Origin of the sequence: Tateyamaria sp. Alg231-49 (assembly GCF_900143535.1) — a bacterium.
Taxonomy (GTDB): domain Bacteria; phylum Pseudomonadota; class Alphaproteobacteria; order Rhodobacterales; family Rhodobacteraceae; genus Tateyamaria.
The window spans coordinates 569907-740553 of record NZ_FRFA01000001.1; the positions used below are offsets into that span (position 1 = coordinate 569907).

Here is a 170647-nt window from a genome sequence, read left to right on the forward strand (position 1 = left end):
CTCAATCGGGGCGTCCACGACGATGGTCGCAGGGGTGTAGCCGCTATCGAGCGCGGCGGCATAGACAAAGGGTTTGAACGACGAACCGGGTTGCCGCTTGGCTTGTGTGGCCCGGTTGAACACCGAGTGCTGGTAGCTAAACCCACCTTGCATCGCGATCACGCGACCCGTGTCCACGTCCATCGCAACAAAGCCGCCTTGTGCCTCAGGCACCTGCCGCAGGGACCAACGGATAAATGCGCCGCCATCATCTTCGGTCATGGCACGCACGTGAACGACGTCACCAACTTCGAAATTGTCGACGAAATTACCCGAGATCCATTTGATGTCCTCGCGCGGGACAACCGGTTCCGGTTGACCTTCACTCCACCCTTCAATGCCAAGGCGTAACTGCTGTTCGCCGACCTCCAGCACAACAGCAGGTCGCCAAACACCATTCAGATCAATGTCGCGAGCGACGCGCAGGTTTGACAAAGCCTCCGCCCAGTTTTCCAACTGGTCGGCTTCGATCTTTTCGCCCGTTCCGCGCCACCTGCCCCGTCCTCGGTCATAGGTTTCAAGCTGTGTGCGCAGGGCCTTCGCGGCGATTGGCTGCATCTCGGCATCAATGGTGGCACGCACTGTGTAACCGCCAGTGAAAAACTCACCTTCGCCGAAATCCTCGCTCAACTGGCGGCGGATTTCGTCGGTAAAGTAATCGCGCGGCGGCAATTCGCCTTTGAAGCTGTCAAAGTCACCATTCTGGACCGAACGCAACGGCTTCGCGCGCTCTTCGTCGTAGGTCGCACCACTGATGAAACCATTTTCCATCATTTCCTTGAGCACAAAATTGCGCCGCGCCAGCAGGCGGTCTTTGCGCCGGACGGGATGATAGTCAGACGGGGCCTTGGGCAGCGAGGCAAGGAACGCCGCCTCGTGCGGCGCGAGCTCATCAAGGTTTTTGTTGAAATAGGTCTGGCTGGCCGCAGCCACACCATAGGAGTTCTGACCAAGGAAAATTTCGTTCAAGTACAGTTCGAGGATCTTTTCCTTGCTCAGCGCGCCCTCAACTCGGGCGGCGAGGATGATTTCCTTGATCTTGCGTTCTGCCTGACGGTCACCGGACAGAAGGAAGTTCTTCATCACCTGTTGCGTGATCGTCGAGGCGCCGCGGACATCCGCCCCCTTGGTGCGCACTGCGTCATAGGCCGCAGCCCCGATGCCGCGCAGGTCATACCCCTCGTGGGTGTAGAAATTCTTGTCTTCGGCGCTGATAAACGCCTGTTTGATCATCGGCGGAATCGCATCGGCGGGTGCAAAAAGACGCCGTTCCTGTGCGAATTCGTCGATGATCCGCCCCTCGCCAGAATAGATGCGCGAGATCGTGGCGGGCTGATACTGCGCCAGACTCTCGTGGCTGGGCAGGTCGCGCCCGTAAATCCACAGCACCGCCCCCACAGACAGCGCAATCATCGCCGCACCCATGGTGATGGTGGTGAAAATCCCACCGAAGAAGGACAAAATGAACCGAAGCATGACCGCTCGCACCTGTTTTAGACAAAGGTTGCTTTACGCCCTTATACGCGAGCCTTCCAGAGGCGTCAAAAGCCGCTTCCGCGACGTCTCGCCGATGTGAACTGACCCTACTGCCGCACCAATGGCTGGCGCGCCAGATCGGCATCGCGCCATGCGAGGATGCCAGTCGCCAACGCCTCAACCATCACTGCCCGCCAGATCGGATCGCGCAGGTTTGCCAGATCGCGCTTGTCCGACAGAAACCCGACCTCGACCAGAACGGATGGGATATCCGCACTCTTCAGCACTGAGAAGGATGCCTCGCGTCGAGGGCGCTTGTTCATTGGCCCGCCGGCCGTGGTCATCGCATCAATCAATGCGCTGGCCAGCGCACCTGTGCGCGGCATGGTTTCGACGCGCGCAAGGTCCATCAAAACCGAGGCCACCTGGTCATCTGTCCCACTCAGATCAACACCCGCGATGATGTCCGAACGATCGTGTTGGGCGGCAAGCTGGGCGGATGCCGCATCAGATGCCTCATCGGACAGGGTATAGACCGTCGCCCCGCGCGCCTGCCCCTCGCTAAGTGAATCCGCGTGCAGCGACACAAATGCATCCGCGCTGACCTGATGGGCCAGTGCTACCCGGCCAGTCAGTGAGACAAACCTGTCCGTGTCCCGCGTCAGCACCACCTCAACCCCACCGGCACGGCGCAAGACATCGCGCAAGGACAGTGCAACGCCAAGCATCAGTTCTTTTTCGGTGGTGCTGTCGCGAACCGCACCCGGATCAACGCCGCCGTGACCCGGATCGATCACGAGGACAAAGCTGTCTTCGGCAATTTCAGGCGGCGGCGCGGCGGCTTGCACACCCCAATCAGGATTGACGGGTGCTCCGGCGCGCGCCGCGAAGGTGCCGGCATCGACGTCTTCAAGCGTGATGCTGAGCACCGCAGCCCCGGTGCTGGTGTCCACGGGCATGCCAATCTCGACAGGCAGCATCGGACCATTCAAATCAGCCACAAGGCGCGACCAGCCCGGTTGGAACGTCCCGAAACGCGCGCTGGAAAAGCTTTCCGTCTCTCCCAGCAAGGCCTCGGCAGTGACACCGGCAAAATCAACCTCTCGGAAGTCGGCAACAAGGCGCGCGGGTTCGTCCAACACAAAAACCCGAAACGGCACCCCCTGACTGAGAGCGAGGGACAATGTGGTGCCCCCCAACCAGCCATCCTCGACCGAGCTTTGCGCCATATCCACGCGGGCCAGTCCCGATAGGTCCTGCGCGCTCGCGCTCAAAGCGCAAACCCAGATCATGAGTGCCGTGAAAAGTGCCCGCATCGCTTTGCCCGCTTTTTTTTGGGCAGCATAGGCCAATCACACCGGCACGGGAATCCCCCTATCTACGTTTGGCCATGAAATCGGACAATCGCCGCAACCCTTCGGATATGTCCTCGGTCTTGCGGGCATAAGAAAAGCGCAGTGTTGTGTGCCCACGCACAGGATCAAAATCCAATCCCGGCGTGATGGCCACATCCGCTTTGTCCAGTATCTCTGCTGCGAGGGCGCGAGAATCGTGCGTGATATCAGAGACATCAGCATAAACGTAAAACGCCCCATCCGGCGGCGCGATGTGCGTGAAGCCTGCCTTTGGCAGCCCTTCAAGCATGAGTGCGCGGTTGGCGCGGTAGACGTCCATATTTCCCTGCAACTCGTCATGCGCATCCATCGCGGCAAGCGCTGCGACCTGAGACGCGTGCGGCGCGCAAATGAACATGTTCTGCGCGATACGTTCCACCACGCGCACATGATCAGGAGGCACCACCATCCATCCAACGCGCCAGCCTGTCATCGAGAAATACTTGGAGAACGAATTGATGACATAGACGTCGTCGCTGACCTCAAGGGCACTGACAGCGCGTCGCTCATATTCGATCCCGTGGTAAATCTCGTCACTGATAAAACTGATGTCGCGGGCGTGGGCTGCGTCAATTAATTCAGACATCGCGCTGCGATCCAGCATCGTGCCCGTTGGATTGCCAGGCGAAGCCACCAAAAGGCCGGCCAGATCGATATCCGCGAAATCGGCTGGCACAGGCTGCAACCGGTTGGCATCTGTCGTTGGCAGGTCAACAGGCTGGAACCCGAGTCCGGCAAGGATCTGGCGATAACTGGGATAGCCCGGCGCGCCGATGCCAACACGGTCGCCGCTGTCAAAAAGGGCATTGAAGGCGAGGATAAAGCCGCCCGACGCGCCCGAGGTTACAATCACCCGGTCCGGGTCCAGATCGACGTTGTACCACGCGCCGTAAAGCTGAGCGATACGGGTACGCAAAGCTGGCAGGCCCAAAGCGACCGTGTATCCCAATGGCCCCTCCTCCATCGCCGCGCTCAGTGCGCGGACGGCCGCTTGTGGCGCGCCTGTGCCCGGCTGACCCACTTCCATATGGATAATGTGACGCCCCGCGCTTTCGGCGGCCCGCGCCGCCTCCATCACGTCCATCACGATAAAAGGGTCGACTTCACTGCGTCTTGAGGTTCGCATGCGCACTCCTATGATGCTGTCCATGACCTTTCATACCTGCGCGCGTCGTGCGTCAATACTGATCCTGACCTTTGCTCTGGCATTGCCTGCGCGGGCGGTGTCGCTGCTTGGGAACGCAGACATCGAATATGCGCTGGCGCAGGTGGCCGTGGCATATGCCAAGGGCACGAACCGTGGTATGGCCTCGCTGGTCGCTGTCGAACGCTTTGCTTTACGCGGCAGTCTGGAAGACGCCGGAATTCACGCAAAAACGGACCACGGGTTTGTTACCTAAAGGCTCTGGACCTTGGCAACGGGCGCATGATGTGTTCCTTGCGTCAGAACGCGCTGCAAAGAGAAAGAGATAAACTATGTTTCGCACCCTCGCCGCTTCCTGCCTATTGGCGCTCAGCCTTTCCCTGCCCGCACAGGCAGTTGATCTCAGTACAATGACCGACGAAGAGCGCGCGATTTTCCGCGAGGAAGTGCGCGCCTACCTGATGGAGAACCCAAAGGTGATCATGGACGCGGTCGCTGTGCTCGAGGAACGCGAGCAAGCCGCACAGGCCCAGGCCGACCTGAGCCTTGTCAGTGACAACGCCGATGAGATTTTCAACGACGGTTACAGCTTTGTCGCGGGCAACCCCGAAGGTGACATCACGCTGGTCGAATTTCTCGATTACCGCTGTGGGTTCTGCAAACGCGCCCATGGAGAAGTCGCCAAGTTGCTGGAAACCGACGGCAATATCCGTCTGGTTGTGAAAGAGTTCCCGATCCTAGGAGAACAATCACTGCTCGCTTCGCGCTTTGCCGTGGCGACCAAACAGATTGCGGGCGACGACGCCTATGCCGGTCTGCATGATGCACTGATGGTGATGAACGGCGATGTTAACATGCGCTCACTCAAGCGTATGGCGAGCACCTTTGGTCTGGATGCTGACGCGATCGAGGCCCACATGAACAGCGACGAAGTCACCGAAGAGATCCGGCGCACCCGCGCGCTTGCGCAGCGGCTTTCGATCACGGGCACGCCAACCTTTGTGCTTGAAGATGAATTGGTGCGCGGGTTCCTGCCCTATGATCAGATGCAGGCGCTGATCGACGAAAAGCGCGGATGAACGACACGCGCGCCCAGTTTCGCGCTCTGCACGTCGCAGGTAACCCGCTTGTGATGCCGAACCCTTGGGATGTGGGCAGTGCGCGGATGTTGGCTGCGTTGGGCGCAAAAGCGTTCGGTTCTACGAGTGCCGGAGCAGCCTTTTTCATGGGTCGGCAAGAGGGCACACTGAGCTTTGACGAAATGCTGGATGCGGCTTGCGCGCTTGGCGACGCCACGGGCCTACCCGTCACTGCTGATCTTGAAAGCTGCGGCGGCGACGGACCGGACGATGTAGCGCGCGCCATCAAGGTCGCAGCCGCACGCCCCATCGCTGGCGCTTCTATTGAAGACATCAGCGCTGATGGCCAACCCTTTGGCTTGACACAAGCCATCGACAGGGTGAGCGCGGCTGTGGATGCAGCAAAAGACACTGGGCTGGTCATCACCGCGCGTGCTGAGGCGATGCAATGGCCGACAGGCGATCTCGACGATGTTTGCAATCGCATCTCGGCTTTTGCCAAGGTGGGCGCAGATGTCGTTTACGCTCCGGGCCTTGGCAATGCCGAAATGGTACGCGCCGTGGTCAAGGCAGCCGGTGATGTGCCGGTGAACATGCTCGTAGGCAGCAATGAGGGCGCGTTTAGCGTCGCATCGTTGGCCAATCTGGGGGTGGCGCGGATCAGCACGGGTGCCGCACTTGCCCGTGCGGCTTATGGTGCCGTGATCGACATGATGCGCGACGTTTTGGAGAGCGGGCGTATTCAATATCCAGCCACAACAGCTAGCTTTGACGAAATTCAGGCCCTGCTACCTAAGTCGTCCCAATAGCGGTTATTCTGCCGCCTGCACGTCTTCGGCGGCGGCAGCGTCCAATTCAGCCGCCTTTTTCTCCACCTGCTCTACGATGTGGTCGACCATGCTGGCGTTGTCCTGTTTGTGGCTTTGCTTGCCCGCCAGATAGACCATGCCATGCCCGGCACCGCCGCCAGTAAAGCCGACATCCGTCATCAGCGCCTCACCCGGACCGTTCACCACGCAACCGATAATGCTGAGGCTCATGGGTGTCTTGATATGGGCCAGCCGATCTTCGAGCGCTTCAACCGTCTTGATCACATCAAACCCTTGGCGCGCGCAAGACGGGCAAGAGATGATGTTCACGCCGCGATGGCGCAGGCCGAGCGATTTGAGAATCTCATAGCCCACTTTGACCTCTTCCACCGGGTCGGCAGACAGGGACACTCGGATCGTGTCGCCAATGCCCATCCACAACAGTTGCCCCAGCCCAATGGCCGATTTGATTGTGCCAGAGGTCAGCCCACCCGCCTCGGTGATCCCTAGGTGAATCGGGGCGTCCGTGGCGTCTGCAAGCTGCTGATAGGCGGCGGCGGCCATGAACACGTCCGACGCCTTGCAGCTGATTTTGAACTCGTGGAAATCGTTGTCTTGCAGGATCTTGATGTGATCAAGACCGCTTTCCACCATCGCATCCGGCGTGGGTTCACCGTATTTGTCGAGCAGGTGTTTTTCCAATGATCCAGCGTTCACCCCAATCCGGATTGAACAGTTGTGATCGCGCGCCGCCTTGATGACTTCCTTGACCCGCTTTTCATCACCGATATTGCCCGGATTGATCCGCAAACAAGCGGCCCCCGCCTCTGCCGCTTCGATCCCACGCTTGTAGTGGAAATGAATGTCGGCGACCAAAGGGACCGGGCTTTCGCGCACGATCTCTTTCATGGCCTTTGCACTGTCCTGATCCGGGACCGAGACGCGCACGATGTCCGCGCCCGCTTCGGCTGCCGCCTGCACCTGTTCAATCGTGGCACGCGCGTCGGTCGTAAGCGTATTGGTCATCGTCTGCACGGTGATAGGGGCATCGCCCCCGACAGGCACATTGCCCACCATGATCTGACGGCTCTTGCGCCGATAGATATTGCGCCATGGACGGATGTGATTGATCGACATGTCAGCAGCCTTGGGACGTGAAACAGTTGTCAGCCTAGATAGGCAGTCTTGCAACGCCCGGCAATGGCCGCAGGGTCGCGGTTCGGCGTTATTCTGAAGGGTCCGTTACAGTCGCGGCCCGCGCCTCTGCGTAGCGAATAAGGCCTTCATCGGTGCTGGCCTCGACGGGAAGATACGTCTCTTGCAGGCCTGCAATTTCCAAAGGCAGATTGGACGTGACAGCGCCTGTTTCACCGACAGGTCCATAGAACTTGTCATTCATGGCAAAATAGATCGCACCGCTCTCGCCGGTGCGAAGAGTCGGTGCTTCTTCGGTCAAGGGCGCTTCCCATGTATCGCCAGCTTGCATCGTCGCTTCGAAAATCACTGTCCCATCAGCGGCACGCACACGCACCCAAGAGGGGCGCACAGCAACCATTGTTAATGCCGCGGCCTGTGCCTCAACAACCTGAGGCACGGAGGGCGGACCAAATGGCGAAATATCCTCGATGCCCGCGACCTGAGATGTATCGGCCTCGGGCTGCGCAAAGGCACCCAGCTCGCGTGGATTGAGTGTCGCGATTGGCGCGTCGCGGGCAACCAACACAGGCACGTCCAGCGCTTGGGGACGGTAAAGTCGACCCAATACGTCAGCGCGCGGCGTTTCGATGTCTGGGCCCAAAACAGTTTCCAGAGGAGCCACGCCAGCCAATGGGTCAAGGTCTGATAGCACGACAGGAGTTTGATCGACCGGAGCGACTTGCACCCGCTGGACTTCTTGCAGGATCGAATATCCGCCAAATCCAAGCCCACCGATCAATGCCAGCAAGACCAATGTCGAACCAATCGCACGGGGTTCGATACCAGACCAAACAGCCTCGCCTGCAGGAACAAAGGGTGTATTGGTCGTGGAAAAGATATCGCCAGCGGGCCGACGGCTCATCCGCTCTTCGCGGCTGGGCTTTTTGACCACCGACGCATCTGCCGACATGCCGTGGGCAACCGAAAATCCACTTTCCTCGCAAAACGCGCCAAAAGCACGATCAGGGTCCATGTTCAGATAACGCGCATAGGAGCGTACGTAACCGGCAATGAAACCGGGAGTGTCAAAAGCGTCGGGGTCACAGGACTCAATGGCTGCGATGTAACTTGCTTTGATCCGCAACTCGCGCTGAACATCCAGGAGGGATTTGCCAAGGGTGGCCCGCTCGCCGCGCATGACGTCGCCGAGTCGCAACTCGAAGTCGTCAAAGCTCTTTGGCTCTGCGTCAGAAGTATTCTCAGATATGACGGATTTCCGCCCGATCATGCCACTGCCCCAATTGTATCCTGTGTTAACGAACCTGTCCCTCACGATTCGCTCCACGCGTGTTGTTAAACACTGCGTAGCACAAGACAACGTGAATTGCGACTAAACTTGAACCTATCCGGCGTTCTCAGCGCGATTAAGCGCACAATGCGACCAAAGTTCATCCATGGCCTGCACCAGAGCGTCCATTTCCTTTGGTCCGTGCACGGGCGACGGCGTAAAGCGCAACCGCTCGGTCCCGCGCGGCACGGTGGGAAAGTTGATCGGCTGCACATAGATGCCATGGTTTTCCAGCAGCATATCGCTCAAAATCTTGGTGTGTACCGGATTGCCGACCATCACCGGCACGATGTGGCTGCCATGATCAATGATCGGCAGTCCCATCCCCTTGAGGCGCAGTTTGAGCACCTTTGCCTGCGCCTGATGATCTGAGCGCAGGTTTTCGGCCGTCTTGAGAAACGCCACCGATGCAGCTGCCCCGGCAGCCACCGCTGGCGGCAATGATGTCGTGAAGATGAACCCCGGCGCATAAGACCTTATGGCGTCACACATTTTCGCAGATGCAGCGATGTACCCGCCCATCACACCGTACGCTTTGGCAAGCGTCCCGTTGATGATGTCGATCCGCCCCATCAGCCCGTCACGTTCAGCCACACCGCCACCGCGCGGACCGTACATGCCGACGGCGTGTACCTCGTCGATATAGGTCAGTGCGCCAAATTCTTCTGCCAGATCGCAAATGGCTTTGATCGGACCAAAATCACCATCCATCGAATAAATCGACTCAAAGGCGATAACCTTGGGGGCGGCGGGATCATCCGCAGCCAGCAACTCACGCAAATGATCCAAGTCATTGTGGCGGAACACTCGCTTGGCCCCGCCATTGCGGCGCACCCCTTCGATCATCGAGGCGTGATTGAGGGCATCGGAGTAAATTATGAGACCAGGAAACAATTTGGGCAATGTGCTTAAAGTTGCGTCATTCGCGATGTAAGCGCTTGTAAACAACAGCGCCGCTTCTTTGCCATGCAGATCGGCAAGTTCCGCCTCAAGCCGCTTGTGATAGACCGTGGTACCCGAAATATTGCGCGTCCCGCCAGAACCAGCGCCCGTTGCATCAATTGCCTCATGCATTGCTTTGAGAACAATAGGGTTTTGCCCCATGCCAAGATAGTCATTGCCGCACCATACAGTGATCGGCGCCTGGGTGCCGTCAGGGCGCGTCCAGAGCGCATGCGGAAACTGACCCTTTTGCCGTTCAATATCGATAAACGTGCGATAGCGACCTTCGTCGTGAAGGCGTTGCAGGGCGTCATCCAATTGGGCTGTATAGTTCACCGAACGGCTCCGTCTTGGTCATTATTTGGCACAACGTGTCCACGCTCCACCCTTTTTAGAACAGATATAGACTGCACGAATGTCCTTCAATGCTAATCAAATGCGCGTCATGTCGCAGGTCTGTTATTCCTGACCTGCATCAAACATGTTCTGAACTCCAGCACTATTGAACCAATTCAAGCAGCACCTCTGGACACTGGGCACGGCAAGGATACTCTTGCCCCATCATCCAACAGGAGTCTCCATGACCCTCGACGCAGTCCTCGCCCGCATCGACGCAGACCTGCCACAAGCCACTGACCGCTTGCTTGACCTGCTGCGCATCCCTTCGATTTCGACCGACCCGGCCTTTGAAGGGGATTGCGACACCGCCGCCGACTGGCTGGTGGCTGATCTGCAAAGCCTTGGCGTGAAAGCCGAAAAACGCCCCACACCGGGGCACCCGATGGTCGTGGGCCATGTCGAGGGCGACGGCCCACATCTGCTGTTTTATGGACATTACGACGTACAACCCGTCGATCCACTCGATCTGTGGGACCGCGATCCATTTGATCCGGAAATTCAGGATACCGATGCCGGCAAGGTGATCCGAGGGCGTGGATCATCCGATGACAAGGGACAGTTAATGACCTTTGTCGAGGCGTGTCGCGCATGGAAGGCCGAACATGGCACCCTGCCCTGTCGAATCACGTTTTTCTTTGAGGGAGAAGAAGAAAGCGGCTCGCCCTCTCTTGTCCCATTCATGCAGGAGAACGCAGAAGAGCTGAAATCCGACCTTGCCCTTATCTGCGACACCGGGCTGTTTGAATCGCGCGTGCCCGCGATTGTCACCATGCTGCGTGGGTTGCTCGGAGAAGAGATCACTGTCACCGCCCCTGATAAGGATTTGCATTCGGGCATGTATGGCGGCATCGCGATGAACCCGATCCGGGTGCTGTCGCGAGTTCTCGCCTCACTCCATGACGACACTGGGCGGATTACGGTGCCGGGGTTCTATGATGGTGTTCCAGAATTGCCCGACAACATTCGCCAGCAATGGCAGGGCCTTGCCTTTGATCACGCCAAATTCCTGGGCGATGTGGACCTATCTGTGCCAGCGGGCGAAGTGGACCGCACTCCGATCGAAATGATCTGGTCACGGCCCACCTGTGAAATCAACGGAATATGGGGCGGCTATACTGGTGCGGGGTTCAAGACCGTGCTGCCAAGCAAGGCACAGGCCAAAGTCAGCTTTCGCCTCGTAGGAGATCAGGATCCGCTCGTCATCCGCGAGAGTTTCCGCCAGATGGTCCGCGACGCCATGCCGCCAGATTGCGAAGTCGAATTTCACGGCCATGGCGCAGGATCCGCTTCGATCACCGAAACCACAGACCCGGCGTTTGAACAAGCACGCACAGCACTAAGCGACGAATGGAACATCCCTGCAGCCTACGTGGGCTGTGGCGGATCGATCCCCATTGCGGGCCATTTTCAAGACATTCTTGGCACGACCCCCATGCTGGTCGGCTTTGGCAAGGACGACGACCAGATCCACTCACCAAATGAAAAGTACGATCTGGAAAGCTTTCACAAAGGCATCCGCAGCTGGGCCCGTATACTCGACGCCCTCACTTGAGGTGCCGGATAAAGTCGCGGGGCGCGCACCTGTGCATATCAAAAACGTAGGTCGTCATGCCGTATTTCACCACGCCTGAAGACATCACAATCGCCTATGACGTCATAGGCGATGGCCCGCCTGTCCTGTTGCTGCACGGGTTTCCGCAAACCCGCGCCATGTGGCACGCGATTGCTCCGGCCTTGGCAGAGCGTTTCACAGTCGTCTCGGCCGACTTGCGCGGCTATGGCGACAGCAGCAAACCTGATGCGATGCAGGACATGAGCTTTCGACATATGGCCAACGATCAAGTCGCGTTGATGCAACATTTGGCATTTGAACAGTTCCATCTGGTCGGCCACGACCGAGGTGCCCGGACGGCGCATCGGTTGGCGCTAGATCACTCAGGAATGGTCAAATCCCTGACTCTGATGGATATCGTACCCACTCATCTGTTGCTTGATCAGCTGACCCAAGACGTCGCGCGTGCCTATTACCATTGGTTCTTTCTGGCCCAACCCACTCCCTTTCCCGAAACCCTGATCGGGTATGACCCAGATGCCTATTTCGAATCCTGTCTTGCGGGCTGGGGCGGAGGCATGGAGGGCTTCGACCCGTCAGCGCTAGAGGCCTATCGCAAATCCTGGCGATCGCCAGCTTGCATCAAATCGATGTGTAACGATTACCGCGCCGGGATTGATGTGGATTTTGATCTGGATGCGCGTGACTTGGATCGACAGATCGAGGTGCCGGCACTTGTTCTATACGGTGCGGACGGAGCTATGGGGCAGGCATACGACGTGCCTGCGACATGGCAGAATCGTTTGAGCGATATGCAAAGCGCGGGACTGCCGGGGGGTCACTTTTTTCCCGACACGAATCCCAAAGAGACGGTGTACGCCCTGCTCGAATTCCTGCGCGCCCAGACACTTTGATTTGATGCACCAGTTTCCTAACTCGTAAACTGCATCCCCAAATGAAAAAGCCGCCCCTCGTGAGAGGAGCGGCTTTTCTCGCAGCAGTGGCGCGGTTGACGGGGCTCGAACCCGCGACCCCCGGCGTGACAGGCCGGTACTCTAACCAACTGAGCTACAACCGCCCGCTGCGTTCTGGCGTATTATGGCGCGGGCCCGCCCTCGTCAAGCGGGGTTTTGATGCAAAAGGTGCAATTTTGTTAAGAAGGTTTCCCGGACACTGAAATCAGCCGGTAAACAGACGGCCACGAAACACGAACAGACGTGACCGCGACCCCGGAAATACTGCTTTCGAAGGGGGCTGATTCCATTCCTCCCCAGCTCGCATACAGTGAGCGGGCGGCCTGGTTTCCCGCCAAGACCTCCAACCAAAGCTGATCGCCCCCCTGCTGCACGACATGCCGCACGCAGGCTTCAAACAGCGCGCGCCCATATCCTGCCCCTCGATAGAGGGTGTCTACATGCAGGCTCATCAGCAACGGCCCATCCGGATGATCCAGGCACAGCCGGGCGAACCCCGTCAGAAGATCGTCCTTGATCGCAACAAGAGCGAAATCAGGCACCGATGGCACCTGTGCCCACCGTCGCGCCATGTCCCGGACCACCGGATCCCCCAGAAAAGCAGGATCAACGAGCCCTGCATAACTTTCGCGCCAATTACGCAGATGCAGCGCACTGACGGCCGCCAGATCGCCGGTGTCCATGGCACGGATGTGGATGTCCTTCACCTGTCTGGCAGCGGGATAAATTCATCCTCATCCCCCGGAGGCAGCTTGAACCGTCCATGCGCCCAATCACCGGCGCGCCACGCCTCTTTGGCCGCATCAATGCGTTCCTTTGAAGATGCCACAAAATTCCACCAGATATGGCGTGACCCTTCAAGCGTCGCACCACCAAGCATCATCAGACGCGCACCTGCATCCCCTGCCCTAAGCGACATTGAATCTCCCGGACGAAACACCATCATCTGTCCAGCTGCGTAAGTCTCGCCCGCAACAAAAATCGAACCCTCAACGACGTAGACACCGCGGTCTTCATGGTTGTCGGGCAGTGGGATGGAAGCCCCCGCCTCAAGCACGGCATCGGCATAAAACATTTCAGAAAACGTCTGCACCGGCGCGCGTTCGCCCCACGCATCGCCCAGGATCAGTCGCACTTCCTTGCCCTCACCTTGCAGAAACGGCAGATCGTCCTTCGCCGCATGCTGAAAGTCCGCCGGGTCATCCTCGGCATCCTTTGGCAGGGCCACCCATGTCTGAATGCCAAACAGATCATGCGGGCGTTTCAGCAGGTCGCCATCGGCGCGTTCGGAGTGGGTGATTCCATGACCCGCCACCATCCAGTTCACCGCCCCCGGTTCGATCCAACTGTCAGTGCCCAGACTGTCACGGTGGTGAATTTTGCCCTTGTAGAGATAAGTGACCGTGGCCAGTCCGATATGGGGGTGCGGGCGCACGTCGATGCCTTTGCCAGTGACAAACTCCGCCGGCCCCATCTGATCAAAGAAAATGAACGGACCAACCATCTGCCGCTTTGGTGCTGGCAGCGCGCGGCGCACCTCGAATCCACCCAGATCACGGGCACGCGGAACGATGATTGTTTCAATGGCATCCACCGCATCACCCTTTGGGCAATCGGGATCGAGGACTGGGTTCCAACTCATCTGACGGCTCCTGTGTTGTATGTGACAAAGGTAGCGCAGCTAGCCGCGCACGCAATATGCGCCAAATGGCGGAACCTGTGCGATTATGCACATTGCGTGGCAATACCCCCATGTAACGAGGCGGTGTTCGCTGGACGATGTAAACATGAGGTGCGTGCGTTCTGAGCCTACGACGCGCCGTAGAGAACCATTTTTGTCGCTAAACAAGACAAGAAGGAATGGTGGGTCGTGAGAGGCTCGAACTCCCGACATCTTCGGTGTAAACGAAGCGCTCTACCAACTGAGCTAACGACCCGCCTGACGGTGTTCTATGCGAGGCACGTCCCGGTCTGCAACCCCCTTTTACAAGGTGCGGTGTATCCCGTTTTCAACAACGTGCACCAAGCCTTGCCCACCCGGACGGCTGCCCAAAGTCGCGGAAGGTTGATCCATGGCGACTGTGCGCAACATGCGCGAGGTAATGCCATGGGTCACACAAAGCGTCGGACCCGTCAGATCGCCCAGAAATGCAGTGCAGCGCGCCCGCAAAGCGGCAAAGCCCTCACCACCCGGTGCATGTTCGTAAAGAGCGATGGGGCCGTCTGGTGTGTCTTCCAACACCAGCCCACTCGGGGTGACATCGGCGCGCACCTGCCCTGACCAGTCGCCAACCTCGATCTCGCGCAGGCGATCATCCGTGCGCAAAAAGTTAGCCCGACGGGCCAGCGCGATAGCTGCTGTTTCAAATGCGCGCCCCTGTGGGCTGACCCGGATGTCGAATTGATCGATATCCACCGCCTCCAGCGCTTGCGCCAAACGGCGCGCCTGCTCTTGTCCCAGTTCCGTAAGCGGAGAGTTCAATGCACCCTGAAACCGCCCTTCGGCATTCCATTGGGTTTCCCCATGCCGCATCACATAGATTGGATGGAAGGGCACGAGTTTTCTCCTGTTGTGGGCGTGATATGGATCCCAGGGACCCGAGGGTGTTCAAGGGCGTTGTGGCGACGGATCAGGGCGCGCGCAAGGGCACGCAATGGCAAAAATGTTCGGAGTTAAAGGATCATCCAAAGGAATGGGTAAACGCCGCGTCGGACGGCCAATCAACTCAATGCCAAAACCAAGAAGCATCTAGAGAGAGCTTTGGTGGGTGATAAGAGATTTGAACTCCTGACATCTTCGATGTGAACGAAGCGCTGCACCCAACACACTCATGCATAATCTAGACTTCCGCTTGTCACCGTGAGACACTGAATACCCAATGATGTCAACGCTGTGTAATGTCGCACACATCAGTACGCAGAGCAACAATCCATGCAGTGTCGTCATCTATTCTCTGCGTCCATTTCATTGCAGCTTGCAGCGGAAGTGCAGCCGTGTCGTTTGTAACGACGACAAACACGTTGATAACGCTGACCAAACGAAGTGCGCGGTGCGGACGTTGAGGCATTTGTCACGAGTTGTGCATTGCCCGTGACCGACTGACCCGCCACCCACTTGTCCAGCACTCCCCCGCGTAAAAGCAAAACACGGGTGCTTTAGATGCGCGTCTGGCGGGAGGGATGTCGGACGTGCACCCCTTTGCGGTATGCCATTGCAACAGATGCGATGCAAAACGTGTGTTCATGCGTGTGCAGCAAGACAGGCGACGACGCATTGTCGGCCTTTCCATGCAAGCCCAATGTCCCGCGCAAACCCGCTTTTGGCGTAAATTCAAAAAAGATTGGCCCAAACTCCAATGCAGACCCGAAGCTCATTGCCCATGTCCTGAGTGTAATGCCGAGCAAATGTTATCGGAAGATAGGCTAACATCAATTGGTGTTAGCCGCCCAGCTTTGCTCATCTGCAATTTTGCGCCCAGAGGCTCTGCTACGACGGAGCGCATTCTCAAAGTGGAGTATTTAAAATGACAAGTGCAGTTCTTCCATTTGTGATCATACTTGCGATACCGCTGATGATTGGATTTGTTTTCCGAGACCTTCAGGCGAAGTGGGTAGGATTTGTTTTTGCAGGCCTTGTTGCCGCTTCGAGCACAGGCAATCAATTTGTCCTCAGGTCACTTGATTACACTGGTGCACGCATAAGCGTTCCAACGGATGAATGGTTGATCGGAATGATCTTGGCCGCTGGCTTCTGGGGAGCTGTGGCGTACGGGATCACGAAACTGGGTAGCAAACTACGGTATGCTCAGGACGAACGGCGCGGTTTGATCGCCGAAGATCACAATGGTGCTTCGGTCAAATCCGATTGCGGTCAAGACTACCTCGCCTCGCAAGCGAAAGTGATGAGCGATCCAGCTTACAAATACATCCCGAAGCCGAAGAAACCCAAAGCCCGAGCAGAGCAAGGGAAGGCGCAAAAAATGTCAGATGCAGAAATTGAGCGTCAAAAACGAGACCCTGCATACAAATACATCCCGAAGCCAAGAGGCGCGCAATGAAGACAGAATCCGTTTCGTTGATTGTCAGTGTGGCGATTGCATTTGCAATTACCACTGCGCAGCCCGCATCCGCAAACTGGGTTTCGAAGCTCGCGAACAAGCTTGCAAATGAAGCTGTGGAGAATGCTCCGAATGCAGCTGGTCACGCAGAGCGCGCAGCTGGCAGACGTTCCAGCCAAACTCAAGCTGAGCATGGTGAAACGGATGCTGAAATTCACAACAATGGTGTGGTTTCGCAGTATGTCAGCAAGGAACATGGTTTCCGCTTCAATTTCCCGAGCAACTGGAAAATTGTGAGTGCGGGTGTGCGCGGAACTGAAGTCATGCTGGTTTCTGGCAGTGCATCCGGCATGAGTTGCAACGTTGTATTGCAGTACATTCCCGCTCTGGAAGGCATGCATAGAAAGGAGCTGGATGATTTGATCTCGAAAGAGGCATACAATGCTGAATACTGGTCCGACTTATTCGCAATGTACAACGAGGTTCAAATCCGAAAACATGATCTTGGTATGATGCCGGGTAGCAAGGCTCAGTATGTTCTTGCTGACGTAGTTTACAATTCGTTTGAAAAGCTTGAGCACCTTACGCTCTTGCAGGCCGTTACGTACCAATCAGGCAAGGCTACATGGATTGGTTGCTCGGCCCGCTCAGGTTACTGGGAAGAAGTATCAGACCTTGCGCTGCTCCCACTTCGCACCTTCACTGTCGAGTATTGACAAGATACCGTAGTGGCTCAGACCAAGCGCCAGCAGAACTATTTTTCGGGGGCGCACTCCGACTAAAGATGTTGTGACCCACTCAAGGCAGCGTGATCGTAAGACTGTTGAGATACAATTTGCTGAAAGGATCCACAGATGCCAATTCCGTTGTTTTTTCGCGCAGCTGCATGTTGCCTCACGAGTATCATCTTGTGTAATCACGCGGTTGCCGACGGTTGGGAACTTCTTGAAACGGGCGTAACAGAAGCCCAATCTGGAGCAACCATGAACTTGTTCTTCCAGTTTGACAATGAAGCTGGCCGTTTTTGGGTCAGGACAGAATTTGTTGATGGAAATGATCTCGTAGAAAACGGCGCTGTACTCGTCACGTATTTCGACATCGACTGCGAGAAGCGCATTTTCTTTTGGGAAGATGGAGGCAGGGATGAATTCACCGACTACCCTCCTGGAAACAAAATTCGAACTCGTGTCGAAGAGTTTTGCGACTGATCAAAACGTAAGTTGGACTGCTCGTTTGCAAATGGGTCACCAAGAGCCACTGAGCCTACACTCAAAAAACTGTTTCGTGTACTTTACCTCGGCAATTGAACTGGCTTGAAACCCTCAAGGCCCGAGACCTCGGTCTGACAATATTCCTGCTCAGCTTCTCGCCACCGCTGTTCCAACCACTCGGCCAAACGGATCGCTGCACCATACCGGCTCTCTGTCTGTGGTTAAGTCAAGTGTGTTAGGTTCTGTGTCTTCCGGGTCCGTGGTTCTCTACGAGGTCAGGGATTATCCTGCCTCCTGATGGCGTACGGGACTGATCTGCCAAAATGTCACTCACGAGGTTGGGAGTTGCCCACCTCAGCCGGTTGGCTGGCTCGATCTGCCTCCGTCCCGGAGGACGTCGAACCTACCCCTTGTCTCTCGGGCAGGTATTCAAAATCTCAATCTCTCAGCTGGCACCCTCCATTCTTGGCTCAAACACGGTTTCGTTTCGCCAGATGCTATGCAGGATGACCGCAATTTTTCGAGAGGCGGCTACGGCTGCTTTCTTGTGCCCCTTGCGCTCGGCTAACTTTGCTGCCCATTCTTTCAAACGAGAGGGCTTCCTCGTGCAACTGATCAATGTTGACGCCGCTGAGTATAATAATCGGCGCATATCGCAATCACCGCATTTGGATATTTTACCCGACCAATCCACCTCGCCGGACTGATGGCGTTTTGGCGTGAGACCGAGGAACGCGCCGACATCGACCGATTTCCTGAACCGCTTTTCATCGTCCAGTGTCGCGATGTACGCCAAGGCAACAATGGGCCCAACACCCGGAACGGTCATCAGTCGGCGCGCTAGATTACTTTCGCGCGCTATGGTCCTGACCTCGTCGTCCAGCGCGTCTCGGGCAATGCAAAGCGTCTTATGCAGAGGTATGAACGTTTCTGACATCATCGCAATCGCCGGATCCGCATCCGCCACAGCGGTTAGCTGATCCCGAAAACCTTTTCGCAACTTTCCCGGCGCAACCGACGTCATGCAAATACCAAACACCTTGAGCACACCACGCACATGACCTTCGAGATCCTTGCGCATGCGGATCAACCGCTCGCGGGTTCCGATAAGGACGCGCATGCGCTCTGAAGCTTCGCTGCGGATATGGACCTGAGTGAACCAACCCGTTCGCGCCAACTGGGCTAATCCTTCAGCATCGCCCTGATCGGACTTGTTAATCCGCCCCGACAGCGCTTTGTGCGCCAGGCGCGCATCTATGCAAATGATAGGCATCCCACGTTTCTCCAATTCGCGGGTGAGCCAAATCGCCAGAATGCCGCTCTCATGAACGACCCGCTCTACCTCTGACGCGTGCTTTGAAATAAACTGCGCGATCATATCCGGATCTGTTGAGATATCCGTGCGCGCGGCGACAACACCCTTGTCATCCATGATACAAATCGACGTTTCTTTGACGGACACGTCCAATCCAACGTAATATGCCATTGTCGTTCTCCATTGTGGCTGCTTCATTGAGGCCAGTATACTGTACCTCGTTTGCCCAAGGAGAGCGGCACCCACAGACACACCATGTCAGTCGATTGCAACCATGCCGCCGCATCCCGCAGTGAAATCACGACGCGATTGTTCGATACTCGCTGCGATGAAGGACCTTTCCCGCGCAACCGTGACATGCGTAGGGTGTTCGGCTTGATCCCGCAAACACGACAGAATTCATGGGCGTAAATCGTGCCATCGTACCGGATCATGCGCACCAGATCAGGCGCGGTTGTAGCATCATGCAGCGCCGATTGGGTGATGCCTGGGGACCGTTGTCGCTGCGGCTCCGTCGCGTCAGGTTGTGCCTCAGTTTCCGTCATCCGCATCCCCGTATTCTTCCACTTCAATTCCATGTTTGCGTGCGCTTTCGATCACCATCTGTCGGATCACCTTCTTGCGTCTTATTCTTTCAAGGCCCCGATGCATCTTCTCAGCTGTTGTCATCTTGCGCACCTTGAGCGGACGCTGTCGTAGCAGTCGAGTTCGGCCCATCACGCAAACTCCCGATCAAATGAAACTACGTTGCCGACTGAGCCACCGACGCCAATCTTTCGGCGGGCCAGTTCATGCCCATAGCTGCTGAACAGTCGATGCAAGATCAACACACCGTCCTCGCGTTGTCGCAGCACTCCACACCGACGCAATTCATTAAAGCCTTGCACCGCTTTGTTATGGCCCATCTTCATCGAAGCTGCCGCCTGTACAATCACTGCCTCACCGCCGCCCTTGCGACTGGTCACGCGGATCATGCCCATCAGCAACGTAGCCGCATCGACGCTGAGGCTATCGAACGCACGTACTGCACCCGCGTCACTGAGTGCGATGGGTTCCGTGATGCTTGTAGTCAGCGTTGTTTCTGCCTTGCTTTTCATTTCCCCAACTCCTTTCTCTCATGGCATCTATCCTCCTCGATTTCGTTGTCTTGTTCCGTCGTTACGAGAGCCAGCAAATCTGTTAGTTTCGCGACTTCATCTTCGAGCGCCGCAATGTGCTCATCCCTGTTTTTAAGTTGCTTTCTTAACCTTTGATTGTGTGACAAGCTTTGCGTTTTCTTACGCTTGCTGCCCTGCGTCGTACCGGGTTCTGTCGCGTTGGCGATGCGAGTGCCATCAATGGTCCCATCATCATTTAGCAAGCTGTTACCAGCCCGGTGCGCATCCATAGTCAGCGCAACACTGCTGACCATCCCTGCAGGCATCTGACCAAAGTGCGCGGGGTGCATCACCGACACATCGCTCTCAGCGAACAAGATCAAACCAAGATTTACCGCCTTCTCCAAGCCTTCCTTCGCCTGCACACGCGTCCACTCTGCCCGTTCGAAGACTTGACTGAATATTCGCTGCGCTTCGTCTGACCAGCCGTTCAATGCATCCTGTCGCATTAGCTGTTCCATCGTAGGCATGTCGGGGTTCATCGCGCCCACCAACCTATCAAGCGTGAAGTCCGGTGGCGCGATACAGCGTGTGGGAACCAACGTGACGTGATTGCGTTGATGCTCAAGATCAGCGCGGACGTGCTGCGCATCGAGCACCTTTTGCCCGCTTACAAAACTCACCCCGTGCTTTCGCTCACGTTGTCCTGCGAATGACAATAACTTTGTCATCCCAAGCAATACCGCGCCAACAGCATCAGTGCTGAACAATAACTGTATGTTTATTGCGAATTCAGACACCGTCACTGGGTGATAACGGGGCGAGCCAAATTCTTCGGTTACCTTCGCATTACCCGCACTGTCAAAGCGGACAGAAGGTTCGAAAGTCAGCACCCCGATCCTACTGTTAAGGTGGGCAAGGTATTCGATCCATCCCGGCTCGCCGATCAGCAAATAGGGGTGGCTACTTGACGTAAGTAAGTCTCTTTTACGTGAAGTAGCCACCCCATCGCTTTTCGCTGCTTCGGTCATTCTTCTGCCCACCGGCGTTCACGCCTCTTGATCTGGCCAACGGTTGACTGTGCAATCCCCCACTTGCGCGCGATTTCTCGCTGCGGGCGTTTATCCCTTCGAATTACGGCTGCGTCTTCGCTGCTTAAATCAACGGCCTTCGGATGCCTTGCTCCGCGTTCCAACGCTCCCTGTTCATATGCATCAAATGCGTTTTCGCTCGGTGTTCCGACGATCAGGTGGTTTGGGTTTACACATGCTGCATCACCGCACAGATGCCTTGTGTGTTGCCCTCTTGTGGGCATGGCAATGGCTTGGGCGATTGTCGCTTTGCGGTCACGAAACTTGAATGTTGGACGGCCCCCCGAATGTGACCGGTTTACATAGATGCAGCCAAACTCATTCATGAAAGCTTGCTCGGTTTTCACTGTTTCGAGGGCGTGAACATGAGCCGCCAGGATCCAACACGCCTCAGTCATGGCAGTTCACATGATTTACGGCCACAGGAACCGCCTGACGTTCTAGCCAGGCCTCGACTTCAGCGCGTCTGTACCTAAACGTCCTGCTAGTTACCTGAAGGGCTTGAGGGCCGTCTCCTCGGAGCCTCATCCGTTTAAACGTGCTGACGCTGACCCCAACAAGTGAGGCAGCCGCAGCTGGTGTTAGAAGGTCATCTTCCAAACGAAGAGATTGGTTCTGTGTCATCAGCATCACCTTTTTTTAGGGTAGCTGTGACATCTGCCTTTGCGTGTCATCCTCGCTTCAAATCAAGTCAGATCGTAGCCGATCGGGTCTGCCCAGTCAAATCGCCAAAAGTATTTTCTATATTTCAAACAGCTACTTGTGGGACATTGTGCCTCACTTCTCGACGATCCCAGTTTAAGCATGCAGCTTCGCAACAATGTTGACGGCGTTGAGATGCGTGTATCGCAGCAACATGCGCGTATCCCGGTGACCACTGATCAAAGCTACTTCTGGCAGTGAAAAACCGCGTTCAAACAAGCTGCTTATTGCTTCATGTCTGCAATCGTGAAAACGCAAGTCGCCGATGCCCGCACGATCAACAATCCGACACCAAGCAAGCTGCACAGCATTACCCTTCATCGGAAACACACGATCATTGGCACAACATGCATTTGTGCGTGAACGCAATAACTCCAAAGTGCGTACCGCAAGCGGTGAGAGCGGGATCGTACGTGCGTGACCGTTCTTTGATGTTCGCAGACGTATCACCGACAGTTGCGCGTCGAAGTCGGGCCATCGGATTGCCAGCAACTCGCCGCGTCTCATCGCAGTTTCAAGCGCCAGTACAATAAGCGGTCTGATCATCTGATTTCGATAGCTTGCGGCAGCATCCAGCAGAGCCGTTCGTTCATCTGGTGTGATCCTGCGTTCTCGACGGTTGCGTATCACCGGCCTGCGCACTTTTCGCACGGGATTGGTTGGCAACGGAAACCCCCAATCGCGTTCAGCAATGTCAAGCGCGTGCTGCATTACTCCCAAGTAGCGACAGACACTTGCAGCTTTCATTCGCAATAGTCGACGGTCCCTCCAGTCTGAGAACTGCCTCGTGTTCAATCTATCCAGTCTGGTTCCGCATAGTGATGCGTCGTCGCGCAGAATGCTTTCAATCATGCATTTCTCGTTGCGCCCTGCTTTCTTTTGGGAAACCACCTCATCTCTGTAGCGCAACAAAATGTCTGAAAGCACAGCACCCTTCAGTATGTTCAAATCAATCGGAAGGTGGCTCCGCTCAGCATTTGTTTCTATCTCTCTTGACCAAGACAGTGCATCTTTTCGCGTCCTGAATGTCTTTGAAATGCTTCTTCCGTTAGTCCGAACTTGCGCCTGCCACTTCCCACTCGGGCGTTTTAAGATTGATGCCACTGCTGTTTCTCCCGCGTATGGCGGGCATTCAATGCAGCGGACTTGCAGCGGGCAGAAATTTCTAAGATTTCATGGCTCGACGTCGAACCAATCAAACCATTGATTTAACAAGAGGGTTAGTGGTGGGTGATAAGAGATTTGAACTCCTGACATCTTCGATGTGAACGAAGCGCTCTACCACTGAGCTAATCACCCAAAGCCCGCGCGTCTTAGCCGGAGCATCGCACAGTGGCAAGAGGACGTCCGCACGAAACTATTATTCCGCAGCCGTCGGCGGCGCCACATCTGGGTCGAGGTCCTTTGGATCGGGATCAGCCGTTGCGCTGAATGCGTCTTTAGACTGCCGGATGCGCGCGATCATCACCTTGCCGTTTGGCTTTATCTTTTCGCGGTTTACCTTGATTTTGCCCATGGGTTGCAGATTCAATTCGCGATTGTCCTGCAAGGCGGCCCCAAGAACGGCAAGTGTGGCCTCCACAATGGGTTTCACATCTTTTTTCTTGAGGCCGGATTTTTCGACAACCGCATTGATCAGTTCTGGTTTTCGCATCATCGGGCCCAACACGACGGGCTTGGGCGCATCTACGACTGTCGCCGGTGCAGCTGGCTCTGGTTTTGGCGCGGCTACCGCTTTGGGCGTGGTCTTTTTGCGCGGCGCCTTTGTGGTTTTGGATGCCCGGGTGGTGCTTGTCGATTTCGCCATGACCTGCCTCTTTTTTTTCTGTTGAAGCCTCTTACCCAAATTTTGGTCAAAAATCTATGTATTTAGGCCTGAGTTGGCACAACGAGGCACACGGCACACAACGAAAAACGCCCCGGAAAGGAACCGGGGCGCTTTTTGTGTCCAATTTGGGTCAGATCAGTGGGCCGTGGCCCCTGCTCCGCCGCCAGCCGCTGTGCTGGCAGCCGCGGCCGCTGCGGCCTCTTCGGCGGCTTCATCCCATTCGATCGCGTCAGGCTCGGCAATCAATGCGCGGCTCAGCACGTCACGGACGTGCGTGACCGGAATGATATCGAGCCCTTCTTTGACGTTGTCCGGAATCTCGGCCAGATCCTTTTCGTTTTCTTCGGGGATCAGAACAGTCTTGATGCCGCCACGCAGGGCCGCGAGAAGCTTTTCCTTGAGGCCCCCAATGGGCATCGCGTTGCCGCGCAAACTCACCTCGCCGGTCATGGCGATATCTCTGCGCACCGGAATGCCTGTCAGGACAGAGACAATCGAAGTGACCATCGCAAGCCCGGCACTTGGCCCATCCTTTGGCGTCGCCCCGTCAGGAACGTGTACGTGAATGTCCAGTTTGTCGAATTGCGTGGGCTTCACGCCGATCTCCGGACTGATCGAGCGGACATAACTTGCCGCCGCATCAATCGATTCCTTCATCACATCGCCGAGCTTGCCAGTCGTCTTCATCCGCCCCTTGCCGGGCAGTTTCAACGCCTCGATGTGCAGCAGATCACCTCCGACGGATGTCCATGCCAGACCGGTCACAACACCCACCTGATCCGCCTGTTCGGCCAAACCATAGCGATACTTGCGCACGCCAAGAAAATCGCCAAGATTTTCGGACGTTACAAAGACTTCCTCAACCTCTTTCTTAACAATCTTGGTCAGCGATTTGCGCGCCACCTTGGCAATCTCACGCTCAAGATTCCGCACGCCCGCCTCGCGGGTGTAGTAGCGGATGATGTCGCTCAGGGCCTCATCAGTCAGCTCGAACTCAGACTTCTTCAGCCCGTGGTTCTTGACCTGCTTTTCGATGAGATGCTGCTTGGCGATCTCGCTTTTTTCATCCTCGGTGTAACCCGCCAGCGGAATGATCTCCATCCGGTCGAGCAAAGGACCGGGCATGTTGTAGGAGTTCGACGTGGTCAGGAACATCACGTTTGAAAGGTCATATTCGACCTCCAGATAGTGATCGACAAAGGTGCTGTTCTGCTCAGGGTCCAACACCTCAAGCATCGCAGACGCCGGATCACCCCGAAAATCCTGCCCCATCTTGTCGATTTCATCGAGCAAGATCAGCGGGTTGGTGGTCTTTGCTTTCTTGAGCGCCTGAATGATCTTGCCAGGCATGGAGCCGATATAAGTTCGGCGGTGCCCACGAATTTCGCTCTCATCACGCACACCACCAAGGCTGATGCGAATGAATTCGCGCCCCGTCGCCTTGGCAACAGATTTCCCAAGCGAGGTTTTACCCACGCCAGGAGGGCCGACCAAGCACATGATCGGACCTTTCATCTTTTTGCTGCGTTGTTGCACGGCAAGGTATTCGACAATGCGTTCTTTAACCTTTTCAAGGCCATAGTGGTCGTCGTCGAGAATTTTCTCGGCGCGCCCGAGGTCCTTTTTCACGCGAGACTTCACGCCCCACGGGATGGACAACATCCAGTCGAGATAGTTGCGCACAACAGTCGCCTCAGCACTCATGGGCGACATATTTTTCAGCTTTTTAAGCTCGGCATCGGCCTTTTCACGGGCCTCTTTGCTCAGCTTGGTCTCAGTAACTTTCGCCTCGAGTTCAGCAACTTCGTTTTTGCCGTCCTCGCCATCCCCCAGCTCGTTCTGAATGGCCTTCATCTGCTCATTCAAATAATACTCGCGCTGGGTTTTCTCCATCTGAGATTTCACGCGGGTCTTGATCTTCTTTTCGACTTGCAGAACCGACAGTTCGCCCTGCATCAGGCCATAGACTTTCTCAAGCCGTTCGCTGATCGATAGCGTTTCAAGCAGGTCTTGTTTTTGCTCAACCTCGATGCCCAGATGCCCGGCCACAAGATCGGCCAGTTTGGCAGGCTCGGAGGTTTCTCCGACGGCGGTCAACGCCTCTTCGGGAATGTTCTTTTTAACCTTGGAATAGCGCTCGAACTCTTCAGCGACCGAGCGCAACAGCGCCTCAGTCGTGGCCATGTCACCGGGCATCTCCGACAGATATTCGGCGCGGGCCTCGAAAAAGTTATCGTTTTCCAGGTATTCCGTAATGCGCACACGCGCTTGGCCCTCGACCAGCACTTTTACGGTACCATCGGGCAATTTAAGCAGTTGCAGTACATTCGCCAGCACGCCCGCTTTAAAGATGCCATCCGAGTCAGGATCGTCGATCGAAGGGTCAATCTGGCTCGACAGCAGAATCTGCTTGTCATCGGCCATCACCTCTTCCAAAGCGCGCACTGATTTATCACGTCCCACGAACAGCGGCACAATCATGTGCGGGAAGACGACAATATCGCGCAGCGGCAGCACCGGATAAGAGGCGTTGAGTGGCTCTTGCATGCGTTTTTTCCTTTTGAGTGGCAAGACGGCGTGGCCCCGCTTGGCGGCAACCTGTCCCCGTCTCCTATTTCGTGTTAGGACTGCTTGATCTGTGGCCTTTGCGCCCCGGTTTCAAGGGTTAGTGTGCCGTGACAGCGCGGCAGGTGCAATGGGATCAGCGGGTTTGTCCACATAAAAAGACCACTCTCTGTGGGGGCCGATGCCCATCTCGCCACAAAATGTGGATAACTGCCGTGCCCCATGCGTCAATGCGTCCCTCACGAATACTTGAAACTCCGGCGTGTGCTTTACGTAGGACAGCACAACAAAGGAGAATGCCATGATATCCGTTGCCATGTTGCTGACTGCGCTGCTGTTCGGTGGCATGACCTTGTTTTCATTCGGATTTGCGGCGGTTCTGTTCAATGTTTTTGACGCCCCAGTCGCCCGAAAGGGCATTCGAGGCGCTTTTCCCTTTTATTATCTTTGGGTAATAGTAACCGCCTCACTTGCCGGATTAGCCACCCTGTTTGTGAATGCAGTCGCCGGTTTCCTGTTGATTGCGATTGCACTGAGCACCGCCTATGCCCGTCAGGTTTTAATGGTGCAGATCAACGCGGCGACAGACAGTGGCGACAAAACCTCGTTTAAATGGCTGCACAGCGTGTCTGTCGCAATTCAACTTGTGCAAATCGGTGTGGCAGGTTGGGCAGTTGTGTTGCTGGCCTAACGCAGTTCACACAAGGGTCAGGACCGCCAGTAAAGACGCGGCGAACCATACCGCAGAAAACAGAACAAGTGGCATGACGATCCTTCCCCAAGGTGTGAACATCTTTAGCCTAGGGTGAGTCGAAAAGTGCCGCGATGGGGGTATTCCTTACCTTGGAAGCCACCTTCCTCATCCCCATGGACTGCCGTTCATGCAACCTCAGCGCTTTATTATTCAACTACAAGGTGTTGGACGGCAAAGTGTATTCAATCATAATGAGAGAATAAGGATCGCATTCTGTTCTACCACCCCCGGCACCATCATTAAATCGGCTCAATGTCGCCTATCGCACGGCCGTCATGAAAAGATGTCTGCCACGCCTCGAACGTGCCTGCCGCAATCGCATCCCGCATGCCCTGCATCAGCTCCTGATAGTAATGCAGATTGTGCCATGTCAGCAGCATCGACGAGATGATCTCCTGACTGCGGAACACATGATGCAGGTAGGCCCGCGAATACCCGCGACAGGCCGGACAGGTGCAGTTTTCATCCAAGGGGCGCGGATCGTTCTGGTGCCGCGCGTTTTTTATGTTCAGCACGCCGTGGCGGGTGAACACCTGTCCCGTACGCCCCGACCGCGACGGGAGCACGCAATCCATCATGTCGATGCCGCGCGCCACAGCGCCCACGATATCGTCGGGTTTGCCCACCCCCATCAGGTAGCGCGGCTTGTCTTTGGGCAATTGTTCGGGCGCAAAGTCCAGGCAGCCAAACATCGCCTCCTGCCCCTCTCCAACGGCCAAACCGCCGACAGCATAGCCCTCAAAGCCAATCTCGCGCAGGGCTTCGGCGCTCTGGCCGCGCAGATCCTCTTCCAGCCCGCCTTGCTGGATACCAAAGAGCGCATGGCCGGGCCTGTCCCCAAAGGCTGCGCGCGATCGTTTGGCCCAACGCATCGACAGCTCCATGCTTTCGGCGATCCGGTCCCGGTCTGCCGGCAAGGCTGGGCATTCATCGAAACACATCACAATGTCTGAACCAAGCAGCCGCTGAATCTCCATAGACCGTTCCGGGCTGAGCGTGTGTTTGGACCCATCAATGTGTGATTTGAAGGTGACGCCCTCTTCGGTGAGCTTGCGCAACGAGGCGAGGCTCATCACCTGAAACCCGCCAGAATCGGTGAGGATCGGGCGATCCCAGTTCATGAACTTGTGCAAACCGCCAAGGGCATCGATCCGCTCGGCGGTGGGGCGCAGCATAAGGTGGTAGGTGTTGCCCAGCAGTATGTCAGCCCCGGTGTCACGCACCGATCCGGGCAGCATCGCCTTGACCGTGGCAGCGGTGCCGACGGGCATGAAGGCAGGGGTGCGAATGTCGCCCCGAGGGGTGGAAATCACACCCGTCCGGGCCCGCCCGTCGGTGCCTTTGAGATCAAAGGAAAAGCCTGTCATGTCGCCCTCGCCGCCAGTGAAGCGCCCTGATACCCCTCTGCCCGTCCGGTGCCAAGCCATGACAGGTGTGCGATACGCCGACAACGCAGAGTGCTTTGCGCACGAGAGAGACATTCCTCAAAGGTTCATAGTTCGCCCCCTTTGGCCGGAAATCCAAAAAATGTGGCGCTCAGACGAAAGCGGACATCCCGTCCTGTCTTTAGAAAAATTGAGAGCGCAGCAAAAAAGGGAATGCGAAAATGGAGTTCGTCATTGGCATTGCTATCTTGGTTGCCGTTGTTTGGCTGTTGGTGGTTAACGCGCGGCGTGACGATGTAATTGAGCCGTTCAAGCCTTCGGCGCACAAACCCAAGCAAACACGTGCAACTCGTCCTGAGCCCAGCACTAGGCGCCAAACAAACCGTTTTGACGAACGCGGTGCCAAACACTTGCGCAAACCGCGCATTCTGACAGGCGCAGCTTGGGTCACTGATGGCGACACCATCAAGGTTCAAAAAACACAAATCCGTCTGTTTGGTATTGATGCACCGGAGCTGAACCATCCCTATGGACAAAAGGCCAAATGGGCCCTGCACAGGCTTTGCAAAGGTCACACCATCCGTGTCGAGGTTACAGAAGTCGATCATTACGGCCGGACCGTCGCCAAATGTTATTTGCCCGATGGCCGAGATTTATCCGCTGAAATGGTCAAAATGGGCTTGGCAATTGACTGGCCAAAATTCTCTGGCAAGAAATACAGTCATCTTGAAATGCCCGATGTTCGCCAGAAACTATTCCTCGCCAACGCCCGACAAAAGGGCCGCATGGACATGTGGCATCAGTTTGAGGACCAGCAGCGGAGGGCTTGAGACCGTTTACTAAATGCTCCACCCGTCATGCTTTCGACGACAGCGCGACATTTCACGGTCCAGACAAGTTGCTGCTGTTCGTCCTTCCCTGCAAAATTAGCGGCTTTGTCCGCACGACGGGCATTCAGGCAGAGTGTACTGCATCTGCGTATCACGCCAATTCGCGGCACCTGTAGTAAAGTTGTTTCCGCCAGTCTGATCGCAGCGATCCTCTGTCAGATGTTCCAAAACGATGATCGACATCTTGCGGTAAATCTATTGGATCTCATGTCTTGGCGAAATTGGACTTCTGTTTGCTCTTGTAACCGGCGCGCCGTCGGCGATCGTGCCCCAGCGCGGCCGACACCATGCGCCGCTTCCGACAAAGAACCGTATCGCAGCAGGCATTTCGATCTTTTGATTGCAGCCAAGGCTCTGACCATGGTTCGATCGCGGGCTTTTGGCCGGACCGGGCGGCATGGGCCGCACCCATGTTGCAATCCGCAATGACATTGCTGAATTGGACCACACCGCGCAGCCAGAAGGACACCTTTTGGGGGCCTGTTACGATTTTTTTGCTTGTGGCGGCGACGATTGTGGTTTTTACGGCACAAGGCTGATTTTCGAAACAATGAGGGCTCGCCTTGTCTGTTCATGCAGCGTTTTTGAACGCTGCTGCGAAAGGCGAAGCCAGCCCAGTGCCCAAATATGGCGACATTGGGGCAGACCAAAGTTCAGCGGCAACAATGAACTTTTATCGGCCACTTAGTTTCCCGCAGAGAGGGTAATTTTATCACCCATCGTCGTTTCATTTGTGGTGCTAAAATAAACTAATTTAATCAGTTTCACGCTGTGCGAGCCCCCGATTAATATAAGCTACGAACAATTAACTAAATTGTCTGAGTATGTTGGCCAGACATCATCCCGTTTGGCCAACGTTTGAATGTTAGCGAGTTCGGGTCGTGCGGTTGTTCTCCGCACGGCCCCTTTAATCCGGACACGTCAGTCTGGGTGCAGTAATGGAAGAACCATATGAAAAGCTCTCAAAGTCTAGGCTTTAGCGAAACCAACCATCCGTCAGATACTCACTTCTTTGAACAGTTTTCCGCAAAACTGTTGGAAGAGCGCAGTGAGCGCAGACGCAAAATCGTGTACGGGTGCTTGATCGTAATCTGCGTCTTGTTGATTGCACGACTACTTATTGGTTGATGTATTAGGGCCCTTTCTTCCCGGCGCCGCATAAAAAACGGTTTGGGACACCTCCATCAACCGTCGGATTGATGGAAAGCGCCCCGTTTTCCATCCTTAATCAATCGATTAGAGCATCACCCCGGCTTCCACTTCTTTCGTGGTGAATGGGGAGCGTTTTGCCGTACAGTTGCTGCGTCCGCTCGACACTACCAACCATACCGGGCCTTTCGACATAGGAAAATATGGCAACGTAGCGCGGTGTTTCCCCCTCAAGTGGGGCAACCCGATGCAGCGAATACCGCCCCTTGAACAGTTGTAAATCACCCGGTTCGAGTTGTAGCGAGACGACCTTGTCCGAAGTTCCGTCCAACACCTTTGAAACCTCGTCAAAATTTTCGTTTCGACTGTCACGTATCATCGGGGCATACTCAAACGCGCCTCCACGATCCGCGTTCTGAAGTGCAAGTTTAACTGTGAAATTGTTGGTGTCAAAATGCCAGGGAAAGCCATTTCCTTCGGCTGCTGCGTTTACAATGACATCGGCCAACGGGTCCGCATATCGAAAAAAACGATCCGTTGGCTCGGACAGGCATTCTCGAATGAACTCATCGAACCCATCGCTGTCGAAGACGGTGCGCAACACGCCATCTGATAGGAAATTGTCCGCCGCAACAAAGGCGTTGGATCTGTCGAAAAACCGGCGTCTGGGATCGTCGGGTGAGAGCGTTGGATCATCAGCAGTGAAGTAGGCATTTGTTCTGGAGTAACTTCGGTGCCCTTTGTCAGAAACGGCGTCCGCTTCGGCGACTGCGCACCCAACTCCTGTCGGGGTCAAAAAGCGTTTCAGAACCGCGCAGCCATCCTTTTCAAGAGCGGCACGGACGTCCTCAACGATTTGATTTCTCGCCAGCCCTGGAGTGGCTATTGGGTAGCGAGTGTAGTCAATTAAGTCAGATGCGGGGTGTTGCATGCGCTCATCCGTGCAGTGAAGTGTCCGTTTAAACTACACATCCCCCCCGAAAGGCGCGCAATTGAAATCGCGACACGATCGCGTCGGTTACGAGCGATAAGTCAGGGTGCGGCGCGGGTCAGTCCGGCGCTGTACGCGAGCCGGAAACGCGATCAATCCGATGGCGCGGGCGGTGTCAGTACAAAATTTCCAAAGTGTTTTTTCTTCAGGAATTCTGCCTGCGCCAAAGCAATGTCCCTGAGCGGAAAGGACTTCGCCAGAAGGGGGCGAATTTCACCGCGTTCGATGTAGGAAATCAAATTTGGGAAAACCGGCTCATCCCAGCCAGTGCAGCCAATCAGTGTGATGTCCTTCAAATACATGTCGCGCATGTCCAATTCTACAACGGGGCCAGCGATCGCACCGGACGACACATAACGCCCGCCAGGCTTCATGACCTTCAGCAGCTGGGGAAAGCCCGGGCCAGCCACGTTGTCGACGACGACATCGACACTCTTCTCTCCCAGTTTGGAGACGAAATCACTGCCGCGTTCAACGACGATATCTGCCCCCAAATCGCGAAGTTGGCCGGCTTTGTCGGGGCTTGTGACACCGGCGACCGTCGCGCCTCGTCGCTTGGCGAGCTGAATCGTTGCCGAGCCCACACCACCGGACGCGCCTGTCACCAGAACAAAGTCATTCGGCCCGACATTTGCACGATGCAGCATGTTTTCGGACGTTCCATAGGCACACGGAATCGTTGCCAGTTCTTCATCAGACCAATCGCACTCGATCGGGAAAACTTCTTTCGAGGGCACTTTGACGTATTGCGCGAACGCGCCATCAAAATCGGACGCCATCCAGACGTTGTCTGCAACATCGTAGCCGTTGGGTCGCATACATGCGCGGACCAGCACACGCTTGCCCAACAACGCGTCATCAGCAGGATCCGTTGTTTGCACAACCCGTCCGCAACAATCGGTACCTTGGATCAATGGAAACGGGGTGGCCTCATTCCAGCCCCCATCGGCTTTTTGCTCCGCATGGGCCTCTTGGGTCGTCGCGGTCGAAGCAGTGTCCCCTTTCACGCTGGACGAATACCAACCCAGACGCGTGTTGATCTCTGTATTGTTGATGCCCGCCGCCAGCACGCGCAGCAGAACCTCTCCTGACTTGGGCACGGGTATTGGGACTGATTGATAGACCAACTTTTCGTACCCACCGTTTCCTGTGGTTACGACGGCCATCATTTCTTTTGCACTCATGTCATCTGCCTTGATACGCACCGTTGTGTTCCGAGACCCGGGTCATCTGATCAGACACGAGGGCAACCGCTTTTCCAAGCGGTTTCCAGTCTCAGGCACATCTCTGTTAAGATCCGGGTTTTGAAATCAAACTGTTCGGCGTTCGTCATTTGGCGCGGAGCTGTATTACATCGGCATCCGCCTATCGCAGACCTGACCTGCCAAAAGCAGTGCGCCCATCAAACCGTCTTGCGGTCGCTGCCGCGGTTACAAAAACCGATGGATCACCGCCATCGGCTCGTTTGGGGTTTTGCAATTGTTGGAGCCTGCGCCACGAACTTTTGGGCGCTCGCCCTTGGCCCTACTCTGCGGCGTACATACCGTCATAGATCGGCGATAGCGTGTCAGCCTCAAACAAGGACGAAACTGAGGTGCCGTTCCAGATGTTGAGGATGGCTTGGGCAAAAACCGGTGCTGTGGGTACGATGCGGATATTAGAGGCGGCTTTGATCGGGTCGGTGGGTTGGATGCTGTCAGTGATGACCAGCGACTTCATGACCGAATTTGTCACCCGCTCCACCGCTGGACCTGACATGACACCGTGCGAAATGTAGGAATGCACCTCTTTCGCTCCGTTTTCCATTAGCACCTCGGCCGCTTTGCACAGCGTGCCTGCGGTGTCGACCATGTCGTCCACGATGATGCAGGTTTTGTCCGTTACATCGCCGATGACCGTCATCTCGGCCACTTCGCCCGCCTTTTCGCGCCGTTTGTCTACGATCGACAGCGGTGCCGAAAGCCGTTTGGCAAGGTCGCGCGCCCGCGCCACGCCGCCGACGTCCGGAGACACGATCATAAGATCGTCCAGTTTCCCGGCAAACTGCGTTCGGATGTCGAGGGCAAAAATCGGTGAGGCATAAAGGTTATCCACTGGAATATCGAAGAAGCCCTGAATTTGCGCGGCGTGCAGGTCCATGGTTAGTACCCGCTCGATCCCCGCACCGACCAGCATATTGGCGACCAGCTTGGCCGAGATGGGCGTGCGTGCCTTGCTGCGTCGATCCTGACGCGCATAGCCGAAATAAGGGATGACAGCCGTGATCCGCGCCGCCGACGAGCGCCGTAGCGCGTCGCACATAATCAGCAGTTCCATCAGGTTGTCATTGGCCGGGTTGGAGGTCGGCTGGATAATGAACATATCCTCACCGCGTACATTCTCGAACACCTCAACAAAGATTTCGCCGTCGTTAAATCGTTCGACCCGCGCATCGACCAACCCGGTGTGCACACCCCGGTGCATCGACATACGTCTGGCGATGGCATTGGCCAAAGGCAGATTTGCATTGCCTGAAATCAGTTTCGGTTCCTGGATGTTCGGCATGTGGCCCCCTGCGCAGCACGACAATGTGACAGATTCGTGATGTTGACATCACCTAGCACGCGGTTAGCGTCGCGCGAACCCAACACACCCCCCAGCGGAGAAGAAAATGGCCCATATCGACTATTATTTTGCGACCCTGTCCCCTTACACATATCTGGCAGGCACACGCTTTGAAGACGTGGTGGCCAAGCATGGCGCGACCGTAACCTACAAACCGCTTGACATCATGGGCCTGTTTTCCCGCACAGGTGGCACGCCCCCCAAAGATCGCCACCCCAACCGCGTGGAATACCGCGCGCAGGAACTGCCGCGACAAGCCAAAAAATTGGGCATGCCGTTGAACCTGAAACCTGCGCACTGGCCCACCAATGCCGCACCGTCGTCTTACGCGATTATTGCCGCGCAGGCCGCAGGTGGCGGCGATCTGGGATTGCTGGTTCAAAACGTCCTGCGCGCCGTCTGGGCCGAGGAAAAGGACATTGCCGAGGATAGCGTGATAAAAGCCTGCCTTGAGGCGGCCGGTTTTGACCCTGCACTTTCTGACAGCGGTTTGCTGGCGGGGGCCGAGACCTACGCCCGCAATCTCGAAGAAGCCATCGACAAGGGCGCGTTCGGTGCACCGTTTTATATTGTGGATGATGGGCAGCGCTTCTGGGGACAGGACAAGATCGAAGAACTGGATATGCACCTGTCCGGCAAACTTTGATCCCACACATTCATCGCCGCAGCTTTGGCACCGGGCCGCGCCCGGTGCTGGCCATCCATTGTTCGCTCGCGCATTCCGGCGCGTGGCGGGGCATGGGGGCTGCGCTTGGGGATATGGCCACGCTGCATGCCTTTGATCTGCCGTGTCACGGAAAATCAGGCGATTGGGATGGGCGTGGAGTCATGCATGACACCGCCACGGATATGGCACTGGCGGTGTTGGACGATATTGGGCCAGTCGATGTGATCGGGCATTCTTTTGGTGCCACGGTCGCGTTGCGCATCGCCATTGAACACCCGTCCCTTGTTCGCAAGTTGGTCATGTTTGAACCGGTATATTTTGCACCAGCGATGGCCGATGATCCGGCTTTTGCACAAGTCTACGCCCGTGACACCAAAGTTTTCGATGACGCATTGGATACAGGCGACAGGATGGCAGCGGCACGGGCGTTCAGCGCCACATGGGGGGATGCGGCCAGTTGGGACGACATACCTTTGTCCACGCGGACCTATATGGCCGACCGCATCTTTTTCGTGCGAGACTCCGCCTCTTTCCTCATAAATGACAGTGCCGGGTTGCTGGCACCGGGTCGGTTTGCGGCGGCGGATATGCCTGCTTTGCTTGTGCGTGGTGCCGGATCGCCCTGGGCCCTGCCCGTCAGTGACGCCATCGCAAGGCGGCTGCCGCAGGCACAACAGATCACGCTGGACGGCATTGGCCATATGGGGCCTATCACGCATCCCAAAGAGGTCTCTGACCCGGTGCGCCAATTTCTCAATGCGACCTAGGTCGGCTCTTCTATGATGTGGTCTTCCCAATCTTCATCGGCAACCTCGAATTCGCTGACGGTTCGACTGCGCATAGATACGCCAGCCGCATGAACGGTTTCGGCCGTGCCTGAAATCAGCGGGTGCCAGTCGGCCAACCCCCTGCCCTCGTGCAGCACCCGATAGGCGCAGGTTTGCGGCATCCAATAAAGATGGCTTTCGATGTTTGACGGTTTCAGCACAATGCAATCGGGCACAAATTGGTGCCTGATCTCGTATTGCGCACAGCGACAAGTGGCATCGTCCAAAAGGCGGCAGGCCACGCGGGTCAATGCGACCTCACCACTGTCCTCGTCTTCCAGCTTGTTCAGGCAACATTTGCCGCAGCCATCACACAAGGCCTCCCACTCGGCCTCGCTCATCTGGTCAAGAGATTTGGTTTCCCAGAATTTTGGGGCAAAGCCGGTGCGGTCGATCGGGTCGCTCATAGGGCGGCCAAAATAGCGCGCGATTGGGCACTGTCCGCATCCATCTGCGCGATCAACGCCTCAAGGCTATCAAATTTTTCTTCGCCCCGCAGATGTTCCACCAGCGCCACTGACATAGGCGTGCCATACAGATCGCCCGAAAAATCAAACACAAAGGTTTCAAGGTTTGGGCGGTTTTCACCAAACATCGGGCGCACACCAAGGCTGGCCACTCCATGATAGGTGCCCGCATGTGGCCCCTCCAACACATCAACCAGAACTGCATATACGCCAAAGGCCGGTGGATGCAGATCATCGATGGACATGTTTGCAGTGGGATAGCCCAACTCGCGCCCGCGCTGTTCGCCGCCAATCACAGGTCCCTCGATCCGGTGCCAGTGGCCAAGCATCGCGGCGGCATCCCGCGTGCGTCCCTCGCTCAGTGCGGTGCGGATCGCGGTTGAGGACACGGTGGCAGAACTGCGCTCGATCAAGGGGGCGATGGTGACCCCAAACCCCATCTCTGCCCCAAACCGTACAAGGTCGTCCGCCGTCCCTGCCCGTTTGCGACCAAAACAGAAATCAGCCCCTACCACCACGTGGCGCAGCCCCAAACCCTCGCAGATCACACGCGCCGCAAACTCTTCCGGCGCGAGCGCGGCAAGCCCGGCGTTGAACGGCAATTCATAGAGCCGCTCTACCCCCAGTTTTTGCAACCGGCTGGCGCGCGCGGCCTGGCTCATGAGGCGAAACGGTGGGGCGTCCGGAGCAAAGTAAACACGCGGATGAGGCTCAAATGTCATGACCCCCAAGGGCGCGTCTGGCACCGCAGCCCGCGCCAGATCAATCACCGACTGATGACCCAGATGCACACCATCAAAGTTGCCGATGGCGGCACTTGCACCGCGATCCTCGGGTTCCACAAATTGGTAGTCGCGCACGATCCTCATGAGCCATGCCTAGCTGCGCCACGGAGAGAGGGCAAGGCGCAGGGTATCGCTTCTTTTGCCCAAAAATATCTTGGCAGGACTTCGAAGGACGGGGTGAAACCCGTTAAACAAACACGTCGCTGCAAGGCGTCCGTTGGATCAGTCGAATTTACGCGAGGGGGCCAGCACCATTGCTTCACCCACCAGCACCTTTTTACCATCCACCGCACAGTGGCAGTCCAGCTTTACCCGACGCTTGGCAAAGTCGATATCGACCACCTTCACCTCGGCATAAACCATGTCGCCGGGGCGTACAGGCGCGAGGAATTTGAGGGATTGGCCCATGTAAACTGTCCCGTGACCGGGCAGTTGTTCGCCAATCACAGCCGAAATCAGGCCCGCCGTCAGCATTCCGTGGGCAATCCGCCCCGCAAAGATCGTGTCGCGTGCATAATCGTCGTCCATGTGGACCGGGTTATGATCGGTGGAGACTTCGGCAAACAACTCGATATCGCGGTCGGTGACCTGCTTGCGCAGATGGCGCGACATGCCCATTTCGATGTCTTCAATGCAGATGGTTCCGCGCGGCAGGTTGTCCAACATGAGCTGCTTCCGGTAATTTTCTGACGCCAAAAGGGCGCCTCACGCAATGTAATTACTTTGCACGCGCAGAAAATCAAGCGAAAAGAAGGTCAGCGCAGATGCCCTATTGCGAACGTTGGGGCGCTCATTTCCTTTTCAAGGTAAGCACTTAGCGCGTCAGGTTCAGGTTGCGTGGTGGTTTTTGTCTCGGCCGCTGCAAGCCCGCCAGAGATAAACAGCGAATCGATGTCTTCTCCCATCGCCCCGGCGATGTCGGTCAAAACGCCGTCCCCGATGGCCAGAATGTTCGAATCCGGCACATCCACCCCCAGTTCAAACAGTCGGCGGCGCGCCAGATCGTAGATCGGCGGGTGTGGCTTGCCAAAGTACAGCGACTCGCCGCCCATCTCGGTGTAAAGCTGCGCAAGCGCGCCCGCGCACCATTCCCGCACCTCGCCCCGGTCCACCACGATATCCGGGTTCGCACACAGCAGTTTCAGCCCCAGCTGCTTGGCCATCAGAAATTCGGGGCGCATGGTGGCAGGGTCCGCCATCGGATCGCGCGGCCCCGTACACACGATGCCTTCGGCCTGCTCTAACGGAACGATCTGGACATCGATTGGGTCTTTGACCACCCCAATGGGCTCAAAGAACCTCTCATCGCCCGGATATCCGATCAAATGCACCTTTTGGCCCACCACACCGCGAAACATGGCTGAGCGCGCGCTGTCACCCGAGGTCGCAATCGTATCCCACGCATCATCCGGCACCCCGAATTGCACCAATTGTTTGGTCACTCCGGCGCGCGGACGGGGTGAATTGGTGACCAACACGACCTTGCCGCCGGTCTTGCGGTAGGTTTGCAGGGCGGCCACCGCTTCTGGCAACGCGTGCACCCCGTTGTGCACACAGCCCCACAGATCAACGAACAGGGCGTCATAGCGATCGGAAACTTCGGTGAGAGAAGAAATAATCTGCGACATCGAAACGCTCCGTTTTTGAAACCATAAGGCGGACCGAATGGTCCGCCCTGCCAACGCCCGTTCGCCGCGCGCTGGAGTGTTTATCAGGCGCAGGCTCCCTGCGCTGCGACCTCAGACTTTGAGGTTCGGAATGATCTGCTTTTTGCGGCTCATCACGCCGGGCAATACGACGGTGTCGCCTGTCACTATGGCATCAAAGCTCTTTTCAGCCACGCCCTTTACCCGATCGTTGGGGATCAGCATCGTCGCTTCCTCTTTCAGGATGTCGACAACGAACAACAGCACTTCGTCCGCGCCGTCTTCTTTTGCCACATCCACCATGGACGTCATCAGGCTGTCCTTGCGATCCAGCACGATCTTGGGCGCAGTGGTTTCCAGAACCGAGACACGGAACTGTGTGCCATCCACTGCATATTCCTTGCTGTCCATGCGCAGCAGTTCGGCGTCCGAAAACGCGGAGACGTCAGATTTCGCCTCGAACATCTCTGACGCATAAGCCGTGATATCCACGCCCAGATCTTTTGCCAGATCATGCGCGATGGCCTTGTCTTCTTGCGTTGTGGTGGGCGAACGGAATTCAAGCGTGTCAGACAGGATGCAAGACAGCATCGCGCCTTTTACGCCTGTCGGCATTTGCGCCATGTCTTTGCCGATCATCTTCCACATGATTGTGGCGGTGCAAGCCAGGGGCTCGATCCGGATGTCGATGGGGCCCTTGGTTTCCAGCCCACCAACAAGTTTGTGGTGATCGATGATGGCGGTGATGTCCGCATCGTTGATCGCGTCGGGCAGTTCGGCGGGGTTGTTTGTATCTACGATGACAACCGGCTGGTCTGCCTCAACACCGCTGATGATCCGTGGCTTTGGCAGGTCCCATTTCTTCAACACAAACGCCGCTTCGGTGTTTGGCTCGCCCAGCAGAACCGGCTCGGCGGCGATCCCTTTGATCTCGTTGAGGTACCACGCCCAGATGATGGGCGATCCGGTGGAATCGGTGTCGGGGGATTTGTGACCAAAAACCAGAGTTGTCATATGTTGTGTCCTTGAGGAGGAGGTGTGATTTTCGCGCCCTTATAACAACAATAGTTCGGGTGTCACGGGGGGCCGGGCCGTTGCGTTTTTTGCCTCATCGTTGGATGGTGCTTCGTATGAGTGATGCGCGCGAAACAGATCTTTACGCCCCGGTGAAAACCTTTCTTGAGGGGCAAGGATATGTGGTAAAATCCGAGGTCGGTGCGGCCGATGTTGTCGCCGTGCGTGGGGGCGAGCCGCCAGTGATCGTAGAGTTGAAGCTGGGGTTTTCCCTGACGCTGGTGCATCAATGTGTGGCCCGCTTGTCGGTGACGGACGATGTTTACATGGCCGTGGCGCGGGGCAAGGGAAAGCGGTTTCAAAAGTCGCTCAAGGACATGACGCGCCTGTGTCGGCGCTTAGGTCTCGGGCTCATCACAGTGCGCTTGTCGGATGCGTTGGTGCAGGTCCATTGTGACCCCGGTCCTTACGCACCGCGCAAGAATGCGCGCAGAGAGGCGCAATTGCTCAAGGAGTTTGCGAAGCGCGCAGGCGATCCAAATGACGGCGGCCAGACCCGCGTCGGGCTTATCACAGCCTATCGTCAGGATGCGATCAAGCTGGCGATGTATTTGTTCGAAGTAGGTGCCAGCAAGGGGGCAGATGTGGCGCGCGAAACTGGTGTAAGCCGTGCAACAACGATGATGCGCGATGATCACTATGGCTGGTTCGAAAAGGTCGAAACCGGTGTCTATGGCCTGACGCCCAAAGGGGCCGGAGCCGTGGCATCATCAGGTCAGGTTCTGGGGGGCTAAACCGACCGCAGAACTGCTCAGGCCGGAACCAGCGTATCGGCCATCAGATCATCCAGAAACAAACTGAGCAATTGCAACCGCCCGGACACGTCGGCCTTGCGATAAAGGGCGGCACACTGTGCCTTAATCGTGCCTTGAGCAGTGTCGCGCAGCTTTGCCATCTCGGCTACGGAGTATCCTTTGATCGCCAGCACGGCCACCGCCCGTTCGGCTTCGGTCAGGTTCCATTCGCCGAACCGCACCTCAAGTAAATCTGCAAAAGCGCCGGAGGCCACTTTGAGTTGGTCCGTCATCTGATCCTGACGGCGCAGCACATGCCGCAACTCCGATGCCGTAAAGGCCAACCCAAGAAAGAGAGCCAGAGTTATAATTGCCTCAACCACATCGCTTTCGGCCAGAGTGCTGTTGTGATTGGGAAGGAACAGGTCCAGCGCCACGTCCGTGACGAAATAGGCGCAACAGACGCCTTGGATGGCGAACAGAGTCCAAAGGATAGTGCGGCGTGAGGGCATAAAAGCAGTCCGTGATGGCAAGGGCCGCCCGGATGGTTCCGGGCGGCAAAGGTTTAGGACAGCTTAATCATCGCCGTGGTCGTCGTCATCCTCGGTTTCGATTTCAATGATCAAGCCGGTATCCATAGCCACCTCAATCTCGAGCTCGACGCCGTCCAGCATCACTTCGGCTTCGATCTCGTTGCCTTCGATTTCGATTTCCTGAACCTCATAGCCCATGCCTGTCAGCGCGGCGCGTACATCGGCTTCGGTGCTGCCCAGTTGCTGGCCGACATCCAGCTGGGCCAATGCGGCGGCTGGGATCATCAGAGCGGTCAGCAGGGTGGATTTGGTAAACGTTGTCATCAGGGTGTCTCCACTAAGTTAAATGTATCGCGTTGGTGCGGCTGGGAGTGATATGTGGCCTCTGTCGATTGATCTGAATCTGACTTTTGGCTTATCCGCACAGGCCTAGGCCAAAGGTTTACGCCCCCTGCTGACACTTTTTCTGAAAACCCTTCGAGTTGAGGCGTTGACTTGGGCCAGAATGGTCCCTAACTACCCTTCGTTATCACTCAGCACGGTTGAGTGCTAATCGCCCCTAACCCGGGGTGCAAAGAGGAAACTTTGAGCCTTAAGGAGCTGCAAAGATGGCATTGAAACCGCTTCATGACCGCGTGCTGGTACGCCGCACGGAAAGCGAAGAGAAAACTGCTGGCGGGCTGATCATCCCCGATAGCGCCAAAGAAAAACCAAGCGAAGGCGAAATCGTTGCTGCAGGCCCCGGTGCCCGCAAAGACAGCGGTGAGCTGATCGCGATGGCTGTCTCTGCCGGAGACAAAGTGCTGTTCGGCAAATGGTCTGGCACAGAAGTCACCATCGACGGCGAAGAGCTGCTGATGATGAAAGAATCCGACATCATGGGGATCATCGAGTAAGCGCACGCCGCTTCTCTGATCCTCCAATCCACATTCTCAAAGGAGAAAATACATGGCTAAGGACGTCAAATTCGACACAGATGCCCGCAATCGTATGCTGACGGGCGTCAACACGCTCGCCAACGCAGTCAAAGTCACGCTGGGCCCCAAAGGCCGTAACGTTGTGCTCGACAAATCCTTTGGCGCACCGCGCATCACCAAAGACGGTGTATCTGTTGCCAAGGAAATCGAACTGGAAGACAAGTTCGAGAACATGGGCGCGCAAATGGTCAAAGAAGTGGCCAGCCGCACAAATGACGAAGCAGGCGACGGCACAACAACCGCCACTGTTCTGGCACAAGCCATCGTCAAAGAAGGCATGAAATCGGTTGCCGCTGGCATGAACCCGATGGACCTCAAGCGCGGCATCGATCTGGCGACAACCAAAGTGGTTGAAGCGATCAAAGCTGCGTCGCGCCCCGTATCCGACAGCGACGAAGTTGCTCAAGTTGGTACAATTTCTGCAAACGGCGAAGCCGAAATCGGTCAGCAAATCGCAGACGCGATGCAGAAAGTCGGCAACGAGGGTGTGATCACCGTCGAAGAAAACAAAGGCCTCGAGACAGAGACCGATGTTGTCGAAGGTATGCAATTCGACCGCGGCTACCTGAGCCCCTACTTTGTCACAAACGCTGACAAAATGACGGCTGAGCTGGAAGACTGCATGATCCTGTTGCACGAGAAGAAGCTTTCTTCGCTGCAGCCTATGGTTCCCCTGCTCGAGCAAGTGATCCAGAGCCAAAAACCTCTGATGATCATCGCCGAAGACGTCGAAGGCGAAGCACTGGCCACTCTGGTCGTGAACAAACTGCGTGGCGGTCTGAAAATCGCTGCTGTCAAAGCGCCTGGCTTTGGTGATCGTCGCAAGGCGATGCTTCAGGATATCGCGATCCTCACAGGCGGTCAGGTGATCTCCGAAGACCTCGGCATGAAGCTGGAGTCGGTGACCATGGACATGCTGGGCACAGCCAAGCGCGTTCAGATCACAAAAGACGAGACAACAGTGATCGACGGTGCCGGTGAAAAAGCCGAGATCGAAGCACGTGTCACTCAGATCCGTGGCCAGATCGAAGAAACGACATCCGACTACGACCGTGAAAAACTGCAAGAGCGTGTGGCCAAACTGGCTGGCGGTGTTGCTGTGATCCGCGTTGGTGGTATGTCCGAAGTCGAAGTCAAAGAGCGCAAAGACCGCGTTGACGATGCCCTGAACGCGACCCGTGCGGCCGTGCAAGAAGGCGTTGTTGTTGGTGGCGGTGTTGCCCTGATCCAGGCCGGCAAATCGCTGGACGGTGTCAAAGGTGCGAACTCTGACCAGGACGTCGGCATCACGATCGTACGCAAGGCCATCGAAGCGCCTCTGCGTCAGATCGCTGAGAACTCCGGTGTGGACGGATCCGTTGTTGCGGGCAAAATCCGCGAGAGCGACGATGTCACATTCGGCTTTAACGCACAGACCGAAGAATATGGTGACATGTTCAAGTTCGGCGTTATCGACCCGGCCAAAGTTGTCCGCACAGCGTTGCAAGACGCCGCATCTGTTGCTGGTCTGCTGATCACAACCGAAGCGATGGTTGCCGACAAGCCAGCCAAAGAAGGCGCAGCCCCAGCCGGCGGCATGCCTGACATGGGCGGCATGGGCGGCATGATGTAAGACTGTTTGCCCTCGGCAAACTTACATCACTGAGTAAAGCAAAGGCCCCCGCGTGGGGCCTTTGTCACGAGAGCCAAAGGCACTTTGCTTTAACACTCGGGCTGCAACACAACGGCGCTATACGTTGAACGAGTGTCCGCACTGCAGGACAAAGCCGCCGTTGCCCGATTAAAGATGAATGTTCGCTTTTGGCGGCCATGCCCAATTAAATCCCACCAATAGGACCATTAGCACAGCCAAGGTTGTCGAAACGGATTTAAGAATTGTGGCTGAGCTGGCGGCATATACCAATGGAACAAAAACGTCTGGCCAGCTCCAGATCATGGTCATGATACCAAGGTTCTCGACATAGTCGAACAGGGCGCTACCAACCGAAAGGGCGATGCCAAGGCGGACAAGTCTACTGTTTGGCATGCGCTGCCCAAGCCAGCAGATCGTGGCAAGCATAGTCAACGCAAGCATCGCGGGATAAAGTGTGTCCAAAACGAGCTGGCGACTGAGATAATAGTCGCGCCCGCCCACTCCCAGAGACTCGAGAAGTGCTGCTGCCTGTGTGGGGCCATAGCCTGCCGGGCGCATGTCGAAGGGGACGTGCCCGGAAACCGATTCGATATGGGCGAGCGTGACGCTCATCATCAGCCAATAGATTGAAGCTGCTATCAATCCTGAACCGACTGCAATTCGTCCAATGTGCTTTGGCAGAATTCTATTCGTCATTTGTAAACTCCCTGACCTGTGCCACACATGCCCGCAGACGGTTTGACCCGCATTATCATTTGATAAGGCACGCGAAGATGGATTTACGGACTTTTCTGATGCGGTCACCTGACTTTTCAGACATGGCTTTGGCGGATGATTTCGCATCAGATTGGACACGTCATCGCCTCAAAAAAGGGGCGCACCTAACCCGCCAAGAACAATCCGAAACAGATGAATTCGCGCTTTTGGAAGGGTGCTTGGCGGGCAGCATTTGTGACCAAGACGGCAAAGAAGTTTGCGTCGGGTTTTATGTGGGTCCCTGTGTTGTTACGCCAAATATCGCGCGAACGCGCAACGGTTTGTCGCTTGTGTCCATTGTGGCAACGACCGATTCCGTGCTGGCGCGGATTGACAGCGATGTGCTCTCAAATCGGATGATTTCGTCTGAACCCGTCCGAAATTGGGCCAACGGGGTTCTGCGAGAGGCGTTGAGCATGAAGGCGGATCGAGAGTGGTGCCTCGCCGCACTTGGCGGGGCCGAGCGGCTCACTTGGTTTCGCCAAGCATTTCCGGGCTATGAAGACATCTTTCCTCATACGTTGATTGCATCATTTTTGGGAGTGACACCTGTCACAATGAGCCGCTTACGCGCCAACCATAAAACTAGGTAGTATGCGGCCACTCCTGCTGCGCACGACAACAGTCACATTTGGCTCAAATCCGCCCTTTGTCGAACTCGGGTGCCCCGCTCACCTGTCCAAGACCGCGCAAATAAAACCTCAAAACTCCGGATCTATCTAAAGCTCATACTTCGAGCTCTGCGCATCTGTGACTGGACGACACAAACCAATCCGCGTACGCCGCTGCCATGCGCCTCGCCGTTCTGACCACACTCACCATGATCGCCTTTGCCGCCAATTCGGTGCTGAACCGTTTGGCCGTAGACAGCGGCGCCATTGACCCATCAAGTTTCGCCATGATCCGTGTCACTGCGGGTGCGATTGCGTTGTGCATGATCCTGACCGTTCGGGGCGGCAGCCTGCCTGTCTTTGCCCGTGGTCGCCTTGTCGGTGCGGCAAGCCTTGCCGCCTATATGATCGGGTTTTCATTGGCCTATGTGAGCCTTGATGCAGGTCTTGGGGCGCTCATCCTGTTCGGCACAGTGCAGGTGGTGATGTTTGGCTGGTCAGCCTTTCGCGGAGCGGCCCCGACCCGTAGACAGTTGACTGGTGCGGGCATTGCCTTTGTCGGGCTTGCTTTCGCTCTGTGGCCCACAGATGGCGCGGCTGGTGATGTGATGAGTGCGGCGCTGATGGTTATCGCAGGCATCGGCTGGGCCATTTATACACTTGCTGGCAAGAACAGCACCGACCCGTTGGCCACGACGGCAGCGAATTTCGTGGTCGCCATCCCTTTGTTGTTGGTCCTGCTTGTGGGTGCTGGCCTGCACGCGGCCCCGTCTGGTATCGCGCTGGCGATTGCATCCGGGGCTGTGACGTCGGGCTTGGGCTATGCGCTGTGGTATACGGTGCTGCCGCAATTACGCGGGCAAACCGCGCCTGTCATCCAGTTGAGTGTGCCGATCATTGCCATCGCGTCGGGGGCCCTGCTGTTGGGCGAGTCGGTTACTGTCTCTGTCATTGCGGCTGCCATCCTTGTGTTGGGCGGCATTGCACTGACCGTCACCGCACCAGCGGTTCCAGCGGATCATAAGTGATCCCACCCGCACCAAACGCCACATCTGCGAGGCTGTCGGGTTTGTGCGGCGTTGCGGCCAGTTCCGTCCGTGTCAGCCAGCGCCGTTCAGTCACGATGTCCTCTACGTCACGCCAAGTGTCAGGCAAGGTTGAGCCAAGCGCCAAAGTGCAACGAAAATACACATCCACCTGATGGAACGTGCCTGCAGGGTCATGGAACTCATTCACAAGGCAGGGTGCGCCCACCTCGACTGTCAGCCCGGTTTCCTCAAACACCTCCCGGATAAGGTTGTCGGGCAGGCTGCTGCCCACCTCAACCCCACCACCGGGCGCGCACATCAGTGGGCTTTGCCCATCCGGCCAAGCATTGACCATCAAAAGACGATCGTCTTCGACAATGACGGCCCGTACGGCGAGTCGCGGTGATTTTGGGCGCATGGGAGATAAACTTTCAGAAGCGTCGCAGCGTCCCCATTCCATAGGCGGCAAGATGGGACTATCTCAAGCGTTATGAGACGCGCCCTACCCTTTTTCGCCCTTTTGGTTGTCCTTGCCCTGCCCCGCGTGGCTGTGGCGGACTGTGTTGTTTTGCTGCATGGGCTTGCCCGTTCGGAAACCTCCCTTGTGGTCATGGAGGGGGCGCTCAAGGCCGACGGCTATGACGTTGTGCGCCCTGGCTACCCCTCGACCTCCGAGAGCGTTGAAAGGCTGGCCGGTGCGGTGATCCCCTTTGGGGTAGAGGCATGCGGAGATCAGACCGTGCATTTCGTCACACACTCGATGGGCGGGATTCTTGTGCGCTACTGGTTTGCCAATCACCCTCGCCCAGAGCAGTTGGGCCGCGTCGTGATGCTGGCCCCGCCCAACCAGGGCAGCGAAGTTGTCGACAAACTGGGAGATATCGAAGCGTTTGGTTGGCTCAACGGGCCTGCGGGCGCGCAATTGGGCACGGGACCAGACAGTCTGCCGCGCAGCTTGCCCGCTGTCGATTATCCGGTCGGAGTCGTTGCTGGCGATCAGTCGCTGAACCCCTACTTTTCCTCACTTTTACCAGGTCCGGACGACGGCAAAGTGTCGGTTATGTCAACCTTGGTGGCCGGCATGTCCGATCACATCGTGTTGCCGGTCACGCATACATTTATGATGAACAACCCCAATGTGATCACTCAGGTTCTCACTTTTCTGCGTACAGAAACCTTTGATCGCGATGCGAAATGGGTTGATGAAGTCCTCGATCAGTTGGGATGTCCTGAGGCGTCCTGTCTGGGGGTCTCGACCGATGCTGACGATTGATCTGGTCGGAGCAGAGGTGTTGCGCCCGGACGGGTTGCGCATTGCCCCTTTATCGCTTGCGGACGGAGTGATTGCAGATGCGCCCGTCGGGCGCGCAGTAGATCTTACAGGGTATCGCGTGCTGCCCGGTATCGTCGATGTTCACGGCGACGGGTTTGAACGCCATGTTGCCCCCCGCCGCGGCGCGATGAAGCAGATGGCCGAAGGGTTGACGGCCGTAGAGGCGGAACTGGCCGCCAATGGCATCACCACCGGGGTGCTTGCGCAATTTGTCAGCTGGGAAGGTGGCTTACGTGGACTTGAATTCGCCGATCAGGTGTTTTCGACATTGCGCGACGTGCGCACCCAAGTGGTCACAGACCTTCGCGCACAGTTGCGGTTCGAGATTTCGCTAACAGAACTTTACGCAGACTTGCCCGCCCGTATCGCGGACTGGGGCGTTCAGTATGTCGTGTTCAATGACCACCTGCCCCATGATCGTCTTGCAGAGGGACGCAAACCGCCGCGCCTGACGGGTCAGGCGCTCAAGGCTGGGCGCAATCCGGAGGCTCATTTTCAAATGTTGCTGGACTTGCACGCCAACGTCGCGCAGGCGCAGGCGTTGCTTGGGCCCTTATGCACTGAACTGAGAGACGCCGGTGTCCGTTTGGGCAGTCATGATGATGCGACCGCAGATACGCGCGCCTTATGGGCTGGGCGCGGTGCCGATGTGGCCGAGTTTCCTGAAACCCTTGAGGCGGCAGAGGCGGCCAAAGCGGCCCATGCTCATGTGGTTCTGGGTGCGCCCAACCTCGTGCGCGGAGGGTCGCACAAGGGCAATGTGTCAGCCCTTGATCTGGTGACCATGGGCCTGTGTGATGCACTGGCGTCAGACTATCACTATCCCTCTCCGCGCCGTGCCGCGTTGATGTTGGCACGCTCAGGGTTGATGGATTTGGGTCCGGCATGGGCGCTGGTGTCGTCGGGGCCTGCGGCAGTGCTGGGATTAACCGACCGCGGTGTTCTGGCCCCCGGCAAGCGGGCGGATATTGTTGTGTTGGACGCGACTGACAGAGTTGCTGCAACCATTTCGGGCGGTCGGGTGAGTTTCATGGCCGGCGATATTGCAGAGCGGTTTGTCGCGGCGGCCTGACCCTTTGCCCTAGGACGTTATGCGGTTGATGTGCCCCATCTTGCGGCCCTTGCGGGCTTCGGCCTTGCCATAGAGATGCAGCGCAGTGGCCGGATCGCGGGCGAGGTTTGGCACCCGGGCCATGTCGTCACCAATCAGGTTTTCCATCACCACATCAGCGTGCCGTTTGCCATCGCCCAAGGGCCAGCCAACAATGGCGCGGATGTGTTGTTCGAACTGATCCACGCTACAGCCGTTCTGCGTCCAGTGGCCCGAATTGTGCACGCGCGGCGCGATTTCGTTGACGATCAGCCCCTGCGGCGTCACGAACAGTTCGACCCCTATAACGCCCACGTAATCCAGCGCATTCAATATGTTGGCAGCGATCAGAATCGCATCTGTGCGCTGAGACGCACTGAGACGCGCAGGGACGGTCGTGGTGTGCAGAATGCCATCACGGTGCACGTTTTCACCCGGATCAAAGCAGGCCACCGCCCCATCGATCCCGCGTGCGGCGATCACGGACACCTCATGGCTAAACTCAACAAACCCTTCAAGGATAGCTGGTGCATTGCCCATTTCAGCCAAAGCACTGTCGGCTTGTGTCGGGTCCGTGATGCGCACTTGGCCCTTGCCGTCATAGCCAAAGCGGCGGGTTTTGAGAATGGACGGCGCCCCGATCCAGGCCAATGCAACGGTGAGTGCGCCCGTATCGGGCACGTCCGCATAAGGGGCCGTGCGCAGACCGAGATTGCTGAGATAGTCCTTTTCGATCAGCCGGTCCTGGCTGACCCGCAAGGCTTCGCGCCCCGGACGGATTGGAGCGTGATCTTCGAGAGCATCAAGCGTCAGCGTTGGGATGTTTTCGAACTCGTAGGTGATCACATCCACAGTGCTGGCAAAGGCAATAAGCGCGTCGTTGTCCTCATATGCCGCCGTGGTCACTTGATAAGCGACGTCGCCCGCAGGCGGATTGGCACCGGGATCAAAGATGTGGGTGCGAAATCCGTGTCGAGAGGCCGCCACACTCAGCATACGCCCCAACTGCCCACCGCCAAGGATGCCGATGGTTGATCCGGTTGCCAAAGGCTCAGTCATCTTGGGGGGCCTCTGGGATCGAGGCAGACAAGGCCGCGCGCCATGCATCCAATCGCGCCGCGAGGGACGGGTCGTGCAGTGCGAGAATGCCCGCCGCCATCAGACCGGCATTGGCAGCACCCGCGGCCCCGATGGCCATCGTCGCGACCGGAAAACCGCGCGGCATCTGGAGGATGGAGTAAAGCGAATCCACGCCCGACAGCGCCTTGGTCTGAACCGGCACGCCGATCACCGGCACCCGAGTTTTGGAGGCCATCATACCCGGCAAATGCGCCGCCCCCCCTGCCCCTGCAATAATGACCTTAAGGCCCCGATCAACAGCGCCCTTGCCATAGTCCCACAGCCGGTCCGGCGTGCGGTGCGCGGACACAATCGCGGTGTCATACGGCACCTCTAGCTGGTCCAGAATCTGCGCCGCTTCGCGCATGGTGGGCCAGTCGGATTGGCTGCCCATGATGATGCCGACCTCGGTTGCCATAATAGAGCGTCCTCGCTTGGAAAGCGCGGAATATAGGTGTTTTGCGGACAAGCGCAATCCATTCCTCGGGCCGGTTTTGGCGGGCCGTTCAGGCGATGATGTCTGGGGTTAACCGGTCTTCGATATTTGCGATCCGGTCTTTGAGGGCAAGCTTCTTCTTTTTCAGCCGCTGGATGGTCAACTGATCCGATGTGCCCACCTCTTGCAGGGCGTGGATCGCCGCATCCAGATCGCGGTGTTCTGCGCGAAACACCTCAAGCTCGACCTGCAACACGTCGTCAGATTTCATCGACATATTTGACGGTGCGTTCATGAAGGCGATTCCAAACTATTGCTCAAGCTTCAATATAATCACGACATGGTGCTACGCCTACCCCTTGTTCCCCACGCCCATTCTGCCCATATTCATAACAACCGCTGCCGACTTCGGGGCGGGCCACTGACGGTCGCTTGAACTTAAAAGGACGTGTCGCATGACGAAAATGACTCTTGGCTCATACCCGCACATGCTGGGATTTGAGCAACTGGAACGGCTGCTGGAACGCACCGCCAAAGGCAGCGAAGGCTACCCGCCGTTCAACATCGAACAGACTTCGGATTATTCCTACCGCATCACTTTGGCGGTGGCTGGATTTGGGGAAGACGACCTGTCGATTACCGTTGAGGATCGCCAGTTGGTGATCCGAGGCCGCAATTCCGATGACACCGAGGGTCGCATATTTTTGCATCGTGGCATTGCCGCGCGCCAGTTCCAGCGCAGCTTTGTCTTGGCCGATGGGGTCGATGTGGGTGAAGCTGTGATGGAAAACGGGCTGCTGCACGTAGATCTCACACGGTCCAAGCCAGACATGGTCGTGCAAACGATCAGCATTAAGAAAGGATAAGTCATGAACAAGGCAATCGATCTGAATGCGGATGTAGGCCGGATGGTCTATGTCAAACCAATCTCTGTGACCGACCTGCCGCGTGAAGTGCGCGATCAGGCCAACGGTCTGGACGAACTCTTTGCCGTGCATGACGCCGAGGGCCAGCAACTGGCACTGGTGGCAGACCGCAAGCTGGCTTTCGCGCTGGCGGTCCAGAACGACTATGCGCCGCAACCCTTGCACTAAGCGCAGTTTACGACTTGGGCGCGGTGGTCCTGCGCCCATGATCTGACTAAGGTGCCGCAAAACGCGGCGGCACAAGGGACCCTGTGATGACATTCGATGTGGATTGGGTGGATGCCTTTTCTGACCGCCCCTTTGGGGGGAACGGCTGCGCTGTGGTGCATGGTGGCGCTGTGCTGGATCCCGACACCGCGACGGCGTTTGTCCGTGAAACTTCGCTGGTCGAATGCACGTTCACAGGCCCTTCGGAGATTGCGGACATATGCGTTCGATACTTTCTGGCCAGCCGCGAGATCCCATTTGCAGGTCATCCTACAGTCGCAACCGTGGCCGCGATGCGGCATCGCGGGATGATCAAAGATGGGCCGCTGACCCTTGAGACGGGTGCAGGCATCGTCGCGGTCGAAGTGAATGGCGCGCAGGTGTCCATGACCCAGATCGCGCCAAAGTTTGGCGCCCACGTCCCGGCCGAAATCGTCGCCTCCGTCGGTGGCATTGCGCCGAGCGATATTCTGCACCCGCCCCGCTTTGTCTCTACCGGATTGCCGTTTTGCATCACGGTCGTGAAGGATCGCGCGGTGTTGGAGGCAGCGCGCTTTGATATGGAGGCGTTCCGCGGCTTTCTGAACCATCTAGGCGTGGAAGGCACGGACACAATGGAACCCTTCTGGGTCACCCTGTCTGATGTTCCTGACGCTGGTGATACCTATGCCCGCCTGCTGATGGCACCCCCCAGCCCCGCCGAGGACCCATTTACAGGGTCGGCCACAGGCGCAATGGCGGCCTACCTCTGGGCCGAAGGGTTGATCAAGACGCCAAAGCTTTCTGCGCGCCAGGGCCATGGGCTGGGCCGCCCAGGTCAGGCGCAGGTCGAGGTGCTGGGCGCGCGCGATGCCATCACAGGTGTGGTCGTTGCGGGTGCCGCGCATGTGTTGATGAGTGGAGAGTTGCATCTTTGAGGTATGCGCAGCCTCGCAAATGTAACGAACGCTGATCTGTCAGAAACGGAGATTTTTGAGAGGCAGAAGCCGTGTTTGTAACGCGCAGCACGTCGTTCTGGCCGGTAGCATTTCGTCGCCACGAAGAAATTACGTCTTCATCGAACGATTAACGCAAAGAACAGCCCGCATTGTTTGCAATGTGCCTTTTAGTTAGTCATCTTGCGCACATGGACTTTTTGCCCGTCAACCACAGCGGTTTTTTGATCGCCATGTCTTTTGTCGTCGCGCTTGTGGCAGGCTTTACCGGGCTGTCGTTGACGCGTGACCTGTCGGAAAAGCCGGTGTTTCAGAAAAAAGCGTCCATCGCGCTGGCTGCAATCGCACTGGGTGGTGGGATCTGGGCGATGCATTTTGTCGCCATGCTGGGGCTGAAACTGCCCATCCTTTTCTATTATGACGCGGCGATTACGCTCGTGTCCGCATTGTGCGCCATTTTGCTTGTCGGGGCTGCTTTGATCCTTTTGCATTTTGCAGAGCGGACACCGCAGATCATTGCCGCAGCAGGTGCGATCGTTGGCGTGGGCATTCTGACCATGCACTATATCGGCATGGCGGGGTTGGAGCTGTGTCGCGCTGTGTACACGAATTCGGGCGTCGCCCTGTCATCCATTGTCGCGATTGGGCTGTGCATGCTCGCTTTTTGGATCGCCTATGGGCAACGCACCAATCGCAACATTCTGTTGGGAACGGCCTGTTTTGCGGTCGCCGTATGCTCTGTCCATTTTTTGGCAATGGCGGGCACGAATTTTATCGCAGAGCCGAACACCTCTGACTTTGGCCCGTCCATGAGCAACGAGACACTTGCATTGGGTGTGATCTTTTTCAGCTTCGTGATCTTCGGCGCCTGCCTGTGGGTCAGCGTCACATATCTGATCCCGCCCGAGCCCAGTGAAGATGGCCAGAGCACGCCCGACAGCTCCGAAGTCGTGCAAGTTGCCGGCGGATTACAAATCCCATGTGAACGCGACGGCAGAAAGATCTTCATTCGATCTGAAAATGTATCCTTCGTGCGCGCCGACGGCCACTACACCCAAGTCTATACCGACAACGAGCGGCTGTTTTGCGCATGGCCCGTCACCGAAGCCCTCGACCGTCTGCTGCCCATGGGCTTTTTGCAGACCCATCGCAGCTATCTGGTCAATCCTGCCCGCGTCTCGCGGTTCGAACGGACCAAGGACAAGGGGCGCTGCATCTTTGGCGAGGATGATTTGCCGCCCGTACCGGTGAGCCGTTCGAAACTGAAGGTGATTCAAGACGCACTCGCGTCGCAGGTCGGCGCAGTTCGTGCGTAGCAGCGCGCATTTCGTGCAAAAGACCTGTATTTCATTGATTTTCTGATGCCCTCGCATACAGCCGTATGCAGTCTCCGTCCTTAGCAAGACATTCGCTTTTAGGGAGGAGAAGCCGATGATTCCAGCGGCATTTGAGTACTATCGCCCCAAGGACATTGCCGGTGTCCTTTCCATTCTTGAGGAACACGGAGACGACGCGCGCGTCATGGCAGGCGGTCACAGCCTGATCCCCATGATGAAGTTGCGTATGGCAGACGTTCCCCACCTGATCGATTTGCAAGACGTGGGCGGCATGTCCGACATCACAGTTGGCGGCGACAGCATTCGCATCGGTGCGATGGTGACGCAGGCTGACATCATCGATCACGAAGGTCTCACCACCGCCGCCCCCATCCTACGGGAAGCGGCGTTGCAGATCGCTGATCCGCAGGTCCGCTACATGGGCACAGTCGGCGGCAACGTTGCAAACGGCGATCCGGGCAACGACATGCCAGGCCTGATGCAATGCCTTGATGCCGTGTTCACGGTCATTGGCACAGATGGCGAACGCGATATCCCCGCCAGAGACTTTTACGAGGCGGCCTATATGACCGCCCGTGAGGACGAAGAAGTCCTGACAGCTGTGACCATACCGTTGCCCAAAGGTGGCTGGGCCTACGAAAAGCAAAAGCGCAAGATTGGCGACTACGCAACCGCCGCCGCTGCTGTTCAGATCGTCAAAGATGGCGGCACCTGCGCCGCGGCATCCATTGCGATGACAAACCTCAGCGACACGCCGGTTTATTCCGAAGCTGCCAGCAACGCGCTTGTGGGCACCGCTGTAGATGATGCGGCCCTCGGTGCGGCCGTCGCGGCCATGTTGGGCGACATCGACCCGACAGAGGACAATCGCGGCCCCGTCGCATTCAAGAACCACGTGGCGGGCGTCATCTTGCGTCGTGCCATCGCGCGCGCTTGGTCGCGTGCTTAAGGAGGACACCCATGTCAAAGAAAATGCACATCAAGCTTAACGTGAACGGCAAGGATGAAGAGTTCCTCGCCGAACCGCGTGAACTGCTGATCTACACACTGCGCGAGCGGCTTAACATCACCGGACCGCATATCGGGTGTGAAACCTCTCATTGCGGGGCGTGCACCGTCACCATCGATGGCAAATCGGTCAAATCCTGCACCATGTTTGCGGCTCAGGCTGACGGGGCAGAGATCACCACAATCGAAGGCATCGGCAACCCCGATGATCTGCACCCACTGCAAACAGCGTTCAAGGAACATCACGGACTTCAGTGCGGCTATTGCACCCCCGGTATGATCACCCGCGCGACCAAGTTGCTTGAGGAAAACCCGACCCCAACCGAAGAAGAAATTCGCTTTGGCATGGCTGGCAACATCTGCCGCTGCACGGGGTATCAAAACATCATCAAATCCATTCAGGCCGCAGCGGCTGAGATGAATGCAGCCAAGGAGGCCGCAGAATGAAGGACGAGATCACACGCGAAGAACGCGTCGACAACCTCAAAGGAATGGGGTGCTCGCGCAAGCGGGTCGAGGATGCCCGGTTCACGCAAGGCAAAGGCAACTACGTCGACGACATCAAACTGGACGGTATGCTATTCGGCGATTTTGTCCGCTCTCCCTATGCCCACGCGCGTATCAAAAGTATCGATACCGCTGCTGCGCTGGAAGTCCCTGGTGTATTGGCCGTCTTAACGGCTGCTGATCTGGAACCACTGGGATTGCATTGGATGCCGACCCTTGCGGGCGACAAGCAGATGGTGCTGGCAGATGGCAAAGTTCTGTTTCAGGGTCAGGAAGTGGCCTATGTGGTCGCCGAAGACCGCTATGCCGCGGCTGACGGGATCGAAGCCGTCGAGGTCGAATACGACGAACTACCGGTCATCGTGAACCCGTTTGAATCGCTAAAGTCTGATGTGGTTCTGCGTGAAGATCTGGTTGCCGAGGATGGATCCATCCCTGACGGCGCGCATGGTCCGCGCAAGCACCCAAACCACATTTTCACATGGGAAGCAGGTGACAAGGACCCGACCGAAGAGGTGATCGCAAATGCTGAGGTCGTCGCGACCGAAAGCATGTACTATCACCGGACCCACCCCTGCCCGCTTGAAACTTGTGGCTGTGTGGCCTCGATGGACAAGGTCAACGGCAAGCTGACGTTGTGGGGGACCTTTCAGGCGCCACACGCCATCCGAACAGTGGTTTCATTGATCTCTGGAATCGAAGAACACAACATTCGTGTCATCTCGCCCGACATCGGTGGCGGCTTTGGCAACAAGGTTGGTGCATATCCGGGCTACGTCTGCTCGGTCGTGGCCTCCATTGTCACCGGCAAACCGGTCAAGTGGATCGAAGACCGGATGGACAACCTGATGACCACCGCATTTGCGCGGGATTATCATATGACCGGCAAGATCGCAGCCACGCCAGAAGGCAAGATCACCGGGCTGCAATGCCACGTGACAGCTGACCACGGCGGTTTTGATGCCTGTGCTGACCCGACCAAATTCCCAGCGGGTTTCATGAACATCTGCACCGGGTCCTACGACATCCCGACTGCGCACCTTTCCGTCGATGGCGTCTATACCAACAAGGCCCCGGGCGGTGTCAGCTATCGCTGTTCGTTCCGGGTGACCGAGGCGGTTTATTTCATCGAACGCATGATTGAGGTTCTGGCGATCAAGTTGGACATGGACGCCGCAGAATTGCGACGCATCAACTTCATCAAGAAAGAGCAGTTCCCCTATACGGCCGCACTTGGCTGGGAATATGACAGCGGCGATTACCACACTGCGTGGGATAAGGCCCTCAAAACAGTCGATTATGAGGGGTTGCGCGCAGAACAAGCGCAACGGGTTGAGGACTTCAAAGCTGGCAAGACCCGCAAGCTGATGGGGATTGGTCTGTCGTTCTTTACCGAGATCGTCGGCGCCGGACCCGTCAAGAATTGCGATATCCTCGGCCTCGGCATGTTTGACAGCTGTGAGATCCGCATCCACCCCACTGGGTCCGCGATCGCACGGTTGGGTACGATTTCTCAGGGACAGGGCCATGCCACCACTTTTGCCCAAATTCTCGCCTCTGAGATTGGCTTGCCTGCGGACAGTATCACCATTGAAGAAGGCGATACGGACACCGCACCATACGGGCTTGGAACATATGGTTCGCGCTCGACACCGGTCGCCGGTGCCGCGACCGCGATGGCAGGCCGCAAAATTCGGGCCAAGGCCCAAATGATCGCGGCCTATCTGCTCGAAGTTCACGACAATGACGTAGAATTCGATGTGGATCGGTTTGTGGTCAAAGGCGCGCCTGAAAAGTTCAAGACGATGAAGGAAATCGCCTTTGCCGCCTATAATCAGGCCATTCCGGGGATTGAACCGGGTCTGGAAGCGGTCAGCTACTACGACCCACCCAACATGACCTATCCCTTTGGCGCTTATGTCTGTGTGATGGACATCGACGTGGACACAGGTGTGCCAGAAATCCGCCGCTTCTATGCGCTGGATGATTGCGGCACGCGGATCAACCCGATGATCATCGAAGGCCAAGTGCATGGCGGGCTGACTGAGGCGCTCGCCGTCGCGTTGGGCCAGGAGATTGCCTATGACGACATGGGCAATGTGAAAACGGGTACGTTGATGGACTTCTTCCTGCCAACGGCGTGGGAAGTCCCCAACTACGAAACGGACTTTACCGTCACACCCAGCCCGCATCACCCAATTGGGGCCAAAGGTGTCGGTGAAAGCCCTCACGTCGGCGGCGTGCCGTGTTTCTCGAATGCGGTGCAGGATGCGTTCCGCCCGTTTGGCAACACGCACACCAACATGCCTCACGATCACTGGCGGATCTGGAGAACCGCCAATGAACTCGGCCTGCACGGCTGACGCTAATGTAGGGTGCGCGATTTGCGCACCCTACGGAGATTTGCATGACTTGGACCACTCTCAAATCCGCCCTCGCCGGCGAAGGCTATGTCGCATCAGATGATCTGGCGGTTGCCTTGCAACTGGCGTTGTCACTTGGCCGCCCTCTTTTGCTGGAAGGTGCCGCTGGTGTCGGAAAAACCGAGATCGCCCGCACACTGGCGCAGGTGCAGGACACGCGCCTGATCCGGCTCCAATGCTATGAAGGGTTGGACGCAGCACAGGCCATTTATGAGTGGAACTATCAACGCCAACTGTTGACCATCCGCGCAGCGGCAGAGGGCGGAGAAACGGGGAAAGCCGTTGAGGATCGCATCTTTTCACGCGATTTCCTGCTGGAACGCCCTTTGTTGGCCGCGATCACACAGGAAAAACCTCCCGTTCTCTTGATTGACGAAATCGACCGGGCAGATGAGGAATTCGAAGCCTACCTGCTGGAAATCCTGTCAGACTTTCAGGTCTCGATCCCAGAGCTTGGCACGATCACGGCCGTCACGCGTCCTATCGTGATCCTTACATCCAACGGGACGCGCGACCTTTCAGACGCCTTGCGCCGTCGGTGTCTGTACACTTACGTCGAATACCCCGACCGGGCCACTGAGCTCGCCATTCTCAAGGCGCGCTGCCCCGAAGTTGAGGCGCGGCTTGCCGATCAGATCGTGGGCTTTGTCCAAAAGTTGCGCGAAGAAGAATTGGAAAAGACACCCGGCGTTGCTGAAATGCTGGACTTTGCCGCAGCGCTCATGGGGTTGGGAATTGCAGATCTGACCCAGGATCCTGCGGTTCTTCAGTCAACCCTCACAACGCTTTTGAAGACCCAGAGCGATCAGGCCCAGATTACCGTTGAGGTCGCAAGCCGCATCGCGGGTAAGGCGGCATGAGCCGTATCACGAAATTTGCGGGCCGTGATCCCGGGCCAGCGGCGCGGGTCGTCGGATTCATTTCGCATCTGCGCGAAAACGGGCTGCGGCTTGGGGTGGCCGAAGCAGAGCTTGCAATGGCTGCATTGTCCGAAGTGGATGCGATCCGCCCCGAGGACAGCCGCCGCGCGCTGCGCGCGGTTTGCACCGGCTGCAAAGAAGAATCCGAGCGGTTTGATGATCTGTTTGACGGCTACTGGATGGATATGGGCCGCGTGAAGCAGAAAGTGGTGCCCAGCCAGACCTCAGCCATTAACGACGATGTGCATTCCTCGCGCGATGCCCGCGGCGAAGACGCAGGAGCCTCGGGCAGCGCCACTGCCCCGGATGGCGATGAAGGCGAGGCCGAAAGCGACGGCACTGGCAAGCTGATCGCCACTGAGCAACGCAACCTCGCGCGCAAAGACCTTCGCGATCTGGTGCGCCCCGAAGAAATTGCGCAGGCCGAAGATGTCGCGCGCCGTATCGGCGCTGCCCTGCGCGACAAACGCTCGCGCCGCAGGATTGCTGCGCGCAAAGGCGACAAGCTGCATTTCCGCAAAACCATCCGGCGGAGCCTGTCGAGCGGTGGAGAACCCTTGCGCTTATTGCGCAAGAAGCGCCCTGACCGAACGCGCAAGATCGTCGCGATTTGCGATGTTTCGGGGTCGATGTCTGTCTACAGCCGCGTATTTCTGGCCTTTCTTGCGGGGCTCATGCGGGCCGACACTGCGGCGGATGCTTATCTGTTCCACACACGGCTCTTGCGTATCACCGAAGCCCTGCGGGACAAGGATGCGATGCGGGCGATTGGCCGCATGTCACTGATGGCAGACGGGTTTGGCGGGGGATCCAAAATTGGGCCGTCCCTGATGCGGTTTGCCGATACCTATGCCAAACGGTTTGTCGATGGGCGCAGTGTCGTTCTGATCCTGTCAGATGGCTATGACACCGAACCGCCCGAAGTGATCGCTGAGGCCCTTGAAAAGCTTAAGAAACGGGGCTGCAAGGTCGTCTGGCTTAACCCGCTGAAAGGCTGGACAGATTATGCCCCCGTTGCCGAAGGCATGGCGGCGGCGTTGCCATTTCTGGATGCTTTCAAAGCAGCCAACACTCTTGGTGATCTCGCAGCGCTTGAGCGGGACCTGGCAACGATATGACACCTGCAGAAATCCTATCCACCGATCTGGCTGAAGCCGCGCAGGAACTGCGCGAGATGGATCAACCGTTTGCCTTTGCAACCATTGTGCGCACGGCAGGGTCGACAGCCGCCAAACCGGGGGCCAAGGCGCTTTTGAGTGCTGATGGCACCATCGTGCAGGGTTGGCTGGGTGGTGGGTGCACTCGGGGCGCTGTCAAACGCGCCGCCCTCAAAGCCTTGCAAGACGGCACGCCACAGCTTGTGTCGGTCGCGCCCGAAGACCTACTGGCCGAGAAAGGCGTGAGTGCAGGCGATGAGATCGATGGCACGCGCTTTGCCCGCAACGGCTGCCCCTCTCGCGGGACTGTTGATATCTTCATTGAACCCTGTTTGCCCACGCCACAGCTGGTCGTCATGGGGGCGTCCCCTGTGGCTCAAGCGCTTGGAGTGTTAGCTCCACAGTTTCACTGGTCGGTGGCAACAGGGCTGGACCACATAAAACCGCATCAGCAGCGCTACGTGGTCATTGCCACTCAAGGCCAAGGTGATCTGGAGGCCCTGAAATCTGCCTTTGCGGCAGCGCCGGATTACATCGCTTTTGTGGGGAGCCGCAAAAAGTACACTGCTCTGGCCGAAAAGCTTGTCGCCGCTGGCATTGCGCAATCGGGAATTGATCAGGTTCAGGCACCTGCCGGCCTTGATCTTGGGGCAGTCACGCCAGAAGAAATCGCTCTCTCTATCCTCGCGCAATTGGTGCAAGAACGCCGGTCCGCGCTGAAGCAGAACGATGCATGACGCCACAGCAATCATATTGGCCGCAGGTCTGTCGCGCCGGATGGGAGAGCGCAACAAGCTGCTTTTGCCCATCAATGGTGTGCCGATGATCCGGCATATGGTGGATGTCTACAGCACTGTGACGCAGACACCCATTCTGGTCGTCACCGGGCATCAGGCGGACGTTGTGGAGGCGTGCCTTGAGGGATGCGATGTTCAGACAGTCTACAATCCTGAATATGAGACAGGCCAGCAAACCTCGGTCGTTTGCGGATTGCGGGCCGCCAAGGGCAGCGCGCCGATGCTGATCGGTCTGGGTGATCAACCGTCTTTGACAGCTGATGACCTTGAGGCTTTGCTGGGTGCACATAACGCGGCCGACCCTACACGCATATCAATCCCGATGCGCGAGGGGCGCAGAGGCAATCCGATCGTCGTGCCTGCCGCCCTGCGCAACCGTCTACTGGAAGATCCAAGATCGCCCGGCTGCAAGACCTTCACGCGTACCCATCCCGAGCACGTGCAATTTCACCCGTTACAATCAACGGGCTACTACGCAGATGTCGATACGCCCGAAGCCTACAACGCCCTCGCCGCACATCAGCTGAAGGAGGTGACATGAAAACCCTCAGAAAGATCGCCACCCGTTTACGCCAGAAATTGGCGCTAACCCCGGAACAGGCCGAACATTTGGCCACAGTCAAATTCCCTTGTTGCTAAGAAGGACATAACCATGGAACTCGCAGACGAAATTATCATAAACGCCCCCAAAGAACGGGTTTATCTGGCACTCAACAACCCTGAAATTCTACAACAATGCATTCCGGGGTGCGAAGAGTTGATCAAACACTCTGACAGCGAATTGGAAGCCAAGGTTGTCCTGAAGGTTGGCCCGGTCAAAGCCAAATTCAGCGGTAACGTGCAACTGGACACCTCAGGTGCTCCGGATGGGTTCTCGTTGACTGGGCAAGGCAATGGCGGTGCTGCGGGGCACGCAAAAGGTGGGGCGGATGTGACGCTGACCGCAGATGGCCCTGACACCACGATTTTGCGATACGAAGCCAAGGCTGAAATCGGCGGCAAGCTGGCCCAGTTGGGTAGCCGCCTTATTCAAGGCACTGCAAAAAAGCTGGCGGCAAAATTCTTCAAATCCTTTGCGGAAGTCGTGAATGAAGACGTCGCAGCCTAGCGGCCTCACTTACGTCGAACATGCCTCTGAAATCATTGCGAAGGCCGCAGGGTTTGTCGCCGAAGACCGGCCGTTTGCACTGATCACGTCGCTTGCGATTGAAGGCGGTGCAGCGCGCGAGGTCGGCTCGCTCGCTTTGGTGGATGAAACCGGTGAGATGACCGGTTATTTGTCGAACGGCTGTATCGACCGGGATATCCAGCTTCACGCCCAGGACGCACTGCGATCTGGGGCAAAGAAGTTGATCCGGTACGGTGACGGGTCGCGCTATGTCGATCTGAAACTGCCCTGCGGCGGTGCGTTGACCGTGTTGATCGATCCGGCACCAGACAAGGACGCGCTCGTGCGTGCGGCGGCTGACTTTGCGGCACGTAAGGTGGTCACGTTGACGTTCCACGGGCCCGACGATGAAGAACCAATGTCGCGAGACTTTACCTACTCCCCGCGCCACCGGTTGGTGCTGGCAGGCCGAGGAGCGATCTTTCGATCCATGGCGCAGATCGGCCAAGCGACTGGCTATGAAGTGTATGCCCTCTCGCCCGACGCCGACGATCTTGCGGCGGTGCGCGCCTGCATCGATACAGACCCGCGGCAATTGACGAACCCAAATGCAGAAGAACACCTTGATATGCTGGACGAGCATTCAGCATTTTTGACGCTGTTCCATGATCATGATTGGGAACCCGTGTTGCTCAAGGCCGCATTGGACACGTCGGCCCACTTTATTGGCAGCCTTGGCAGCAGACGCACCCACGAGATGCGCAAGGAGACACTTCGGCAGATGCAGGTTGATGAGACATCACTAAAGCGTCTGCGCGGCCCAATTGGAATGGTGCCGTCGCTCCGCGACGCACCTTCAATTTCCGTGTCAGCACTGGCTGAAATCGTGGCCGCATTCCAAGATTGAGGCAGGTCCTTTTTAAGTCGCAAAGCAGTAGTCAACTACTCACGCCTCTTGCGCAGCTTGAATTCACACAACCATCGCGTTGTGGCCCCCGTGCACGCCCGCTAGAGTGGTGTGCAGTGACGGCCAGCAAGGACAATGCGCATGGACACTCTGAACTTCGGCTGGGAAGAGTGGGTTGCCCTGCCCGACCTTGGCCTGCCAGCTCTCAAAGCCAAGATCGACACAGGTGCGCGCACTTCTGCGCTGCACGCCAACAACATCGAAGTGTTCGGACCAGCCTCCAAACCCAAGGTGCGGTTCAACGTCTTTCCGGTAGCGGGCATGGATACGGTAGACATCACGTGCAGCGCCCCGATCAAGGACCGCCGCGAGGTGACGTCCTCCAACGGTGAGACAGAATTGCGTTACGTCATCGAGACGCCGCTGGCTGTGGGCGGGCAAGTGTGGCCAATCGAAGTGACCCTCACGGATCGCTCGTCGATGAGCGCGCGGATGCTGTTGGGGCGTCAGGCTTTGCAGGATCACATCACAATCACCGCTTCGGAAAAACGGCTACAGACTGAATTGGGCTATGACGTTTATCATTCGCCTGCCATGCGCAAGACAGCCCCCAAGCGGTCGTTGCGCATTGCCGTGCTCAGCCGCGAGGACAATTATTCGACCCGCCGATTGGTCGAGGTCGGTGAAGCACGCGGACATACAGTTGAAGTTATCAACACAACTCGTTGTTATATGGCGATTAATGCGATGGCACCGGAAGTTCATTATGATGGCAAGCGTCTGCCCCGCTATGATGCTGTGATCCCGCGGATCGGGGCGAGCGTCACCGCCTACGGGACCGCCGTGATCCGACAGTTCGAGACGACGGGAACCTATTGTGTGAATGGATCCGCAGGCATCACGGCCAGCCGGGACAAGCTGCACGCCCACCAGATCCTCGCTGGCAAAAAGATCGGGATGCCGACAACGGCCTTTGCCGCCTCGCCCCATGACACCGCGAATATTCTGGGTCTTGTGGGCTCTGCCCCAGTCATCGTGAAACTGCTGGAAAGCACGCAAGGCAAAGGCGTGGTGCTGGCCGAGACGAAGAAGGCGGCCGAGTCTGTGATCGACGCGTTTCGTGGATTGCGCGCCAACTTTCTTGTTCAGGATTTCGTGAAGGAAGCCGCCGGTGAGGACATCCGTTGCCTAGTGGTGGATGGCAAAGTCGTCGCCTCGATGAAGCGAACAGGCGCCGAGGGGGATTTCCGGTCCAACCTGCACCGTGGTGGGTCGGCGAAGTCAGTGCGCATCACCAAAGCCGAGCGCGAAACAGCCGTGCGGGCCGCGCGGGCCTTTGGGTTGGGCACATCCGGCGTGGATTTGCTGCGCTCAGAAGCAGGGCCGAAGGTGCTGGAGGTCAACTCCTCCCCCGGCTTTGAAGGGATCGAGAAGGCGACCGGCAAGGACATCGTCGGGCTTGTCTACGACATGGTCGAGGCGCGCGTGCGTCCGCAAGCAGTGCGCCGCAGAAAGTGATCAGGCCCGCTGACTGCTCGGCCTGTCCTTGCCCTTTTGAATGGCTGCAGCCAATGTGAGGCATGGATCAAACTGACGTCGATTTCGAAGTTTTGTCACTGGGGATTGTGGTGTGCATCATCGCATTTTCTCTGCTGTCGAAAGCCATCTCACGAACCATTCTCACCCTGCCAATCCTGTTTGTTGGTCTTGGGTTATTATGTGCACCTGTAATCCCTGCATTGGGGAGCCAAGAAGACCTGCTTGGCACAGCCCGTCTGGTCGCTGAAATTACACTGGTTCTGGTTCTTTTCACCGATGCGAGCTCTGTTCGGTTCGCGCAATTGCGCTCGACCTTCACCATACCGCTGCGCATGCTGGTTATTGGAATGCCTGCAACCATTGCACTGGGCACGGTCGTCGTAGGGTTTATCAATCCTGAAACCGGTGTGGCCATGGCATTGCTCACAGCAGCCTTGCTGACACCCACCGATGCGGCATTGGGGCAGACGGTCGTGTCAAGCCCCGAGGTACCTCGCCATCTTAGCCAGTCAATCAACGTCGAAAGCGGCTTGAACGATGGCCTCGCCCTGCCCTTTGTGCTGTTCGGTGCCATCCTTGCCTCAGAAAGTGCGGCAGGTACGGATGGATTGATGATGATGGCCATCACCCAAGTTGTTCTTGGGCCGCTCGTTGGCATCGCCGTGGGATGGAGTGCGGCACGCGCGCTTGATTACGTACAACAACGCGACTGGATCGTGGAAAGCGCCCAAGGCGTCGTGTTTCTGGGAACCGCGTTTGTCAGTTACCTGGGGTCTGAACTTGTCGGCGGGAACGGATTTATTGCGGCATTTGTTGCCGGGGCGACCTTTGGCAATTTCTATCGCCACAACATCCACTTTATCACCGAATTCATGGAAGGGGCCGGTCAGCTGTTGACCATGACTGCGTTCCTGATCTTTGGAGCGTTGATGCTGCCGGATGCCTTGGGCCACATGAATTGGCCCACCGTTGCTGTGGCCGTGGCGTTTCTGACTTTGGTGCGGATGTTGCCGATAGTCCTGTCGCTTGCGGGCACCGGCCTCGCGATGCGCGACAAGTTGTTTCTGGGCTGGTTTGGGCCGCGTGGGCTTGCCTCGATCCTTTTCACTTTGATCATGATGGAAGAGTTCGACCTGCCCCATGCAGATGAGCTGCTGGCCTGCGTTTCGCTGACTGTCGGCTTGTCTGTTTTGCTCCATGGGGTCAGCGCCACGCCGCTCGCCAAATACATCGGGTCGTTCAAAGAAACGACGCAATCCGATCACGAGAATGACGCTGTCCCATACTGATGCACGTGAACCCGGCGTGTGGTTCTACGACGCAGAGTGCTGAAAATCGGCTGATCTACGCGCAGTCTTTATTAATAGCACTGCTACCCCTTTAGACGCGGCTTTGCGCCACGTGCGGGTGCGCGGCCCCTTTACCGCCCCTGCCGCAAACCCTATATAAACGGTCAGGAACAGTGCGAGGCCCGTCATGAACCAACCCAACGATCGTCTTGAAGGGACCCCGCTTATTGCGCCGTCTTCCACGGATCACCCGTTGCACGAGGCAATTGTCGAGGCGTGTCGGTCTGTTTATGACCCCGAGATTCCGGTCAATATCTATGAACTGGGTCTGATCTATACCATTGAGATTAATGACCAAAATGAGGTGCACATCGTGATGTCCCTCACGGCCCCCGGCTGCCCTGTGGCGGGTGAGATGCCGGGGTGGGTGGCTGACGCAGTCGAACCATTGCCTGGGGTCAAACAGGTCGACGTTGATCTGACGTGGGAGCCGCCCTGGGGTATGGAAATGATGTCGGACGAAGCGCGTCTTGAGCTTGGCTTTATGTAGCTCTTTGCAAGGGCATTACTGAACCAGCATCAAACTGTCGTTTCGGGAAAAAACCGTCACAGGCGCGAGCCAACGTGGCGGACTTATAATAGTCCCCGAAGGAGCCTTTGATGCACCGCACTGCCGTTTGTCTGTTACTCGCAACCCTTCCAACGACCCTTTTGGCCAATGGTCCTGTAATTGATTATGGCCCCCGCCCTGCCTACCTGATCGACAAACTGCCGGACGGGGCGTTGAAATCCAAACTGCAAAGCTGCGCGGGTCAGACCCCAGCCAAATCTGATTTCTCTATCAGTCACCGCGGCGCGCCCCTGTTGTTTCCCGAACACACCGTCGAATCCAATGTCGCCGCGGCGCGGATGGGTGCAGGCATTCTTGAATGTGATGTCACCTTTACCAAGGATCTGGCACTAGTCTGCCGTCACGCCCAAAACGATCTGCACACCACCACCGACATTCTTGTCAGCGATCTGGCAGGCACCTGTGTGACGCCCTTCACTCCTGCTGATGGCGACACGCCTGCCGCTGCGGAGTGCCGCACATCCGATCTGACGTTGGCCGAGTTTCAAACCCTGACGCCTAAGATGGACAGTGCAGATAAAACGGCCACAACCGCCAAAGCCTATCAGGGCGGTGTCGCGGATTGGCGTAGCACCCTGTACTCAGATGATGCGCATCTGATGACCCATGCAGACTCCATAGCTTTGTTCAAAAGCCTTGGTGCCAAGTTTACACCCGAGTTGAAATCACCCGCCGTGGAAATGCCGTTCAACGGGTTTTCTCAGGAAGATTATGCGCAAAAGTTGATCGACGAATACAAAGCCGCAGGCATCCCCGCTTCGGACGTCTGGGCCCAATCATTTAACCTTGAAGACGTCCTCTACTGGATTGAAAATGAACCAGAGTTTGGCGCGCAAGCTGTCTACCTCGTCGATCATTACCGCATCGGTGGGTTTGACCCGCAAAATCCCGACAGTTGGCCTTTGCCATTGGCCAGCTATGCCCAACAGGGTGTGCAATTCATCGCCCCGCCCCTGTGGATTCTGTTGACCACCGAGAACGGCCAGATGGTGCCGTCTGAGTGGGCCAAGCAAGCCAGCGCGGCAGGTCTGAACATCATCACATGGACACTTGAGCGCTCTGGAGCTTTGGCCTCTGGCGGAGGCTGGTACTTCCAGACCGTTTCGGATGTCATCACCCATGACGGCGCCTATTTCGAAGTGCTGGATGTACTGGCGCAGGACGTCGGAGTGGTTGGAGTCTTTTCCGATTGGCCGGCGACGACCACCTATTACGCCAACTGCATGGGGCTGTAACCCACACCTAGTCGCCCGGGTCACCCACCGCGCCATGTACAGGCCCGCAAAGTGCCGCCGTACCTCCGCGGCCCGTTTTTTCAGTTACAGTCTGCGCAAGATCCACATAACCACGCGTCGCCGACGTTGTTTGCGTTTGCGCAAATGCTCTGCCTCTTTCATTTTTGCAAATGCTGCCTGTTCCTGCTCATAGATACTGTTCATTTCCATAGACTTATATGGGTGCAACATGGGCTTTCCTTTCGAGTTGTCCTTAAGGTGTCACAGCAGAACGCCCATTGTCAGACCCCATATTCGCACTTAGACTTTCAAATATGCAAATCACTGACTGGACAGACTTTGGATTGTTCGCCGCCGTCGCCCGATCCGGGTCACTGGCGGGGGCTGCCCGCGAAACGGGCCTCAGCCAAGCGACCCTGTCGCGCCGTATGACCGCACTTGAACAGCGCACAGGGCGGCGGTTGTTTGCACATGGGTCAGCTGGCTACACACCCACAGCCGAAGGACGCGCGCTGCTTGAGCGGGCCAAGAAAATGGAGGCCGCCGCGCGCGACATCGCCCATTGGTCCGCTGCACAGTCCGGCCCGCCACGTGTGCGCATATCAGCAGGCACCTGGACGTCAGAGCGGTTGGCGCGCACCCTGACCGACTATTGGTCAACAAACGCGGCGTGGACCCCAGAGTTTGTCAGCTGCAACCGCGACATGGATATTGAACGGCGCGAGGTCGACATAGGCGTGCGCAACCGCCGCCCCACCCATCCGTGGCTTGCTGGTCGGCGCACCGGGACCGTGGAACATGCCGCCTTTGCCTTGTCCGATGACATCACCGGCTGGATTGGGCCCAGTGATGACACCTCTACCTTGCCGTCAGAGGCGTGGACCATCACCCACCATGGCCCCGATATCGTCGCCGTTTCGAACGAACCCACAATCCGTCTCGCTTTGGCCCGCAGCGGTATTGGGCGCGTTGTTTTACCCACCTTTGCAGCGGCTTGCGTGCCGGAGTTGACCCAAGTTTCACCGGTCATTGAGGCGTTAACAGCCGAAGAATGGTTGGTATGTCATCAGGACACGCGCCACGACCCGGCGATCCGCGCCGCATTGGATGCGCTGGCCATGGGGCTGCACGCACCCGCATAGGGGCGGACCCATCGCTGGCATCACGCGGCATCAGGGTCGCACCCCTTGCGCGACTTGGGCGAAGACCCTACTTTGAAACCAACTTAGCAACAGGCAGAGCCCATGTTCTCGATCCCCGGCAAACAGGCCGTCAGCATCACCGACCGCGCCGCTGCGCACATCTCCACACTGATGGAGAAAGAGGGCCATTCCGGCCTGCGTATTGGTGTGAAAAAGGGTGGGTGCGCAGGCATGGAATACACCATGGAATACGTGGACACGCCTGATCCCAACGACGAAGTGGTCGAACAGGACGGCGCCAAGGTTTTGATCGCCCCCATGGCGCAGATGTTCCTGTTTGGCACCGAAATCGACTATGAAACTTCCCTGTTGGAATCCGGGTTCAAGTTCAACAATCCCAATGTCTCTGACGCGTGCGGTTGCGGCGAATCCATCAGTTTCAAAGATGTCGAGGAACTGAGCGCCGAGCGCAGCGCCTGACATGGCCGTGTCGGGCGAAGAGATCGCCCACGCGCTTGATCTCTTCACTGATCTTGGCCCCCTGACCACCCGCAAGATGTTTGGCGGACTGTCGATCTATTGTGACGGTGTGATCTTTGCCATCCTGATGTCGGACGGGCGTTTGCTGCTTAAAGGTCAGGGACCGATGCAGGAACGGTTCGACGACATGGGCATGGAACGTTGGGCCTATACCCGCAAGGACGGCAGTGCGACGCACATGCCCTACTGGCACCTGCCCGAAAGCGCGCTGGATGACCCCGGCGAGGCCGTTGATCTGGCACGGGCCGCTTTGCAGCACTTGTAAGGCGGGCGTGTCGCGCGCCTTGCTTCAGGTCTTTTGTTTCAAATGCAGGTAGGTTTCGCGGAACCGCGCGCTTAGGTGATCCCCCGCCAGCATTTTTGGCTGTCCGTCTGGGGCCACATTGGTGTCATAGCTGGGGTTGAAAAACAGCGGCACCGATATCCGTTCGGCCTGTCCGCCCACCACCCGGTGCGGAGTCGCTTTGACCTGCCCGTCTGTCCAAAACTCCAGCATTTCGCCGAAATTGATGATGAACTCGCCCGGTGGCGCTGACAGCGGAATCCAGCCCCCACCCCTCTGGCGCACCTCTAACCCCGGCGAGCCGTCCGTCGCCAACAGCGTAAGGCACCCATAATCCGTGTGCGTCGCGATCCCGAAATCACGCGTCCCCGCCCATGCGGGGCGTTCAGGGTAATAGTTACCCCGCAGCAATGCCATGGGCGTATCAAACGACCGCGAAAAGCGATCCGCATCCGCGCCGAGGCAGAGCGCAATCGCGCCAAGCAGATCCATCGAGACCGCACAGGCATCGACGTAATAGCCGGTGATCACCCCACGAAACGCGTCATTCTCAGGCCATAGATTGGGTGCGTAAAAAGGCTGCGCACTCAGCGGGTGGCTGCGTGGCAGTTCGTACCCCACATCAAAGAACTGTTTGTAATCAGGGTTGGCGTCCGGATCGACCTGTTCGGATCCCGCGGCACCCCACCCCCGGTTCGATCCCGTTCGCGCCATATTCAGCGCTTGTTTGGCGGCCTCCGGCTGTTTGAAAAAGGCGCGGTAGACTTCGATTACCTCAACGACGCGCGCGCGAGACAGGGCCGTGTTAAACACCGTGGCAAAGCCAACGCCCGTAGCCGCCTCGCGCAGCGCCGCGAGGCTTTCTGCGTCATTTGCCGCAAGGGCAGCTGCATCAATCCTTGGGATCCTACTCATATCACCTCTCACACTCTTTCCGGCAGCCCTAGCGCAGGCATCACCGCGATGCTAGGTCCAAGGCGGACAGAGCGAAACAGGAGACACGGCATGCGGCGGACACTGGCAGCGGGCAATTGGAAAATGAACGGCGATGCGGCCATGTTGGAGGCTTTGGGGCACCTGCAGGCCCCCGGTGGAGATAGCGCGCCAGATATCCTGATTTGCCCACCCAGCACGCTTTTGGTGCAGGCCGTGGCTGCAAGCAAAGACAGTCCGGTGTCCATTGGCGGACAAGACTGCCATTCAGCGGAATCTGGCGCACATACAGGCGATGTATCTGCCGCAATGATCAAGGCGACGGGGGCCAGCGCCGTGATTGTTGGCCACTCTGAACGGCGGGGCGACCATGCTGAAACCAACGCAGATGTGCGCGCCAAGGTCGAAGCCGCCTGGGGCGCTGATCTGCTGGCCATTCTGTGCATCGGCGAAAGCGAGGTGGAGCGGATGGGCCCTGACACGCTTGATATCATTGCCGCCCAGCTTGACGCCTCCATGCCTGATGGCGCGACGGGCGAGACACTGGTGATTGCTTACGAACCCATCTGGGCCATTGGTACGGGCCGCGTGCCCACGCTTGAGCAGATAGTTGAGACGCACGACATGATCCGCGCCCGTCTTGTTACGCGGTTCGGGTCCGAAGGTGATTCCATCCGCATCCTCTATGGCGGGTCGGTCAAACCGTCTAATGCAGCCGAGATTTTCACCGCCGAGAACGTGGACGGGGCCCTTGTTGGCGGGGCATCTCTGAAGGTCGCGGATTTCCAACCAATCATCGACGCGCTTGCTGCATCCTGATCCCCTTACACATTTGCAGAACATGCGGCGGGGTAGCGTCCCCGCCCGCTTGCAAAGACCACAGCAGACTGAAAAACCCGTCCCATGCTGATCCAGTCCCCGCACGATCCGTCCTTTATCCAAAACCCATACGATTTCTATGATCATGCCCGCGCGTCGGGCCCCGTGGCGTTTTGGAAGGACTACGGCATGCTTGCCGCCTTTGATCATGCCACGGTGCACGCACTGCTCAGGGACAAACGGTTGGGACGGGCCGTGCCCGAAAGCCGCAAAACACCGATCCCGGATCATTTGAGCGCGTTTTACGCGGTCGAGCAGCATTCGTTGCTGGAACTGGAACCGCATGAGCATACCCGTCTGCGCCGGCTTGTCCTGCATGCATTCACGTCGCGCCGCATTGCCGGTCTTGCCCCTGATATTGAGGCGATTTGCGCCGACCTTCTTTCGAACATGTCGAAGGGCCCGTTCGATCTCATCCCGGCCTATTGCCAGCTGGTTCCAGTGCGCGTGATTGCCCGCCTGCTTGGCGTGCCCGAGTCTCTTGCCCCCGATCTGCTGCGCTGGTCGTCGGCCATGGTGGCGATGTATCAGGCCGGACGCACCCGTGCGATCGAGGATGCGGCAAACACCGCCGCCGTCGAATTCGCGGATTTTCTGCGCGGCTACATCGAAGAACGACGCTCTGACCCGGCGGACGATCTGATCAGTGAACTGATTGCAGCGCAGGACGACGCAGGGCGTCTCAGCCCGGACGAGATGATTGCAACCATCGTGCTGTTGCTCAACGCAGGTCACGAGGCGACGGTTCACAGCCTTGGGAACTCAGTGAAGTGCTTGATTGAAACAGAGACAGTAGGCGCGCTTGGCCCCGATACGCGGGACAACACAGTGGAGGAGTTGCTGCGCTTTACTCCGCCGCTGCACATGTTCACGCGCTATGCCTACGAAACGATGGAGGTCGGGGGACACACCCTGAACCCGGGTGATGAAATCGCATTGATGCTGGGGGCTGCAGGACGGGACCCTGCCGTGTTTGCTGATCCACACCAGTTTGATCCGGCACGAACCAAACCCGCCCACCTCGCCTTTGGCGGCGGGCTGCACTTTTGCGTCGGCGCACCTTTGGCGCGGCTTGAGATGCAGATCGCCCTACCCGCCCTGTTCAACTATGCCCCCAATTTGCAGATCGCCAAGCCACCGCAATTTGCCGACAGCTATCATTTTCACAAACTTGATGAATTGGTCGTGGAGGCAGTGTGAGGCGGCTTGGCCAGTTTTTTGGTTAGGGCAATGACGGCGCCTGCTGATAATATGTCGGAATGGTTCAGGACTTTAGACAAGCAGCGGCATGATCACCGAGATCGTCAAACCCGGTGACCCCATTGGCGACGTCTTGTTCAACTGGCTTCCCTTCCTTGGTGTCGTGGCCGTCGGTGTTGTCGGGGTGTTTATGCTGGTGCTTGGCTTTCGCACTTATGTGAAGGCGGCAATGCTGCGTAAATACGGCGTGAAAGGACGCGCTGTTGTCACTGAAAAGTGGATAAAAAAGGGCCATGTCGACCGCGAGGACCGCCATCGCACGACACCTCCCAAGTATCACTATTTGCGTTTCGAGCGATCCGAAAACGGCCAGACCCATTCAGAGAAAGAAGTTGCCCCCATTGACCTGTGGCGCGCGATCGAACCGGGCGACGAAGTTGATGTGGTTTACCTGCCGAATGGAGCGCTCATGCGTCTGGCGGGTTGGTCGCACACAATCGGGCACGGAGCCGGTGTCGTACAGCTTGGCGCGGGCGCGCTGATGGTGTCGGCTTCGGTTGGTATGATTATTCCGGGCGCCGTTTCTGCAATGATCGGTCCCGACAACAAGACCATCGCGCCTGACTGGAAAAAAGAACAAGCCGAAGTGCTGTTGGTCGGTGACCCTGCGGATCCGTACCTGCGCCTCTTTGCGCCTCACAAGAAATACATCCGTGTCGTGTTCGGCGACACACATGGCGGTGCCTTTATGGCGAACATTCGAATGGTGCTGGTCACGCCTGCGCAGATAGAAGAGTTTCAGATTTCGGAAGGCACGATCCTGGCAGCTTGGATGGATCCGCAAGACGAGTACAACGCCATACTCGACCTTGAACGTGACCCAAGCCTGCGTTGATACCCGCAACAACAGGTTGGAACGCATTGAGCATATAAAGTGACGGATGACTTTGGCCGCCGCGACGAGGGCTGACCCAATTTGCGTTTCAGCCCATGGCGCAAGATGCGACAAGTGATTGCGCTGAGCCTGACATAACCAATTGCTGAGTTGCAGCGCATGTCCCGCCTGGAAAAGTTTTGTAAACACTCTCGACCACCCCATCCGCCACTGGCTGACTGGCCGAAATACAGCCCCTTGAAACAGCCTCTTTGATAGGATGCGGCATCAAGTCGAACTCATGTTTTGATATGGAATTCGCCAATTGAAACGGCTTTCAAAAGCGCAATCTCCGCGGCTTCTATGACTTTGGCCTTGGGCGAGTCGTTGCGACTGACCAGCCCCAACAGGCGGATTGGGACATCGTTGCCCAAAGGAATCCTTGTAAGAGGCAGATGGCTGTTTTCAGCGACGCATGTCTTTGGCACGATGGAAATGCCAAGACCGGCTGCAACCATACTGGAAATAGCTTCAAGCCCCTCCAATTCCATCACGTCATTCACGACGATCCCATTGTTCTGTAACCACGCCTCGATCTTCCGACCAACAACCGCATCCCGATTGAAACGAATGAATGGTTGTGATTGCAACAAGTCCAGTGCGGGCAGGTCTTCCGTGCCTTGAGAGGAAAGCAGGACAAGCTCTTCTGCGGCGATCTCTGAAAAAACCATAGAACTTGGTATGATTTCAGGTTTTGAAACGACTGCGGCGTGGATTTGCCCACGTTCAATCTGCAACAAAAGCTGATGTGACAAGCCGGGCACAACGCGGACCCGAATGCTTGGATTCGACTTTTTGAGCTGTGTCAGAGCAAGGGGTGCCAGCCCGGTAAGCGTGGTGGGGACCGCGCCCAGAATAAGCTCTCCGGACACTTCGTCGTCTGGGCGGACCTTGTCTGCAAGGCCGTCATAAGCCGTGACGATAGATTTGGCCTCATCAACCAAAGCAAGGCCGGTCAAAGTGAGTTTCGGAGATCGAAGTGAGCGCTCAAACAGCTCCAACCTCCATGACGCCTCCAAGTTTCGCATTTGCTGGCTCACGGCTGCTGGTGTCAGGTGTTCAGCCTCTGCAGCGGCACGAAAGCTACCATGCCGATGTATCGAGATGAGGGTGCGAAGCGCGCGAATACTCATGTCACTATTGCTCTCTTTCGACGGCGTCTTGCCCGGATATATATATTTTTTCTTAAGTATAGAGAAAACATTTATCATTATTATTAAATATTACTTACGGTTATGCTTGGCCCAGAACCTAATTTCCTGTCAAAACCGCTGGAGTTCACATGGTCGCCTTGAAGACGAATGATTACCAACTGATCGATGCAAAGCCTTTTGCCCCCAATCTTGGCGCCGAGATCTATGGAGTTGACCTGAGCAGGGATGTTCCAGACGATCAGTTCGCTGAAATCCGTGACGCGTTCCACAAATATCAGGTGCTTTTTTTCAAAGACCAAAAGGAAATCCCGCCAGAGCAACACGTGAAGTTCGGCAAACGGTTTGGCCCACTGCACGTACACCCGGCGGCCCCCACCATGAGCGGCCACCCTGAGATTTTTGAAATCCATGCGACAAAGGACTCCAAAATTGCGAACGGCGAGTTTTGGCATTCCGACGTTTCGTGTGATGAAAAACCGCCGCTCGGAACGATGCTTCAGATCCACATCGCTCCACCGTGCGGTGGCGACACAATGTTCAGCGACATGTATGCCGCCCACGACGGCCTGTCCGATCCCATCAAGACGTTGATCGACGGCCTGTCAGCCCTTCACAGTTCAGAGCACATTTACAAAGGCAGATACAGCGACCGTGGTAAGACTGACGCAGATATCGACTGCCCACAGGCGGTGCATCCGATTGTCCGGACCCATCCTGATACTGGTAGAAAGTCGTTGTTTGTGAACCGCACGTTTACCACAAAGATTCTGGGGCTATCGGATAGTGAAAGTGACGCCGTACTTGCCATGCTGTTCGAGCATGCAGAACACATCAACTATCAAATCCGTTTCCGGTGGACGTTGAACGACATGGCGTTCTGGGACAATCGGTGTTGTATGCACCGCGCGATTTGGGACTATTGGCCCGAGGAACGCAAAGGCAGGCGTGTGACCATTGAGGGTGATCGGCCCAAATAAAGGTTACAAGCCCTGCGGCTGGCAAGGCCACCAATCAACAACAAAGGTTCAAGGATGCGCGCGGCAGTCGTAAGAGAATTTAACGAAGACCTCTCAATCGAAACGGTCGATGACCCGATCTGTCCAGACAACGGTGTCGTGCTGGAAGTCGCCGCTTGCGGTGTGTGCCGTTCGGACTATCACGGATGGACTGGAGGGCACCCCAAGGTACAGAACGGCTCGATCATGGGGCATGAGTATTGCGGGACAGTCGTTGAGGCTGGTTCAAAGGCCAAGCACAAGGTCGGCGACCGTCTTATCGCCCCGTTTATCCTTGGCTGCGGGACCTGTGTGGCTTGTCATACGGGCCTTTCAAATACGTGCGCCCATCAAATCGTTCCTGGCTTTGGCACACCTGGGGCCTATGCCGAATATGTGGCTGTGCCTTACGACCACAACCTTGTTCACCTTCCGGCTTCGATATCTCCGGCACTTGCGGCGGGTCTGGGGTGCCGTGTGACAACAGCGTGGCATGCACTAACCGACCGCGCCAATGTCAAAGCGGGAGAATGGGTTGCCGTGCACGGAACGGGGGGCATCGGGTTGTCTGTTTTGCTACTGGCAAAGATGTTGGGCGCGCGGGTTGTTGTCGTTGATATCGTTGACGAAAAACTGGAACACGCGCGGCTACATGGAGCTGACGCTACTGTAAATGCAGCAAATGAAGACGTGGCGACTGCAATCCATGAAATCACTGGCGGCGGCGCGCAGGTCTCGATCGAGGCGCTTGGGATCGAGGCCACGACAAACGCATCCGTGGAGTGTTTGGCGATACTCGGACGGCACGTTCAGGTCGGTATGCCTGCGGGTAGCGGTCAGATGCGCGTGAACATGCGCGCCATCTACTCCAAGCAACTGGCTTTTTTCGGGACGCGCGGAATGCCATCGTGGAAATACCCGGACCTGTTGGGCATGATCGAACGGGGAGACGTGGATATTCGCCCGATGTTGGCAAGAGAGGTTTCTTTGTCTGCGGCCAGCGGTGAGTTGCGTGCTATGAATGGACCGACACCTCCCGGAACAGCAGTGATCACTGATTTTCAACACTAGGATCCGGCCCCAAAAACTGCTGATTGACGACACTGAAGACGTTGGGTCGCTCGGCATCGAACCGGGGATCTGAGCCCAAAGCAGCACATTTGTTTACACGGTGCCGTCGCACGCAGAAAGGTCTGGATGCGCGCGCCCCTTTCTGCCGAAATCGCCGCTGCCTTGGTTAAGTTTCGCCGTTCTTTCAAATTCGGGGCTTTTGCGTACTATTGATACTGTTCGCTGCTGCAACACTTATGAGTGCAACACCGCTGCCGGTGAACCTTTGCATGGAATGGGCTTATGGCAATGATTTCACGTCGTAGATTTTTTTCAGGACTTGGCGCGATCGGTGCAAGTTCTCTGTTGGCCGCGCATAGTCGCGCCAGCAGCCAACTCCCTGTTTTGCGTGCAACGGCGTCCACCGCACAACTCACACCAAAAGGGTATCCACAGACACCTGTCTGGGCCTTTTCAACAGAGGACGCGGCAACCATTCCCGGGCCTGAAATCCGCGTCAAAGCGGGCGGGCGGGTGACACGAACATTGTTCAATGAACTGCCCGAGCCTACTGCTGTTCACTGGCATGGTATCCGGATCGACAACGCAATGGATGGGGCCGCCCCATTGACACAGGCTGCTGTGCCGACAGGTGCCACGTTTGACTATGATTTTGTCTGCCCGGACCCCGGAACCTATTGGTATCACTCCCACAACCGGAGCAGAGAACAGGTTGCGCGCGGGTTGGCGGGGCCGTTGATTGTCGAAGACGTCGAGCCTTGGCTGGGTCTTCCCGGCGCGGCAAGCCGGGAACTGACACTGGTTCTTGATGACTGGTTGCTCAATGAGGATGGATCAATTGTTGAGGGACGGTGGGACGATCTTCATGCGGCAGCACATGCTGGGCGAATGGGAAACACTGCAACAGTCAACGGGCAGCCCTACCCTGTTTTTGATCTTCGACCGCAAGAGCGTGTTAGGCTTCGCATTATCAACGTCGCCACAGACCGCATCATGCCAATCAACTTGCCGGGATTGTCGCCCAAACTAATTGCGCTGGATGGACATCCAGTCGTGCCACGCGACGTTGAAACTGTGGAATTGGCGCCTGCGCAGCGAGCAGACATCGTTGTCGATGCGCCTGTCAGTGCTTCAACACAGATTGGTCTGATGCTCGATACAGGCAGAGGCAATCAGGTGGAATTGGCATCGTTCAACATTGAAGGCGAGCCAATGGCGGCAGCGCAGGAAACCACGCGCCCACTCCCGTCTTGGACGACGCGGCCCCGCCCCGATCTGTCGTCCGCACAAAAAGAGCCCCTGCTGATAGAAGGTGGCGCAATGCGCGGCATGTCCGAAGCGATGTATCATGGAAAAACAATGGGGTTTCGCGAACTGACGTCTCATGGGATGGCATGGGCGTTTAATGGTGTCGCCCACGGCATGGATGAGCCAATGTTCGAAGCAAACCTTGGTCGCACCATTCTCATGGAACTGTCCAATCGGTCCGCATTCCCTCACGGAATTCACGTTCATGGACATCACTTTACCATTCTGACACGCAATGGCGTGTCCGACCCGCACAAAGATGTCCGCGATACAGTTCTTATTGGTGCGGACGAAGTCGTGGAAATCGCTTTTGTTGCGGACAATCCCGGTAAGTGGATGATCCATTGCCATATGCTGTCCCATCAAGCGAGTGGGATGATGGGTTGGTTCAAGGTGGCGTAGGTGAAGCCGTGAGATGGGACGGTTGTGCGTGTCCTCTGTCCGCGTGTCAGACATTGCGGTGGGCAGGCTGAAATACAGTTCTGGGTTTAAGAACCAAATTTTTGGATCAGAATTGCTTGGCACTGCTCTTTAATCTGGCTCAGAAACACCCACGCACCGCATCAGCAGACCGCAAGCAGCCATAGTGCGACGCTATGCAATCGCACCAATGGTTCACACGCCAAGCGGCAACATGGTGGTGGATTTAATCTCTTCCATCGACAAAAGAGCCGTCACGTTGTGCACCCGCACCTCAGAAATCAGCGCCTGATAGAACGCATCATAGGCACGCGCATTCTTCACGCGCACCTTCAGGATATAATCAATATCGCCTGCAAGGCGGTGGGCTTCCTGGACTTCTGCACGGTCCCGCAGGGCCTTGAGGAAGCGGGCCTGCCAATCGGCTTCGTGTTCAGATGTGCGGATCAAGACAAAAAAACAGGCCTCAAACCCCAACGCTTCGGCGTCCAGAAACACGGTCTGCTGACCGATCACACCCGCCTCTTTCAGCTTGCGAATGCGATTCCAAACAGGGGTCTTGGAAGAGCCAACAGCCTTGGCAATCTCGTCCAAAGACTGGCTGGCATCGCGCTGCATCTCGGCCAGAATTTTGCGATCCACGTCATCTATGCGAACGGCCATTCCATTCCCTCTCCGTTTTTCAGACAGACGTTCCACCTTTCCACAAAGATAGAACAATCATCCTTATCTACTGCGCTCGATGGCAACAAACCAGAACAATGTTCTATATTGAGATCAAGAAACAGCGACCCGAGGGCCACGCGATGAACCACTTTCCGATCTTTCTGAACACCTCAGGGCGGCGCATTGTGCTGTCAGGCGGTGGAGATGCGGCACTGGCTAAACTGCGCCTACTGATGAAGACGACGGCACACATCACTGTCTTTGCGCCCGACGCGGCTCCTGAGATTGAAAGCTGGGCTGAGGCTGGCCAGCTCACCCTGATCCGCCGCGCGATGGACCCCGGTGATGCGATGTGCGCTGCTTTGTTCTATGCCGCCGACGAGGATGCGGTTGAGGACAAGCGTACAGCCGCCATCGCACATGCAGACGGTGCGTTGGTCAATATCGTGGACAATCTGGCCGACAGCCAGTTCATCACCCCTGCTATCGTGGATCGTGATCCCGTGACCGTCGCCATCGGGACCGAAGGGGCTGCCCCCGTTTTGGCCCGCGCGATCAAGGCTGATCTGGAAGAAAAACTGCCCACGTCGCTGGGCACCCTCGCCGCCATTGGCAAGACGTTCCGCAAGGCGGCAGACGCCCTGCCCTTTGGCCGCGCGCGCCGCGATTTCTGGCGCGACTATTATTTCAATGCAGGACCCAAAGCGATCGCGAGCGGCGTTGAGGCGGTACAACCTGCTCTTGATGCTTTGCTGGGCGACCACCTGATGAAAGAGACCCGTCAAGGCCACGTCGCCTTTGTTGGCGCAGGTCCGGGCGATCTTGAACTGCTGACCCTAAAGGCCCGCAAGGCGCTCGATGAGGCTGATGTGGTTATCTATGACCGCCTGATCAGCCCCGAAATCCTCGAACTTGCCCGCCGCGAGGCACAAATGATCGACGTGGGCAAAGAAGCGTTTGGTCCCTCCACACCCCAAGAGGTGATCAACGCGTTGATCGTCGAACATGGGCATAAAGGGGCTCAGGTTGTCCGCCTCAAATCAGGGGATGCCACCGTGTTTGGCCGTCTGGATGAAGAGATCGACGCGGTCACGGATGCAGGCATCGACTGGCATATCGTTCCCGGCATCACGTCCGCTTCGGCGGCCGTCGCCAGCCTTGGCCAGTCGCTGACCAAACGCGGGCGCAATACGTCTGTTCGGTTCCTTACAGGTCACGACATGCAGGGATTTGCCGATCACGACTGGCGCGCCTTGGCCAACCCGGGCGAGGTCGCGGCCATCTACATGGGTAAGAAATCTGCACGCTTCATTCAGGGCCGACTGCTGATGCACGGCATTGATCCGGCCACACCCGTAAGCGTCATTGAAAACGCAAGCCGTGCTGATCAACGCGTTCTGTCCACAACCGTCGCCCAGATGGAGCCGACGATTTCGCAAGCTGGTCTTTCGGGCCCTGCCCTCACCTTCATCGGTCTTGCGCCCCGCAATGCCGTCGCCGCCCTTCCCGACCTTACCATCCCGCAGCCCGCGCAGGAGGCCCGATAAATGTCCAAGCCCTTCACCCCCAAAGTTGTCACCGCGAATCACCTGCTGGCCGGCGACGTGATCTATCAGACCGCTTCTGGCTGGACGCGCGACCTTGCTCAAGCCGAAGTGCTGACTGACGAGGCCGACGCCGACCTGCGTCTGATCGAAGCAAGCCAGCAAGTTGACGTCGTCGTTGGCGCGTACCTTGCCGATGTCGCCTTGGACGAAGGCACCCCGGTCCCCACACATTTTCGCGAAACATTCCGCGCCACAGGGCCCAGCAACTACGCCCATGGCAAGCAAGTGGAGCTCTCCTGATGTACAGCTATTCCGAATTTGACACCGCATTTCTCGCGCAGCGCAACGCCCAGTTCCGCGCCCAAGTCGAACGCCGCATCGCGGGCAACCTGACCGAGGATGAATTCAAGCCCCTGCGCCTGATGAACGGCCTTTATTTGCAGCTGCACGCCTATATGCTGCGGGTCGCCATCCCCTATGGCACGCTGGACAGCGCCAAAATGCGCAAACTGGCCGAATTGGCCGAGCGGTGGGACAAAGGCTATGGCCACTTCACCACGCGCCAGAACATTCAGTACAACTGGCCTGAGCTGAAAGATGTGCCAGACATGCTGGACGCGCTGGCAGAAGTTGGGATGCACGCCATCCAGACCAGCGGCAATACGATCCGCAACGTGACAGCCGACCACTTTGCAGGTGCTGCCGCAGACGAGATTGCCGATCCGCGCCCTGTCGCCGAATTGCTGCGTCAATGGTCCACCGACCACCCAGAATTCCAGTTCATGCCGCGTAAGTTCAAAATCGCTGTAACAGGTTCTCCGAATGATCGCGCGGTGACAAAGGCCCATGATATCGGCCTGCGGATGCTGGAACGCGACGGCGCGCGCGGCTTTGAAGTCATCGTTGGTGGTGGGCTTGGCCGCACCCCGATGATCGGCAAGGTTATCAATGACTTCCTGCCCGAAGCTGATCTATTGCCTTACCTTGAGGCCGTGGTATCCGTCTGGAACCAGATCGGGCGACGCGACAACAAGTACAAGGCGCGCATCAAGATCACGGTGCACGAACACGGCATCGATGAAATCCGTCGTTTGGTCGAAGAACGGTTTGTCGAAACCCGCAAAACCTTCTCGGGCGTGGATCAGCAAATGTTGAGCGAGATCGAGGCGCATTTTGCAGCGCCCGCGTTCAAAACGGCGTCTGAGGCGTCGTTCAAAGACGCTTATCACAATGATCCCGCTTTCCGTTCCTGGGCTGATACGAACCTGACGGCGCACCGGGCACCCGGCTATAAAATCGTCTCCATCTCTCTGAAAAAGCACGGGGATACGCCCGGTGACGCAAGCGCAGACCAAATGCGTCTCATGGCTGACCTTGCTGAGGCCTACGGCCATGACGAACTGCGCATCAGCCACGAGCAAAACGTGATCCTGCCCCATGTGCATGTGTCCGACTTGCCAGCGATCCATGCGCGCTTGAAAGAAGCCGGTCTGGCGACGGCCAACATTGGCCTGATCAGCGATATCATCGCCTGCCCCGGTATGGACTATTGCGCGCTGGCCACCGCCCGCTCGATCCCCATCGCCCAAGAGATCGCGACCGCCTTTGATGACCTCAAACGCGAGCATGACATTGGCGAGCTGAAGATCAAAATTTCGGGCTGCATCAACGCCTGCGGACACCATCATGTCGGTCACATCGGCATTCTGGGGTTGGACCGCGCCGGGGTCGAAAACTACCAGATCACGCTGGGCGGCGATCATAGGGAAACCGCCAAAGTGGGCGACCGCGTTGGCCCCGGTTTTTCTGCCGATGATATCGTTCCGGCGGTTGAACGGATCGTGGACACCTACCTTGATCTGCGCACAAGTGGTGATGAGGCATTCATCGACACCTACAATCGCACAGGTCTCGCCCCGTTCAAGGCCGCACTCTATCCCGAAGCCAAAGTCGCAGCGGAGTAAACTCCCATGCTTCACCTCGCTCAAAAAACACCCCCCGGAGGGCCAATATTTCCCGAAGCCAACGTGATGGTCAGCGCGCTTAACGCGCGCCTGACCCATCACGGCGCGACGGATGTATTGCGCACGGCGTTCGACGCAGTCCCGGACCTTGCGTTGGTGTCCAGTTTTGGGGCGGAGTCAGTGGTCCTGTTGCACCTCGCTGCCATGGTAAACCGGGACGTGCCAGTGATCTTTATCGACACCGAAATGCTGTTTGCCGAAACACTGGTCTATCAGCAGGAGGTCGCTGAACGGCTGCGCCTGCGTAATGTGCGCATCATCCGGGCAGACGATTCCGAGGCCCGCGACCCAAGCCGCAGCATGCACAAGCACAACGTCGATGCATGTTGCGCAATGCGCAAAGTCGCACCGCTGCGCCGCGCCTTGGCCGATCACAGCGGTTGGATCACCGGGCGCAAGCGGTACCAGTCTGGCACCCGTGCAAACCTTGAGTTCTTTGAGGTCGAGACGGGCAAGATCAAGGTCAACCCGCTGGCCCGCTGGGCGCAGCAGGACATCCGCGACTACATGGACGAAAACCGCCTGCCCCGGCATCCGCTTGTGGCCCAAGGGTATCCTTCGATTGGATGTGCACCCTGCACGTCGAAGGTGGAGGCTGGCGAAGACCCCCGTTCGGGGCGCTGGCGGGATCAGGACAAAGACGAATGTGGCATCCACTTCGTAAACGGAAAACTCGTAAGAGCAGGAACCTAAGACATGACAATTCTTGTGACAGATCAGGGCTTTGGCCCGGACACTTGGGATCGCGGTTACACGCCCTTGGGCGAAGCCGCGAACGACGCGGTGGCGCTGGACGTCCCTGCGGATGCGGACCCCGCTGCCGTGCCGCTGAGCGCGGATATCATCCGTGTGGATTTCCCCAGCTTTGCTGATGGGCGCGGGTTCACCATTGCGCGCATGTTGCGTCTGCGCGGCTATCAGGGACGCCTGCGCGCCCGTGGACACGTGATCTCTGATCAGTACGCGATGGCGCGCCGCTCAGGCTTTGACGAGGTCGAAATCAGCCAATCGTTGGCCGCCCGTCAGCCCGAAGATCAGTGGCTGTTCCGTGCCGACTGGCAAGAGCATGATTACCACGCCCGCGTGCGCGGCGTCTCAAATCACTAAAACAGACCTGACCCAGATCAAAGCGGCGCGGACTGCGCCGCCTTACAACATCCCCAGAATTCCCTTTCTTATTGGAGCAGTGCAGGTGTAAACCCGCGCTGACACTGACATGACCGAGCAAAGCCCCGTGAACCAAGCCACCGCCCAAAAGGCCACCCCGACCCTGCCCGATGCCCAGACCGTAACAGAGATCGAGCATTACACTGATCGTCTGTTCCGCTTTCGCTGCACACGGCCTGCCTCTTTGCGCTTTCGCTCCGGCGAATTCGTCATGATCGGCCTGATGGGCGATCCGCACCCTGAAACGGGCAAGCAAAAGCCGCTGTTGCGCGCGTATTCCATCGCCTCACCGTCTTGGGATGAGGAACTGGAATTCTACTCAATCAAAGTGCAGGACGGCCCGCTGACCTCAAAACTTCAGCACATCCAGCCGGGCGATGAGATCATCCTGCGCCCCAAGCCAGTGGGCACATTGGTCCACGACGCGCTCTTGCCGGGCAAGCGCATCTGGTTCTTTGCCACAGGCACAGGATTTGCGCCCTTTGCTTCGCTGCTGCGCGAACCGCAGACTTATGAGGATTATGACGAAGTCATCATCACCCATACATGCCGTGAAGTGGGTGAGTTGACCTATGGCCGGAATTTGATTGAGGCGCTCAAAGATGACGAGTTGCTGAACGAAGTTATCGGCGACGGGTTTTGGAAGAAGATCAAATACTACCCCACCACCACTCGCGAAGAGAGCCCCAAAATGGGCCGCATCACGGACCTGATGAAGTCCGGCGAAGCGTTTAGTGATCTTGCGGTGCCGGTGCTGAACCCTGACACCGATCGCGCGATGATTTGCGGCAACCTGGCCTTTAACCTCGAACTCAAGGCGATGTTCGAAGACTATGGTCTGGAGGAAGGTGCCAATTCCAAGCCAGCCCACTACGTCGTGGAAAAAGCATTCTTGGACTAATGCCGATGCGGGCGCGGGATACCTGCGCCCTACTCACCCTCACCCAAGGCGCTGGGTGTCTGGCGCCCAAGGCTCCAAACCAGAGCCTTCGACAGTGATGCGATGCATCAGACGGGCATGGCCAGCATAGTCCGCAGTTGCGTAATGTTGCACCAGCCGATTGTCCCAAAGCACAACCATGCCCGGTTCCCACACAATCCTGCAGGTCAAAATTGGCTGCGTGCAAAACCGGTAGAGATAGGCAAGCAGCGGCGCGCTTTCCTCGACGGTCCAACCATCGAAATGGGTGGTAAAGTCCCCGTTCACATAGAGCGCCACCGCACCGGTGGCCGGGTGTTTGATGATTACAGGGTGGCGTACCCCGCCCTTGTAAGCCTCTGGATCCTGATTCATTTCCAGTGCACTGCCTGCAAAACTGGCATCAGAATGCCATGCCCACATCCCGCTTAACGTCGCGCGCAATCCCGGCGACAGGGCGTCAAACGCAGCCGTTTGAGATGCAAAATGCGTGTCTCCGCCAAAGGGCGGCAAGGTACGGGCCGACAGAATCGAAATTGCAGCCGGGGCCGGGTCATAGGAATGATCGGTGTGCCACGTCCCTCCAATGACCGCTGATTGATCCGGGTTCGTGCGCACTTCGGCAATGTGGGGGTGTTCCGGTACGGGTGTGAAAAAACGATTGATATTGATCTCACCCAGGGCTTGAGCCAGAGCGGTATGGGCCTCGGGCGTCAGGTGCTGATCCGGAACGCACAACACGCCATGGGCAAAAAGCGCATTTTTCACCGCATCTACGGTTTGCGCATTGAGGTCAGCAAGCGATCCACCGGTCAGGCGCGCGCCACAATGACCGGCGAGTTTCGTGACATTCCACTTCTGCACCGAAATCTCTCCTGCTGACCGAACAAAGAAACGGTGACACGCTAACACTCGATCCCGCAACAAAAAAAACCGCGCCCAAAGTTGGGGCGCGGTTTGGTCTTCGCAAACTGCGTTGACTGGGTTAGAGGCCCAAAGCCTCTTTCACTGCATCCAACGCACCAGACAGTGCTTCGGGGTTGTCCTGCACTGTCTGCAGGCCTGTTTTCAGTGTTGTTTTGGTCGCAATATCGAGGTCCGAGCCGTCGATCATCTCTGTTACTTTGTCCAGAGCAAACCCGTCCACGCTCAGCAACTCAAGTACATCGGCATCAGTTGCTGCGGCGGCCACGTCTGTGGCGTCAGACGCGGTATCTGTTGCGCCTTCCAAGGCCTCTGTCGCGCTCTCTGCGGCGTCTGTGACGGCGTCTGCTGCGGCCACGGCGGCAGCAGCGGCGGCCGCTTTTGTGGCTTCGGCGGCTTCGGTCGCAGTCTCGGTTGCAGCGTCCACAGCATCACTGGCTGCCTCTGTCGCATCTTCAACGGCGGCCGTCGCCGCCTCTGTGGCTGTTTCAGCGGCATCCGCAACAGAATCCATCGCCTCTTCGGCAGCTTCACTCGCGGCCTGAGCCGTTTCTTCTGCCACTTCTTTTGCAGCTTCAACAGCGTCGGTCACCGCCTCTTCAGCGGCCTCCACTGCATCGACGACACTTTCGCTTGCGCTTTCAGTGCCGCTTACGGCGTCTGAAGCCTGATCGATTGCCTCTTTTGGGGTCTGCCCGGAGTAAAGCAGGTAAGCCCCGCCCGCCACGACAACTGCCACAACGATCCAAATCAGATTTTTCATGTTTTTTCCCTTTTTCGATGGCTTTGCGCAAAACGCGCATGCCCTGCCATTGGTTCTCGCGTCTCAGATGCGCGCCGAAAAGGAAAGGTTCAAGGGGGAAAATGTCGGATTTCGGCGCAGGATAGCTTATTTCGTGGGTTGAAGAAGCGGGTGCAGACGTCTACGTTCTGGCCTCGAAATTCTGCAATAATCCAAGGACAACCATCATCGCTCGCAGACCACACAATGCGCCGCCGCAACGCGACACCGGCCCGCGCGTCAACGACAAGATCCGTAGCACAGAAATACGCCTGATCGGCGCAGACGGCGAAAACGTCGGCGTTGTTTCCCCGGAAAGAGCCATGGAAATGGCCGACGACGCCGGGCTGGATCTGGTAGAAATCTCTCCAAATGCCTCGCCGCCCGTGTGCAAGATCATGGATTTCGGCAAGTTCAAATACGAGACGCAAAAGCGCGAGGCCGAGGCCCGCAAAAAGCAAAAGATCATCGAGATCAAAGAGGTCAAGTTCCGTCCGAATACGGACACCAATGACTATGACGTCAAGATGCGCAACGTGTTCAAGTTTCTGGAAAACGGCGACAAGGTAAAGATCACCCTGCGCTTCCGTGGTCGAGAAATGGCGCACCAAAATCTGGGACGTGAGTTGCTGGAACGTGTGGCTGAAGACACCAAAGAACATGGCAAGGTCGAGAACTTCCCTAAAATGGAAGGCCGCCAGATGGTTATGCTGATCGGACCGATGCCCACCAAAGGGTAACGACCACACACAATTGAATTCAAGGGCGCCCTTTGCGGCGCTCTTTTTTGTTTCCGAGCCTGTTTTGCAAACCTTGGGCAGGGATACAAAAAAGGCCCCGCACCAAACTGATGCGGAGCCCTTAACGTTAATCGTTTCAAACCCGTCAGGCAGCAGCAACCGCTCGTTTGGTCATCACAGCACACAGATGCGCGCGGTACTCGCCCGTGCCGTGCAGATCCGAAATCATGTCGTCTCCGCTCAAGGAAAGCCCATCAAGCGCACTGGCCGAAAAATTCGCCGAGAGCGCTGCTTCGGCTTCTGCCCAGCGGAATACACCGTCATTGGATGCACCCGTGATCGCGACACGCACGCCATCCGCGTATTTCGCAACATAGACCCCTACCAGCGCAAAGCGGGACGCCGGTTGGACGAACTTTTGATAGTTGGCTTTTTCCGGCACTGGAAAGCGCACCTCGGTGATGATCTCGCCCTCGTCCAGTGCAGTGGTGAACATGCCCTGAAAATAATCATCCGCCGCGATCTGGCGCGCATTGGTGACGATGGTAGCCCCCGAGCCCAAAGCCGCAGCAGGATAGCAGGCCGAGGGGTCATTGTTGGCAAGTGAGCCACCAATGGTACCGCGATTGCGCACCGCAGGGTCACCAATATGGGCCGCTGTGTCCGCAAGTGCCGGGTAAGCGCCCGCCTCTGCCGCGACGGTTGCATGGTTCGTCGCACCGCCAATGCAGACCGATCCATCATCGCCCATACAAACGCCCTGCATTTCGGCAATGCCTTTCAGGCTCACCAAAGTCGACGGGCTTGCCAATCGCTGTTTCAGTGTCGGGATCAACGTCTGCCCACCGCCAAGGGCTTGGGCTTCTTCACCTTGAAGCGCAGCAATGGCATCCGCAACGCTTTCCGGTTTTTCAAAATCGAAGTTGTACATCTTTCAGACCTTTCGCTCGGCAATCTGATCCATCTTCATCTTGCCAAATAAACTCCGGGGAGCGCGAGGACCTGGCCCCTCGCTCCCGCAATTTCATCCTATTGCATTGCTGCCCAGACACGATCAGGGCTTAGCGGCATGTCCACATGGGTCACGTCCTTGCCCGCAGATTGCAGCGCATCGACAACCGCATTCACCACCGCTGGCGGCGAGCCAATCGCCCCGGCCTCACCGCAGCCCTTCACCCCAAGTGGGTTGTGGGTGCACGGCGTCTGGCAGGAATGATCCACATCAAACATCGGCAGATCATCGGCACGCGGCATGGCATAGTCCATGTAAGACGCGCTCAGCAGTTGGCCGTTCTCGTCATAGGCACAGTTCTCGAGCAGCGCCTGCCCGATCCCCTGCGCCAGACCGCCGTGGACCTGGCCTGTCACGATCATCGGATTGATGATGTTGCCAAAGTCATCCGCCGCAATAAAGCGTTCGATACTCACTTTTCCGGTGTCCGGATCCACTTCAACTTCGCAGGCATAAGCCCCTGAAGGATATGTGAAGTTTGACGGATCATAGAACGCCGTTTCTTCAAGCCCAGGCTCGATATCCTCAAGCGGGTAGTTGTGTGGCACGTAGGCTGCCAGAGTCACATCACCCCACGCCACCGATTTGTCGGTGCCGGCCACGCTGAACGCGCCGTCCTTCAATTCGATGTCGGTTTCCGAGGCTTCGAGCAGGTGCGAGGCGATCTTTTTGGCCTTGTTGATGATTTTTTCTGTGGCGCGGACCATGGCCGACCCACCAACCGCGATAGACCGCGACCCGTAGGTGCCCATGCCCATCGGCACTTTGGAGGTGTCACCGTGGACAATCTCGATCATCGACTCATCAATGCCAATCATATCCGCCACGACTTGGGCAAAGGAGGTTTCGTGCCCCTGCCCGTGACTGTGACTGCCGGTCATCACAACCAGACCGCCGGTGGCATTCACCCGCACTGTGGCGGATTCATACAGACCTGCACGCGCGCCCAACTGACCAACAAGGTTTGACGGCGCAATGCCGCAGGCCTCGATATAGCAGTTCACGCCAAGCCCACGCAGCTTGCCTTTGGCTTCACTCTCTGCCCGACGCGCTGCGAAACCGGCGAAATCGCCCATCTCTTCCAGCTTGTCCATCGTGGCGTTGTAATCCCCGGTGTCGTACTCGACCGCCACAGGCGTGGCATAAGGGAATTCGGTGATGAAGTTCTGGCGACGCAGTGCGATGGGATCGACGCCCAGTTCACGGGCTGCCTTGTCTACCACGCGTTCCAACTGGAACGTCGCCTCGGGGCGGCCTGCCCCGCGATAGGCATCGACAGGCACCGTGTTGGTGAACACAGCCTTTACGTTCACATAGATCAGCGGGGTCTTGTAGTTCCCTGCCATCAGTGTGCCGTGCAGCCATGTTGGCACGGAAGGTGCAAAGGTGCTGAGATACGCGCCCATGTTGGCGTGGGTTTCGGTGCGCAGTGCGGTAAAGTTGTTGTCTGCGTCGAGCGCCAGTTCGATCTTTGTGACGTGATCGCGGCCATGGGCGTCCGACATGAACGCCTCAGTCCGGGATGAAGTCCATTTGACCGCGCGGTTACAGGCTTTGGCGGCAAATGTGCAAAACGCCTCTTCCTGATAATGGAAGATCTTGGTGCCAAAACCACCGCCCACGTCCGGCGCGACAACGCGCAGTTTATGCTCGGGGATACCGAGCACGAACGCGCCCATAAGCAGGCGGATCACGTGAGGGTTCTGGGACGTGGTATACAGCGTGTGTTCATCCGTGCCGCGGGCATAGTCGCCGACGGCGACGCGCGGTTCCATCGGGTTCGCAACCAAACGGTTGTTGACCAGTTCCAGCGATGTCACATGCGCCGCCGCCTCAAAGGCCGCATCCGTCGCCGCCTTGTTTTCCTCAACAAAGCCCCAGTCATAACAAAGGTTGTTTGAAAGATCGTCATGCACTTTGGCTGACCCATCTGCGAGGGCTGCCTTCATATCCACGACAGCAGGCAGTTCGGCAATATCAACGTTGATGGCTTCGGCCGCATCACGGGCCTGTTCCAGCGTTTCGGCCACAACAGCCGCGATGGGTTCACCCACATGGCGTACTTTACCCGTAGCCAGAACCGGGTGCGCCGGTTCCTGCATCGGCTCACCGTGCTTGTCTGTGATTTGCCAGCCGCAGGGGATCGATCCGACACCGGCAAAGTCGTCACCGGTGAAAATCCTGACCACACCGGGCATGCCGGATGCCGCGGTCGTATCCACAGAGTTCAGCGTTCCGTGTGCGATGTCCGAGCGCAGGAAAAACACATGCGCTTGTCCGTGAATATTGATGTCGTCCGTGTAGTTCCCGACCCCTGTCAGAAACCGTACGTCCTCGCGCCGTTTGCTACTGGCGCCGATGCCTCCGTCTTTTGGCATGTCATTCCTCCCTGATGTGGTGGCGAATTGGAATCCGCCTTACGGCCTGTGTTTGAGGCGGATTTCGATCCGCCCAACCCGGCCCTTATTCTGCAGCGATGGCTCCAACATCCTGACCGGATGCCGCCATGATCGCCTTGACGATGTTGTGATACCCGGTGCAACGGCAGATATTGCCTTCAAGGTAGTCGCGCACTTCTTGCTCGGACGGTTTCGGATTGTCCTTGAGCAGTGCAGCCGCGGACATCACCATGCCCGGGGTGCAAAATCCACATTGCAGCCCGTGATGGTCTTGAAACGCCTGCTGGATCACGTTCAGCGATCCATCTGCATTGGCCTGACCTTCGATGGTGGATACGTCCGCGCCATCTGCTTCTGCCGCCAACATGGTGCAGGATTTGACTGCAATTCCGTCCACGTGAACCACGCAAGCCCCACATTGAGACGTGTCACACCCTACGTGAGTACCCGTCAATTTCAGCTCATCCCGCAAGAAAGACGACAACAGCGTGCGTCCCTCAACTTGGCCAGACGCAGCTTTTCCGTTCACGGTCATTGAGACCTGTGTCATGGCATACTCCCTTGTTTGCCGTTTTGTTGCGTCGAGTTAAACACGTGGTCGCCGCCATGAGAACCGAAATTTTCGCGCAAGCGGCGAAAACGCAGGATCATGCACCACCCTGTCCCGCTCCGGATGCGCGTGGCCTGGGACGTGTCGGGATTTCCTTGAGCAACCCGCCGACCCCCATGGCCGAAATGTCGGCCTGTTTCAGAGGCACACCACAAACCAGCCGTTCCAACACCCAATCTGCTCCATTAAGAGCGGGCGAGCGCGCGCAGCCCGGCAAGCCGATCACAGGTTTGCCCGCCACTTCGCCAAAAAACAGCAGGTTGCCCGGATCAACCGGCATGCCATACGCCTCGACCCGGCCACCGGCAATGCGCAGCGCTTCGGGGGCAACATCACGCGGATCGGATGTCGCAGACGCTGTAAGGATAAACAGAATGTCGCCCGGCGCATCCGCTATTGCGGCCGCGATCGCTGTACTGTTGTGGCGCACGATTACGCGCTCAGTCATCGTCAGGCCCAGTCGTTCGGTGCGCGCAATCATTGCCTCGCGCCCCTTGGATGCCGGTGTATCCTTGCCCACATGGGTTTCGATCAGCGTGGCCTGCGAAAACTCAGAACCAAGAACACCAAGCGCGTGACGACTGGCAGCGCACGCCGCCTCAAGTGCGCGGGCGGGCACGGCATAGGAAATGATCTTGATCGTAGCCAGCATCGTGCCTGCATCCGCCCGGTGAAAGTTGGGCACGGTGGCCACCGTGATCATCGGATCCACAGCGTTGATGGCGGCTACCTTTTCGGCTGAAATCTCTGCCACGCCCGGGCAGGTGGCATAAAGGTTCACCCGCCCCGCACCGGCTGCACTGATCCGCACGTTTTGACTGGCGGCGTCTTGCACGATAGCGCGGGCCAATGTTTCGGCCGCTTGGTTTTCCTCGACATCACCGACTTCTAGCTGCGCCACGGTCACTTCGGTATGTCCAGCCTGCAAAAGGGCCGTCACGTGGGTTTTGGTCAATAGAGTTCCCTTGGCGATGCGGGTGGATTGAGACGTCATTGAGTGGGCCAAGACCGCCCCCTCGGCCTCTGCCACCGGAACGGGCCCAAAGATCATGCAGGCCTCCGCAGGGCCTGCACCATCTGAGCAAGGATCGACACTGCAATTTCCGAAGGGCTGGCCGCCCCGATATCAAGACCCACAGGGCCGCGAATGCGCGCAATTTGCTCAGGAGTAAATCCAGCCTCCGCCAAGCGTTCGACCCGTTTTGCATGGGTCCGGGTCGATCCAAGCGCTCCGATATAGAATGCATCCGAGCCAAGCGCGACATGGAGCGCGGGATCATCAAGCTTTGGATCGTGGGTCAGCAGCACGAGGGCCGTGCGGGCATCAAGCCCGACCTCTGCCAGTGCCTCGTCAGGCCAATCCTCGATCAGCGTCTCGCCCGGAAAGCGGGCGGCAGACCCAAAAGCCGCGCGCGGGTCGATGATCACCGGATCATAGCCAGCGACGCGCGCCATTGGCACAAGCGCCTGAGCGATATGTACGGCCCCCACAATTGCGAGCCGCAAAGGTGGGTTGTGAATGGCGACAAAACTGTGCCCGCCCTCTTCTATACCGCTTCGATCATTGACAAAACGCGCGGTATGTCCGGTGTGGTCAAGCCGGCGGTCCCACGTGTCAACGTCGACAACATAGGCGACCGGTGTGCGCGAAGCGCGTGCCGTCACAAGACCCTCTAGCAGATCAATCGGCATCGCCGTCCCGATGGGTTCGACCAGCACCTTGATGGTGCCACCACAGGCCAGCCCGACGGCAAAGGCATCCCCATCGCTCACCCCATATTCCAAAAGCCGCGGTGTGCCATCTTCCAGCGCTTCAAGCGCCTCAACAACAACCGCACCTTCCACACAGCCGCCAGAGACCGAGCCGAACATCTCGCCGTCGCCGGAGACAACCATTTGTGCGCCCGCGCGGCGCGGTGCGCTGCCCCAAGTCTGCACAACTGTCGCCAGTGCCGCGCCCTGCCCGTCCTTGGCCCAGATCAATGCTTGCTCTGGTGCATTCTCAAACGTGTCCATCGCGCCCTCCACATCTGCTGGTTCGCAACCGACTTGGAAAGATTGCTGTCAGACAATACGACCCGCCGTGGCCAAGTGAAATCGACGTGCGTCCCGTCGCAGGGACGCGGCAGTTTTACCTAGGCGGCGTGGGGCGATCTGTCAGGCAAGCGATCATTCGAGAGTGGGTCTGAACCTGCTGGTTTGGTGAGCCGGAAGCCTAAACCCCGCACATCCCCAAGTTCAACCCCACACGCTATGCTGCGCTAACGCTTGCACCCCCGCCCCCGCCGCCCTAAATCTGGAACAACAGCAGATTGGAGACACGACCATATGCCCATGCAAGCCCAGGAAATCGAGGATCTGATCCGCGAGACCTTTCCTTCCGCAAAAATCACGATCACAGACCTTGCAGGGGACGGCAATCATTACTCTGCCGAGGTGATTGATGCATCCTTTGAAGGTATGAACAGAGTGCAGCAGCACCGCGCCGTTACCAAAGCCCTGAAGGGAAAGATGGACGGCAGCCATGGAGAATTGCATGCCTTGGCGCTGACCACAAAGGCGCCTGGATGAACGCATTGCTTTCTTTCCTTTCGGCCCCATTTCGACGTGGGACACGGCGTCCGCTTTCGGCGCGCCAACCCGGACGTGCAGAAATGGGACAGGTGCGCGATGTACCCTTGGGAATGGAAGCTACAAATCTGGACCTGATCGATCAGGTAAACCGACGCAACGACGCCCTTGAACGGGTCAACACTATTGCCGGGCAACGGAGTACCAAAGGCAGCTTTGCGGCCGCCGCAAGCACCCGCATTGACCCCATGCCCGAAGATGAAACCTATGCCGCGCGCTATCACCGCGCCTATATCGAGAAAGATGACTGACATGAGCGACGCAAACGCACAAATCGCCGATACGATCAAAGCCAACGACGTGGTGCTTTTCATGAAAGGCACGAAATCCATGCCGCAATGCGGGTTTTCCAGCCGTGTGGCGGGTGTGCTGAACTATATGGGCGTCGATTTTGCGGACGTGAACGTTTTGGCCGACGAAGGCATTCGGTCAGGCATCAAAGAATTCTCGGACTGGCCCACCATCCCGCAGCTGTATGTGAAGGGCGAATTTGTGGGCGGATGCGACATCATCACTGAAATGACCTTGTCGGGTGAGCTGGACACGCTGTTTTCGGAAAACAACGTCACTTTCGACAAAGACGCCGCTGATAAGATCCGCGAAGCCAACGGCTGAGCGATCAGGGGCGGCGCATGACCATTCCATGCTTGTCGGTGTCGTCAAAGCCGACTTTGCGATAGAACCCTTGCGCGCCCCGGGCCGTCCCGGTCAATAGCATGACCTTGTAGGCATGCGCCTTCCACGCCATGTCGATCAGTCGGGTAAGCACCAACCGCCCGACACCCCTGCGCTGGTGGCTGCGCGCCGTCACAACATTTTCGATCAATCCGTAGGGGCGGCCACCGTAGGTCATGTTGGGCAGGATGTGCAGGGTCGCCATGCCTGCCAGTTCGTCTTGGTCAAACGCCCCAAGGACGGTGGTTCCGGGATGCGCCAGCACGCGGGCAAACTGCGCTCCATCCGCGACCTGCCCGCTTCGGGTCAATTCGAGGTATAGGGCACATGCGGCTGGCGCGTCGTCTGCGCTCAAGGCCCGAAGGATCATGTCAGCCCGTTTTTTCCTCGACATCTGCGGCCAGTGCCTCAGCGCGGGCCGCAAGTTCGGCCAGTGTTTCAGTCACAGATTGTGGGACCACAGGCACCTCGATGCGTTCCGGCTCAGGCGCGCCCAAGGTGCGCAGCCCTTCGAGTTCCGCCTCGCGTTCGGCCAGTGATGCTTCCATTTCGCGCATGCGATCTTCGACGCTTGCTGTTTTGTCAGCCAAAAGCAGACCCGCCATCAACAGCATCCGCGTCTCGGGCATGCGCCCCGCTTGCGCCGCCAGCGCCTGTGCCTCGTCATCCAGCATTTTGGCTGCGGCATGCAGATAGCTTTCCTCGCCGTCCTGACAGGCCACCGCAAAATCACGGCCACCGATGGAAATGGTCACCTCAGGCATCCGCGTTCTCCTCACCCTGAACGTCAATCTGGTCCAGCAGCGGCCCAAGCGCACCTAGAATGCTGGAAGCTTCAGCGACATCTGCGGCCCGTGCGGCGCGCAGGCCTTCTAGTTCGGCCATCATCGCTTTATTGATCAGGTGCGGTTCGCCGACACCTTCTTGGTTTGCCGTGCGCAGTGCAGCATTTGACTCGCGCAGCTGGTCGTTGGCTTTGCGCAGGCGCTGCAATTCCAAATCCATCGCAGCCACACGGGTTTGCGTCGCTTCGGCGGCTGCACGCGCTTCGGCGAGTGCCTCCTCTTGCCGATCTGACATTTTGCGCACGCGCTCAGTCAGTTGCGCGTTGGCGGTCTTTTCATCGTCAAGGGCTGCCTGAAGCTCAGCCGTATTGCCCCCTTGTGCCGCCCCCAAGGCGCTTGCCCCGGCTCCAATCCGGTCCATGGCCGCGGTTAACCGCTGTTGTAGTGCATCAATCTCGCTCATGGCGAAGCCTATCTCCCGTTTTGCTCCGACCCTTGGGCGGGCCCGTCAAATCCCAATGGCGCGAATCGCTGCACCGTTTGGTTAATGAACAGTTTATCCAATGCTTTTTGGAAATGCGCCCCCCTTTGCGATCAATCACTTGCAGGTCGGCGTTGAAGTGTCGCATCCACTCACGCCGCCGAAACGATGTGTTCTACTGCATTACTGCGGCTTGATCTTTGCCTCTTGCCTGATATTGAGCGCCAAATCTCTTGATCCAAAGGACATCTGCATCGTGGACCTGACCGCTCTTCGCACCGCCCATCCCGACCATTGGAAGAAGGCCACGGCCATCCGCGCCCTGACACTGGACGCTGTGGCTGCGGCAAATTCCGGCCACTCCGGCATGCCAATGGGGATGGCTGACGTCGCCACTGTCCTGTTTGAAAAGCACCTGAAGTTCGATGCCTCTGCTCCAAACTGGCCAGATCGCGACCGGTTCATCCTGTCGGCAGGCCATGGCTCCATGCTTCTTTATTCCCTGCTGCACCTGACGGGCTATGCCGACATGACGTTGGAGCAGATCAAGAATTTCCGCCAATGGGGCGCCATCACGGCGGGCCATCCGGAATACGGACATGCAGACGGGATCGAGACCACGACAGGCCCGCTCGGACAAGGCATCGCGAACTCTGTTGGATTTGCCATGGCCGAAGAATCCCTGCGTGCCCATTACGGCAAGAAGATCATGGATCACTATACCTATGTCATCGCAGGCGACGGTTGCCTGATGGAGGGTGTGAGCCAGGAGGCAATCACCCTCGCCGGCCGGCATCGCTTGGGCAAGCTGATCGTGTTCTGGGACAACAACAACATCACTATTGATGGCCCTGTCACGCTGTCTGACACAACTGACCAGCCGCAGCGTTTCAAATCCGCAGGCTGGGCCGTGATTGAAATCGACGGCCATGACCCCGAGGCCATTGATGCCGCCATCATCAAGGCCAAGAAACAGAACAAGCCGACGATGATTGCCTGCAAAACGCATATCGCGCTGGGCCACGCCGCGCAGGACACGTCCAAAGGCCACGGCGCGCTGACCGATGCCGATCAGATGGCCGCTGCCAAGGCCGCCTATGGCTGGACCACCGGACCCTTTGATGTCCCTGCCGATGTGAAATCCGCGTGGGAAGCGATCGGGTCCCAAGGTTCTGAGGCCCGCGCTGAATGGGAGGCCCGATTTGCTTCTGTCTCTGGCCGCAAACAGGCGGAATTCAACCGCGTGATGGCCCGCGAAGTGCCCAAGAAGCTGTCGGCAACTGTCAAAGCGTTCAAAAAGCAGATGTCGGAAAGCGCACCCAAAGTAGCGACGCGTGCGGCATCCGAAAAGGCGCTTGAGGTGCTGAACCCGGTCTTGAGCGAGACCATTGGCGGCTCGGCGGACCTGACAGGCTCAAACAACACCAAAACAACCGATCTGGGCGTGTTTGATGTGGAAAACCGTGGCGGGCGTTATGTCTATTGGGGCGTTCGCGAGCACGGAATGGCCGCGGCGATGAACGGCATGGTGCTGCACGGTGGCATCCGCGCTTATGGCGGCACGTTCATGTGTTTCACCGATTATGCGCGCCCAGCCATGCGCCTGGCCGCCTTGATGAAGATCCCCACGGTCTTTGTGATGACACACGATTCAATCGGTCTGGGCGAAGATGGTCCAACCCACCAGCCGGTCGAGCATCTGGCGATTAGCCGCGCGACACCGAACACCCACGTGTTCCGCCCGGCCGACGCAATCGAGACAGCCGAAGCATGGGAACTGGCGTTTTCTTCGCCCTCCACCCCATCCGTGCTGTCCCTGACCCGTCAGGGTCTGCCCACAGTGCGCACCGAGCACAAGCTGAAGAACATGAGCGCGCAAGGTGCCTATGTTCTCGCCGAAGCGACGGGCAAACGTCAGGTCATCCTGATCGCCACAGGCTCCGAAGTGTCTGTCGCAATGGACGCCCGCGAAGCACTGCAAGAGGCCGGTATCGGCTGCCGCGTGGTGTCGATGCCCTGCATGGAGCTGTTTGCACAGCAGGACGAAGCATACCGTCGCAAAGTCCTGCCCGCTGGCACTGTCCGCATCGGGATCGAAGCGGCGGTACGCCAAGGTTGGGATCAGTGGTTGCTGGGCGAACGCGGCAACGCCAAAAAGGCCGATTTCGTCGGCATGGATGATTTCGGAGCCTCTGCCCCGGCCAATGTCTTGTTCGAAAAGTTTGGGATTACAGCGGCCAATGTGGTCGAAAAAGCCAAAGCTCTGCTGTAATCACACACAGTGTCTGAAAAAGCCCCTGCATCTGCGGGGGCTTTTTTTATTGGCGAAAGCCTTGGCCAAATTCGCCGTGCCGGTTCTGTAGATCGGGAGTGATACTCCGACCGCTCCCGCGGTCGCTAGACGGCCACGATGCGTGCTGCGATGTCATTGACATACGGCGCGATCAACCGATCAATCGCGGAACGTTTCGGGCGGCTGTGAGCCGCTGAAATGACAAGGCTGGCCACAAGACTGCAATGCGCGTGCATCATCGAGACAAACAGGAATGACAACTCTTCGCAGGAATGGCCGTCAACATCAGGAGGGGTGATGGCCAGTTCGGGTAGGACCACCTGACCGGGGGCTTTTGCTCTACAGGTCCATAGCGGCAAAGTTGTGCTCGCTGTCAGGATTTACGTGGATTTGTCTTTGGTCTGATCACCCATGCTGAGAAGTGCTTTGGAAATGTATGTTTAATAAGCTGAAAAGTTGTCTTGATATCAAAATAGATTTCCCTCCTGCGCCAAAGAAAACGCTGACCCCATTTAAGCGATCACTCCACCTTGGGTGAGACGATCTGCGAAGCCGAGTTGCAAGAAATTTGAGCGTTCAAGCACCCAAGCCTGTGAAACTTTTCCGTAGCGGGTGGGCAGTAGGCGGATCTCCGCTCGCATCGCCGCAATACAACCATAGGTAGGCCATAATCTGCTCATCCAAATTAATGCTTTGGTAAGAATCTGCCACGTACTGTTTGGTCAATCTCAATAAGGTGGGATGAGAAAAACAGGCGGAAAAAATGCTTGGCGGTTTACTAATTTCGATATTTGCAGGAAGCCTGTTGGGCGTCATAGCGTTGTTGGCGGGGTTCGGGTTTTGGTGGTCGTTGCTGATCTATTCGACGAGTGGCGTGTGCATCTTCTTAGTTGTCGCAGGTTGCGCCGTGCTGCGAAAAACCAATGTCGCAGAACATGATCGTAAGACTTCCAGCATTGATCCAAATCCGGCCACGGGCATGCACACTGCACGCGCTCCGGTTCTGGTACCTATGCAACAAGTCCGCGGGATCGTTGCAACCGAGGCGCGCCGCGCAAACTGATTAAACGCTTTTCTTGCTTGGCGAGATACTGCGCCAGATCGGAGTGATCACTTTCTCTCCCACCGGTATCAGCAAGAAGCCAAGGCCAAGGCCCAGCAGCCCGTCGATACCCGCTTTGACCGCCCATTCGATGAAACCTGATCCAGCCGCGACTGTCTTTGCGATGCCGTAAATCAGGTGTTCGGGGCCGTGCCATCCAAGCACGGCCAACCCATGAACGATAATTGACCCACCAACCCACAGCATTGCGGCAGTGCCCACAATTGTTAGCACCTTCATAAAGCCGGGCATGACCCGCACGATCCCGCGACCCAGCGCACGGGTAGCACCCAGTCGCCCACCCGACGCCAACGCCAGACCGACATCATCCGCCTTAACGATAAGCGCCACTGACCCGTAGACAGCGACGGTAATCATGACTGCAACCGCCGCGAGTGTGGCCGCCTCAAACCAAAAGTTGCTGTCCGGGATCGCCGCCAGAGAGATCGTCATGATCTCGGCAGACAGAATGAAGTCCGTCTTGATCGCGCCCGCCGCCTTCTGCTCTTCGAGATGTGCCGGATCCTGCACCTCGGCTGCCTTGCCCGGGTAGTCATCGTGCCCATGTCCCCACCCCAGCACATTCGCAACTTTTTCGGCGCCCTCAAAGCACAGATAGGCCCCGCCCAGCATCAACAGAGGCGGAATCGCCCATGGTGCAAAGTTCGCCAGAAATAGGCCCACAGGAAGCAGATAGAGCAACTTGTTCTTGAGCGAGCCCTTGGTGATGCGCCAGATGATCGGCAATTCGCGTTCGGCCGCAAACCCCTGCACATATTTGGGAGTAACGGCAGCATCGTCGATCACAGCGCCGGCCGCTTTGGAGCCAGACTTGACCGCCTGCCCGATCACATCATCAACGCTTGCGGCCGCCACTTTCGCGATTCCCGCAACGTCATCCAAAAGCGCCAATAATCCGCTCATCGCACCCGCTCCTGCGTCATGTTCTTACGTTAGCGCATAACATGCACGAAAGCGCAGGTACACTGTTAGCGCCAACTTCACACGGTCGCACACGTTTATCGCTAACACTCTGTAATATCGCCACTTTCGCCCTTCTCAGAACGCACCATTGCGACTAACACATCCTCAATCAAGGACCCAATCAAGACGTGGCGTAGCGTAAAAAGGACAATCAGGTATGACGATCAAAGTTGGCATCAACGGATTTGGCCGGATCGGTCGCTGCACTCTGTCTCATATCGCAACTTCCATGCGCAACGATGTCGACGTGGTTGCAATCAACGCGACCGGCCCGTTGGAAACCTCTGCTCACCTGATGCGCTATGACAGCATTCATGGCCGCTTTCCCGGCACGATCACCTTGTCCAACAATGCGATGGACCTCGGCCGTGGTCCGATCCGCATGATGTCCACGTATGACATGAATGAATTGGACTGGACCGGCGTTGACGTTGTTCTGGAATGCACTGGCAAGTTCAATGACGGGCACAAGGCCGCCGTCCATCTGGAGCGCGGCGCGCGCAAGGTGTTGCTGTCTGCCCCGGGCAAAAACGTAGACAAGACCGTGGTCTTTGGTGTCAATCACCGCGAATTGGCCGCCAACGACCGGATGATTTCGAACGGGTCTTGCACCACCAACTGCCTTGCCCCGCTGGCCAAGGTACTGGACAACGCATTCGGAATTGAATCCGGCATTATGACCACAATCCACAGCTATACCGGGGATCAGCCAACGCTCGACCGCCGCCACGATGATCTATATCGCGCGCGGGCAGCGGCCATGGCCATGATCCCAACATCGACCGGCGCGGCCAAGGCATTGGGTGAAGTGCTGCCGAACCTCGCAGGCAAGCTGGACGGCACCGCGATGCGCGTCCCCACCCCCAATGTCAGCGCGGTTGACCTGACCTTTACCGCTGGCCGCGACGTGACCGCTCAAGAGGTGAACGCCGCCGTGGCCGAGGCCGCACGGGGCGAGATGGGCCGAGTGCTTGCCTATGATGACGAGCACAAAGTGTCCGTTGACTTCAACCATACGGACCACTCCTCGATCTTTGCACCGGACCAGACCAAGGTTGTCGGCAACCGGCTTGTGAGAGTTCTTGCGTGGTATGACAATGAATGGGCGTTTTCCGTACGCATGGCCGATGTGGCCGTGGCCATGGGTCGCCTTAGCTGATCCCTTGCGCGTCTGAAGCGAGGCTGGCACAAGACGGTTCACGTTCTTCAACCCTAGCGGGCTTTATGACCAACCGCGGCGCTCTTTTACTTGCAGTGTTCATCCTTGTGGCCATCGGCGTGGATGTGATGATCTACGGATCAGAGCATCTGGTATTCCTCGGCAAAAAGTTCACCGACCTGCTCGAATACATGGCATTTTGGCGCTAGCAGCCCGCGCCGCGTGCGCCCTGCCCGGTTGACATCTGGCCCCAGATGCCTTTGTTAGCGGTAACGGCGCTCGCCCGCATTTGGGCCGAGCGTTTCAGACTGAACCTGACATTTTTCAGCAGACGGGAAACACCATGGCGATCAAAGTTGCAATCAATGGATTTGGCCGGATCGGCCGTAATGTACTGCGCGCAATCGTGGAAAGCGGGCGCACCGATATCGAGGTCGTTGCGATCAACGATCTGGGCCCGGTTGAGACGAACGCACACCTTTTGCAATACGATTCTGTCCACGGTCGGTTCCCCGTGAAGGTGACGACAGGCGCGGACAGCATTGACGTGGGTGGTGGCCCGATCAAAGTCACAGCAGAACGCAATCCAGCAGACTTGCCTTGGGCCCATGTGGATATCGTGTTGGAATGCACCGGTATCTTCACCTCGAAAGACGCCTGTCAGGCGCATCTTGAGAACGGGTCCAGCCGGGTGCTGATTTCGGCTCCCGGTAAGGATGCCGACAAGACCATTGTATACGGCGTGAACCATCAGACCCTTAGCGGTGATGACATCGTGGTGTCCAACGCTTCTTGCACAACCAACTGCCTCAGCCCTGTGGCGCACGTGCTGCACAACGAAATCGGGATCGTCAAAGGGTTCATGACCACGATCCACAGCTACACAGGCGATCAGCCAACGCTCGATACCATGCATAAGGATCTGTACCGCGCACGCGCGGCGGCGCTGTCCATGATCCCCACCTCGACAGGTGCGGCCAAGGCTGTCGGGCTCGTGCTGCCTGATCTGGCTGGTAAGCTGGATGGTGTCGCCATCCGCGTCCCTACCCCGAACGTATCCGTCGTCGACCTGACATTCGAAGCATCGCGCGCTACAACGGTCGAAGAAATCAACGGGGCGATCAAGGCTGCTGCCGGTGCAGGCCCGCTTCAGGGCGTGCTGGGTTACACGGACGCGCCTCTGGTCAGTACGGATTTCAACCATGACCCTCATTCGTCGATCTTTGCCACTGATCAAACCAAGGTAATGGACGGCACGATGGTGCGGATTTTGACCTGGTATGACAACGAATGGGGCTTTTCCAACCGGATGGCGGACACCGCCGTGGAGATGGGCAAATACCTCTGACGGGCAACTCCCCGCTAAAAACTTATGTCAGGGCGTCCCACTGGGACGCCCTTTTCTTTTGGCTTTACGTTGCAAGCATTGCGATTGTTTCACGACATAGCTGCGGAGTTATAGGTTGACGTCCTATGGCATCCCGAAGACCATCTGGTGCCCAAAGACACTTTCAAAAAAAGGATATTGGCTTTGCTCCGCTCAGTTCTCTACATCACTGCTTTTATTACCAGCTGCTTTGCCTCTGCCGCCGTAGCTTCCCAGGTAGCAAACCCCGCCGCCGCGTATTGCATCGAACAAGGCGGGGCATATTCCACAGAAGACACAGACGAAGGTCAGCGCGGTCTGTGCACGTTGGCGGATGGTTCTGTGGTCGATGCATGGGCGCACTTTCGAGAGCAACATAGCGCCGCTCCCTCGGGCAGCACGCAACTGGCAAACCCCGCTGCTGTGTATTGCATCGAACAAGGTGGGACATACTCCATCGAAAACACTGACGAAGGACAGCGCGGATGGTGCACGTTGTCTGATGGAACTGTGGTCGACGCATGGGAGTATTTTCGAGAGCAACACGCCCTTGCAACAGAACCAAACGGCCCGGTTATCGCAGACCGCATTTGGACGGGAGGCCCAATCCTGACAATGGATGACAAACAAATGCGGGCCGAAGCTTTGGCAGAAAAAGACGGCGTCATTGTTGGTGTCGGCAAAGCAGACGACATAATGAAGCTGCGCGGCCCCAGCACCGAGATGATTGATCTGGCAGGCCGCGCGATGATCCCCGGCCTCGTTGACGCTCACGGCCACGTGTTCATGACGGGTATTCAGGCGCTGTCGGCGAACTTGCTCCCGGCGCCCGACGGCGAAGTGAACGATATCCCCACGTTGCAGCGTGTACTGCGCGACTTTGCAGACGCCCAACCTGAACGCGTTGCTGCTGCCGGCTTGATCCTCGGGTTTGGCTATGATGATGCGCAACTGGCAGAGCTACGTCACCCCACCCGCGATGAACTGGATGCGGTGTCATCCGACATTGCGGTTTATGTCATGCACCAATCCGGACACTTCGGAGTGGCAAACACCAAGGCATTGGAACTTGGCGGTATCACGGCGGACACCCCTGATCCGGCCGGTGGGGTCATTCGACGCCGTGAAGGCAGCAATGAGCCCAATGGCGTGCTCGAAGAGAACGCAACAGCGCCCGTTCTTGCGGCCTTGCTGAGTGGACTTGATGTAGAGGCAAACCGTGCAATTTTTCTCGCAGGCACAGAGCTTTACGCCTCGTTCGGCTATACCACCGCGCAAGAAGGCCGCTCGGTTCCTGCGGTGAGCAGACTCATGCAATCGGTGGCAACAGAAGACGGCCTTGATATCGATGTCGTGACCTACCCCGACGTGTTGGTGGACCGGGACTATATCCTTGAAAACCAGTCCCGCACGTACACAGACCGGTTTCGTGTAGGTGGGGCAAAGCTCACGATTGACGGTTCGCCGCAAGGGTTCACTGCGCTGCGCGACCGCCCTTACTACAACCCGCCAGAAGGCTTTCGAGCGGATTATGCAGGTTATGCGTCAGCCACTGGCGATCAGGTTTTTGATGCGGTCGACTGGGCCTTCGAAAACGGAGTTCAGATCCTTGTGCATTCAAATGGCGAGGGCGCCTCAGACATCTTGATCGGCGCGGTCGATACCGCCACTCAGGCGCATGGAGAGGCAGACCGCCGCCCTGTTCTGATCCACGGACAGTTCCTGCGCGAAGATCAGGTGGACGCCTTTAACAGTCTTGATGTGTTCCCGTCGCTGTTTCCGATGCACACGTTTTATTGGGGTGACTGGCACCGCGACCGTACAGTTGGCCCCGCCGCGGCAGACAACATTTCCCCCACAGGATGGGTCCGCGATCGCGGCATGATGTTTTCAAGTCATCACGACGCACCCGTGGCCTTTCCGGATTCGATGCGCATTCTGGATGCGACAGTCACCCGCCGCTCGCGTTCCAACGACATTATCGGTCCAGCGCATCGCGTGGATGTCATCACAGCACTCAAGGCCATGACAATCTGGCCCGCCTATCAGCACTTTGAAGAAGACCGGAAGGGATCACTGGAGAAAGGCAAACTTGCCGATCTGGTGATCTTGTCCAATGACCCCACGGCCATCGACCCTGAAACGCTCGACAGCATCACCGTTGTCGAGACGATCAAGGAGGGCGAAACCGTCTATGCCGCCAACGCTCAGGAAGGATTTTTGAACTACCGGCCTCGAAAAGACGGAACCGATCCTTACGCGGATTTCCTGCGCCTTGTTGCGGTGACGCAGGACATGCAAGGATCGCCCGGGGCATTGGGCCGCTTGTCGCCCTCGATAATGGCCAGGGCGCCACATTCAGGTGCCTGCGAGGCGCGCACATTGGGTGATCTGATAACAGCGTCCGTTGTCACCGCAGATCTTGGAGAACAGATTATCAAATAGGGTCACTTCCTGACGAACCATGCGCGGTTCGGAGTGTTGGTCAGGCTGCTTTGTCACAGGCTGAGACCCTTTCAGGTCTCGGGCAGCTGTTGAAGCTCTGCGGCGAGCCCTTGGGTCTATGCTTCGCGAAGGTGGTTTGGCCTAACGTTTGGATACTTGCGGGTCACGCAAACCGTTCTTGCAGGGCTTTGTTCACAAGCGGGGTGACAAAAGTGCTGACATCCCCGCCCAGCCGAGCGATTTCCTTGACCAGTTTGGACGCAATAGCCTGGTGTTGGGCCTCGGCCATCAGGAATACCGTTTCGATACTGTCGTTGAGTTTGCGGTTCATGCCGACCATTTGGAATTCATACTCAAAGTCCGCCACCGCGCGCAGTCCGCGAAAGATAATCTGCGCGCCCACGTCTGCGGCGCAGTCAATCAATAGGTTTTCGAAGGGATGCGCGACGATTTCGGTCCCCGTTTGCTCGCTCAGTACGGCACATTCTGCCTCGATCATCGCAACGCGTTCTTCCAAAGAAAACAGCGGCCCCTTGTCCCGATTGATCGCCACACCAATCACGAGGCGGTCCACCATCGGACTGGCGCGACGAATGATGTCCATATGCCCCAGCGTGATGGGATCGAAGGTGCCAGGGTATAGGCCGGTACGCATTGGGGCGCCTTTCGCAAGTCGAATTACGGCAATCCAACATTTACGTTAATGGATTGCAAGGCGGCTTTAGTGCCCCATGATCATGCCCTCAAGGGCATCTTTCTCCATCGCCAACTCTGTCAGTCGCGCCTTGACCGCGTCACCCAGCGTGATCAGTCCGATCAACTGTCCGTCTTCCAGAACAGGCATGTGCCGAAATCGCCCGTCCGTCATCTTTTGTAGAACGCTGTCGGCGCTGTCTTCGCGCGCGCATGTCACCAGTTTGGACGTCATGTAGGCGTCCACACGGTCATTCAGAATGGACCCGCCCCTTTGGGACAGCATCCGGACAATGTCGCGTTCCGACAGTATCCCATCTGCGCGCAGCCCGTCCGTGGAGATCACAACGGTACCGATCTTACGCTCCGCCAAGATGTTCACCGCTTCGGAAACCAATGCACCCGGCTTGACCGTGACCACTGTATCGTCCGATTTCGATTTAAGAATCTGATGAACAAGCATGGTTTGGTCCTCTGTATTGGTTGTGTTGTCCCGTCAGCGTCGGGTGCGAGGGCGCCTTGTGTCAAGGGTGCAGTGCATTCTAAGGCCAGTCGGCGCTTTTTCGTGCCGGGTGGGCGCAAGATCGGGCCGCGCGTTTTGGAGAGTGTAGACAAAGTTCCAGCCTACCAAGTGCCTACGCCAAACCGGGACCGGCCCCCAGTCCATTCGAAACAAATGGCCCGTGATGCGCGTTGAGCGGGAAAACACGGACTTGCCCCTTTTACCCCACGTTTTGCGGCGCTATCGTGCGCGCAAGCGCGGTTTGTCGCGCTCTGTGCCCGCGCTGCGGTTCAGGTACAGATAGCCCCACACAGATCTGCGCGTCGCTGCGCAACAGGAGACTGCATGCAAGACCTCACCCACTATATCAATGGCGCCCATGTCGCTGGCACTTCTGGCCGCTTTGCGGATGTGATGAACCCGGCGACGGGTGAGGCGCAGGCGCGTGTGCCGCTGGCCTCAACCGCCGAGGTCGCTCACGCCGTAGAGATCGCCGCCGCAGCACAGCCCGCATGGGCCGCTGTGAACCCACAGCGCCGCGCGCGCGTGATGATGAAATTTGTAGCCCTGCTCAACCGCGATATGGACAAGCTCGCCGAAGCGCTAAGCCGCGAACATGGCAAGACGCTGCCGGATGCTGCAGGTGATGTGCAGCGCGGTCTTGAGGTGGTCGAGTACTGCATCGGAGCGCCGCACCTGTTGAAGGGTGAGTATACGGACTCCGCTGGTCCCGGCATCGACATGTACTCGATGCGTCAGGCGCTGGGTGTGACGGCCGGCATCACCCCGTTCAACTTTCCAGCCATGATCCCGATGTGGATGTTTGCGCCCGCGATTGCGTGCGGCAACGCATTTATCCTGAAACCATCCGAGCGGGATCCGTCTGTGCCGCTGATGCTGGCCGAGTTGATGGAGGAAGCAGGCCTGCCCAAAGGTATCTTGCAGGTCGTCAACGGGGACAAAGAAGCAGTGGATGCAATCCTGCACCACGATGTCATCCAGTCCATCGGTTTTGTCGGATCAACTCCGATTGCGGAATACATCTATGGCACCGGCTGTGCGAACGGCAAACGGGTGCAGTGTTTCGGTGGGGCCAAAAACCATATGATCATCATGCCCGACGCGGATATGGATCAGGCCGCAGACGCCTTGATTGGCGCGGGATACGGGGCTGCTGGCGAACGTTGCATGGCGATCTCGGTTGCCGTGCCTGTGGGCGATGAAACGGCCGACCGCCTGATCGAAAAACTGGTGCCACGCATCGAAAAGCTGAAAGTCGGCCCCTACACCGCTGGCAATGACGTCGACTACGGGCCTGTGGTCACAGCGGCCGCCAAAGCCAACATCGAACGTCTGGTACAGACGGGTATCGATCAGGGGGCCAAGCTGGTTGTCGATGGACGCAACTTTAATCTTCAGGGCTATGAAGATGGCTTTTTCGTCGGCCCACACCTGTTTGATCACGTGACCAAAGATATGGACATCTACACTCAGGAAATCTTTGGCCCCGTTCTGTCGACAGTGCGCGCCCAAAGCTATGAAGAGGCCATCGGCCTTGCAATGGACCATGAATACGGCAACGGCACCGCGATCTTTACCCGCGACGGCGATGCGGCACGCGATTTCGCGAACCGGATCAACATCGGGATGGTGGGCATCAACGTGCCAATCCCAGTGCCGCTGGCCTATCACACCTTTGGCGGGTGGAAGAAATCAGTGTTTGGGGATCTAAACCAGCACGGGCCGGACGCGTTCAAATTCTATACGCGAACCAAGACGGTCACGGCGCGCTGGCCGTCCGGCATCAAGGAAGGCGGAGAATTTTCAATTCCCGTTATGGAGTAATTTGCCCCTTTCCTTCCGCATAATTCCGGAGCGCGGTCTTGTCGTGGTCGAGTTCACTGGATACTCGACCATCGACGATTTCATGCGCGCATCGGCCGCTTATGTGGCGCACCCGGATTATGTGGCGGGGCAGAAACAGCTGGTCGACATGACCCGCATCACCGGCTTTGAAAAAGACTATGTTCGCTTCATGGAGATACAAGCGGCCAAAGCAGAACGCCTGGCGGGTGCGGGCGTGCAATCGCTGTGCGTCTATGTGGCCCCCACCTCGGTCGCCAAAGAGATCGCCATCCTGTTCACCCGCACATGGGCGGACATCACCAATGTTGTGATTATGGTGCAAGACACCGAGGCCGAAGCGCTGACTTTGCTTGGCCAACCAGAGGGCAGCATTGATGAAATGCTGCGCGCCACAGGGGTTCAAACTTAGAGAGGCGAGCAAGGGAATGACAGCCTCGGGAGTTCAACATAATCAACCAACTCGCGGCATAAGCCAAAACGAGCCGGATAGTCCAATCGCTGAACCAAAACGGTAACGGCTTGCTGGACCATCGCCACTAAGAAAAACTGCAATTCTATCCACTCTTGTGACGGAACAGCGAGGGCGTGGATACAATGAGATTTCCGAGGACACTTGCGTCTCATTTTATGACAGGACTGCGGCAGTTTACAGCGAGAATCAGTCAGCAACAGGGCGGGCATTCTAGTAAGCTGTCAATTGATGGATACGCGGTCGCACTACCAATACGTGCAATTTTACGGTTGCAAATCTAGCTTTGAGCCACTTTACGCCGATAGCACCACCCCAAATAGCAAAGCACACTACCCTTAGCAGAATCCGGTAATGGAATGGACTTACGGTTTGTTGTTTGTGCCAAATTGTGTCAATTTAGCGGCAATTATGACATATTATGCAAATACGGGACTTTTGATCCCGGGTGATTGGGAGTGGCGATTTATGTTTGGCCTAAAAACAACTTGGTCCGGAGCGCTGGCGTTGGCGGTTGCGGCGGTCTTTTCATTTAGTTCGGATGGTCATGCTGCAACCATTGGTCCCTGCTCTGACTTTTCTCCGGATGTTTCCGGCGCAGTCGTTGCGACAAACGGCACCGTAGCCGGATGTGTAGTAACTGATATTGCTAACGAAGACGCAACCAACATCGACGGACTGTTTGGCGCAGTTGTTGGAGATCTATCCGCTGATTGGCAAGGTGACAAAACAGACAGCAAAGTCGATGGGGCCTTTGGGACAAGTTCTTTGGGGTCGTATCTGACGATCTCCGCGAACTCGAACCCTGATCCATTTGATGTCGCGGGTGACTGGGAAATTTCAGCTTCTTTCTTTGACGTGTACAAATATGGACTTCTCTTATTCAAGAGCGGCAACGAAGCCTTCCCCGGCACGGTGATTGGCTACCTGATTACAGAAGACGACAGTGCCGACGGTGCCGAGGGTACGTATAATGGCCCTCAGATGTTCTACAACTTTCAAAAATGTAATGGTGCCAACGCGCCAGATCCATGCGATCCGACCTCCGCTGGCGGCGCCAAAGGGGACCCTGTTAGCCATATATCAGTTTATGGATTTGGCACACCTCCCGAGGACTGCCCTCCAGGCCAAATTCGCCTGAACGGTGTTTGTACCACTGGGACGGGTGAACCGCCCGCGGTACCACTTCCAGCTGGCCTTCCGCTCATGCTCACTGCAATCGGTGCAGGCGCATACCTGCGCAGACGCGCGCGGAAATCCGCTTAAACTTCTAAATTAGACAGCATTAAGGAAGGCGCCCTGTGAGGCGCCTTTTTTTTGCCCTACTGTCCTCTCAATCACCGCGCACCCAAGACACGGTCAAGAATTGAGCGGAGCAATCAGAATGAGCAAACCGAACCCAATGGGTGGCCAAAACGGCCATGCACCCGACCGTCTTTTGCCTCTGGCGTTTGACGAAAACATTGTCACTGGTTTTTTCGCAAAAGGTAAAAGCCTCGGCAAACAGGTCAAAGACATTCTGGAGACCAATACAGGCGCAGACGTGGCTTCCATCGGAACGCACGTGTCTGCTGCAGCGGCCAAATTGATCAAGAACGCTGAAACGCCCGAGAACGAGGCGCACGAGGGCAGCAGCATTGAACTCAGCGGCTATCTGTCGACAGATGAGGCCGATCTGATGGGTCACATGGATGACCATGATCACACTCATGACGACCATGAACATTCCGAGCTGGACCATTCCGACCTTGACGGCTTCGCAGAGGCCCGTGGCGGCAAAGGCGGCAAAAAAACAGATGACGGCACCACATCAGACGGTGGTGGTGGCAAAGGAAGAGGCAAAAACAAAGTCGTTGAGGAAACCGACGAAGTCGAACCAGCGCCGGAGCCAGAGCCAGAACCAACGCCAGAACCAGAACCCACACCTGAGCCTGAGCCTGAGCCAGAGCCTGAGCCTGAGCCAGAACCCACACCTGAGCCCGAGCCAACCCCTGCCCCGTCCACTGAATTTGGCTGGTTGAATGCGAATACCTACTTAAGCGGAGGCGATACACCGGATGGCTTCAATGTGGAATTGGTGTTCGACGGTTTCTGGACTGACTCGCAGAAAGAAATGGGGGCTCAACAGGCTGAAATTCTGAGCGACATTATCATCGGTGATCTGCCGAACTATGGTGACATCGACGACGTTCGAATTGAGATCAGCACGTGGGAAATTGACGGTTCGGGCGGGACATGGGGCCTCGGCGGATACTCCCAGCTCAGAGCCGATGGCATGGTAGCCGAGGGTGGCATATTTCTGGACCCAGCGGACATCGGTACAGCCGAAAGTCGGGAGATGCTGGACGAGTTGATGATGCACGAAATGATGCACGCCATCGGATTCGGCACCACATGGGACCAGAACGGGCTCACATCAAACGGCACCTTTATCGGAGAATACGCCGTCGATGTATACGGTAGCTCGGTCCCGATCGACAACTCAGGCCATCTATCAGAAGCGGTCGGCGACGAGATGGGAACCACCTATATCTCTAACAATGCAGAACCGATCACCGATCTGACGCTCGCCATACTCGAAGATATGGGTTTCGAAACAATCTACGAACCACCTGTCGAAGAGGAAGAAGAGACTGTCGACGACTTCATGTTGTTCTAGTCGCGACTAAAGCACCACAAGCAAAGGCAGCTCTCGGGCTGCCTTTTTTATGGGAGTTCCATTCCCCTGCGAACATGGCATATTCCAGCCAAACACAGGAGGATACATGGATTTCGCCCTGACAGAGGAACAGACCGCCATCTTTGATATGGCGCACGCATTTGGGCAGGACAACATCGCGCCCCACGCCCGCGATTGGGAAGCCCAAGGTACTATTCCAAAAGAACTCTGGCCCGAGGTCGGCGCGCTGGGTTTTGCCTCGCTCTATGTGTCCGAAGACGCAGGCGGCTCCGGTCTGTCCCGGTTGGATGCGACGCTGGTGTTCGAGGCTCTCAGCATGGCCTGCCCGTCTGTCGCGGCATTCCTTTCGATCCACAACATGTGCGCCAAGATGCTCGACAACTTCGCCAGCGATGATCTGAAGGCCCGGGTCATGCCCGGCGTTCTCAGCATGGACACGGTGCTCAGCTATTGCCTGACAGAACCCGGCAGCGGGTCGGACGCCTCTGCCCTGCGCACCCGCGCCGAGCGCACAAACGAGGGTTACGTTGTGAACGGCACCAAGGCGTTCATTTCGGGTGGCGGATATTCGGACGCATATGTCTGCATGGTCCGCACTGGCGAGGATGGGCCAAAGGGCGTGTCGTGCATCTACGTGGATGACGGTGTGGATGGGCTGAGTTTCGGTGCTTTGGAAGACAAAATGGGCTGGCGCAGCCAACCTACGGCGCAGGTGCAGTTCGACAATTGCAACATTTCTTCGGCTAATCTTGTCGGTGAAGAGGGTCAGGGTTTCAAATATGCGATGATGGGGCTGGATGGCGGACGTCTGAACATTGCCGCCTGCTCGCTTGGGGCTGCACAGACGGCCCTCAACAGCACTCTGGCCTATATGGGCGAACGCAAGGCCTTTGGTCAGCCCATTGATCAGTTTCAGGGGCTGCAATGGCGCCTTGCGGATATGGAGATCGAGTTGCAGGCGGCCCGCACTTTCCTGCGCCAGGCAGCATGGAAGCTTGATACCGGCGCGCCTGACGCGACCAAGTTCTGCGCCATGGCCAAGAAGTTCGTGACCGAAGCCGGGTCGCGTATTGTGGACCAGTGCCTGCAACTGCATGGCGGCTACGGATACCTTGCCGATTACGGGATCGAAAAGCTGGTGCGCGATCTGCGCGTCCACCAGATCCTTGAAGGCACGAATGAGATCATGCGCGTGATTGTAGCCCGAGACATGTTGAAGAACCGATGAGCGATATTTCTATCCGCATCGAGGGGTGCGCCGGCCGTATCACCTTGCAGCGCCCCGAAGCACTCAACGCCATGACATACGAGATGTGCGTGGCGATTGAGCAGGCCTTTGATGAATGGGCACAGGACGACGCAGTAACACTGGTGGTGTTGGACGCCGAAGGCGACCGTGCGTTTTGCTCAGGCGGTGATATTGCCGAACTGTACGAGACCGGCACTAAAGGCGACTATGCCTACGGCCAGAAATTCTGGGCTGACGAATACCGCCTGAACCACAAGATTTTCCAATATCCCAAACCTGTTGTGAGCTTTCTGCAGGGCTTTACCATGGGTGGCGGGGTTGGGCTTGGCTGCCACGGCTCGCACCGGATTGTGGGGGAAAGCAGCCAGATCGCAATGCCGGAATGCGGGATCGGGTTGATGCCCGATGTAGGGGGCACGCTGATGCTGGCCCTCGCGCCCGGCCGGCTTGGGGAATACCTTGGGACAACGGCGGCACGGATGGATGCGGGGGATGCGATTTTTGCAGGCTTTGCGGATCACTTTATCCCGCAAGCGCAATGGCTGGACCTGATCGCCACCCTCGAACAGACCGGCGATATTGCCCGCATCGCAGGCGCTGCCGCGCGCCCCACCCCCGGTCCGTTACAAGCGGCGATGCCAGACATCGACCGGCACTTTCATGGGGCCGCCCTTGGCGATGTTTTCACCACCTTGCGCGCCGAAGACAGCGACTTTGCCCGCGACACGCTGAAAAAGATGGGGCGCAACAGTCCATTGTCTATGGCCTGTACGATCGAGGCATTGCACCGTTTACGTGGTCCAACCCTAACCTTGGAAAAGGCGCTGGATCTGGAATACCGTTTCACCGCACGCGCGATGGAGCATGGCGATTTCCTCGAAGGAATCCGCGCGGCTATCATCGACAAGGATCGAAATCCAAAGTGGCAGTTTGCCGATGGTGCAGTGCCTGCCACAGCCGTGGCCAAGATGCTGATGCCGCTGGGGGAAATGGCGTTGAAATTGGGAGAGACGGGCATGAAAATTGGGTTTATCGGACTTGGAAATATGGGCGCGCCTATGGCTGCCAATCTGGCGGCTGCGGGGCACGATGTCTCTGGCTTTGATGTTGCGGGCACGACGGCCAAAGGTGTTAGTTCTGCCACCAGCGCTGTTGAGGTCGCTGACGGCGCAGACATCGTGATCGCGATGCTGCCAAACGGAGACATCCTGCGCGCCGTCGCAGCGGAAGTAATCCCCACCATGCGCGCAGGCACCACTTTCATTGATTGCTCGACCGTGGATGTAGACAGCGCGCGTGCCGTTGCTGATATGGCCGAGGCAGCGGGTATCTTATGCGTCGACGCGCCTGTATCGGGCGGCATTGGTGGGGCCGCAGGCGGCACGCTCACCTTTATGGCGGGCGGGAGCGAAGCCGCATTTGCCAGCGCAGCCCCCCTATTCGACATCATGGGTCAAAAGGCTGTGCATTGCGGCGATGCAGGCGCCGGTCAAGCCGCCAAGATTTGCAACAACATGATCCTTGGCGCCACGATGATCGCCACCTGCGAGGCCTTTGCGTTGGCCGACAAGCTGGGGTTAGAGCGCCAAAAGATGTTTGACGTTGTCAGCACGTCGTCGGGGTTCAGTTGGTCAATGAACACCTACTGCCCTGCCCCCGGCGTTGGTCCAACCAGCCCTGCGGACAACGGATACACCCCCGGCTTTGCAGCCGAACTGATGCTCAAGGACCTTGGCTTGAGCCAGCAAGCGGCTGCGGCCGTGGATGCGGACACGCCGATGGGCCAACGCGCGCTGGAATTGTACCGTCAGTTCGTCGAGGACGAAGACGGAAAAGGCAAGGATTTCAGCGCAATGCTGCCCCGGTTTGAAACGCGCGGACGCTCCTGAGCCCTACTTGCCAACCGTGATCAACAGCAAGACCGTGAACATCACGGGCACAAGGCACAACGCCACGATGATCAGTGCCGGATAACCCCATGTGGCGATGGCGAGGCCCCAGGTCACGATTAGCGTAAAAACAAGCAGAAACACCCGCAGCTCTGTCCCAAACAAGGTCGGTCCAAAGGTGTTCGCCAAGTCGCTTGGGCTTTGTGCCTGGGCAACTGGTACAGCGACGTTCGTGGTGTTGGTGGTCATCGGTCATCTCTCCATCTGATGTTAGGATGGAGATAGTGCGGCTGTCACACTGCGGAATGCGGCATTCTGACTGAAACAGTCGGGATTAATTCTCCCCCGTAGGCCCGCCGCTACTCTGCGGCGACCTTGCGGGATGTCAGCATCGACTTGAGGTAGTGGCCCGTGTGGCTGTCGGTGATCTCGGCCACTTCTTCGGGTGTGCCAGTGGCCACAACTTTCCCGCCGCCATCCCCACCTTCGGGACCGATATCGATGATATGATCAGCCGTTTTGACCACGTCCAGATTGTGTTCGATCACCACCACGGAATTGCCCTGATCCACAAGTTCATGAAGCACTTCCAACAACTTACGCACATCTTCAAAGTGAAGACCTGTCGTGGGTTCATCCAAAATATAAAGTGTGCGCCCGGTCGAACGTTTGCTGAGTTCTTTGGATAGCTTTACCCGCTGCGCCTCACCGCCCGATAGGGTCGTCGCTTGCTGACCAACCTTGATGTAGCCAAGACCCACCCGCATCAGCGCATCCATTTTTTCGCGGATGGTTGGAACAGCCTGAAAGAAGGTTTGCGCGTCTTCAACCGTCATGTCCAAAACGTCGGCGATGGACTTGCCCTTGAATTTGATCTCAAGCGTTTCGCGGTTGTAACGCGCGCCTTTGCAGGTTTCGCATTCGACATAGACATCGGGAAGGAAGTGCATCTCGATCTTGATCACACCGTCGCCCTGACAAGCCTCGCAACGCCCGCCTTTGACGTTAAAACTGAAGCGTCCGGGCTTGTACCCGCGCGCCTTGGCTTCGGGCAGCCCTGCGAACCAGTCGCGGATTGGGGTGAAGGCCCCGGTGTACGTGGCAGGGTTGGACCGTGGCGTGCGCCCGATTGGGCGCTGATCGATATCAATCACCTTGTCGAGGTGTTCGAGCCCTTTGATCGTCTCACATGGCGCAGGCGTCTGGCGTGCCCCGTTCAAGCGCATCGAGGCCGTCTTGAACAGCGTTTCGATGGTCAGCGTGGATTTCCCCCCGCCCGACACACCTGTGACACAGACGAATTTTCCCAGTGGAAAATCAACGGTCACGTTCTGCAAGTTGTTGCCCGTCGCTTTGACCACTGTGACCTTCTTGTTGCCCTTCTTGCCTTTGCGCCGCGTGGCGGGCACTGCAATTTCGCGCACGCCGGACAGGTAGTCGCCAGTGATCGAACCACTGGCTGTGACCTCGGCCGGAGTGCCGTGGGCGACAACTTCGCCGCCATGCACGCCAGCACCGGGGCCAATGTCGAACACGTAGTCCGCCTCTCGAATTGCCTCTTCGTCATGTTCAACCACGATCACGGTATTGCCCTGATCGCGCAGGTTTTTGAGCGTGCCAAGCAATCGATCATTGTCGCGCTGATGCAGGCCGATCGACGGTTCGTCCAAGACATAAAGCACGCCTGTCAAACCAGAGCCGATTTGAGATGCAAGCCGGATCCGCTGGCTCTCTCCACCACTTAACGTACCGCTTGAGCGGGAAAGCGTAAGGTATTCCAAACCCACATTATTCAGGAACCCAAGGCGCTCGCGGATTTCCTTGAGAATGGCCCGCGCAATCTCATTTTTCTGCGATGTCAGATACTCAGGCACGGCAGAGCACCAGTCATAGGCCTCGCGGATCGACATCTGCACAACCTGGCCTGCGTGCAGCAGTTTGTCCGGGTCATCAGCGGGGCCGATCTTGACCGCCAACGCCTCGGCGCGCAGACGGTAACCGTTGCACGTCCCGCAGGGGCGGTTGTTTTGATAGCGTTCAAACTCTTCGCGGATCCAGTTGCTGTCTGTCTCGCGGTAACGCCGTTCCATATTGGGGATGACCCCTTCGAAGACGCGCGTGACTTGGTACACCCGTCCACCTTCGTCGTAGCGGAACGGGATTTCCTCATCGCCAGAGCCGTAGAGGAAGACTTGTTGCACAAAGGCTGGCAGGTCTTTCCACTTGGTTTGCTGGTCGAATTCGTAATGTTTGGCGATAGCTTCGATGGTTTGCAGGAAATACGGGGATTTGCCTTTGCGCCATGGGGCCAGCGCGCCATCGTAGATTTTCAGGTTCTGGTCAGGCACGACGAGGCGTTCGTCAAAGAACAGCTCTGCCCCCAACCCGTCGCAGGATGGGCATGCACCGAAGGGCGCGTTGAACGAGAACAGGCGTGGTTCGATCTCTGGGATGGTAAATCCACTGACCGGACATGCGAATTTTTCTGAAAACGTCAGGCGTTCGGGATCGCCCTCTGCTGGAGCGGTTTCCAGAACGGCAATGCCATCGGCCAGATCCAGCGCTGTGCGCAAGCTGTCCGCCAGCCGAGTTTCCAATCCTTCCCGCACCACGATCCGGTCCACGACAACGTCGATGTCATGGCGGAATTTCTTGTCGAGCGTGGGCGGTTCGTCGAGTTCGTAAAAGGTACCGTCGACTTTGACACGTTGGAACCCTTGCTTGCGCAACTCAATGAATTCCTTGCGGTATTCGCCCTTTCGATCACGAATGATTGGCGCAAGCAGATAGGCACGTGTGCCCTCTTCAAGGCCCATCACCCGGTCCACCATGTCTTGTACCTGCTGCGCCTCGATTGGCTTGCCCGTTTCGGGGGAATACGGCGTGCCGACGCGCGCGAACAGCAGTCGCATGTAGTCGTAAATCTCGGTCACGGTGCCGACGGTCGAACGGGGGTTCTTCGACGTCGTCTTTTGTTCAATCGAGATGGCAGGGCTCAGGCCGCTGATGTGATCCACATCCGGTTTCTGCATCATGTCGAGGAACTGGCGCGCATAGGCGGACAGTGATTCCACATAGCGACGCTGGCCCTCGGCATAGATCGTATCAAACGCCAGCGACGACTTGCCTGACCCCGAAAGCCCAGTGATCACAACCAGTTGGTCGCGCGGAATATCCACGTCGATGGACTTAAGGTTATGCTCGCGCGCGCCGCGCACCTCGATGTTCTTTAGCTCGGCCATGATCAGCCCCCCGGTTAACACTTCGTACATAGGCCAGAGGCGCTGTCGGGCCAATGGAAAAATGAGAACATGGCGTGAACATGCGCGTTGCTGCCATGGGATGTCAGTGGCGACGGCGCATCGCCATCCATGCGTGCACAAAAAAGCCGCCCATAAGCACGAATATCGCTGTCCAAATCATGCCTGCGTACCCGGCCACCCCAAGAATTGCCAAAAGCGCAGGCGTTCCGATGGTGTTGCCCAAGTTGCCGGTCTGGGCCAGCGCGCCGTAGGCCTGGGCCTGCGTGTTAGGCGTCGTGTTCAGTTGTGGGATCGATGCGAATGTCGCCCCCTGCACCAGCCCCAGCCCCGCTGCAAGCCCAAGGCAGGCAGCTGGCAGCCCCGGTGCCATCAGCAACCAAATGAGCGCTGCGACGCTGCACACAAAACCCACTTGCGTGAGCTGTACCGCCGAAATCATGCGCAGCGCCCAAACCCCCAGTGTCATTGATACCGCAATCGACACCAAAGGCATCGCCCCGATGACCCACGCCCGCCACTCTGGTGCAATGTAGGGCGGCAAAACCGTCAGAATGGCGAGGAAACAGAAGGTATAGAACAACCAGCCTGCCCCGGGTGCTGCAATGCGCGGCGAACGGTAGATGGTGAGGTGATCAGACAGCAGACCACGCAAGGACAGAGCGCCCTCAGCTCGGTCCTGTATTGGGCTAAGAAACCGCGTCAACACAATCGCAAAAACAGCCATCCAAATGGCATGAGCGATGAAGAGCGCCGGCACCCCGTATGCGGCAACCAGCGGTAGGCCGAGCGCGACCAAAAGAGTGAAGGCGACGCCGAAAAACGTGCTCCAAAGCGTGAGGGTGAAACCGGTGTGGCGCGCCGCGCTTAGGCTAGCGATGAGTGTGGGGGCCGCGACGACGATGGCGAGGTGCGACATCCCCTCAACCACACGGCTGGCCAACATCAGGGGCAGCGCAGGCAATGTGGCCTGAAACAGCGACATCGCCACCCCAGCCCAAAGCGCCCACAGCATCGCACGCCGATACCGGATGCGCGCGACGACAAGGCCCGCAACGACGCCCAGAAGAATACCGACAAAGCCGACAAGAGACACCATAAACCCAAGTGCAGCCCCAGCATCCGGATAGACGGGCCCGAGTTGGTCAAAGATCACGCTGATCTTGGCATATTGCCCAGCTGCACCCAGCCCTGCCCCCCAAAGGATAAAAACGAAGGGAAAGTTGGTGTGCTGGGTCATAGACCCCGGCTACGCCTCACGCGCCGGGGCTTCAAGTTGTGATTTAGTCTCCCATGCCGTCAAGCATGGGCCTCACTTAAAAGTGGATGGCACGGTCGTAGGCATCCAAAACGCTTTCGTGCATCATTTCTGACAGCGTTGGGTGCGGGAAGACGGTGTGCATCAGGTCTTCTTCTGTGGTTTCGAGCGCCTGACCCACCACATAGCCCTGGATCAGTTCCGTCACTTCGGCGCCGATCATGTGCGCGCCCAAAAGCTCACCTGTTTTGGCGTCAAAGACGGTTTTGATAAGCCCCTCAGGCTCGCCCAAAGCGATCGCCTTGCCGTTGCCGATGAACGGAAATTTACCGACCTTAATGGCGTAACCCGCTTCTTTGGCTTTGGCCTCGGACAGGCCCACGCTTGCCACCTGCGGATGGCAATAGGTGCACCCCGCAATGGAGTTGGGTTTGATCGGGTGCACGTCGTTTTTGCCTGCAATCAACTCTGCAACCATTGTTCCCTCATGGGACGCCTTGTGTGCCAGCCAAGGGGCGCCCGCGATGTCGCCGATGGCATAGAGCCCATCAATGCCGGTGCGGCAGTATTCATCTGTAACCACGTGGGTGCGGTCGATTTTCACCCCGAGGGCTTCGAGACCCAGATTTTCGACGTTGCCGACGATGCCGACGGCAGAAATCACGGTGTCAAAGTCGTGCTTTTCGACCTTGCCGCCCACTTCGATATGGGCCGTGACTTTGCCTTTGGCGCGGTCCAGCTGTTTGACCATCGCTTTTTGCATGATCTTCATGCCCTGCTTTTCAAAAGACTTTTTCGCGAAAGCGCTGATTTCTTCGTCTTCGACAGGCAACACCCGGTCCATGACTTCGACCACAGTCGTGTCGGCGCCCAGCGTGTTGTAAAAGCTCGCAAATTCGATGCCAATGGCCCCGGATCCAATGACCAGCAGTTTCTTTGGCATCCGTTTAGGTGTCAGCGCCGCTTTGTACGTCCAGACCAGTTCGCCATCCGCTTCCAAACCCGGCAACTCGCGCGCGCGCGCGCCGGTTGCGAGTATAATGTTTTTGGCAGTCAGTTCTTCGGTGCCCTTGTCGGTTTTGACGGACACTTTGCCTTTGGCGAGGATCGTGCCCTCGCCCATAATCACGGTCACCTTGTTCTTTTTCAGCAGATGGCCGATGCCGCCTGACAATTGGCCCGCAACCTGACGCGAGCGTTTGACCACAGCGTCCAGATCGTAGCTTACATTGTCTGCCTTCAGGCCAAATTCCTTGGCGCGATGCATCAGGTGGAACACTTCGGACGAGCGCAACATCGCTTTGGTCGGGATGCAGCCCCAGTTCAGGCAGATGCCGCCCAAATGTTCGCGTTCCACCACGCAGGTGCTCAGACCCAATTGTGCCGCACGTATTGCCGCCACATATCCGCCTGGGCCGGAGCCAACCACCACCACGTCAAAGGATTTTGCTGCCATGTCTCGTGTCCTCGTCAAACTCTGATCAGAATTAGTTTAACGGTAAACTACTTTTGATCAGACCTCAACGTACGACATGCGCGACACTTCGACCTCAATGGAGCACGGTCAGATTTAGGCGGCCGCGGCCGCCTCTTGCAGTTCGCGCAGGATTTCGCCGTAGCCACCCAGATCAAGGAACGCTTGTTCTGCGCCCGTGGTTTTGCGCCCCAGACTGGCATTGCGATGTGGGAACCGGCCAAACCGGCGGATCACTTCGCGGTGGGCACGGGCGTGTAGCAGAAATGTCGCATCGCCCATCCGCTCGCTGATCAGACGCACAGCGCGGTCCTGATCCGTAAGGTTTTCCGAATGCTCGAGCGGCAAATAAAAGAAAACGCGAGCGGGCGGGTCGACACGTAGGTCCCAGCCCTTTGCGATGGCCGACTTTGCAGCAGCCAGTGCGGCCCGGTCGGTGGCAAAAGCCTGGCAAGAGTCCCGGAAAATGTTACGCGACATCTGATCTGTGAGGATCGTATAGGCCAGCGCCCCGTTGGGATAAGTCAGCCAGAGCGCGTATTGCCCTTCGGATGCCCCTTGCAATGCACGCCCAAAACGCTGGCGTACGGTGTCGTCGAAGTCAGCATCCATCCTGAACCAGTGTTCCGGTGTGCACTCATCCAACCAGAACTTTAGTATTTCATCCGGACCTACCATGGTTTTCACTCCTGCTCCCATGCCCCGTTATCAAATCGTTACACGTCAATATGTGGTCCGCCCAATCACGAAATACAACATTATGCAGCTTTACCGTCATCATCTCCGGCCTGATCAGCGCTGATGGCGTATTCTTGTGCAATTTCCATTGAAACGGGCGTTACCGCACTCTGCGCCATCGCCACGTAGGCACCGGTTTCCGTGACCGAGATCGCGTCGCGTTGCGTGGTGCGATACATGGCGTAACCTGCGAGGACGGCAAACAAAACAGCAATGAACAGATAAAACCCGCTTGGTCCAATGTTCTCCATCAGTGCCCCCACCACAAGCGGGCCAAACACAGCACCCAAACCACTGATAAAAACCAGTCCGCCAGAGGCTGCGGCCATGTCTTCATGCTCCAGATAGTCATTCGTGTGTGCCAACAGCAGCGAATAGGCTGGGTTCGACATTCCCCCCACCACAAAGGCTGAGATCAGCAACCATATGAGGTTCGGGCCCAACAGTATGCCTGCGACAGCGCCTGCAAGGCCTATGGCTGAGACGACAATGATCAACTGCCGCCTATCCATCCGGTCAGATATCCATCCGATCGGGTATTGCAGCACCATAGCCCCGACAAAAAAGGTCGCAACGAAAGTCGAAATCTCGGCAACGCTCAGACCCACCTGCGCCCCGTAAACAGACGACATGCCAAACTGCGCCGAAAACACGCCGCCCAGCAGCAACATCCCGAAACAGCCCAGAGGCGACTTGCCAAAAAGGTCGCGCAGGGTCATCGGTTTGGTTGAATCAAAGGCCGGCGTCGGTGTGATCGACAATAGAATTGGCGTGATCGCAAGAGACACGAGCACTGACGGAATCACAAACAACACAAAACCGGACGGGTCCGCCGTCAGCAAAAGGGCCTGACTGATCACGATCCCCGATGTCTGCACGATCATGTAAAGCGAAAGGGCCTTGCCCCGGTTCGAGTTGTCAGCAGCATCGTTCAGCCAGCTTTCGGCCGTGACGTACACAGCCGAAAATCCGAACCCGATCACCACACGGCCCAGTGCCCAGACCCACGGATTGGCGAATGTCGGATACAGCAGGATGACAGCCGAAATCAGCGAGGCGAGGGCCGCAAAGACCCGCACATGCCCCACCCGTCGGATCATGTTTGGGGCCATACGGCTTCCGAACAGGAACCCGGCGAAATAGGCCGACATCACGATAGACATCTCGAGCGTCGAGAATCCTTCGATCTCGCCCCGGATGCCCAACAGCGTGCCCTGCATGCCGTTGCCCACCATCAAAAGGCACATGCCCAAGAGCAGCGCCCACGCGCTTGTGATGACCTGGATCATGACGCTCGTCTCCTGCGCGCTGTGTCAGAGTCACCGATGGCATGGCCTGCGCGATTGAGTCGCCGCATATTACGACTTTGTCGTGTCGGTTTTGTCTGTGTGCGTCTCGGGCAGCAGCAACGACGCATCGCCGTATGAAAAGAACCGATAGCCCTGTGTTACCGCATGTTCGTAGATGCGTTTTATCCGGTTTTGCCCCATCAGCGCGGCCACCAGCATCATCAGTGTCGATTTGGGCAGGTGAAAGTTGGTCATCAACCCGTCGGCGACTCGGAAAGGAAAGCCGGGGTAGATGAAGATATCCGTCTCCCCCTCCCACGGGCTTACCCCGTTGTCCCGCGCCATGGTTTCGATCAGTCGGAGCGCTGTGGTGCCCACGGGAATTACGCGCCCACCCTGCGCCTTTGCGGCTGCGATGTCCTGTGCGGCGCGCGCGCTGACCTGCCCCCATTCGGCATGCATCTTGTGGGTGGAGACGTCGTCGACCTTGACGGGCAGAAACGTGCCTGCGCCCACGTGCAGCGTAACATAGGTCGTCGCAACGCCCCGCGCCCTCAGCGCGTCCATCAAAGCGGCGTCAAAGTGCAGCGACGCCGTCGGGGCAGCAACGGCCCCGCTGTTGGCCGCCCAGATGGTTTGATAATCCACCTTGTCGCGTGCATCGGCCGCGCGTTTGGCAGCAATGTAGGGCGGCAATGGCATGGCCCCGGCTTGGGCAAGCGCCGCATCAAAGTCATCGCCAGTCAGGTTAAACTGCAAGTGGCCCTGCCCGTCTGCGGTACCGGCCAGCGTCGCCGACAAATCTACGGACAAACGCACCTCCTCGCCTACCCGCAGTTTCTTGAGCGGTTTGACCAGCGCCGACCATTTGCCGTCGCTGCGCGGTTCCAGCAGCGTGACTTCGATCCTTGCCGTCGTTTCACCCTGTGCAGAGGTCCGCGCGCGGGTGCCGAAAAGGCGCGCCGGGATGACCTTGGTGTCGTTCAGCACCAGCAGATCACCGGGGCGCAGCCAATCCACCAGATCGGTGACATGCTGATCGTGGATAGTGTCAGCCTCCGCAACCAGCAGGCGCGCTGAGGAGCGCGGCACCGCAGGCCGTGTCGCAATCAGGGTTTCAGGTAGATCAAAGTCAAAATCGCTGAGTTTCATGCCCGCGCTCTACACCGGCCCTCAGCGGCTGTCACTCGCTTCCTGACGCAGGCGCATCCGTCGTTGGGCTTCTGTCTCAACAGGCTCGCTCAAGTCGCTCTCTTTGGGTTCGCTCAACGCGCTTGCCTCAGGAACCACTGGGTCGATTTCGTTTGTAACGGTTGGCAACGTGGGGGGTTGGGCGCGGAAAACTTCACGGAACATACCCGGAGTGAGGGCCGAGAGAGGATTGACCTGCACCTGAGGATTGGAAGCCGCCCCGCGCAAAGCGTAGTTGAACCCAATCAGCCCCTCGCCTTTGCGCGTAAGGATACTGCCGATCCCGTTGATCAGGTACAAAGGCGAGATGACGCCCTGCATATCAAGAATTGAGCGGTTCACATCGTAGGTGCCAAACATGGAAAGCCCCATGGACGGCCCGACAGCACTGGCCTGTGTCAGCGTCATAATCGATGGGGTCAGGCGAAAGGCGGCCTCGACTTCCTGAAAATGAATGCCCGGCCCGCCCATCTGTTCCAGAAGGCCCACGATGCTAAGCGCATTCAAAAGGGCGGCAATGGCAGGCGCATCCTGAATACGGGTTTCACGGATGCTGAGACTACCATCAAAGCTCGCCGAGCCCACGGGCCGCAGGGTCAGCGATAATGTCCCCCCGCGCGCCTGCTTGAGGATCGCAGCAGAGGCCGCAACCCCACCGGCATCATCCGACGTGATGCGGATGGCGCTGCGCCCGTTTTCCGGCAGAACCTCACCGCGAATGGGCGTCGCCCCGTTGATGCGGGCCTGAAATTTGCCGCTCAGGCCGCGCGCCATGTCAAACTCGCCCGCAAGACCGGTGAGCCGGATGGTGTCAGTGATCAGCAACTGATCCAGCGTCAGGTTAAGTGGCCCACCGCCCTGCCCGCCTGCGCTGCCTGATCCGGAGCCGCCAAAATCAGCTTGCCGCAAGTCAAGCTTGCCGCCCCGCACATTGATCGCCGGGGGCACATTTACGCCCCGCCCGACCAGATCAACCGGGGCATCCAGCCACTGACCGACCTGCACCCGGTCAAACCGGGCACGCTCTAACCCGCCATCCGGGCGCAGAGTAATGGCGCCGCTGGCACGCAACCCCGGCGCGTCCAACTCGAGCCGATCCACCCGCGGGGTTTCTCCCAACTGCCCGGTGACCGACAAAATCGCCGGGGTTTGGGCCGCTTTGCTCCATCCCAATGGCGGGGAAGACAGGCGGATACCACGCAAATCCGATTCAACCTGAAATGTCGGGACCGTGTCGTCCGCTGGCAGGGTCACTCGGATACGTCCCGTACCCTGCCCCGTCAACAAGCCCGGCGGAAGTCCCAGACCCAGCACTGTTTCGGTGCGCTCGGACAGTTCCATCGTACCAGTGACGTTGCTCGGCTGCGGACCCGTGCCAATGGGTTGCTCCCATATGGCCTGAAATGGGATTCCGTCGAGCGTGCCAAGGCCCGAAATCTCCACACCCGCGTTGTTCGCCACGACCTCAAGCGTGCTTGTGGCAAGGGTGCGCCCTTCGATCAGGCGGGTACTTGTCACTTCGCGCGCAGTCCCGCGGGCGTCAAATATCAACTCGCCCGGCTTCAATCCCTTGCGCAAAGACAGCGCCAGTGTCCCTTCGGCTTGCAGATATCCGTCAGCGATGGCAGTCGGCAGATCCGCCTTAGACATTATGCTCAGCGGTGGGGCATCCAGCATGGCCAGTGCTGCGGTGACGGTGCCGCGAGTTTGCAGGCGGACGATCGCGGGCGGGTTCGGCTTTGCGCGCACATCCGGGATGATAAATGACGAACTCGCCACATCAATCGCCCCGCCCTCGGGCGCGATCACCTTGCCTGCGTCCACCGTCACCACAAACCGATTATCAAGCAGGCTGGCCGTACCCCGCGCCTCAGTGATCGGCGGCAACGTCTTGGTATAGCGCACATGGGCGTCTTCGAAGTCAAAGCTGATAAACGCATTGAGCGGCGACCCGGGCGCATCCCGCAACACAGCGTCCATGTTTCTGAGTCTGCCCCCCAACAGATTATCTACAAGCCATGCCCGCGTTTTTGGAACTGCCCCATGCGGCCATAGGGCAAGCAACCGTTCGGGCAAAATGCCGTCCATTTGCGCGTCCAGACCATAGCTCCACCCTTCCGGGCCCGCCTCAAGCACACCGCGCGCAAGCACGGTTTGGCCCTGATCCTGAAACACCGCCTGCCCTACATCCAAGCGAAAGGGATCAAGACCAAGGCGGAAATCCATCTCTGCAGCCTCAAAACTGACAGGCGCGTCATAGAGGTTGTCGGGATTGGCTGTCAGCGTAGACGAGCGGAATTGCCCCACCAGATCATTGAGCTGCCCATCCGCAGTGAGCCCAAGAACCGTCTGTCCTTCGATCCGGCCAGTGATCCAAGCACTGTCGACGGAGAGTTCATCAAACGTAAGCACGCGCGCGGCGGGGTCGTAGTTGAAATAGCTGCGCGCCGAGGAAAACGGTACAGGCCGGGCGGCGTCGTTGGGCTGGATCACGCCTGCCCCGATGGTGAGTGTCGCATTAAGAGGGGCAAGCGTTCCGTCGGTGTTGACCCCTGCGCGCATTGCGCCTGAGATCGGCGCACGCAATACGTTGAGCCACGCGAATGGGGGGGCAAGCGTTGCGATGTCGCCCGCATCTATTCCTTCGATTGATGCCCCGAACGTGGCGGCCACATCGCCCATACGGCTTTCATAGTTCGCCGCCAGCGTCGCGACCCCCTGCCCGCCGCTCAGCAATGCGAGGTCGGTGGTGATGCGCACGGCCTCGCCCGCTCGGGTCAGCTGTGCGCGCCCGCCGTCGATCGTCCAGGCCCGATTGGCCCGCACATCTTCGACCTGCAGTGTTAAGGCACGGATTTCAGCAGAGCGCAGCGCGTCAAAACCGGGGTGTGAAAGGATCGTATCGATCCCTGCGATCAGTTCGGCCAGGGTGGCGGCCTGCCTGTTGGGGGCCGACAGATCCAGCCCACCCGACAACACAACGGTGCCATCCATCTGCCGACGCAACCGGGCAAAGACGCCGCTGACAGACAAATGTGTGGGCTGCATCTTGCCGTTCAACAGGCCTGCGAAAGACAAGTTGGCGCGCATTTCACCAAAGGCCGCAATTTCGGCACCGGTGTCCGAGATCAATTGCACATTTGTCATGCGCACCTGCGGATGGGCGCCATCCTCAACCACCAGATCGAGCGCATCAAACCGCATACTCGCGGCCCCAAGCGCGTCAGCGACCCGTGTCTCGATCTCTGTACGCAACCAGACAGGCGCCGAAACGGGCCGCCCAATCATTACATAAACCAAAGCTCCCAAAAGAGCCGTAAACATCAAAGTCGTCAGCAGACTACCAACCCGGTGGCGACGCCACAGGTTCTTGCGCCGCACGTTGGGCGCGACGGATGTTGGTTCAGAACTGCTCATACCTTTATTCTTGTCTGTGCTGACCTATCATGCCAGTCACAACTTCTTCTTTTTTGTGACGAAAAGGTCAAAATCATGCTCGATATCGCAACACCAGCCCCCGATTTCACGCTGCCGGACGGTACCGGCACCGATGTGACCCTGTCCGGCCTGCAAGGAGGTGCCGTGATTTTGTACTTTTATCCCCGCGATGACACCCCCGGATGCACAAAAGAATCCATCGCCTTTTCCGAACATTTGGCCGCGTTCGAGGCCGCTGGCGCCAAAGTGTTCGGCATCTCGAAAGACTCTGTGGCCAGCCACGCCAAGTTCGCAGCCAAGAAGGAACTGACAGTTCCACTGCTGTCTGACGAACATGGCAGCGTGTGTGAGGATTACGGCGTGTGGAAGGAAAAGAACATGTACGGCAAGAAGTACATGGGGATCGAACGCACAACATACCTGATCGATGCGAACGGTCACATCGCTATGGTCTGGCCAAAGGTCAAAGTTCCCGGTCACGCCGAGGCTGTTCTTGCCGCGGTTCAGGCCCTGTGATGCAGTCTCTTGCGCAGATGGCAGACGCAGTGCTGCGCACGGCGGACGGGCGGGAAAAGACGGCTCTGTCGCGCAAGTTGGCAGCGCAGTGGCGTGAGGCGCGCGCGACAGGTGCGCGCCCAGAAATTGGGCACGCCGATCCGCCAATGCATCCCGCGCGCCCGGCTGCCCCAGAATTGCTCAGCCCCCGTGACGTACCTCGCCGCCGCCCCGGCAGCCCCGACGGTCGCATCGCGTTGTTGCATGCGGTGGCACATATCGAACTCAACGCAGTAGACTTGCACTGGGACATTATCGCCCGGTTTACGGACGTCGCGATGCCCATCGGGTTCTATGATGATTGGGTAAAGGCGGCAGATGAGGAATCCAAGCATTTCAACTTGATGTGCGACTGCCTTGAAGCCGCAGGAAGTCACTATGGCGCCTTACCTGCCCATGCTGGCATGTGGCGAGCAGCGGAAGACACAGCCGGGGATTTTATGGGCCGATTGGCTGTTGTGCCCATGGTGTTGGAGGCTCGCGGGCTGGATGTCACTCCGGGGATGATCGAGGTGTTCCGCAAGGCCAAGGCAGATCAGGCGGTCGCGGCACTTGAGACGATCTATGCCGAGGAAGTTGCGCATGTGGCCTATGGGTCCAAATGGTTTCACTTTTTGTGTGGCCGCCACGAGATGGACCCCAAAGACGCGTTCCATGAACTGGTGCAGCGATATTTCCACAGCCCACTCAAACCTCCGTTCAACGAGGAAAAGCGGGCAGAGGCCGGACTGCCCCCTGATTTTTACTGGCCTCTGGCAGTAGCAGACTAGTTCGTATGGTCGTTTTGCACATTTTTTAAGCACTCACTCACAGTTTACCGCCAATTTTGCACAAGTAAAAAGGATGGCCCTTGCCGCATGAAGTCCACCACTTTATGCACGCGCCCTAAGACACCGGGTTGGGGGACGTGAGTGTCGCGATTGGGACGGGACAAGGAACACGTAGTGCGGACACGTATCGGCATCAAAGTGCACGGACTTCTGGAACACTATTTTCCGGAACGGCGCGTCTTCTTGAAATCCGACAACGACACACGGTTCATTCGATTGAAACCCAGCACGCAACTGTTTGCGTTTGCGGGCGGATCTTTCGTTATTGCATGGGCAATCGTTGCGACCGCGATCCTGCTGATGGACAGCATTGGGGCTGGAAACTTTCGGGAACAAGCCAAACGCGATCAACGCACCTATCAGGCGCGCCTGAACGACCTGTCCGGACAGCGCGATAGCCGTGCCGAAGAAGCGCTGGCTGCTCAGGAACGGTTCAACGCCGCTTTGTCACAGATTTCCGTGATGCAGACCGAACTGCTGGCCTCTGAAACACGTCGCCGTGAGTTGGAAACAGGGATCGAGGTTATTCAGGCCACCCTGCGCGACACTATGCAAGCCCGGGAAGAGGCACGGACGCAACTTGCCGCCCTTGAAACACAACTTGAATCTGGTGGCGCGGTGAGCCCGCTGGTGGCGGGTGGCGCAAATGCGCCGATGGATTTCGTGGCAGACGCGCTGGCGAAAACGGCGGCAGAGCGTGATCAGGTTGTCGAAGATGCACAGGAAGCGCTGCTGGCGGCCGATGAAATGGCGACTGAAATCGCGCTGATGCAGGAACAAAACGACCAGATTTTCCGCCAGCTTGAAGAAGCGATGACCGTATCGGTGGCCCCGCTGGACAAGATGTTCCGGGCCGCAGGAATGCCAACTGAGCGCATTATCGAACAGGTGCGTCAGGGCTATTCCGGTCAGGGCGGGCCCCTTACACCGCTCAGCTTTTCCACCAGCGGAGAAGAACCCAGCCCAGACACAATGCGCGCAAATCGGCTTCTAAATCAGATGGATACGCTCAATCTGTACAGGATCGCTGCACAAAAAGCGCCCTTTGCAACACCTGTAAAGTCGTCCTTTCGCTTTACGTCGTCATTCGGGTTCCGACGTGATCCCAAGACTGGTGGGCGGCGCATGCACAATGGAGTGGATTTTGCCTCATCACTTGGCACGCCACTATACGCGACAGCGGATGGTGTCGTGACCCACGCGGGGTGGCTCGGGGGGTTTGGACGGCTTGTAAAAATTCAGCACGAGTTCGGAATCGAGACCCGTTACGCGCACCTGTCGCGACTTAATGTTAAAGTTGGTCAAAGGGTCTCGCGCGGGGATAGAATTGGTGATATGGGAGCATCTGGACGGGTGACAGGCGTGCATTTGCACTATGAGGTGCGCGTTGGCGGCAAGGCCGTAAACCCGATGATCTATATCAAGGCAGCGAACGATGTTTTCTAAAAGCAAAATCAACGAACCTGGTCCAAGTGCGGACGCAAGCAAACCTGCAACTCCGGCGAGCCCTGCCCCTGCGGCACCTAAGGCAAGCGAATTCAAGGCAAGTGCCCCCAAGGCCAAGCCTCCTGCTTCGCTTTTGTCAGCAGACCTGCACATCACAGGCAACATGAAAACCACCGGCGACATCAACGTCGAAGGCACGGTCGAAGGGGACATCCGCGCCCACTTGCTGACAATCGGTGAATCCGCAACGATCAAAGGCGAAGTCATCGCAGATGATGTTGTCGTGAATGGCCGCGTCGTCGGCCGCGTGCGTGGCCTCAAAGTCCGCCTGACATCGACCGCACGGGTCGAAGGCGACATCATTCACAAGACAATCGCCATCGAATCCGGCGCCCATTTCGAGGGCTCGGTTCAGCGTCAGGACGATCCGCTGAATTCCGGCGGCAAGGGTGCTGTTGCACCAGCGGCCAAAGCCGAATAGTCCAACCGGTCAACCCATAAAAAAAGGGCGCTGCATTTGCCATGCAGCGCCCTTTTTGTTGCCCTGTCAGAGGATTAGTCTGTCACGCTGACGTTGGTCATCATATCGGGCGCACCTTCAATTGCACCTGACTGCCGGTCCCCGCGCTTGATCGCATCCAGCACGTCCAAGCCAGAGGTCACCTGCCCCACCACCGTGTATTGCCCGTCCAGAAACGGGCCCGGTGCAAACATGATGAAGAACTGGCTGTTGGCCGAGTTCGGATCGCTGCTGCGCGCCATGCCGACAACGCCACGGTCAAACGTGATCTCGGAGAACTCGGCACTCAGGTTGCCCATGTCCGATCCACCCCGCCCAGCCTGACGCGCATCATACCCATCGATTTGCCCAAACTTCACATCGCCAGTTTGCGCCATGAACCCGTCAATCACCCGGTGAAAGACGACGCCGTCATACTTCCCCGACTCAGCCAATGTCGTAATGCGCTCAACATGGCCGGGGGCCACGTCCTCGAACAGATCGACAGAGATCACGCCGTTGGCCTCGCCCGTCACCGTTATATCGATGCCGGTGGCCAACGCCGGTGAGGCAACCATCAGAGCGAGCAGAGCCGTAGTCTTACGCAACATCGGCGGCCACCTTGACGCTGATCATCCGATCGGGTTCGGCAGGTGGCTCGCCCCGCGCGATCGCGTCCACATGTTCCATACCTTCGATCACCTGACCGTAGACAGTGTATTGACCGTTGAGGAAGTCGTTGTCTTTGAAGTTGATAAAGAACTGGCTGTTGGCACTGTCCGGGTTCGACGAGCGTGCCGCACCCAAAGACCCACGCGCATGGGGGATCTTGGAGAATTCGGCAGGCACGTCCGGCTTGTCCGACCCACCTGTTCCGGCCATGCGGATGTTAAACCCGTCTTCCATGTCGCCGTGCTGCACATCGCCAGTTTGCGCCATGAATCCGTCGATCACGCGGTGAAAGGCGACGTTGTCATACTCGCCTGCGCGCGCCAGCTCTTTCATACGTTCGGTATGTTGTGGGGCCACGTCCGGCATAAGCGCGATGGTGACGGTGCCACCCTTGAGTTCCACAAGGATCGTGTTTTCGGGGTCTTTGATTTCGGCCATGTCGGCGCTCCTGTATTTGTGTTTGGGCGGACCCTATTACGGTTGAAGCATAGTGAAAAGGGTGACGCGGTCTTTCCTTTATACGGTCCCAGAAATGTCGAGATTTAGCCGTATCAGCGTCCTTGCCACTGTGAACAGAAAGCTGCCAACATGTTCCAATATTCCGGCTTTGAACTGCTGTTGTTTTGCGCCGCATTACAAATCGTCGGCGCGCTTTTGGGCGCGTTCCAAGGGGCGATGAAGGCCCACATCGCGCATGTCGGTCGCGACCATCGCCCTGCGATGTTCAAGCGTCACAGTGCTGCCCTGGCGACTATGAGAATTAGGATCGCAGGCGGGATTGCAGGTGCACTATCGGCGCTGACCCTTCTAGGATTTGCTGGAATGCAAACGGCGGTCTTAAGCCTGCTCTTCATCGCAAATTCGGTTCTGCCAATTTTGGGCTGCGTGTTGTTCATGCTTCCGGCTTGGGCGTTTTTCTCTGGATTTGTCGCCCACAGCATGCAGCCGGTTGACGCCGCCGCCTAACTTGGGGTCATAACGTTCCTGCATGAGCAATGGAGCGGGACTGATGGGCTGGAATACACTGGACGATATTGATCTGAAGAATAAACGCGTGCTGACGCGTGTGGACATCAACGTCCCTGTCGAAGACGGCCAGGTCACTGACGCCACCCGGATCGAACGGATTGCCCCCACCATTGCCGACATCCGCGCCAAGGGGGGCAGCCCGGTGCTTCTGGCCCATTTTGGACGGCCCAAGGGGCAATACGTGCCCGAGATGTCGCTTAAACCGTTGGTCCCTGCCCTTGAAGACGCCTTTGGCTGTTCGGTGGTGTTTGTGGAACGTCCATCCCGAGACTTTATCGACGCCCAAGCCAGTGATGCAGTGATTATGGTCGAGAACACGCGCTTTTCGTCTATGGAAGAGGCCAATGATCCGCAAATGGCACAGTTCCTCGCCACTCTTGGCGATGTGTTCTGCAACGACGCATTTTCGGCCGCACATCGTGCACATGCATCAACGACAGGTGTTGCGCATCTGCTGCCCAACTGTGCAGGCCGTCTGATGCAGGCCGAACTACAAGCATTGGAGGCCGCACTTTCCGCGCCCAAGCGCCCGGTCGGCGCCGTTGTGGGTGGGGCCAAAGTATCGACCAAGCTCGATTTGCTGGAAAACCTTGTCAAAAAGATCGACGTGCTCGTGATTGGCGGGGGCATGGCCAATACGTTCCTGGCCGCCCAAGGCGCTGATTTGGGCGCTTCGCTGCAAGAGGCGGACCTGCACAGCACCGCGCGCGATATCATGGCGGCGGCAGCAGACGCAGGTTGCACTGTCATCCTGCCCGTTGATGGGCGCGTGGCGCGTGAATTTGCGGCCCATGCGGCCCATGAAGTGGTGACATTGAACGCCGACACGTCTCTTGAAGCCGATCAGATGGTCTTGGATGCCGGGGACGCATCAGCGGCACAAATCGCCCAAACCTTTGGCACGCTCAAAACCTTGATCTGGAATGGTCCCCTTGGCGCATTTGAAATTCCGCCCTTTGACACGGCGACGGTGGCGGCAGCGCGCGCAGCGGCCGATCTGACCAATTCAGGCGACCTTGTCACTGTCGCGGGCGGCGGGGACACTGTTGCGGCTCTCAATCAGGCAGGAGTTGCTGAAAGTTTCACCTATATCTCTACCGCCGGGGGGGCATTTTTGGAGTGGATGGAGGGCAAGGAGTTGCCTGGTGTCGCAGCCTTGATGCAATAATATAGTCGGCGCGCGACGTCGCACAAAACCAAGTAGCGGCTTACAAGATGGCGGGTTGGACGCTGATCACCGGTGCATCGGAAGGTTTAGGTGTGGAATTCGCCCACATCGCCGCTAGGGAAAATCGCAACGTGATCCTCGCCGCCCGGTCCAAGGATAAGTTGGAAAAAGTGGCCAGCGACCTGCGCGAATTGGGCGTCAAAGCCGTGGTGATCCCCGCAGATTTGTCCAACATGACCGAGGTGGACCGCCTGTGGTCCGATGCGACTGACGGGCGCAACGTCGATGTGCTGGTGAACAACGCCGGGCTCGCCTTCAACGGCGCCTTTGCGGATGCCGAAGGATGGGAGCGTGAGACAAGTTCGATCAACGTCAACATGCTTGCCCTGACACGCCTTATGAAACTGGCAATCCCACATATGAAACAGCTGGAGAAAGGCCGCATCCTGAATGTCGCCTCTATCGCTGGTTTTGCGCCCGGTCCCGGCATGGCGGTCTACTGCGCGACAAAAGCATATGTTTTGTCTCTCTCCGAAGCGGTGGGCAATGAATTGAAGGGTACGAATGTGACTGTGACTGCCCTTTGCCCGGGCACGACAGCCACCAACTTTTTTGAAGATGCCAAGATGGCAGACGCCACGCTCCTCAAAATCGCCAAGCCTATGGACGCCAAAATTGTTGCTGAATTGGGCTGGCTTCAGTCCGCTATCGGCAAGCCCGTGGTGGTGCCCGGCGCCATGAACAAGGTTTTCTCTTTTCTGCCGCGTATTGTGCCGCGCCGCCTGACAACGCTGGTGAATGGCAAAATAATGAATGATCACTGGGGCCTAGAGTAAGAAAAGGGATTCACAGACCGATTCGCATGTGCCATAGTGTCCAAAGCCGTCCTTGAGAGACGGGACAAAGGTTACAGGCATGACCCGCACAGCACGCCCCGCATTGGGCACAGTCATTTTTTTTGCAGTCGCATTTGCGCTAGGCATTTATTTCACCTTTGCTGCGGTACAGGGCGACTACGGTCTGTTTCGGCGTGCAGAAATTGATGCAGAGGCGCGCGACTTGTCAGCCCAGTTGATGGCCGTGCAGTTCGAAGTTGCCGAGATGGAAAATCTGACGCAACGCTTGTCCGATGACTATCTCGATCTAGACCTGCTCGACGAACAAGCCCGCAATGTTCTGGGTATGCTGCGCAGCGATGAAATCGTCATTCGCTAAATATAATTAAGATCAAGAGCTTACCACTAAGCTGCCCCTGCGGCACATTCGCACTCGCCCCCGCGCTCCGAATCCTGTAATAGATAGTTTAACGCTAAACTATATCTGTTGTGGAGGATGCCGATGGCCGCGCGCAAAGCCAGAACCAAACCGAATGTGTCTGCGGAGGAGTTGAAAGCCTACTACAAAGACATGCTTTTGATCCGCCGGTTTGAAGAAAAAGCCGGTCAGTTGTACGGCATGGGCCTAATTGGCGGCTTTTGCCACCTCTACATCGGGCAAGAGGCCGTTGTTGTTGGCCTCGAGGCCGCGGCCAAAGAAGGCGACAAGCGCATCACTTCCTACCGTGATCACGGCCACATGTTGGCCTGCGGCATGGACCCTAACGGCGTGATGGCCGAATTGACGGGCCGCGAGGGCGGGTATTCCAAAGGCAAAGGCGGCTCCATGCACATGTTCTCGAAAGAGAAGCATTTCTATGGTGGTCACGGTATCGTTGCCGCGCAGGTGCCACTTGGGGCCGGTCTGGCCTTTTCCGACATGTACAAAGGCAACGACAATGTGACTTTCACCTATTTTGGTGACGGTGCTGCGAACCAGGGTCAGGTTTACGAGGCCTACAACATGGCTGAACTGTGGATGCTGCCTGTGGTTTTTGTCATTGAAAACAACCAATACGCCATGGGTACCTCGACCAAACGATCGACCAAATCGCCCAGCTATTGGGAACGTGGGGCCGCGTACGGCATTCCGGGCGAAGAGGTTGACGGAATGGACGTACTGGCCGTCAAGGCCGCCGGTCAGAAGGCGGTCGAGCACTGCCGCGCAGGCAAAGGCCCATATATTCTGGAAATAAAGACCTACCGTTATCGCGGCCACTCGATGTCCGACCCGGCCAAGTATCGCACCCGCGAAGAGGTTCAAAAGATGCGTGATGAGCGTGACCCCATTGAAGCCGTGCGGTCCATGCTGCTGACCGGCAAGCACGCCACCGAAGATGACCTAAAGGCCATCGATAAACAGATCAAAGACGTCGTGAACGCCAGCGCCGAGTTCGCCAAGGAAAGCCCTGAACCGGCCCTCGACGAGCTTTGGACAGATATCTACGCGTAAAGGAGAGACGACAATGGCAACCGAAATTCTCATGCCCGCCCTCTCTCCGACCATGGAAGAAGGCACATTGGCCAAATGGCTCGTCAAGGAAGGCGACACTGTCTCGTCTGGCGACATCATGGCCGAAATTGAAACCGACAAGGCCACGATGGAATTCGAGGCTGTCGATGAGGGGATCATCGGCAAGATCCTGATCGAGGAAGGCACCGAAGGCGTAAAAGTGAACACCGCCATCGCGATCCTGATCGAAGAAGGGGAAAGCGTCGATGATGTCGCCAGCGCCACTGCCCCGGCGGCGGCTGCTGAAGCGGCCCCGGCCGCCGCTGCACCAGCGGCCTCTACAGCCCCCGCTGCGCCTTCTGTCGACACCAGCCCCGACTGGCCCGAAGGCACGCCAATGAAGCAGCAAACCGTCCGCGAAGCTTTGCGCGACGGCATGGCCGAAGAAATGCGCAGCGACGACAACGTGTTTCTGATGGGCGAAGAGGTTGCCGAATACCAAGGCGCCTACAAGATTTCGCAGGGCATGCTGGACGAATTCGGCCCCAAACGCGTGATGGACACGCCAATCACCGAACACGGCTTTGCTGGGATCGGTGTCGGTGCGGCCTTTGGCGGGCTCAAGCCTATCGTCGAGTTCATGACTTTCAACTTTGCCATGCAAGCGATCGACCACATTATCAACTCTGCGGCCAAGACGCTGTATATGTCTGGTGGTCAGATGGGCGCGCCCATGGTTTTCCGCGGCCCCAACGGCGCTGCGGCACGCGTCGGTGCCCAGCACTCGCAGGATTATGCGGCGTGGTACATGCAGATTCCAGGTCTGAAGGTCGTGATGCCCTATTCGGCCTCCGACTATAAAGGACTGATGAAAACGGCGATCCGCGATCCCAACCCTATCATCTTCCTTGAGAACGAAATTCTCTATGGCCGCACCTTTGATGTGCCTGACATGGACGACTACACCGTACCGTTCGGCAAGGCGCGCATCTGGCGTGAAGGCGATGATTGCACGATCGTTTCCTTTGGCATCGGCATGCAATACGCATTGGCCGCAGCCGAAAAGCTGGCCGAAGAAGGGATCAATTGTGATGTCATCGATCTGCGTACACTGCGCCCGATGGACACCGGCGCGATCCTGAATTCCGTCATGAAAACAAATCGCTGTATCACTGTAGAAGAAGGTTGGCCGCAAGGCTCAGTCGGCAACTACATCAGTTCAGTCATCATGCAGGAAGCGTTTGACTACCTCGACGCACCGGTGATCAACTGTACCGGCAAGGACGTTCCAATGCCCTACGCCGCGAACCTCGAAAAACACGCGCTGTTGACGACCGACGAAGTGATCGCCGCCGTCAAACAAGTCACTTACCGCTAAGGAGCCGGAGATGCCTACAGAAATTCTCATGCCCGCCCTGTCACCCACGATGGAGGAAGGCACGCTTGCGAAGTGGCTGGTCAAAGAAGGGGATACGGTTGCCTCCGGTGATCTTCTGGCCGAGATTGAAACCGACAAGGCCACGATGGAATTCGAGGCCGTGGACGAAGGGGTAGTTGGCAAGATCCTTGTCGCAGAGGGCACCGAAGGCGTGAAGGTCAACACCGCCATCGCTGTGCTGCTTGAGGACGGGGAAAGTGCGGACGATATTGGCTCCGCTCCCGCTGCGGCACATGCGGCAGCACCAGAGCCTGCAAGCCAACCCGAGGCCACGAGTGCGCCCGCTGCAACACCTGTTCCGGCAGCGCCCGCGTCGGCTGATGGGGCTCGTGTGTTCGCGTCGCCGCTTGCCCGACGGATTGCTGGGCAAAAAGGTTTGGACCTTAGCGCGATCAAGGGTTCAGGTCCACATGGCCGCATTGTCAAAGCAGACGTCGAAAACACCGCAGCCGCACCCGCCACCAAATCGGCCGCACCAAGCGCGGATGCACCTACAGCCGCCGCACCGACAGGTCCATCCAGCGACGCTATTGCGCGGATGTATGAGGGCCGAGAGTACGAGGAAGTCAAACTCGACGGAATGCGTAAAACCATCGCCGTACGCCTGACAGAAGCCAAACAAACGGTACCACATTTCTACCTGCGCCGGGATATTCAGCTCGACGCTCTCCTTGAATTCCGCGGCACCCTGAACGGCCAGCTCGCAGATCGCGGTGTAAAGCTGTCGGTCAATGATTTCATCATCAAGGCGTGTGCGATTGCGCTGCAACAGGTGCCGGATGCCAATGCTGTATGGGCCGGTGACCGGATGCTGAAGCTGACTCCGTCAGACGTGGCCGTTGCAGTCGCGATAGAGGGCGGGCTGTTCACGCCTGTGCTGCAAGACGCCCATCAAAAGTCGCTGTCGGCCCTCTCTGCAGAGATGAAAGACTTGGCAACTCGCGCGCGCGATCGCAAGCTCGCGCCTCACGAATACCAAGGCGGCAGTTTTGCTATCTCCAACCTCGGTATGTTCGGCATCGACAACTTCGATGCGGTGATCAACCCACCGCACGGTGCGATCCTCGCTGTAGGCGCCGGGGTAAAGAAACCGGTTGTTGGGAAGGATGGCGAGCTTGGCGTTGCGACAGTTATGTCCGTGACACTGTCTGTCGATCACCGCGTGATTGATGGGGCACTGGGTGCCCAGTTGCTCAATGCGATCAAGGAAAACCTTGAAAACCCGCTGGCAATGTTGGCGTAATCAGCCACCAAAAACGTAAAAAAGGCCGGAGCGATTGCTCCGGCCTTTCTGTTTTAGATCACTAAAACTACTGATCCTTGCCCAGCATATGGTTCATGGACACCGCAGGCTGATCACATCCCGCCTCGCCCACAATCCGTGCCGGTATACCAGCAACCGTTTTACAGGGTGGGACTTCCTCAAGAACGACGGATCCGGCGGCGATTCGACTGCAATTGCCCACCCGGATGTTTCCAAGAACCTTGGCCCCTGCCCCAATCAGAACGCCGTCGCCAATCTTTGGATGGCGGTCTTCTTCTTCCTTGCCTGTCCCGCCAAGCGTTACGGAATGCAGCATAGAGACATCGTTTCCCACCACCGCCGTCTCACCGATGACAATAGAATGGGCGTGATCAATCATGATCCCTTTCCCAATGGACGCCGCCGGGTGAATGTCCACTCCGAAAATCTCCGACACCCGCATCTGGAAGAAATAAGCGAGGTCCTGATGCCCCTCCGTCCAAAGGAAATGGCCAACCCGATAAGCTTGGATGGCCTGATAGCCTTTAAAGTACAGAATGGGCTGTACCAACCGGTGACACGCCGGATCACGCTCATAGACAGCTACCAAATCGGACCGGGCGGCATCGACCAACTCCGGAGACTTTTGATACGCCTCTTCCACAATTTCACGCACCACCACCATCGACATCTCGTTTGACGCCAGCTTTGCCGCGATGCGGTAAGATAACGCCTTTTCGATGGATTTGTGATGCAGAATACAAGCATGGACGAACCCACCGATCAGCGGTTCTTCCACAACCGCCTGACGAGCTTCATCATTTATTTGCTCCCACAGGGGATCAATCGCAGTAATATTTGTTTTGAGATAAGCCATGACCCATCCTTTCGAGTGCTGCATACCCTAGATAAGACGTTTTTTCCAAACGCAAACCTGTGATGCACACCATCTAAAGACGCGATCAATGGTGAGAGCCATGTTCGACCAACTCCTGTAAAACCAAAATGAGGGCCTTGGCGAAGTCGGGAGTGCATGTCGGCGGCTCGGCACTCATACCTGCACCACGGGCCGCTCCTGCCAGCGTACCGTCCCCAAATTGAGCATGTCGCACCCCGGTGCTCTCTCTAAATCGGTCAGCGACACAGGCGTTACGCACCAATGCGCCCGCCATGTATGCCCGCGATTCCGGAGCAACCGCCAAAAGGGCGCGCCCCGCACAAAAAAGATCGGCCATGACCACCGGGCGCATTAGGGGTCTACCGTCAGGTTAGCAAATACCCCAATACCATAACGCGCCGAATTCTGAGCCACCGCAATTTCAAATGGGCCTGCCATGCCATCCGCCAAACGATCTGCGTCACTGTACATCCAGCTTGGCGCAGTCACGGTTTCTTCCCGAATGACGCCACCGTCCTGCAAGACCCGCACGGTGTAACTCTCTGTGTCTTCAGCCAACGGCACCCTGCATCTGCGCACCCACTACAACAATCCCGCACTCATCGGCAGACTTTCCACTGGTGATTGCCGGGTCCACCCCAACAACAATACGGTCGAACTCGGCAGGCGCCTTACGATGACAAAGCTCCAACATCTCACCAGTCCAGAGCGCACCCTCAGCATCGCTCAACAACACACCGTCCAATTCCTGACGGCCCAGTCGCGTCCCGGCATATCGGGCCCTGACCTCTTCCAGAAACGACCCTGCCAGATTGGCAGCGTTGGCCTCGGTCGGGGCGTGAGTGGTAACGGTCGAAGGCAACTGAAGCAGCATTTTCAGCGCGCCTATATTGCGCGGCGTCGTCGTCACACAAACCTGCGGTTTCTCACCTAGACGCAAAGCGAACTGCAACATGTCCCACGTGTCTTGCGCCTTCTTCCACTTGGCCATCTCATCGACCCAAGCAGCATCAAACTGCGGCCCCCGCAATCCCTCCGGGTCAAAAGCGGTATGTACGCTCGCCACAGCACCGTTCGGCCAGATCAAGCGTTTGCGGCTCGCCTCCCATTTCGGACGGCGATCGGGCGGTGAACAGGCCAGAATGCCGCTTTCACCAAAAATCATAACTTCGCGCACCTGCTCGATGGTTTCGCCAACCAAGGCCACGCGGCGCGCGCGCCCTTTGTCAAACGGGGTCGCCCCTTCGACCTGAGATCGCACCCATTCGGCACCTGCGCGCGTCTTGCCCGCCCCGCGTCCCCCCATGATCACCCAAGTGCGCCAGTCGCCCTCAGGAGGCAATTGATGTGGCATCGCCCAGAACTCGAACAAAAAAGGGAGGGCGCACAAGGCGCCCTCTCCCAACTCACTCAGAAACGCGTCCTGCGCTTGCACAGGTACGGAGGCGAGCAAGCGCGCACCGTACCTCAACTCCGGCAGCGTCAAGGTCCAAGGCATATCCGCCTTGGGCAATGCGACTGCGTTTTTGTCTGACTTCTGCAAGCGTCGTCTCCAATCTTTGGCAACTCACAAGCACAGTGTTCAAATCCGTTCCTTTGGATTTGAGCTCAGTACCGCTGACGTCCTCCCCCGCTTCGACCCTTTCTTTGAGGGCCCTGAACTCACGACGAAGATCGCCGAGTGAGTTGTGCACGTCGAGCAGCAGCTCGTCCGTGCGAGCTTCTTCAAGCCCCGGGGTGATAAGTGTCATATGTGCAAAACCTCTCATGCGTTGGGTATCCCCCGCACGAGCAAAATGAAAAAGCGGCCCCGGATCACTCCGACGGCCGCTTACCCACTTTTCCTACCTTGCCACAAGTTATACGTGTGACCGTGCGCAGAGTCAAGGAAAATCCGGTTCCCATCAACGGACGCACCGTGCGCTCCAGTTAACAAAACCTTTATTTATCAGAACCCTGAGCGACTACCGCCTTGATAACGCGACACAACCCTAAAGTGTGTTACACCTCTACTCAGCCGCCATCGCTCTGCGACGCTCGCTCCGCTTCGATCTCACGCCAGCGGGCCACATTGCGATTGTGCTCGTCCAACGTCTCGGCAAAGGCATGGCCGCCGGTTCCATCCGCGACAAAGAAGACATAAGGCGTATCAGCCGGTTGAGCGGCAGCCATCAGGCTGGCCCGACCCGGATTTGCAATCGGCGTCGGCGGCAAACCTTCGATCACGTAGGTGTTCCAAGGGGTCACCGCACGCAGTTCGGAACGGCGCAATCCGCGGCCCAACACGCCCTGCCCTTTGGTGATGCCGTAAATCACCGTCGGGTCTGTCTGCAGCCGCATGCCACGATTCAGACGGTTGACAAAAACAGAGGATACTTGCGGCCTTTCGTCAGCCACCCCGGTTTCCTTTTCGATGATCGACGCAAGTGTCAGCAACTCTTCAGGGCTGTTCAAAGGCAGATCAGGATCACGCGCTTCCCAGGCGGCGGAGACCCACAATTCCTGCTGTTCGGCCATCTGCGCCAAAACGTCGGCCCGCTCATCCCCCTTACGGACCTCATAGCTGTCAGGAGCCAACGCCCCTTCCGGCGGGATCTCCTCGACAGCGCCCCGCAAAACGTCCATGCCACGCAACGCAGTCACGATCTGCCAGCTGGTGACCCCTTCGGCCAACGCAATGCGATACCGGGTGTCCTGCGCGTCTCTCACTTCAGAATAAAGCGGAGGCGCCTCATCAACACCGGGCTCAAATTCAACGCGCTCGACAAATCGGTTGGTGGTCGGATCCAATTCACGCACCAGCGCGCTCAATCGATTGACCCCAATGCGATAGACGACCTCGGTACCGCAGGTGCTCGCCCCGCCGCGCGTGACCACATCTACGATCTCTTCCATTGAGGCACCGGGTTCAACCAAAAAGCTGCCGGCCTTCAACTCGCCTGACTTGCCAGCATAATCAGCGCCCATCCGAAAAATCGACGCGCTTGAAACAGCCCCTTCGGCCGCCAAATCCTCGCTCACGCGTAGAAAGTTCGACCCGCGATCCACCTGCACACAAATCGCATCAGCAAGTGGCCCCGGCCCTTCATACTGGCCCCGGCCCCACAAGATCAGGCCACCAAGCACAAACAGGGCGACAATCAATAAGGTCAACGCGTTAGACGCGATGGATCGCCACATTAGCTGACTTTCCCAAAGATCACGCTGGCATTCGTGCCACCAAAGCCAAAACTGTTGGAGAGGGCATAGTTTACCGTCCGCTCACGCTTGGCGTTGGGCGCCAGATCAATGGGCGTTTCCACAGCGGGGTTGTCGAGGTTGATAGTCGGTGGGCAAACCTGATCACGGATCGCAAGAATGGAGAATATTGCCTCAATCGCGCCAGCAGCTCCCAGCAAGTGTCCCGTAGCCGATTTGGTCGAGGACATGGTGACATTGCCCGCATGATCTCCAAGCATCCGCTGCACGGCACCCAATTCGATGGTATCCGCCATGGTCGAAGTGCCGTGAGCGTTGATATAGTCGATGTCCGATGGCTCTAGACCCGCATTGCGCAGCGCTGCGCGCATAGACCGCTCACCGCCCTCACCATCTTCGGACGGGGCCGTGATGTGATAGGCATCGCCCGACAGGCCATAGCCGCAAACCTCGGCATAAATTTTCGCACCACGGGCCACCGCGTGCTCGTATTCTTCCAGCACCACAATGCCCGCACCCTCGCCCATGACAAACCCATCCCGGTCTGCATCATAGGGGCGGCTGGCCTTGGTCGGCTCATCGCCTCGTTTGGTAGACAGGGCCTTACAGGCGTTAAAACCCGCGATCCCGATTTTACAGATCGCCGCCTCGGCACCACCAGCAACCATGACATCTGCATCACCCAGCATGATCAGGCGGGCCGCGTCACCTATGGCATGAGCACCTGTGGAACATGCGGTGACCACCGAATGGTTCGGTCCCTTGAACTGATAACGGATACTGACCTGACCGGAAATCAGGTTGATCAGCGCCCCGGGTACAAAGAACGGGCTGACGCGTCGCGGGCCCTTCTCTTCCATCATAACGGCGGTGTTGGCGATAGAATTCAGTCCACCAATACCGGAACCAATCAGGACGCCCGTGCGCTCGCGATCTTCACGCCCTTCTGGCATCCAACCGGAATCCTCAACCGCTTGCTGCGCAGCGGCCATGCCATAGAGAATAAAGGTATCGACCTTGCGCTGTTCCTTCGGCGCCATATAGGCATCGCCATTGAAGGTGCCGTCAGAGCCGTCACCAAGTGGGACTTCGCAGGCATACGTGGTGGCCAGTCCCTCGGGGTCAAACCCGGTAATGGGCCCAGCGCCCGACTGTCCATCAAGAATCCGAGACCAAGAGGCGTCAACCCCATCCGCCAACGGCGTCACCAACCCCAACCCTGTCACCACTACTCTGCGCATGGTCTGCCCTCTCACTTGCCTTTTGGCCTCATACCGCGCCGCACGGTCCGTGTACAAGCCCCCGGCCAAGCGAGACCTTGCCCCTGCAAAGGTGGATAGGGCGCGAAAATTTGGTAATGAAGGTTATCCAGAGGCGCCAAATCAATAGGGACAAGCGCCTGCAAGGCGCGCCGATTGACCACGGCTAACACGCTCACACCTGTGGCGGAGACTTGCGCAAAAGCAACTCTACCGGCCCGCCCATGTAATCAGCGCTGCGCATCGGGACATATCCAAGGCGCTGCGCAAGACCCAAAGAAACTTTGTGGACGGGTTCTACCATGCAGGTCAGCGGCCCTGTAATCACCCGGTCAAACCAATCATGTGCGGCCTGCGCAGCCTCCAGACCAATGCCCTTGCCATGCACATCCGGCACCAGCACCCAACCGGCTTCGGGGATGCTGTCAAAGTCCTTCCCCATACCTCGCGCACCATAAAAAAAGCCAACCTGCCCGATCATGCGCTTGGTGCCATGTTCTTCAATGCCCCATTGACCAAAGCCGGTCATTTGCCAATGGCCCGCATTGGCCAGAAATTTCTGCCAGCATAGGTCGCGTGAGCGCGGGGCACCGCCGGTAAAGCGGACAACCTCCGGCATCGCCCAAATCTCTGCAAAACGATCAAAGTCGTCGGGGCGCATCGCGCGCAGCGTAATGCGCGCCGTGTTAATCGTCGGTATATGTCTGCTCATATTGGGTGTCCTGCTCGATCACCGGGCTTTTTATTGAGAGTGCGCGGCACCTCACAAAAATACAACCCACGTTTGAACGCGCGCACAAAAAACGGCGCCCTTTCGCAAGAAAGAGCGCCGTTTTTTTAGGCCCAAAGGCCGTATGTCTTAGGAAGCTTTGGAGATGAAACCCACAGCGTCACCGAATGTCTGGATGGTCTCAGCGGCGTCATCAGGGATTTCGATACCGAACTCTTCTTCGAACGCCATAACCAATTCAACAGTGTCCAGGCTGTCTGCGCCCAGATCGTCGATGAAGGATGCGTTTTCAGACACTTTGTCTTCTTCCACACCAAGATGTTCCACAACGATCTTTTTCACGCGGTCCGCGATGTCGCTCATATGACTGTCCTCATGTCTGCCGGGGCATTGTCTTCGCCCCCAAGTGGGTCCCCTTAAGTCAGGGGCTCTGGTCTTGCCCCCTTGGGGCGGTGAAGCGCATGGCAATTTGCGTGCCAAACGCTGAATTCTGGGCCGCCTATAGCATATCCCGTTAAGATGGCAAGGCGTTACCTGTTAGCGCTCATAACATGGCCATGCCGCCATTCACATGCAAGGTCGTCCCCGTTACATAAGCAGCCTCAGGGCTGGCAAGGTACAAGACAGCAGCAGCGATTTCGCCCGGCTCACCCATACGCCCTGCCGGAATTTGCCCCATGATTCCAGACTTTTGGTCATCCGTCAGCTTGTCGGTCATCGCCGTGGTTATGAAACCGGGGGCCACAGCATTTACTGTGATGCCTCGGCTTGCCACCTCATAGGCCAGAGATTTGGACATTCCGACCATGCCCGCTTTGGATGCAGCATAGTTCGCCTGACCGGGATTACCGGTCGCGCCGACGACCGAACTGATATTCACAATTCTGCCCCAGCGCGCTTTCATCATGCCGCGCATCACACCTTTGCACAGTTTGAAGGTGGCTGTCAGGTTCACATCCAGCACTGATTGCCATTCATCATCCGACATCCGCATGAACAGGTTGTCGCGTGTGATTCCGGCATTGTTGACCAGAATATCCACGGCACCCATCGCCTCGGCGGCCTGTTTGGGCAATGCAGCAACGGCTTCGGCATCGCCAAGGTTGCACGGCAACACATGGGCGCGTTCATGCAATTCGGCGGCAAGTGCCTCAAGCGGTTCTACCCGCGTTCCGCTCAGCCCCACAGTCGCCCCGGCAGCGTGCAACGTGCGCGCAATATCGGCTCCTATGCCGCCCGATGCACCTGTGACCAGCGCGCATTTCCCCGTCAGATCAAACATCTCTCATCCCTCACCTGTTGTCTTGATGCCAGCCCTGCCATGCAGAACCGCCCAGCGCAAGCCAGAGCAATATTCTCAGTGCAGCGCGTCTGTTACATCAATGCTAACGTCCGTGACATTCAGCGACGCATCCTTGGCAATAAACCGATACACTTCACGCGCCCAAACACCCCGCGTCAGACCACGCGCAGAAATTTCCTCGCTAAGACTGCGATACACGCCAGGCAATCCATCCAACGGGCCTAACACCCGCTGGCACAAGGCATTGCCGCCCGGCGCCTCAAACATCTCGAACCCGTCGATAGGCTGAAACAGTGGCACGCCGATACGCACTTCCATCTCGTCTCCATCGATGCGGTAAAGCGCCGTCTGAGGGCCTGCAAAAAACACCGACGCCTTGTCCAGCGCATCATCAAGCCGTTCAAACAGAACCGGTATTAGCTGCATGCGGGTGACCATCGGAATGGTCCGTACAATCCCGCCCATCTGCGCGTGCGCAATCTGGATCAGGTCAGGCATCGCGCGCAGCCACGACGTTGTCGGGCGTGCCCACTGCGCGTGTGGCGACGTCGCGGTCGATCCGACGGATCATTCCGGACAAGGCTTTTCCCGCCCCGATCTCCCAGATCTCGGTGACGCCGTTGCCAGCCATCCACGCGACACTCTCGCGCCAACGCACTGCACCCGTAACCTGATCCACCAACAGCCCGCGCAGAACGGCCGGGTCGTTTTCCCCTGCCGCGCGCACATTGGGAACAACGGTGACCGCAGGCGCCTTCATGTCCACACCTGCCAATGCTTCTTTCATGACCGCAGCCGCCGGTTCCATCATCGCGCAATGAAACGGAGCGGACACGGGCAAAAGCATCGCGCGCTTCGCGCCACGGCCCTTGGCGATCTCACAAGCCCGCTCAACAGCCGCCTTATGGCCCGAAACCACCACCTGCCCCGGATCATTGTCATTCGCCGCCTGACAGACCTCGCCCTGAGCCGCCTCAGTGGCGACCTCGGCCACAGCGGCAAAGTCCAGTCCCAGGACAGCCGCCATCGCGCCCACGCCCACAGGGACGGCCTCTTGCATCGCCTGACCACGGGTGCGCAACAGGCGCGCGGTATCGGCGACACTGAAAACGCCCGCCGCACACAGCGCCGAATACTCGCCCAGACTGTGCCCAGCCACGTAGGCGGCACGGTCAATCCCGACCCCCTCGGCCTCCAAAGCACGGATCGCTGCAATTGAGGTCGCCATCAACGCGGGCTGCGCGTTCTGCGTCAGGGTCAGCGTGTCCTGATCCCCCTCCCAGATCAACGCACTCAGGGTCTCGCCCAAAGCCTCGTCCACCTCTTCAAACACAGCGCGCGACGCCGGATACGCGTCCGCCAACGCCCGACCCATCCCTATTGTCTGTGCGCCCTGTCCCGGAAATACGAATGCGATGCTCATCTGATGCCTCTTCCTGCTCATTTTTCGTGATTTCGGTGTAATCGGCCCACACCGACCAGACAAGCACCCGCTGCACGGACCCTGTGCAAGAATTCGCAGTTGCAGCACGCATAAAGTGCATAACATTGGTGGTCGAAGTGTTTACTCATGGAACCAGCAACGGAGTGTTCCCATGCCGATTACCAACACCGCTGACCATTTTGGGTCTGTGTCCAAGACCTTTCACTGGCTCACTGCCCTTGGGATCATCGTGCTGATGCCGCTCGGTCTCATCGCCAACGGAATGCCCTACGAGACGTCAGAGCAGCTGGCCGACAAGGCGTGGATGTTCTCGCTCCATAAGACAGTTGGTGTGGCTGTCTTCTTTGTCGCACTGGCGCGGATCGTCTGGGCGATCAGCCAACCCAAACCGGGTTTGCTGCACCCGGATCGCAAAATCGAAACACTTGCAGCGGAAACTGTACACTGGCTGCTTTATGGCAGCCTTGTTGTGGTCCCGCTCTCGGGTTGGATTCATCACGCTGCAACAACGGGCTTTGCCCCCATATGGTGGCCTTTCGGACAAAACCTTCCGCTGGTGCCAAAGTCAGAGATCGCAGCGTCAATTTTTGGCGGTGCACACTTTGTACTGACCAAAGTGCTGGCCCTGTCGCTCTTGTTGCACATTGCGGGCGCCCTCAAGCACCACGTGATTGACAAGGATGCCACCCTGCGGCGCATGTGGTTTGGGGCCTCTGCTGCCCCCAAAACCACTGGCACCCACAACCATGCAATGCCTGTTGCCGCCGCCCTGACCTTCTGGGCGATCGCGCTATCGGTCGGGGGCGCATTTGGGGCCTACGCACCCCACGAGACGCCAGGAACGGCGATCGCTTTGGAGGAGGTACAGTCAGACTGGCAAGTGCAGGACGGAACCCTCTCGATTAAAGTGACCCAGTTCGGATCAGAGGTTACAGGTACCTTTGCCGACTGGACTGCCGCAATCAACTTTGATGAAAAGATCGACGATGGCCTCGCAGGCAGCGTCAAAGTGGCAATCTCCATTGGCTCGCTCACATTGGGCTCAGTCACGTCGCAAGCCTTGGGCCCCGATTTCTTCAACGCCAATGATTTCCCTACCGCGTCGTTTGAGGCCGACATCATTGCAGTTGTGGACGGGTACGAGGCGCAAGGCACACTGACGATAAAAGATCAGTCGATGCCCCTCACCCTGCCCTTCGGTCTGTCGGTGAATGACGAAGGCGCCTGGATGACTGGCACCGCCACACTCGACCGGCGCAATTTCAGGATCGGTGACAACATGGCCGACGAATCGAGCCTCGAATTCGCAGTGAAGGTCAAGGTCGAGTTGATGGCGACACGCGCCACAGAAGAAGACTGACGGCTAGAGACAGAGGGCAAGATGCGTTACCAGACACGCCGCCGTGTGGGAACGCCAACGCCAGCTCTTGTTCGACTAAGAATCCAACTGCCAAAGAACACCGCCAGAGCAGCCCAAAAAGGCGGCTCTGAATAGTGTCATGTCGTGCGCCAACGCGTCTTTTCAATCAAAGGCCACACAGAAAAAGGGGCCGCGCATTCGCGCAACCCCCTTAAATCATTTGTCGGTGATGCGTGCTTTACTCGGCAATACCGGCTTCCACGGAAATTTGGACAGCCACTTCGTCGCTGACGAATGGAGCAAAGGCGCCAAGCCCAAAGTCGGAACGCAACAATGTTGTTGTGGCATCAAAGCCAGCCCATGCCTTGCCCGCCTGAGGGTGAGTGCCAACTTGGTTCAGCTGTGCGTCCAGCACCACGGACTTGGTAACATCGTTCATCGTAAGATCGCCAGTGATCATAGCCGTGTCCGCGCCGGTCACTTCGATAGAAGTCGAGGCAAAGGTGATGACATCCGTGTCTGTAGCGCCAAAGAAATCGTCAGACATGAAATGGCCTTCGCGCTTCTCCCAACCGGTGAACATGCTCTTGGTGGGCATAGACACGGTTACGGACGACGCAGACGGGTCGTCCTGATCGAACATGATCTCGCCTTCAAAGCCTGAGAACATGCCGAAGGTGGTCGAAAAACCAAGGTGGTCATAGGAAAAGACGACCTGACTATGGCTGGCGTCTAGTGTGTAGCGCTCGGCCGCCAAGGCCACAGAGGAAGTTGCGGTCAGGGCAGCGGCAAGAAGAATGGATTTCATTTGGGAGGTGCTCCACGAAAGGTTGCTTTACGTGGTGCAGATGTGGCGGTGGTCCCAAGTTCTCGCAATTACGCACGGCTCAACAGAACCTGCGCGCCAGCGAACAGCAATGCGGGCGCATAAAATCGCGCCCTCAGGTGTTAGAGTTTACCCGCGTCACGCAACGCGCCCATCAGGCTGCGGCGCAAGTCGGGATCGCTCATTGCGACTTCGGCGACCAAAGAACCGTCGACAGTCCACAGACGTGCCATGTTGCCATGAACTTCAGCCGGGCCAAGATCGGCAATCGAAATGCGGCTGACCAAGGAACGGTTGCGCCCGCTACCGCGTACAAGGCGGACTTCACGACGCAGTGTGTCGATTTCAAACTCGACTGCCGGCTGGGCACGACCCGCCTGCATGATGGCCAATCCGGCAAATCCGAGGGCTACTGAAACGCCAAGCTTGAACAAGGCAAGGTCAGGCTCAAATCCAGCACCGGGTGCAACCCACACCCCGAAGGCGGCAAGAACCAGTGCGACGCCACCAAGGCTTTGCGCCCCACGTGTCAGCCAACGCTCACCACCGATCATGCGGGGCGCCTCTGGCACGCCTGTCGTGGTCGAGATATCTGTGATGGCAGTCATAGCGTCGTCTCCCGGTATCTTTGTTTTCCAACGTTAACGGGTCAATCTGGACCAAAATGCGGCACCCGTTTGGTTATGCTGGGACAGCGCGCCACATCGCGGCCACAAACGGTGCGTGCACTTCTCTCTTGCCATGGCGCCGCGCCGCTCCTATACGGCGCTGTCCCTGCAAATACCTTTTGCCGCGCAGCCTCTCGTGAGCGATCCGCAGGGTTAATTGATCGCTCTTTGAAATGCGCCTTGAAACAAGTGGAGTACGTCCATGCCTCTGTATGAGCATGTGATGATCGCCCGTCAGGACCTGTCCAACACACAGGCCGAAGGGCTCATCGAACATTTTGGAACTGTCCTGTCGGACAATGGTGGCACCCTCGTTGATAACGAATACTGGGGCGTCAAAACCATGGCCTACAAGATCAACAAGAACCGCAAAGGCCACTACGCCTTTCTGCGCACCGATGCGCCTGCCCCTGCTGTGCAGGAAATGGAACGCCTGATGCGCCTGCATGACGACGTCATGCGCGTTCTGACGATCAAAGTGGATGAGCATAAAGAAGGCCCATCCGTTCAAATGCAAAAGCGTGACGAGCGCGAAGGCCGCGGCGAACGCCGTGAACGCCGCTAACCAGAAAGGGAGCTAAACCATGGCCACGAAACCATTTTTCCGCCGCCGCAAAGTCTGCCCCTTCTCGGGCGACAACGCACCTGCGATCGACTACAAAGACACACGTCTGCTGCAACGCTACATCTCTGAGCGTGGCAAGATCGTTCCATCCCGCATCACCGCCGTCTCGGCCAAGAAGCAACGCGAACTGGCCCGTGCCATCAAACGCGCCCGCTTCCTCGCCCTGCTGCCATACGCCGTCTAAAAAGGAGAAAGCACATGCAAGTCATCCTTCTTGAACGCGTTGCCAAACTGGGTCAGATGGGCGACGTCGTCGACGTCAAATCCGGCTACGCCCGCAACTTCCTGTTGCCTCAGAAAAAGGCGCTGACCGCGTCGCAGGCCAACATCGCGCATTTTGAAACGCAAAAAGCGCAGCTTGAGGCGAACAACCTCGAGACCAAAGCCGAAGCCGAAGCACTGGGTGCCAAACTGAATGGCCAACAGTTCGTCGTGATTCGTCAGGCGTCTGACGGCGGCAACCTCTATGGGTCCGTCACCACACGGGACGTGGCCGATGTTGCCACTGCCGAAGGTTTCACAGTGGATCGCAAACAGGTCGTCATCCCTACTCCGATCAAGGAACTGGGCCTGCACGACGTCGACGTGGTCCTGCACCCTGAAGTCAGCGCAACCGTTCAGCTGAACGTTGCCCGCTCGGCTGAAGAAGCTGAACTGCAAGCCTCCGGGAAATCGATCCAGGAACTGGCCGCCGAAGAAGAGGCAGCAGCCGAATTCGAAATCCAGGAATTGTTCGACGACATCGGCGCTGCGGCGTCCGAAGACGACGAACTGGCAGAATCTGCTGGCGTTGCGCCTGTCGATACGCCCGAAGGCGAACCTTCGGACGAGACACAGCCGTAAGCAGCCTCGTAGAAAATCAAGTCAACGCCGCGTCCTTCATCAGAGGGGCGCGGCTTTTTCTTGCGGGCTTGAGCAGTCGAATTGACACCGCGCGGCGCTCCCGGCAAAGGTGCGCCATGCGCGCTGTACCCCTTGTCCTCTCATTTGCCCTGTCCGCTTGCGTTGTTGAAGACGTCGCCTCGGTTGATATGGCACCGCGCGCGGTGGCACAGAACCAGACTGAAATCGCTTTCACCAGCCGCCTGTTCAACGACATCCAAGGACCGTCCATTGCCGAAGACCGCGAATACTGCGGCCTACTGGGCATTGATGATGCGGGCAACTACGTGGCGACCGAACCGCGGCGTGGCCGCACTGCAACCTGCCTGCCTCCGGACCCGGCTTTTGCCAATTTCACTGTGCTCGCCTCCTATCACACACATGGGTCGTTCAATACGGAGTATTTCAACGAAATCCCCTCCTTTGATGATATGCGCACCGATATCGAGGATGGCACCGACGGCTATATCGCCACCCCTGGCGGGCGGATGTGGTACATTGATGCCCGCGCGCAGGTCGCACGCCAGATCTGCGGATTGAACTGCCTGATCCCGGACCCCAAACACCGCGATGACCCTGATTTTCCGGTGCAGCCAACCTATACATTGGATGACTTGCGGGACTTCTAGGCGTCTTTTTCAGCGTTAATTCTTCAGTGAGCCAGTCCCTCGGTGTCACCACTATGGGAGTGCGACATCCGCCACAAAGCCTCGGTGGTTTGACCCAAGATCTTTCCCGAAATACTCAATACGCACAACACGAGCCCCATTCTTGACCAAGACATGATCCAAAGGGACGCCGTAGTCGCCTGCACCTGCTGGCCACGTCCCTTTCGGTGCGCGCAGCGTTCGCATTTCGGTTTTGGACAACAGTTGCAACATGGGACGGCTCCACGGTGCTGCGTTAAAGTCTCCGACCACCACGGAAGGTCCGGAAAGCCAGTTGTATTGCGCGATCAACTTTTGCACCTCGGACTCCGCAATGCCTGACAGCCATGGTTTTGACAGGTGGCTTGCTGCCAGAAAGAAGGATGTACCATTGTGCAACTCAAGCTCGGCAACCGCATAACGATCATCCCAGACGGGGTTCAGTGTCAGGGTCCAAAACCGCTTTGGCCGCACCTTGGATGCCACCAGCAGCTCGCATTTCTGTTCTGAGCAGGGCGACAAGAATAGGTAGTGATCCCTTAAGGGCGCAAGATTATCCGCAACCGACAGGCTTTCTGCAAAGACGATGACATCCGGATCAAAACTCAGCGCCGTTTCAATCATCCGGGCACCGTTTTCTTCGTTGTCGGCAAGCGCATTCAGAAAGAGAATTCTGACAGTTGCCGTTTTTTGAGGCGCAAGCTGCAGGCTGATTTTTTGATGAGCCGCAAATTGCTGTCCAAAAGAGGCGAGCGCAAGCAAAGCCAGCGTGCCTCCTATACGGCGCATGCCAAGACAAGTCGCCAAAAGAGAGCAGACAAAGGACACCAAAAGGATCAGAGGAGAGAGTGAATCAAACACCCGCGCCACAGGGCCAAACGCGCTTTCACTTGGAACAAACCGCATCAATGCGCCAACAGACACGAGGACGAGTGCACAGGTTGCGAACGCAGCAGCCGTTTGTAATTTCCGGGTTTTAGGCTGCTCGCTCACACGCAACTCACTTGAATTAACTCAGTCTGTTCATGTCAGGCAATGAACCCTGTCATGACGCGAGAATGCGGTCAAAGCCAGCGTGAGCCAAGCATTTCAACAAAAAGGGGGCCGCACCTATCAGGCGCGGCCCCTTCAAAATCAGTTTATCGCAGCGATCACTCGTCTTCGAGCGCTTCAACAGCGGCCTTCAGATCGTCTGCAGACACTTCCTTGTCCGTCACAGACGCGTTTTCAACGATGTGATCGATAACCTTGTCTTCAAACAAAGGCGCACGCAGTTGCTGTTGCATCTGCTGGTTTTGTTGCACGAATTCAAAGAACTGGCGTTCCTGTCCGGGATACTGACGCGCTTGCGTCATGATCGCCTGGCTCATCTCGGCATCCGTCACTTCAACTTCGGCCTTTTGACCCAGCTCGGCCAGCAACAGGCCAAGACGCACACGACGCTCCGCCAGGGTTTTATGCTCATCCGTTGTTTCGATCTCGGGGTGGTCGTGCCCTTCGACGTCTGGGTTATCCTCGTGCCACAGCTGGTGCGCGATCTGCTTGGCCTCGGCTTCGACAAGGCTCGGGGGCAGTTCAAAGCTAACGGCTGTGTCCAGTTGGTCCAACAGGCCCCGCTTCATCACGGCGCGCGCCGCGCCAGCATATTCGCCTTCCAGCTGCTCTGCGATGCGGGTTTTGAGCGTGGCGAGATCGTCGGCACCGAACTTCGTGGCCAACTCGTCGTCAATCTCAGCGGCAACCGGCTCTTTGACTTCCTTGACGGAACAGTCAAACACAGCCTCTTTTCCAGCAAGGTGCTCAGCCTGATAATCGTCAGGGAAAGAAACGGTTACAGCCTTTTCTTCATCTGCTTTGACGCCAACAAGTTGCACTTCAAAACCGGGGATGAACTGACCAGATCCCAGAACAAGCGCGTGCCCTTCGGCAGAGCCACCCTCGAACACTTCTCCGTCAACCTTGCCAACAAAGTCGAACACAACCTGATCGCCGTCTTTGGCCTTGGAGCCTTTCTTGCGGTCTTTGAAATTCTGCGCGTTCTCGGCAAGCGACGTCAGGGTCTCATCGATGGCTGCGTCCTCAGCCTTGACCACCAGACGCTCCAGCTTGAGCGCGGCCATGTCGACCTCGGGAATGGCTGGAAGGGCTTCGTAGGACATCTCGACATTTACGTCGTCGCCCTCTTTCCAGTCCTCGTTTGTCATTTTGACTTCGGGCTGCATCGCAGGACGGTCGCCTGAGGCCTCGAAATGCTCGGACATGGCACCATCAATGCTTTCTTGCATGACTTCGCCCATCAGGCGCTGGCCAAACTGCTTTTTCAGCAACGCCATAGGCACTTTGCCCTTGCGAAAGCCTTTCATTTCAACGCCGGGCTGTGCCTCGACCAGCTTTTCGTTGACTTTCTCGTCGAGTTCGGCGGCGGTCACGGTGATGGCGTAACCGCGTTTCAGACCTTCGTTCAGCGTCTCGGTGACCTGCATGTGTGCTCCCATAGCAAAAAGGCCCCAGCATAAGGGGCACATCGAAATTTCGCGCCCTTCTATGCAGCGCGCGCCGCACGTGCAAGGGGATAGGCAGCAAAGGCAAAAAAAGGCTGAAAGAATTGAAGCACGTCTAAGTCCCTTTCACTCGCTATGGCTGCGTGCCGCCACCAGTCTCCATAGCATGCCGGAGCGCCAATTCTCTCATGGCATCATCAAGGCCAGATATGAACCTACCCCCCCCTTCGCGCCTCTGGCGCGTAAACCCATCTCTGCATCCGGTCGCACGCCAGCGGTACTGTGCCCAAAATGCGCACGCCGCCAGTACGGCAGGCAGTCACCGCTTTGAGGCAACGCGTGCTTCACAACCAACTTGGGGTGAGACTGGTCCTTTATTCTTTGCTGATCGGATCAGTGCTGTCAGTGTTCTCCACAGGCCTGCAACTGCTGCTCAGCCATCAACACCAAAGGACCGAGGACTTGCATGTGGTGATTCAGGTCGACAAGGCGATAGCACAGTCCCTAGAGGTCGCGTTGCGGCGATAGGAACAGTCCAAAGCGCGCAGCCACACACTTCTGGGTTTGGGGAAAGTTTCCCGTGTTTCATAGCTCTGCGGGCGCCTCTTAACTCAGATGCGCCATGGCCTCCTGCACGCCGCCGGTCTCATGGGGTACGTTTGCACGGCTCAACCCCATTTCGACCCCCGCAAGCGTGCCAATCAGCATCAGGTCGTTGAAATCACCAAGATGGCCGATGCGGAACACCTTGTCCGCCACTTTGGACAGCCCGTTGCCCAACGATATGTCGTAGTGTTCAAGCGTCGTTGCGCGAAAGGCGTCTGCGCTATGGCCATCAGGCAGCTTCACGGCTGTCAGCACGCCGCTTTCCTGACCTTGTGTGGCGCATAGCACCTCAAGCCCCCATTTGCGCACAGCGGCACGTGCCGCAACACCGTGGCGGGCGTGCCGGGCAAAGACATTATCCAGCCCCTCTTCGTGCAACATGTCGATGGCTTCGTTTAGCCCATAAAGAAGGTTGGTCCCCGGTGTGTATGGAAAATACCCGGTCTTGTTTGGACCAACCATATCTGCCCAATCCCAGTACGAGCGTTGCAGACCCGCCGATTTGTTGGCCGCCATCGCCTTGGCGCTTGCCGCGTTGAACGACAGGCCAGGCGGCAGCATCAGCCCCTTTTGCGAACCTGACACCGTGACATCCACCCCCCACCCGTCGTGGCGATAGTCCAAAGAAGCCAAACCCGAAATCGTGTCGACCATCAGGAGGGCGGGATGCTGCACGTTGTCTAGTGCCTTGCGCACTTCGGCAATCGGCGAAACGGACCCTGTCGACGTTTCGTTGTGCACGACGCAGACAGCTTTGATCTTGTGTTCTTTGTCCTCAGCAAGGCGCGCCTCGATCCGCTCAGGATCAGCGCCGCCGCGCCAATCACCTGCGATCAGTTCAGCATTGAGGCCAAGTTTACTGGCCAGTTTACACCAAAGGGTCGAGAAATGCCCTGTTTCATACATCAGGACATGATTGCCGGGCGACAGCGTGTTGACCAACGCCGCTTCCCACGCGCCGGTGCCCGAGGATGGATAGATGAACACGTGGCTTTCCGTTTTGAAGATCGACTTCATCCCCTCAAGTGCGCGCAGACCAACCTTGGCAAAATCCGGCCCCCGGTGGTCAATGGTTTGCTGACCAATGGCGCTCAGAATGCGGTCAGGCACAGCACTGGGTCCGGGAATTTGCAGGAAGTGGCGGCCAGCTTTTCTCATGATTTGGGGTCTCGCGATCAGGTGTTTCGGGTGCATACAGGGCAGCATTTGTGCCCAGCAGGTGCGTTTTCGATTGTCGCAACGTAATTTTGAATTCATAATTAAGTCAAACGAAAAGAAACGCCAAACTCACAGGTTCAGCCATGCAAGATCTCTTTGATGCACTGAAAAAACGCGTTGAAGGCGACGTCATGTTCGACAGTTTTTCGCGCGGGCGCTATGCGACGGATGCGTCGTTGTATCAGATGATGCCAATCGGCGTGATGTCTCCGAAATCCGAAGATGACATATCTGCGGCCCTCGATATCGCAGCCGAACAGAGCGTTCCCTTGCTGGCGCGCGGCGGCGGGACATCGCAATGCGGTCAGACGGTCAACACCGCGCTGGTTCTGGATAATACGCAGTATTTCAATGACATTCTGGAGCTTGATGTCGAGGGGATGCGCTGTGTCGTCCGCCCTGGCATTGTGCTGGATGACTTGAACCGTGCGCTCAAACCCCACGGGCTGTGGTTTCCTGTCGATGTCTCGACCGCCTCGCGCGCGACGATTGGCGGTATGACCGCAAACAATTCCTGCGGCGGCAAATCGCTGCGCTATGGCATGATGCGCGACAATGTTCTGTCGATCAAAGCGTTTCTGGCGGACGGCAGTCAGCACCGGTTTGGTCCCGTAGACCCGGGCTCGCCTGCAAGCTTCAAATCCCTGCAAGACGACCTGCTCGCGCTTGGCACGCGTGAGGCCGCCGAAATCGATGCCCGGTTTCCCAATGTGATGCGCCGCGTGGGTGGCTACAACATTGATGCACTCGTCCCCAAGGACACGCCCAACAATCTTTCCCATCTTCTGGTCGGATCAGAAGGCACGCTGGCCTATTCCACCGCGATTGAGTTGAAGCTGTGGCCTATCCTGTCGGAAAAAGTGCTCGGGGTGTGCCACTTCCCTACCTTTCATCAGGCGATGGATGCGGCACAGCATCTGGTCAAACTGAACCCCCAAGGGGTCGAGTTGGTGGACGCCACGATGATCGCACTGGCCCGCGACATTCCCATGTTCCGGGAAACGATCGAAGCCGTTGTCACAGGCAAGCCCGACGCCCTTCTGCTAGTCGAGTTTGCTGAGGAAGACACCAGCACGCACCCCCAAAAGCTGAAGGACCTAGAAGACCTCGTTGGCGACCTCGGGTTTGCATGGGACAAAACGGGAAAAAAATGGGGTGGCGTAACTGCGGTGCCCGATCCCAAGATGCAGGCGCGCATCGCGGACCTGCGCAGTTCCGGCCTGAACATCATGATGTCGATGAAGGCGGATGGGAAACCGGTGTCCTTTGTCGAGGATTGCGCAGTTGAACTACCGGACTTGGCCGCCTACACCGCTGGCCTGACGGAGATCTTTGAAAAACATGGCACGCGCGGCACGTGGTACGCGCATGCCTCGGTCGGGTGCCTGCATGTGCGCCCGGTATTGAACCTGAAGCTCGATCAAGACGTCAAAAAGATGCGCGCCATTGCCGAAGAATGCTTTGATCTGGTCGCAGCCTACAAGGGGTCCCATTCGGGCGAACATGGCGATGGCCTCGTCCGCTCAGAATTCCATGAAAAGATGTTTGGCCCGCGCATGGTGGCGAATTTTGCCGAGGTAAAACAGCGCTTTGATCCGAATGGTTTGTTCAATCCCGGCAAAATCGTGAACCCGCCCAAAATGGATGACCGGTCGCTGTTTCGCTACAGCCCGGACTACGCCGTTCCCGCGTTTGAAACCGGGTTGGACTGGTCCGAATGGACGGGCAGTGGCGGTGGATTTCAGGGTGCCGTCGAGATGTGCAACAACAACGGGGCGTGCCGCAAGCTGAAGGGCGGCGTGATGTGCCCGTCCTTTCGTGTGACCCGCAAGGAACAGGACCTCACGCGCGGCCGTGCAAACAGCCTGCGACTGGCGATCTCGGGCCAGCTTGGGCCAGACGCGCTGACCTCTGAGCAGATGGCTGAGACGATGAAACTGTGCGTGTCGTGCAAGGGGTGCAAGCGCGAATGCCCAACCGGCGTTGATATGGCCCGTATGAAGATTGAGGTGCAGGCCGCACGCAACGCCAAAAACGGGCTGAGCCTGCACGACCGGCTGGTCGCATACCTTCCCCACTATGCCAGCTGGGCGGCGCGGGTGCCATTTCTGATGAACCTGCGCAATAGCGTGCCGGGACTTGCCAAGGTGACGGAAAAGCTCACTGGTTTTACAGCCACGCGCGATTTGCCCGAATGGCATGCGCGCCCCTTTCGCGACAGCGAAGTGGATGCGAGCGATACGCCGGGGGCGGTCCTATTTGCGGACACCTTCAACCGTCACTTTGAGCCCGAGAATCTGCGCGCCGCCGCCAAGGTTTTAAAGGCCGCCGGTGTCCCGCTGGCCGTGGCCAAAGCCCCCGCAGGCGAGCGCCCTTTGTGTTGTGGGCGTACATTCCTGTCCGCTGGCCTAATTGAGGAGGCGAAGGTTGAGGCCCAGCGCCTTGTCACAGCCTTCCTGCCCTATGCCCGGCAAGGTATCCCGATCATTGGACTTGAACCCAGTTGCCTGCTGACCCTGCGCGATGAAATACCCGCTCTTTTGCCCGGCCCGGACACTGAACTGCTGTCCAGATATGCGGTGATGTTGGAAGAGTTTATTGCGGATCAGGAGGACAACCCAGATTTCGTTTTGCCCTTAACCTCCCCTGCCCCCAAGGTGCTGCTGCATGGCCATTGCCACCAAAAGGCTCTGGGGGTGATGTCCTCAATTGAAAGAACCCTTGCCCAACTCCCTGATACAGAAATTGAGGTGGTCGAAACCAGCTGTTGTGGCATGGCCGGCGCGTTTGGTTATGGTGTCGAAACCCACGGAGTGTCGCGCAAGATGGCGGAACTTGATCTGGTCCCGGCCGTAAACGCCGCCCACACAGACACCTTGATTGTGGCCGATGGCACGTCGTGCCGTCATCAGGTGGCTGACCTGACCGACAGAAAACCCATTCACATCGCACGTTTGCTGGAACAAGCCTTGATCGAACGAGAAGGAAGTTGAGCGTGGACACATCACAGACGATCGTGCGCAAATCGCTTCACCATGAACTGGTGGATCGGTTGCAAACCCTTATCCTCAATTCCGAATTGAAACCGGGCACCAAAGTCCCCGAAAAGCAACTTTGCGATCAGTTCGGCGTGTCCCGCACTCCCCTGCGCGAAGCGCTGAAGGTACTGGCCACGTATGGCCTTGTCCGGTTGGAACCCAACCGTGGGGCGTGGGTGACCCAAGTCACCGAAGCAGAGGTCGAAGAGGTGTTTCCCGTCCTTGGCGCGCTTGAGGCGTTATCGGGTGAATTGGCCTGTGCGCGCATCACCGATGCGGAAATCGAAGAGGTGCGCGCGCTGCACGCGCAGATGGTCCAAAGCTATCAGAACCGGGATCTTGATGCATATTTCATCGTCAACCAACAGATCCACCGCGCCATCCTGATGGCTGCGCGCAATGGGACGCTAACGACTTCATGCGAAGCGCTTTCCCTCAGGATGCAGAGGGCACGGTATCTGGCCAACATGTCAGAAAGCCGCTGGTCTGACGCCGTGCAGGAACATGAGAAAATCCTGCACCACCTAGCCGCACGGGATGGCGCCAAGCTTGCCGAAACACTGCTGCATCATATGGATGCCAAGCGTGCATCGGTGATCAAGTGGCTGCAATCTCAGCGGGACGATAGTCCGTCAGGGTTGGCTTGAGCGAACCAATTCTCTCATTGGTCAGATTGATCTCTCAGTGCCCAACCCTTATGCCATGCGGAACCCAAAACACGGAGCTGCCCAATGTCTGACTACGTTATTCCTGCACCATACATCACGTCGATCCCTGTTGCTTCGGGTGGCGCGTTCCCGGTGCGCCGTGTCTATTGCATTGGGCGCAACTATGCCGCTCACGCCATTGAAATGGGTCACGATCCTGATCGTGAACCGCCGTTCTTTTTCCAGAAGAACCCCAACAATCTCGACACCACGGGTGACTTCCCCTACCCGCCCCACACATCCGACGTGCATCACGAAGCAGAATTGACAGTTGTGCTGAAATCCGGCGGCAAGAACATCCCCGTCGAAAGCGCGATGGATCATGTCTATGGCTACGCGTTGTCGCTGGACATGACGCGTCGCGACCTGCAAGGCGAGATGAAGAAAGCAGGCCGTCCGTGGGAAATTGGCAAGGCGTTTGAACGTTCTGCCCCGATTGGTCCGATCCACACTGTCGAAGAAGTCGGTCATCTGGATGAAGGCGCCGTCACCCTCAAAGTGAATGGTGAGTTGCGTCAGGAAGGTGACCTGAACCAATTGATCTGGAAGACTCCAGAAATGATTTCCTACCTGTCAGAGTACTTCGAGCTGGCCGCAGGTGACGTTATCATGACCGGAACGCCATCAGGCGTCGGCCCGGTGGTCAAAGGCGATGTGATGGAGGTGGAAATCCCACCCCTTGGGACGCTGACAGTTACGGTCACCTAAAAGGTTATCCCTGCTTCGCGATATCGAGGCGTCCTGTTTAGGGCGCCTTTTCTTTAGCTGTCTTTTATTGTGGCCCGCACATCCCCAGCGGTTTCATCCATGCTCGGCAGGATCCGACCATAAACCGAATGAAGATGCTGTTTCATGCAATGAGCAGCAAAATCGCGGTCTTTTCCCTCGATAGCCTGCTTGATCTGATCGTGCTCCAAAAAGCTGGAATAGTTTTTATCAGGCTTGGACGTCTTTCGCGGTTGCCCCCAAACCATTGAACGGCGAACAACGTTGAGCGTCTCAAAATAGTAAAGGAACAGCTTGTTCTTTGCGCTGCGGGCAATCGCATGGTGAAATTTGTTGTCCCACGCTTCGTAACTGCGCCAGTCCGGCGCTTCGCGACACCGTGAAGCACAGGCATGTATTTCTTCGCGGTCTGCTGGTGTGCTGTGCATGGCGGCCAGACGCGCCAGTTCAGGTTCGATGACAAGGCGCACAGAGGCGACATGCGGTGGTGTCACCTGATCCCGCAGATACAGCACGTCGTCGAGGTTCAGCACCGGACGTTCCCCCACAAACGTCCCACGCCCCACATGCCGCCAGATCAGGCCCCGCGACTCAAGCCGTGCCAAGGCACCACGCAATTGGTTGCGCGTGACATTAAGCTTGGTGCACATCTCCCGCTCTGGCGGCAAACGATCATTGTGCGCATAGCCCTCAGACGCAATCGTATCCCGAATGCGCTGCACGAGAATCTCAGTTTTTGGCATGGTGACCCACCCAATCAGTGAATTGGTTGGTTGATTTCACGAGCTGAACGCTCCTTTGTCAAGGGAGGGAGAGCGTAGATAGCAGCATGCTGTGAAGCTGGGTCAGCAATGACCGCGCGCTACACATCTTAGAAAAAGGCTGCCTCCGGACGCGCTTGATGGGAGGAGACTGTATGAAACTTGCGACACTTTCGGTGGGGGGTGAGCCTCATGCTGCGGTACAGCTTGCGAATGGCAGCTGGCTTAATATCGCCGCCACAGGAACGTCCTTTGACAGTCTTCAAAGCATTATCGAGACAGGCGACGCTGCGATATCCGCGTTGCAAAACCTGGTGTCTCAGGCGGACGCAGGCCAACATGCCGATGCGGTGATCGCCGACCCCACACTGCTCGCGCCCACTCCGCAGCCCCGCAAAAATGTGTTTTGCGTCGGGCGCAACTATGCCGAACACATCGCCGAAGGTGACCGCGCTCAAAAGCAGAATGTCGGGGTCACTGAGCACCCTGTCTACTTCACCAAACCACCGACCTCGATTGTATCGCCGGGCGGCGACATTCTGGTGTTCCCGCAAGTCTCAACATCGATCGACTATGAGGTCGAGTTGGCCGTAATCATTGGCAAACCGGGGCGCAACATTCCCAAAGAGGCCGCATACGAGCATATCTTTGGATACACAATTTTGAACGACGTGACGGCCCGTGACGTGCAACGTCGCCATGGCGGACAGTATTTTAAGGGCAAAGGGTTTGATGGCTCTTGTCCACTTGGCCCATGGATCGTGACTGCGGACGCCATCAGCGATCCACACAACCTGTCCATCAGTCTGACCGTCAATGGCGAACAACGCCAGAACGGCAGCACCTCTGATATGATTTTCGATATTCCAACGCTCATCGCGTCCCTGTCACAGGGGATGACATTGGAACCCGGTGACATCATCGCCACCGGCACGCCATCCGGCGTGGGATACGCGATGGATCCCCCCCGTTTTTTGACAGACGGCGACACCGTCGTCTGCACGATCTCGGAAATCGGGGAGTTGAGGAACTCTGTCCGCAACGCCTGATCCAGGCGGGGCAACAAGAACAGAGACCTCGACACAAAATTAACCAAGGAGGAGACACAAAATGACAACCAGAAGAACATTTACCAAGCTCTTGGCTGCGATCCCGGTCGCAGGCCTTTTGAGCACCGGTGCCATGGCGCAAAACCTACGGGACATCACGTTTGTGCAGCCCAGCCCATCGGCCATCAACTCTTTCCCGGTGTTCGTGGCCATTGGCGAAGGTTTCTTTGCCGACGAAGGCTTGAACGTCACGGTCGAAGCCATCAACGGCTCTGGTGCCGTTATTCAGGCTCTGTCCGCAGGCCAAGCTCAGTTCGGTCGCCCCGGCCCCGGCCCGATCATCGCGGCACGTTCGCGCGGTGTTTAAGTCGTCCACATCTATAACGTGGCCGCTCGTTCCAACTTTGGCATCGCAGTGCAGGAGGGTTCTGACATTCAGGACATCGAAGGCCTGCGCGGTAAGGTGATCGGCACGGGTACAGCAGACGGCGCGGAAGTGGGTTTTGCCCGCAACGTGATGTCGAGCGCTGGTATGACCGCAGGCACAGACTTTGAGTTTCTGACGGTCGGCGACGGTGGTCCGGCAACAGCGGCCTTCCTGAACAACGAGATCGTCGCATACTCGGCGTCTACTGCGGACACAGCCATTCTAAACCAGCGCGGCATGGCTGTGCGTGACATCACGCCTGCTGAGTTTGGCCGCTTCTTTGGCAACGGCATTGCGACAATGGCCGACACCATCGCCAATGACCGTGAACTGGTCGAAGCATGGAGCCGTGCGTTCGCCAAAGGCCACGCCTTTGCACTGGACGATGCCAACCGCGAAGCTGTTCTGAAGCACCTTGCTGACGGCAACCCGCAAGAAGGCGAAGACAAAGAGTTCCAGTCGGCTCTGTTTGACGCTGTGCGTTCCAAGACCATCTCGACAAGCCCTGAAAACGGTCTGGGCTGGTACCCTGCCGAGGTTTGGGCCGAATGGCAGGACGCGTTGGTCACCGGTGGTGAAATCGCGGCTCCGCTTGATGATCTGAGCGCGGCGTGGACCAATGAGTTCGCCGCAATCGGCAAAGCGGCCGCCAGCGAATGACATCTCTGATGGCAGAAACGAAAGTCGGCGCACCTTTGGGTGCGCCGGTCTACGAACTGAACCGGGTCAGCAAGACCTATGCACACAATCTCGTGGTCGCTCTTAAAGAGGTCGACCTGACACTGCGCAAGGGCAGCTTTACGTCCGTCATCGGATCGAGCGGTTGTGGCAAGTCCACATTGCTCAAGATCATGGCCGGGTTGATCCCGCCCACCAAAGGTCGCGTCGTCCTTCAGGACAAACCCGTGACCGGCCCGCGTCGCGACATCGGGATGATGTTCCAACAGGCCACGCTGTTTCCGTGGAAGACAGCGATCGAGAATATCGTGCTGCCCATCGAGATTCGCGATGGAAAGCCCGCCGCCAAGGCCGCAATGGCCAAAGCCCATGAACTGATGGAGATTGTCGGCCTCAAGGGATTTGAGCACGTCTATCCCAACGAATTGTCCGGAGGCATGGCGCAGCGCACATCGATCTGCCGGATGTTGATCACGGAACCGGCGGTTTTGCTGCTGGACGAACCTTTTAGCGCGCTGGATGAGTTGTCCCGCGACATGATGAACATGGAACTGCAACGCATTTGCCGTGAACAGGACGCGACGGCCTTCCTTGTGACCCACTCCATTCAGGAAGCGGTCATTCTGTCGGACGAAATCGTGGTGATGAAGCCGCGCCCGGGCCGTGTGTCCGAGATCGTTAAGGTGGACCTTCCACGCCCACGCACGCTGGAGATGATGACCACCCCGGAATTCGGTGAAATCGTCGAATACATCCGCACCCAACTGGACAAGGGAGAAGACATGTGACCGATCTTTCGAACAACGCGTCATCCTCAAATTCCAACGACACGCTGGAAGACACCGTCTGGGTTCAGGAGATCGCATTTATCGACTCAGTCCCCCGCTGGATCGCGATGACCTTCGTCTTTGTGGTTTTCATCGGCATATGGCAGTTCGTGACGGCCTTTGGCTTTGTATCCCCCATCATCTTGCCAACACCCTTGGAAACCTTTCAGGACATGATCTTTGTGGGCACCAACCTTGTGACTGGCGGCTACATGTTAACGGCCCTTTGGATCACCATTCTGGAGGTGATCTACGGCTTTGCCCTCGCCATCGCCATCGGCTTTTCGCTTGGCGTATTGGTTGGGGAAACCGCCTTTGGCGAAAAAGCGGTGATGCCATATCTGGTTGCCATCGACACGATGCCAAAGGTGGCGTTCGCCCCCCTCTTTGTGGCTTGGTTGGGCTTTGGCATTGAATCCAAAGTGGCCCTTGCCGCTTTTATCGCGACCTTCCCGATCGTGGTTGGCACCGCCGCCGGGCTGCATGCAGCGGACGAAAACGCGCGTATGCTGTTCAAGACGATGGGGGCAAGCCGGATGCAAACCCTGATCAAGATGAAACTGCCAAGCGGGTTGCCGCAAATCTTTACCGGTCTCAAGATCGGCGCCGTTGGCGTGATGGCAGGCGCGATCACAGGTGAATTCCTTGGTGGCGGCAAAGGGTTTGGTGAGTTGATCCGCGTGGCAGCTTCGCAACTGAACACGCCGCGCGTCTTCTCGTTGATCCTCTACCTCAGCCTTGTGGGTCTGGCCCTGTATCTGCTGGTGCAATTCACCCAGCGCAAAGTGGTCTTCTGGCACGCAGAACGCGTGGGCTCTTACGATGGCTGACGACGCAACTGTAAACCTCGAGACCTTGCGCACCTTCGTTGCCAAGGCTCTTGGGTCGCAAGGTGTGCCAGACGGGGATGCGGCCAAGGTCGCCGCCCTCATGGTCGAAGCTGACATCTACGGCTACGCCACCCACGGGGTGTTCCGCCTGCGCCAGTACATGGCCCGCTTGAAGGGCGGTGGTTGCAACCCGACCCCCACGGTCAAGGTCGTACACGAGACGGCGGCAACGGCGCTGATCGACGGGGATGATGGTCTGGGCCATCTGGCAATGGCTGCAGCACGCGATCTGGCGATGACCAAAGCACGCGAGGCCGGTATCGGCTGGGTCGGGGTGCGCGGTGGCAATCATGCAGGGCCCTTGGCGCTCTATGTACGCCCACAGGCCGAGGCCGGGCTGCTGGGCATGGCCGCTGCCGTGGGCAGCGCCAATCAAGTGCCCCCATACGGCGGCACGGACCTGTTGCTGGGCACAAACCCAATTGCGTTTTCCGCCCCCAATGAGGGGGACGATCCGTTCGTCTTCGACATGGCCACAACCGTGGCAGCCATGGGCAAAATCAAAACACTGCTGCAACAAGGCGAACCCATGCCCGAAGGGTGGATGGTGGGCCGCGACGGCAAACCCCTGACCGACCCGGCGCGTAAATCCGAAGGGTTCTTGTTGCCCATCGGCGGCCCCAAGGGCTTTGGTCTGTCGGTGGCGATTGGCTTGATGGCCGGTGTCCTCAATGGCGCGTCCTTTGGCGCGGACGTGGTGGATTTCACCAACGACACGACGTCTTCGACAAACACCGGGCAGTTCGTGATGGCCCTTGATCCTGCTGCCTTTGGCATTGCTGATTTCGGGGCGAACGCCGCCCGCGTGTTTGACGAAATGCGCGCCTCTCCCCCGCTGCCGGGGCACGACCCTGTGCGGATGCCCGGCGAGGGAAAGAGTGCAGCGGCGAAGGGGCGTATGGACCGGGGCCTTGCCCTCAAACCCGCCTTGCGCGCCGATCTTGAAGCCATTCTGGCGGAATATGGATTTGACGCAGCCCTTGGCTGATCCAGTTTGTGGCCTGCAGATGCGCACAGCCCTTACCAAACCCAACGATCGGACCTGATTGACGTGAAGACAGAAGACCAAATTGCCGTGATTGGTGCGGGGATGGCTGGTCTGACAGTCGCCCGCACCTTGGTGGATGCGGGTCACAGCGTTGTCGTGTTTGACAAGGGCCGTGGTCTTGGCGGGCGCATGGCATCGCGCAGGCGTGATGGCTGGCGGTTTGATCACGGGGCCATCGTGCTGCGGCCAACGGACGAGGCCTTTACCGCCCTGATCGCCCAGAATGAAGATCAAGGATACGCCGCACAATGGGCAGACGCTGCCGGATGGACGGGATTGCCCGGCATGAGCGGCAGTGTGAAACCCTTGGCACAGCCGCTCACAGTACATACCCAAGCCGAAGTCACCGGGTTGGAGCGCAGCGGCAATGGATGGGTCTTGCGCGGCGTCGCGCAGGCCGAAGGCGTGAAATTCGACAGGCTTGTTCTGGCGATCCCACAGCCCCAGGCCCTCCGCCTCCTGTCGCCATGGCCTGACCTTCAGGCCGCCATCGCACCGGCAGAGACGGACCCCTGCTGGACTGTCATGGTCGGCTTTGAAACGCCCTTGCCCACGGATCTCACTTACGCAAACGACCTGTCAGGCCCGATCTCGGTCATCGCGCGCGAGACCGCAAAACCGGGCCGCGATCTACTGGGGGACGCTTGGGTCATTCAAGCCAGCGCAGATTGGAGCAGCACCCATCTGGAACGCGAACAGGCCGAAGTCCCCCCACCCCTGCTTGAGGCGTTCTTTGACACGCTTGGCTGCTCACCGGTGGCGCCCGTCATCAGCATGGCCCACCGCTGGCGGTATGCATTGACCCGCACCCCCTTGGGTCAACCCTATATCCACGTGGACACCCTTGGGCTTTCGATCTGCGGGGATTGGTGTCTTGGCCCCACGGCCCAAGATGCATTCAACAGCGGTCGCAGCCTTGCAGCTGAACTGTTATCAGAGTGAGACTTTGGCCAATGGCCGCCAGAAATGAAGGAAGACCTTTCATGAAGACCACGATGCACGCCCTTATCGCAGACCACCCCGGCAACCTGCCCGCTATTGGAGCCGCTGATCGCGACTGGCTAAGCTACGACGGTTTGCGCGCCTTGTCACAAGAGGTCGCATCGAGCCTGAACGCCATGGGCATAGGCGCAGGCGATCGTGTGGGCATTGTCCTGCCCAATGGGCCCGAGATGGCGACTGCCTTTGTCACCGTCGCGCAGGTCGCCACAACGGCGCCGCTTAACCCGGCTTATCGCGAAGATGAATACGCGTTCTATCTTGAAGACTTGAAAGCCAAGGCCTTGCTGATCAGCGCAGATGACGATGGCCCGGCGCATGCCGCCGCCCTAAAACTGGGTCTGCCGGTGATCCGCTTGTCTGTGCCGGAGGGCGCGGCGGCGGGGTATTTTACGCTGTCCTCTGACATGAGCGGTGAAGCGTCGCGCGCGCCAACAGCAGAAGATGTCGCGTTGATCCTGCATACGTCCGGGACGACCTCGCGCCCCAAGATCGTGCCCTTATTGCAGTCCAACGTGGCCGCATCCGCACACCATATCCGTGAAAGCCTCGCCCTCACGCCCGAGGACCGGTGCCTGAACGTCATGCCCCTGTTTCACATTCACGGGCTTTTGGCGGCCGTGTCCGCCTCTCTGGCCGCTGGTGGCTCGGTCTTTTGCACGGCCGGATTCAACGCGCTCAACTTCTTTGCGATGATGGATGAGGCGCGCCCGACGTGGTTCACAGCCGTGCCCACAATGCATCAGGCAATCCTCGCCCGCGCGGGGCGCAATGCAGAGACCATCGCGAATAACCCGCTTCGATTCTTGCGCTCGTCATCCGCCTCATTGCCTGCTCAGGTGATGGTTCAGTTGCAAGCAACCTTTGGCTCGCCAGTGATCGAGGCCTATGGCATGACCGAGGCTGCACACCAGATGGCCTGCAACCCCCTGCCCCCGCGCGCCCAGAAACCCGGCGCAGTCGGCGTCGAGGCAGGCCCAAAAGTTCGCGTCGCACATGAAATCGAAAACCACCTGATCGACGGCACAGGCGAGATCGTGATTTCAGGCCCCAACGTGACGGCGGGCTATGAAAGCAACCCGGATGCCAACGCCAAAAATTTCTTTGATGCCGACGGCGCACGATGGTTTCGCACCGGCGATCAGGGGGCCTTTGATGCGGAGGGGTATTTGTACCTGACCGGGCGCCTCAAAGAGATCATCAACCGGGGCGGAGAAAAGATTAGCCCGCTGGAAGTCGACGGCGTGCTGCTGGATCACCCGGACGTGGCACAGGTCGTCACCTTTGCCCTGCCCCATGCCAAACTGGGCGAAGAGGTTGCGGCCGCTGTGGTGCTGCAAGAGGGGTCGGCCACCACCGACAAGGGCATCCGGGAATTTGCGTCCAGTCGGATGGCCGACTTCAAAGTGCCCCGCAAAGTGATCATTCTCGATGAAATCCCCAAAGGGGCGACGGGCAAGATGCAACGCATTGGTCTGGCCGAAAAGCTGGGTCTCGTGGAAAAGGCGCAAGGCGAATGAAAATCTGTGTTTTCGGAGCGGGCGCCATAGGCGGCTATATGGGCGTGAAATTGGCGCAAGCGGGCGCAGACGTCAGTCTGGTCGCACGCGGACCACACCTAGCGGCGATGCAGGACAAGGGGCTGACGTTGCTAGAAGACGGGCAAGCACCCCAAACCGTATCCGTGACAGCGAGCGACAATCCTGCTGACTTGGGGCCGCAGGACTATGTCATCGTAACGCTCAAGGCGCATTCAGTACCGCCCGTGGTGGACAAGATGCAGCCGTTGATCGGGCCAGACACCACGATCGTGTCCGGTGTAAACGGCGTTCCGTGGTGGTACTTCCACAAACTTGGCGGACCTCTTGAGGGCACGCGACTGGCATCAGTCGACCCAGGCAATGCGCAGTGGAACGGGTTTGGTCCGGACCGGGTGTTGGGCTGTGTGGTCTATCCGGCGGCAGAAGTCATTGAACCCGGCACGATCAAGCACATTGAGGGGAACAGATTTTCTTTAGGCGAACCCGATGGCAGCAAATCTGACCGCGCGGTGGCACTGTCCAAGGCATTAATGGCAGCAGGTATGAAGGCGCCCGTACGACCCCGCCTGCGCGACGAGATATGGGTCAAACTGTGGGGCAACCTGTCCTTCAACCCGATCTCCGCGCTCACCGACACGACGCTTGATGTCTTGTGCACGGATGAGGGCACTCGATCTGTGGCACGCAACATGATGCTTGAGGCGCAAACAATCGCGGAAAAACTGGGAGTAAAGTTTCCCATCGATGTGGAACGTCGGATCGACGGGGGCGCGGCGGTGGGCGCACACCGGACGTCCATGCTGCAAGACCTCGACCAAGGCCGCCCTATGGAGATCGACGCGCTGGTCGGTTCTGTGCAGGAATTGGGTCGCGTCACCGACACACCGACCCCGACAATCGACACTGTTCTTGCGTTGATCAAATTGCGCGGGCGAAGTGCTGGATTGTATGAATAGGGAGTATTGGGACGCACTGCGAGGTCATGCGCTTTGTTCAAAACAGGCGCCGTACAGCTATCAGAACGATGCACGCGCTAAAGCACTTGGATAAAACGAACACCTGTGGACCTGTCACGTTTTAGTGCCGCCCAAAGCGCGCGTTTATTAGAAAAATGTTGGAACTGCTAAGCTAAATCGACAGAAAAACCCGCCACACTGCCCCCCCGCAGCCAGCCCAGTAGACCGAGGCCGACGAAAAGAACGCGGCGATGCTTTGCCCCACCCCGCCAGCGCCAAATTCAGCAGGTGGAAAGCCGGTTGGCTCAGGCGAAAACAGCGTCGAAAATAGCCGCGCCCGCGGCCAAAAAACCCAACAAGGCAAGGAACATCGCAAGCGCAAACACGAGGGCTTCCAGCTTGGTTAGGGGCGGGTCTTTGGGATTTGGATTTGTGCTCATGCGGCGCGGCTTAGTGTCTGTGCCTGACGGCCGCAATGAGCGAAATTCAGCTTGGCGAAATACTGCCAACCTGCCCTTTCCGTGACTACTCACTCAGCAAATAGTAGAAGGCCAATGCAGAGGAAAACAGTTGGCCACCTACTCTGAAAATCTATGCAGCACGCGGCTTACAAAACATTCTTCAACGACCAAAACGGTCATGATCCTGCCGCGCCACGCGACTGGCATAATCCGAACGGAACACACGCAGCACTTGCACCGGATCGCCCTCGGCCGCCCCACGCGCTGCGCGTCTTGCAGTCTTGACTTGCCGGTTGCCTGCATTCTGAGGACCAGATGCCTGTTTCGCACACTGTCTGTACTCGGTGTCTCGTCCACCGGCCCTAAGGAAGCGACAAACTTCGGGTGTTGGAGGTAACATTGCCACCTGGTGACGAAGAACCGTTGCACCACCACCGTTGGCCATCCGTTTTCGTATTGGACGGACTGCATGACAAGGTCAGAGACATCTCGCCAGACGGTGTCGAGTTGCCGCCGAGCCGTGATGTCATACAGGCCATTGAAGCGTGGGATGGCCAGAGCAGCCTCGTTGTGAACATGGCCCCACAACCGTTGGGGCGCGTGCTGAACAAGGGCGACACAAGCATTCATGGAATTAGGGTCGAGATCAAAGGTTAGTGCCTGCCTTTGGATGGTCGGTTTTCCGCTGTCTGACGTCAGCGCTTATGGGTCCAAATAGGGCAAATTGCTAAGAGAGTGTTCTTGGCTCATCGTAACCACCGAGGAGTGGAAGATGAGACAGACCAATGGAACACGCAAAAGCTCAGGCGAGAAGATCGTCAAAGACATCAAACGAGCGACCCGCAAGCATTACTCGTCCGAAGAGAAGATCAGGATCGTCCTGGACGGTCTGAGGGGCGAGGACAGCATAGCTGAGCTGTGTCGTCGTGAGGGTATCTCTCAAGGCATCTATTACAAATGGTCCAAGGACTTCATGGAAGCGGGCAAGAAGCGGCTGGCAGGCGACACAGCCCGCGCTGCGAACAC

General features: G+C 57.6%; 174 protein-coding genes, 3 tRNA genes and 3 pseudogenes (1 of these 180 running past the window's edge). 97 read left to right on the forward strand and 83 right to left on the reverse strand.

All coding sequences use genetic code 11. The features are described 5' to 3' along the window. The 3 genes from DHN60_RS02735 to DHN60_RS02745 all read right to left on the reverse strand — a co-directional run. On the reverse strand, positions 1–1515 hold the 5' portion of the coding sequence (locus DHN60_RS02735) for a penicillin-binding protein 1A (protein WP_108835696.1). Its footprint begins 996 nt before the window's first position; the window shows 1515 of its 2511 coding nt (coding positions 1–1515); the start codon lies at positions 1513–1515; its stop codon lies off the left edge, out of view. A gap of 107 nt (positions 1516–1622) precedes the next feature. Beyond that, the gene (locus DHN60_RS02740) at positions 1623–2831 is read right to left on the reverse strand and encodes an N-acetylmuramoyl-L-alanine amidase (protein WP_108835927.1); all 1209 of its coding nucleotides are present in this window, start codon (positions 2829–2831) and stop codon (positions 1623–1625) included. A 58-nt stretch (positions 2832–2889) separates the two neighbouring features. Beyond that, positions 2890–4035: a pyridoxal phosphate-dependent aminotransferase gene (locus DHN60_RS02745; protein ID WP_108835928.1), complete on the reverse strand. Its 1146-nt coding sequence runs from the start codon at positions 4033–4035 to the stop codon at positions 2890–2892. Between the two features lie 22 nt (positions 4036–4057). Between DHN60_RS02745 and DHN60_RS02750 the strand changes: the two genes are divergently transcribed. The 3 genes from DHN60_RS02750 (at position 4058) to DHN60_RS02760 (ending at position 5941) form a co-directional block, all read left to right on the forward strand. Beyond that, positions 4058–4309: a hypothetical protein gene (locus DHN60_RS02750; protein WP_159089089.1), complete on the forward strand. Its 252-nt coding sequence runs from the start codon at positions 4058–4060 to the stop codon at positions 4307–4309. 76 nt (positions 4310–4385) lie between these two features. Beyond that, on the forward strand, positions 4386–5132 hold the full coding sequence (locus DHN60_RS02755; RefSeq protein ID WP_108835698.1) for a DsbA family protein: 747 nt from the start codon (positions 4386–4388) through the stop codon (positions 5130–5132). Further along, positions 5129–5941 carry an oxaloacetate decarboxylase gene (locus DHN60_RS02760; RefSeq protein ID WP_108835699.1) on the forward strand — a complete coding sequence of 271 codons (813 nt, stop codon included), beginning with the start codon at positions 5129–5131 and terminating at the stop codon, positions 5939–5941. The genes DHN60_RS02755 and DHN60_RS02760 overlap by 4 nt, the downstream gene beginning before the upstream one ends. 3 nt (positions 5942–5944) lie before the next feature. Here DHN60_RS02760 and ispG read toward each other — a convergent pair whose 3' ends face one another. The 3 genes from ispG to hemA form a co-directional block, all read right to left on the reverse strand. Beyond that, entirely contained in the window at positions 5945–7078 is a 1134-nt protein-coding gene (gene ispG, locus DHN60_RS02765; protein ID WP_108835700.1) for a flavodoxin-dependent (E)-4-hydroxy-3-methylbut-2-enyl-diphosphate synthase, read from the reverse strand. Positions 7079–7166: 88 nt separating this feature from the next. Further along, positions 7167–8366, reverse strand: coding sequence for a helix-turn-helix domain-containing protein (locus DHN60_RS02770; RefSeq protein WP_108835701.1), 1200 nt, complete (start codon positions 8364–8366; stop codon positions 7167–7169). Between the two features lie 114 nt (positions 8367–8480). Beyond that, the gene (gene hemA / locus DHN60_RS02775) at positions 8481–9704 is read right to left on the reverse strand and encodes a 5-aminolevulinate synthase (protein WP_108835702.1); all 1224 of its coding nucleotides are present in this window, start codon (positions 9702–9704) and stop codon (positions 8481–8483) included. A gap of 244 nt (positions 9705–9948) precedes the next feature. Here hemA and DHN60_RS02780 point away from each other — a divergent pair, with 244 nt between their 5' ends. Further along, positions 9949–11319, forward strand: coding sequence for a M20/M25/M40 family metallo-hydrolase (locus tag DHN60_RS02780; protein WP_108835703.1), 1371 nt, complete (start codon positions 9949–9951; stop codon positions 11317–11319). A gap of 56 nt (positions 11320–11375) precedes the next feature. Continuing rightward, positions 11376–12233: an alpha/beta fold hydrolase gene (locus DHN60_RS02785; protein ID WP_108835704.1), complete on the forward strand. Its 858-nt coding sequence runs from the start codon at positions 11376–11378 to the stop codon at positions 12231–12233. Positions 12234–12320: 87 nt separating this feature from the next. Here DHN60_RS02785 and DHN60_RS02790 read toward each other — a convergent pair. The 5 genes from DHN60_RS02790 to DHN60_RS02810 all read right to left on the reverse strand — a co-directional run bounded on the left by DHN60_RS02790 (position 12321) and on the right by DHN60_RS02810 (position 14850). Next, positions 12321–12397, reverse strand: a tRNA-Asp gene (locus DHN60_RS02790). 75 nt (positions 12398–12472) lie between these two features. Next, positions 12473–12976 (reverse strand): GNAT family N-acetyltransferase, encoded by a 504-nt coding sequence (locus DHN60_RS02795; RefSeq protein ID WP_234423495.1) that lies wholly within the window; start codon positions 12974–12976, stop codon positions 12473–12475. A gap of 20 nt (positions 12977–12996) precedes the next feature. After that, complete coding sequence (locus DHN60_RS02800) at positions 12997–13935, reverse strand: pirin family protein (protein WP_108835706.1); 939 nt, start codon at positions 13933–13935, stop codon at positions 12997–12999. 219 nt (positions 13936–14154) lie between these two features. Beyond that, a tRNA-Val gene (locus DHN60_RS02805) sits at positions 14155–14230 on the reverse strand. A 47-nt stretch (positions 14231–14277) separates the two neighbouring features. After that, positions 14278–14850 (reverse strand): histidine phosphatase family protein, encoded by a 573-nt coding sequence (locus DHN60_RS02810; protein ID WP_108835707.1) that lies wholly within the window; start codon positions 14848–14850, stop codon positions 14278–14280. Positions 14851–15817: 967 nt separating this feature from the next. Between DHN60_RS02810 and DHN60_RS02825 the strand changes: the two genes are divergently transcribed. From DHN60_RS02825 to DHN60_RS02835, 3 genes are all read left to right on the forward strand, one after another. Further along, positions 15818–16351 carry a hypothetical protein gene (locus tag DHN60_RS02825; RefSeq protein WP_108835709.1) on the forward strand — a complete coding sequence of 178 codons (534 nt, stop codon included), beginning with the start codon at positions 15818–15820 and terminating at the stop codon, positions 16349–16351. Continuing rightward, entirely contained in the window at positions 16348–17067 is a 720-nt protein-coding gene (locus tag DHN60_RS02830; RefSeq protein ID WP_108835710.1) for a hypothetical protein, read from the forward strand. The genes DHN60_RS02825 and DHN60_RS02830 overlap by 4 nt, the downstream gene beginning before the upstream one ends. 138 nt (positions 17068–17205) lie before the next feature. Beyond that, positions 17206–17559, forward strand: a complete 354-nt coding sequence (locus DHN60_RS02835; protein WP_108835711.1) for a hypothetical protein — start codon at positions 17206–17208, stop codon at positions 17557–17559. Between the two features lie 448 nt (positions 17560–18007). On the opposite strand, the gene DHN60_RS02840 is transcribed toward DHN60_RS02835, so the two are convergent. The 10 genes from DHN60_RS02840 to lon form a co-directional block, all read right to left on the reverse strand. Next, positions 18008–19048 carry an IS110 family transposase gene (locus DHN60_RS02840; protein ID WP_108835712.1) on the reverse strand — a complete coding sequence of 347 codons (1041 nt, stop codon included), beginning with the start codon at positions 19046–19048 and terminating at the stop codon, positions 18008–18010. A gap of 360 nt (positions 19049–19408) precedes the next feature. Next, a complete protein-coding gene (locus DHN60_RS02850) occupies positions 19409–19546 on the reverse strand; it encodes a hypothetical protein (RefSeq protein ID WP_159089091.1) in 138 nt (45 codons plus the stop codon). 47 nt (positions 19547–19593) lie between these two features. Further along, positions 19594–19974, reverse strand: coding sequence for a hypothetical protein (locus tag DHN60_RS02855; protein WP_108835715.1), 381 nt, complete (start codon positions 19972–19974; stop codon positions 19594–19596). Continuing rightward, a complete protein-coding gene (locus DHN60_RS02860; RefSeq protein ID WP_108835716.1) occupies positions 19971–21005 on the reverse strand; it encodes a hypothetical protein in 1035 nt (344 codons plus the stop codon). The genes DHN60_RS02855 and DHN60_RS02860 overlap by 4 nt, the downstream gene beginning before the upstream one ends. Beyond that, positions 21002–21463, reverse strand: a complete 462-nt coding sequence (locus DHN60_RS22955; RefSeq protein ID WP_108835717.1) for a hypothetical protein — start codon at positions 21461–21463, stop codon at positions 21002–21004. The genes DHN60_RS02860 and DHN60_RS22955 overlap by 4 nt, the downstream gene beginning before the upstream one ends. After that, positions 21456–21695: a helix-turn-helix transcriptional regulator gene (locus DHN60_RS22960; RefSeq protein ID WP_368773170.1), complete on the reverse strand. Its 240-nt coding sequence runs from the start codon at positions 21693–21695 to the stop codon at positions 21456–21458. Before DHN60_RS22960 ends, DHN60_RS22955 begins: the two co-directional genes overlap by 8 nt. Positions 21696–21863: 168 nt before the next feature. Then, entirely contained in the window at positions 21864–22478 is a 615-nt protein-coding gene (locus DHN60_RS02875; protein ID WP_159089093.1) for a site-specific integrase, read from the reverse strand. A 513-nt stretch (positions 22479–22991) separates the two neighbouring features. Continuing rightward, positions 22992–23066 (reverse strand) — tRNA-Val (locus DHN60_RS02880). Positions 23067–23127: 61 nt separating this feature from the next. Continuing rightward, entirely contained in the window at positions 23128–23574 is a 447-nt protein-coding gene (locus DHN60_RS02885) for an HU family DNA-binding protein (RefSeq protein ID WP_108835719.1), read from the reverse strand. Positions 23575–23730: 156 nt separating this feature from the next. Further along, a complete protein-coding gene (gene lon / locus DHN60_RS02890) occupies positions 23731–26142 on the reverse strand; it encodes an endopeptidase La (protein ID WP_108835720.1) in 2412 nt (803 codons plus the stop codon). A 319-nt stretch (positions 26143–26461) separates the two neighbouring features. On the opposite strand from lon, the gene DHN60_RS02895 reads away from it, so the two are divergent. Beyond that, entirely contained in the window at positions 26462–26851 is a 390-nt protein-coding gene (locus tag DHN60_RS02895; protein ID WP_108835721.1) for a DUF4149 domain-containing protein, read from the forward strand. Positions 26852–27153: 302 nt separating this feature from the next. Here the strand turns inward: DHN60_RS02895 and tgt are convergent, their stop codons facing one another. Beyond that, positions 27154–28281, reverse strand: coding sequence for a tRNA guanosine(34) transglycosylase Tgt (gene tgt, locus DHN60_RS02900; protein ID WP_108835930.1), 1128 nt, complete (start codon positions 28279–28281; stop codon positions 27154–27156). A 239-nt stretch (positions 28282–28520) separates the two neighbouring features. On the opposite strand from tgt, the gene DHN60_RS02905 reads away from it, so the two are divergent. Then, positions 28521–29129 (forward strand): thermonuclease family protein, encoded by a 609-nt coding sequence (locus DHN60_RS02905; RefSeq protein ID WP_108835722.1) that lies wholly within the window; start codon positions 28521–28523, stop codon positions 29127–29129. A 96-nt stretch (positions 29130–29225) separates the two neighbouring features. Here the strand turns inward: DHN60_RS02905 and DHN60_RS22575 are convergent, their stop codons facing one another. The 4 genes from DHN60_RS22575 to DHN60_RS02925 form a co-directional block, all read right to left on the reverse strand. Further along, positions 29226–29372 (reverse strand): hypothetical protein, encoded by a 147-nt coding sequence (locus tag DHN60_RS22575; RefSeq protein ID WP_234423496.1) that lies wholly within the window; start codon positions 29370–29372, stop codon positions 29226–29228. 1045 nt (positions 29373–30417) lie between these two features. Further along, the gene (locus DHN60_RS02915; protein ID WP_234423497.1) at positions 30418–31134 is read right to left on the reverse strand and encodes a hypothetical protein; all 717 of its coding nucleotides are present in this window, start codon (positions 31132–31134) and stop codon (positions 30418–30420) included. Between the two features lie 287 nt (positions 31135–31421). Continuing rightward, positions 31422–32513, reverse strand: coding sequence for an alcohol dehydrogenase family protein (locus DHN60_RS02920; RefSeq protein ID WP_108835931.1), 1092 nt, complete (start codon positions 32511–32513; stop codon positions 31422–31424). 340 nt (positions 32514–32853) lie between these two features. Then, positions 32854–33873 carry a ribose-phosphate pyrophosphokinase gene (locus tag DHN60_RS02925; protein ID WP_108835725.1) on the reverse strand — a complete coding sequence of 340 codons (1020 nt, stop codon included), beginning with the start codon at positions 33871–33873 and terminating at the stop codon, positions 32854–32856. 106 nt (positions 33874–33979) lie between these two features. On the opposite strand from DHN60_RS02925, the gene DHN60_RS02930 reads away from it, so the two are divergent. Then, positions 33980–34579 (forward strand): 2-hydroxychromene-2-carboxylate isomerase, encoded by a 600-nt coding sequence (locus DHN60_RS02930; protein ID WP_108835726.1) that lies wholly within the window; start codon positions 33980–33982, stop codon positions 34577–34579. After that, a complete protein-coding gene (locus DHN60_RS02935) occupies positions 34576–35367 on the forward strand; it encodes an alpha/beta fold hydrolase (RefSeq protein ID WP_108835727.1) in 792 nt (263 codons plus the stop codon). The genes DHN60_RS02930 and DHN60_RS02935 overlap by 4 nt, the downstream gene beginning before the upstream one ends. Here DHN60_RS02935 and DHN60_RS02940 read toward each other — a convergent pair. From DHN60_RS02940 to DHN60_RS02960, 5 genes are all read right to left on the reverse strand, one after another. Next, complete coding sequence (locus DHN60_RS02940; RefSeq protein ID WP_108835728.1) at positions 35364–35834, reverse strand: YcgN family cysteine cluster protein; 471 nt, start codon at positions 35832–35834, stop codon at positions 35364–35366. The two genes, DHN60_RS02935 and DHN60_RS02940, sit on opposite strands and share 4 nt — an antisense overlap. Next, a complete protein-coding gene (locus tag DHN60_RS02945; RefSeq protein ID WP_108835729.1) occupies positions 35831–36763 on the reverse strand; it encodes a bifunctional riboflavin kinase/FAD synthetase in 933 nt (310 codons plus the stop codon). The genes DHN60_RS02940 and DHN60_RS02945 overlap by 4 nt, the downstream gene beginning before the upstream one ends. Positions 36764–36901: 138 nt before the next feature. Then, a complete protein-coding gene (locus DHN60_RS02950) occupies positions 36902–37345 on the reverse strand; it encodes a MaoC family dehydratase (protein WP_108835730.1) in 444 nt (147 codons plus the stop codon). A gap of 89 nt (positions 37346–37434) precedes the next feature. After that, on the reverse strand, positions 37435–38307 hold the full coding sequence (locus tag DHN60_RS02955) for a TIGR01459 family HAD-type hydrolase (protein ID WP_108835731.1): 873 nt from the start codon (positions 38305–38307) through the stop codon (positions 37435–37437). A 111-nt stretch (positions 38308–38418) separates the two neighbouring features. After that, complete coding sequence (locus DHN60_RS02960; RefSeq protein ID WP_108835732.1) at positions 38419–39339, reverse strand: manganese-dependent inorganic pyrophosphatase; 921 nt, start codon at positions 39337–39339, stop codon at positions 38419–38421. A gap of 116 nt (positions 39340–39455) precedes the next feature. On the opposite strand from DHN60_RS02960, the gene DHN60_RS02965 reads away from it, so the two are divergent. Then, positions 39456–40133, forward strand: coding sequence for a DUF2161 domain-containing phosphodiesterase (locus tag DHN60_RS02965; protein ID WP_108835733.1), 678 nt, complete (start codon positions 39456–39458; stop codon positions 40131–40133). Positions 40134–40150: 17 nt separating this feature from the next. On the opposite strand, the gene DHN60_RS02970 is transcribed toward DHN60_RS02965, so the two are convergent. Continuing rightward, the gene (locus DHN60_RS02970) at positions 40151–40645 is read right to left on the reverse strand and encodes a helix-turn-helix transcriptional regulator (protein WP_108835734.1); all 495 of its coding nucleotides are present in this window, start codon (positions 40643–40645) and stop codon (positions 40151–40153) included. Between the two features lie 63 nt (positions 40646–40708). Further along, positions 40709–40990, reverse strand: coding sequence for a PepSY domain-containing protein (locus tag DHN60_RS02975; protein ID WP_108835735.1), 282 nt, complete (start codon positions 40988–40990; stop codon positions 40709–40711). 284 nt (positions 40991–41274) lie between these two features. On the opposite strand from DHN60_RS02975, the gene DHN60_RS02980 reads away from it, so the two are divergent. Both DHN60_RS02980 and groL read left to right on the forward strand, forming a co-directional pair. Continuing rightward, the gene (locus DHN60_RS02980; RefSeq protein ID WP_108835736.1) at positions 41275–41562 is read left to right on the forward strand and encodes a co-chaperone GroES; all 288 of its coding nucleotides are present in this window, start codon (positions 41275–41277) and stop codon (positions 41560–41562) included. 52 nt (positions 41563–41614) lie between these two features. Beyond that, the gene (groL, locus tag DHN60_RS02985) at positions 41615–43255 is read left to right on the forward strand and encodes a chaperonin GroEL (RefSeq protein ID WP_108835737.1); all 1641 of its coding nucleotides are present in this window, start codon (positions 41615–41617) and stop codon (positions 43253–43255) included. Positions 43256–43423: 168 nt separating this feature from the next. Here the strand turns inward: groL and DHN60_RS02990 are convergent, their stop codons facing one another. Continuing rightward, entirely contained in the window at positions 43424–43972 is a 549-nt protein-coding gene (locus tag DHN60_RS02990; RefSeq protein WP_159089094.1) for a hypothetical protein, read from the reverse strand. Positions 43973–44049: 77 nt separating this feature from the next. Between DHN60_RS02990 and DHN60_RS02995 the strand changes: the two genes are divergently transcribed. Together DHN60_RS02995 and DHN60_RS03000 are read left to right on the forward strand one after the other, a co-directional pair. After that, positions 44050–44625, forward strand: a complete 576-nt coding sequence (locus DHN60_RS02995; protein WP_108835739.1) for a Crp/Fnr family transcriptional regulator — start codon at positions 44050–44052, stop codon at positions 44623–44625. A gap of 197 nt (positions 44626–44822) precedes the next feature. Continuing rightward, positions 44823–45671, forward strand: a complete 849-nt coding sequence (locus DHN60_RS03000; protein WP_108835740.1) for a DMT family transporter — start codon at positions 44823–44825, stop codon at positions 45669–45671. Here the strand turns inward: DHN60_RS03000 and DHN60_RS03005 are convergent. Next, the gene (locus DHN60_RS03005) at positions 45637–46089 is read right to left on the reverse strand and encodes an NUDIX hydrolase (RefSeq protein WP_108835741.1); all 453 of its coding nucleotides are present in this window, start codon (positions 46087–46089) and stop codon (positions 45637–45639) included. The genes DHN60_RS03000 and DHN60_RS03005 overlap by 35 nt on opposite strands. Before the next feature lie 72 nt (positions 46090–46161). On the opposite strand from DHN60_RS03005, the gene DHN60_RS03010 reads away from it, so the two are divergent. Together DHN60_RS03010 and DHN60_RS03015 are read left to right on the forward strand one after the other, a co-directional pair. Then, positions 46162–46944 carry an alpha/beta fold hydrolase gene (locus DHN60_RS03010; RefSeq protein ID WP_108835742.1) on the forward strand — a complete coding sequence of 261 codons (783 nt, stop codon included), beginning with the start codon at positions 46162–46164 and terminating at the stop codon, positions 46942–46944. Further along, entirely contained in the window at positions 46931–48076 is a 1146-nt protein-coding gene (locus DHN60_RS03015) for an alpha-D-ribose 1-methylphosphonate 5-triphosphate diphosphatase (protein WP_108835743.1), read from the forward strand. The genes DHN60_RS03010 and DHN60_RS03015 overlap by 14 nt, the downstream gene beginning before the upstream one ends. A 9-nt stretch (positions 48077–48085) precedes the next feature. Here the strand turns inward: DHN60_RS03015 and DHN60_RS03020 are convergent, their stop codons facing one another. The 3 genes from DHN60_RS03020 to DHN60_RS03030 all read right to left on the reverse strand — a co-directional run bounded on the left by DHN60_RS03020 (position 48086) and on the right by DHN60_RS03030 (position 49944). Then, positions 48086–49153 carry a 5-(carboxyamino)imidazole ribonucleotide synthase gene (locus DHN60_RS03020; RefSeq protein WP_108835744.1) on the reverse strand — a complete coding sequence of 356 codons (1068 nt, stop codon included), beginning with the start codon at positions 49151–49153 and terminating at the stop codon, positions 48086–48088. After that, positions 49146–49634, reverse strand: a complete 489-nt coding sequence (gene purE / locus DHN60_RS03025) for a 5-(carboxyamino)imidazole ribonucleotide mutase (RefSeq protein WP_108835932.1) — start codon at positions 49632–49634, stop codon at positions 49146–49148. Before purE ends, DHN60_RS03020 begins: the two co-directional genes overlap by 8 nt. An 85-nt stretch (positions 49635–49719) precedes the next feature. After that, the gene (locus tag DHN60_RS03030; RefSeq protein ID WP_108835745.1) at positions 49720–49944 is read right to left on the reverse strand and encodes a YdcH family protein; all 225 of its coding nucleotides are present in this window, start codon (positions 49942–49944) and stop codon (positions 49720–49722) included. A 160-nt stretch (positions 49945–50104) separates the two neighbouring features. Here DHN60_RS03030 and DHN60_RS03035 point away from each other — a divergent pair, with 160 nt between their 5' ends. From DHN60_RS03035 to DHN60_RS03130, 20 genes are all read left to right on the forward strand, one after another. Further along, positions 50105–50515, forward strand: coding sequence for an Hsp20 family protein (locus DHN60_RS03035; protein ID WP_108835746.1), 411 nt, complete (start codon positions 50105–50107; stop codon positions 50513–50515). Positions 50516–50518: 3 nt separating this feature from the next. Next, positions 50519–50743, forward strand: coding sequence for a DUF1150 family protein (locus tag DHN60_RS03040; RefSeq protein WP_108835747.1), 225 nt, complete (start codon positions 50519–50521; stop codon positions 50741–50743). 83 nt (positions 50744–50826) lie between these two features. Further along, a complete protein-coding gene (locus tag DHN60_RS03045; protein ID WP_199913618.1) occupies positions 50827–51699 on the forward strand; it encodes a PhzF family phenazine biosynthesis protein in 873 nt (290 codons plus the stop codon). Positions 51700–51908: 209 nt separating this feature from the next. After that, complete coding sequence (locus DHN60_RS03050) at positions 51909–53033, forward strand: MHYT domain-containing protein (protein ID WP_108835749.1); 1125 nt, start codon at positions 51909–51911, stop codon at positions 53031–53033. A gap of 115 nt (positions 53034–53148) precedes the next feature. Further along, positions 53149–54003 (forward strand): xanthine dehydrogenase family protein subunit M, encoded by an 855-nt coding sequence (locus DHN60_RS03055; RefSeq protein WP_108835750.1) that lies wholly within the window; start codon positions 53149–53151, stop codon positions 54001–54003. Positions 54004–54014: 11 nt separating this feature from the next. After that, positions 54015–54509, forward strand: a complete 495-nt coding sequence (locus DHN60_RS03060; RefSeq protein ID WP_108835751.1) for a (2Fe-2S)-binding protein — start codon at positions 54015–54017, stop codon at positions 54507–54509. Beyond that, on the forward strand, positions 54506–56932 hold the full coding sequence (locus tag DHN60_RS03065; protein WP_108835752.1) for an aerobic carbon-monoxide dehydrogenase large subunit: 2427 nt from the start codon (positions 54506–54508) through the stop codon (positions 56930–56932). The genes DHN60_RS03060 and DHN60_RS03065 overlap by 4 nt, the downstream gene beginning before the upstream one ends. Before the next feature lie 44 nt (positions 56933–56976). Further along, on the forward strand, positions 56977–57852 hold the full coding sequence (locus DHN60_RS03070) for a MoxR family ATPase (RefSeq protein WP_108835753.1): 876 nt from the start codon (positions 56977–56979) through the stop codon (positions 57850–57852). Then, positions 57849–59030: a VWA domain-containing protein gene (locus tag DHN60_RS03075; RefSeq protein ID WP_108835754.1), complete on the forward strand. Its 1182-nt coding sequence runs from the start codon at positions 57849–57851 to the stop codon at positions 59028–59030. Before DHN60_RS03070 ends, DHN60_RS03075 begins: the two co-directional genes overlap by 4 nt. Then, positions 59027–59806, forward strand: coding sequence for an XdhC family protein (locus tag DHN60_RS03080; RefSeq protein ID WP_108835755.1), 780 nt, complete (start codon positions 59027–59029; stop codon positions 59804–59806). Before DHN60_RS03075 ends, DHN60_RS03080 begins: the two co-directional genes overlap by 4 nt. Next, positions 59799–60407, forward strand: coding sequence for an NTP transferase domain-containing protein (locus tag DHN60_RS03085; RefSeq protein ID WP_108835756.1), 609 nt, complete (start codon positions 59799–59801; stop codon positions 60405–60407). The genes DHN60_RS03080 and DHN60_RS03085 overlap by 8 nt, the downstream gene beginning before the upstream one ends. Before the next feature lie 111 nt (positions 60408–60518). Beyond that, a complete protein-coding gene (locus DHN60_RS03090) occupies positions 60519–60974 on the forward strand; it encodes a CoxG family protein (protein WP_108835757.1) in 456 nt (151 codons plus the stop codon). Next, on the forward strand, positions 60955–61881 hold the full coding sequence (locus tag DHN60_RS03095) for an XdhC family protein (RefSeq protein ID WP_108835758.1): 927 nt from the start codon (positions 60955–60957) through the stop codon (positions 61879–61881). Before DHN60_RS03090 ends, DHN60_RS03095 begins: the two co-directional genes overlap by 20 nt. A gap of 141 nt (positions 61882–62022) precedes the next feature. After that, the gene (gene rimK / locus DHN60_RS03100; RefSeq protein WP_108835759.1) at positions 62023–63399 is read left to right on the forward strand and encodes a 30S ribosomal protein S6--L-glutamate ligase; all 1377 of its coding nucleotides are present in this window, start codon (positions 62023–62025) and stop codon (positions 63397–63399) included. Positions 63400–63461: 62 nt separating this feature from the next. Beyond that, positions 63462–64709 (forward strand): sodium:proton antiporter, encoded by a 1248-nt coding sequence (locus DHN60_RS03105; protein ID WP_108835760.1) that lies wholly within the window; start codon positions 63462–63464, stop codon positions 64707–64709. Positions 64710–64896: 187 nt separating this feature from the next. Beyond that, the gene (locus DHN60_RS03110) at positions 64897–65259 is read left to right on the forward strand and encodes an SUF system Fe-S cluster assembly protein (protein WP_108835761.1); all 363 of its coding nucleotides are present in this window, start codon (positions 64897–64899) and stop codon (positions 65257–65259) included. 110 nt (positions 65260–65369) lie between these two features. Further along, positions 65370–66575 carry a glycerophosphodiester phosphodiesterase family protein gene (locus DHN60_RS03115; RefSeq protein ID WP_108835762.1) on the forward strand — a complete coding sequence of 402 codons (1206 nt, stop codon included), beginning with the start codon at positions 65370–65372 and terminating at the stop codon, positions 66573–66575. Between the two features lie 314 nt (positions 66576–66889). Further along, complete coding sequence (locus tag DHN60_RS03120) at positions 66890–67717, forward strand: LysR family transcriptional regulator (RefSeq protein WP_108835763.1); 828 nt, start codon at positions 66890–66892, stop codon at positions 67715–67717. Positions 67718–67819: 102 nt separating this feature from the next. Continuing rightward, positions 67820–68197, forward strand: coding sequence for an iron-sulfur cluster assembly accessory protein (locus DHN60_RS03125; RefSeq protein ID WP_108835764.1), 378 nt, complete (start codon positions 67820–67822; stop codon positions 68195–68197). 1 nt (position 68198) lies between these two features. After that, on the forward strand, positions 68199–68522 hold the full coding sequence (locus DHN60_RS03130) for a TfoX/Sxy family protein (RefSeq protein WP_108835765.1): 324 nt from the start codon (positions 68199–68201) through the stop codon (positions 68520–68522). Positions 68523–68546: 24 nt separating this feature from the next. Here the strand turns inward: DHN60_RS03130 and DHN60_RS03135 are convergent, their stop codons facing one another. Beyond that, positions 68547–69455: an isopenicillin N synthase family oxygenase gene (locus DHN60_RS03135; protein WP_108835766.1), complete on the reverse strand. Its 909-nt coding sequence runs from the start codon at positions 69453–69455 to the stop codon at positions 68547–68549. Between the two features lie 90 nt (positions 69456–69545). On the opposite strand from DHN60_RS03135, the gene tpiA reads away from it, so the two are divergent. The 3 genes from tpiA to DHN60_RS03150 all read left to right on the forward strand — a co-directional run bounded on the left by tpiA (position 69546) and on the right by DHN60_RS03150 (position 72447). After that, positions 69546–70292 carry a triose-phosphate isomerase gene (tpiA, locus tag DHN60_RS03140; protein ID WP_108835767.1) on the forward strand — a complete coding sequence of 249 codons (747 nt, stop codon included), beginning with the start codon at positions 69546–69548 and terminating at the stop codon, positions 70290–70292. Positions 70293–70376: 84 nt separating this feature from the next. Continuing rightward, the gene (locus DHN60_RS03145) at positions 70377–71552 is read left to right on the forward strand and encodes a cytochrome P450 (protein ID WP_108835768.1); all 1176 of its coding nucleotides are present in this window, start codon (positions 70377–70379) and stop codon (positions 71550–71552) included. A gap of 88 nt (positions 71553–71640) precedes the next feature. Beyond that, entirely contained in the window at positions 71641–72447 is an 807-nt protein-coding gene (locus DHN60_RS03150) for a hypothetical protein (RefSeq protein WP_108835769.1), read from the forward strand. A gap of 278 nt (positions 72448–72725) precedes the next feature. Here DHN60_RS03150 and DHN60_RS03155 read toward each other — a convergent pair whose 3' ends face one another. Next, the gene (locus DHN60_RS03155; RefSeq protein ID WP_108835770.1) at positions 72726–73619 is read right to left on the reverse strand and encodes a LysR family transcriptional regulator; all 894 of its coding nucleotides are present in this window, start codon (positions 73617–73619) and stop codon (positions 72726–72728) included. Between the two features lie 149 nt (positions 73620–73768). On the opposite strand from DHN60_RS03155, the gene DHN60_RS03160 reads away from it, so the two are divergent. The 3 genes from DHN60_RS03160 (at position 73769) to DHN60_RS03170 (ending at position 77416) form a co-directional block, all read left to right on the forward strand. Beyond that, complete coding sequence (locus DHN60_RS03160; protein WP_108835771.1) at positions 73769–74617, forward strand: TauD/TfdA family dioxygenase; 849 nt, start codon at positions 73769–73771, stop codon at positions 74615–74617. 54 nt (positions 74618–74671) lie between these two features. After that, the gene (locus DHN60_RS03165) at positions 74672–75706 is read left to right on the forward strand and encodes a zinc-dependent alcohol dehydrogenase family protein (protein ID WP_108835772.1); all 1035 of its coding nucleotides are present in this window, start codon (positions 74672–74674) and stop codon (positions 75704–75706) included. Positions 75707–76051: 345 nt separating this feature from the next. Beyond that, positions 76052–77416, forward strand: coding sequence for a multicopper oxidase family protein (locus DHN60_RS03170; protein WP_234423498.1), 1365 nt, complete (start codon positions 76052–76054; stop codon positions 77414–77416). 213 nt (positions 77417–77629) lie between these two features. Here the strand turns inward: DHN60_RS03170 and DHN60_RS03175 are convergent, their stop codons facing one another. Further along, entirely contained in the window at positions 77630–78097 is a 468-nt protein-coding gene (locus DHN60_RS03175) for an Lrp/AsnC family transcriptional regulator (RefSeq protein ID WP_108835774.1), read from the reverse strand. A gap of 143 nt (positions 78098–78240) precedes the next feature. Between DHN60_RS03175 and cysG the strand changes: the two genes are divergently transcribed. The 6 genes from cysG (at position 78241) to DHN60_RS03205 (ending at position 83739) form a co-directional block, all read left to right on the forward strand. After that, on the forward strand, positions 78241–79647 hold the full coding sequence (cysG, locus tag DHN60_RS03180; RefSeq protein ID WP_108835933.1) for a siroheme synthase CysG: 1407 nt from the start codon (positions 78241–78243) through the stop codon (positions 79645–79647). After that, the gene (locus DHN60_RS03185; protein ID WP_108835775.1) at positions 79648–79947 is read left to right on the forward strand and encodes a DUF2849 domain-containing protein; all 300 of its coding nucleotides are present in this window, start codon (positions 79648–79650) and stop codon (positions 79945–79947) included. It begins immediately after the preceding gene. Next, entirely contained in the window at positions 79947–81611 is a 1665-nt protein-coding gene (locus DHN60_RS03190; RefSeq protein WP_108835776.1) for a nitrite/sulfite reductase, read from the forward strand. Before DHN60_RS03185 ends, DHN60_RS03190 begins: the two co-directional genes overlap by 1 nt. A 66-nt stretch (positions 81612–81677) precedes the next feature. Further along, positions 81678–82364: a phosphoadenylyl-sulfate reductase gene (locus DHN60_RS03195; protein WP_234423509.1), complete on the forward strand. Its 687-nt coding sequence runs from the start codon at positions 81678–81680 to the stop codon at positions 82362–82364. 3 nt (positions 82365–82367) lie between these two features. Further along, positions 82368–82778, forward strand: coding sequence for a DUF934 domain-containing protein (locus DHN60_RS03200; RefSeq protein WP_108835778.1), 411 nt, complete (start codon positions 82368–82370; stop codon positions 82776–82778). Between the two features lie 109 nt (positions 82779–82887). Further along, positions 82888–83739, forward strand: coding sequence for a ferredoxin--NADP reductase (locus tag DHN60_RS03205; protein WP_108835779.1), 852 nt, complete (start codon positions 82888–82890; stop codon positions 83737–83739). Positions 83740–83778: 39 nt separating this feature from the next. On the opposite strand, the gene DHN60_RS03210 is transcribed toward DHN60_RS03205, so the two are convergent. Both DHN60_RS03210 and DHN60_RS03215 read right to left on the reverse strand, forming a co-directional pair. Further along, complete coding sequence (locus tag DHN60_RS03210) at positions 83779–84621, reverse strand: TauD/TfdA family dioxygenase (protein ID WP_108835780.1); 843 nt, start codon at positions 84619–84621, stop codon at positions 83779–83781. A 121-nt stretch (positions 84622–84742) separates the two neighbouring features. After that, positions 84743–85444: a translation initiation factor 3 gene (locus tag DHN60_RS03215; RefSeq protein WP_108835781.1), complete on the reverse strand. Its 702-nt coding sequence runs from the start codon at positions 85442–85444 to the stop codon at positions 84743–84745. A gap of 206 nt (positions 85445–85650) precedes the next feature. Between DHN60_RS03215 and infC the strand changes: the two genes are divergently transcribed. Next, positions 85651–86202, forward strand: coding sequence for a translation initiation factor IF-3 (gene infC / locus DHN60_RS03220; protein ID WP_108835782.1), 552 nt, complete (start codon positions 85651–85653; stop codon positions 86200–86202). A gap of 145 nt (positions 86203–86347) precedes the next feature. Here infC and DHN60_RS03225 read toward each other — a convergent pair whose 3' ends face one another. The 5 genes from DHN60_RS03225 to DHN60_RS03245 all read right to left on the reverse strand — a co-directional run bounded on the left by DHN60_RS03225 (position 86348) and on the right by DHN60_RS03245 (position 92239). After that, complete coding sequence (locus DHN60_RS03225) at positions 86348–87133, reverse strand: xanthine dehydrogenase family protein subunit M (protein WP_108835783.1); 786 nt, start codon at positions 87131–87133, stop codon at positions 86348–86350. A gap of 98 nt (positions 87134–87231) precedes the next feature. Next, positions 87232–89592, reverse strand: a complete 2361-nt coding sequence (locus tag DHN60_RS03230) for a xanthine dehydrogenase family protein molybdopterin-binding subunit (RefSeq protein ID WP_108835784.1) — start codon at positions 89590–89592, stop codon at positions 87232–87234. A gap of 85 nt (positions 89593–89677) precedes the next feature. Further along, a complete protein-coding gene (locus DHN60_RS03235; RefSeq protein ID WP_108835785.1) occupies positions 89678–90163 on the reverse strand; it encodes a (2Fe-2S)-binding protein in 486 nt (161 codons plus the stop codon). Positions 90164–90260: 97 nt separating this feature from the next. Then, positions 90261–91274: a molybdopterin-binding protein gene (locus DHN60_RS03240; protein ID WP_108835786.1), complete on the reverse strand. Its 1014-nt coding sequence runs from the start codon at positions 91272–91274 to the stop codon at positions 90261–90263. Continuing rightward, positions 91271–92239, reverse strand: coding sequence for an XdhC family protein (locus DHN60_RS03245; protein WP_108835934.1), 969 nt, complete (start codon positions 92237–92239; stop codon positions 91271–91273). The genes DHN60_RS03240 and DHN60_RS03245 overlap by 4 nt, the downstream gene beginning before the upstream one ends. Positions 92240–92551: 312 nt before the next feature. Between DHN60_RS03245 and DHN60_RS03250 the strand changes: the two genes are divergently transcribed. From DHN60_RS03250 to grxD, 3 genes are read left to right on the forward strand one after another with little or no spacing between them, the layout of a single operon-like run. Beyond that, positions 92552–92794: a BolA/IbaG family iron-sulfur metabolism protein gene (locus tag DHN60_RS03250; RefSeq protein WP_108835787.1), complete on the forward strand. Its 243-nt coding sequence runs from the start codon at positions 92552–92554 to the stop codon at positions 92792–92794. Next, positions 92791–93105: a hypothetical protein gene (locus DHN60_RS03255; protein ID WP_108835788.1), complete on the forward strand. Its 315-nt coding sequence runs from the start codon at positions 92791–92793 to the stop codon at positions 93103–93105. The genes DHN60_RS03250 and DHN60_RS03255 overlap by 4 nt, the downstream gene beginning before the upstream one ends. 1 nt (position 93106) lies before the next feature. Then, entirely contained in the window at positions 93107–93469 is a 363-nt protein-coding gene (grxD, locus tag DHN60_RS03260) for a Grx4 family monothiol glutaredoxin (RefSeq protein WP_108835935.1), read from the forward strand. Between the two features lie 4 nt (positions 93470–93473). Here grxD and DHN60_RS03265 read toward each other — a convergent pair whose 3' ends face one another. From DHN60_RS03265 to DHN60_RS03275, 3 genes are read right to left on the reverse strand one after another with little or no spacing between them, the layout of a single operon-like run. Beyond that, positions 93474–93923 carry a GNAT family N-acetyltransferase gene (locus DHN60_RS03265; RefSeq protein ID WP_108835789.1) on the reverse strand — a complete coding sequence of 150 codons (450 nt, stop codon included), beginning with the start codon at positions 93921–93923 and terminating at the stop codon, positions 93474–93476. Then, positions 93901–94293 (reverse strand): cell division protein ZapA, encoded by a 393-nt coding sequence (locus tag DHN60_RS03270; RefSeq protein WP_108835790.1) that lies wholly within the window; start codon positions 94291–94293, stop codon positions 93901–93903. The genes DHN60_RS03265 and DHN60_RS03270 overlap by 23 nt, the downstream gene beginning before the upstream one ends. Beyond that, on the reverse strand, positions 94286–94777 hold the full coding sequence (locus tag DHN60_RS03275) for a hypothetical protein (RefSeq protein ID WP_108835791.1): 492 nt from the start codon (positions 94775–94777) through the stop codon (positions 94286–94288). The genes DHN60_RS03270 and DHN60_RS03275 overlap by 8 nt, the downstream gene beginning before the upstream one ends. A 274-nt stretch (positions 94778–95051) precedes the next feature. Here DHN60_RS03275 and tkt point away from each other — a divergent pair, with 274 nt between their 5' ends. Then, positions 95052–97067: a transketolase gene (gene tkt / locus DHN60_RS03280; RefSeq protein ID WP_108835936.1), complete on the forward strand. Its 2016-nt coding sequence runs from the start codon at positions 95052–95054 to the stop codon at positions 97065–97067. Positions 97068–97192: 125 nt separating this feature from the next. Here the strand turns inward: tkt and DHN60_RS03285 are convergent, their stop codons facing one another. Further along, complete coding sequence (locus DHN60_RS03285; RefSeq protein ID WP_108835792.1) at positions 97193–97408, reverse strand: hypothetical protein; 216 nt, start codon at positions 97406–97408, stop codon at positions 97193–97195. Between the two features lie 443 nt (positions 97409–97851). Between DHN60_RS03285 and DHN60_RS03290 the strand changes: the two genes are divergently transcribed. Further along, positions 97852–98151 carry a hypothetical protein gene (locus DHN60_RS03290; RefSeq protein ID WP_108835793.1) on the forward strand — a complete coding sequence of 100 codons (300 nt, stop codon included), beginning with the start codon at positions 97852–97854 and terminating at the stop codon, positions 98149–98151. Here the strand turns inward: DHN60_RS03290 and DHN60_RS03295 are convergent, their stop codons facing one another. Then, positions 98152–99114, reverse strand: a complete 963-nt coding sequence (locus DHN60_RS03295; protein ID WP_108835794.1) for a DUF808 domain-containing protein — start codon at positions 99112–99114, stop codon at positions 98152–98154. 217 nt (positions 99115–99331) lie between these two features. Between DHN60_RS03295 and gap (DHN60_RS03300) the strand changes: the two genes are divergently transcribed. The 4 genes from gap (DHN60_RS03300) to DHN60_RS03310 all read left to right on the forward strand — a co-directional run bounded on the left by gap (DHN60_RS03300) (position 99332) and on the right by DHN60_RS03310 (position 104144). After that, the gene (gene gap / locus DHN60_RS03300) at positions 99332–100333 is read left to right on the forward strand and encodes a type I glyceraldehyde-3-phosphate dehydrogenase (RefSeq protein ID WP_108835795.1); all 1002 of its coding nucleotides are present in this window, start codon (positions 99332–99334) and stop codon (positions 100331–100333) included. Between the two features lie 65 nt (positions 100334–100398). After that, positions 100399–100542, forward strand: coding sequence for a hypothetical protein (locus DHN60_RS22455; protein WP_199913619.1), 144 nt, complete (start codon positions 100399–100401; stop codon positions 100540–100542). Positions 100543–100676: 134 nt separating this feature from the next. Further along, positions 100677–101681 (forward strand): type I glyceraldehyde-3-phosphate dehydrogenase, encoded by a 1005-nt coding sequence (gene gap / locus DHN60_RS03305; RefSeq protein WP_108835796.1) that lies wholly within the window; start codon positions 100677–100679, stop codon positions 101679–101681. Between the two features lie 183 nt (positions 101682–101864). Continuing rightward, positions 101865–104144 (forward strand): amidohydrolase family protein, encoded by a 2280-nt coding sequence (locus tag DHN60_RS03310; RefSeq protein ID WP_159089095.1) that lies wholly within the window; start codon positions 101865–101867, stop codon positions 104142–104144. Positions 104145–104307: 163 nt separating this feature from the next. On the opposite strand, the gene coaD is transcribed toward DHN60_RS03310, so the two are convergent. Then, entirely contained in the window at positions 104308–104799 is a 492-nt protein-coding gene (coaD, locus tag DHN60_RS03315) for a pantetheine-phosphate adenylyltransferase (RefSeq protein ID WP_108835798.1), read from the reverse strand. Positions 104800–104865: 66 nt separating this feature from the next. After that, positions 104866–105300 carry a CBS domain-containing protein gene (locus DHN60_RS03320; protein WP_108835799.1) on the reverse strand — a complete coding sequence of 145 codons (435 nt, stop codon included), beginning with the start codon at positions 105298–105300 and terminating at the stop codon, positions 104866–104868. A 384-nt stretch (positions 105301–105684) separates the two neighbouring features. Here DHN60_RS03320 and DHN60_RS03325 point away from each other — a divergent pair, with 384 nt between their 5' ends. The 7 genes and pseudogenes from DHN60_RS03325 (at position 105685) to mmsB (ending at position 113492) form a co-directional block, all read left to right on the forward strand. Then, positions 105685–107184 carry a CoA-acylating methylmalonate-semialdehyde dehydrogenase gene (locus DHN60_RS03325; protein WP_108835800.1) on the forward strand — a complete coding sequence of 500 codons (1500 nt, stop codon included), beginning with the start codon at positions 105685–105687 and terminating at the stop codon, positions 107182–107184. A 43-nt stretch (positions 107185–107227) separates the two neighbouring features. After that, the gene (locus DHN60_RS03330; protein WP_159089096.1) at positions 107228–107614 is read left to right on the forward strand and encodes a hypothetical protein; all 387 of its coding nucleotides are present in this window, start codon (positions 107228–107230) and stop codon (positions 107612–107614) included. A gap of 414 nt (positions 107615–108028) precedes the next feature. After that, positions 108029–108940, forward strand: a complete 912-nt coding sequence (locus DHN60_RS22465; protein WP_199913620.1) for a VPLPA-CTERM sorting domain-containing protein — start codon at positions 108029–108031, stop codon at positions 108938–108940. A 118-nt stretch (positions 108941–109058) separates the two neighbouring features. Continuing rightward, positions 109059–110333, forward strand: a complete 1275-nt coding sequence (locus DHN60_RS22195) for a hypothetical protein (protein ID WP_159089097.1) — start codon at positions 109059–109061, stop codon at positions 110331–110333. A 106-nt stretch (positions 110334–110439) separates the two neighbouring features. Next, the gene (locus tag DHN60_RS03345) at positions 110440–111582 is read left to right on the forward strand and encodes an acyl-CoA dehydrogenase family protein (RefSeq protein WP_108835802.1); all 1143 of its coding nucleotides are present in this window, start codon (positions 110440–110442) and stop codon (positions 111580–111582) included. Then, positions 111579–112556, forward strand: a pseudogene (locus DHN60_RS22910) (enoyl-CoA hydratase/isomerase family protein); the annotation flags it as partial. The gene DHN60_RS03345 and the pseudogene DHN60_RS22910, both read left to right, overlap by 4 nt. Before the next feature lie 63 nt (positions 112557–112619). After that, positions 112620–113492: a 3-hydroxyisobutyrate dehydrogenase gene (gene mmsB / locus DHN60_RS22915; RefSeq protein ID WP_306415969.1), complete on the forward strand. Its 873-nt coding sequence runs from the start codon at positions 112620–112622 to the stop codon at positions 113490–113492. A gap of 3 nt (positions 113493–113495) precedes the next feature. Here the strand turns inward: mmsB and DHN60_RS03355 are convergent, their stop codons facing one another. The 8 genes from DHN60_RS03355 to DHN60_RS03390 all read right to left on the reverse strand — a co-directional run bounded on the left by DHN60_RS03355 (position 113496) and on the right by DHN60_RS03390 (position 126119). Beyond that, complete coding sequence (locus tag DHN60_RS03355; RefSeq protein WP_108835804.1) at positions 113496–113741, reverse strand: hypothetical protein; 246 nt, start codon at positions 113739–113741, stop codon at positions 113496–113498. Between the two features lie 110 nt (positions 113742–113851). Continuing rightward, a complete protein-coding gene (gene uvrA / locus DHN60_RS03360; RefSeq protein ID WP_108835937.1) occupies positions 113852–116734 on the reverse strand; it encodes an excinuclease ABC subunit UvrA in 2883 nt (960 codons plus the stop codon). 103 nt (positions 116735–116837) lie between these two features. Continuing rightward, positions 116838–117992 carry an MFS transporter gene (locus DHN60_RS03365; protein WP_108835805.1) on the reverse strand — a complete coding sequence of 385 codons (1155 nt, stop codon included), beginning with the start codon at positions 117990–117992 and terminating at the stop codon, positions 116838–116840. 76 nt (positions 117993–118068) lie between these two features. Then, on the reverse strand, positions 118069–119466 hold the full coding sequence (gene lpdA / locus DHN60_RS03370) for a dihydrolipoyl dehydrogenase (RefSeq protein ID WP_108835806.1): 1398 nt from the start codon (positions 119464–119466) through the stop codon (positions 118069–118071). Between the two features lie 114 nt (positions 119467–119580). After that, positions 119581–120162: a DUF924 family protein gene (locus tag DHN60_RS03375; RefSeq protein ID WP_108835807.1), complete on the reverse strand. Its 582-nt coding sequence runs from the start codon at positions 120160–120162 to the stop codon at positions 119581–119583. Between the two features lie 80 nt (positions 120163–120242). Then, entirely contained in the window at positions 120243–121511 is a 1269-nt protein-coding gene (locus DHN60_RS03380; protein WP_108835808.1) for an MFS transporter, read from the reverse strand. A gap of 69 nt (positions 121512–121580) precedes the next feature. Then, a complete protein-coding gene (gene queA, locus DHN60_RS03385; RefSeq protein ID WP_108835809.1) occupies positions 121581–122663 on the reverse strand; it encodes a tRNA preQ1(34) S-adenosylmethionine ribosyltransferase-isomerase QueA in 1083 nt (360 codons plus the stop codon). 21 nt (positions 122664–122684) lie between these two features. Then, a complete protein-coding gene (locus DHN60_RS03390) occupies positions 122685–126119 on the reverse strand; it encodes a DUF3971 domain-containing protein (protein WP_108835810.1) in 3435 nt (1144 codons plus the stop codon). A gap of 75 nt (positions 126120–126194) precedes the next feature. Between DHN60_RS03390 and bcp the strand changes: the two genes are divergently transcribed. The 4 genes from bcp (at position 126195) to DHN60_RS03410 (ending at position 129452) form a co-directional block, all read left to right on the forward strand. Beyond that, complete coding sequence (gene bcp / locus DHN60_RS03395) at positions 126195–126656, forward strand: thioredoxin-dependent thiol peroxidase (protein ID WP_108835811.1); 462 nt, start codon at positions 126195–126197, stop codon at positions 126654–126656. After that, positions 126656–127465, forward strand: coding sequence for a ferritin-like domain-containing protein (locus tag DHN60_RS03400; protein WP_108835812.1), 810 nt, complete (start codon positions 126656–126658; stop codon positions 127463–127465). Before bcp ends, DHN60_RS03400 begins: the two co-directional genes overlap by 1 nt. 174 nt (positions 127466–127639) lie before the next feature. Beyond that, a complete protein-coding gene (locus tag DHN60_RS03405; RefSeq protein ID WP_108835813.1) occupies positions 127640–128971 on the forward strand; it encodes a M23 family metallopeptidase in 1332 nt (443 codons plus the stop codon). Further along, positions 128961–129452, forward strand: a complete 492-nt coding sequence (locus tag DHN60_RS03410) for a polymer-forming cytoskeletal protein (protein WP_108835814.1) — start codon at positions 128961–128963, stop codon at positions 129450–129452. The genes DHN60_RS03405 and DHN60_RS03410 overlap by 11 nt, the downstream gene beginning before the upstream one ends. Positions 129453–129526: 74 nt before the next feature. On the opposite strand, the gene DHN60_RS03415 is transcribed toward DHN60_RS03410, so the two are convergent. Continuing rightward, a complete protein-coding gene (locus DHN60_RS03415) occupies positions 129527–130078 on the reverse strand; it encodes a peptidylprolyl isomerase (protein WP_108835938.1) in 552 nt (183 codons plus the stop codon). Then, positions 130071–130580: a peptidylprolyl isomerase gene (locus tag DHN60_RS03420; RefSeq protein WP_108835815.1), complete on the reverse strand. Its 510-nt coding sequence runs from the start codon at positions 130578–130580 to the stop codon at positions 130071–130073. The genes DHN60_RS03415 and DHN60_RS03420 overlap by 8 nt, the downstream gene beginning before the upstream one ends. A gap of 150 nt (positions 130581–130730) precedes the next feature. On the opposite strand from DHN60_RS03420, the gene DHN60_RS03425 reads away from it, so the two are divergent. The 7 genes from DHN60_RS03425 to DHN60_RS03455 all read left to right on the forward strand — a co-directional run bounded on the left by DHN60_RS03425 (position 130731) and on the right by DHN60_RS03455 (position 137348). Beyond that, positions 130731–131108 carry a hypothetical protein gene (locus tag DHN60_RS03425; RefSeq protein WP_108835816.1) on the forward strand — a complete coding sequence of 126 codons (378 nt, stop codon included), beginning with the start codon at positions 130731–130733 and terminating at the stop codon, positions 131106–131108. Between the two features lie 43 nt (positions 131109–131151). Beyond that, positions 131152–132339, forward strand: a complete 1188-nt coding sequence (gene pgk, locus DHN60_RS03430; protein ID WP_108835939.1) for a phosphoglycerate kinase — start codon at positions 131152–131154, stop codon at positions 132337–132339. 47 nt (positions 132340–132386) lie between these two features. Beyond that, positions 132387–133175 (forward strand): SDR family oxidoreductase, encoded by a 789-nt coding sequence (locus tag DHN60_RS03435; protein ID WP_108835817.1) that lies wholly within the window; start codon positions 132387–132389, stop codon positions 133173–133175. Positions 133176–133254: 79 nt separating this feature from the next. Beyond that, a complete protein-coding gene (locus DHN60_RS03440) occupies positions 133255–133554 on the forward strand; it encodes a septum formation initiator family protein (RefSeq protein ID WP_108835818.1) in 300 nt (99 codons plus the stop codon). A 123-nt stretch (positions 133555–133677) separates the two neighbouring features. Then, positions 133678–134667: a pyruvate dehydrogenase (acetyl-transferring) E1 component subunit alpha gene (gene pdhA / locus DHN60_RS03445; protein ID WP_108835819.1), complete on the forward strand. Its 990-nt coding sequence runs from the start codon at positions 133678–133680 to the stop codon at positions 134665–134667. Between the two features lie 13 nt (positions 134668–134680). Beyond that, positions 134681–136045, forward strand: coding sequence for a pyruvate dehydrogenase complex E1 component subunit beta (locus DHN60_RS03450; protein ID WP_108835820.1), 1365 nt, complete (start codon positions 134681–134683; stop codon positions 136043–136045). 10 nt (positions 136046–136055) lie between these two features. After that, the gene (locus DHN60_RS03455; RefSeq protein WP_108835821.1) at positions 136056–137348 is read left to right on the forward strand and encodes a pyruvate dehydrogenase complex dihydrolipoamide acetyltransferase; all 1293 of its coding nucleotides are present in this window, start codon (positions 136056–136058) and stop codon (positions 137346–137348) included. 67 nt (positions 137349–137415) lie between these two features. On the opposite strand, the gene cysE is transcribed toward DHN60_RS03455, so the two are convergent. The 11 genes and pseudogenes from cysE to fabD all read right to left on the reverse strand — a co-directional run bounded on the left by cysE (position 137416) and on the right by fabD (position 146159). Further along, a complete protein-coding gene (gene cysE / locus DHN60_RS03460; RefSeq protein WP_108835940.1) occupies positions 137416–138225 on the reverse strand; it encodes a serine O-acetyltransferase in 810 nt (269 codons plus the stop codon). Between the two features lie 85 nt (positions 138226–138310). Then, entirely contained in the window at positions 138311–138583 is a 273-nt protein-coding gene (locus tag DHN60_RS03465; RefSeq protein WP_159089098.1) for a hypothetical protein, read from the reverse strand. A gap of 14 nt (positions 138584–138597) precedes the next feature. Further along, on the reverse strand, positions 138598–138804 hold the full coding sequence (locus tag DHN60_RS03470; RefSeq protein WP_159089099.1) for a hypothetical protein: 207 nt from the start codon (positions 138802–138804) through the stop codon (positions 138598–138600). Positions 138805–138808: 4 nt separating this feature from the next. Continuing rightward, positions 138809–139600: pseudogene (locus tag DHN60_RS03475) on the reverse strand (terminase family protein); the annotation flags it as partial. Positions 139601–140259: 659 nt separating this feature from the next. Then, positions 140260–141426, reverse strand: a complete 1167-nt coding sequence (gene mltG, locus DHN60_RS03485) for an endolytic transglycosylase MltG (RefSeq protein ID WP_108835825.1) — start codon at positions 141424–141426, stop codon at positions 140260–140262. Next, positions 141426–142685 (reverse strand): beta-ketoacyl-ACP synthase II, encoded by a 1260-nt coding sequence (gene fabF / locus DHN60_RS03490; RefSeq protein ID WP_108835826.1) that lies wholly within the window; start codon positions 142683–142685, stop codon positions 141426–141428. Before fabF ends, mltG begins: the two co-directional genes overlap by 1 nt. Before the next feature lie 193 nt (positions 142686–142878). Further along, positions 142879–143415, reverse strand: a complete 537-nt coding sequence (locus DHN60_RS03495; protein ID WP_108835827.1) for a GNAT family N-acetyltransferase — start codon at positions 143413–143415, stop codon at positions 142879–142881. Between the two features lie 147 nt (positions 143416–143562). Next, positions 143563–143796, reverse strand: a complete 234-nt coding sequence (locus DHN60_RS03500) for an acyl carrier protein (protein ID WP_108835828.1) — start codon at positions 143794–143796, stop codon at positions 143563–143565. A gap of 181 nt (positions 143797–143977) precedes the next feature. Continuing rightward, positions 143978–144715: a 3-oxoacyl-ACP reductase FabG gene (fabG, locus tag DHN60_RS03505; protein WP_108835829.1), complete on the reverse strand. Its 738-nt coding sequence runs from the start codon at positions 144713–144715 to the stop codon at positions 143978–143980. A gap of 75 nt (positions 144716–144790) precedes the next feature. After that, complete coding sequence (locus DHN60_RS03510) at positions 144791–145234, reverse strand: hypothetical protein (protein ID WP_108835830.1); 444 nt, start codon at positions 145232–145234, stop codon at positions 144791–144793. Continuing rightward, on the reverse strand, positions 145227–146159 hold the full coding sequence (gene fabD / locus DHN60_RS03515; RefSeq protein WP_108835831.1) for an ACP S-malonyltransferase: 933 nt from the start codon (positions 146157–146159) through the stop codon (positions 145227–145229). The genes DHN60_RS03510 and fabD overlap by 8 nt, the downstream gene beginning before the upstream one ends. A 172-nt stretch (positions 146160–146331) precedes the next feature. On the opposite strand from fabD, the gene DHN60_RS03520 reads away from it, so the two are divergent. Continuing rightward, positions 146332–147540 carry a cytochrome b/b6 domain-containing protein gene (locus DHN60_RS03520; protein ID WP_108835832.1) on the forward strand — a complete coding sequence of 403 codons (1209 nt, stop codon included), beginning with the start codon at positions 146332–146334 and terminating at the stop codon, positions 147538–147540. 238 nt (positions 147541–147778) lie between these two features. Here the strand turns inward: DHN60_RS03520 and DHN60_RS03525 are convergent, their stop codons facing one another. Both DHN60_RS03525 and DHN60_RS03530 read right to left on the reverse strand, forming a co-directional pair. Next, complete coding sequence (locus DHN60_RS03525) at positions 147779–148348, reverse strand: YceI family protein (RefSeq protein WP_108835833.1); 570 nt, start codon at positions 148346–148348, stop codon at positions 147779–147781. A gap of 140 nt (positions 148349–148488) precedes the next feature. Beyond that, positions 148489–148974, reverse strand: coding sequence for a hypothetical protein (locus tag DHN60_RS03530; protein WP_108835834.1), 486 nt, complete (start codon positions 148972–148974; stop codon positions 148489–148491). A gap of 262 nt (positions 148975–149236) precedes the next feature. Here DHN60_RS03530 and rpsF point away from each other — a divergent pair, with 262 nt between their 5' ends. The 4 genes from rpsF (at position 149237) to DHN60_RS03550 (ending at position 151170) form a co-directional block, all read left to right on the forward strand. Beyond that, positions 149237–149599, forward strand: a complete 363-nt coding sequence (rpsF, locus tag DHN60_RS03535) for a 30S ribosomal protein S6 (RefSeq protein ID WP_108835835.1) — start codon at positions 149237–149239, stop codon at positions 149597–149599. Positions 149600–149618: 19 nt separating this feature from the next. Next, positions 149619–149843: a 30S ribosomal protein S18 gene (gene rpsR / locus DHN60_RS03540; protein ID WP_108835836.1), complete on the forward strand. Its 225-nt coding sequence runs from the start codon at positions 149619–149621 to the stop codon at positions 149841–149843. Between the two features lie 14 nt (positions 149844–149857). Continuing rightward, positions 149858–150502 carry a 50S ribosomal protein L9 gene (gene rplI / locus DHN60_RS03545; protein WP_108835837.1) on the forward strand — a complete coding sequence of 215 codons (645 nt, stop codon included), beginning with the start codon at positions 149858–149860 and terminating at the stop codon, positions 150500–150502. Positions 150503–150618: 116 nt separating this feature from the next. Further along, a complete protein-coding gene (locus DHN60_RS03550) occupies positions 150619–151170 on the forward strand; it encodes a DUF4329 domain-containing protein (protein ID WP_108835838.1) in 552 nt (183 codons plus the stop codon). A gap of 51 nt (positions 151171–151221) precedes the next feature. On the opposite strand, the gene DHN60_RS03555 is transcribed toward DHN60_RS03550, so the two are convergent. The 3 genes from DHN60_RS03555 to DHN60_RS03570 form a co-directional block, all read right to left on the reverse strand. Next, complete coding sequence (locus DHN60_RS03555; protein WP_108835839.1) at positions 151222–152094, reverse strand: endonuclease/exonuclease/phosphatase family protein; 873 nt, start codon at positions 152092–152094, stop codon at positions 151222–151224. Positions 152095–152339: 245 nt separating this feature from the next. Further along, positions 152340–153671: a trigger factor gene (tig, locus tag DHN60_RS03560; protein ID WP_108835840.1), complete on the reverse strand. Its 1332-nt coding sequence runs from the start codon at positions 153669–153671 to the stop codon at positions 152340–152342. 624 nt (positions 153672–154295) lie between these two features. Continuing rightward, the gene (locus tag DHN60_RS03570; RefSeq protein ID WP_108835842.1) at positions 154296–155453 is read right to left on the reverse strand and encodes an alanine--glyoxylate aminotransferase family protein; all 1158 of its coding nucleotides are present in this window, start codon (positions 155451–155453) and stop codon (positions 154296–154298) included. Between the two features lie 143 nt (positions 155454–155596). On the opposite strand from DHN60_RS03570, the gene DHN60_RS03575 reads away from it, so the two are divergent. From DHN60_RS03575 to DHN60_RS03585, 3 genes are all read left to right on the forward strand, one after another. Beyond that, a complete protein-coding gene (locus DHN60_RS03575; RefSeq protein WP_108835843.1) occupies positions 155597–158506 on the forward strand; it encodes an FAD-binding and (Fe-S)-binding domain-containing protein in 2910 nt (969 codons plus the stop codon). Between the two features lie 2 nt (positions 158507–158508). Further along, the gene (locus tag DHN60_RS03580) at positions 158509–159198 is read left to right on the forward strand and encodes a GntR family transcriptional regulator (protein WP_108835844.1); all 690 of its coding nucleotides are present in this window, start codon (positions 158509–158511) and stop codon (positions 159196–159198) included. A gap of 84 nt (positions 159199–159282) precedes the next feature. Continuing rightward, positions 159283–159966, forward strand: coding sequence for a fumarylacetoacetate hydrolase family protein (locus tag DHN60_RS03585; protein ID WP_108835845.1), 684 nt, complete (start codon positions 159283–159285; stop codon positions 159964–159966). Positions 159967–160019: 53 nt separating this feature from the next. Here the strand turns inward: DHN60_RS03585 and DHN60_RS03590 are convergent, their stop codons facing one another. Next, positions 160020–160727, reverse strand: coding sequence for a FadR/GntR family transcriptional regulator (locus DHN60_RS03590; RefSeq protein ID WP_108835846.1), 708 nt, complete (start codon positions 160725–160727; stop codon positions 160020–160022). Positions 160728–160900: 173 nt separating this feature from the next. On the opposite strand from DHN60_RS03590, the gene DHN60_RS03595 reads away from it, so the two are divergent. The 8 genes and pseudogenes from DHN60_RS03595 to DHN60_RS03630 all read left to right on the forward strand — a co-directional run bounded on the left by DHN60_RS03595 (position 160901) and on the right by DHN60_RS03630 (position 169160). Next, a complete protein-coding gene (locus DHN60_RS03595; protein ID WP_108835847.1) occupies positions 160901–161794 on the forward strand; it encodes a fumarylacetoacetate hydrolase family protein in 894 nt (297 codons plus the stop codon). A 133-nt stretch (positions 161795–161927) separates the two neighbouring features. Next, positions 161928–162881: pseudogene (locus DHN60_RS03600) on the forward strand (ABC transporter substrate-binding protein). Positions 162882–162889: 8 nt separating this feature from the next. Further along, complete coding sequence (locus DHN60_RS03605; protein WP_234423499.1) at positions 162890–163687, forward strand: ABC transporter ATP-binding protein; 798 nt, start codon at positions 162890–162892, stop codon at positions 163685–163687. Then, on the forward strand, positions 163684–164556 hold the full coding sequence (locus DHN60_RS03610; RefSeq protein WP_108835849.1) for an ABC transporter permease: 873 nt from the start codon (positions 163684–163686) through the stop codon (positions 164554–164556). The genes DHN60_RS03605 and DHN60_RS03610 overlap by 4 nt, the downstream gene beginning before the upstream one ends. Next, the gene (locus DHN60_RS03615) at positions 164549–165604 is read left to right on the forward strand and encodes an Ldh family oxidoreductase (protein WP_108835850.1); all 1056 of its coding nucleotides are present in this window, start codon (positions 164549–164551) and stop codon (positions 165602–165604) included. The genes DHN60_RS03610 and DHN60_RS03615 overlap by 8 nt, the downstream gene beginning before the upstream one ends. 63 nt (positions 165605–165667) lie before the next feature. Continuing rightward, positions 165668–166606 (forward strand): NAD(P)/FAD-dependent oxidoreductase, encoded by a 939-nt coding sequence (locus DHN60_RS03620; RefSeq protein ID WP_159089100.1) that lies wholly within the window; start codon positions 165668–165670, stop codon positions 166604–166606. 41 nt (positions 166607–166647) lie between these two features. Next, entirely contained in the window at positions 166648–168183 is a 1536-nt protein-coding gene (locus DHN60_RS03625) for an acyl--CoA ligase (RefSeq protein WP_108835852.1), read from the forward strand. After that, complete coding sequence (locus DHN60_RS03630; protein WP_108835853.1) at positions 168180–169160, forward strand: 2-dehydropantoate 2-reductase; 981 nt, start codon at positions 168180–168182, stop codon at positions 169158–169160. The genes DHN60_RS03625 and DHN60_RS03630 overlap by 4 nt, the downstream gene beginning before the upstream one ends. A gap of 305 nt (positions 169161–169465) precedes the next feature. On the opposite strand, the gene DHN60_RS22800 is transcribed toward DHN60_RS03630, so the two are convergent. Further along, complete coding sequence (locus tag DHN60_RS22800) at positions 169466–169600, reverse strand: hypothetical protein (protein WP_255415550.1); 135 nt, start codon at positions 169598–169600, stop codon at positions 169466–169468. Positions 169601–170020: 420 nt separating this feature from the next. Here DHN60_RS22800 and DHN60_RS22200 point away from each other — a divergent pair, with 420 nt between their 5' ends. After that, positions 170021–170278 carry a hypothetical protein gene (locus DHN60_RS22200; RefSeq protein WP_159089101.1) on the forward strand — a complete coding sequence of 86 codons (258 nt, stop codon included), beginning with the start codon at positions 170021–170023 and terminating at the stop codon, positions 170276–170278. 115 nt (positions 170279–170393) lie between these two features. Further along, a partial coding sequence (locus tag DHN60_RS03640) for a transposase (protein WP_159089102.1) occupies positions 170394–170647 on the forward strand: 254 nt, incomplete at its 3' end.

Coding starts and splice junctions, on each gene's coding strand:
- DHN60_RS03150 (WP_108835769.1), top strand. CDS start 71,641: ATGATCACCGAGATCGTCAAACCCGGTGACCCCATTGGCGACGTCTTG.
- DHN60_RS03245 (WP_108835934.1), bottom strand. CDS start 92,239: ATGGACACGTTTGAGAATGCACCAGAGCAAGCATTGATCTGGGCCAAG.
- groL (WP_108835737.1), top strand. CDS start 41,615: ATGGCTAAGGACGTCAAATTCGACACAGATGCCCGCAATCGTATGCTG.
- DHN60_RS22960 (WP_368773170.1), bottom strand. CDS start 21,695: ATGCTGATGACACAGAACCAATCTCTTCGTTTGGAAGATGACCTTCTA.
- DHN60_RS03325 (WP_108835800.1), top strand. CDS start 105,685: ATGCAAGACCTCACCCACTATATCAATGGCGCCCATGTCGCTGGCACT.
- DHN60_RS02795 (WP_234423495.1), bottom strand. CDS start 12,976: ATGGACACCGGCGATCTGGCGGCCGTCAGTGCGCTGCATCTGCGTAAT.
- DHN60_RS03155 (WP_108835770.1), bottom strand. CDS start 73,619: ATGAGTATTCGCGCGCTTCGCACCCTCATCTCGATACATCGGCATGGT.
- DHN60_RS03120 (WP_108835763.1), top strand. CDS start 66,890: ATGCAAATCACTGACTGGACAGACTTTGGATTGTTCGCCGCCGTCGCC.
- DHN60_RS02960 (WP_108835732.1), bottom strand. CDS start 39,339: ATGACAACTCTGGTTTTTGGTCACAAATCCCCCGACACCGATTCCACC.
- uvrA (WP_108835937.1), bottom strand. CDS start 116,734: ATGGCCGAGCTAAAGAACATCGAGGTGCGCGGCGCGCGCGAGCATAAC.
- pgk (WP_108835939.1), top strand. CDS start 131,152: ATGGGCTGGAATACACTGGACGATATTGATCTGAAGAATAAACGCGTG.
- DHN60_RS03240 (WP_108835786.1), bottom strand. CDS start 91,274: ATGATCTTTGGGCCCGTTCCGGTGGCAGAGGCCGAGGGGGCGGTCTTG.
- DHN60_RS03200 (WP_108835778.1), top strand. CDS start 82,368: ATGACAATTCTTGTGACAGATCAGGGCTTTGGCCCGGACACTTGGGAT.
- DHN60_RS03010 (WP_108835742.1), top strand. CDS start 46,162: ATGAGACGCGCCCTACCCTTTTTCGCCCTTTTGGTTGTCCTTGCCCTG.
- DHN60_RS02750 (WP_159089089.1), top strand. CDS start 4,058: ATGACCTTTCATACCTGCGCGCGTCGTGCGTCAATACTGATCCTGACC.
- DHN60_RS03015 (WP_108835743.1), top strand. CDS start 46,931: ATGCTGACGATTGATCTGGTCGGAGCAGAGGTGTTGCGCCCGGACGGG.
- DHN60_RS03190 (WP_108835776.1), top strand. CDS start 79,947: ATGTACAGCTATTCCGAATTTGACACCGCATTTCTCGCGCAGCGCAAC.
- DHN60_RS03095 (WP_108835758.1), top strand. CDS start 60,955: ATGAAGACGTCGCAGCCTAGCGGCCTCACTTACGTCGAACATGCCTCT.
- DHN60_RS03135 (WP_108835766.1), bottom strand. CDS start 69,455: ATGAGTAGGATCCCAAGGATTGATGCAGCTGCCCTTGCGGCAAATGAC.
- mmsB (WP_306415969.1), top strand. CDS start 112,620: ATGAAAATTGGGTTTATCGGACTTGGAAATATGGGCGCGCCTATGGCT.
- DHN60_RS02980 (WP_108835736.1), top strand. CDS start 41,275: ATGGCATTGAAACCGCTTCATGACCGCGTGCTGGTACGCCGCACGGAA.
- DHN60_RS02895 (WP_108835721.1), top strand. CDS start 26,462: ATGATATCCGTTGCCATGTTGCTGACTGCGCTGCTGTTCGGTGGCATG.
- DHN60_RS02945 (WP_108835729.1), bottom strand. CDS start 36,763: ATGAGGATCGTGCGCGACTACCAATTTGTGGAACCCGAGGATCGCGGT.
- DHN60_RS03255 (WP_108835788.1), top strand. CDS start 92,791: ATGAACGCATTGCTTTCTTTCCTTTCGGCCCCATTTCGACGTGGGACA.
- fabG (WP_108835829.1), bottom strand. CDS start 144,715: ATGTTTGATCTGACGGGGAAATGCGCGCTGGTCACAGGTGCATCGGGC.
- DHN60_RS03595 (WP_108835847.1), top strand. CDS start 160,901: ATGAAACTTGCGACACTTTCGGTGGGGGGTGAGCCTCATGCTGCGGTA.
- DHN60_RS02740 (WP_108835927.1), bottom strand. CDS start 2,831: ATGCGGGCACTTTTCACGGCACTCATGATCTGGGTTTGCGCTTTGAGC.
- DHN60_RS03630 (WP_108835853.1), top strand. CDS start 168,180: ATGAAAATCTGTGTTTTCGGAGCGGGCGCCATAGGCGGCTATATGGGC.
- gap (WP_108835796.1), top strand. CDS start 100,677: ATGGCGATCAAAGTTGCAATCAATGGATTTGGCCGGATCGGCCGTAAT.
- DHN60_RS03465 (WP_159089098.1), bottom strand. CDS start 138,583: ATGGCCGATCTTTTTTGTGCGGGGCGCGCCCTTTTGGCGGTTGCTCCG.
- DHN60_RS03075 (WP_108835754.1), top strand. CDS start 57,849: ATGAGCCGTATCACGAAATTTGCGGGCCGTGATCCCGGGCCAGCGGCG.
- DHN60_RS03585 (WP_108835845.1), top strand. CDS start 159,283: ATGTCTGACTACGTTATTCCTGCACCATACATCACGTCGATCCCTGTT.
- pdhA (WP_108835819.1), top strand. CDS start 133,678: ATGGCCGCGCGCAAAGCCAGAACCAAACCGAATGTGTCTGCGGAGGAG.
- rpsR (WP_108835836.1), top strand. CDS start 149,619: ATGGCCACGAAACCATTTTTCCGCCGCCGCAAAGTCTGCCCCTTCTCG.
- queA (WP_108835809.1), bottom strand. CDS start 122,663: ATGAAACTCAGCGATTTTGACTTTGATCTACCTGAAACCCTGATTGCG.
- DHN60_RS03575 (WP_108835843.1), top strand. CDS start 155,597: ATGCAAGATCTCTTTGATGCACTGAAAAAACGCGTTGAAGGCGACGTC.
- DHN60_RS03055 (WP_108835750.1), top strand. CDS start 53,149: ATGATTCCAGCGGCATTTGAGTACTATCGCCCCAAGGACATTGCCGGT.
- DHN60_RS03195 (WP_234423509.1), top strand. CDS start 81,678: ATGGTCAGCGCGCTTAACGCGCGCCTGACCCATCACGGCGCGACGGAT.
- DHN60_RS03425 (WP_108835816.1), top strand. CDS start 130,731: ATGTTCCAATATTCCGGCTTTGAACTGCTGTTGTTTTGCGCCGCATTA.
- tpiA (WP_108835767.1), top strand. CDS start 69,546: ATGCGGCGGACACTGGCAGCGGGCAATTGGAAAATGAACGGCGATGCG.
- grxD (WP_108835935.1), top strand. CDS start 93,107: ATGAGCGACGCAAACGCACAAATCGCCGATACGATCAAAGCCAACGAC.
- DHN60_RS03080 (WP_108835755.1), top strand. CDS start 59,027: ATGACACCTGCAGAAATCCTATCCACCGATCTGGCTGAAGCCGCGCAG.
- coaD (WP_108835798.1), bottom strand. CDS start 104,799: ATGCGTACCGGCCTATACCCTGGCACCTTCGATCCCATCACGCTGGGG.
- DHN60_RS03050 (WP_108835749.1), top strand. CDS start 51,909: ATGGACTTTTTGCCCGTCAACCACAGCGGTTTTTTGATCGCCATGTCT.
- DHN60_RS03420 (WP_108835815.1), bottom strand. CDS start 130,580: ATGGCCGAAATCAAAGACCCCGAAAACACGATCCTTGTGGAACTCAAG.
- DHN60_RS03185 (WP_108835775.1), top strand. CDS start 79,648: ATGTCCAAGCCCTTCACCCCCAAAGTTGTCACCGCGAATCACCTGCTG.
- rplI (WP_108835837.1), top strand. CDS start 149,858: ATGCAAGTCATCCTTCTTGAACGCGTTGCCAAACTGGGTCAGATGGGC.
- DHN60_RS03040 (WP_108835747.1), top strand. CDS start 50,519: ATGAACAAGGCAATCGATCTGAATGCGGATGTAGGCCGGATGGTCTAT.
- DHN60_RS03070 (WP_108835753.1), top strand. CDS start 56,977: ATGACTTGGACCACTCTCAAATCCGCCCTCGCCGGCGAAGGCTATGTC.
- DHN60_RS02830 (WP_108835710.1), top strand. CDS start 16,348: ATGAAGACAGAATCCGTTTCGTTGATTGTCAGTGTGGCGATTGCATTT.
- DHN60_RS02850 (WP_159089091.1), bottom strand. CDS start 19,546: ATGACAACAGCTGAGAAGATGCATCGGGGCCTTGAAAGAATAAGACGC.
- DHN60_RS02785 (WP_108835704.1), top strand. CDS start 11,376: ATGCCGTATTTCACCACGCCTGAAGACATCACAATCGCCTATGACGTC.
- DHN60_RS03435 (WP_108835817.1), top strand. CDS start 132,387: ATGGCGGGTTGGACGCTGATCACCGGTGCATCGGAAGGTTTAGGTGTG.
- DHN60_RS03270 (WP_108835790.1), bottom strand. CDS start 94,293: ATGCCTGAGGTGACCATTTCCATCGGTGGCCGTGATTTTGCGGTGGCC.
- DHN60_RS03625 (WP_108835852.1), top strand. CDS start 166,648: ATGAAGACCACGATGCACGCCCTTATCGCAGACCACCCCGGCAACCTG.
- DHN60_RS03410 (WP_108835814.1), top strand. CDS start 128,961: ATGTTTTCTAAAAGCAAAATCAACGAACCTGGTCCAAGTGCGGACGCA.
- DHN60_RS03355 (WP_108835804.1), bottom strand. CDS start 113,741: ATGACCACCAACACCACGAACGTCGCTGTACCAGTTGCCCAGGCACAA.
- cysG (WP_108835933.1), top strand. CDS start 78,241: ATGAACCACTTTCCGATCTTTCTGAACACCTCAGGGCGGCGCATTGTG.
- DHN60_RS02885 (WP_108835719.1), bottom strand. CDS start 23,574: ATGGCGAAATCGACAAGCACCACCCGGGCATCCAAAACCACAAAGGCG.
- DHN60_RS03275 (WP_108835791.1), bottom strand. CDS start 94,777: ATGAGCGAGATTGATGCACTACAACAGCGGTTAACCGCGGCCATGGAC.
- DHN60_RS03295 (WP_108835794.1), bottom strand. CDS start 99,114: ATGAGCGGATTATTGGCGCTTTTGGATGACGTTGCGGGAATCGCGAAA.
- DHN60_RS03110 (WP_108835761.1), top strand. CDS start 64,897: ATGAACCAACCCAACGATCGTCTTGAAGGGACCCCGCTTATTGCGCCG.
- DHN60_RS02780 (WP_108835703.1), top strand. CDS start 9,949: ATGACCCTCGACGCAGTCCTCGCCCGCATCGACGCAGACCTGCCACAA.
- DHN60_RS02940 (WP_108835728.1), bottom strand. CDS start 35,834: ATGAGCGACCCGATCGACCGCACCGGCTTTGCCCCAAAATTCTGGGAA.
- DHN60_RS03105 (WP_108835760.1), top strand. CDS start 63,462: ATGGATCAAACTGACGTCGATTTCGAAGTTTTGTCACTGGGGATTGTG.
- DHN60_RS03020 (WP_108835744.1), bottom strand. CDS start 49,153: ATGACTGAGCCTTTGGCAACCGGATCAACCATCGGCATCCTTGGCGGT.
- DHN60_RS03525 (WP_108835833.1), bottom strand. CDS start 148,348: ATGAAATCCATTCTTCTTGCCGCTGCCCTGACCGCAACTTCCTCTGTG.
- fabD (WP_108835831.1), bottom strand. CDS start 146,159: ATGAGCATCGCATTCGTATTTCCGGGACAGGGCGCACAGACAATAGGG.
- DHN60_RS03145 (WP_108835768.1), top strand. CDS start 70,377: ATGCTGATCCAGTCCCCGCACGATCCGTCCTTTATCCAAAACCCATAC.
- DHN60_RS02860 (WP_108835716.1), bottom strand. CDS start 21,005: ATGACCGAAGCAGCGAAAAGCGATGGGGTGGCTACTTCACGTAAAAGA.
- DHN60_RS02835 (WP_108835711.1), top strand. CDS start 17,206: ATGCCAATTCCGTTGTTTTTTCGCGCAGCTGCATGTTGCCTCACGAGT.
- cysE (WP_108835940.1), bottom strand. CDS start 138,225: ATGGCTTATCTCAAAACAAATATTACTGCGATTGATCCCCTGTGGGAG.
- DHN60_RS03235 (WP_108835785.1), bottom strand. CDS start 90,163: ATGACACAGGTCTCAATGACCGTGAACGGAAAAGCTGCGTCTGGCCAA.
- DHN60_RS22955 (WP_108835717.1), bottom strand. CDS start 21,463: ATGACTGAGGCGTGTTGGATCCTGGCGGCTCATGTTCACGCCCTCGAA.
- DHN60_RS03215 (WP_108835781.1), bottom strand. CDS start 85,444: ATGAAAAATCTGATTTGGATCGTTGTGGCAGTTGTCGTGGCGGGCGGG.
- gap (WP_108835795.1), top strand. CDS start 99,332: ATGACGATCAAAGTTGGCATCAACGGATTTGGCCGGATCGGTCGCTGC.
- DHN60_RS03115 (WP_108835762.1), top strand. CDS start 65,370: ATGCACCGCACTGCCGTTTGTCTGTTACTCGCAACCCTTCCAACGACC.
- DHN60_RS03000 (WP_108835740.1), top strand. CDS start 44,823: ATGCGCCTCGCCGTTCTGACCACACTCACCATGATCGCCTTTGCCGCC.
- lpdA (WP_108835806.1), bottom strand. CDS start 119,466: ATGGCAGCAAAATCCTTTGACGTGGTGGTGGTTGGCTCCGGCCCAGGC.
- mltG (WP_108835825.1), bottom strand. CDS start 141,426: ATGTGGCGATCCATCGCGTCTAACGCGTTGACCTTATTGATTGTCGCC.
- rimK (WP_108835759.1), top strand. CDS start 62,023: ATGGACACTCTGAACTTCGGCTGGGAAGAGTGGGTTGCCCTGCCCGAC.
- DHN60_RS02950 (WP_108835730.1), bottom strand. CDS start 37,345: ATGTTGGACAACCTGCCGCGCGGAACCATCTGCATTGAAGACATCGAA.
- DHN60_RS03455 (WP_108835821.1), top strand. CDS start 136,056: ATGCCTACAGAAATTCTCATGCCCGCCCTGTCACCCACGATGGAGGAA.
- DHN60_RS03035 (WP_108835746.1), top strand. CDS start 50,105: ATGACGAAAATGACTCTTGGCTCATACCCGCACATGCTGGGATTTGAG.
- fabF (WP_108835826.1), bottom strand. CDS start 142,685: ATGCGCAGAGTAGTGGTGACAGGGTTGGGGTTGGTGACGCCGTTGGCG.
- DHN60_RS02825 (WP_108835709.1), top strand. CDS start 15,818: ATGACAAGTGCAGTTCTTCCATTTGTGATCATACTTGCGATACCGCTG.
- DHN60_RS03510 (WP_108835830.1), bottom strand. CDS start 145,234: ATGCCTGACCTGATCCAGATTGCGCACGCGCAGATGGGCGGGATTGTA.
- DHN60_RS22800 (WP_255415550.1), bottom strand. CDS start 169,600: ATGAGCACAAATCCAAATCCCAAAGACCCGCCCCTAACCAAGCTGGAA.
- DHN60_RS03160 (WP_108835771.1), top strand. CDS start 73,769: ATGGTCGCCTTGAAGACGAATGATTACCAACTGATCGATGCAAAGCCT.
- DHN60_RS03400 (WP_108835812.1), top strand. CDS start 126,656: ATGCAGTCTCTTGCGCAGATGGCAGACGCAGTGCTGCGCACGGCGGAC.
- DHN60_RS02875 (WP_159089093.1), bottom strand. CDS start 22,478: ATGCAGCACGCGCTTGACATTGCTGAACGCGATTGGGGGTTTCCGTTG.
- DHN60_RS22575 (WP_234423496.1), bottom strand. CDS start 29,372: ATGTCGATCATCGTTTTGGAACATCTGACAGAGGATCGCTGCGATCAG.
- DHN60_RS03085 (WP_108835756.1), top strand. CDS start 59,799: ATGCATGACGCCACAGCAATCATATTGGCCGCAGGTCTGTCGCGCCGG.
- DHN60_RS03615 (WP_108835850.1), top strand. CDS start 164,549: ATGGCTGACGACGCAACTGTAAACCTCGAGACCTTGCGCACCTTCGTT.
- DHN60_RS03440 (WP_108835818.1), top strand. CDS start 133,255: ATGACCCGCACAGCACGCCCCGCATTGGGCACAGTCATTTTTTTTGCA.
- DHN60_RS22455 (WP_199913619.1), top strand. CDS start 100,399: ATGACCAACCGCGGCGCTCTTTTACTTGCAGTGTTCATCCTTGTGGCC.
- DHN60_RS03555 (WP_108835839.1), bottom strand. CDS start 152,094: ATGCGGTTTGTTCCAAGTGAAAGCGCGTTTGGCCCTGTGGCGCGGGTG.
- DHN60_RS22195 (WP_159089097.1), top strand. CDS start 109,059: ATGAGCAAACCGAACCCAATGGGTGGCCAAAACGGCCATGCACCCGAC.
- DHN60_RS02965 (WP_108835733.1), top strand. CDS start 39,456: ATGAGTGATGCGCGCGAAACAGATCTTTACGCCCCGGTGAAAACCTTT.
- DHN60_RS03590 (WP_108835846.1), bottom strand. CDS start 160,727: ATGCCAAAAACTGAGATTCTCGTGCAGCGCATTCGGGATACGATTGCG.
- DHN60_RS03390 (WP_108835810.1), bottom strand. CDS start 126,119: ATGAGCAGTTCTGAACCAACATCCGTCGCGCCCAACGTGCGGCGCAAG.
- DHN60_RS03550 (WP_108835838.1), top strand. CDS start 150,619: ATGCGCGCTGTACCCCTTGTCCTCTCATTTGCCCTGTCCGCTTGCGTT.
- DHN60_RS02745 (WP_108835928.1), bottom strand. CDS start 4,035: ATGCGAACCTCAAGACGCAGTGAAGTCGACCCTTTTATCGTGATGGAC.
- DHN60_RS02930 (WP_108835726.1), top strand. CDS start 33,980: ATGGCCCATATCGACTATTATTTTGCGACCCTGTCCCCTTACACATAT.
- DHN60_RS03125 (WP_108835764.1), top strand. CDS start 67,820: ATGTTCTCGATCCCCGGCAAACAGGCCGTCAGCATCACCGACCGCGCC.
- DHN60_RS02925 (WP_108835725.1), bottom strand. CDS start 33,873: ATGCCGAACATCCAGGAACCGAAACTGATTTCAGGCAATGCAAATCTG.
- tig (WP_108835840.1), bottom strand. CDS start 153,671: ATGCAGGTCACCGAGACGCTGAACGAAGGTCTGAAACGCGGTTACGCC.
- DHN60_RS03520 (WP_108835832.1), top strand. CDS start 146,332: ATGCCGATTACCAACACCGCTGACCATTTTGGGTCTGTGTCCAAGACC.
- DHN60_RS02840 (WP_108835712.1), bottom strand. CDS start 19,048: ATGGCATATTACGTTGGATTGGACGTGTCCGTCAAAGAAACGTCGATT.
- DHN60_RS03500 (WP_108835828.1), bottom strand. CDS start 143,796: ATGAGCGACATCGCGGACCGCGTGAAAAAGATCGTTGTGGAACATCTT.
- bcp (WP_108835811.1), top strand. CDS start 126,195: ATGCTCGATATCGCAACACCAGCCCCCGATTTCACGCTGCCGGACGGT.
- DHN60_RS02970 (WP_108835734.1), bottom strand. CDS start 40,645: ATGCCCTCACGCCGCACTATCCTTTGGACTCTGTTCGCCATCCAAGGC.
- DHN60_RS03130 (WP_108835765.1), top strand. CDS start 68,199: ATGGCCGTGTCGGGCGAAGAGATCGCCCACGCGCTTGATCTCTTCACT.
- DHN60_RS03380 (WP_108835808.1), bottom strand. CDS start 121,511: ATGATCCAGGTCATCACAAGCGCGTGGGCGCTGCTCTTGGGCATGTGC.
- DHN60_RS03345 (WP_108835802.1), top strand. CDS start 110,440: ATGGATTTCGCCCTGACAGAGGAACAGACCGCCATCTTTGATATGGCG.
- DHN60_RS03250 (WP_108835787.1), top strand. CDS start 92,552: ATGCCCATGCAAGCCCAGGAAATCGAGGATCTGATCCGCGAGACCTTT.
- DHN60_RS03265 (WP_108835789.1), bottom strand. CDS start 93,923: ATGTCGAGGAAAAAACGGGCTGACATGATCCTTCGGGCCTTGAGCGCA.
- DHN60_RS02955 (WP_108835731.1), bottom strand. CDS start 38,307: ATGTCGCAGATTATTTCTTCTCTCACCGAAGTTTCCGATCGCTATGAC.
- DHN60_RS02905 (WP_108835722.1), top strand. CDS start 28,521: ATGGAGTTCGTCATTGGCATTGCTATCTTGGTTGCCGTTGTTTGGCTG.
- DHN60_RS03530 (WP_108835834.1), bottom strand. CDS start 148,974: ATGACTGCCATCACAGATATCTCGACCACGACAGGCGTGCCAGAGGCG.
- tgt (WP_108835930.1), bottom strand. CDS start 28,281: ATGACAGGCTTTTCCTTTGATCTCAAAGGCACCGACGGGCGGGCCCGG.
- DHN60_RS03060 (WP_108835751.1), top strand. CDS start 54,015: ATGTCAAAGAAAATGCACATCAAGCTTAACGTGAACGGCAAGGATGAA.
- DHN60_RS03450 (WP_108835820.1), top strand. CDS start 134,681: ATGGCAACCGAAATTCTCATGCCCGCCCTCTCTCCGACCATGGAAGAA.
- DHN60_RS02755 (WP_108835698.1), top strand. CDS start 4,386: ATGTTTCGCACCCTCGCCGCTTCCTGCCTATTGGCGCTCAGCCTTTCC.
- DHN60_RS03605 (WP_234423499.1), top strand. CDS start 162,890: ATGGCAGAAACGAAAGTCGGCGCACCTTTGGGTGCGCCGGTCTACGAA.
- DHN60_RS02975 (WP_108835735.1), bottom strand. CDS start 40,990: ATGACAACGTTTACCAAATCCACCCTGCTGACCGCTCTGATGATCCCA.
- DHN60_RS03375 (WP_108835807.1), bottom strand. CDS start 120,162: ATGGTAGGTCCGGATGAAATACTAAAGTTCTGGTTGGATGAGTGCACA.
- DHN60_RS03230 (WP_108835784.1), bottom strand. CDS start 89,592: ATGCCAAAAGACGGAGGCATCGGCGCCAGTAGCAAACGGCGCGAGGAC.
- DHN60_RS22465 (WP_199913620.1), top strand. CDS start 108,029: ATGGAATGGACTTACGGTTTGTTGTTTGTGCCAAATTGTGTCAATTTA.
- DHN60_RS03165 (WP_108835772.1), top strand. CDS start 74,672: ATGCGCGCGGCAGTCGTAAGAGAATTTAACGAAGACCTCTCAATCGAA.
- DHN60_RS02855 (WP_108835715.1), bottom strand. CDS start 19,974: ATGAAAAGCAAGGCAGAAACAACGCTGACTACAAGCATCACGGAACCC.
- rpsF (WP_108835835.1), top strand. CDS start 149,237: ATGCCTCTGTATGAGCATGTGATGATCGCCCGTCAGGACCTGTCCAAC.
- DHN60_RS02800 (WP_108835706.1), bottom strand. CDS start 13,935: ATGAGTTGGAACCCAGTCCTCGATCCCGATTGCCCAAAGGGTGATGCG.
- DHN60_RS02990 (WP_159089094.1), bottom strand. CDS start 43,972: ATGACGAATAGAATTCTGCCAAAGCACATTGGACGAATTGCAGTCGGT.
- DHN60_RS02760 (WP_108835699.1), top strand. CDS start 5,129: ATGAACGACACGCGCGCCCAGTTTCGCGCTCTGCACGTCGCAGGTAAC.
- DHN60_RS03005 (WP_108835741.1), bottom strand. CDS start 46,089: ATGCGCCCAAAATCACCGCGACTCGCCGTACGGGCCGTCATTGTCGAA.
- DHN60_RS03065 (WP_108835752.1), top strand. CDS start 54,506: ATGAAGGACGAGATCACACGCGAAGAACGCGTCGACAACCTCAAAGGA.
- DHN60_RS03090 (WP_108835757.1), top strand. CDS start 60,519: ATGGAACTCGCAGACGAAATTATCATAAACGCCCCCAAAGAACGGGTT.
- DHN60_RS03205 (WP_108835779.1), top strand. CDS start 82,888: ATGACCGAGCAAAGCCCCGTGAACCAAGCCACCGCCCAAAAGGCCACC.
- DHN60_RS02920 (WP_108835931.1), bottom strand. CDS start 32,513: ATGAGTGCAAAAGAAATGATGGCCGTCGTAACCACAGGAAACGGTGGG.
- DHN60_RS03225 (WP_108835783.1), bottom strand. CDS start 87,133: ATGTACAACTTCGATTTTGAAAAACCGGAAAGCGTTGCGGATGCCATT.
- DHN60_RS03570 (WP_108835842.1), bottom strand. CDS start 155,453: ATGAGAAAAGCTGGCCGCCACTTCCTGCAAATTCCCGGACCCAGTGCT.
- DHN60_RS03030 (WP_108835745.1), bottom strand. CDS start 49,944: ATGAACGCACCGTCAAATATGTCGATGAAATCTGACGACGTGTTGCAG.
- DHN60_RS03290 (WP_108835793.1), top strand. CDS start 97,852: ATGCTTGGCGGTTTACTAATTTCGATATTTGCAGGAAGCCTGTTGGGC.
- lon (WP_108835720.1), bottom strand. CDS start 26,142: ATGCAAGAGCCACTCAACGCCTCTTATCCGGTGCTGCCGCTGCGCGAT.
- DHN60_RS03175 (WP_108835774.1), bottom strand. CDS start 78,097: ATGGCCGTTCGCATAGATGACGTGGATCGCAAAATTCTGGCCGAGATG.
- DHN60_RS02995 (WP_108835739.1), top strand. CDS start 44,050: ATGGATTTACGGACTTTTCTGATGCGGTCACCTGACTTTTCAGACATG.
- ispG (WP_108835700.1), bottom strand. CDS start 7,078: ATGTCGATCAATCACATCCGTCCATGGCGCAATATCTATCGGCGCAAG.
- DHN60_RS03495 (WP_108835827.1), bottom strand. CDS start 143,415: ATGAGCAGACATATACCGACGATTAACACGGCGCGCATTACGCTGCGC.
- DHN60_RS03365 (WP_108835805.1), bottom strand. CDS start 117,992: ATGACCCAGCACACCAACTTTCCCTTCGTTTTTATCCTTTGGGGGGCA.
- DHN60_RS03320 (WP_108835799.1), bottom strand. CDS start 105,300: ATGCTTGTTCATCAGATTCTTAAATCGAAATCGGACGATACAGTGGTC.
- DHN60_RS02770 (WP_108835701.1), bottom strand. CDS start 8,366: ATGATCGGGCGGAAATCCGTCATATCTGAGAATACTTCTGACGCAGAG.